The following is a 230,686-nucleotide window of genomic DNA, read 5'->3' on the forward strand; positions in this document are numbered from 1 at the left end:
TCAGAGATAGTAACCGCCTCTGATGTATCATCTACAACTGGTACAAAGAGCAAAACACTGACTGAAACAGTAACCTCGCATGACTCCATATCATTCAAGGGTGGAATCCACATTGAGGCAAGGGATCAAAATAATAACCTAATTGCAGGTTCCTCCTATACGCTTTCACCAAATCACGATGGCAGTAACACTCCTGAAGTGATAGTTGACGGAGGCATCAATGATAATGATGCCCAGAATAATGGTAGGGTAATTGTTACCTTGGTACCGTTTGGATCTTATAACATAACAATGACAACAATACCTGCAGGATATAACGTGCTTGGAAACTCTACAATCTATACTGTACATAATACCAACTTGAACGGTACTACCATATTCAGACTTACACCAATCAACTACAACCTCAAAACATTGCCGCCTACAGTGATCACATCAGCACCACACCTCGATAGTACCACTCTTAATTCATGGTCGCCTTCTGGATTTGATGCAGTAAAAATAAACGGTACAGTACATACATCCATAACAAAAGTTCAGAGCCTACCCCCGATAATTTCGGTAGGATCATCTAATTCTAGATTGAGTAATGCAATTACAAACCAGGTAACGGTATCATTGAAAACATCCTTTGCAGACAATACCACCCCAACTACAATAATGAATACATTGGGCGTACCGGCATATTCCATGCCAAAATCATCAAATGTTATAGCAGTGATACCAAGTATTGTGGGAACAACAAGTACGTCTAGTACCAACCAGGTAGTAACCACTCCGCCCCTCAACAAGATAATTCCTGGCCAGAAGATGATCATCCCGGTAGAAACTTCAGTAATTCCACAAACAGGTGGTCTCAAGCAACTTAACGTAACAGCATGTGCAAACCCAGGCCAAAATGGATGTGCAGCATATACCCCTAGTTCATCAAATGACTGGTTCCTAGTAAAGACAGACAACAAACTTCCGTCTTCAAAACCCGCACTGCCTCAAAATGACAAGCTAACGCTATACGTCAATGTAACATATCAGCACGAAGTATCTGGAATAGGATTTGACTGGTCAAATTCTGCCAACTTTAAGACTTCTCCGCAATTGACACTACAGCTACCCAAGAACCCTTCAGGAGTGCAAGTGGATTCCAATGGGTGTCCAGTATCTGACATATTCTTGTTTGATCCCACCGGAAATGGTGGGGCAGGCAGCTGGGTAAGCAATCCTGTTACTATACTATCGGCCACTCCATCATCTGATAATACCCTTACATGTGATGTGATAGTATCAGCACCACACTTTTCACAATTTGCACTGGGAGGCCATAGCACTAGCATCTCGTCCGGATCAACTACATCTACTGCAGGACCAGTAGGGTCTATCAGTGCTGGTGGAGGTGTCACTGGAGTCGGCCCAAGTGTTGCTACCACAACAAGTAATGGAGGAGGGACAGGACCGTACCTTAAGATCCAGGACATATCATATGACGTATGTGACAAGCAAATTGTAAGAATCCAGGTGGCAACAGACTATAATAAAACCGATCCTACCGTCATAGTCCGCACGTCAATCAGCGGCGTTGTTGATGCAAAGCTAATACCTGTCCAGCCATATGCCCAAGAAAATGTCAACGCCTCGGTAAGACAGCTCGTCTATGAGGCTTCCATCAATCCAAAGGAGACATCATTTGAGGTGGTTGCAATTGAAACAATAGGGACAAACCTATTTTCGGTAGGAAAAACAGTCACGGTTACAGGATGCAACGAGGACCTAGATTTCACAAAAATTGAACTGGTAACACAGCCCGCCCAGATAGATCTTAGCGCGCCGCAGATATTTGATTTCAAGTTCCAGGTGGGTAATGGAACAAAACAGCCTGCAACTGTACCCACTACACAATTCATCCATGGCAACCCGCTCTTGGTATATGCCATAGTCAACACGCCTACGCAAATCACCTTGCCGGAGCTGCGATTTGCGGTAATTGGAAGTGACATGCAGCAGTACCATACGATATCCATGAATGTTGTTCCGCTGCAGGTATCAAACAGCACATACATGCTGTCTGCAACGGTACCATATGAGATGCTGCAGGCACCTGGCGTGCAATACTGGATTCATGTGGAAAACAGTGCGGGCAAAAAGGCTGATTCCGATGTCTCCACAATAGGTGTCAAGCCAAGCTATCAAATTAATGCAAGCCTCCAGCTTGACGTTTCACAAAACAGGGCTGCAGGAACCACGTCAAGGCCGTCAGCATACCTTACAATCAACGGAAATCCAGTATATGGTACAATATCGCTTCTAGTTGACGGCAAGACTGTCTATGTATCACCGGGACAGTTGTTCCCAAGCGGGCAGACCCAAGTAAGGCTTGAATGGAAGACCCAGCCTTCCGATGCCCTAGTCAATCACAAGATATATGCAGTGGCAAACATTTACGACAAGTCATTTACCGCGCAGGCAAGTGTCATTACATTCTCGTCAGTCAAGACAGAGTCAATTACACAGCCAATAGACATTTCTCCGATCAACGATACCGCAGGACACGCCGTTGCCAACCCGCAGGTACTCTATTCCTCGTTTAACAACGAGGGTACCATGAGATACAAGGTAACCGCACCTGACGGCACGTGTGTGATAGGCGCCTCGGACCAGTGCCTTGTACGGGACTCTACACTTGATGCACCAGGGCAGATGAAGAGCATTACAATAGGTGACCAGATATACCGTGTAAGATATTCCGGAATAAACGATACGCTTGAAAGGTTCTCCATAACGTCAGTTGACCCAATAGTTGGAACATGGAATGTCGAGATAGACTCCCAGTCAGACCTTACACCGCAGATGCATGTGATGGATGGCGTGTCACTAAAGGTGACTTATCGACCAGTAACCTTGCCCTTCTTGTCTGAATAAAAAACTAGTTCAAGGGAAATACGGTGGCTATTGCAAGAAGAGAATCAGATCTGAAATCTTTGTCATTTTCTGGCTTGGTAGTCTCGTATTGTAACCATTAGATCTAACTTGTATGCAAAATAAAATATTTTACAAATGTTGAACAAGAAACATTTTGTTGATACGAGTATATCTATTATCACAGGAATTATGATATCTGTATATGATTACCTGTCCATGAATACAAGACAAGTAACTGAAAATAATTCTATAACCAATTAGTAGATTAAGCCGCAGATACATCAACTAGTGCTACTGTAAAAAATTATACAGTGCAATTTATGGAATTGTTGAAAGTTTCTGTAAAACCATAAAATTCCAAAATGGCCTCGTCAAAAATTATATCAATTCCACAATGCCTGATGATCGTTATAATTATTGTTGATCAATGCAACTCAAAAATATCATAATGTACGGTGCAATCATAGCACTCCCTGTAGCAGTAGTGTACATGTATGGATTACAATCATTCAATCTTGGAGAATCACAGACATCATCTGTAAATTCCGAGAGTTTTTTTATTACGGGACACGTAACCATGTTTGTTACAGCTCCTGATGGTAAAATGATAACCTGTAAGCAATCTGATAACATCATTGTAAATCAAGGACACCAAGCGGCGGAACATCAACAGTTTCTATATCAAATACATTCACAAATACATCTGGTGGAGCAGTAACTATTTCTGAAGATGTTCTTTTCAATTCTACAAATAAAGCAATTGACGGTATGTTTGCCGAAGAACCAATCAGCCCTAGCATAACACTGAACAACAATGATCACTAACCGTCAAGTGGACTATCTCAATAACAAACTAGACCAAAAATTTCTTGAAACATGTTTTTTTATATTTTTTAATGTTCAGGTTTTCACTGTTGATATACATAAGAAAATCTCGGATGGAACATCAAGTACAAAGCAGTAAGTCATCATCTGTATGTTGAACACCAGTGATTAGTTTTGCGATATAATTTTTAGGGAAATGCAGTAGCCCTTGCAAGATGAGAGTCAAGATCTGAAATTTTTATTCTTTCTTGACTCATCGAGTCTCGGTTTCGTATTGTGACAGTATTGTCTTCCAATGTCTGGTGATCAATTGTTACTGCAAAAGGAGCGCCAACCTCATCCAATCTTCTATATCTTCTTCCTATTGCACCAGAGTGGTCCAAAAATGTATCATATTTTTTTCTTAGCATCATATACACCTCGTCAGTCTTTTCTGCCAATCCGTCTTTTTTTACAAGAGACAAGATACCTACATGGACTGGAGACAAGTATGGCTCTAAGGAAAGTACAACCCTGTCATTTTCCTTGTCTTCTCGGAGTCTATGCTCTATCATGGTATACAGGCTTCGGTCTATTCCCATTGATATTTCAAATACATGTGGCAGGACCTTTGTTTCATCGTCCATCACCTCAAATTTTTCTTTGCTTGTATTACCATGGCTTTTCAAGTCATAATCAGATCTGTAGTTGCATGCAACAAGCTCAAGCCAGCCTATGTTGGTCTCAACCTCAAAATCAAATGCAACTGTTGCATAGAATGCCTTTTCCTTTTCTCCTAGCTTTCTAAACCTGCTCCTTGATACATCAATTCCTGTCTTTTGGTAAAACTCTACAAGTAGTCCAAGGTAATATGCAACTAGCTTGTTTGGGACCAGGCCTGAATCCAGTGCCTCCTTACACGTCATACTCTTTATGGTATCGTCTACCATTATTCTTATCTGAGTATTTTCAACCTCTGAGAACTTGGGCAGATCATCAAGATTGGCTGGATTGCAAAATACTTCAATTTCTGCCTGATAAAATTCTCTTAATCTAAGAAGGCTCTGCCTTGGCGAGATCTCATTTCTAAAACTTTTTCCTATCTGAGCAATACCAATCGGAAGCTTTCCTCGCATTGTCTTGAACAGCCTTGGAAAATCAACAAAGATGGATTGACATGTCTCTGGCCTGAGATATGCTGATTCTCCCTGGGCTCCTATTCCAACCTTGAACATCATGTTGAATTTCTTGATACTTTCAAAACTTCCCTTGCATTTGGGACACTTGATGTTTTTTTCCTGTATCACTTTATCAAACTCTACCAAATCTGCACTTTCTGGGATAGTAATTGAAGTGATCTCTTCTATCATCTTGTCTGCCCTAAAGATGGATTTACATTTTGTACACATTGCGATTGGATCTGCAAAACTTGCCAAGTGACCTGACGCGACAAAAACATTTTCTGACATTATCTGCGAACCGTCAATCTCCCACATCCTGTCTCTCCTTACCAGTTCTCTTCTCCACAATTCAATGAACTTGTTCTTTAGACTGACTCCTGAGGGACCATACTCCCAAAATCCTGCATGTGCATCAGAGTAAATCTCACAGCTTGGAAAATAAAATCCACGCTCCAGTGCAAGTTGTATTATTTGATCGTAATTCATGATTCACTATGCCAACTCTTTTGCCTTGCTCAAGTTTCCAACATCATCACGTCTCTCATCAATCGGTGTCTCTAAAATTATTGGAATTTTTTTACGATTTATTGTTTTTATGATGTGCCCCAACCCCTTCTCCCCAATGTGTCCCAGTCCAATGTGCTCGTGTCTGTCTAGGTTGCTTCCAAGTTCTCCCTTGGAGTCATTGAGGTGCAAAATTTTGAGGCGTTCAAAACCTATTGCATTATTTAATTTTTCAAGTGTTGCAGCTGCACCTTTTTCTGTACTCATGTCATAGCCAGCTGCAAAACCATGGCAGGTATCAAAACAGATGCCAAATCTTTTGGCAGGCTTGAGCTCAGACAAAATGGATGCAAGCTGGTCAAGATCAGAACCAACACTGTTTTTTTGACCTGCTGTGTTTTCAAGAAGAATAGTCACATCATCCGGGGTGTCTTTTGCAGCCTTTGTAAATGCCCTGAGTAGCATCTCGATTCCTTTCTTGTCTCCTTGGCCCTTGTGACTTCCTAAATGTGCAACAATGTATGGAATTCCCAACTTACTGCATCTTTTAACCTCGTCTATTAGTGAACCAAGTGATCTTACAAATGGATCCTCTTCTGGAGAGGAAAGGTTTGGCAAATATGGCATATGAGCTACTGTCGCAAATCTGTCAATCTTGGTCTTGGCAAGTTTTTCTTTGAAACTTGAAGCATCATTACTTGTTAATGGTTTTGCAGCCCATCCTCTTGGGTTGCGGGTAAAAATCTGAAATGCTGAACATCCTATTGCTACAGCGTTATCAACTGCCTTGTCTATGGAACCTGCAATGGATACATGTAATCCAACCTGCATGCCACTAATTTATTTGGGTTTAATTTAAACTCGCAGGAAAATAATCCAAGCTAGTTTTATCATGGCAAGATGATATAATCAAATTTTTAAGGTTATTGATGACAGAGAGAGTATGCTAAAGATTGGAGTAAAGGATTTGGCAAAATATCCTTTTCTTACAGAGGCCGGGGAATATCTGCGAAACACGGGACTGAGTCTTGAGCAGCTGGGGCATCCAGACTGGCAACCAATCGTCGAAAAGGCATATGGCAGAATCGTAGTTGCATCATCTGGACAAATTTATAGTTCTGATCTTGAAACACTGGACAATGATTCTGAGTTGCTTTCATTCCTAGTGGCAATAATTTTACTCAAGTCTGCAGGAATTGCAACTCTTATTCGAAGGTTTTCTCTTGCAGAATCAAGAAGAGCCGAAAAATATTTGCAACAGGATCTCTGGGTAAGCAGAGATAAAAAAAACCTAGAGCTTCCATTGAAGATAATCCGGGATCTCTTTGCAGTCAATGTATCAATTGACAATGAAGATTTTGTGATCAAGGTTCCTGATTATCTACATCGCGCAATCCATTTTCATGAAAAAGAATGGAAGTTGATAAATAGAAGGGTTGCAAATGGCCTTGTCTACCTGAGTGCACATGAAACAGTCAGGCTGATACGTGCTGAGCTTGGTGAATACATCAATGGAAAAATCCAGTCAGTCAATGTTGATTCTGTACCTCAAATCTTCAGACAAAGGGTAGAAGATCTGGTGGCACTTGCCAAAAAGTTTTCTGACACGGCCTATGTGTCTTCGGAATATCCTCCATGCGTCAAGCATGGAATTGAAGTTTTAGAAAAGGGAGAGAACCTGCCGCACTCTGGAAGATTCCTGCTTGCTACCTATCTTCTCTCAAAGGGCCAGACAGTTGATCAAATTGCACCCTTGTTCAAAAATGCCCCTGATTATAACGAGCGAACTACAAGATACCAACTAGATCACATTTCTGGTTCATCTGGAAGCGGAACCAAATACCAGTGCCCATCGTGTGAAAAACTACGAAGCGAGAGTCTCTGCTTTGCCATCCCTGACTGTGATGGAATAATAAATCCCGTACAGTTTGGCAAAAAGAGGAAGAGCCAATGAATGAAAAAAATGCATTGCTGATAGAAAGCGCATTCAAGGAATATTATTTTAACCGTTTTGATCTAATACATGTTCCACAAAGAGCTGTGGAAAGGGAGTTTGGATACCAAAAATTCAATTCTGGAATGACTAGGCACCTTGTTGTAAAAAACGACAAGGAACTACATCTAATGTTGATGAAGGAGGTCCCCTCAGATGTGTACTGCTCAAATGCATACTATATGTTTCCAAACCTTCCCATGTCAGAGAAAGACTGGAAAGGTGCAGACATGATCTTTGATATTGATGCAAAAGACTTGGCCCTTCCATGCAGAAAAGATCATACCATATTCAAGTGCAGCTCTTGCAACAATTCTGTAACTGAATTCCAGTCCCAGTGTCCAAAATGTGGTTCTGGAAAATTTGAGACTGCATCTGTAATCTGTAAGAATTGCATATCCGAGTCTAAAAAAGAGGTTACAAAGCTTGTTGATATACTTACAACTGACTTGAATGTGCAAAAAGAACAGATAGAGACATATTTTTCTGGAAATGAGGGGTTTCATATCCGTGTAACCAATGCTGATTACGAACCGTTGGGTTCCCAGGAAAGAGCAGACTTGGTAGACTATATCATGTTCAATGGTGCAATACCTGAATCATTTGGAATCAAGCGACAAAACAACTCCAAGTCCTTGCTTCCCACCTTTGAGGAGAAAGGATGGCGAGGCAGAGTTGCACGTAAATTATTTTCATCGAGATCAAAGGTACCCAAAGTTACACGCGAGATAATTGCAAGTGGATATTCTGCATTTCAGGTACAGCTAGAAGAGATCAAAAAAACCATGGGAGTAAGAGTTGACCCCAAGGTGACCATGGATATACACAGAATATTTAGGCTTGAGGGATCAATTAACAGCAAGAGCGGCCTCTCAAAAATTCAATGTACCAACCTGGATTCATTTGATCCATTTTTGGAAGCATGTCTTCTTGGAGACGATAATGTGGAGATTATGGTAGACTGTCCATTGCAAATACGGCTGAAAAACAAGAAGTTTGGTCCATACAAGAGTGAAATTGTTTCTCTGCCAAAATATGCCGCAGTTTACATGTTGTGCAAAGGACTGGGAAATGCAATATGAAAAAATTCAACCTTGATTTGACTTATTAATGGTATTTTGCAAAAGAAACTTAGGTAGACATTAGTTTGACACAAAGGAAGGTAGCCTGATTTTGTATAATTCATCGACCCAGTCCAGCCCACCACCACGTGATGCTAGTAAATATGTCAAGGTTGGCATTATTGTTCTAATAGCTATTGTGATTTTTGTCCTGACAAGCAACCAGGCAGTAGTCATGTACATGAACTCGCAAGAGTTTGGTACTCTGTTTACAAAGCCGCTTTACTTTTCATTGCTCTCTGCAGTGGTCTTGGCATCTATTGCATTGATACGGGTGAACATCAAAAACCGATCATCAATGTCATGGTATGCCATCAATACCATCCTGACATTCTTCAAGAGAGGTGCAAATTATTCCGTAACAGAAACAATTCCAAGTTTTAAGGATTACAAACTAAATGTTCCAAACTTTATCATCTGGCAAATAACAAAAGTTGTACTTTTTGGCGCATTCTTTACAAATCTAATGTTTGGATTTGCACTTGTCTACCTGGTTGATGGGCACAGCTTGGGTATTAACAGCATATGGAATATATTCTCACTTCCATTTGTTACGCCGCCTACTGATCCATCTTACGCTACAACGCATGTAGTCCCGATGATTCCGTCACTGACAATTCTTGTTCCTCCAATACTTGCTGTAATAGGTCTCAGACTTGTACTCTATGTGGGACTGCATAACATTGTGGGACTGGTTACTAGGTATCTACAAGATGCAGCAAAGGGCAAGCCCAAGGTTCTTGATTATATTTCCACAGTTGAGGCAATAATTGGAATTGGAATCATCTGGGCTGGAATTAACATGTTCTTTACAAACCAAATCGATTACAATACCAGGTATGCCATAGGTGGTACACTAGCTGCAGGCTTGGCACTTGTTGCATTTTATTTCATTGACAAATTCAAGTCTAGGGTAATCATATTTCCATCAAAACGTGACATCTACATTCGTATACTTGTTTTGGTAATCATTGCACTAGTTGCAGGTTCCATTATGATGGTAAACAACAGCATTGCAGATGCAAGAAAAATAGAATTTCTTGGTCCATACAAGGCAGAACAGATAGGTGTAAACAGATACCTTGGACAGTTAGACCAAATAACAGTAGTTCCAGATAATGTAAAGCTAAGCTCTGTTGCGCCAAGCGACATTCCAAACTATGTTGCACAAAATAACGCTCTGTTAGACAAAGTTCGAGTCTGGGACTGGGATGCAGCATTTGCAAAACTAAAGCCTGAGATTGGCCTCATACCATATGTGAATTTTGAAAATAATGACATACTGAGATTCAATGATACTCTGTACTGGACTGCATCCATGAAACCAATACTGCCAGATTCAGTTACCCAGGAGAACCAGTGGTACAACCAGCATTTTGTATATACTCATGTTGACAATGGTTTTCTTACCCTTAACGCCCAAAATGGAACAATTGTTGACAGCAACAAATTCTTCAAGCAACGAATGATTTACTATGGAGAGGGTGGCCTGTTCTCAGAAACATGGGCTGCCTATCCGCAGAACAGACAAACCTCTGCTGAGCTAAACAATGCGACATACAATGGAACCGGAGGAATTGAAGTCAAGCCGCCAATAAGCCAGCTCTTCGAGCCCAACTTTTTCTTGTCATACCCAACTGAACCAATGCACATACTCAGATACAGGGATGTACATGACAGAATGCAGCTGCTCTATCCATATTTCCAGTATAACTTGCTTGGAAAACAACTAGATATACTTCCTGTAAGCAATGGACAAAAGACCTACTGGCTTGTACCTTTGATTGTAGGTTTTGATACTGGCAATGTCCCATGGTCATTTAGTAATCCGTACCTGAGATTGGTGGGATATGCACTGGTTGACATTTATAATGGCAAGGTCACCCTGATAAAAACCGGTGATGACTTTTTCACAGACATGTTTGCAAGTCAATACCACGACCAGTTCATTGACATGCCATCATGGCTTGGAAAACAACTCAAATACCCAGAGGCTCTCTTTAACTGGAAAGTTGAGATGTTCAACATTTATCATGTGACTGATCCTTCTACGTTCATACAGGCAAAAGATTTCTATGAAGTTCCAAACGGTCTTGGAACTTATTATGTAGAAGAGAAACCGCCTGGATTTGACAAGCTAACATATGTAGGCCTACTCTCGCTTGAGCTACGAGGATCTCAAGGGAGAAACTTGGCAGGATACATGATTGTGCAAAATGATGTTTCAAACCTTGGCAAGATGCAGTTTTACCAAGTTCCGCTTGATTCAAAGACAAAACTTTTGGGACCAACTGCAGTACGCGAAGCGTTATCAAGAGAATCAGCCTTTGCCCAGCTGCAAACCCTGTTGAGGACTCCTAGAGTGGGAGATAATATTTTGTACAGGATAGGAAACCAGGACGTTTACTTTATTCCTGTTTATACCGCAGGTTCTGGTGGTGTGGTTACACAGCTAGGAACCATTGCAGCAGTGGGTGCTGCATTTGATGGTGAATACTTTGTTGGCCTAGGAAATACACCACAGGAGGCATTTGCTGCTTATCTAGCAAAAGTCAGCGGCGTTGCACCAGATACCATCACTGCTGCACTGCAACTAGACGAATCAACTAGGATATCTACCATAAAAACAATACTTGGTGACCAAAAGATAACCATACTTACTCCAATGTCAATCCAGTTCCCACTTACATTTGAGGAAGGCAAGGTGTCCTTTATACAACAATCTGACCTTGGCAATACAAAGAATCTCATATCAGAATTTGTGAAAAACTTTGTACAACAAAACAATAACAAGATACTGTTTTGGCAGGAAAACGGTACGGTAAAACTTGGAGCTGTAACAGTAGATAACAGCGTACCGGAACTGCACTATATCACAATAGGTGTAAGATAGTTGCTGCTAGTTGTAGACAATGGATCTGTCTACACTTCCTCGCTCTTGGACTGTATGAGAGGTCTCGGTGTACCGTTTGAATCTCACGCATTTTCTGATGTATCCACAATAGATGCCAAAAAATATTCCTCCATTATATTGTCAGGAAGGCGAAAAAACAATCCACAGATGAATGTGATAAACTCGGGACTGGTCAGACACTCGCTAGATGCAGGAAAGCCGTTGCTTGGTATTTGCTATGGTGCAGAAATTCTTGCACTGACCCTAGGGGGGACAATAAAAAAAATGACATCTCCTCGTCATGGCCTGTATCAAGTACAGACCATAAAAAATAATCTTCTTACAAGTGGAAAGATTGACGCCTTTGAAAGCCACTCGTACATGATATCAAAACTTGGCCCCACTTTTATCCAGATAGCGTCATCTGATAATTGCCAGTTTGAAATATTCCAGTATGGCGACAACAATGTTTTTGGAACACAATTTCATCCAGAGATGAGTGTGGACGGGAGATCTCTTTTGGAAAAATTTTCTTCCATTAATGGTATTAATAATACGTAAATTATTGGTTCCTTGATGGATTCTACTCACACACTAGAGATACCAATCGTAAGAGAGGAGAACATCTGTCTACCACTTGTTGTAAGTGCCGTATCAAAATACTGGGGAGTTGACTTGCCGCTAAAAGAAGCTGCAGAGATTGCAAAAAAATATCAAAACATGAAAGGCAGCATACTCATTGAAGGCGTTGAGCTTGCAGAAAGACATGGGCTTGCTGGCATTATAATAAATTCTACTCTAAAAGAGCTCAAAAAAATGATCGACATTGGTGTACCGCCAATTGTTATCTTGCCTGGAGTAAAGGATGTAGTGCAACATGCGTCGCTGATTGTGGGGTATGACGAGACAGAAAAGACAATCTTTCACTATATACCAGAGCCTGAAAAGATAGGGGCTATACCCGAGAAGATATTTGATGAGCAGTGGCAGGAGGATGACCGGTTGATGATCTTGCTTGTTCCACAAGACATATTGTCAGACATCAACACATTTGATGAAAAAAAAATAAAATCAAACAGGCTGTGCTTTGACGGGGAAAAGCTACGGCTGCAGGGCAAGACTGGAGAGGCAATGGAAAAACTAAGGCATGCCCTTGAAATTAACAAGTCAAACTCTACTGCAATGTGTCTTTTGGCAGGAATACTAAACGACCAAAACTCTAGCGAGTCAGTATCTTACTATAACAAAACCATAGCATTGCATTCAAAATACTATCTTGCATACCGGGGGCTTGGAAATTATTATCTCAAGACCAAGGATTATTCCAATGCAGAAAAATATTATACTCTTGCACTAGATGTTGACTCGACAAGATTTGCACCAATCTACAAAAATCGTGGACTGGTAAGATATGAGCAACAAAAACTTGGTGCTGCAAAACAAGATTTTCAAAAATATCTAGAGCAGATGCCTGAAGCACATGACAGGACTGGGATTGAGCAGGCAATATCGCAACTATGATTTATTCAGACGCTTCACAAAAGATTTAACGCTCATTTTACAATCAAGGATACATGGGATGCATTTTTTGCAATATAGTAAACGGGACAATTCCTGCAAAAAAGCTATATGAAACGAAAGACTCACTTGCCTTCCTCGATGCCTTTCCGCTTGCAAGAGGCCATACTCTTGTGATTCCAAAGAATCACTATGACAAGGTCCAGCAGATGAGCAAGCAAGACAATTTGGATCTCTTTGAAACAGTACAGGTGATGGCTGGACGGCTTGAATCGGTTTTTTCGTCGGTACTGATTGCAATCCATAACGGCAAAGAAAGTGGACAAGAGGTACCGCATGTGCATGTGCACCTAATACCTAGAAATGCTTCTGATGGTGCAGGTCCAGTTCATAGCATGTTTCCAAAAAGGCCATCCCTTGATGAAAATGAATTTGAAAAGATAGCGAAAATTATTGGAAATAAGTGAGTGCGGAGTGCGGGAATTGAACCCGCGACCTTCAGCTTGGGAAGCTGACGTCCTACCAGGCTGGACTAACTCCGCTGAATCAAAATTTGGCGTCTAACATTATATAGTTTGGTTGGCAAATTAATCCATGGATGCAAAATGTCCGGAATGTGATAAAGTTGCAATACTTGATGACGAGGTGACAAGTGTCAAATGTCCCCACTGTGGGTTTGAGGCAAAATATGATGACTATCTTAATTTGATGAGGCAAAAGGTTGGAGAACTGGCAGAAAACTTTCAGTTTGACAGGCCTGGTTTCTAGTTTACCAGAACGATCCCTTGTCTGAGCAATCCAAATGTGCTCCGCAATTTGTGCATATCATGTGGCATGCTTGCATTGAAACCATTGTTTTGTCACAGCGAGGACACTTGATTGGTTCATTCAATAAACATAGTAACGCGTTTGCATTTTTAAAAGATTTAGGTAACATTTGTCAAGTTGTCAGAATATGTAATAATTGCCAATTGCTATTCTGAGAAAATCATCTATTTCACCAGGTTCTGTCGAGTTTGTGGTGCACGTATCCAAACTCTACTTGACAAGTTATAACCTGACAGCTCCAAAGATTAATTAATAGTTTAAAGATTTTTTTTACTACTTGGCTACATTCAAGCTGAACATATCTGATAAGAAAGGAAGAACCATCACCAAAGAGGTAAAGGAAAAGGAGGCTGGACCATTTTTGGGTGTGACAGTTGGCACCGAACTTGATGCTGCATTGATAGGAGAAGCTGGCAAGCTAAAGATAACTGGAGGCAGTGACAAGTCTGGAGTTCCATTGAGAGCAGATATTCACGGTGGTGCAAGAAAATACATTTTGTTATCACAGGGTATTGGATTGCGAGATGCTGAAAACGGACAGCGAATTCGCAAACTTGTAAGAGGTAATACAGTGACAGAAGAAGTCTATCAGCTAAACTGCTCTTTTGATGGAGAGCTCAAGATAGAAGAAAAACCAGCTGAAGAATCTGCCGAGAAAAAGGCATAGGTTAACATATTCGTTTTTTTTATCTTTGTACGTGCATTGGAAAGAAACTCTTCCGGACTGGTATGTAAAAAAATATGGTTATCAGCCATGTGTAAACATTGGAACTGCGGGTCACGTCGATCACGGAAAGACTACTCTTATTCAAGCCTTGACTGGTGTGTGGACCAGCGCACATAGTGAAGAACTAAAACGAGGAATTACAATCAAAGTTGGTTATGCTGATGCTGCATTTTACAAGTGTAAGAGCTGTGAGGTTCCACTTGGTTATTCTGTAACACCAAAATGTAACAACTGTGGAAAGGAAAGCGAGCTGTCTCGTGTTGTAAGTTTTGTAGACAGCCCTGGCCATGAAAGCCTGATGGCAAACATGTTGTCCGGGTCTGCCTTGATAGATGGAGCGATGCTCTTGGTTGCAGCAAATGAAAAAGTTCCACAACCGCAAACAAAGGAACACCTTCTGGCATTGCAGACACTTGGGATAAAACAAGTTGTTATTGTTCAAAACAAAGTTGATTTGATATCGTATGAGCAAGCAATGGAAAACTATGCAGACATTGTAAAATTTGTCAAGGGTACAAGCGCTGCCAAGGCACCAATAATTCCAATATCTGCCCAGTCAAAACTAAACATTGATGCACTAATTGGTGCCATTGAAAATTCAATACCTACTCCTGAACGTGATGATAAAAAAGACACCGTAATGCATGTTCTTAGGTCATTTGATATCAACAAGCCTGGAACTAAGATTAAAGACATCAAGGGTGGAGTTATTGGAGGAAGTATCATTCAGGGAATATTCAAGGTAGGGGATGAAATTGAGATAAAGCCTGGCCTTCCCAATGAAAAGACTGGCAAATACGAATCAATCTTTACAGAGATTGCATCTCTTGGGACTGGCGCGGGAATAGTAAAGGAAGTAAAGGCTGGTGGATTGATAGCACTTGCAACTAAACTTGATCCTGCCATGACCAGAAGTGACTCACTGATAGGATCTGTGATAGGAAAACCGGATACTCTGCCAGAAAATTCTTACAGCGCAAAAATTGAGGTAAATTTGTTTGATACTGCAGTGGGCTCGGGCGAAGAGATCAAAGTCTCTGCAATCCAGACAGGCGAGTCATTGAGACTCAGTCTTGGTACTGCACCACTATTATCCAAGGTAACAAGTGTGAGGGGAAAAACAGTTGAACTACAGTTCAAAAGACCTGTGTGCATCTTTGAGAATAGCAAGGTGGCAATAAGTCGAAGAATATCTGAAAGATGGAGACTGATTGGTGCTGGTGTATCAAGTGGTTAAGGTAATTTGCGACTCTAGTTTTCTTGTACTTGTTGCCTCGACGAGGATAAAAAATATCCCAAATGTGGAGACAGAGATTGGGACCTTGGAGTATGTTGTACCAAACATGGTTGTACGAGAACTTGAAAAACTAGCTCTTGACGATAAAAAAAAAGCTCGGCCCAAAATGCGCTAAAAATTATAAAGAATTTTCAAACAATTGACATCTCGGGAGGATCTGTTGACGATGCCTTGGTCTCTTATGTAAAAGAAAATGGTGGAATAGTGGCTACAATTGATGCCAAGCTTAAGACAAGGATAAAAGAAAATGGAGGCTCGGTTCTTTCTGTTTCAAGTGACAAGATTGTTCTTGAGCCAAGTAAGCTTTAATTTTGGCAGAACGAAAATTAAACTGTGTTTGAATACAAGGGAGTCAAAATACAATGGCTTGGGCATGACTCTTTCCTGCTTACTGGAAATGTCAAAATAATGACTGATCCATTCAAAATAACAAAACAAGAAAAAGCTGACTTGATTTTAATATCGCACAATCACTTTGATCACTGCAACATAGACGATCTAAAAAATGTCTCAACGGGTGACACAAGCATTGTTGCTGCAAATGAATGCATTGACATGTTGAAAGGGTTTGCCTTTAAGGAAAAGATTGGAATCTCTCCCGGACAAGAAAAAACTGTGAGAGGCATCAAGATCAAGTCTGTTCGTGCATATAATCTGGACAAGATAAATCCTGATACCAAAAAACCGTTTCATCCAAAGGAGGATGATAAAATAGGCTTTTTGATATCGTTGAACGGCATCACAATATACCATACGGGCGACACTGACTTGATTCCAGAAATGTCTGATCTAAAGCCTGACATTGCCCTTGTACCTGTTAGTGGGACATATGTGATGACAGCACAACAAGCAGCCAAAGCAATAGAGATGATCAAGCCAAAAATTGCAATCCCAATGCATTATGGAACAATTGTTGGCAGCAAGAAAGATGCCCATGATTTTAAACAGCTGGTAAAATCTTGTGATGTTCAAATTGTTGCAAAAGAGTAGTGAATTTACTACAAACATTCCAACAGCTATCTTACTGTTTCATTGATTTGACTGATGTCTTTGCAGGCATCCTTTCTACAATTTCTCTGGCTGTTGTTTAGATAGATTTGATGATCTCTTCGCCATGGATTTATAAACAGAATACATTCACCCAAAAATTAGCTTGATCCAAGATGCCAAACTGTTCAGGGTGCGAAAATTTGATTTTCATTTGAGGCATCTGCTTGTAATTGGAATTCTTGCAATTTCATTTTCCATTTCTGCAATGGTTAGGTCCCAGGCTGCTGATTATGGATTTCAACTAAACGAATTTGATCCGTTCTTTAATTATCGCGCAACACAATACTTGCTTGACAATGGGCTAAATGCATATGTTCATTGGCACGATACAATGAGTTGGTATCCAGCTGGACGAGATGTTTTTGCTACTGCCCAAGTTCCATTGCATGTAACTGATGCAGTTTTGTTTAAAATATTTGGCGGCGGAATGAGTCTCTATGACTTTACCATAATTTTCCCAGTAGTCTTTGGTTCTATGACTGCAGTAGTGATATTTGCCCTAGTACGAGTTTTGGCTGGTACAAGTGCGGGGCTCTTTGCATCACTCTTCTTTGCCCTGTCTCCGCCAATCATAGTCAGGGGAACAATTGGCTGGTTCAAGTCTGAACCTCTCGGTTTGTTTTATGGTCTGCTGGGAGTTTACCTGTTTCTTAGTGGAATAAAATCGGAGAACAAGAAAATTGCAATATCGAAATTAGTAGGTGGTGGATTCTTTCTTGCAATAGGTTTTGCATCATGGGGTGGAATAGAATTCTTCCTGCTTCCGCTTGGCATATTTTTCATTGCACTGCCTTTCCTACGAAAAGATCACAATTTCCTGCTCTGGGCAGTTCCATTGTTTGTAATAGTAACCATGGCAATATCTGGAGGAGTATTTGCAAGACCGGGACCATCCTTTGTGTTTGGTATAAGGGGACTGGTAATGATTGGACCTGCCATATTGCTTGTCATAATAATTTTCATTCAAAAGTATAGCAAAGAGCAACATCGCATACGTAACAGCCTGCTTGTAATGGTTGCACTGCTGATAATAGGTAGTGCAGTCTTGTCTGCAACTGCTCTTGGTACCGTAAGCTTCCGTTATCTTAATGCAATGAATCCCTTTTTGACTTCAGAAGATCCACTGGTTGATTCTGTTGCAGAGCATGCCACCCCCACACTTGCACAAAACTTTAGCTACTTTTCGGTACTGATGATTTTTGCGGGCCTTGGAATATGGCTTGTGTTTAGAAAAAAGAACGGGGACCAGAACGCATCAAGATTTTCTCTTAAAAATGAGATGATTGTATTTGCGTTGATAATTGGTATTGCTGGGGCATATGCGGGATCGACTTTCTCTAGATTAGAATTGCTTACTGCAACTTCCATAATCATACTTTCATCCATAGGTCTTGCAGTACTTGTAACAGATATTTTCAAACGGGAAAACAAGCCGGTTCAAGTTGTGGAACCGTCAAAGAAAGGAGGCTCGTCAAGAAAGGAAACTCCTGTAAAGAAGACAATAGATTTGCTTGGAAGAGTTCCAAAGATAGCATTTGTTGCAGTCATTGTGGCATTACTAGTTGTTCCAGCTCTGTACCCTGCCAATGCAAACTGGATAGTAATGACCAAGTCTCCGCCTACAATTCTTAACGGGGGATCAAATTTTGCCATCGCTACTGATGACTGGCCAGATGCCATGAATTGGATTAAAAATAATACTCCGGCAAATTCCGTAATTGCCTCCTGGTGGGACTATGGATATTGGATCCAGACTTTGGGAGGAAGAACTACACTTGCTGATAATGCTACAGTTGATACAAACGTCATAGCCAACATTGCAAGGATTCTTCTGAGTTCTCCTGATAAGGCATGGAATATGCTAAACAAGGCAGGTGCAAACTATGTCCTAGTTTACGTTGTAGGCCAAAAGTTTACCTCAAGCAATCAGGACCTTTACATACTTGGAGGTGGAGGAGACGAGAGCAAGAAACAGTGGTTCATGAAAATAGGAGGCCTTGATTCGTCCAAATACCTACAAGATGATTCCTTTACACCCACTGACTATTTCTGGCACGATACTTTGCTTGGACAGATGTTTCCGTTTACTCCTCTAACATACTATAATCCCAACACCCACAACGAGTCGCCTACATATACTACGGGCTATACTGCAATTTACTCAAAGACCATCAAATATCCTGCAAATGGAACAGGGCCACTACGCCTAGTGTATTCATCCCCAAGTTTGGACAGGAAAGACTCGGGTGTCTTTTCTGGTGTATTGATTTATCAGGTCAATCCTGATTACAAGCCTCAAGCAAACTCCAGTACATCACAAGGAAACAGTTCCAGTACACTAGGGGGAATTAGCTCCAGTACATTGCAAGGAAACAGTTCCAGTACATTGGGGGGAATTAGCTCCAGTACATCACAGGGAAATAGTTCTACCACTATCATAAAACCTGCAACCGCCACAGGTAGCGGTGGAAATATTGCAGTGATTGATACAAAATTTGGAGAGATAAAATTCAAATTATTTGATAACGTTGCACCCAAGACAACTGCAAACTTTGTCAAGCTTGCAAATTCTGGTTTCTATGACGGGACCGTATTTCACAGAATAGTGCCTGGATTTGTAATACAAGGCGGTGATCCTAATACGATAAAAGGTGACAGGAGCACTTGGGGACTTGGAGATGCGGGATATACAATTCCTCCAGAATTTAGTACCAGCCTGAATTTCACAAAATACATGGTAGGCATGGCCCGAGGCAGTGATCCAAACAGTGGCAGCTCCCAGTTCTTTATCACACTTGGTGACGCTCCATGGCTAAATGATCAGTATACTCTATTTGGTCAAGTCATATCCGGCCAAAATGTTGTTGATCAAATTGCATCACTGAAGACAAGTCCTAACACTAACCAGCCAGTGGATGCTGATTCTGCACGCGTATCAAAAATCAGTATAGAGTCGTCTAACAGTACTGCAAAATAAAACTGGCTTTACTTGTATCTATCTGAAATGCGATACCTTGCATACTTGTCATCTGGGGAATATTTTCCTGGATGGACAGTGACAGTTGGGTGTCCACATTTGGGGCACTGGTCTTTTAGGGTGTATCTCTTACAATCTGTACATTTTCTCATCTGAAAGTGCATTCTGCTATCCTTCTCTTGTCTTCTTTGATTCTTCCCTTGTAAACTTGAAGGTGCCCCCCTTCTTCTCTATTGCATCCTGGACAGCAGAAAGAATTGGTTTTAGTTCCTTTTCTGCCTCCTTGAAGTTTGGAGCAGTAAGAGTAATGCGGTACTTGGGAGCCCCGATATACGTCACAGAGATCTCCTGTTTGTTTGCAGTAGCATCAATTAATGCATGCTTGATTATTTCAATGCCGTTTGACTTGTTGCATGTAATCTCAAATATTCCGCGTATTTCAACATGGGGAACTTGGATCTTTGCACCAAGTTCTGCAATTACAGCCAATGCCTTTGGAGGTATGCTGAGATTATCTAGAATGGATATTCCTTTTGCCGAAACTTCTGAAAATGCGTCATATACAGAACCAAACTTGTCAACTAGAACATTTTCTAATTTTGTCATCTCGGATGCAGACAAGCTGACGCGAGACTTCATGTTTTCAATAAGGGCTTCTTCTTTTTCGCCGCGCTTTATCTCTAAAAGTTTCTTCTTTTTTTGATCAGACGATACTTGTTTTAGTGACAAGTCTATTTCAGAACGTCGTGGGTCTACACGTTTTACAAGCAGGACTTTTTTCTCTCCTGTCTTGAGGAACTTTGCTACATTTCTTATCCAGCCGGTAGCAATTTCTGAGACATGCAAGAACCCTTGTATGTTGTTGAACTCGTCAAGGGAGACATATGCTCCCTGATCTACTATCCTTGTTACAGTTGCAATAACAATCTCTCCCACCTCGGGGAAATCTTGGACAGTTGTCGTCATGGCTTTCAAATTTATCGTACATAATTTAATGTTGCTGCTGACTAGAAGTCAATTCCTTTTTTTGCTTTTATCCCAGACTTGAATGGATGTTTTATTTCTCTCATTTCGGTAACGAGATCTGCTTTTTCTATCACTTCGTCTTTAACATGATTTCCTGTAAGGACCAAGTTGACATCATCTGGTTTGTTTGAAATAATCTCCAAGACATCTTTTAGATTTACTAGGCCTAGATTTACTGCATAATTTATCTCGTCTAATATTATAATGTTGTATTTTTTTGAATTGATCTTTTCTTGTGCAATCTTGAGTGCCTCCTCTGCCACTTTTTTATGATCCTCAATTGGGCTCTTGTCGTCTAATATTCCCACAAAGCCCTTGCCTACTGCGGTGAGCTCAAACTCTGGCTCAAGCCTCTTTGATGATGTCATCTCGCCATAATGCCAAGAGCCCTTGATGAACTGTATCATGCAGACTTTGTGGTCATAGCCTACTGCGCGAAGAGCCATTCCAAGGGCTGCTGTTGTCTTTCCCTTTCCCTTTCCTGTGTAAACTATGACCAAACCCTTTGACATGAAATATTTTTTTGTGCGCTAGGTAAAAAGATTGGGTTGGAAAAAACCAAGGCAAAACCACAGCTTAAAATGTTGCATGACAAAAATTTGAGTACACAAATGGCTAAAAATTACAATTATGATGTACTAGTTGTAGGGGGAGGCCCGGCAGGCCTGTCAGCAGCGTGGGGTGCTGCAAAAAAAGGCCTCAGTGTTGCGGTGCTTGAAAGGGACGAGGCAATTGGACAAAATGTCAGGACAAGTGGTGTGACATGGATAAAGGAGGCAAAATCATTTGGAATTCCGTCCGAGTGTTACAACGAGATAAGCAACTATGCTTTCTACTCTCCAAATAATTATGTGATAAAAAAAAGTGAGACTGCCCAGGCAGCAGTCTTGGATGTGCGAAAGACATACCAGTTTCTTGCATATCAGGCTGCAAGTGAGGGGGCAGACATTTTTTTGCGGACCAATGTAACTGATGTAATAAAAAATGAAAAGGAAAAGTTAAGCGGTGTCAAGGCTACCTCGCTCAAAGAAGAACTGGTTTTTAATTCAAAACTTGTCATTGATGCAAGTGGTTTCTACTCTGTTGTTGGAAGATCTCTTGGAATTGCTTTGCCGTGGAAAAGATTTGGTGCAGGTGCAGAGTATGAAGCCTATGTCGACAAGGTAAGCCCAGACACGTGGCACCTCATGGTTGGCTCGCAGTATTCTCCTGCAGGCTATGCATGGGTTTTTCCCTTGGGAAAAAACAAGGTCCGCATAGGGGTAGGTGTTGGCAAGCCCAACTCCCAGGCAGATGCCAGCAAACTTTTGATCGAGTTACTTGAAAAAAGGCCAAAACCTCTAGATGACCTTGGAAGAATTGTTCCAGTAGAGTTTCATTATGGTCTTATTCCCAACGAAGGACTACGCGAGTCTACAATAGATGATAACCTGATAATGGTTGGAGACTCTGCGGGACAGGCAAACCCGTTGGTCCTGGAGGGAATTAGATATGCAATTGAGTTTGGCAGGGCTGCGGGAAAAATTGGAGGAGAGTCTGTGGTTCGGGGGGATGCGTCAAGGGAATCGCTGAAATCCTATGAAGAAACAATGAAAAAAGCAATAGGATCAAAGATTGCAGCTGCAGTAAAGGTCCAGTACAGGTGGTTGAACCTAAGCGACCAAGAATGGGACAAGGAGATTGAAATCATCGGTGAACTTTCTGCTGAAGAATTTCTTGATTTTATCAAGGCAGACTTTGGCATGACAAGCATGCTCAAACTTGCTGCACACCATCCAAAACTTGCACTGCGCCAACTCTTTCAAATTATAAAAAACACTGGCAAAGATTCTGAGGCATGAATATACCAAGAATTGTTGTTGCTGGTGCCACAAGCGGCGTAGGAAAAACATCTATAACAACTGCGATAATACATGGACTAAAGGAAAGAGGGTACTCGGTCCAGCCGTTCAAGGTGGGGCCGGACTTTATTGATCCTAGCTATCTAAGTGCCGTCTCAGGAAAAATTGCACGCAATCTTGATTCATGGATGATGGGAAAAAATACAGTCCTTGAGAACTTTGTCCAAAATTCGCAAGAAGATATTTCCATAATTGAGGGCGTGATGGGATACTATGATGGGTTTAGCGGCAAGTCAAGCTTTGCAAGCACATACGATGTTGCAAACATAACAAAATCAAATGTAATTCTTGTCTTGGATGCAAGCAAGGCTGCCCGCTCTGTTGCTGCAACTGCACTGGGATTTAAAAATTTTGAGAAAAACTCTAGAATATGCGGTATAATCTTGAATAAAATTGGAAGCAAGAAACATGAGACTCTGTGCAGGGATGCGCTAAAAAAAGTAGGGCTTGAAGTACTTGGTGTGATTCCACGTGACAACGACCTAAATCTGGAATCGCGACATCTTGGCCTTGTACCTGTACGGGAGAAACAATACCTTGACAAAAAAATTAAATCAATTGCCAAGTCACTCTCAGGTTTTATTGAGGTTGAAAAAATTATCAAGCTTGCAAGAAATGGGCCCAGTCTGCCAAAAATTCCTCTCAGAAAAAATGAGAAGATACAGACAAGGATTGCAGTGGCACTTGACGAGTCCTTTAATTTCTACTATCAGGACAATCTGGATGAACTGCAAAGACTTGGTGCAGAACTTGTGTTCTTTAGCCCCATCTCGGACAATAAAATACCTCCCTGTGCTGGTATCTACATTGGCGGTGGATTTCCAGAGGTCAAGGGAGACTTGCTTCAAAAAAACAAGACCATGATGAGACTGGTAAAAAAATATGCGGAAGATGGCATGCCAATTTATGCAGAATGTGGAGGGCTGATGTACCTGACCAAATCCATAAGATACAAGTCTGGAAAATTTACAATGGTTGGGCTTTTTGATGCTGTAACAGTAATGGAAAAGAGGCTAAAACTGAATTACACCAGTGCCAAGGCTAGGGCCAAGTCTCCATTTTCATTACAATCAAAGACTGTCAGGGGCCACGAGTTTCATTATTCGGAACTTGATCTGTTGCCCAAGGATTCTACATTTGCATATGACATGTCAATTGGCATTGGCATAAAAGACAAAAAAGATGGCCTGACCGTACACAATACGCTTGCATCATACATGCATGTGCACTTTGCCAATTCTCCAATTGCTGCCAACTTTGTAAAGTCATGCATCTCTTATTCGAGAAAGTAGGAATAGATCTTTTGTTATTATTGGGCCTCGCTTACAGAACTAGTCTCCAGATAATTTTGATTCCAAATCACTGATGGCATTACGATTTTGATCAAGATATGCAATCAAGTCGATACTAAATTTATCAAGATATAGCACGGCCATACTTTTACCGTCATCAGAGAGTAATTTTCTTTTTACCAATTTTCGGGCTATCTCGTCAAAACTCTTTCTAGTTTTATATGATGTTGCTATTTTTTGCCAGTGAATCTTGCTTCTTACTTTTTGTAAACTGGTATAAACCGTTTACACAGAACAAGCTTGCACAAAAAACAAAATTAAATTTTAGAACACTACAAAAAGTTTTAATTCATTTGGGGCAAGTCCAAACAGTTCTTCAAGATAATATGATTGACATTTCAGATTTAGACAATGTGAAAATTGTGCGAATGAAAGAACGGACTGGCTTGACATCATTTCCCGAAAACATGCAAAAAATGATCATAAAAACACTATACTATCCTACTGCATCAAGAGAAGAAGAAATACTGATTCACTTACTTGTACGAAGAGCCATATCAAAAGATTCTGCGATACATATTCCAGAAGACACTGTATTGAAAGAATTGTTGGAAATGGAATATGTCACAAAAACAAAATCTTCTTCATACTATCTAACACCGGACGGAATTATGGCGGCAAAAGGCGCACTAAAACTATATCCAGAACTAAAAGAGATCAAGGGATCAAACTAGGAAGACTTTCTTGCTGCAAGAATTTTGTACAATGCGTTAACAATTGCAGATGCACATGGACTGCCTCCCTTTCTGCCGATGTTTGTGATGTATGGAACATTGCTTGCACGAAGCTCGTCCTTTGACTCGACTGCACAGACAAATCCAACTGGGATTCCAATCACAAGTGCAGGAGATGTCAGGCCCTCCTTTATCATCTGTACTACCTCGACAAGTGCAGTGGGGGCATTGCCTATTGCCACTATCCCGCGATTCATTTGCTTGGCTGCAAGTCTCATTGAAGTCTGGGCGCGTGTCTTGTTGAGTTTTTTTGCTTCCTCTATTACAATAGGATCTGATATGTTGCATATCACCTGATTCCCAAACTTTTTCATGTTGTCCTTGTTAAAACCGCCTATAACTCCATTGACATCAACTACTATGTTGCAGCCTTTCTGCAACGCATCTATGGCACTCTGTATTGCATCTTTGTGAAAAACCACCTTGTTATCTCTTGCAAAGTCAAAATCTGCAGTGGAATGGATTATCCTCTTTACTATTGTCCACTCGTCAGGAGAGTATGGGTGGGTGCCAATCTCGCTGTCTATTATTTCCATGCTCTTGTCTTCAATTGACTGGCCCTTTTGTGTGATCATGTCTCTACCTCCTGAGCCCTTTCAATAATAAGGTCAACCATCTTCTGGTCAGTCCCTAGATGCTGTGTTATCAAGACTTGGTTCAACTTGTGTTTCTCTAATGCGGGCTTGAGGTCAGCATTGATATCTGTTTTTACATGTGCGCCCTCGTGTAAAAAATAAAATACAACCACTAGGACCTCTGGATCTCTTTTCTTGCACATTTGTATTCCCTGTTCTATGTTTGGCTCTTCGATCTCAAGAAAACAATAATCTACATTTCTGTAAGAGCGGCCAAGCTCATCTACTACATATTTTATAGACATTTTTGCATTGGGGTCTTTACTTCCATGTCCTATTACCAAGACATCTATCTTGTTGTCTGGCAGCAAAACCTTGCCCTTGTCAAGCGCTGACTTGATTCTGTTTCTGACCAGATTCACAAGTGTCATGTGCATGGACATGGGTTTTGTGACAAGAAATTTTACATTTGTTGCTGACTGGTACTTTATGACCTCTGTAACAGCTGCCTTTACCTTTTTTCCTGGATACAAAAAGTATGGAACTATGGTTAGTGAATCGATATCGCTTTTTAGGCACTTTTTAATTCCGTCATCAATGTATGGCGGGGTTACCTCTAGGAAACAATATTCTGCAAAAGCATATCCACCTTTCTTCTTTGCTTCCTTGCAGATAATCTCAAGCTCCTCTGATGCTTCTCTTTCCTTGCTTCCTCTGTCTATTAGTAACAGGCCCCGTTTCAACTTGCTCTCCTTGCTATTGCAATTGTGAGGTTGGGGGGGAACTTGTGTTTTTGTACAACCAGCTCTCCGCCTGAGGCCTTGATTGCAGAAGCCTCTGATACACTTGGCGTACCCTCGAATGTTTGTACAACATCTGAAGGGTTTGGTATGCTGATTGCACAAAGATCTGTCTTGTCAAAATACTCTAATGGTACTTTCATCTCGCTTGATAATTCCTGCAATCCCTTTACGTCCGCTTCTTTTTTAATTGATGCAAACTTGGCAACTGATCTTGGACTCATTTGAAACTTTGAGAGGCAAAAATTCATCCCTTCCCTAATGGTATCCTTTGTAGTGTCCCAGTGCAGGCCAACTCCCACAACCAGGGTCTTTGGCCTGTAAATGACAACACGTCCCTTGATCTTGCTATTTTCTATAATCTTGTCTGAAATGACAAGAAATCCCTTGCAGTCAGATGTCATCATTTCATCAAGCGACTTGTAAATGTGGACGTTCTTTGGAAGCTCTTTTTTTGGCATCCACCAGTCTTTTTCACCCGCATCCTGGAAGACTCCTATTTTTTCTTCGTTTACCATGAATGCGCTAACTTTGGTTACACTTGAAATATCGTCAATCTCCCAGCCAAACTCCTTTCCAAGCAGGTCGACTGCAATTGTCTTGTTTACATCTGCTGCTGTAGTGATGACAGGAATGGCGCCAAGGGTGGAACCTATTTTTTCTGCAAGCTCGTTTGCCCCTCCCAGGTGGCCTGAAAGCGTGCTTATGACAAATTTTGCAGTATCATCTATTACCACCACTGCCGGATCTGTCTTTTTGTCCCTCATATGCGGGGCAATCAATCTGATCACTGCACCAAGAGAGAAAATGCATACTAATGCCTCATTGTTTTCAAACAATTCTTTTATTTTCAAAGTGGTGGATTCGTCAAACCACTGGATATCTTTTCCGTCTTGTCGAAGCTTTGATGGTGAAAATATCCTCCATGTGGAAAAGTGTTTCTTGAGTAAAGTTGCTATCTCAATACCGTTTTTTGTTATTGCAATTATTGCTACATTGTCCACAAAGTTGTCTTGTTAGGTCTCAAGATATTTGTTACGCCTTGGATAAACTCCAATAACCATGCCGTCAAAATCAAACATTATGACCTCGATCTCAAACTTGTTGTCAGAATATTTTCCTAGCTGCTTGTGGGCCTCTTCACATATAATATCAAAATAGCCGGAAATATTTTTTTCATTGATTATCTCAAATACATGTCTTGCCGTGTTTGCTTTTTTTATGCTGTCCACTACATCTTGCGGGGCACCACACCTTTTTGCAAGCTCTGAGAGAAATACCATGTCAACCTTTGAGCCCTTGACGTGGGTCTGCTTTACGCCCATCGACATCTTTGCAAGCTTTCCTATGAATCCTGCAACATGTGCTTTTTTGATTCCCTTTTTAGCACAAACCTGGACTGTATACCCTGAAAAGTCTCCCATCTGGACAAAGCAGTGGTCTGGCAGATCAAAGAGTTTCCTTGTAAAATCCTCGCTTCTTCCGCCTGTTGTTAATATCACAGTATCGTCTCCCATCGCTCTTGTGACCTCGATGCTTTGCCTGATTGATGCTGCAAAAGACGCAGTTGAATATGGTATCACTATGCCGCTTGTTCCAAGAATTGAGATGCCCCCAAGGATTCCAAGTCTTGGGTTGTCTGTCTTGATGGCAAGATCCTTTCCCTTTGGAACTGATATTATTATCTTGATTCCATTTTTTGTAAGGATGTTTCCTGCAACCTCCAAAACATTCTCATTGATCATTTTTTTTGGAGTTGGGTTTATTGCAGCAGCCCCAATGTCTAGTCCAAGCCCTGGCTTGGTAACCCTGCCAACACCCTCTCCCCCGTCAAGCTCTATCTTGCCAATGTTTCCAGTAAGCGTAACCTGTGTTCTTATCTCTGCCCCATGAGTCACGTCTGGGTCGTCCCCGCCGTCTTTTATTACGGTACATGTTGCACTTTGTTTTGAAAACTCGCAATTTTCTATCTTGATCTGAATTTGTGATTTTTTTGGCAGTGTTACATTGACAAAATCTGTTTTACTTTGATTTATGATTGAAAGCAATGCGGCTTTTGCGCCAGCTGTTGCACATGTTCCCGTCGTAAAGCCTGTTCTCATATTTTCCTTTGGCTTGTCTTCTTCTGACATGAGATTGACTTTGTTTTCTTGCGTATTAATCCGTTAAGGTCATTTCAATATTGTAGATAAAATTATCCACAGGGCCACTGCTCCAAGACCTCCATAAAGTATGAGGTGAGTAATCATTGGCGAGCCCTCTTTTTCCTGGTTGTGTTCATAATCTTGTGAATCTTGGGCTCCAAAGTTGCGTCTAAACTCTGTAAAGTTTGGCCCAAAGTGAAACTCTTCATTTTCTGTCTTGTCATATTTTTTCCAAAAATCGGAATACTTGGTAGCCACCTCGCTTTCTGAAATCTTAACTTTTTTCTTTTCTTCGCTTCTTAGTTGCTGATATGCCTCTGTCACCCTCTTGAACTTCTCCCCGTTGACGTCATCCTTGTTCCTGTCTGGGTGATATTTCAGGGAAAGCTGCCTGTATGCATTTTTTATCTCCTTCTGGGATGCTCCTGCCTGGACGCCTAGGATCTGGTGACAGTCTGCCGTGTTCAAGTATGATATGACATGGTACAAAGACCAAAATTAACTTTGGTGAGCGAGAAATCTGACATGCTTTAGCAGTGTGATGAAAGTGAACTTGAAATCAACAATGATATTTTTATGTCAATATTATACATAAAGAACAGAAAACAAAATGAGGAACTACAAGTTCAGACTGTATCCAACAGTATCACAAGAAGATGTATTGGTGAACAATATCAATGTGTGTAGGTGGGTTTACAACAAATTCATTGATTATTCAAAGAAAGGATCTGTTTCCCAGTTTGATCTACAGGACTATCTGATGGAATTGAAACAACAGGAATCTTGGCTATACAACTACCATTCCAAGATGTTGCAAATGGTATGTGTACAGATGTCTGGATCTCAAAAAACATTAAAATCATTAAGAGAAAATGGCAGAAAGACTGGCAGTCTGAGGTTTGCAAGATATGGAGAATATAGAACTTTTATCTACAACCAGTCAGGATATAAACTGGAAAATGGTAAACTAACACTTTCAAAAATAGGAGATATCAAGATCAAACAACACCGTACCATTCACGGTAAAATCAAACAGGTAATAATAACTAAAACAAAATCAGGTAAGTGGTATTGCTCTGTATCTTGTGAATTAGACAAGACACAGCCTCCAATAATTAATTTCAAAAAGTCGGTTGGAATAGATGTGGGCATCAAGAATTTTGCATACGATTCTGATGTATTCGTAGAACCAAACCCACTGAATCTAAAATTATTGAAGCCATTGGTCAGAATGCAAAAAAAGATGGCAAGGAGAAAGTATGGATCAAACAACTATCTCAAGGCAAAGAAATGGTATCAAATAATGCATGAAAGAATAGCAAACAGGCGAAAAGACTTTCATCATAAACTTTCAACAATATACGCAAGAAAATATGATGTAATAGTTGTTGAAAAACTAAACCTGATTGGCATGGTGAAGAACCATCACCTAGCAAGAAATATCCTGGATTCTGGATGGAATGGTTTCCTACAAAAATCGGAATACAAAACCAAAATGTTGATCAAAGTTGATCCAAGAAATACCTCAGTTGAATGTAGTGAATGCAAAACCAAAGTTCCAAAGACTCTGGCAATCAGGATACATAGTTGTCCTCAGTGTGGGTTGGAAATAGACAGGGATCATGACGCCAGCATAAATATTTTGCATAAAGTAATACCGTCGGAAAGACGGGAATCAACGCCTGTAGAGATCTCAAAGAGGTCAATGGCTCAGGAATCTCATGTCTTTAGACATGGGCAGTTCACTTTGTCGGCATAACGTGTGCTTTTGTATGAATCGATTAGTTGTGATATCAGGCGCAAATGGTTTTGTGGGAAGAAACGTAGGAATGTTTCTCTCAAAGAATGGATTTCAAACTATATCACTTGTACGCAAGGGCAAGACCGTAACCTTTGGAAAAACAATAACATCTGAAACACTTTCTGAGAACAGTCTTGTATCAAAGATACGCGGCTCTGATGCACTGTTGCATTTTATTGGCAAGGGGATGCAGACTGTAAACTCTGACTATACCGTAAATGTTGGTCTTGCAAAAAATGCCGTTGCACTATGCAAAAAGGCAAAGATAAAAAAAATAATTTACATCAGTGGCCTGGGAGTTGACAAACATACCACACTTGGATATTTTATTTCAAAATACAAGGCAGAGCAAGAAATTATTCTCTCCGGGCTTGATTATACAATTTTTCGCGCATCATATGTGATAGGAAGAGACGATCCGCTGTCAAAGAATCTGAAGCAACAGCTGGAAAAGGGGCAAATGATAATTCCTGGCTCTGGCAATTATGTGTTCCAGCCAATCTTCATTGATGATGTATCCCGCGTCATAACCATGGCCCTGGAGGAAAAAAAATTCTCAAGAAAAATAATTGATCTGGTGGGACCGCAGGTGGTAAGCTATAATACTTTTGTAAAAAAATTTCTGCATGGAAATAAAATAAGGGTGAAAAAGATAGACTTTGAGAGGGCGTATCATGATGCACTGCATAACAGGGGACCGTTTGGTATTGATGATCTTGGTATCATGATAGGTAGCTATGTTGGCAATCACAAAAAACTTGCCAGTCTTGCGCAGATGAAATTTACAAGATATGATACTGTGCTAAAGGCCAGAGGCCTGTCTTAGTACATCTGCCTTGTCTGTCTTTTCCCAGCTAAACTCTGGCTCTGCCCTTCCAAAATGGCCATATGCCGCACTCTTTCTGTATATTGGATTCTTTAGTTTTAGATGGGAAATGATGGAAGAAGGGCGCATGTCAAAATGCTTTCTTACAATATTTTCAATCTGTTCTTCGGGGATCTTGCATGTGTCAAATGTATCTACAGTTAGAGAGACTGGTTCTGCTACTCCTATTGCATATGCAACTTGGACCTCGCACTTGTCTGCAAGTCCTGCCGCAACTACATTCTTTGCAATGTATCTGCACATGTAGCACGCCGACCTGTCTACCTTTGACGGATCTTTTCCAGAAAATGCACCGCCTCCATGTCTCCCCATGCCACCATATGTGTCCACAATTATTTTTCTTCCGGTGAGCCCTGCATCCCCTGGGGGACCACCTATGACAAATCTGCCCGTTGGGTTTATGTGAATTTTTATCTTGTCATTCCACAGCTGGCCGCAGACTGGCTTGATTACTTTATCGATTATCTCTTTTCTAATTTGTTCATTTGTTACATCTGGGGAATGCTGCGTTGAAATTACAATTGCATCTATGCGCTTTGGTTTTTCATTTTCGTACTCTACTGTAACTTGGGACTTGCCATCTGGTCTTGCCCATGGAAGTTCTTTTTTCTTTCTTGCTTCTGCAAGACGTTTTGTAAGCTTATGTGCAAGCAAGATTGGCATGGGCATCAAGTCTTCTGTTTCATTTGTTGCATAGCCAAACATGAGGCCCTGGTCTCCCGCTCCTTGATCTTTATTGTCATTGGCAGTGACTCCAACTGAAATGTCAGGGCTTTGTGCATGAAGCGACACCAGAACGCTACAAGACTCGGAATCAAAACCATATAATGGATTGTCATATCCAATTTCTTTGATAGTTTTTCTAACTACATCTTGGATGTCAAATCTTGCCTTTGAGGTAACCTCTCCTGCTACTACCACAACACCTGTTGTGGTTAACGTTTCCACTGCAACTCTTGAATCTGGGTCTTGTTTTAGGAACTCGTCCAGAATTGCATCGGATATCTGATCGCAGATCTTGTCTGGATGGCCCTCTGTGACTGATTCTGAAGTAAAAAGATAGCTTCTATGAGAGGCCATGATAAAATTTCCTATAACTCATTTTCTAATTTTATGAAAAGTACGTTGTTTCCCCTTACAATTACTCTGCCATAATTTGCAACTATTTTGCCATTGCTTATCTCTTCTGCATCTGTCATGATCAAGTTCATGTATGAATCCACATTGTTCATCTTACCCTTGTACTCGATTTCACTTTTTAGTCTAACTGTAACTTTTTTGTTAATGCCTTTTTGCAATGTTGTTAAAGGTCTTTTTGGAGTTGCTGCTTGTGACAATCACACATCACTTGTCACCACTGCTTGAAATAGGGAATAAAAGGGTTCTGTTAATGTTCAATTTGCAAGTTAATGAGAACCAAAGCCTTACCTATTACAACTTACACTTTGATTTGTGATAACTCTTGGTTAGATTGATTTCCACTGGCATTTTGGGACTGGATGATTTGTTGGGAGGCGGCATAGCATCTGGTACGATAACTGATATTTTTGGGCCCGGAGGAAGCGGTAAAACACAACTTGTGATGCAAATTTCCCTGAACTCGTTGCAAGATGGCACTGTACTATACCTGGATGCCACTGGAGGATTTCGGCCAGAAAGGATGTTGCAGCTAATCCGGTTGCAAAATTTAGAGCCCTCGCTTCTTGATGATGTCATTGTGGCACGCATGACAAATACTGCAGAACAACTAGAATATGTCAAAAAAATTTCTGAGATGAAACCCAACTTGGTTGTGATAGAAAACATAACAGACTTGTTTGCGTTCGAGTATTCCAAGGAAGCAAATCTGCTTGAAAAACATGTTAGATTCATGGAGTACATGCATGAGCTTAGCCTGACTGCAATCAGCACCAAGATTCCTGTTGTTGTAACCAATATGGTACGAAGTATCGATGGAATAGAGATTGAAAACTTGAACAAGTCAATTAGCATGTTTACCCACAAAAAGATAAAACTTGAAAAAGACGGCAAAGTGTTCAAGGCCCAAGTTTTTCCCTCGTTTGGAAAAAGAAAAGAGATATTGTATACCATAACTGAGGCGGGATTGATGCAGGTCTCTACACCTTAACCTATTTATCACTCTGGTAACATCAAAACCGCATGGCAGGAATTTTTGGCTATATACCAATTATCGCTGCAGTCCTATTTGGTATTGGTTTAGTTGGTGTAATGGTATACGAGCGATCTAGAACAAGACAAAGCAAAGAACCAGAATCTACCGCTTGAGCTAGAAGAAAAGTTCCGCAATCTTGGTTTTGAACACCTTACCGAGATACAGCAAAAGGCTGTACCTGTAATATTTCAAAAAATTGATTCCTTGGTGGTTGCACCAACTGGCTCTGGCAAGACAGAGACTGCAGTAATTCCAATATTTTCGCGAGTTGCACGTTCTAGAAAAGAAGGGAAAATCAAGGTACTGTACATCACTCCCCTTCGAGCGCTGAACAGGGATGTTTTCAAGAGAATTATCAAGTATGCTGAAAATGAAGGACTGCGAATTGAGATAAGACACGGGGACACGTCGCAATCCATGAGGCGCAAGATAAACCTGGCCCCGCCTGACATCTTGATTACAACCCCTGAAACTCTAATCATACTGCTTACACAGCCTGTGATGCTTCATGCCCTTGATGAGATTGAATGGATGATAACAGATGAGGTGCATGAGCTATTGGGAAATGAGAGAGGGGCCCAGCTCTCACTAAGCCTTGAAAGGCTCCAGGCAAATACCAAATATTCCATGACAAGAATAGGGCTGTCTGCAACAGTAGGCAACACTGCCGAAGCCGCCAAGTTTGTTGTAGGGACAAAAAGAAAATGCAAGATAATTGAGGACCGCTCGATTCGAAAATATGATGTTGAGGTAAAGTACATCGAGGGTACCATTACTGATGTAGTGGACCATGTCATTGAATATGTTACAAAAAACTATCCGTCATCTCCTGTCTTGCTGTTTACAAATACCAGGGGCGAATCCGAGTATATTGCATCGGTACTAAAGGAGCGCTCTAGCATTACAATAGATCTTCACCACGGCTCTCTTTCCCAGCAGGTTAGAGAAGAAACTGAAGACACCCTGCGAGCTGGCAAGCCTGGAATAGTTGTATGTACATCTTCGCTTGAGCTTGGCCTTGACATTGGATCTGTTGAACTTGTGATTCATTATGGTTCGCCAAGACAGGTGTCAAAACTCATGCAAAGAATTGGCAGGAGCAGGCATACGCGCGGGTCGTCAGCAAAGGGACTGATTGTGACAAACAACCCGGATGATGAAATTGAGGCGCTGGCAATACTGGAGCGTGTCAGGGAAAAGTCCATTGAGGATCAGATAGTCCATGACGGTGCACTGGATGTTCTTGCACATCACTTGGTTGGGATGAGCATGCAGTTTGGCAAGATGTCGCTTGATTTGGCATTGGACATGATAAAACAAGCCTACTCGTTTCGAAATGTAACCATAACAGAAATCATCGAAGTGCTTGAGGTTTTGCACAATGGAAACATTGTATTCTTTGACAAGGAAGAGATGACCTTTACAAAAAAAGGCCGCTCGTTTAGGTACCACTTTGAAAACCTATCTACCATTCCCGACATTTTAAAATTCAAGGTCTTCGATACCGCATCCAAGAAAATTATTGGAAGCCTTGACCAGAGGTTTGTTGGGGACAATGGGGAGCAGGGCAGTGTCTTTGTACTGCGTGGGATGCAGTGGAGAATACTAAACGTTGATGACAGCTCGCTCAAGGTAAACGTGGAACCGATATCATCTGCTGGAATAAATGTTCCATACTGGGAGGGCGAGAACATCCCTGTTGACTATACCACTGCAAGAAAAGTCGGCATGGTTAGGACCAAGACAATTGTAGCACATTTTACAAATAAGGTGATTGACAACCTAAAGCTTGGAACCATTCCGGATGAAACAAACATTCTAGTCGAGTCGCAGAGGGTGCGAAATACAATTGTAATACATTCCTGCTTTGGTACAAGAATAAACTCTACTCTTGCAATGCTGCTTTCTGCAATGATATCTGCAAAGAGTGGATACTTGGTTGATTCAAGATCTGATGCATATAGGATAATGCTGTCATCAAATGGTAGAATACTGGAGCAGGCGGTGCGTGATGTTGTATCTGATGAATACGACCTGCAGGATATAGTGCAGGCCTCGCTTGCAGGAACTCACAACGTAAACTGGAGAACATGGTGTGTTGCAAAAAAGTTTGGAATAGTTGGAAGAGAGGCAGTATATGACAGAAAGTCTGCAAGATTCTTGTATGAGAAATATTCCAAGACTGCACTTGCAAAGGAAGCCCTGCGGGAACTATATCACGACAAGTATGACTTGGAAAACACATCGCAGTTGTTACAAAAAATAAAATCAAATGAAATCAAGATAACATGGGTTGAAGTTGATGGTTTTACAAAACTTGCAGAACCGATATTAGATCATACTACAAAATACTATGCATCGCCTGCAAACATGGACAAGGGAATACTTGACTTGGTAAAAACACGGCTGATGAAGACACGGCACAGGCTTGTGTGTGTAAGATGTGGCAAGTGGGAAAAAGTGGTAGAGACAGGACAGGTAAATGAGATCCCGTCATGTCCATACTGCAAGTCACGGCAGATTGCGGCAACGTTTTACTCTGACTATGACCTGCCAAAAATTGTACAAAAAAAAGTTGCAGGAAAAAAGATAACTGCTGAAGAGGGTCACAAGTTTGCCAGGGCATGGAAGGTGTCATCTCTTCTTGCAAACTTTGGCAGGACTGCACTTGTTGTGATATCAGGATATGGTGTGGGTGCTGACACTGCTGCAAGGATATTGCGAAACATGATATATGAGGAAGAGGTGTACAAGCAAATTTACGAAGCAGAAAGGCAGTATGTAACCACCAGGGGCTTTTGGGACTAGATCTTATTTTCTGTTGATTGTGCTGATCTTGCTACGTTTGAAAAGATCCTGACACATGGTTGAAAATCGGTATTCAAATGTTTTAAAATTATGCAACCATACAGGTGATCCTTGGTTGCAGGTAAGATGAGGTTTCCTTCTGGAATTAGGTTTGTTGAAAAAAATGACATACACAAGCACATCAAAAGTTTTGTTTCTGAAATGGATGAATTTACCTTGGCAGATTATTATCGATGGAGTCTTGAAGAAAACTCTCATGTTATTGTAAGAGAAATAGATGGAAATATCTCAGCAATTCTGTATCTGTCTATACATGATGATCACATAATGATTGAAATGGTTGTACGCAACAAAGAACTTGTATCCAGTAAAGGTTCTGGTGGAGATTTGATCAAAGCTGTTGAAACAATTATAGCTCGTTATTATGAAAAAAATGAAATACGTTTGGAAGCTATGGAGCAGGTGGCAGATTATTATGCAAAATTTTTGAAATATGAAAAATATGGCGAACCCTACAAAGATCCTGACTGGGGATTGCTTGTACCTATGAAGAAACTGTTATCTCGTTTTTAGATTTTGAATGTATTTGTTTAGGATTTACTGCAAAAACTCCTGCATCTGGTTCTGCACGTATCTCCTCCACGTATTTTTTTATCATGGGATGCTCTTTTAGGTACTCACTAATTATTCTGGAAACCTTTACGTCATTGTCCATTGCGGCCCGTATTATTGCAGAGTGTAATTCTGGAGTCAGGGATATGCTAATCTTTTTCATACCATAGTATGACTATGGTAGGATATAAATATAATTGATGAAATTTTGTACATTCAAAATTTTTCCAATTTTGCAGTTTTGATTCTTTATCTGAGGTGCAGAAATTTTTTGTTATGATGAATCTAGTTTTTGCGCGTGATTGCAGAGTATGCCGTAAGGAATAGTTCTGTTCGGCCTTCTAGTCCTGCCTTGGCGTTTACTGCAGTAACTGTAATGATTTCACCCTGTGTGAACTGTTCCAATAACCTTGCCTGTGACCTCCAGCCCTTGAGCCAGATTTGTCCGGTGTCATCCTCGATGAATGTCTCGGAAAGCAATACGGTTTCTCCAGTCTTTGTCTGGATCTCGCGCTTTTCTGGAGCTTTTAGAATTATTGCTTCTACACAGTATAATATCTCGGCTGGTTTTACATCCTTTATCTTTGTTCTAATCTCTGACAATGTTGGGATACCTTGATCAGCTACTTTTCTTACAAACGAGTCGCCCTCTAACATGATTGATTTTCCATAAACCTTTGATGGCATACATTCCACTACATCTCCGATTGAAAGATCTTTTGTTATCTGTGCCATGTCTGATATACTTACAAGCTTCTTGTCCTGTGTTGTGCCAAGGATCAGCGTGTTTCCAGAATCGCTTTTTGTCATGGATAAAATTCTAATGGTAATAGGCTGGATCTCTGCAGCTCCCTCTATCTCTAGTACCGTCCCTTCATCTCCATGGATCTCAAGACCCATCTGGCCAACCTTTGTCTTTACTCCAATCAGTCTTGTCTTTGCACCAGATGTTACAACTTTGGGTATCGTGCTTTCGTCCTTGTTCCATAGTACAACTCGCATTATGTTTCCATCCTTTCCCTTTAGTCTGAGCTGGAGTGACTTGCCTGGCTCTCCCTTGAAGTTTGTAAATTCCGTTGTTCGAAGATTTCCGTCAAGAATTCCTGTAACCACTAGGTTCTGCTGGTTCTCTTTTACGTTGCTTACATCATCTGTTATTGCATCCAAGGATGGTATAGCACTTGTTGTTCCATTTGGTTCTATGTTAGAGCCAGAACCCACATTGATTATTGGATTTCCCTTCATGTCTGATTTTACATAGGCCTTGATTATCTTGACCAAGTCTCCTGGTTTGAGGTTCTCAATTCCCGGCAAGTTTGCCTTTTCATCCCACAACTTTACCTGCGCTCGTGAATCACCGTCATATACTGTCATGGTACGCAGCAAAAACTGGGAACCGTCCTTGCGGGAAAATTGTTTTATTGGATAAACATTCATCACTCTGGTTGCAAGCGTTATTTCCTTTGCACCGACATAGAGGTCCTTGAGGCCCATCTCCACCTTCAGGGGCTCGTTTAGCGATACTCCAAGATCTGATGCTATCAGAAACAGTGCACCCTGGTCTGTTAGATATCCTGCACCGATCTTTTCCTTCTTTCTTTGGATGAGCTCGTCTATCTGTGCCTTGGTAACATCGGGTCTTTGCTCTAATAGTTTGCTTAACAACGAATCAAATTCTGACAATGAAATCTTGATGGAATGTGTATGATATAAAAATTGTTTTAGACAAGCGATCTTTTTTGATATTAATCCATAATTTCGTAGGTGATTGCCAATTATCCAACACACAATACATAATCTATCAATAATGAAAAGGTATCAGTGTCCCTGTTGTTGTATACAATTCCATTTCCTTGATGTAAAGCAGAAACTTGTCCAGACTGATACCGTAATATTTTACCATTCCTTCCTTCGCAAATGACCGCAACCCTTCAATGCCGTTTATGTAGACCTTGCCGTTTGCAAAGAGGGAGTGAAAAAAGAGACTTGTGATCGTTTCAGTTCGAGTCTTTTATTGCTGGAAGAAACCTATCTGAGATATCTCTTGTGTTCCTTTATGTATCTCTTGATAAACCACTGTAGAAATATCCTGTCCTCTTTTTTTATGTGCGACCTTTCAAGTGCATTGTAATAACCACTTCTACTTTCATATGAAATATCTAACATGGGATATTTTTTCCTGTCCAGTATGAAATTCATGATTAGTCTTGAAACTCTACCGTTACCATCACCAAATGGGTGGATTGCAACAAATTTCAAATGTGAATATGCCGCAAGCTCTACTGGGTGCAATTTGTTTTTGTTTTTATTGTACCATTTGAAGAATTCTACTAGCATAGGGAAAACTTTCACAGGAGATGGTGGCATGAACTTGCTTCCTCCTATGGCTACCTGATAATTTCTGATCTTTCCTGCAATGCCTGTCTTGGTCTTGCTGAAGAGCTTCCAATGCCATTCTTGAACTTGATTCAAGGACAGATCTCTATCTGATTTTAGGATTTCAAAGAAAAGGTCTCTATGTGACTCTGCCTCTTGAACATCTCTCATTGGTTTGCTCTTTGGAGCGATACCTCTTTCCAGCAGGTCAAAGGTCTCTCTGCGGGTGAGTGTGGAACCCTCTATTTTTTGGGTATCATATGTAAAGTTGATTGCAAAATTCTCCAATTCCTTCTCTCGTACAAGTTTTGGCATCACCCTCCAGTTTTTTGCAAAATTTCTCTCGATTGTATCTATGTTATCATACCATTTTTTTCTGTATATGTCATCAAGAAAATCTTTCTTGATTTTTTCTATGTTTGCGGGAATCTTTTTTCCTAGGTAAACTTCTTTTGGTCGAACTTTTCCATTTTCTCTTATACTGTGATTTAGATAATAGTATGTTTGTCCTTTCAATATTTTCTTCTTTATTATTACCATGTGGTTAGTTACCCTTACATATTTATATATTTTCTAATTTTTCTTATAACGTATGGGTATCTTGAATGCTGAATAAATCTGGAATCTTGTAACTGCAAGATTCATTGTTGTTGGTGCCGTGGGTGGATATGTTCACAGTGGACCGTCGCTAAACTCGGAGGACCCAAGTCATAGCCATGCTTGTCTTCAAACCATCCGTGGATTAATTCCGACAAAGAACTTGCTTCCTACACTAAACTACGTGGTATCATCATATCTAGTACATAAATTAGTGAGAAAAATGACTGTTGAATATGTTTAGTATAGAGATAAACTCGCTTTCAAAATCATACGGTTCCTTCACTGCAGTGGATGGCATTGACCTAAAGGTGGAGAGTGGAAAGATCTTTGGATTCTTGGGTCCAAACGGTGCTGGCAAGACAACAACCATGAAGATGCTGACTACACTAATTCCTCCAAGTTCTGGAACTATGAACATCTTGGGAATTGATGGTACAAAATCACCACTTGAGATACGAAAAAAGATTGGGGTTGTACTCCAGCAGCCAAGCTACGAGCCTACGTTGAGTGTAGAAAAATCACTTGAGAAATATGGTATGATGTGGAATGTTGAGAAAAAAATACGAAAAAACAGAGTAGAAGAATTACTTGTCGCATTTGATCTTGTAGATATTAGAAAAAAGAAGAACGATGACCTGTCAATAGGCCAGAGGAGGAGAGTGCAGGTTGCACGTGAATTCATGCATGACATGGAACTTTTGTTTTTGGACGAGCCAACAGTGGGCCTTGACCCGTCTGCAAGAAGGAGCCTGCTTGATTTTATAAAATCAAAAGTAAAGGACGGGCTGACAATATTTTTTACTACGCATATTTTAGAAGAAGCTGAATACCTCTGTGATGATATCGCAATAATAAACAAGGGGAAGATAATTGCAGTGGACACACCTGATGAGCTAAAAAACAAGTTTGGCAGGCAAAAAACTATCAAGATACATGTCGGGACGCAACAAAACATCTCGTCTCTTTTGAGCAACATTGAAAACTGCACAATTGAACATGACTCGGGTGTTGTCATTACCATTCATTCTGGACAGTCAGAGCAGGTACTGCAGGATGTGCTGAAGATACTCGCATCAAATCACATTCCAGTAGAAGACCTCAGCGTGGTCCCAACAAGCTTGGAAGAGATATTTCTTTCAGTGGTGAAAAATTCTAATGAATCCAATAATTCGCCTGGTCAATAGGAACCTGACAATTTCCCTCAACATGGGATTTGTCATATGGCAGATTGTCTTTCCGCTGATCTACATCTTTGTTGCAGGCTTTGCATATACTGCACTAATCCACCAGGTTCCGTTCGGGGGAAGGACACTTGACTATCCTGCCTTTATTGCAACAGGGATGATTGGGTTTAACATAATGAACAGCACCCTGATTTCTGGGATAATAATCTGGAACGACAGGAGGCATGGAATGTTTGAGCAGATACTTGTAGGGCCGTTTACGCGTGCACAATACATCCTTTCAAATGTTTACACCATCGGAATAATCGGGCTTGTTTCTGCTGCAATGATAACTGCAGTGGGATATCCGCTCTTTTTCAAGCAGGCCCAGTTTAATGTACTTACCATACCGCTTGTTGTATTTGCATCAATTACAGGTTCCATACTGTTTGGCTCCATCGCATCAATCATATCAACTAGGCTAAAGTCAAGTGAGGGGTTTAATGTTGTAATCAATACGGCGTTTTTGTTCTTTGCATTTGTGAGCACTGCATTTTATCCTGCACAGGGAGCCCCGCCAATCTTGTCGTCTGCATTTTATCTCAACCCTCTGACATATCTTGTTGATGTGGTTCGCGCAGGAATATTTGGGTACTTTGATGGGATGGTTGCACAAGAGATGATAATACTTGGCGTTGGCGCTGCGATACTATTTGTGGTTGCAACAAAGATGCTGTCGAAACTGGAACTGTGAAATATTTCCAGCGCTGGAAAAAGATTTACTATAACCTGTCTCTGCCATACAAGTTCTTGTGGCCATCAAAATAGATAAACTAAGATTTTGCTCTGGCAACCACCTAAATATAAAAATGACAGAACTAGCGACATGTTCTTCTTGAAGACCTTTCCAGTTTCGATATAATGGCTTTCCATGTTTTGAAGGATCATCAAACTTTTCTATTTTTTTCTTAAAACCTTTGATCACTTGTGATTTACCTTGCATTTTCTTAATTTCCTCTCGATCTTTGATTGCAGGTTGCAGTGTTGGTAATGTGCTAGTATTATTAGCCCTAGTGCTAGAACTAAACATATTTGGCATTTTTTATCATCCTGGAATCTAACTTAAATTAGTCTTTGACGTATAATGGTACCATGCAGGTAAAAAGGCGCAGCAGCTTTTGGTTCTTGTTGCCAATCGTATTTAATGTAATTGGGGGAATAATTGCATTTTTTGTCATACGCGAAGATGACCCAAAAAAGGCTCGGAACTGTCTATACCTTGGGATAATGCTTTGTATCATACCTGTACTGTTGATTGTAATTCCAATACTTGTTGGAATTACGCTATTCCCGCATGTCAGTCCGCCTGTTTCATCTGGCATGCATTATGTGTAATGGTATCATCTTGGTTTGTACTTTTTATCTGATATTCTAAAACTTGGCAAATTTACATCTGGATAAAACATTTAAGTAAATAAAAGATCAAAATGAATCATTATGAAGTACCGAGTTTTGATACAGCAAGACGAAGATGGAATATTTGTGGCCAAGTGTCCATCATTACTTGGTTGTATATCGCAGGGAAGAACACGTGAAGAATCACTGGCTAACATTAAAGATGCAGTAAATGGATATCTACAAAGTCTAAAAAAACACAATGAGCCTCTTCCTCATATAGAAGAGAAACTTGTAGAAGTAAGTACCTAAAATTCCAGTAGTTTCTGCAATCAAAGTTATCAAGGCGCTAGCAAAGATTGGCTATGAAGCAGATCATCAAACTGGAAGTCATTATTTTAAGACACAGAAAAACACCACACAAAAGATTGACAGTTCCAAACCACCAGGAGATAGCCCGAGGTACTCTGAGGGCCATTATTGAAGAGGCTGGATTGACAGTTCAAGACTTTACAGATCTCTTGTGAGATTGATAGTGTTTCACATGAAATTCTAACAGATAGCCCGGCCCAGATTCGAACTGGGGTCAAGGGCTCCAAAGGCCCCTATGCTTGACCGCTACACTACCGGGCTTCTTTGGAATCTTGATTTGCGTTCCTTTATAATGTTACTTGGTACCCATTAGAATCTCATTAGAAGTACAATGAAATCTTTGATTCATGATGTGCTTATTGTTTAGTATCAGTCGGTTTACTGGTACTGTAAATTCTTGTGAACAGACCTAGAACAACCTTGCAATATCTGTACAGATCAAAGCTGTATACTCGAGCAGCTATTGGTATCTTTGTAGGGTTTTCTTTGCAGTATGGTAACAATTCCTATTGATAGTACTGCAGCTAGCTCAAAAAATATCCATGTCTCATGTGGGAATGACATCTGGTGGTTGTAAAATGGCACAAAGAGTGGAAACTTGGCATCTCCTGCAAATGTGTCAAAGGAAAGATGTGACAGTAACCCTGCAATGGCAGCAGCTCCAAGTAGGTAATTTCGTTTTCCAAATAATATCATCAGTACTATGACAGAAATTATCCCAAATGATATTGAATGGCTCATCCTGGATAGTGCGTCAAGATGTGTCAGTGCAATAAGATGATCCGAGTCAATTAGTACCGCAAAGAGACCCGCAAGTATTGTATACCTAAAACTCAGGCTTGCAGCGCCTGCAAACAATCCACATAATATGTGTCCTGATATTTCATGAAGATTCAGTCCGTATCTTTTCTAAAAAACATACAGAAGCATAATCGAGGAAAAAAAACTTGGGCAAAAACATGGACAAGCTACGATCAATACTTGAACATCCGAAGAAAAGTGACATTGCAAGGGCTGTAAGGACATCACGAGATGAAAGGTGGGCTCTCTGATACAAGTGTCTGTTTAATGTGATGATAAAAAATGGTTCTAATGCAAAGTTACTAAAATCTCATGTCGGGCATACTTGAAATGTCCCTAAGGCATGGACTGCATTTTTATGATTGTCTCTACATACATGTTGCCAAGAATACGTCTTCGACACTTGTTTCATCTGACCGCAAGCTTTTGGTTTCCGCTGGCAGGCAATGCCAAACAAAACATCTTGGAGATGTATAAAATTTCTTGTTACATGTTATGTAGGTCTTGTCGGGTAGACAAAACTCGATGAATAGAAAAAAAACAGTTGATGAATTTGAAAAAAAAGTACCTGAAATTAGTACTCTTGCCTTGCGGCAAAAAAGAGAAACATGGAGTTGAGCAAACAGAGATAAATCATATGTGAAATATCAATTGTAAAATCTTTGGATCTTTTGAGCATATATTTAGCAAAACATCTAATTCTCACGTTTATCTGACAGAAAATAATTGAAGTATGACATAACAATAATTGGCGCAGGTATACTTGGGACATCGATTGCATATTTTCTCTCACAAACAACAAAAAGCAAGGTACTGGTGCTTGACCAGGCACCAAAGGCAGGGTTTCACACAAGCTCACGAAACACAGGAAAAGTGCATGCACCGTTTCTCTATGACCCTGAAAAAAAGAGGATATTTGCAAAATCGGCACATCTAGGCTTTGAGATGTGGGAAACATATTGCAAACAAAAAAATCTCCCATTCAAAAAAGATGGGGTGCTCGAGGTTGCACTTGACGAGCCAGGAATCACAAGACTTGAAAAATACATGTTGTGGGGTGAGCAAAACGGACTGGAAAAAGACGATATCGTCTTGCTTGACGGTACTGATGTAAAGAAACTAGAGCCAGAGGTATCGTGCCAAAAGGCAATTTTTTGCAAAAGGGATGCATCGGTGGACTATGGCATCCTGACAGAATATGTCATGGAGGATGCAAAACAAAACGGCGCAACATTTCTGCTAAACACAAGGGCAGGGCATATTTCAGACAGGAAAGATTTTCTTGAAATAAAAACAAACCGCGATACCATAAAGACTGGCTTTCTAATCAATGCAGCAGGAGGCATGTCGATTGACATAGCACACCAGATGGGTGTAAGGACTGATCTTACCGACATTTATTTTCGAGGAGAGTACTGGAAGGCAGGACCTGAATATCAAAGTCTTACAAAGACAAGCGTATATTCCGTACCCAAGCACCCCGAGTACCCATTTCTAGACCCGCACTGGATTGTCCGCTCTGACGGAAGGTGCGAGGTTGGGCCAAATGCAGTGCCTGTCTTTAGTCCATATGGATATACTTTATCAGAAGACATGAAAAAAATGCCGTCCAAGGTACTTGAAATGCTTTCCTCTGGTGCTGCAAAAATATTATTTGATTCTCAGTTCATCTCGCTGGCTTTAGGAGAACTGTTGTCCTCACTATCGAAAACGGTAATGATAAACCAAGTAAGGGAATTTCTTCCAAAGGTAGACCCAAAAAAATTCAAAAAACGGGGAACTGCTGGAATTCGCGCATCAGTGATAGACAAGGACGGCAAGTTTGTACCAGATGTTGTAATTGCACAAGGCGAAAAATCATTTCACATATTAAATTACAATTCTCCTGGCGCGACAGGTGCTCTGCCGTTTGCAGTATATACAATATCTCAAATGAAAGACAGGGGCTTGGTAAAGATAGAACAAGACCGATGTGGGCAGTGGAGTTTTGAAAAAATATCTGAGATGCTGGGAAAATAATGCGCCAATTTCATAGGTGCAGATTTTTTGTTTAAATGCTGATTCGATATTTTTTATTATATCGTGATATATCATGATATAATCGAAGAATACAATGCAATCAAGCTTTTTCTAAAAAGATTAAAAATGATCTCAGAAAGCAGATTGACCACCTCTGGAGAAACCTATGAAACGTGATTGCCAGATTGTTGCAAATTATTCAAGAGGATGATTGACGGAAACAGTAGCATGACCGGGACAAACTTTGTTTCTAGTAAACACATTGCAAGAAAATGATATTGACGTTGTAATTGGCTCAAGATTTTTAGATTTTAAATTAAACACCCCAAGGGATCGGAAAAAGAGAAATTAAGATAATAACATCTGCTGTTAATTTTGGTGCAGACTTGGGTACGCAATGTCCAGTCTGGTTTTTTAGGTCCGACTCAAAGCACGAATAGAATCAATTCATCTTACGAGATTGGCACATCTGTATATGTACACTATTTGTATCTACAGAAATTTTACTCAAAATATCTAACAAGATCCTAGTTGTTACCAAGTCTCAATCATAGTATCTGCAATGGTGACATGCTTTACTGAGCATCCTTTATGTTACAGCAATTACATGGTTTCAATGGCTACATTAATTAGAGAAAAAACTGAAAGATCTGGTGGGATCAGCAAAAAAAGGACAATTTTGTAAGTTCTTTATTGTACCATGATATAATTTTCATAAATTTGTCTCATGATGTACAAATTACTCAATTCAACACAAAAAAATGAACAATTCGTCCATTATGCTTATATATCAATTTCCGGTCAAAAATTACAATAACTATGTACAACGAAACAATACGAAAAATAACTAGTCTAACACTATTAACAATACTTGTTGCAAGTAGTGCAGTCGTTGGAATGCCAAACGCATTACCACACGTACAAGCACAAACTTCAACAAACGCAAACTTGTTTGTCTCTGCAGAGAATTCTCAATTCAACAACTACTTTGCCGGTCCTCAAGTAATCCAAGTAGTCGTGGCTGATCCTAATATAAACAGATTAGACCAGGCTTATGGTGAACCTGTTGTAACCGTCAACGGTAAGAGACTGAGAATGGCTCAAGGCACAGACGGAAATTGGTATGCGTACTTTGCGGATAGAAATCAGGCAATTGCTGCCTCCAATACCCAATTGGGTATTACAGGTGAAGGCCTCAACTTTGGTGGATTCTGTGCCCCAACCAGCACCTTAGGTGGTGCACTTGGTGGACTATCCTTCTCGGATACAAAGGGATTCACCATCGCAAGAGGTGGCTTTGGCTCTACAAATCACACTGCAGGCACTCCAATTACCACAAGTAACTTGGGCGCTTGTAGTGATTCAGTTGGCACACTGACTACAAAGATGATGGAACATGTTGTGAGAGAAAACAAGACTCTCAACGGTAACCCATCCGGTTTTGGATCCAACAAGGCAATGACAGAATACGGCCAAATCTGGCCAGTAATTCAGCTCTATGATTTCTCGTCAATTCCATCAGCAGTAACAGTTGATTATCAAAAGAGCGGTGGCGACCAAATCGTCAACCTTACCTTTGACAGGATTCCATCGAATCTAATCACTACTACTGTAGACAGAAATGCCTATCCACAAAACTCTCAAGTCTTCGTTCAAGTAAACGATCCACAACTCAACATTGACCCAACAGAAGATGATTCATGGACATGGGGTACAAGTAGCACAAATAATACATTGTATTATCAGGCATTTACCCGAAACGGTGCAGTTGATGCAGACGGCACAGCCGGTATGCAGAACCTCATCGGTAACTTGACCACCTTTATGTTCAACCACAATGGAAAGCTCACATACACTCCAGCCGCACAAAGCGTCAGAGTGACTGACTTCCAGGCAAACGGTAAGATCATTTACACCGGCACTCAAAGAGGTGCCCCAGCTGCAGTCAGAACTGATTCAATTGGTGTTGGCTCGCAACCACTCACACTTAGTGAGCAAGGTGGTGTAAATACTGGTGTCTTTGGTACATGGGACGGTGGAAAGAAATCAAACATTGTAACAGTAGATTCACCAACAATAAGAGGCCAGTCTTCAGTTGTAAGATACAATGATATCTCTACAAGTATAGTAGGCGGTTTCTCATTTGCTTCATTGACACAGACTGCTCAGAATAATACCTGGGCATCTGGTCAGAGAATCCCGGTAACTCTAACTGACAATGATGATAACAAGAACGCCAAGATTAGCGAGCGAATGTTCATCTGGGATCCAACCTACAAGAGATCCACAGCAATGGTAATTGGAACTCCATTTACCTTATCTAGCGGCGGCGCAGCTGCCGAATCTGCAATCTTAGAAGGCAAAGTCAAGATGGCATTTACAACCATTCCAGGTCAAAGAACAATTACCTTTGGACATGGTGAAAATGCCACTGCAACTAACTTGCAAGAGGATGAATCATTTAGCGCAAGACCAATATTCAACTTCACAAATCATACTAGCGGAGCAGCAACTAAGATCAATTCTACAAGTGCACTCTTTGTCGATTTGAAGACAACCATGAATACCCTGCTAAAGACGATTCACAACACGAATCGTACAAATAACGCAGAAGGATTCAAGGGCTTCAACTTCTTCAATTATGACTTGAGATCATTCTCTAGTATTAACGGTGCAACTGGTGGTTCAATATCTAAAGTAGGTGTATACCTTGTATACAGTACTACTTCATTGACTAACAGTACTGGTCATCCATTGGGTACTCCATTGGCAATCTCTATTGCAAACTCGACATCATTGAAAGATTTCATCAATCTGAATAGTACAGATACTACAAAGATTGCAAATCCATCAATAATAAACGAAAACTTGTTTAGCAATATACCAAAGACTGCTAATATTGGACTGTTGATTAACTTCACTGTAAGTGGAGGATCATCAAAACTAAATACTAATGGTCAACCAATTGTAGCTGACTTCTTCTCCGTAGGTCTAATTGGCGACGGTACACAAAGCGCTCAAAGAATCAACAACGGCATCTACAGGTATGAACTTTCAGAGACAGGTGACAACACCGGAGTCTTTACAGGTACAAACCAGTATGTAATGCTAAACCAGTTGAACATCTTTGATCCAAATACCTACGCCAATTTAAGAACAATTGATCATGACGTGTTCTTCCCAGCTATCCAAGACATGCTCCAGGCAGAAGCCCGTGCTCCACAGGTCACATACTTGGACCTCGGACAAGATGGTGTGAATACACAGATATCTGCACAGCAAGATATCCCAACTCACACTGGTGTCATTTCATTTGATAGCAAGACATACAAGATAGGCGATACTGTGACAATTTCACTCAACGACCCAGACCTTAATGTTAACAACGATCTAATTGATATCTACACTGCAGTAACACCTGCAACCAATTCAAATGGTGCCATCTTACAGACTGCACAAGATAATGCAACCGATACAATCGGTAAAGCAAATCTAGGACAGTACTCTGATGGCAGCGCAATTGGAAGACTTGTAGATGTACAATTTGGTCAAGCTAACGTTAGATGGTCAAACAGCAAGATTAACAGTCTATTTACACCAGACAACACAGGTTCGTGCTTTAAAAACAGCACAGGATCATTTGTTGACTCTAACACTGGTACCACTGGCGGATTTGCAACAAGCTTGTCCGCCACTGGTTTCTCACTAGTTGAGACTGGTCCAGCAACAGGTATCTTTACTGGTACCTTTGAAATTCCAGACCAATTGTGCCAATCAGGTACTATAATCTCCTCAGTAGGTCAGAACATCAAGGTCAACTATGTTGACTTTAGAGACAACTCTGGCAAACTCGTAGAGGTTTCAGATAACTCTGGCATAAGAGGCAACACAGGTTCAGTCAAGTTGGACAAGGCAGTATACCCAGTACCATTTGGCAGCATACAAAATGCTGCCGGTACTACAGGTGACTTCCCAGCTACAACCAAGTCTGTAACCAGTGAATCAGGTGTATTCCCAATGCACAGAGATCTAACCGGCAATGGTCTAACCACTGCCAACACTCTGTCAAACGGTGATGTTATAATCCATATCAGAGTAAATGATCAGGACTTTAACACATCGCCAGTTGGTACTGATAAGATTGCACTAGGTGTCAATGATGTTAACCACGGCCCAGTAGCTGTACAGATCACAAGACAGAGCTCATCACTATTATTGGCAACAGCTGGAGGTCCAGCAGTATTCCCAGGTACAATCGTTAACCTGAACGGTACAGCCCTTCCGGCTATCGCAACAGGTAAAACTGATGCAACATGGGGTCCTGTGAGAGATCTTGGCCCAATGGTCGAGATTGCTCCAGATGCAGGAATCTTCCAAGCAGACTTGCCAATCAGATATACTGATGGTCCTCAAGGTACGGACTGTCCAAAAACAGAAACAGTATGGACTCCAACAGATGGAACTACTGGTACTGCTGAAGGGAACAGATTCCATACCCCACACGGATCTACAACTACTAGCACAGCAGGATTCTACTGTGTAAGACAAGGTGATGTTCTCACCGTAACCTACACAGACTTGAACGATGCTTCTGGTAATACACAAACTGTCACAGACTCTTCCACATTTGACTTACGAAACGGTGTACTACAATCAGACAAGTCCGTATACATCATCGGTTCAGACATGATTCTCACACTCGTGGAACCAGACTTGAACCTTGATTCACAGACTGCTGAAACCATCCCACTAGATGTAATCGAATGGGACTCACATGCCTTCAAGGGCACAATGGGTCTACTTGGTAAACAGTCATCATCATTTGATGCCAAGCCAGCTACATTTGTGGAGACAGGTAAGGACACAGGTATCTTCCAATCAGTAATTAAAGTTCCAAAACAATTGAACAATAACTTACTTGAGAGAGGAGAACAGATCACTCTAGAATACACTGACTGGGGTCCAGCAGGTTCCAAGGTAGTAGGTGCAAATAGCCAAGACATAGATCTTACTATTTACACATCCAACTTTGGTGCAACAGTTGAACTCGATCAGAAGGTGTACACCTGGACTGACCGTGTCTACATAACCGTAGTCGCACCAGATCACAACTTTGATCCAAACCTTATCGACACCATTGGTTCAACAAACGGTGACAAAGTCAGCGTTTCAACCAGAGGAAACAGCATCTCCAACTACAAGTTGGTCGAGACTGGAGTCGATACAGGTATCTTCACAGGTTACGTCATACTCACTGGTAACGCGAATGTAAAAGGTACCAGCGGTGTTGACGGTAATGGCTTGAACCCAACAGGTGCAGGTCCATCAGGAACAGGTCCAACAGACGGTTTCCTACCTTCTGAAGAACAGGACGGTGTATCAGTATCGTTTGAATTCACAAGAGATCAAACAGTTACTGGTTCAGCACTCATCCGATGGAACATTGGAGAAATCAAGTGGTTGCAGGCAAGCTACCCAGCCAACGGCCAGGGAGTATTGCAGATAGTAGACCCAGACATGAACCTTAATCCAAAGGCAGTCGACAAGTTCGACACCAACGTATGGTCTGACTCTGATTCTGGTGGTATCAAACTTACCATGACAGAGACAGGTGAAGCAACAGGTATCTTCCAAGGTACAGTGTACTTTACTACAAACTTCCAGTCCTCTGGAAACAGACTCCACGTTGCTGAAGGCGATACAGTTACAGGCGAATACAATGATAGAACATTGCCTCCGCCATACACCTCAGCTGATCAATTGAGATTGACCTCGACAACATTCATTGGAACAGTTGTGCCACCGCTTGAAAGAGCACCGGCATCAAACCCAAGAATCGTTGACTCGTTTGGCAATGCAATCACTGGTGCAGTAAAGACAGGCCAGCAAGTACAAGTTACTGCTGACTTGGCAAACGGCCAGAGCAAAGATCAGCCATTTGCATACTTGGTACAAATACAAGATGCTAACGGTGTGACAGTATCACTCTCCTGGATCACAGGTACATTGACTGCAGGTCAATCGCTCAATCCGGCACAATCTTGGACTCCAACTGCTTCTGGTACATACACAGCTCAAATCTTTGTATGGCAGAGCATTGACAATCCAAACGCATTGTCGCCGCCTTTGACAACTACAATCAACGTAGCATAGACTAGTCTAAACCAAAACTAACTTTCCCTCTTTTTCCTTTTTATCTTAGAAAAATACCTAACGGCAGTTAAGGTATCTAGTTTCGGGTATGATTGAATAAATTTTCAAAAAATTAGTTCGTACGTATCATGCATTCATCCAAGACAAATAACTTTGCACAAATTGTCTTGTACGGGATTTTCAAAATGTCTCTTTTACCATGTGTCGTGTTTGCAATTCTTTTCATTTTTTCATGTGATGCATATACAGAAACGCAACCTGGTAATCATGCATAATTTTCTATTACAAATAATTTCATAGAAATAAATTCTACAAAAGAAGACAAGGTTCAGTCTATACAAATTTCCGGTCCCTCTTGTTTGATGTTGTAAGACACTTGGATCAAAACGGAAATTTCTTGTCATTTTCAATCCCGAGAAAACATGAATTACAAAACATATACAAGGACCTGGAGGTTGCAAAGGCTTCACACATGGTACAGTGTTCATCTATCCAAGTTTTATTCAGGCAGCATATGAAGAGGGAGATTTCTATGACTATTACCGCAAAAATTGTGATTCAAGTTGTCTCACAGTACCAATACCAACAAGTGTAAACGGTTCCAGTCTTCAAGCATTATTGGCGCATGGGTTCTCAAACTAAATTATTCATATGTAAAAGACCACGACGTTGACAAGAATCCTAATATCCTAAAACAGTACAAGATGGGTTAATAGTTTGCACAATGAATATGTAACAAAAAAAGAATTCGATGCAATAACCAGTCATCCCGATGTGATATTTTTGTATCCTGATGCACTTTATGCCCAAGTCCGGACAAACTATGACATGGTATCATTACTCTAATACGTGGTCATGGTTATTCAGATTCAGCAATTGGAAACGGGTTTGACTGAAAGTGTGACAATTCAAGATACGAATATGACATTGACTGTAACAACTGGAATATTTACAGGTCAGGAAACTATTCAATGCTAAACCGCTATCCAGGGTTTGTCATTTTACATGACACACAACTAGTACATCTGATACGGGACAAATCCTGCTTGTTTATCAGACTATCTGATACTTGGTCAAAACCCTTTAACAATGATTCAAATGCCATGGCAAAATTGCCAAGCAATTGTGTATCCATAGAACACACGTACCATGCTGAGTTCACATTGGTGCAGTTTTGGTTATAAATGGTGAAATTTCACAAACTGATTTTTCTACCATGTATCCTTACCACAAAAACCTGCTTGATCGAAATTCCAAAGTTTTTCTTCAAAATAAAAAGCAAGCATAGATCACTGACAATCTACAAAACGCTTAAATAGAAAATTAAATCCACGTCAAAATAGCAAATGAAGAAAGTCATTGCTGTTTCAATTATTGCATTAATCGCACTAGTGCTTGTTCCACAGATTCACTTTGTAAATGCTCAACTAGGTACAGACAAGTCTGCAAAGCAATACATCAACCTAAGGGCTGAGGTGTGGAATGAGTTCTTTAGAATGACAACTGCCGCCTTTACAGTAGGTGCAGTGGTATCAGGTACTCTGATCTGGCTTGTCTGGAGATTTCGTGAGTCACATCCAAAGAACAAGAATCCTACCAGATGGGAGAAATTAGATGATCCAACAGCTGGTAACTATGAAAAGGAGAGCCATTAGAGATGGGTCATGATACAGCAGAATGGGTATTTGTTGGTGTAGTAATTGCAATTCTAGTTTACGTTGGTGTTGATTCTTGGATTGTACAAAAAGAGATAGAAGAGGTTCCTGCAGATGCTGAAACAATCAAGGTTATAGCTCAGCAGTGGTTCTGGAGCTTTGAGCATGCTGATGGAACAAAGGAAATAAGCACATTACACCTAAAGAAAGGGCACGCGTATAAATTTGAGATTTATTCAAAAGATGTAATGCACTCTTTTAATATCCCGGACTGGGTGGTCTTTGAAGATGCAGTGCCTGGTCATGTAAACCACGCATGGTTTGCACCAGATCAAACAGGAGAATTCCCAATTCAGTGCAGAGAATATTGTGGCTTGTTGCATTACAATATGAGGGGTTCATTAATAGTGGAGGATAACAAGCCTTGAAAATCATCAAAAACGTTTTATTTACTCATATATCAAATGAAACAGGGGAATTGACATGGTACTAGAACTAAAGAAGCCACGTCCAGTCTGGCAAATAATGTTCTCAACCCACCACACTGATGTGGGTTTGTTGTATACCATTACAGGCCTTGCATTCTTGTTCATGGCAGGAGTCTTGGCAATGATGATAAGGACACACTTGTTCTTCCCAGGTCAAAATGTCCTGATTTCTGATTCTGTAACATTTAACAGAATATTCACAGTTCACGGTCTCACAATGTTATTCTTGTTTGCACTTCCAGTTGCTAACGGAGTTGGTAACTATCTAGTTCCACTCATGGTACGATACAAAGACATGGCATATCCAAAATTAAATGCAATAGCATTTTGGATGAATCCAATCGGTGGTGCATTACTATGGCTTGGATTCTCAGATACCTCGTGGGTATCATACGCACCATATTCAGTTATTCGAGCACCTGGACCTGCAGCAGACATGATGATATTTGGTCTCAAGATTCTTGGCATCTCGTCAATTTTGTCTTCAATTAATTTCATAGTTACAATTCTCAAATGTAAGCATCCGGACTTGCCATTGCGCAGGGTACCGCTCTTTGCATGGTCAATGATGACTGTATCTTTAATGACACTTGTTGCCATGCCGTCTTATGCTGCAGCGCTTATCATGTTGCTTACAGACAGACTGGGTGTATCTGGATTCTTCAATCCAACAGCTGGAGGAGATCCAATTGCATATTTGCACTTGTTCTGGTTTACATTCCATCCTGAAGTGTATATTTTCTTGTTGCCGTCTATAGGAATGATGTATGAAATAATTCCGAGGTTTTCACGCAAGCCCCTGTACAGTCAGGGCAGTGGTGTGTTTGCATTTGTAATGCTTGGCCTGATTGGCTTTGCATCTTGGGGTCATCACATGTATTCAACAGGTATGGACTTTACAACCAAGGTCGTATTCATGATCGGAACTTTAGCTGCAGTACCAGCATCTGGCATGCACGTATTTAATTTCCTTGCCACCATGTGGGGAGGTAGAATAAGATTTGCCGCACCCATGAAATTTGCAGTAGGTGGAATTGCACTATTCTTCTCTGCAGGTGCTGGTGGTGTGCTCAACTCTGCAATGCCACTTGACTTTATCAGCCATGGAACTTATTGGGTAGTAGGACACATGCACTTGTTCCTTACAGGTACAATTGCCTTTGGCTTTGTTGGCATGATATACTACATGTTCCCACTGATTACAGGAAGAATGTACAGCGAAAAACTGGCAAACATCCACTTTGTAGGAATGTTGTGGGGTTCTGTCCAAGTCTTCTTTACACAACACTTGCTTGGACTTGAAGGAATGCCAAGAAGAATTTATGATTATCCAGCAGAATATACATCATGGACACAGCTTAACCAGATTGCAACAATAGGTGCTTGGATTCTAGGAGCAAGCTTTGTAGCATTCTTGATCAACTTGATTTACTACTCTGCAAAGGGCAAAGAAGCAAACATGGACGATCCATTTGGTATAGGTGGCAAGTATTACTATCCTTATCAGGCCAAGAACCCGCATCACGTAGGATATTGACATGAGCCACACCGAACACGAGGATCCAATACTTAGAACAAGCCCTGCTAGAGTAGGCAAAATGCTTGCAATCTTGTTGGGGATCATGATAATCGGTGGAGCTATATTTTTCCTAAATTATGGTTATTGGAATTCATATCTTCCAACTGCCGGAAAGATCCAGGAATCATTAGGTAAGAGTGCAGCACCTGGTCAAGGTCAAGTGACAGGTAAAACCATCAACGTGAACTTGTCATTTGTAGAGTCTCCAGACTTCAAGGTGTATGCCTTTAACACTGTGTCATTATCTGATCCTAATCATAATCCAACAATTAATGCCAATGTAGGTGATAAAATTGAATTTGATGTGAAGAACGCCGGCAAATCATTTCATGCATTTGCAATAACTACTTCTACTAGCGGACCAGGTCCTGCTATTGACGGGACAACAATTGGAACAGCTGACGACCCCATGAAACCGGGTTCATCTGGTAAAGTATCATTTGTTCCATCCCAAGCTGGTACATATTATTACATTTGTGCAGTACCTGGGCACAGAGAATTAGGAATGGAAGGTAAGATAATAGTAGCAGCAGGTACTGCTGCCCCCTCTGGTGCTGCAGTAAAACCAACTGGAAACAAGGTAGAATTTACAGTGAGTTTTGTTATGAGTGCAGACTTTAAGCAATATGCATTTGATGCATTGCCAGGACAAGCGGGTACCAATCCAGATATAAAAGTAAAATCGGGTGATACTGTAACAATCCATGTGAAAAATGATAGCAAGTCATTTCATGCATTTGGAGTTGTAACCGATCCAAACGATCCATCAAGCGTATTGTGGGATTCTGCATTTGGAACGCCTGACAATCCATTAAAGCCTGGTCAAAGCGGTGATGTTACATTTGTAGCAGGTGCACCGGGAACTTATCACTATATCTGTACCGTTCCTGGACATGCAGCACTTGGAATGGATGCTAAATTCATAGTAGAGTAATAATGTACTTCAAGTATCTAGCACTTGCTTCCCTTGTAATCTTGTATTCACTAATGTTCATTGGTGGATATCTTCAAGCAAGTGGACAAGGGCTGACATGTCCAGAATGGCCTCTCTGTCCAAGTGGCATTCTTCCCTCTGCAGAATTTCTAACAGAATGGATACACAGATTCATTGCAGCTACAACAGGAGTCTTGATAGTTGCAACTGCAGTAGGTGCATGGAAGACAAGAGGTTCGCACAAGAAACTCAAGACCACTGCTACTCTTGCAGGAATATTTGCAGTAACACAGATAGCTCTTGGAGCCATAGTGATTGATACAAAACTTCATGCTGTGATAGTTGCAATCCATAATGGTGTTGGAATCTTGCTTTTTGCAATGACATTGCTTACTGTATTGTTTGCATTCAGGATTGCACGCGGCCAAAAGATTGAGACTAGTGCTTAGGTTTTACTTTTTTTCTTGTGATCCATGCCCACACAACTATTACAATAAATGCAATTCCGCCTGATGATATGATGTATGGAAATATGTTGCCAAATACGTTGAGAACGGTAATGTTGTATGTAAACGTCAGAGTCTTACCATTTGGACCAACATCATATAGGTCGACATCAACTACATGATTTCCTGTTTCATGAAATGTATATTCTGTTGACCATTCTCCCTTGCTGAAACTTTGCACTGGAATTGTTCCTACAAGTTGATCGTTGTAATAGATCCTCACGCCCATCCTAAAACCGCTTACCTCACTAATCTGAGTGTTAAACGAATTCCAGATGTCTGAAGCTGACTGGTGATTTAATACCCTGAAACTCAACTTGAATGGATGGTTAGCTTCTGGTATCTCTGGGTCGGTGGCTACCTGGACTTCATAGTTGCCTATTGTCTGATCGTCAGAGTTTAGATTGTTGTGGGCACTGGCATAATTTACTGTTGGAAACATCAAAAAAATAATAGGCAACAAAGCCAGCAGATGAATCTTGGTCAACGTTATACCTATAACCATTATTTCTTTAATATACTGTTACGACGCTCGATCTGTGAAAATTAACAAAAGCTTTAAATCAAGTTCGAAGAAAATTGCAAATGATGACTACAGTTAGCAAGACAATTGACATCAAAGAAAAAACTTTGAATGTTTTCACGTACTTTGCAAGACCTGAACACATTTCTGATCAATTCATAGAGAGCGAAGAGAGAGTGGGAATGACAGTAGTTCCTATGGACGTAAAGGCAGGGATGGGAGTAGGTACAACATTTAGAGTAATTGGTGACTTTGATGGTAAGAGACTAGAGTGGGATTGTGAAACAACTGAATTCATTCCAGAAAGAAAGGTTGCTGCTAAAATGATCAAAGGACCATTTAAGAAATGGGAAATTGCAGTTGATTTTCAGGAACTCGGTGAAAAAGAAACACGAGTTACCATGACTGTAAAATATGACATGCCATTTGGCCCATTGGGTGCAATTATGGACAAGGCAAAGTTTGCAAAGATAGCAGAAAAGGGAATGGAAACTGCTCTATACAGAGTACGAGGTCTGTTGGAAGGCAACGGCTCAATTCCTGTGTATATCACACTTGATGCATACAGAAAACTCTTGGCAGAAAAAGAAAAAATGAACAATGCTCCAGTCTCTACTGTACTTACAAAAATACTAGAGAAATACTCTCAAGTAGAACAAGTAAAAAACTAAAATCATTTTCTTTTTGACTCAGTTTAAATAACGAGCTTTGCGTGAGCTTCTTTACCGGGTCTATGGCTCAGCCAGGTAGAGCGAGGGACTCTTATGATCTTTCAGAGATATCCCTATGTCGTGGGTTCAAATCCCACTAGACCCGCCTGATTTCAATTTTCTCAAATCTCACGGATTGGATTAACTTCTGTTGTCTCTGCCATAAAGATTCTTGTGGTCGTCCAAGTCAATCAGCTTCACCAAATTTTGGTCAGGATAGTAAGTGTAAAGCAAGCTGTGATTTTTAGTAAGGTGGATAGCATAACAATTTCTTAACACGCCATGTTTTCGTTCGCCAATGGATCTTGGATCCTGTGCCATTTTCAATTCTTCCAAAATTCGAAAATATCCATCAATTACAGCTTTATCAGATCTGAATTTCCTCAATTTTTTATCTATCGTGCCGTCCCGTGCTTCTACCTTGTGCAAGCTTATTCTTCTAAAACTTGTTTGACATGCTTGATATATTCATCGAAATTGTCATATCTGACCAATTTTTCTTTTCCAGTCGCTATGTCGTCTAATACCTTTTCTACTTTTGGCGACAACTCAGTTTTTGGCAATTTTTTTATAATTTTTTTTGAAAGTTCACGTCCGTTTTCGTCCATTACAGGCCTTTTCCTTCCTGCCTTCTGCATATGTTAACTAGTACTAACTTCTTATTATTGGTATTCGTGATTTAAATATGCAATCTGTCACAGATTTCCTACCGATCTGCTCGTGGCTGGAACCTGAAATGAACTATACGTACTGAATCCCACTAGACAAGCCTTCACTGTGGTTTCAAATCCTGTTATGACTGAGATTAACTTCTGTTATCTCTCCCGTGGAGATTTTTGTGGTCATCCAAGTCAATTAGTTAGACTGTCTGTTTTTGAGTGTCAACATAATAGATTAAACTATGAGACTTTGTGAGATGTTTCCCAAAACAATTTTGAAACCTACCATGCTTGAGTTCTCCCAAAAATCGTGGATCGTCAGCAGTTTTCAATTCCTCGATAAATAGTTTATAGTTCTTGATTAGCGGTTGGTTACTTTTGAACTTCTTAAGCTTCTTATCTAGAGTATCATCAACAGGTTGAACTGACCACAAGATTTAATCTTTTAATACTTCGTCAATATGTTTTATGTATTCTTCTGGTGTATACTTTTTGCCGGTAATTCTTCCAGATTCGATTCTACTTACCTTCTCCTCGATCTCAGGAGAGAGTTCGGGCATCTCTTTTGGTTTCTTTGTAGAAGACTGCATGTACTAACTAGTACTAACTTCTTATTATTACTATTCGTGGTATGAATATGATTTAGGGAGGGAATAGAGCTACAAATGAGAGATGGATGGAACCTAGAATGAACTTTATGGTTGCGGATCCCACTAGACCCGCTGAATTTTGAATTCCTAACTCCGGTTGTAATTAATTAGCTCCTGTTGTCTCTGCCATAGAGATTCTTGTGATCGTCCAAGTCTACCAGTATGACAATATCCTCTTTTGGAATATACATGTAAACTAAACTATGATTTTTTGTTAGATGTATACCATAACAGTTAGCATACAATCCATGTTTGCGTTCTCCTATCGTAGTAGGGTCTGGTACAGTTTTTATCTCTTTTAATGCTCGCAAAAAACCTTCTATTATGGCCTTATCGGATCTGAATTTTTTTAGCTTCTTTTTTGTTTTTTCTGATACATCAACAAAACGCAAGTTTATTCTTCAAGAATCTTATCTACATGTTCTATATATTCATCAAAAGTATATCTGGAAAGTTTTTCTTTACCTTCCAAGATTCTCTTAATAGTTTCGTCTAGATCTGGACTTAATTCACTTTTTGGCAGTTTTTTGATAGCCTTTTTCGAAAGCTCGTATCCATTTGCATCAATTACAGGTCTTTTCTTTTCTGCCTTCTGCATGTACTAACTAGTACTAACTTCTTATTATTGGTATTCTAGCTATAAATACGAATTCTGGCACATTTATCCTTGAAAAATGTCTAGCGGAACCTAGAATGAACTTTATGGTAGCGGATCCCATTAGAGCCATCATCAAAAAGTATTATCGTACTAGAAGATCTAAAAGGAATCAGAAAATTATATCACAAAGGCCAACGGTCAGGGAACAAAATACAGAAGAAGATTAAACTCGTGGTCGTTCTATGAACTGCAAAGGCAGATACAATACAAGGCAGAATGGGAAGGAATTCCTGTTGGTTTCATAGATCCTAAACGCACAAGCCAACTCTGTCCAACATGCGGAGGTAGACTCCAAGAGGACAGGTTTCAACTTCGAAAATTATCGTGCATTAATTGTAAGAGAACGATGGACAGGGATGTAATTGCATCCATGAACATATCTTACAAGGGGTGGAGTAGGTTTTGCCATCCCAGAGGGCTTTCAGAAGAAGCAGTGAACGGGAATCTGGAATATATTCAGCCAGTAATCCTGCAAGTGGCTGTTGCAAGTTGTCTGTCTGATGTAATGTATGTCATATTCCATTAATGTGTCCATTATAACGGACACATATATATGAGACTACATGATTAGATGATTATGACGCGTAAAAGAACCAAAATCACAGAAAAAGATCTATCTTCTGAGCCAGAAATTCTCAGGATTCTCTATCAGCATAATCCGTGGTGGATGGATAAACCTATTCCAGACATCAAATTAAAAAAATTCAAACAAAGTGATTACTTTTATCTTGAACAAGAATTAGAGAATAACAAAATAACAGCCGTGATTGGAGCAAGGCAGGTTGGAAAAACCACAATGCTTTATCAATTAATTGAAAAATTACTATCTAACAATAAACCTCAAAATGTTTTCTTTCTCTCATTAGATGATCAATATCTAAAAATAACATTGCAAAATCTCAATAAAATATTTGAGATCTATGCATTAAATATTATCAAAATTCCTTTGGATGAATTAAAACAACGAGTATATTTTTTCTTAGATGAAATACAAACAGTACAAGATTGGGAAATCATATTGAAGCGATGGTATGATCTTGGATACAAAATAAAATTCATCATATCAGGATCATCTAGCATGAACATATTGCAAGGAACTTCTGAAAGTCTAGTTGGAAGAATAAAACCTCAGACTGTACTTCCTATGAAATTCCTAGAATACATACGACTAAAGGAACAAAATAAACTCGGTGAGCTAACAAATGCAACTAATTTAGAAATGCGTAGGGCATTGAAACATTCCATAATACAAAATAAAGCAAAACCATTCTATAAAGCATGTACAGTAGCTTCGAAACTCTTCTCTCCATTCAAAGACAAAATGATGGTTTATCTGAATCAATATGTAATCAAAGGTGGTTACCCAGAAATCGCATTTATTGATAATATGGCACTATGTGCAGAAAATCTTCGAAATTATCTTCATCTTACTTTATACAAAGACATCATGCGTACTGGAAAAATAAGAGATCCTGTAGCACTGGAAAACCTTGTATCCATATTGGCAAAGGAATCGTCCCAGATAATCAATCATACAAACATAGCCAAGAATCTTGATCTTAAGAGAGAAACTCTCAATACATATCTTTACCTACTAAAAACTGTTTATCTCATATCTGAATCAGAGTTCTATTCTAAAAGCAGAGTCAAGCGAATACGAAAGGAAAAGAAAGTGTATGTCAACGACATAGGAATAAGAAATATGGCCGCTTCAGCATTAGATGACCAAATATTGACAGATAGTACAGAGGTGGGGAAAATGATTGAAACTGTTATTGCCGATCATACCAAAAGATTGAAATTTAATCTGGAACAAAACTATTCACCACCATTATTCTATTGGAGAGAAAAATATGAAGTTGATATTATTCTAGACTTGTTACAAAAACCATTACCTATAGAGGTAAAATACAGAGAACAGATACAAGAATCTGACTTGAGAGGTTTGAATTCGTTTAAAGAGAATTTCAAAGTTCCAATGTCATTAGTCTTGACCAAAGACCATCTTGAAATGGATGGTTCTACTATCTTTATGCCAAGCTGGTTGTATATGATAATGTGTTAATTTCATCTTTCTTGTCTTTTTCCAAATGCCCTTTTCATTGATTTTACACAAATCAAATTCACACACAGAAAAATCTGAAATTCTGAAAATTTCATTATAATAGGGTTCTGTCGAGTTGACGGGTGATAAATAATTTGGGCATCATTTCTTCCCTACAACCAACTTGCTTCCATCCACTCTCAGGATTAGTGGCGTGCCCACGTTCCCGTTCACTGCTTCTTCTGAAAGCCCTCTGGGATGGCAAAACCTACTCCACCCCTTGTAAGATATGTTCATGGATGCAATTACATCCCTGTCCATCGTTCTCTTACAATTAATGCACAATAATTTTCGAAGTTGAAACCTGTCCTCTTGGAGTCTATCTCCGCATGTTGGACAGAGTTGGCTTGTGCGTTTAGGATCTATGAAACCAACAGGAATTCCTTCCCATTCTGCCTTGTATTGTATCTGCCTTTGCAGTTCGTAGAACGACCATGAGTTTAATTTTCTGCGATACTTGTTTCCCTGCCCATTTCCCTTTCTGTATAGTTTACGGATTCCTTTTAGATCTTCCAGCACAATCATTGATTTTGTATCCACTGCCCTTGATACAATATCTTTTGATATTTTGTGGAGATATTGTTGTATGCGTCGTGACCTTCGATTGCCCAACCTCTGCTGAAAATGTTTCTTTACTCGTACATCAAATCTTTTGAATGATGACATGACATGTGAGGTGTTTTCCTTTATTGACAGTAACTTGTTGGTCTTGTACATTATGGATTTTTCTCCGTCAAATGTTGTTATGTTTCTCAGGTTTCTGTCAATTCCGATTACGTTTTCTGGAATGATTTGTGTTATCTCTTTTCTGACTGAGATTGAGACAGAGTTTGGTGTTATCACAAATGATCTTGGTTCTACACTAGTTAATTGAGACTTGGGCATAAACATTTCATAAAATATTCTAATTACCAAGCATCAATCGGATGGATCGTGGATTATTTCCCAGAATACAATTGTAGTATATGACAACCTGATACACAAAGACGCACATAAGTAAATATGATGATACGTTGTTGTATCCAGATACAGGAGATGTTGATATCCCAAATGTTTCCTTGATGCTACCAAACAATGGTTCAATAGATACACTTCTACTATGATGTATCTTCCGACCTTTTTTGGATTTGTAAAATAAAATCAATTCCAGTCTTTCACCTCTTGTATGCCTGTACCTTCGTACCGGACAAACTAACCTTGCACCTCTCTGTCTTGTATACTCGTACAGCTCATGATCATCATACCCCTTGTCAGCAACAATATATCGCATATCAGGAAGATATTCTACAAGATTTTGATACTCTTGATTATCTTGTATGTTTGCAGTTGTTATGCCAGCAGACAGTGGAACTATTAGTTTTCCAGTACTGCATGTCATGTGTAATTTGTATCCAAATATCCATCCACGTGTTCCAGAGAATCCCCATTTGGCATCAGTATCAATTCCGGATCGTGGAAGATGTCCTGATATCATATGCTTGCGATGCCAAACATGACCATTTTTTGCACGTATCATGGAACTATCAATGGATGTTATGGTAGAATCAGCAATTTTTTCTGACACAAATCTTCTTCCCATGATACCAATGATGTTCTGGACCGGCATAACCTTGAATCTTCGGTCAAATGTTCTTCTGTCTGGTAATGTGTACAATCCACATGATCTCATTATTTTCTTGTTGTGTGTTACAGAAAAATAATGATGCAGGCAATTGTTTGATGGAATTCTAAACCATATTCGCACAATGTAGCAGCGAATCATTGTACAAGTAGAATACACATATGGTCTTCCCCTTTTGTCAATATCATCATACAAAGATAGCAAACCTATCAAATGCAAAATGCCAATAAGGAAGGATTCTGATTGAATCTTGCTGAGGATTTCTTTCTTGATATGCATCTTGACAATGAATATCTGGCAAGGAGATCCAAAGCATTTTCCATTAAATTAATTTTGGAACATGATCAAAATATGCCTTGGAATTGTGCCCAACCCTCAGTTAATTGAGATACAGTATACTCGTTTAGTTTGACCAAGAACTTGTCACCGTTTGAGATTGGAAACGAGAGCAACATGCCTGTTATCTTGAAACCATAACATGAAACAAGATATGGTTTTGACACATATGGAGATTTTGGTGTTCTTCCTTTTTTCATGTCTTTTTTCATTTGTGTAAGCCTTCCTGCTGCCTGAGATATTGCAGTTAATTTGTAGTATGATAGTATTTTGTAATTGCCCAGTTCCTTGTATGATAACACTGATAGTCTTTTCATGGTTGAACAATTGTTTGCTATTCCAATTCTTATACAGTCATTTACCATTTGCCTGAATGTTTCCATCATGGACAAAAGTTGAGGTTGTGATTGATATGACTGTTTTATACATTTGGTTGACAATGATGCCCTGCATAGTTGTGTTTTGATGTTATTTATCGTTTGTTTATCACCAGTCAACTCGACAGAACCTATAATAGCAAAGTATAAAGCTCAGAACTTTATACTATTAAGCATGAATCAAGAAAAGATTCCTGTAGCTGAACACAGGAAAACCGCTAGAGCCGCTGATTCTAAATTCTTGTAAATGTTGCTAACAAAAAACTATTTTTTTCCTACCAATAAATTATTTCCAACAACTTGCAACTGTTCTCTAGTTTCAAAACCCAAATCTATCATGTTTTAGTTTTTCAATAATTATAACAAACAATGACATTCGCTGATCAAAAGATCGACAGATCTATAAAGCGGGTTCTGGGAGTCTTGCAAAGACATGGAAAAATTTGAACAATGGTGGAAAGGTTTGGTTAAAGAACTTGAAGAAGATATAGAAACTATGTCCAGTATCAAATAAAACCGCCAAAGCCTAGAAAGATATATTCAGATCTTCATGCATTTTTCTAAATTTAATGTGTACACTGACAGTCTACAAGTTTTGTGTCAAATGTACAGTCATGTGGGCCATCTGACCTGGCATCGGTGGGAATTTTTTTCATGCATTCACCATGGCGGCCTTTTCTGCAAAACCAGCAGATTGGGTTGGTGGCAGTCTTATTGCATTCCATGATATTTCATCTAAAAGATGGTTACATCCCCAGGTGCAGAAGAATGACTGTTTGTATCCTGGTGGAATTCGACAAATTCCTTGTGCGCAATTTCTTGGTGTTTTCTCAACTCTTCAAGATTCTCAAACACATTGCTGCACAGGTAGCACTTTGGCTTGTGCTGATCTACCATTGACAGTACCATGATGTCTTATTTGTCCGTCTGTCATACTTGAATCTTTTTTTGGTGTCACTGGACTGGAGTAAACCACTCTGAGAATCGCTCATCTTTTCCTCTTGATGCCTCATAAAAGGCATGTTGCAATTTTCGGGTTATATCTCCTACTTTGCCGTCTCCAATGGTAACATTATCAATTTCTGACACAGATTTTACCTCAGCCGCAGTACCTGTCATAAAGACCTCGTCTGCTATGTACAAGTCCTCTCTGTCTATTTCTCTTTCAGTAATTACAAGTCCCTCTTGTCTTGCTATCTTGATTACACTGTCCCTTGTTATTCCATCTAGTATGCCGGCATTTAGTGGAGGCGTTGATATCTCGCCCTTGTTTACAATGAAAATATTTTCTGCACTTCCTTCTGATACTTTTCCATGATAATTCAACATGATTGCCTCATCATAGCCATCTCTTAGGGCTTCTACCCTAGCTAGTGCAGCGTTTGCATAATTTGATGCAGCTTTTGCCTGCATTGGTTGTGACCTGGAATCTATTCTAAGCCAGCTTGATACTTTACATCTTGCTCCATGTATCTTTCCTGCACTGGATTCACCAGTATTCCACTCCCAACAGGCTATTGCAACTTCCACCTTGTTTGGAGTTGGTGTAAGGCCCATTACTCCGTGGCCATAATATGCAATAGGCCTGATGTAGCATTCCTTGAGTTTGTTTGCATTTACTGTCTTGATTATTCCATCAGAGATCTCTTTTTTAGAATAGGGCATTTTCATTGAATACATTTTTGCAGACTTGAATAATCTTTCTACATGTTCAGGTAATCTGAAGATCATTGGTCCCCTTGGAGTATTATAACACCTAATTCCCTCAAATATTGCGGTTGAATAGTGCAAAGCATGTGTCAGGACATGGACCTTTGCATTCTTGTATGCAACAAGTTTTCCATTCATCCAAATCTTGCCCTGCTCTTTCATACCGTGGGATGGAACTCTGGTAATTTAAAGAATAATAAAAATCACAAAATATCGATATCTGGAGGAACTGTTGTCTTTAAATCACAGAAATCCATAACCTTCCATTATGCCACAGCCTGTACTCTCACTTGTTTCTGTTGTCTTGTTTGTAATTGGTATTGTGGGAAATGGATTTGAGATGAGAAAAATTCGCATGGCTACAGAAGGGCAGCCTAATCCAAAGAATGTGTTTCTTGATAAACGCAACTTCAAGTGGTATGCGTTGATTGGTGTTGCCCTTGTGCTCTGGGCAATCAATGGTGCCTATACGTGATCTATATAGATCATCTCTAAATATTTCCTGATCGTATACAACGTAGTGCGTGTTATGGGTAACGCCGGGCTAATTCTAGATAAAGAGGCCCAAGAATAAACCCACTTTGACATCCTACAGGTATAGGCTTGTAGGGGTCAAATGTTCTAAAATTTTCTCATACCAAAGATAAAAATCATGGTACATTTGTCTGAAAACTAGATATGGTTGCTAGAAAGACAGGAAAACACAAGCGCAAGGCAGACCAGCGTGCCACTCGCAGAAAAAGAAAAAAGTAGAACAGCCGTTGTAATTTTATAAAATAAAAATTATCTCGCTGGTATTATTTTTTGTTAAACAAACTTTATTTTCGATCTCTCGGCGTGGACTGTCCTGATTGCTTTCTCTATGCTATCTCCACTATCTTCAATCACTATGATGATTCGAGATGTTTCCTCCTGGGCATCCATGTTTAATATGTTCAAGCCTGCCTCGCCTATTCTAGAGCTTGCCTTTGATGCAACCTGTTGCACACGCCACATCTCGTCTCCAATCAAGGTGATAACGCCCCTGTTGTAAGTTATCGATGCCAAAGAATCAAATCCCAGAATATATCTTTCGTTGCGCTTGACATAATCACCGTCTAGAAATAATATCCTGGTAAACTCTATGTCATCTTTTGTAAATGGAGACAAGACTACAAACTCACTGTATCTCTTGTCCCTGTCAAGTGAATGGAACAATCTTTCAGATGCATCTTTCTCAATTCTAACGATGGAACAATTTTTCTTTCCAGTGACTATCTTGAGTGGATGGCCGTTTTTTTCACTGGGTTTTCGTTCAATTGTTGTAATGTTTTCAGGCTTGCCCATATCAGTAATTATTATTGGTATCTCTACGCCATTTTCTACAATCTCCTTTATTGCAATCGGATCAAGAATCTTCATTCCAAACATCCCTGCAATTCTTGCCTCGTTGTATGAGAGGCTGGTGATGCTTTCCAGTTCTTCCTTGACTAGTCGTGGATCTGCGGACAGTACCGCACTATCTTTTTCAAAGTCTATTCTGGTGTTGTATTTTTTGTTAAAAAGAATTCCAAGATCAGCTGCAGTTCTATCAGAGCCTCCTCTCTCATAAGTTGTTTCTATCCCATCTACCGTCTTTCCGATAAATCCTCCTATTGACAAGACATCGTTTTTTTCCAGCAACTCTTCCACTTCTTCCATTCTTTCTGATGACTCGGAGGCAAGAAAGTTTGCCGATTCCAAGTTATTATCTGTGATTATGGGCCATATGTCAAATGGAATGACTTCGGATTTTATGCCAGAACTTTTCAGGACATGGTTCATTACGTGAGACATTAAAATTTCTCCAGAATATGCAAGCAACCTTGCCCTGGTTTCATTGGCAAACTCTCTTTTTTGTAGAGTTTCTGACAAAACAGTTCTAGCTTTTTCAAGAAAAAGATCGATGGTTTTGTTACAATCCTCTTGCAGTGTCCTGTCTATCGTTTGAACAATTTTTTGATATGGTTTTCTCAGAATTTCTGTATCTGGTTTTTCTCCTCTTTCTGCTCTACGCCCAATCTCAAGCGCAATATCTGTAAGAGATCTTTGTTTTTCATTGTATACTGTAAGAGGAGCAGAAAAGACCGTGATTACCTTGGAATTTTTTTTCAACTCGTTAATCCTTTTGATTATGGTGGGTATCAGTATGCCATCAACGCCCACTGCACTGCCGCCAAATTTTGAAATGACTAGATTTTCCAAAACTTGGTTATCTCTCTTCTGGTCCTTCTATAAAGTATTGGGTATTTTTTATGGTCGCACTAATTCCAACTGTGCAAATCATGTACATTGTCTTTAGAGTGCTGATTGATTTTTCAACAAAATAACTAGGCCAAGAAATTTTTTATCAAATCTGATGCCTTTTTTGACCCATCAAAAGGTTGAGGGTTTCTCTTCTCATCAATTTTTTTGCGTATCAACCTGTCAAGATTGAAAATATCACCATATGTGTATCCAAGTTCTCTTGCATTCTCTTCTTGCTCAAAATGACCTTTTATAGGAATGAATATTCCAGGTGTTCCGTAATGCCTTGATTCATCTATGGTAGATTTTCCAGCAAGTGAAACTACCAAGTCTGACGCAAATATTATTTCATGTAAATTATTTACAAATCCTAAATTTCTAATATCTTTATGATTTATCTTAAATGAAGGACCACTCACAATAACAATCTCACAGTCGGGGCTAATTTTTGGATATATCTCAAGAATCTTTTCAATCAAAAATCTACCAGAATCTGTTCCACCTATGCTTACAACAATTGTTTTTTTATGGAATGCATATTTTTCCCGTAATGATTCACGTGACTGTGATGTATTTCGTACTATTGGACCCACCCTTGATAAGTTGCCTTCATTTTTGCCATTTTCTGGCAAAATCACAAGATCACATTTTTCAATTATTTTTTTCATTGACTTGTTCATCTGTCTTTCAATGATTGAGCCAATGCCTTTTGCAAAACTTGTCTTGAGTATGTCAGTTACTAAGATGGTCTTGATTCCCATCTCCTGAGCCACTACTAGCGATGCAAAATCCTCGTCACTTGCAACAACTCTTGGATGATACATCTTGAGTATCTCGGATGAAATTTCTTTACATTCCTTGTAGTAGGAATAATATTTGAAGAGCCACTTGAGTGGTTGTCGTAGTATTCCATTCTCAACCTGAAACGCTGGAGGCATGTACAGGTCATCAGCATCAAAACCATTCTGTGAAATAAGTGTAGAGCCAGCTCTGCCACTCACAAATCTCTTTGATATTCCATCAAGGTTATACGATATGGCCACATCGCGCGTGGCATGTCCAAGCCCTATGGGGCTTGAGAAAAAAACTAGGTCTACCATATCTTCAATTCTATCTGGATGTGATTTCTCTATTTTTTATTTTGGATGATTCTCAAAGTTTAAATCTATTTTAATTAGGAGCTTGCTTGGGTTCATAGTCCAGGTCGGTTATGACGTCGCCCTTACACGGCGAAGATCCAGGGTTCAAATCCCTGTGGACCCATACTTACATACGGTATGGATACCCCTCAAAAAAATGACCAAGTTTCCCATTTTTGGACAATGACAATTTTTGAAATTTCTGCCAGAATTATTTTTTTGACAATGTGGTACTTGATACCATTTCCTGCATTTTTCCAAGATCTTCTGGTGTTGCATTCTGACGTCCTTTTTTATTATGTAAGAATTCCCTGATGATGTGAAAACTATGGATCCATTAAAATCCTCTAAGGCCAACGGGCCGGCATAATTCCGGATGATCTCTTAGATAAGAAATTTTTTGCAGCATGGACTGTTTGTCCTGTGGAAAAGTTCCTCCTATCGGATAAGCATTTGATCCATGATTTGCACGAAAAACAACTTGTGTACTTGGATCTATTTTTGATATCAAAAGTTCCAGTTCCCCTAATGCTTCCGAGTCGTCAATTGGCAAAAACGGCTCTTTGAATTTTGTCAGAAATTCATCACGGATACCGTCTTCTAGATGCAGAGTCAGGGCTCCAACATAGTGCGGTGCAGAGACGCTTAGCACTTTGGCAGTCTCCTCTATGTGATCCCTCGAGTAAGTCTTCCCGCCCAAGCCCAAAATTACCATACATGATATGGTATATCCTGCATCTTTTGCTTTTTGGCATGACTTTATGATTGTCTGGCCTGTTGCTCCCTTGGTGACTTTTTTGAGAATTGTATCTGATCCACTTTCTATTCCAATGTAAAACATTGTCAGTCCTGCAGCATGCAATTTTTTGAGATCCTCTAGAGATTTTTTCAGAATGTTTTGTGGCATGGCATAGCAAGATATGCGCTCAAAGTTTGGAAATTTTTCTCGCAGATAATCTAAAATCTGAATCATTTTCTGAGTTGACAGGTTCAATGCGTCACCGTCTGCAAGAAATATCCTGGTACTGTCTGGCATGTGCTTTGAGGCAAGATCAATTTCTGACCTGATCTCTTCCCATGGTCTCTCGGAATATTCTTTTGAGCGATACATGTTGCAGTATGAACACTTGTTAAACGAGCAACCTAGGGTAACCTGGAAAATTAATGACTTGGCTTCAGACGGAGGCCTGTATAGAGGATAATCATAATCAAACATGTTTTAATCTAATCCTTGTCGATCTTATCAGTTATTCGGTAAGTTCTATCGCGTTTACAATAATAGCGAATCAAGAAAATTAGGTTTTAGAACAAGCCGCGCAAGTTTTGGATAACCAAGATCTATTAATTAACTTCTAATATACGGAAACATATGGCTGGAGACCCACATGCAAAACGCCTATTGTGGTTTGTATTTATGGGCTCAAAAGGTGGCTTGAACAGAATTCGCCTCATTTCTCATATACGCGATAAACCTCTCAATGCAAACCAACTTGCAAAAGAGATGGATCTTGATTACAAGGCAATACAGCATCACATAGGAGTCCTTGAAAAAAACAATCTGATAACTCGAGTGGGAGAAAAATATGGTGCAACATTTTTCATGTCTACGTTTCTTGAGGTAAATCTGCAGGTCTTTGACGAAATTGTAAGCAAATTGGAACAAAGTAAATAAGTCAAGTGGAGCCAAGTGTTTTCAAATGGAAGTCCTAATGACTGCAAGCACAATTGTCTCTGGAGCAAACATGGTAGCTCTTGGAGTACTCATCGGGGTTTTTGCCAAAATGTATTCCAAAACCAAGGCACAATTGCCCCTTGGGATGATATTTTTTGCAGGCCTATTGTTTTTGCATAATGTAATTGGGGTCTATGCATACTTTACAATGATGGAACTTTATGGATCTGCACTGCTGCCATACCTGTTGGCAGTACATGTGGCAGAATTTGCTGGCATACTAATATTTCTGAGAATAACCCTCCAATAGTTGGTTTATTTGTTAGATGAACAAAATTGATCTGTGAAGCAAAAGTACAAAGAATATCTAAAACTCAACAAGAATATTCTTTTAGGGTTTCTTGCATCAATTGCAATTTCTGCAATGGTTGCGCAAATATTTTCAAATCAGCAAAGTTATGTAAACGCAACCATAAGTTTGGGCGTTGACTATGTTGTGTACTTTTCCACTTTTGGCTCGCTTTATTACATTGATAACAAGAAAAAATATCTCCTTGAAACAGGCCAGGTAGACAAGGCAGAGCTCAGGCGAGATCTGATAAAGGTGATATCCTCTCTTGGAATAGGTGAGGTTGTCTATACTGCCTGCAGATGGTCTCTCCAGTATTATCTACTCACAAATTCCTATCAAGCTTATGCGGCATCTATTGTATCACAGTCCATCTCAACTGTAATCTACATGATAACTGTAAATTTGAGTGTGAAACTCATGAGGCTGTACAAAGATGGTCCTTAGCATATTTGTTGATGGCTCGGGTGGTCCCAGCTCCGGGTTTGGATTCTTTGTCAAAGAAACAGGCGAGTCATTTTACAAAAAAGAGCCTGGCATAACAAATAACCAGGCAGAATACATGGCTATTATTTCAGCTCTGCAAAAATTTACAGGCATTGAAAATGAGATTATCATCTACAGCGATTCAAAAAATACCGTATCACAGTTAAATCATGAATATGCTATAAACAATGACAAGTTGCGCAGCCTTGCGAGAGAAACTTGGGATCTTGCAGCCAAGTTTCCAAATCTAAAGATAATCTGGATCCCGCGAAACCAGAATCTAGCTGGAAAGATGCTTGGCAGCTAATCCATGGTTTGGGATCCAAGCTTTTTCCTTGGATAAACTTATTATACAAATTCATTTGAGTCCATCTCATTAAAATGAGTGAATCTATTTTCCTGTCTCCAAAATCTATTGCCATAATAGGAGCTTCTGATAAAGAAGGAAGCGTAGGTCGTGCCATTACATCCAACATACTAAAGGGGTATACCGGAAAGATTCTTCCGATAAATCCAACAAGGGAGACCATATTTGATAAAAAAGCGTACAAGAGTGTTCTGGATGTTCCAGAAGAGATAGATCTTGCAGTGGTGGTTACAAAAAATGATGTTGTTCCTGCAGTGCTTGAAGAATGTGGCAAAAAGGGAATCAAGGGAGCAATAGTAATCACTGCGGGATTCAAAGAAGTGGACGAAGAGGGTGCAAAGCTTGAGAGAAAACTTGCAGAAATTGCCAAGCAGTATGGTATCAAAATCATTGGACCAAACTGCCTTGGTGTGATGAACCTTGCACCTCAAACAATGATGAATTCGACTTTCCTCAAAGTGACCCCCAAGTCTGGAGGCATTGCTCTTGTATCACAAAGTGGAGCCATCTGTGCAGCACTGGTTGAAGATGCCAGTGCGCAAGGAATAGGATTTTCATCCGTAATCAGTATGGGAAATAAAGTTGACCTCAACGAGGTTGATATTCTAAAAATGCTTGCAGAACACGAGCAGACAAAGGTCATTGTAATGTATCTTGAAGACATGACCAACGGAAGAGAATTTTTGAAAATATGCAAGCAAATTACCAGATTAAACGAATCAAGAAAACCTGTGCTAGTTTTAAAATCTGGCCGAAGTCCAGAGGGTGCAAAAGCAGCCATGTCTCACACTGGCGCACTCATGGGCTCTGATGAAATCTATGATGCATTACTAACTCAATCAGGCGCAATAAGGGTTGATACCATGGAAGAATTGTTTGATTATGCAACTGCATTTTCAAAGCAGCCACTGCCTTCCAAGGGAGACTTGGTCATTGTATCAAATGCAGGAGGGCCTGCAATAATTTCCACTGATGCATGTTCCAAAATGGGAGTAAAAATGGCAAATATAGAAGACATTAGGCCGCACATAAATGCAGTTATTCCTCCGTGGGGAACCTCCAGAAACCCAGTGGACATTGTGGGAGATGCAGATTTTAACAGATTTGATCATGTGTTAAATCTCGTACTTGCTCATCCAAATACGGGTTCAGTCATAACAATGTGCACGCCATCTGCTACGCTTGATTACAATAAACTTGCAGAAGTAGTTGTCAATGCATCAAAAAAATATAACAAGACAATTCTTGCAAGCCTGATGGGTCTTGATGAGGGAATAAAAAACAAGGAAATTCTGGCAGAAGGTGGCGTTCCATATTACGGCTATGCAGAAAAAGCAATCCGTGCTTTAAAGGCAATGCTACGATTTGCCCAATGGTCTGCTACACCAGAAGGAAAGATACAGCAATTCAAAGTAAACAAGAAAAAGGTAGAGCAAATCTTTGCCAAGGTAAAGTCTGAGGGAAGGAAAAACTTGTTAGAGGAAGAGGGGCAAGAAGTTCTGCGCGCATATGGTTTTCCTGTACCAAAAAGCATTCTTGCCATAAAGGAAAAAAATGCAACAGCTGCTGCAAAAAAAATTGGATATCCTGTTGTGATGAAAATTGCTTCGCCGCAAATTATTCACAAGTCTGATGCGGGGGGAGTAAAAGTTGGATTAAAGACACCCCAGGAAGTCAAAAAGGCCTTTAAAGAAATAATCAAAAATGCAAAAAAATACAACAAGAAAGCAGTCATCAAAGGTGTACTGGTTCAAGAGATGGTAAAAGGTGGAAAAGAGACAATCATTGGCTCAAAACAAGAACTGGGATTTGGACCTGTAGTTATGTTTGGCATGGGTGGAATATACGTTGAGGTACTAAAGGACGTAACATTTCGGATTGCTCCTGTCACAGACTCGGAAGCCGATGAAATGATATCATCAATTAAAACAAACAAGTTACTGCAGGGCGTAAGGGGAGAAAAACCGTCTGATGTCAAAAAACTTGCAGACTGTATACAACGAATTTCACAGCTAGTGACTGACTTTGAAGAAATAAAAGAACTTGACATGAACCCTGTTCTTGTATTTGAAAAAGGCAAGGGCTGCAAAGTTGTCGATGTAAGAATCGGACTTGTTTAGAAAACAAGGACTTGTTATAATATTTATATTACTTGTAAAGGGTACTAGCAGATATGCCAATTAAGACTGCCGCTGAGTATATTCAAAGCCTCAGAGGCCGTGACATGAAAGTTTACCTTTTTGGTGAACTTGTAAAAGAGCCAGTAGATCATCCCATGATAAGACCCTCAATAAATGCAGTAGCAGAGACATATGATCTGGCAGAAAAGGAAGCCGAGATGGCAACTGCAAAATCATCCATCACTGGCTTGCAAGTTAACAGGTTTTTGCACATTGCTGAGAGTGCAAATGATTTGGTAAACCAAAATAAAATGCAGAGAAAACTTGGCCAACTCACAGGAACATGCTTTCAAAGATGTGTAGGCATGGATGCACTAAACTCATTATATTCTGTTACTTTTGAAATTGACGAAAAACACAAGACCAACTATCATAAACGACTAGTAGATTTTATCAAGATGATCCAGCAAGAAAATTTTGTCATTGGCGGTGCCATGACTGATCCAAAGGGAGACCGAAGCAAGGCACCACACCAGCAAGAAGATCCGGATGTATTCTTACATGTAGTAGAAAAAAATGACAAGGGAATATTTGTTACAGGTGCCAAGGCTCACCAGACTGGTTGCATCAACTCGCACTGGATAATAGTCATGCCAACAATGAGATTGCTGGAAGGTGACAAGGATTATGCAGTGGTCGGTGCAATGCCTGCCGATTCTCCTGGGATCACATACATCTACGGACGCCAATCATGTGATACAAGAAGCATGGAAGAAGGAGACATTGATTCAGGAAATGCAAAATTTGCAGGTCAGGAGGCCCTTATGGTTTTCGATCGGGTGTTTATTCCATGGGACAAAGTATTCATGTTTGGAGAGTATGAATTTGCCGCGATGCTTGTAGAACGATTTACTTGTTATCACAGAAGAAGCTACGTATGCAAGACAGGCTTGGGCGATGTTTTAATTGGTGCTGCTGCCTCAATTGCTGATTACAACGGCGTACCTGATGTTTCCCACATACGGGACAAGCTGGTAGAGATGACACATCTTAATGAAACAATATATGCAACTGGCATTGCATCATCGTCTCAAGCTCATCGCACCAAGTCTGGTGTCTGGCTCAACGATGACATGCTAGCAAATGTTACCAAGCATAATGTAACTAGATTCCCGTATGAAATAGGCAGGATGGCACAAGACATTGCAGGCGGCCTTGTTGTCACACTTCCATCTGAAAAAGATTTGAAAAATCCAACAACAGGTCCTATACTGAAAAAATATCTCAGAGGACGAAAAGGAGTCGATGTGGAAAACAGGATTAGGATATTGAGACTAATTGAAAATATGACACTGGGCAGAAATGCAGTGGGATATCTGACCGAATCGATGCATGGTGCAGGCTCCCCTCAGGCTCAGAGAATACAGATTGCACGCCAAATGCAGCTTGGATACAAGAAAAAACTTGCTAAAAATCTTGCAAGCATTAAAGAAAATTCAGAATCAGAACCTGAACAATCAGATTACTTTGAGCGCGTATTCAAGATACGAAAATAGAAAAAATTTACTTGTCTGGATCTTTGTTCTGCGGCTCGCTTGTTTTTGGTTCAAGTGCGTTCGAGTCGTTTATGAGATATGATTTGTCACCTGATAAACTGCTGTCTGTACCAGTCCCTGACTTGTCTGAATTTGTCTTGTCATCGCCTGGTAAGGTATCTGTAGATTTTGGCTTGCCAAATTGTTTTACCAGCATGATTCCTACAATTACAGCTATTATGATATAATTGATGGGGGGTGTAAGTATTCTTGTCACATAGCCTATCTGGGGTATTACATAGACAACTTTTCCGATATAGTTTTCTTTTGTTATTGGAAAGTCAACTCCGGGTATGGACCCAGGATTTGCATCTCCCTTTGTTCTGATTATGAGGGGATTCTGGTTCAACACTTCTGCCACACGATGAACTATGACCTTGTCCTCCGACGGTGCATGGAAAACTATGATATCACCACGTTTTAATTGATCAAAAGCTACATGTCCCTGAACAACAATAACATCAAAGATTTGCAAGTTTGGTATCATGCTTCCACTTGATACGACATAAAATGGATTTTCTGTTCCAAATGCTACCCGGAGACCAATCCAAATTATTGCAATACCGATTGCCACTATTATGATATCCTTTACAATGCCTGACTTGAGGGAAAGTTTTTCCAATTATCACAAGTTCTTTGAAATCGTAAGATAAATCTTGCTTAACAATGGTGATTCACTTTAATTTGTTACCGCAGCTTTCACAGAACTTGGAGCCTTGACTGTTTGTGTAATTACACTTGGTGCATTTTAAATTATTTTCAGCAAGCAAGCTCTTAAGCAATACAATCTCGCCAATTTTTTGTATGTCATCCCACTTTACTGTGATGTCATTTCCATCATTTTTTGTTACAACTAGTACTATGTTTGACTGATCTGGCTGGATGCCCATCTCCTTGACGACTCCAACCTTTCTTGCTTCGGTGTCATAAACTGCTAGACCTGTAATTGAGCTAAATGTCTTTACACTGGTAGATGTTTTTGGCTGCTCTTGCAATTGAACGCTCTGAGCTGGCGGTGCTGCAACATTTGTGTTGGTGACAGGTATTGCAGCTCCAACTGATGCAGCTTCATCGGGCTTGCTAAAGTTTCTATATTCTGCAAGAATCGAGCCACATGTTGTACACATGTACTGTCCCTTTTCAAGAAGAACAAGATTTTCTGCCACTATCTCGTTTGGATTTTCATATTCTATCTTTGGACTTCCCTCGTATTCTTTTTCACATGTATTGCAGTAATACTTGGAAATTTTTTCTGAATCAAGACGGCCAACTGGAGCAAGAAACAAGTCTGGTCCTCCGAGATTGCCCTTTCTTTGCTGATCGTCGTTAACTGTTGCCATTATGAAACCTCCCGATCCTCGCAGTTTTTTTAATCGAAGTTCGCTGCTCATGCTTTGATCTACATAAATCTCAGATAATATGTATATCATTTTGATGGGTCAAATCTATACCACATATCAGAGCAAGAGATTATACAATTTCCAAAAATAACTGAAATTTTTTCAATATTTTGGAAAGAGTTATTAGAGCCAGAGGGCTACATTAAACAAAAATTGACGGAAATAGGTGATCAAACTTTTCTCTGTCGTTTCAATAAAAAGATGAATAAACTTGGCAAAATTTGAAGAATTAGGACTAAAGGATACAATACTCACTGCTCTTAATGAAATGGGTTTTCGTGAACCGTTTCCTATCCAGGCAGGAGCCATTCCAGTACTTCTTTCAGGTCAGGATGTTATAGGTCAGGCACATACTGGAACAGGAAAGACAGCTGCATTTTCACTGCCAATAATACAAAATGTCATTCCAAAAGGTGGGGTGCAGGCGCTCATCATTGCTCCAACAAGAGAGCTTGCAGTGCAGATATCTGATGAAATTGTAAAATTCTCAAGGCATTCTGGAATTCGTAGTGTAACAATTTATGGTGGCCAGAGCATGAATGTACAACTTCAAGAACTTCACCGGGGAGTGGAGATTGTAGTTGCAACTCCTGGACGCCTTATTGATCACATCAAGCGCGGTTCCATAAAACTACAAAAAGTAAAGTGGGTCATACTTGATGAGGCAGACACCATGCTTGACATGGGATTCATCGAGGATATCAAATTCATCTTGGACTTGGTTCCAGAAGATCACATCAATGCACTATTTTCTGCTACCATGCCTGCTGCAATCTTGATGCTTGCAGAAAAATACATGAAAAATCCACAAAAAATATTCATCGATTCAGATGATCTAAGTGGAGAGGGAATAGAACAAGCGTTTCTTGTGATAAAAGACAGGGAAAAAACAGATTATCTTTTTAAATTCATAAAAGAAAATGGCGCCGGTCAGGCAATAGTTTTCTGTTCTACAAAAGACAGGACAAGAAGGGTTGCACATGAACTGGAACAAGGAAGATTCAACGTAGTCTCAATTCAAGGAGACATGTCTCAGTTTAGAAGAGACAAGGCAATGTATTTGTTTAAAAAAGGCAAGGCAGACATTTTGGTAGCTACTGATGTGGCAGCAAGAGGCATTGATGTGCCAAAAGTTGCACTGGTGATAAATTATGACGTTCCAAACCAGGATATGGTATACTTTCACAGAATTGGACGAACTGCACGAGCAGGAGAAAAAGGAAGGGCAATAACTCTGGTATCTTATTCTTCAATTGGAGACTTTAAGGCAATATCAAACCAAACCAAGGTCCAGATGAAAGATCTAAACAAGGAATTGGGAATTGCGGTAAATATACCAGATCCTCTGAAGAGGGAAGTAAGTCATAGGAGAGGCTTTGGCAGATCAGGTGGTGGTTATGGAAGATCTGGAGGAGGTTATGGAAGACGTGATGACAGAAGAGATGATCGCAGAAGATCTGGCGATAGAAACTATTACGGCCTAAGAAGTCGTTGGTAGAAAACCGGGTTCTGTCGGGTTATCAAGACCTGACGCAAATGGTAAAACCAAGTAACGCTGATATATTTATGATGGCAATCAAGTCAATAAAACAGAATTACGTATTTCCTAATGACATTGTATTACTCATGGAAACATTCAAGGAAATGGTAAATTTTTGCATCAAAACAGGATTACAGGAAAATATATCAACTCTAAACAAATTCTCATCACTACACTACAAGGACTTGTTTCAATTTGACATCCAGTCCAAGTACAAACTTACTGCCATGTCTCAGGCAATGGGAAGGTTGGCTCAGAGAAAAAGAGACATGAAAAAAGGCAGATTTCCAAAATCTCCATATGTCTCAAAACCATATCTAGTATCATGTTATGGATTCAAGATAAATGGAATGTTGCTGTCATTTCCAGTCTCAAATGGTGACAAGTTCTTGGTAAAACTAAACGAGTACACTATATCCAAACTTGATGGTACAGAACCACGGTCATTTACAATAACTCCAAGTTCAATATCAATCTCAGTAAGGAAAGAAATCAAGCAAATAATTCCTGAAAATGTTATTGGAATAGATAGAAACCTGAGAAATGTAACCATATCAACAAATGACGGAACTGTAATGTACAAGACCAACAAGTTACTATCAATCAAGGAAAACACATCTCACGTATTATCGTCTTTCAAGAGGTTTGATGTAAGACTAAAGAGGCATTTCCAGCAAAGATTAGGAAATCGTAGATCAAGAAGAATACAACAGCATCTCCACAAGATAACAAAAGACATCATACAGCGAGCAGTAGCATCAAGAAGCATGATAATATTAGAAGATCTAAAAGGAATCAGAAAATTATATCATAAAGGCAACGGTCAGGGAACAAAATATAGAAGGAAATTAAACTCATGGTCGTTCTATGAACTGCAAAGACAGATACAATACAAGGCAGAATGGAAAGGAATTCCTGTTGGATTCATAGATCCTAAACGCACAAGCCAACTCTGTCCAGTATGCGGAGAAAGACTCCAAGAGGATAGGTTTCACAGACGAAAATTGTTGTGCAATAATTGTAAGAGATCAATGAACAGGGATGTAATAGCATCCATGAACATATCTTACAAGGGGTGGAGTAGGTTTTGCCATCCCAGAGGGCTTTCAGATGAAGTAGTGAAGGGGAACTTGGACAACTTTCAGCCAATAATCCTTGGAGTGGATGGAAGCAAGTTGGAGATTCAGAGATGATTCAGGTCTCGATAACCCGACAGAACCGAAAACCGTTCAATATATTTAGGGATTCGGGATTTTATAATGCGTGGATAAAGCAAAACCTGTAGATTCAAAGAACTGGGAAAAAGAGGTCATGGCTTCTCCAATTCCTGTGTTTGTAGATTTTTGGGCCGAATGGTGTGGTCCATGCAGGATGGTGGGTCCGGTAGTTGAAGAGCTGGCCGGTGAATATGCAGGAAAGATCAACTTTGTTAAGGTTAATGTTGATGAAAACAACGAACTTGCATCAAAGTACAATGTCTTTAGCATACCAACACTAGCATTATTCAGCAAGGGCCAGGTTGTAGCGCAACAAGTGGGTGCTGCATCAAAGGGTTCTTACAAGAATATGATAGACAGTGCTCTTTCAAAAATCTAAACCTCATTTCTTCTTTTTTCGATCTAAAATAATTAATACCGGTCAAGGAAACAGTCCACATGTCATTTGGAGATATTGATACTCTAAACCTTCTATTTGACAAACTACAGAATCTGTTAAACGATACACAAGGATACTATGAATCGTTTCTTGACGCTAATACAATGTACAAGCAAGGAAAACTCTCAGACAAGGAATTCTTTGAGAAACTGGGAGATTATGTAGTATCATATTCATCGCTAGAGTTCCTGTCTGTCAAGGTAATCTTTGAGCTAAAGAAATCACTTGACAAAATATCAAGTGGCCGTGCATCTGGCTCTACAATGGCAAGTCCAATGCCTCCTGGCATGGGACCACAAGCATCACAAATGGCATCTACACTGCCAGGACCGGGACAGCCTCCTTCAATCATATCTGCTGCTGCAGCGTTTTCATCACCTGGTGAACTTCCTAGGCCAGATCCTTCATTATTGCCAAAACAAAGCTCGGGTGGTCCTGTCTGCAATTCTTGTGGTTCGAGTCTAAAACCTAATGCAAAGTTTTGCTCCAAATGTGGAAATAAAATATCCTAGTGAAAAATTCTGAATTAGTCTTGGTTTGCACCACATTCTGTGCAGAATTTTGCAACCAGGGATAATTTTGAGCCGCACTCTTGGCAATATTTTGAGCTTGTTTCAGTTGGTACATTAACACTGCCATACAAGCCACCAATTGTCTTCATTGCACCTGTTGGCACAAATGTATCATCGTCCACCAGAGGCGTTGGTGCAAAATCTTTTTCTTCTATAAAGTTCATCAATCTGGGCATTTGCTGACCGGGATTTTTTGTATCAGGTACCATGTCACCCAACCAAAATGAAAATCTAGTTAGTGTAAGCTCTGGTGTGGAAAAAGTCAACGTATGACTTGACATGTAATCATCTGCCGCTGTTTTTCCATTGAACACTTTCATTAAATGCACTAGTTCGCATGGTTGTATATTGTTTTTTATTTTTGTAGGCAACCATTGCAGCCATTAGTTGTGGCACCAGTAAAGTCTGCTCCTCTAGTATTTGCATCTCTTAGATCTGCATTTGACAAGTTAGCTCCTGATAGATTAACGCCTGAAAGAATAACGCCTCTGAAATTAGCATCAGATAGGTCTGCTGCTTTGAAATTAGCACCCGAGAGTGAGGCACCTGACAAATTGACATCATGGAGATTGGCATTAGAAAAATTGACATTTTGCAAATTAGCGCCAGAAAGATTTGCACCTTGTAGGTTGATACCTGACAGATTCATACCTTGCATGTCTATTCCAGAAAGATTTGTACCTTGCAGGCCTGAAATTGGCAGTATTGTAATTGTAGTTTGTGGTGATTTACTAGCATAAAAGTCAGGAGCGCCGCTATATGATGCAAAAATATGATGTATTCCTATGGGCAGTACGGATGTGCTAAAGACTGACTGACCTCCAAATACTGTAATTGGGTGTCCTGTGGGCATGTCATCAATATAGAACTGTACTGTTCCTGCGTCAGGTATTGGCAATATCGTTGCAGTAAATGTTGTTGTCATTCCTGATATTGCTATTGTGTTTGATTCTATTGATGTAGTTGTTAGCATTACAGGAGGTGTAAAAGTTATTGATGGGCCAAATGCTGTGGATGAAGAAGGTGGAACCATTGTGCTGTTTGACATTGGATTTGAACATGGAATGAAAATTTCCCAACCCTGAGGCACCTCACCTACATAACAATGGTATCTGCCTTGTGGATTGTAAAGATCTGTAACATATTTCCAGTTTTCATCTGCAGAAGTTGGTATAAAAAACACGGAACCTATATTCGAAATGATGATTATCATAATAGCTACAAAGAAAAGTCTGAATGATAATGATTTTCTTTTATCAAATTGCCTGACAACTAGTATGAATAAAAATATGACTGTAAATGACATGAATCTTTCTGCCATGCCGCCTCTTACTAGAATTGACAAGAATAATGTTGCAGTTATACAATACAAGGTAAAAATCTCAAATCTTAATCCGCTTTTTATGGAGTTTAGTAAAATAAACGCAACCAAAATAATTGGTATGAGATAAACCATGTTTCCCAAATATTGATAAATATTAGAAAATATTGTAGTAAAGACAGTGGTGGCACTAGTGGTAAATATCTGTATTGTTGATCTAATGATACCTGTGGTAACCTGTAATGCAGAGGATTTGAATTGTTGGGAATAATTGATGTATAACAGGGATGTCTGAAATAATAGTAAAACTGTTGGTATTACACAGCTAACTAGTGTAATCAATTCTCTTTCATTTTTTCTAATCTCACGTATTATGACATAAATTAATGCAGGAAGAAAAACAATTGAAAATGCGGAAGACAGAAACGATGCAGAACAGAAAAATGCATAAAGGCATTTCTTTTTCTTGGATTGTTTTTTATATTCTTCATATCTAAATAATAGCAACAATACAAAAAGCATTGTAAATATATTCAAGAACCACTGGATGCTTGAAATGTTGGAATAGATTTCATTAATCCCGGGAGCTGCTACAATGAATAAGGAACAAACAGCTCGGAGAAAATCATTTTTAATTATAAACCGAAATTGTTTGGTAGAAAAAAATAATGCACAAAGTGTTGCAATAATTATTGCAGCTACATTCATTGCTAGGTTTACATTGGAAATACCGAACAAGTATAGGGAAAAAATTGTTACAAGACGTGGAACGAAATGCAAATAATAGTTGTAAACAACAAAAATACTTCCCCATGAATATTGAATAGCTTCCCTTAATAGAACATCTACATCTTCAACTCTGCCTGGTTGAATCAAAATAAAGATTGGTTTTCTCAGAACAAAAAGTATAATGCTTGACAAAAATATGATGGGCAAAAACCATTTTGATTCTATGTTTTCAGAAAAAATAACACGTATTTTCCTACTCAAATTAACTGAGATTTGCCTGATCCGCCCTTAAGCCTATCGGGCATCTTTCTCGAAAATTTTATAATTTTTTACCGAATGATCTTAGATGATATTCTGCATAGAAACTATGAATTCGTAAGTGGACCGAGGGAATTGAGACGAAGCGTCTTCAATAATTAACATGATTACAATAGTTACACATAGTTTTAATTATTCTACTATGTTATAACATAGTGTAGTATGCAACGAGCAGTAAAGCCCAAGAAAATAGATGATATAACACCAGAAGAAAAAGCAGACGTAGAAGAATTCTATAAAGCAAAAGCAAAAGGCGAAACTAAAAAAAGTTCATTAAAAGAATTTCTCAAAGAACTGCACGAATAGATTGTGTGTATCTATATTGACATTGCATCTCATAAATAAGACTAGAATAAAGAATTACATGAATGTGGATTCCAGAGCGAACCAAAAAATTTACCAGACAATACAAATCACTACATTCTGATTTGCAAAAAAAGGTGGATTTAGTGATAGCTGAACTAGTCGAGTCTGAAAATCCTACCAAATTAGGCAAATACAAACCAAGTATCAAAGCATATGCTTATGTTCTTGACAAAAGCAATAGGATTCTCTATAATGTATCATTTAACGAAGATGCGATTGAGTTCATACGTGTAGGCAGTCATAAACAGGTGTATGGCAAGGATTAAGCGAGCCGAGAAAAATCTCATTACCTAGTAGACACACTAGGTTGACTCGAAGAGTTTACGACTTGCAATCTTGGGAATGCAAGAATCAGATGTTAGGTGTTGGCTTGTCAAATAACTGGACATAGATTAAAATCAACACAAATGAAACGGCAAGAAAGATTCCTGAAATTGAGAGTATTCTTCTTAGAAATTCTTTCAACGCATCCATACTTAGATGACTTCCAACATCCAGTATTGCATAGAATATCAGAATACCGGAAAGCCCCTCTTCTGTTACATCTAGTTGGTTTGCATCTAAACCAATGAAATTCATTACATTTCAAGATATGAAATCATTTGAGTAAAATCGCTGTCACTTAAAATTCCAAATTGTAGACAGTGTCGACAAATAATGTCTACATTGATTTTTGTACTGGCATCTTTAGTAATGAGATGATCTTTGCATTATAGGATGGAAATTCTATCTTACAAGACAAGATCGTGCAACAATATCCTTGTCATTTAACAAAGCCAGATACAATTTTATTTTTTATAAAGTTCGGATTCCCAATTTTACTTTATAAAGCTATTTTACTTGATAAAAAGAATTCATCCCTGATGAAAAATTATCACGATTCAATCTTTCAAAACCATTGATCCCACGGCTAGAAAATTTAGGCTTTTAAACAGAACCCATATTTTAGACATAAATGGTGATAAAAAATGCAAAGTTTCTAGAATCTGAGATCCGAAAACTCGAGAAAAGTACGTGTAACCATAATAACAAAGAACTTGGGATAACATGGATCCCAAAACCAAACGCGAAAAAAGAAGGTGAAGTCATAGGCAATACAATTACATCTATCCACAAGCTCTCATATGGCACTAGAAACTCTGAGACACGAATTTTTTGATCTAATTGTTAGCAATGCAATCAGACCATACATGAATCTGGTAAACGCCCTATTGTCAGTCATTGGAGAGAGCGCCTACGAAAACAAGGAGGAGACTGTCGAGTCACTGTTGTTGCTGTGTCAATCTACAGCAAATGAGCATCTTGCATCTTGAAATATTCCTAGTCCATCCAAGTTCCAATTTTAATGAATTTATTACGCTAAAAGGCGTTACGCCAGATGGCGTAATATGTGACCGTTTTAGTTGCAACACAGTTATGCACTATTAATTTCCCCAAACCCTGTAAAGTTTAAATCATGTAAAGGTTACAGTATTGTGTGTCGTTTACGCTATATTCAGTAACCGGAGATGACTTCATAGGAAGAAAAGAACTAGTTGACGAATTAACAAGAGAGCTCTCCTCCAAGAATAAAATCGGTTTCTCGTTGTCAGGAATAAGGCGTATAGGAAAAACAAGTATACTAAAAGAGGTTGAAAGTAGATTGACAAAACAGCGTATACCTGTTATCTATATCTCAATATGGAGAATCTTGCCAACTACTATTGATGAATTTACAAGAGTATTGGATAGAGTTGCATTAAGTGCATTTGAACATAAACTACCAAAGAAATTCAAATTTGAAGAGCTTCTAGTAACTGGCGCAAAAGCATTAGGCAATTTTCTCTCTGGCCTTAATTTATCTGCCAAAGTTGCAGAAGATCTCAAGCTATCCTTATCATATATCAAAAAAGAATCAGAGGATGTCGAGGAAGCTGTTACAAAATCTATCTCTTTAATAGAACATTTGGCAGAGATGACAAAAACCAAATGTGTTCTGATCATCGATGAATTTCCGTCCATAGTTGAGCTTACTTACGGAGAAAAAAACAGAAAGATGGGATTCGATATAGTAAAATTGATACGCACATTATTTGAAGACTTCAAGTATACAAAACTAGTGGTTTCCGGATCTTATCGTGATACGCTAGATAACTTGGTGACAAAAACAAGTGCGCCTTTCTACAAACAGCTACTTCTTCGAGAAGTAGAACCTTTTACTAAGGATGAATTTGATAAGTTCATCACACATTATCTTCCAGATCTAAAGTTTATTGACAGTCAAACAAAAGAAGAATTTTACAAGATTTCTAGTGGGATTCCATACAATCTACAGCTTTTAGGAAAAGAAATTCAGTTACATGATATGGTAAAACTTGATAGCAAAAAACTTTATGATATTGTTAAAACGATATTAAAGAAAGAAGGAGAGCAATCATTTAAAGAATTTACAGAAAACCAGACCCCGTCAGAAATTAAGGTGTTAAAGGCACTTGCAAAGTCTCCTGAAAAGAAGCCTACAGATATTGAAAAGGATGAATTCATGAGTAATGCCACCATAAGTTCAGCATTAGTTTCACTTTGTAGCAAGGCAGTTTTGAAAAGACGGGAACGTGGAATCTACGAATTTACTGATAATCTATTTGCCGAATGGCTCAAAGTATCAGAAATCATGTAAATGTTACATCCTCTAAACTTTACGCGGTTTGGGGAAATTAATAGTGCATAACTGTGTTGCAACTAAAACAGTCACATATCATGTATACAAAATTGCATACTTGTCATTTCGCTAGACGAGCTTGCAGATCAGGATCCTGCCACTTGAAAGCTCTTTTACTATGTCCCAGCCTTTTTTGACGTACAGGACAAGATTGTCTTCATCAATCAGTAGACTATCATATCTTTCGCTCTCTTTTTCTTTCATTAATTCCTGGATTGCAATCTTGATTGCCTTTAGTATATCGTCAATATATCTTGGCGCATACTGTTTTGATTCAAGGTATGATACATGATCATGTAACAAATCTTCAAGCTTTCTTGCATCCTCTTCTCCAATTGATACAAGCTCCTTTGGAGATATGGCATATTGGATACAGAAGAGGTTCAATCTTCGCAGTCTTACGCTTGCAGTCAATTTGCTTCCCCTGCAAAGGTTCTCGTACTATCTCCTAACGTCTGCATCTTCAAGGAGTCTTGTGCATTTTTGCATATTGACAAAATTTCTATTGGTTTTAAGGGGTTTCGAACTGTATAGTAGGTGGACCGAGGGGGATTTGAACCCCCGACTTCCGCGTTGCGAACGCGGCATCACTACCACTAGACTACCGGCCCTTTTGTTATCAAGAATATCATCTGCTTTTATTCATTTACTGGTTCTATTGCATCTCAAGGCTGATAATTACACTTGGGCTGAAGCTTTGATGTATCCATTTCAGAATTACAGGAAACGCATCATTTTTTGTACTAGCATCGCATTTAGAATTGCCAAATCATGGTAATCGTTGCAGATACCGGTTCACTACAATCTATGGCTACTAGCGTTTGAAAGAATTCGTTTACTCAAAGAATAATACTAGGTTTTCAAGAAAAATCTCTGATGACTGTAGATGCTGTAATTACAGGGTCACACGTTATTTTCCAAAATGTAATGGTAAGCAAGAATATTGTAATTGACGAAGGCAAAGTTGTCGGTCTAACAAATGATATTCCACAATGCGATCTCAAAATAAAAGCAGATGGATTGGTCTCGCTTCCAGGCGTCATTGATCCTCACATACATTATGGAGTCTATTCTCCAATTAACGATGCTGCTGTCACAGAATCAAAGGTAGCTGCAATAGGCGGAGTCACCACAATGATGCGGATGCTACGACTGAGTGGCTCATACAAAAAAAATCTAGACTCGCAACTTGCAGAAAGCTCCAAAACGCATTATGTCGATTATTCAATTCACGCCTCAATACTTTACAGTAGCCAAATCAATGAAATGGAATTTTGCAAAAGCAAGGGAATAACTTCATTTAAGATATACATGAATCTTGGCCAAGACATAGGTCATGTCTACATGGACATGCAACCTGGAGACAAATCTCTTCGCGAAGAAAGAATAGAAATGACAACTGACATGGTTGAAAAAATAGTTGAAAAAGCGGCATCTCTGAATTGTCCAGTCCTTGTCCATGCTGAAGATTATCCAATGTGCTCATGCGGAATAAAGACTGCAAAAGAAAAAAAAATGGATGGACTGGCAGCATGGGCGCAGAGCAGGCCTGCAGAATCTGAAGTCAAGTCAATTGTTACAATATCCAAGATTGCAAGAAAATATGGTTGCAATCTCTATTTTGTACATATTGGCTCCAAGGCTGCAATTGATGCAATATCTGAAGAAAAGAAAAATGGAACCAAGATCCATGTCGAAACATGTCCACACTATCTTACATTGTCATATGAATCACAAAAAGGATATCTTGCAAAAGTTATGCCCCCGATACGCTCCTCCAAAGACGTGGAATTTGTATGGCATGAAATACAAAGCGGTAGAGTGGATACGATTGGGACAGATCATGTTGCAAATAGACTGGATCTAAAGCTTGGTGGAGAAAATGTATGGAGTGCACTTGCGGGATTTCCAGGAATGGGTACAATGCTTCCTATATTACTAAGTGAGGGAGTCAACAAGGGAAAGATAACCTTGCAACAGTTGTCAAACATGACCAGTCTCAATACGGCTAAAATATTTGGAATGTATCCAAAAAAAGGAGCAATCCAGAAAGGTTCTGATGCAGACATTGTTCTAGTTGATCTAAAAAAGGAAGGAAAAGTGTCTGCTGAAACCATAGATGGTTTTTCTGATTATACCGTTTATGAAGGCTGGAATCTCAAGGGGTGGCCTGTTAAGACAATTGTTCGAGGGAATGTAGTTGCCGAAGATTCCAAGATTGTTGCAAAACCTGGTTACGGCAAGTTTGTCTCAAGATAAACCTGATGTGGCTAGAAAATTTTTGTTAAATTAGTGTCTTAAATTGTTATAAAGCCAGACTTTACTGCTGACAGGGCAATGTTCAAACCAAACAAAATGAATGTGACACTATACAGAGACAACATGGCGCCTTTCAATACTTTTTCAGATACTTTCTTTTCAATTATGGTATGAACAAACTTGCCCCCGTCCAATATTGGCAAAGGTAGCATGTTGAATATTCCTATGAAAAACGATAGCATCCAAAGCCACAATAGAAACATGAAGACCTCGGGACTCCAGTGAATGTAATAGGGAACCACTGGCTGGTATGATGGAAGTGCCGCTCGTAAAATTCCAAGCATTCCTTTTTGTGGATCATCCTTGGAAGCAGTTACAACAACAGGAATCTGTAAAGGTTTTCCATCCCTAATTAATGAGACCATGGCAGTGTCTCCAGGCTTTAATTTTATCTTGGCAAAGTCCTGAGGAAGTAAAACGGAATTTCCATCTATTGCATTTATGATGTCATCTTTTTGCAGTCCAGCTTTTTCAGCACCAGAGCCTTCCATGACTGAAACTATTGGAACTCCAAGTGGTTCGTGGTAAAACACGCTCCTAATTGGGTCTGGCATGATCAGGGCAAATGATGGATTGAATATCAACAGCCCTGCAATTATGAATGAAAACAAGACATTTGATGTGGCACCTGCTCCAATTACTCGAAGGCGTGAGATTTTTTTTGCCTTGACAAACTCCTCCTCATCTGGCTCTACAAATCCTGCAAATAGCGCAATAAAGACAGCAAATCCTCCCGTCTTGATTTTTATCTTTTCTAGCGTAGCGACAATTCCATGTGCACCTTCATGTATGACTAGTACAATTGGTACAGAAAGCAAAAAGTATGCAATGTTTGCGCTTGACTGGATTGTGACTCCTGGTATGAGTACTGTCATCTCCGCAAATGATTCTGGCTTTACAAAAAAGTTTGACAGGTTGGATGCAAGGTACCAAAATGCAGCTCCCATCATCACAAAACCCAGCACTACGCTTGTGTTGGAAAAAATTCTAGTTGCCCGCTGGGTCCTGTTTAGAATTCTTGAGAGTATCAACTGAACATTCTGGTTCTTGTATGTCAAACTGTATGGCTTTATTTCAAATCCGTGCTTGTCAAGTTTTGAGACCTTTGCAACTGCAAACACTATGACCCATGCAATCAAAACATAGATGATGGAATTGTGCGTCAAAAATGTAAAGTCCAAATTAATTGATACTCTTTTTAGTCAGGGCAAATTTATCAGTTGCTATGGGGATTATCATAGTCTCAACATATCCTGACAAAAAATCAATTTCACAAGTGGCGCATGTTGTGGTACAAAGAAAACTGGCAGCCTGTGTCAACTATACTAACATAAACTCTGTCTATTCCTGGAAAGACAAGATTGAGGATACTGGAGAATTTTTAGCACTTTTTAAAACTACTGCAAAATCAAAACAAAAACTCAAAGAAGAGATAGCAAAATCTCATCCGTATCAAGTGCCAGAAATTGTAGAGCTAAAGATGGATGGTATCAGCGTACCGTACATGAAATGGCTTGACGAGTCAACTTTGGGGGGCAAACCTAAGAAGAGAAATCACTCCTCCAAGAGACGAAACCCGTAGTCCTGCATCTGTGGTGGAATCTACTGCATAAACCTCGACTCCTTTTGACTCGACTTGGTTGAGAAACTCTATTATCTTGTCTTCATCTTGCTTTTCAAATATCCTGTCTGAAAATACCAGTGATTCTACTGCGCCTACCTCATTTGCCCTTGCAGTCTCCTCAAAACCCATGGTAAACTTGTTGCTTTTCTTGTTTGCCCTTGTCATGGTTTCATCCAGTATGGCAGAAACCTTTGCAATCTTGCTTGTATCAAGTGTCTGTTTCATAATGTCTGATTTTATAAAAGTGTAAATTCCATCCTCTCCTGAAGAATCTATTCCGTCTACTGCCTGTACCTTGTGTCCCTTTATTGATGGAATCTCTGCGAGAAAATTTACCAGCCTCTTCTTGGTCTCGCCTGGCCCAAATATCACTATGCTGTCTCCATCTCTTATCAATGTCGAGATTGCACTTTGAACGTCTTTGAAAAAGTCCTGTATGTTGAATTTGGACTTGTATCTCTTTCCGCTTGCACCCGAATACATGTTTGGCAAAAGTTTGAGATGCGTTCCACTCAATCTTCCCAATCCACAGTCTGTTGTATCTATTGCAACAAGAAGAAATGCACCATGATCCTTTTTTTCAAAGACCAGTCTCTTTTCAATCTCACTCCAATTCTTCTTGATTAGAGTAACTGCGTCACCAATTTTTAGTGTCAGGGAGTGGTGTGATCCTTTGCTTACGGATTGATTGTCTGACTCTGCTATGGTACCCTGGACTCTTAATCTATCAACTACCTCATCGATAGAAATTTTTTCAACGTCTAGTGCTATGCGGATTTTTATCCTTTCAGCCTTGTCAGGTCTTGCAAAATCTTTCTCCTGCTTGATGGCCCTTGACGTGTCCCCAATTATCCTGTCACCCTTGTCTATGACACGCCGTAGTGTGAAGAGATCGTCTGATTCCTCTGGTATTAGGGCTACTGTATTGTCATCTATTTTTTTGATAATCAATCTAATACCTTTGTGGAACTGTAATAAAAAAGAAAAGTAATCTAGTTTGTCAACTCGTCAGTCTTGGCTTCTTTCTTTTCTTCTGCCTTTTTTCTCAAATAATTCTGGACCCATTCCTGTGTCAGTACTCCAGATTCGGTCAAGTTAACAAGCGTATTGGTTGACGCCTCACCCATTACTTTGCCCGTGTTTCTTCTTACCTGTCTCCACTTTAGGTTCGTATTGCCGCTTTTTGACGAGTAGATTATGCCAAGTACCTCCTTTGCATTCACAAAAGTCATGTCACGAATCTTTTTCAGGGTGACCTTGTCTGCAGCCTCGACATAAATTGGACCGGGTAATGTCTCACGTTCCGGGAATACCTCGTAATCCTCCAAGTAACTTTCAGGAATAAACGAGTTACAAGTGCTTAGGATTACAAATTTCCTAAAACTTTCAAGGGAACACGCTGCATCTATTGCTACCATTTGTGTAAGCAATGCTCTCGCCTTTTATCAAGCTTCTTGAAAGACTCAAGTAGGAACAGACAAACTTGTTTGGTTGCAGGCGTTGATGACCAAATCCCTGTTGATTTGATGAGAAGGATCTTGAGTTCTGAGCCTGCACTGGATTTTTATCGGTACATGATTCCATTGGCATGTATCATGAAATCATATACTGAATATCTTACGTACAATGTTCCCTCAAGAAGAGGATTTGTAAATATTACACCGGAGGTGAGAAAAATAATCCAAAAAAGTGGCATTAAAGAGGGTCTCTGTCTTGTCAATGCAATGCACATCACTGCAAGTGTCTTCATTAATGACAACGAGAGTGGATTGCATCAAGACTATGAAAAATGGCTAGAAGGTATCGCTCCACATGAACCGGTATCACAGTATCAGCACAACAATACTGGAGAAGATAATGCGGATGCACATCTCAAAAGGCAAGTGATGGGAAGGGAAGTTGTAGTGGCTATGACAAAAGGTCAGCTTGATTTTGGTCCATGGGAGCAGATCTTTTATGGAGAGTTTGACGGCAAGAGACCAAAACGTGTTCTAGTTAAAGTGATAGGTGAATAGATCTTTAAGATAGGGAGCCTCTCTTCTGGGCTCCTTCTTCTAACGGTTTTAGCTTGAAGCTTTGTTCGTGATTTTGAGCACCATGGCTGCACTTTACACATCCGATCTTGAATCCATTGCTATCCTTTACAAAAGTTTCACAGCCGCAAAAACAAGTCATTTGATCTAATGCCTTGTATCTATGATATAACTTTACTCAAATAAAATTTGATACTGTTTATCAAAAGATGCTTATATGAACAAAGATCAACGCGATCTAATACCGATCATTATTTTTTTGACAACCTATTGATTATCTGAGGGTTGGGCTTGAAATCATGCTCAATCCTCATACAATTATTTTCTAATCTCTTTTTGCCAATTTTGAAATAAAAAGCCGTGTTCCTCATGCTATTTTTTTCTGATGTGTCTAAACCTACCAAGAAGATCTCTTGATGATATGATCTCAAGATAATGACTGGCTTTCTTTAACTCCTTGTCATGGGTTACAAGATATTTTGCACCTTTTGCAAGTCCAGTTGCAATTATTATGGCATCAGGCAATCTGAGACCTGTATCTGCACGGATCTTTGCTGCAGTATCAGCCGTATCAATGTCAAGTCCAACAATCACAAAACCCTTGGTAGAAATTAGATGGGCAAGTAACTCCTCTTTACCACTCTTGTCTCCTTGGGAATAATACCCTGTACACAATTCTGCAATCGAGATTACAGATATGATTCCTTGTATGAAGCCGTCTTCAACTGCATCCAATATCTGCAAGGACTGTATAGAATGTGGCTCTTTACCATTCTTGGCATTCAGTAAGATGTTGGTATCTAGCACTGCGGTTATTACCATTCTTTTCGCATTCTCTTTTGAAATCTTATACTATGTTCTTTCCACGGTTTCTGCCTGTGTAAAATCTCCGAGAGCCTCTCCCTTGAAGCTTTTCTTATTATTGTCTGTCCACCTTCAATTACAAAAATCACTTTATCTCCTTCCTTTAGATCCAGTGAAGCCCTGATCTCCTTTGGAATCGTTATCTGTCCCTTGGTGGTAATGGACCCTATGTTCATCTCTGATATCTCCTTACTATATAGTAAGGAAATCCTTGCTATTAAATATTGCATAGGGAAAATTATCAGAAAATGAACTGTTGATCTAATATGTTGTCTCATTAATTCTTGCAACAATTTCCGCGTGGAATGTCGTTATCATGTGGACATTTTCTTGGATGCTTGAGCATTGTACATAGTGCGTCTGTAAATTGTACATTCATGTGGTGCTCAATCCCACAAACCATCTCTTCATCAATGTCTACCTTTAGAGCGCTATCCATTAGTACCTCAAGCAGTCTGCTATTTCGCATCATGTTAGAGCCTATCTCCTCACCGTTTTTAGTAAGCGAGACTCCGCTTTTGTTGTAATTTACAAGTTTTGACTCGTTTAATTTTTTTAGCATCTGTACTACACTTGGCTGTCTTACGTTTAGCATCTTGGCGATGGTGCTAATTTTTACAGGATTTCCATCTTCCTTGATGTGCCATATTGCCTTGAGATACATCTCGACATGTTCTGCTTCGGCAGTTCCAACAAACAAAACTTCTTGATCTTCCATGACTGGTATCCTACTTGCCTGATTTTACATCTTTTGATTCTTTTAAGAGATATTCAAAATATTCACGGGCAAAGCCTGCCAGGCCAGAGTGGTCTGCCCATATGGCAACTGCTTCCTTTGTTCCCGTTGTGCCAAGCTCCTCGCCAAGCAGTAACACGACATATCTTTTATCAGAAATAATTCCTCCTCCAAAGAGACCCTTCTTTACTTTTACTGTTGCTAACCTTGATAATGACTTTAGCGTATCAGCTTCAACGTCTTCTGAGACTAGAATTGTAATATCAACTCCCCTGTCATGCAATAGTCTGATCTTTGGCAAGGCTTCTTTTGCCAGCTCTTCTGCAACTTTTGGGATTGCAATCATTACCTCATTTCTGCACGAATCTACCATCTCAAGAATCTTTGTTGCAATATTTATCACACCTGAAATTATCCAAATGTCTGGACGCTCGCTTATCCCACTCTGCTCATAAAGCGGGGTGAGTTCTTTGAGTACAATGTTTTCATTATTTCTAAATTCTGTCTCCATCTGCTGCTTTGATGTCTGTATTGCAGTGGCTGGAGATTTTGCAAAATATTGCGTTGGTCTTGAATCATCAGAGCCTATCCACCCCTTCTCTTCTAGGGTGCCTAGAACTTCATAGATCTTTGAATATGGCACACCTGATTTCTGACTCAGATCGGAGGCAGTAATGGGACCTGTTTTTAAAAGCGAAGAATATGTCTTGATTTCATAGCTTGTAAGGCCTATCTTTTCCAGTGATTTTCTTGCCTTGTCAGAGAGACTCATCTCTATGATCGGAGGCTCTTTTGATATATATGTCTAGAATTGATTTTCTGTGAGGAGGTAACCTACCTATTCATCTGGTGTCTAGTAGGAAATGGATTAAATACTATCTACTAAGATATGCGTATAAGACATGGAATTAATCCAAATATCTAATCAAAAGACTCCTACTCTAGGAAAGAAATCAACTATACGATTTACCCAGAGTATCTGTCCTGAATGTAATATGATACTTGATGCAGAGGTCTTTGAGAGGGATGGCAAGGTCTTCATGACAAAGACTTGTCCAACACACGGAGAATGCGAAGAACTCTATTTTGGCTCTTATGACATGTACAAAAAATTCAGTACATATTGGATTGACGGAAAAGGTGCACATGCTCCAAATGTAATGATTGACAAGTGTTCATGTCCTAACAACTGTGGTCTGTGCTCTAACCACCTGTCCCACAGTGGACTTGCAAACATGATAGTTACAAACAGATGTGATTTGACATGCTGGTACTGTTTCTTCTATGTAAAGAAAGGACTTGAAGGTGCATACATGTATGAACCCTCACAAGACCAAGTAAGAGCAATGATGAAGACACTAAAGGCGGAAAGACCAATTCCGGGAAATTCAATGCAAATTACTGGTGGTGAACCGATGCTCAGAGAAGACATTGTTGATGTTATCAAAATAATGAAAGAAGAGGGTGTTGATCACATCCAGATGAATACAAATGGAATAAGATTTGCACTAGACCCAGAAGCAATGAGGGAAGTAAGACTTGCAGGTGTAAATAATCTCTATCTTAGTTTTGACGGTGTAACCCCAAGAACAAATCCAAAGAATCACTGGGAAATTCCGTATGCACTAGAGAGTGCAAGAAAGACAGGAACTACCGTAGTGTTTGTTCCAACTGTAATAAAATCAATCAATGACCATGAACTAGGTCCAATTATCAGGTATGCTCAAAAGAATTTAGATGTAGTTCACGCAGTAAACTTTCAGCCTGTATCATTGACTGGAAGAATGGGCAAGAAAGAGCGTGAAAAATATCGTATCACAATACCAGACTGTATCCAAAGAATTGAGGAACAGACAAATGGTGAAGTAACAGTAGATGACTGGTTCCCAGTTCCAAGCTGCATGCCTCTAACAAATGTAATTGAAGCATTTTCTAGCAAGCCAAAATATGAGCTCTCAATCCACTTTGCATGTGGTGCAGGAACATACATCTTTGAAGATGCTGAAACCAAAAAGTTTGTCCCACTGACAAGATTTGCTGACATTCAGGGAATGCTAGAACTCTTTGAAGACAAGGCAGAAGAAATCAAGTCTGGAAAGAACAAGTACTTTACAATGCTCGAAGTGGTAAGAAAACTTTCAAGCTTTATCGATAAAAAGAAACAGCCAGCAGGTCTTGACTTGGCAAAGATGTTCGGTAGTATATTGATGAAGAGATCATTCAACTCTGTAGGCTCATGGCATGTCAAGGGATTGTTCTTGGGCATGATGCACTTTCAGGACAAGTACAACGAAGACCTTGAAAGACTCCAAAGATGTGATATTCACTATCTCACACCAGACTTGAGAATTGTTCCATTCTGTGCCTTTAACGTGATTCCAGAGTGGTACAGAGACAGAATCCAAAAGAAATACTCCATTTCAGTAGAAGAATGGGAGAAGCGAGTCGGAGTAAAACTCGAAGATGGTCTATACCGAGGAATAATGAGGAGAGGTTCTGGTGACGAGCTTGCAGCAGGCTGTGCAAAGAGCCAGATGATGCATGAAGCATCACAAGCCTTGTCTTAGAGAAATAGATTTAATTTTTCATCTAATACCTTAATACAAGCGAGATAAGATTTTCTAGATATTGAAAATACTGATTGTTTCACCAACACACCAAGGGATTGGAGGAGTGGCAAGACATGTTCAGGGGCTGGTAAATTTCTTGAAACAAAATGGGCATCAAGTAGATATAATATCGTCTGAAAATACATTTACAATTCCAGTTAGAAAATTAAAAAACCCGAGTTTTATGATATCTTCTTTTTTGAAGACTCGGTTCAAAAAAGACTATGACATTGTGCATGCGCAAAATCCTCCTGCGGCTCTTGCACTAAAAGGTGTTCATGCAAAAAAAATTCTTTCCTTGCATGGAGTACATCATGAACAAGTGGAACTTCTACATGGAAATACCGTGGGTGAAGTGGCAAAAGGTTTTGAAAAATATGCTCTAGGTTGGGCTGATGCAATAACTGTATCATCACATGAATTGTATGACCATTATACAAAAATGGGATATGCTGTACATTATCTTCCAAACGCGATGGATATTTCCTCTCTGCCAACTGGTGTTGATAGAAAATATGAAAAACAGATAGTCTATGCTGCCCGGATGTCAAGAGAAAAGGGTATAATGGACATACTCAAAATGGCTGAAAAACTACCTGATGATATTCATCTGTTACTCTTGGGAAGTGGTCCTGAAGAAGAGCTTGTAAAAAAGGCATGTGAGAACAAGAAGAATCTTCATTTTCTTGGATATCAAGAAAAACAAAAAACAATCGAAATCATGCGTGGATCTGATATTGTTATACAGCCTTCTATAATGGAAGGGGGGCTAAGCTATACTAGGTTGGAGGCAATGGCATGCAAGGTACCTCTTATTTCTACGATTGCGGGAGGCAGCAAGGATGCATTACGTCATATGGAAAATGCGTATCTGGTGGAACCTAATAATCCTCAAGGGCTACTACAAGCAATTCTTGAATTAATGTCCGATGATAAAAAAAGAAAAGAATTGGCAGAGAATGCATTCAAGACAGTCCAAGAATATGATTGGAAGGTAGTTGGTAAAAGCTATCTAAAGTTATACAATGAGATTTTAAACAGGTCATAGTATGGTATTGTAAATGAAAATACTAAAAAATAAAACAATTCTTATAACTGGAGGAACAGGTTCAATAGGAGAAGCACTAGTAAAAAAAGCTCTTTTAGATGGTGCTAAAAAAATTAAGGTTTTCAGTAATGATGAAAATGGCCTTTATGAAATGGAGATAGAATATAATAAAGATAATATTGAATTTATTATTGGAGATGTAAGAAATGCTGATACAGTTAATTCAATTGTAAAAAATGTTGATATTGTTTTTCATGCAGCAGCTTTGAAACATGTGGATAGATGTGAGCTTTATCCCCTTGAAGCATTTGGAGTAAATATTGTGGGAACTAACAATGTAATTCAAGCATCTTTGAAAGAAAATGTTGATAGAGTAGTTTTGATAAGTACCGATAAGGCGGTAAATCCTATTGGTGTTATGGGCGGAACCAAACTACTTGCAGAAAAATTAATCTCATCAGAGGCACATAAAGACATCTCAACTATATTTTGTTCAGTCCGATTTGGTAATGTTTTACATACACGTGGATCTATATTGCCAAGAATTGAAAAGCAGATCCGAAAAGGAGGACCAATTACAATAACTGATATCAGAATGAAAAGATTTTTCATGACAAAGGAAGATGCAGTTAATTTAATCATATCTGCAACAGAAATTGCAAAAGGCGGAGAGATCTTTGTTCTAAAGATGCCAGTAATCAAATTGGTAGATATGTTTGAGACCATGAAAAGTATACTTGCGCCACGCTATGGATTCAAACCTGAAAAAATTGAAACAAAGATTTTGGGTATAAGACCAGGAGAAAAACTATTAGAAGATTTGATGAATGATTTTGAGATGGAACATGCACTAGAAACAAAAGAATTTTTCATTATTCCATCGTTATTTAAAAAATATAAAATGACTGACTATGTTGGGGCAAAAAAACCAACTGACATTAAATTATATTTTAAAAATCTTAAACCACTTCCAAAAGATGAAGTCGTAACCATGTTTAAGAAAATTTATTGATTTTTCTATATCATGAAATTCATAATTACTGGTGGTGCTGGGTTTATTGGTAGCCATCTTGCAGAATTTCTTTCAAGTAAAGGTCATTCGGTTCAAATAATAGATAATCTTTCTAGCGGTAAATTAGCAAATCTTTCTAAAGTACTAGACCAAATAGACTTTCTCAAATTTGATATTCTAAATTATGATAAATTAAGAGAAGCAGTCAAAGATATTGATGGAATTTTTCATCATGCTGCTCTCACCTCGGTTCAAGATTCTTTTTTAAGACCTGAAGAGTACGAGCGTGTTAATGTACAAGGCACAGAAAACATTCTAAGAGCTGCAAAAGAGTTTGAGATTAAAGTGGTATTTGCAAGTAGCGCAAGTGTTTATGGAAATCCTGAAAAAATTCCAATCAAAGAAGATGCTGAGAGAAGACCATTGAATCCATATGGTCTTTCCAAGTTAAAGGCTGAAAACTTGTGTGCACAGTACTATGAACTAGGAGTTTCAGTGATAGGATTGAGATATTTTAATGTCTATGGACCTAGACAAACCAAAGACTATGCTGGTGTTATAACAAAATTCATAGATAATGCACTAGATAAAAAACCTCTTCTGATTAATGGGAATGGTTTTCAAGTAAGAGACTTTGTATCAGTAAACGATGTGGCAGCTGCAAACTTTTTGGCCATGAAAAGTAATGTAACTTGTGGATTTATCAACATAGGTTCAGGTATTGCTACCTCGATTAAAGAATTGGCAGAAATGATTATGCAACTGTCTGGCATGCAATCTGAACCAATTTATGAGGAATTTAAAGAAGGTGATATTAGATTTAGTCAAGCTAATGTTGATCTAGCTAAAGAACTACTCGATTGGAAACCAAAAACCATCTTAAAAGACTGGTTAAAAGAAAATGTAAAAAATCTCTAAGTAGATTATTTTATTATCTCTGAATTTAATTTTTCATAATTTATCTCATAAATTTTAAGATGATATTTGAATTTCTCATTATATGAATCAAATATCTTGGTTAGGAAAGGATACTTGTTGTCATGATAATACACATCATTGAGAAAGGCCGGTCTATTTTTCGCGCCATCTACAACTAAATCGGTTAAGCCTTTGCCTTTGCCAAATTTGATATATTCTGTAAGTGATGTAAAATTCTTTGTTGGAATTGTAATGGTTTTAAAATCTATGGATGATTCTAAAACAGGCCATTTTTCTGGCAATGATGCAGGAGTGATATATGCATCCTCAGGATGATAATCATTAACACCTTTTGCTATTGTTGTAACTTTCTGTGCAATCATAAATGATTCTTCCTGATGATCATAATCAATCTTCTTCAAATCGAGAAAAATAATTGATGATACAATTATTGATCCTATGACAAGAAATAATATTACATTCTTATTTTTTTGATGGTTTACAATTTTCTTTATTGTAAATAATGAAATAACACAAAACAAAGGAAAGAGGGGATAGATGTATCTGGTATCTGGATTTGCTGAAAATGCATAAAGTACAGGTAAACTCATGAAAACTGCTATTGTTATAATTGAAATATTGTCTAAATTTCTCTCTCTTAAAATGAAATAAAGACCTGGCGGTAGAATTAGGATAAACATTGGTATCAATGACCAGCCTGACAGTTTTAGTATGTTTTCGGTAGATGATTGTAAATAACTTTTAAATCCATTTTCTTGTATCTGTGTTCTCAGATCACCAGTACTAGCAAGTATCCTACCAGTTATTGCATCATTTCCTGTTGTATGAATTCTATAAACTACCATTGGCAAAATCAATAATATGAAAATAGAAATTACTAAAAGACAGTTTAGTATTATTTTTTTTCCTTTTCTGTTTCTTACAAAAAACATTATCAAAAATGGTAAAAAGACAAAGAATCCTTCAGCTCTAACTAGAGTAGAAAATGCTACTAAAGCAAAGGAGACATACACCAGATTCTTTCTAGAACTAAAAAAGAAAAACAGTGCAAGTGTTACTAGTATGATAAAAAGTGGTTCTGTTATACCTAATTCGGAATTTTGTATTATTCTTGGTTCAAATGCAAAAATTGCAGCGCCAATTATTGCATAAACTGGAGAAAAGAATCTTCTGCAGAGAAGATATACCGGAATTATTGTTAATACTGAAAGAGAGACTGTTAATACTCTCTGTAGATTCATGTAATCCAAGACATTGCTAAAATGTGACAAGGAAAAAAATAATGATAAAAAGGCAGGCCATCCATTGTTTGCAAAAATATAACTTGTTGGCAGATGTCCTAAGACTGTTGCATCACTTGCATATGAAAAATATTGTAATGCATCAAGAATCAACGGAATGTTGTATGGAAAATAATATATCCTTAGAAATAATCCAGCTGAAAAAATTATGACAATTGAAAGAATTATGTGTTTTAACGAAAAAATTTTTGTTTCTTGTACTTCACTATGATCTTCTAAACTAATATTTTGTGTCTGTTTAGAAATGTTCTCAGCCTGTGATTTTCTATTTATCAAACGATCCACATATACAAGATAAGCTGTTTCAATGAATCCTGATAATACTATGGCAAAAGTGGCTCCATTGATACCATATATTTTTCCTAGTATGATAATAGACGGTATCGCAACTGCCAGTGAAATCCCTGATCCAATTAATACTATCTTACTTTGTTCTCTGCCAAGAAATTGAGATATATATGTCAAATTTATGGATGCTGGAATTACTGCTAAACTGATAATCTGAAAGATTCTAACAGCTTGGGTGTATTTTGGAAATAGGTGGGGAATGATTATGGGGGAAGCTATTATACCAATAACCGCAAGACCTATTGAAAATAAAATCAGGGATTTTTTTAACTTTTTGTTGGCATTACCACTAGAATCATGTGGTAATATGTATTGGAAAACAACTGTAGGTAATAAACTCAATAAAGATAGAAATTGCTGACCGAGTTGGTAGTTTCCTAATAAAGAAAATCCAAGTAGTGGCGCAATTATTAATTTGTCCATATTTCCTCCAAAAGCTCTTGAAAGATCCAAAACATAGTTGTTCATCATTATTCTGAAATGACTTTTTAACATGGATAGCGAAAACTTAGTTTCTTTCAAACCTCTTATGATTACAAACGAGTATGCCAAAAACGAAAATGCTATTCCAAGAATTATTCCTTCAAAACCTATTATGTAATAAAATAATAGGGATAAACCAACCCAAAGAATTTTCTGAGTTATCATATATATTGAATAGTTTTTGTATTGTTTTTTTCCTAGTATGTCTGCAACAGTTACGTTAAAGATGCCATAGCCTATGATGTACAAACTTACGGTGTAATCATGAAAGATCAGAAATGTTACTATGGAACCTATGGCACTTGTAATGGTAATTATGGAAAATAATGTGGCCTGTATCTTCTCGTTTTTAGCACTGTATACAGTTATTGTTGTTCCAGCACCTAAAAATGAAATTACACCTGCAATACTTCCTATTGAGATAAGGTAGCTTAGTCTGCCATATTCTGAAGTTCCAAGAATTGAAGCAAGATAAAACCAAAAAATACCTGAAATTCCTGCAGATGCAATATTTGCAATGCCTAATGTTGTTAAATCTTTAAACCTGGTTACAATACTTCTTATCTTGTTCAAATCGTCTTTCATAATTTGATATCCTTATTGGGACTTAATCAGAATGGCGCTCTCGTACTACGTTAACCAATGAATAAAGCAAAATTGCAGTCATTGTCAACATTGTACCTAAAATTATTGCTCCTATTCCAATCAATGAGATATTTGTTATGATCTGGCGCGTGGCAGTAAATGCCTGAATAGTCCAGACAATAAAAAATAATCCGATTGCTAAGAAGACCATTCCTGGTATGCCATAGAATTTCAATGGATGTTCTATTGAGATAAATTTCATAGTGCTAAGTATTACCGAAACTCCGTGAGATACAGGATTGTGCGTTGAAGTCTCTCCTTCATACAATATGGTTATTGGAACTTCTTTAAACCGAAAACCACTCTTGTTAGCTTTTATCAGGATCTCTGTTGATACTCCCATTCCGTACTCTGAAGGAGTAACTTCTTTTAAGACCTTCTTGTTATATGCTCTAAATCCACTTTGTGAATCACTTATTTTAAAATTCATGGAAGAATTTGTAACATTTGTTATTACTTTGATTCCTATTTTTCTATATTTGGGTACGTTTGTATCATTGGTTTTGTTCAAAAATCTTGAACCTATTACGATATCCGCCTCGCCTGTTTCGATTGGTCTTATTATATTTTCAATATCTTCTACTCGATGTTGTCCGTCAGCATCAAATGTTACTAACATGTCTGCGTCCAATTCTTTTGCTTTGGTAAATAGAGTTCGTATTCCTGCACCATATCCTAAATTTTTTTGATGATTTACTACTAGAGCTCCCATCTTCTCAGCAATTGTTCCAGTCATGTCTGAAGAACCATCATTACATACTACTATAGTATATGAAAATTTTTGTAATTTCGCAATAGTTGAGGCAATATTTTTTTCTTCATTAAATGCAGGTAATCCTATTATCACTTTCATTTTTTCTTGATAGCTATTTTTTTTGTATTTATATTAAGGTTGATTGAATAGGTGATTACTTAAAGACTCATTATTTACCCTATCGTATTCGTTTTCTTGCATATTTACTCATTAATAAAAGAAATCTGTTGAAATATTTGTTTGTCATTCCGCTGGATATTTCTTTAGGAACCATTAACTCATCTACAAATTTCTCAATTACATGTTTATCTGAAAATTTTCTTTTCTTTTCTAGTTCTTTATATCTTGAGTCGATATACTTTCTGTTCTTTAGAATATCTGCATATGCCGATATTTTTTCTCTGATAAAACCTTTGTAAATATAAAAAAACAATATTGTGATTTCGGTCAGAATCAAATATGGTAGTATGCTGTTGTATGTTTTTCTTGAATAATTGGTTAATAGACAATAATGTCTGTTACGCTCAAGTAAATGGAATTTTTTTGAACTCCATTTAAAATTAAAGCTCTCTTTGTGATATACGATTGCTGAGGGTATGTAATAGGAATCAATTCCACTCTTTGCAGCTCTCCATCCAAGGTCCAAATCATCATGATATGCAAAGAGAAAAGTATCAAAATTTCCAATTTTTTCAATTGTTTTTCTAGATGTAAACAAACAAGCTCCAGACGGATATCCAATTTTCTGAGGCTGATCGTATTGACCATTGTCCTTTTCTCCTCTTCCTCTTGAAAAACCAAAACCAAAAATATGAATCATATTTCCAGCACTATTGATTCTTGTAATGTCATCCATGGCTAATAATTTTGGTTGATATAGTCCTTCGCCAAATTTTTGATAAGCATTAATGAATTCTTCTATCCATTGCTTATCTACTGTTGTATCTGGATTCAAAATTATTATGAAATTTCCATCTGCTTTCTCTAATCCTATGTTGTTTCCTTCACAATATCCTACATTTTCTTTATTTTCTATTAAAAAGACTTTTTGAAATTTTTTTTTACACTCCGTATGACTATTATCGTGAGAAGCATTATCAACAACAATGATTTCATAATTGGTGTAATTGCTTTTCATGATGGATTCAACACATTGTGAAAGTAAAATTCCAGAATTGTAATTTAAAATTATGATGCTTATAAGAGGTTCATTTATTCCCATTTTTTTTAAATTGAATTCCATGTATCTAATCTTATTGGTAAATAAAATCCATTTTTCTATGGTTTTTTGTATTTCTAATTAATGTAGTGTCTGATTCATAATTTGAAAGGATCTATTTGATATTACTAACAAATGCTGTATCTCCTAATATCGAAAGAATTTAACAATAAGCAGCTTTAGTTTCTAATATATGATATCTAAAGATTTTCAATAGATACTCCATCTGACCAAAACATATTGAAATCTATTTATCTTCTTCACATCATTATATCTCATGTCATTTAAATTCACAAAATTAGAAATTCCTGAAGTAATACTTGTGGAATCTCTGGCATATTCTGATGAAAGAGGTTTTTTTACAGAAATCTACAAAGAATCTATATTTGCTGATAATGGGATAAAAACAAAATTTGTTCAAGACAACTTTTCTTATTCTATTAAGGGAGTGTTACGAGGATTACATTATCAAAAATATCACAAAGCTCAAGCTAAATTGGTAATGGTAACAAGTGGAGAAATATTTGATGTTGCCGTTGATATTCGTAAAGATTCACCAACATATGGGAAATGGATAGGGGAAGTATTGTCTTCTCAAAATCATAAATTGCTTTATGTTCCAGAAGGGTTTGCTCATGGTTTTTGTGTGCTAAGTAATGATGCATACGTAACATACAAGGTAAACTCAGAATATTCCCTAGATCATGAGAGAGGAATCATTTGGAGTGATCCTGAATTAAAGATCAAATGGCCCATAGACAATCCTATAATGATAAAAAAAGATCAACAACTACCTTTCTTGAAGAACGCTGATAACGATTTTGTATATTAATAAATTATAAAAAATACACGATTACTTCTATTGTTATCTTTGTAAAAATCAAAAAAGTCTTATGATTGGTATGTTGTCTAACATTAGTATGGATCTTCTTATCTGTGGCGGTGCCGGGTTTATTGGAAGTGCGTTTATTCGAAATCATCTAAAAAATAATCCAAAAGATAAAATCATGAATCTTGATAGTTTAACAATAGGATCAAATAAGGACAATCTTAAAGAAATAGAACAAAATCCTAATTACACCTTTATCAAAGATGATATAAGAAATTTTGAAACGGTATCAAAATTTTCACAAATGTCTGATATTATAATTAACTTTGCAGCAGAAACTCATGTAGATAGAAGTATAGCAAATCCTAAACCATTCATTGATACTAATATTGTAGGAACTTATACACTTCTGGAAGCAGCAAGAAAATATGATAAATTATTTTTTCATATATCCACAGATGAAATTTATGGTGATGCTGAAACTAATATTTCTTCCTCAGAAGAGGATCCAATAAAACCAAGTAATCCATACTCTGCTACCAAAGCCTCATCTGACATGTTAGTGGGAGCGTACTATAGGACCTATGGGATGAAATGCATTACAACCAGATGTACAAACAATTTTGGGCCATATCAATTTCCAGAAAAGCTAATTCCGAAAACTATCATTAGAGCAACAAGAAATCTGAAAATTCCTCTTTATGATGGAGGATATCAGATAAGAAGTTGGATATATGTTCTGGATCATGTAGAGGCAATTGAATCATTGATTAAGAATGGCAAGTCAGGTGAAGTGTATAATATTACTGCATGGAACGAGATTACAAACAAGACCGTCGTCGAAAATATTCTCAAATTACTGAATAAACCACTAGATCTGATAGATACTGTAGGGGATAGACCGGGACACGATAAACGATATTCAATCAATGCCTCCAAAATACAAAGAACTACAGGTTGGAAACCAAAATATGAATTTGATCAAGCATTAAGAGAAACGGTTTCTTGGTATGAAAACAATGTAAAATGGTGGGAATCTCTAGCAAATGAAAAGACTTTGCACCCTCAACCGTGGACTATATCCTAATACGATGAAATTCCTTGTAACTGGTTCTACAGGACTAATTGGAACTCAAATAATCAAAGATCTTACAAAAACTGGAAATGAGATCTATGCAGGTTATCATGAATCGAAGCCACTTGGCGGAATACCTGTACAACTTGAACTTACCAATAATGAAGATATGCTCAACATTGTTAAGGAAATCCAGCCGGATGTAATATTGCATCTTGCAGCAATGACAAATGTTGATCGTTGTGAAAAGGAAAAAAAATTGGCATCTCAAATCAATACAATCGCAACAAAAATGCTATCAGAACAATCTTCAAACAATAATTCCTTTTTTGTATATGTATCAACAGATTACGTGTTTGATGGGGAGCATGGATTGAAAAGTGAATCTGATGCCCCAAACCCTGTTAATCATTATGGTTATTCTAAATATCAAGGTGAACTAGCAGTACAAAATAAAGCATCAAGATGGTGTATAGTGCGAACAAGTACTCCTTTTGGAATTCATGATATCAAAAAGAGCTTTCCTTATTTTGTAATTGAAAATCTAAAGGAAAGAAAGGAAATCAACATTCTTACTGATCAATATACTTCTCCCACATATGTTCCAAATCTGAGTAGGATGGTGATTGAGGTTTCTACAAGACAGATACAAGGAATATTTCATCTTGCAGGTGCATCAAGGATATCAAGGTATGACTTGGCTTTGTTGGTATCTGAAAAATTACATCTAGACAAGAATTTGCTAAAACAAACATGTATTAATGATATAAAATGGATAGCAAAAAGACCCAGAGACTCATCTCTTGATGTATCAAAATCCGCCAAAATCCTAAAAGAAAAGCCTCTTTCTATAGAAGCAGGACTAGATTATTTTATAGATGAAATAAGGTATAAACCAAATTGAAATATACCGCATATGTTAAGATGGATTAAAAATGAAAGGCATAATACTACATGGTGGGCACGGAACAAGACTCAGGCCATTGACGCATGCTGGTCCAAAACAACTTCTGAAAATTGCAAATAAACCAATGTCACAATATGCAGTAGAAGATCTTAGGGATGCAGGAATTACTGATCTTGGTATTATAATAGGAGATGTCTATCCAGAAAAGGTAAAAGAATTTTATGGAGATGGCTCAAAGTTTGGAGTCAAGATCAGCTATGTTTACCAAGACCAACCCAAAGGAATATCACATGCAATAAGACTCTGCAAGGATTTCATCAAGGATGATAGATTTGTTGTATACCTTGGAGATAATATTCTCAGAAAAGGTCTAGTTGAATATAAAAAAAAGTTTGAATTATCAAATTCAGATGCAATGATTCTTTTGTGCAAAGTCGATGATCCTACAAGATTTGGTGTAGCAGAACTTGATGGAAATAAAATAACAAAAATAGTTGAAAAACCCAAGAATTCTCTATCTGATCTTGCAGTGATTGGAATATACTTTCTTACTCCACATATTTTTGACATTATAGATAATCTCAAGCCTTCCTGGAGAGGAGAACTCGAGATAACTGATGCATTAGATATGTTGCTTGCTAGAGGTAAGACAATTCAATATGATATCGTTACAGGTTGGTGGAAGGATACAGGAACACCGGAGGATATCTTGGATGCAAATCGTCTCATACTTGATACTGTTGGAAAAGAAAATCAGTTTGAACTTCAGAATGATTCTGAAGTTAAAGGGAATATCGTACTTGGGAAAAATAGCACAATAAGTAGAGATTGTCTTGTTACGGGGCCTGTAATAATAGGTCATAATTGTAATATTGGCCCGGCAGTAAAAATTGGACCATACGTTAGCATTGGAAACAATTCTGTTCTAAAAAACTGTGATATTGAAAACTCTATAATTATGGATAATTGTGTGATAAATGTACCAGTCAGTGTCATATCTAGTATAATTGCTAGTGGTTCTGAAATAATTGAAAATACTCTTCCAAAAAAATATCAATTTTTACTTGGAGAAAGATCAAAAATTAAAATGTGATACTTGTTGCTACATTTTCTTCATACCTATTATTTTCGATGATAGTAAATCTAAGAAATCAATGGTTTGTGAACGATTTTTAAATTATTTGTATTATTTAATCAGTTTTATTCTATCGCCTGTAACTTTATAATATATATTTTATTACCTTAAATTGACAAAATCAATGCCTAGTTTAATGTGTTAATTTGGTGATGGTTCATGACTATGACTAATATTAGATCGAATTGTAAATTCTTAGACGAATCAAAGAAAAATCACTTGATCAAAAGTATTGCAGTAACTTACATTCCAATTCTTCTGATAATGATAAACGTTCTTGTCTTTCATAATGTGATTATTGGACTTGTTGCAACATCTGCATTTCTAATACTCAATGGTTCTGTTGTATATGAAAAACTAAAATCTGTATTAGGTGAGATTAAGTGGATAGGGATAACACTTGGTGCCTTTATCTTTCTAGTCAGCATATGTGTAATATCTTCACCATTTGTTTTGTTTTCTGCCTTTTCATTAGAACATCTGGTTGTGATTGTTGCAATATCTGGAATTCCTATTGTTGTATTTAGAATAAGAGATAATCTTCCAGTAAATCCGATTATCTTCCAAAAGATGGAAAAAATAAATCGGTATGACTTGGGTTTAATTGCTATCTGGATATCGTTATTGATTCTTGATATTTTTGTATTGTCATCAAATACTACATCAGATTCAACTTTTTTGTGGAAACGGATTCCGTTAACTCATCTCTACGTTTTTTTTATATTTTTACTTGTAACTGGTGGAATACTATTTAGAAAAATCAGCATATCTGTTAGAAGTGTAATAATCACAGCTTCAATAATTTTTGCATGTTCTTATGCAGTTATTGTAGTTCCGACATTATACTCAAATGATACTTGGTTTCTTCTGGGAGAGATTAGAGGTGCTTTAAACCATGATCATTTATACGTCGCACAAAACACTCTAGTACAAAACATCTCAACAGTTTCACTTGGTCCATTTAAAATTCCTGAACAATATCTGACTGTTTGGTCACGAGGAATATCTAACACCTTGGGACTGTATACTTCGCAATTGCTATCTGATGGTAGTCTGACTTTCTGGAGATTGCTTTCACCTGTGTTTGCTTTGGGTACTACAGCTGTTATATTATTTAGAATTGGACATCTTGTATCAAAAAAATATCTTTTCTCACTTCTGTTACCATTTTCATTCTTGTTCTATTCTGGGCTTACATACTACATGTCCCAAACTGTAAAACTCTCTCTCTATGCCTTTTTTCGTCTTGGGCCTGCTCTTTTGGACTACTTTTTTATTACAAAAAGACAAGAAAACATTTCTTTTTGCTTTGATTGTTACTGTTCTTAATTTTGTTAACTATTCATTATTTTTCCTGATTTTATTCGATGTTATGATAATTTCTATATTTGTTAGATATGTGATGACAAGATCCTCTAATTCATCTAGAAAATTGTCTCTTCTATTCATTCCCTTGATTGTTGGTATCTTGTCATTTGTAATTCCTCTTGCACAAATACCTTTAGGTTCATCCTTTTCTGGCTTTGATATTTCATTACAATTTCCAAAACTAGTTAATTGGATCCAAATAATGTTTGGATATTATCTTCCTCCAGGTCAATCAATTCCATTTAATCAGTTTATAGCTACTGCTAGTTGGTTTTTTATTTCACATGTTGTATCTTTTATTCTTTTTTTGATCGGCGCTTTTCGTTTTAACTTTAATAAAAACATCCGTTATACTCTTCTTCTAAGTATTTTTACTCTTCACATAAGTGCATATGTGACTATAAATCTCATGACTTTGCCACATGCTTTAGATTATGTTGTTACTGTGTTTCCAATATTAGAAATACCGTTTGTCGCATTTGGAATTTTATGGTTGTTTGAAAAAGGTACGCATCTTGTAAGAAATACAATTGCAGGTAAAATGCTTATTCCTCTTCTCTGTATTCTGATTGCAACACTTGTAGAATCTGGAATAGTTCTAGAAACAAATACTGCATGGGTTACTCCAGCTGATGTAGAGGCTACAAAATATATTCTACAAATTCAAAAAAATGATGCTAATTATTCTCTGATCACAAATTCTTGGGGCTCCTATCCTCTGTATTATTTTACGGGTGGTGAAAAATTATATGGCGGTTTTCATGCCGATATAAGTCCAGGTTTGAGAAATGTGGATAGATCTTTGTATTATTATTCTCTGATGCAAAATTCAACCAACCCTTCAATTGCTACTAATGCAATAAATGAAACAAAGAGTTGTACTGTCTACTACATCAAACCTAGTTGGGTAGGAGCTTCTCCTTCTCAAATGCATAATGTCACTTCAATTTTGGGATTTCCCATAGTTTTCAAAAATGATCACCAAACAACTTTTCTTTTTGGAAAATCTTACTGTGACAAAAATGATCCTCTCCAGTCAACTGGTGGTTATATTCAACCTGTATCGATGTTACTTTCAAATCATCACTATGTTGAATCTTTAAAAAAATATGATGAAATGATTGAAAATAAAAAATATGATGATTCTACACTTGATTCATATGCTGATGTTTTATCCTTTATCCCGCTCCCATCTGATTCTAACAAAATCATTTCTGAATCTGATGTAAAAATGAAATTGCTTGAAAAATTAGATTCCAAGGCTGAATACTATGCTTCTATTGGTGATCTTAATAGAACTCTCCTTGTTGCAAATAATATGTTAAGTTTAGATGGTTCTAACATATCTGCCTTGTCATATGTGGTTCTAGATCTGATTTCTAAGGAACATTATAATGGTACAAATCTAGCATTCCGGAATTTTCAGAGTAATTCTGCTTTACTGCGAGATTCTAAACTGAATGAAGCATTAAACTTGGAAAAAAAGAATGATCTAGATAAATCTTTAATCCTTTACAAAAATATCGCAGAAGATGATCAAAAAACATTCCAAACTAAATTAGATATTGCAAAAACCTTTGTTGATAAGAGGCTACTAAATGAAGCAACTGATATCTATTTACATGTTCCAGATATGTACAAAAATCAAGTTGCAGATTGGGATGCAATAAATAATGTGTATGAAAAACAGGGTAAAATAGATTTTTTGATTTATAAAAACCTGGGACTTGTGCACTTTGATGATCATGATATAAAAAATTCACTTATAGAACAAGCCCATTACTTTTCTAACGTCCCAGATCCTGCTGGACTTTTATTAGTAAGTAATGCAATTCTTTCTATTGATCCACTGAATACTGTAGGATTAATTGACAAAGCCGCAAGTTTGACTCATTTTAAGAAATATGATGAAGCTCTTTCTATTTTAGATATGGCTATTTCAAATAATCCAAAAAATATTTCTTATCTTAATGACAAAGGAGGTGTTTATCTTAAAATGAAGGATTATGATAAAGCAATCTCGACATATGATGATGCTCTTGCAATTGAACCTAACGATGTACCAACTCTTCAAAATAAACTATCTGTGTTCATTACTTTGGGACATGTTGATGACTCAATAAATCTGATAAACAATCTTTTATCAATAGATCCAAATAACATAACAACTTTAACGTATGAAAGTATTTTGTTAGCGACCCAAGGAAAATATGATGACTCCTTACTAATAAACGATAAAATATTATCACTGGATCCACAAGCTGGACAAAATGTTTTATCTTATGAAGTAGATCAACTTATTGCCGTCAAAAAATACGAAATGGCTTTACCATTTCTGAATAAACTACTAGTTTTACATCCAACTGATCATGCTGCTGTATATAACAAAATATTCCTTTTGTCAAATTTGGGAAGATATGATGAAGCTCTTTTGGCGATAAATCAATCTTTAATGTATGATCCACTAGATATTGGAGTGCTCAAAGCTAAAGCCTCAGTATTGATACAAATAGGTAAACTACCCCAAGCACTTGATGTCTATAATAAAATTCTATTGCTTAATTCATCTGACACAGATGCCTTAAAATCAAAGAATAAAATTTTATCATATATGTCATCACAATAATAAAGAAAAACTAATTATTAAAATGGTGATTAAAATCTTTTTATGTATTATAACAAATGAAATGATTTTAAATCGACCTGAATAAACATATCTGTTGAAAAAAGCTATTTTTCTTGATAGAGATGGCGTACTAAATGTAAAAAGAAATGATTATGTCAAATCAGAAGATGAATTAGAAATAATTCCTAAGATAGAAAAGCAGTTATTACGACTTGTTAATGCAGGATATGATTTGTTTATATTAACAAATCAATCTGTAATTAATAGAGGGTTAATCTCTGTTGAAGACGAATCAAAGATTAACAAGAAACTTTTGGATTTTCTGACTAACCATGGTGTTAAAATATCAAAAATTTATATCTGTCCCCATAGACCAGATGAAAATTGTCTTTGCAGAAAGCCAAACATTGGTATGATAAACCAAGCTGTTCAAGAATTTGAGATTGATCTTACCACTTCATGGTTCTTAGGGGATAGTGAATCTGACAAAGAAGCAGCAACTCGTGCTGGTTGTAATTTTGCTCTAGTTTGTAACAATCTCAATATCGTTGTAGATCAAATTTTGACACAAATCTAAAAATGAAAACATTTCTGTTTTCCGATTAATTTTTAAAATATAATTTATTTGGTTATTAATACATAAGAAAAGTCTTAATATTTTTCATTTTTCTCACTATGTGTGGAAAATTCAAGATCTTCTTTTGAAGTAATTAACGAAGGAAGAATACAATTAGCCATTGTTATCTATCATAGTGCTAATGAAAAGGGAGGGCGGTTTTATACTTCTGATCTTGATCAATTCCAATTAGGTTTTCACATTAGAGAAAAAGGATACAAATCAAAACCTCATTATTATGAAAGAGAACCAGTGACAATCCAAGATCCTATCCAAGAAATTCTTCATATTGTCAATGGAAAGATTCTGATGGTATTGTATGGAATTGATAAAAAGACGATCATATCTAAAAAACAACTGAAATCTGGCGATACGATAATACTTACAGGGCATGGGGCTCACGCCACTGAATTCTTAGAAGATTCAAAAATACTGGAAATAAAACAAGGTCCATTTACTGGCAACGAACGAGTTGATGTAGTATGATTCAAAAAGTGGTTTTTTAATGAAGATATTTGTAACAGGTGCCTCTGGTTTTCTGGGATATGTGATAACGAAGAAAAAAACAATACATGATATAGTTGGAAGCTACTATTCTCATGAAATGCTCAAAATGATTCATCTTGATGTGTTAGATAAATCTAAAATAGAGAAAATATTTCAAAAAGAAAAACCTGACGTAATAATTCATGCAGCTGCAATGAGAAATGATGCTGTAGAAAAAAATAATGAGATGGGTCGCCTGATTAATGTCAAAGGTACTCTAAACATAGTAGAGATATGTAAAAAGATGGGAATCATGCTGGTCTATATTTCTACAGATTTGATTTTTGACGGTAAGAAAGGTTTGTATGAAGAAAATGATATACCAAATCCTTTAAGTTATTATGGACTAACAAAATTTGAAGCAGAAAAAACTGTAATAAATAATTATGATAAAACATGTGTAGTTCGCACAAGTCTGTTATATGGTTGGAATAATTCATTTTCCAATTTTGTAATGTTGGTAATACAAAATCTTAGAAAAGGACAACGATTCAATGCTATTAATGATCAATATGTTTCACCTTCATATGCTGAAAATGTAGCAGATATGTTAATTGAAATCTGCGAAAAACAAATTACTGGAATATGTCATGTTGCAGGTACCACTAGACTGACAAGATTTGAATTTGCAAATCAGATATCGGATATATTTGAACTAAATAAGGAACTGATTGAACCGATATCGATGACTGAAATGAATTGGAAAACAAATAGGGGAATGGACTGTAGCCTAAGCGTCGAATTAGTAAAAAAAATTTTAAAAACTAAGCCCATGTCTACACTTGAAGGACTGAAAAATATGAAAAATCAGGAGAGAACACATGATAAAAAAGAATGAAAAAATAAGATGTCGAGTTCCACTTCGAATAAGCTTTGCAGGTGGCGGAACTGATGTGCCGCCATACTCAACTACTAGAGGAGGAGCAGTCATTGGATCCACAATTTCTAAATATGCGTATTCTACACTAACACAACAAAATTCTGGAAAAAATACTGTGATAATCAGATCTTTGGATTTTGATCTAGTCACTGTTCTTGATTTCAAAGCAAAGTTCTTTGATGTGTCTTATGATGGAAGGTCTGACTTGGCAAAAGCCGTGCTTAAAGTACTGAAGCCAAAAAAACTTGGTTTTGAGATTATCACGGCATGTGATGCTCCTCCTGGAACCGGTCTTGCATCTTCTACCGCAGTGATAATCTCTCTGGTAGGTGCTCTAAAAGAATTCATGGAAAAACCTCTAACATCATATGAAATTGCCGAGATGGCTCATGCTATAGAACGAAGAGAGCTAGCTATAAAAGGTGGACATCAGGATCAATACGCTTGTACTTTTGGCGGTTTTTATTTTATAGAATTCAAACAAAATAGTACAATAGTAAATCCCCTGAGAATGAAACAAGAAATAACGCAAGAATTGGAAAGTAATCTTCTTCTTGTTGATACAGGTGTGAGTAGATCTTCCTCGAAGATTCATTCATTTCAATCAAAATCCCAAACTGATGAGAAAGTTATACAAACATTGGACGAAGTAAAAAAACAGGCTTATGATATCAAATCTGTTCTTCTAAAGGGTGATGTGAAAAGCTTTGGTGAAATGTTACACAAATCTTGGGAAACTAAAAAGAAGATTTCAGATATCATTTCAAATAATAGGATTGATAAAATATATCACAAAATGAGGGTGAATGGGGCAATCGGAGGTAAAGTCCTTGGTGCTGGAGGTGGTGGCCATATGTTATTTTATGTAGAACATGAAAAACGTAGGGGACTTGAAAAATTGTTATCTGGAATGGGTTGTATTGCAATACCATTCAGCTTTGAAAATAATGGAATTCAAACATGGACTATCGGTGATACAGGAGTTCGCTCATAAAAATATAATTTTTGAATTGATATGATTATTTTTTATCTGTAATTTTTTTTGTAGGATGATTTGTCATTGACGCTTTCTTGAGATACTCTTCAAAATCTTCAATTTTATTAGTGGATGAATATAGTTTTACGATTGTTTCTCTTGCAATCTGCCCCATCCCTTTAATGTTATCCTTATCTATCAGGATGTTCTTTAATGTCAAATACAGATTTGTTTTAGTACCATCTACGATGAAACCGCTTTTTTTATCTGTAACTAGCTCTTCATTTGAGTACCCTTTCGTTGTTATGATGCATTTACCACATGCCATGTATTCCATCAACTTACCTGCAGGAGCATAGTTCATGGGATGTGGTCTAAGAAAGGGATCAACACATATGTCGCAAGAAGCAATGATTTTTGGAACAATCTGGTGTTCTAACCATGGCATTGCAAGAATTACGTCTTTTTTGACTCCGTTTTCAATTTTTTTCTTGATTAAATTCAAAAGTTTATCACGGCAAGATCCCCACCCCATTATGATGATCTGCACCATATGACCTTCTTTATCCAGTTGTACTACATTGTCAATCAAATCTACAAGGTACGATATGTGCCACTCTTCTATTGCACCTGAATATAATATAGAAATCTTGTTCTTGTCAATTCCATATTGTTCTCTGATCTGTTTAGATGATATGGCGTCAAGTGGCTTGAATATTTCAAAATCGATGGAATGAGTTCCGATTAGTGTAACTTTTTTTCTGAGCTTTTCCTCATAAAACTTACAGAGTGATGGATTTGTACCAATTAAAAATTTGCTTTTTTTATATATTGCATGATTTATTTTTATGAATAATCTTGCTACAGTTTTTATCAAAAATGATTTTGCATGAAATGCTACAAGAGTTTCTAAAACCAATCCTCTAAAAACAAAAATAATTGGTTTTCGTTTTGTGATGTTAGCCATTGAGATTAAAAGAGGGATATACCATCCTCCTTCTACTACAATAACATCTGGGTTTTCTTTTTTTATGATAGTTGATAACTTTATTATTATTAGTGGTAAAATGAAAAATGCTTTCATTGGGGATGGTAAAATAGCATGTACATTATCTTGATGATTATTTGAAGAATCTTTTCTTACAATGATAACAATTTCATGATTCAATTTTTTTAATTTCCTTTGTATAGAAAAAAGGTCAATATTTCCTTTACCTTCTACCTCACTTTCGTTATATAAAAAAACGATTTTCATTGTAGAGTTACTGTTACAACTTGAATATGTATTGTACTGTTAACATTGATCTATGGTGAAAATTTATTAGCCTTCAATTTACTTCACGTAACTAATAAATGTCTTAAAAAAGATCTCCATATCTTCTAATTGTAAATCGGATTGTTATAGGCAACTAAAAAATCAATATGTGATAACAAACCAGAGAAATGAGAGACCGATTTTAATACCTCTTAACTTCTCATTAGCGCGTAATTTTGATTTATCTATTAGCCTGTTGAAAGTAATAGGGACTTCAACAACTTTCATATCGTTTTCAACCGCTAACATTGTAAGATACAAATCCTACAGCAATACCCCAGTTGCTTCATCCGTATTCTGAATGGTTAGTTTTTCAGAAATTTTCTCTAGTACCTCACTTTCATTAATCTGTATACGCATCCAACATCAGTCAGATTTACAAATCCAATATGTTTCAAATTGAAATATTTGATTGGATTTATTTCGCTAGGTTCGTTGTTTTCTATTTCTATATTTCTTCTAATAAAAAGAATTAACAAATCGTTCCCATGGATTGTTTTTGGAACTATGGGAATTTTATCAACAATGTTTACATCTTTGGGACGGTTCAATGTACGACTTCCAGACACAAATTATTTCATCATCATGTCTACTTTTACTCAAATTGCCTTGTTGGTTGTAGTGACTATATTATTACTTGAAATAAGAAAATCAAAGAATAAAAAATTGCGTTGGTCTACTACGATCATTTATGTTTTCTTTATTGCAATGGAAATGATTGCATTATCAACATCATATCAGGATGGTTTCAAGTATGAAATTGCTGGCTATGAAGCCTTGATTCCGTATCTTGATTGTATGCATATACCGTCTAGTCCAGAAAAGTGCAACTATTTTAATGTTTTTGGTGATCCAAAAAATAGCTGGGAATCTGCAAAGGATGTTTCAACAGTGTTCAATATATTGCTTGAAAGGAAAGCAACATTTTTTCAAATACACTCTTAGAACAAGAAAAAAATGAAATGACTCTAGAAAAAAATGGAATATGTTAGATCAAGGAAAAGGAATGGGAGATATAGATCATGTGTATGACCATGAAATCTCTAAAAATGAAACCATTTTGCTTAATGATTCATCTGTGATTATATCTGGATGGATAATGAGAGATATGATGGTAAAGTGGACCAAGTCATTTTATTTGTAGACGGTAAACCGTTTTTATCATCTGATCTATTTTGGCCTAGACCTGAGATAGTGCAACTACATGATTTACCATACAAAAACCCTGCTATAGGTTGGGGTTTCAAATTCTTCACAGGATTTTTTGAAAATGGATGTCATAAAATATCAATTGGCGGAATTAATGAAAATAGCAAATTCACTGTAGATGGGGAATTCATCCTGTGTAAAAAACCCTCAATTCTATAATTCGTGATGTAAATCTGAAAAATATTTGATTATGAAAATTGGTTTCCTCATAAATTTTTATCCTACATCTAAAAAGATGAAATAAATATATGTTTCTTATCGTGATTCAAATCTCATAACAGTAATAAATACTACAAATAAAATTGAAACAAATATCTCAATTGGTGACAACGATCATATGATAACGGTTGATCCGAGCAAAAATCTTGTTTATGTCTCCAATATTTCTTCGGTCAATGTAATTGATGGACAAACAAATAATGTGATGGCTAATCTTTATGTCGGTCACATAATCACGGCAATATCTATAGATGGCAAAAATTCTTTATATGTAGGATATGATGATCCTCTAACAATTGTAGTATCTAGTATTACATAACGGAATTATGATTTTAAATTAATTTTTTATTATATCATATTTTATTAGATGTTTCCATAACGCGAATCTTTTATTATGGCAAATGCCTTCATCAATTCCTTAATTCCAAAATCTAGAGAGTAGATTGGTTTGAAACCCGTTTTCTCAATCTTTTCATTTGAAACTATGTAATCACGCTTGTCAGGATCCTTTCCTATGTCTGATTCAATATAGACAAAATCGGAACGATATTTTTTTATCTTCTCACAAAGCTCTAGCTTTGAAAGATTAGCATCCGATAGACCAACATTGTATGTCTCTCCTTTCAAATTTTCAAAGTTCTTTATACCATGAAGGAAAGTACGAGCAACATCCTGAATGTGAATATAATTTCGTTTAAAATGACCCTCGAAGATTACCACAAACTTGTCTGTCATTGCACGATGAACAAAATCATTTACTAGCAGATCTACACGCATTCTAGGGGAAACACCGAACACTGTTGCCAGTCTAAAACTGATCGAGTTTCCTGCATCTAGTATTTCTTTTTCTGCTTCTACCTTTGTTTTACCGTATAGAGAGATTGGTCTGAGAGGAGTCTCTTCTGTACAGAACTTGTTTTTCTCTCCTATACCATAACCACTGTTGGTACACGGGTAAAGAATTTTCTGGTCCTTTGTTCTCAAGGATAACAAAAGTTTTGATGCATCAAGATTGGTTGTTGTAGCAGCAATTTGATCTGCATTACATAGAGGTGCTCCAACAAGAGCAGCTAAATGAATTATAAAATCCTGTCCTTTCATAGCTGATTGTAATGTTTCTTTATCTCTTATATCACCGCGAATGACGGAAAAATTTTCATTATTACAGCAATCTAAAAGACTATTTTGTTCATACATGAATCTATCAAGTACTGTCACAGAATATCCTTGGTTAAGTAGTTCTTTTGTTAGAACCGAACCAATATATCCTGCGCCTCCTGTTATTAGAATTCTATCACTCATTTTCTATCTTTCTTTGAATATGATGCTCTCCTGTACTTACTTTAAATGTTAGTGTTAAAGTATTTCTATGAATAAACTGATCAAACTTACATTATCTACTGACCGTGTTGTAAAAAATTTGTCAAGCAATGTAGTATTGTAGCTAGTTACCTTTTTACTTTTGACATATTCATCAATTTTTAATATATTATGAGTAATGAAAAATTTGAATGTTTAATTTTGGCAGGTGGTAGAGGAACAAGGTTACAAAGAATTGACTCTAGTAGGCCAAAACCCTTGATATCAGTTCTAGGATTGCCCTTTATTGATTATCAGTTAAAACTATTGCGTAAACAAGGGCTGAAAAGAATCTTGATCTCAACTGGTTACATGGGTGATCAGATGGATAATTATATAAAAAAATTGAAACTTGAAAATATGCACATCTCTACAATACACGAAAATTACCCCTTGGGGACAGGCGGTGCAATAAAAAATGCCATTGATTTTCTGGATGATGAAGTTCTTGTGTGTAATGGAGACACAATTGCTTTCTTTGATCTCCGAGAGATGTTTTCTTTTCATAAAAAAAGAAAATCAAATCTTACCATATTAATTAGACAAATAGAACAATCTTCTAGATATGGAATAATTTCTCTAGATTTGGATGATGACAGAATTGTTGCATTTCAAGAAAAATCTGATGCTAGAAAATCTTGGATTAGTGCAGGTTATTTCATACTTGCAAAGAAGAAAATCTCTTGGGATGATTATCCTGAATCCTTTTCATATGAGGAATTATTATTTCCTGATTTAGTACGGAATGGAAAGGCCTATGGATTTAAATTTGATGATTATTTCATCGATGTTGGAACTCCAGATAGTTACAATCAATTCATAAATGATGTTACTTCAAAGAGAGTTGATTTCTCTTAAAATCTAGTTGACTAGTTCACAGAGAATATGTCCAATCATGATGTGAAATTCTTGAATTCTTTGAGTATCATCGGATGGTACTTTTATTATAATATCTGCAATCTTGGCAAGTTTTCCTCCTTTTGCTCCAGTAAAGGAAACAGTCTTTGCACCAATTTTCTTTGCTTCCAATACTCCTTTGATGACATTTGTTGAATTTCCACTAGTTGAAATTCCAATTACCAAGTCATTTTTATTGACCAGTGATTTTACTTGCATTGAAAAAATGTCATCAAAACTAAAATCGTTTGATATTGCAGTCAAAGCAGAAGTGTTGGTGGTAAGAGCTATTGCAGGTAAAAATCTTTGATATGTTTTAAATTTGCCTGTAAATTCTGCTGCTATATGTTGTGAGTCTGCTGCAGATCCGCCATTTCCAAAAAAGACTACCTTACCTTTCTTCTTTAATGTATTTCTGGCATTATCTATTAATTCTACAATTGATGGTATGCATGATTCCTGTAGACGTTGATTTGTTAATCTATTTTCTTTAATTATTTCAGATATTTTCTTATTCATCTTCATTAATATTATGTTGATGGTCTGTTAAATCTTATGACAGGTTCTCCAATTGAATATATTATTCAGGAAAGGAGTCTAAAACCTGTTTTCAATTACTTGTTGAGATTTAGAAAGTTAAGCAAGTTTTTGGATTTATCGCTGGTAACAATCAAAGAATATGTCAGAGAGCTTGAAAAAGATGGATTTATAGAAAATCTACGAGATCAAATATCTCAATATCCTGATGTTTCTACTGGTAGTATGATGAGTCCTCTGCGAGGGCCATTGCTTTACATAATAATGCGTATGATAAAACCACAAATTATCGTAGAAACTGGTGTTGCAAGTGGTGCTTCTTCTGCCTTTCTTTTGAAGGCACTAGAGAAAAATAATTTGGGACACTTGCATTCTATAGACATACCAGCGATCCCTGGAAATGATACCATAGTGCGTTTACCTCCGGACAAAAAACCAGGCTGGTTAGTTCCTGATGATTTGAGGAACAGATGGACATATCATGAAGGAAAATCTTCTATAATTTTAAAACCACTATTAGTTGATCTAAAACAAGTCGATGTTTTTATTCATGATAGTGAACACACTTATGAGAACATGAAATTTGAATATGAAATAGCTTGGCCATTTATTAAACCTGGTGGAATACTAGCTTCTGATGATATTAAATGGAATGCAGCATTTTCTGAGTTGATTTCAGAAAAAAGACCAAGTAAAATTCTTGATTTGTACAGCTTTGGAATATTGAAGAAATAAATCCTTGTTGTCAATCATTTGATAATGAAATCGTATATCCTTCATTTCTCGTATGATGAGAATTAATTTTCATGAGATGTGGTTCTTTTCTTAGCAAATTTAATACATCGTTCATCAAAAATATCTCCTTTCTCTTATATAGTCTTGCGTATATATGCCTGATGAATATCAAGTCATCTTTGTAGTCTACCGACCATCTGTATGCCTTCATGTTTTTTCCATTATTTTTCACTGAACCGATTTTGAAAATTTTCTTATTTCTCCAAATGTATGGTGTTACATGCTCTCTATCTGATCTCAATTTGGAATTTTTCCAAGCTTTTTTTAGGGCTTTAAAACTAAAGACTTCAGTATCTAATCCATCAGGATATGTTTCATTACCATTGGATACATAATCATACTTTCTACTAAGAAACTTTTTTAACACTTTGTTACTTTCTTGTGGATCTATTAATGGACAATCCGATGTGATTCTCATAATTATATCTGCATCAAACTTATTTGCAGCCTTGTAAAATCTGTCAAGAACATCATTTGTTCTACCTCTGAAATATTTGATATTTGATTTTTTTGCTATGTTAACTATACTGTTATCGATCTTTCTTCTTGTTGTTGCAACAACTATGTCACAGCTGTCTATTTTTTTTACTCTGTTAATGACGTGCCACAAAATGGTATTGTCTTCCATTTTTGATAAAACTTTTCTTGGGAATCTCTTAGAGTCTGATCTTGCTTGTATTATTATCACACAATTCATTTTTTATCCTATCATATTGAACAACTGTTAGAAAGTCATGACTTTTTTCATTTCCTCTCCTTTGAGTAGTGAGGAAACATTTCCATTTTCTATTCCCTTCTTGAGAGTGAGCATAGCTTCTCTACAAGATTTTAATGTATTTTCAATATCGTCTTTAGTGTGAGAATAACTAACGAAAACGGCACCAGGACCAAACATTATTCCTCTTTCAACAAGTTCTTGTAATAAGATACTTTTTAGTAAATTAGACGGATTTCCATTTTCATCTCTGCAAACAATACTACCTCTGATGGGAAATCCACTGATTTCAATATCCAGAGATAATTCAGATGCAATTTTGTTAAATCCTTCTATTAATGCTCTTCCAATATTCCAACAGTGTTCTATTACAGGCTTGTTTTTAATTTCATTAATGACTGCAAGCGAGGCTGCAAGTGAAAGGGTTTCACCACCATAAGAAGTTGAGTAAAATACTTCATCAAATTTCTTCATATATTCTTCTTTTCCAGTTATAGCTCCAAGTGGCATACCGTTTGCTATTCCTTTACCAAAAGCTACTATGTCTCCTTCTACACCAAGATATTCTTGTGCTCCTCCTTTTGCATATCTGAACCCTGTTACCACTTCATCAAAGATGAGTACTGCGTTATTGTCATGGGTGATCTTTTTCACCTTTTGAAGAAAATCATCTCTTGGGTTTTCTAACATCAGTGGTTCCATACATACTGCTGCTACGTTATCATTAGATTCTTCAAAAGATATCTTGAGAGATTCTAAATCATTATAATTGAATTTTCTTATCATGGATTTCATTATGTAGGGAATTCCTTCACTTCTACTTGTAATTACTGTAAACCAATCATGCCAAACTCCACCTGATCCACAATATAGTATGTTGTCTTTCTTTGTAATTGCTCTAGCTGCTCTCACTGCAGCAGTTACTGCATCTGAACCTGTTTTTGAAAATCTTACCATGTCAGCTCCTGGAATCAGATGATGGATTTCTTCTGATAATTCTACTTCTAGATGGTGTGGCATGGAAAAAGAAATACCCTTCTTCAGTTGTTGTGATATGGCATTGTCTACGGCTTGATATGCATAACCTAGTGTAACAGGTCCTAATGCTAATATGTAATCTATGAACTCATTGTTGTCTACATCAAAAACATGACTTCCTTTACCGCTTTTTAAATAAACTGGATAAATGCCTTTTACATAACTATACGGAGCTTTACTAAAAGTCTGTGATAATGCTGGGATGAGACCTGTTGCTCTTTTGAGATACTCGTTAGATTTTTTCAAATTTAACATATTTCTCTAAACTTCTTTATTGTCATTTAATCATTACCTCTAAACCAGTGAATTGACTGTCTTGATGATAAAGTCAACATCATCTTTCTTCAGATTTGCATGCATGGGTAATGTTATAACTTCTTTTGCTATGTTATCAGTAACTGGCAGTTTAATTTTCACGTTGTAATAAGCCATGGAATGAACAGGTCTATAATGAGAACCTGTTTCAATACCGTGGGAGCGTAGTTCCTTCATGACTTTTTTTCTGTTTTTAACTCTGATCCAGTACAAGTGATAAGAACAACCTTTACTCAAAGGCATTTTTTCACTTACATTTAGATCTGAATGATATCTTTTTGCAATCTCAAGTCTGGTCGCATTAAGTTTACTAATCTTTTTTAATTGTTCAATACCGATGGCAGCCGAAATTTCATCCATATAGTGATTATAGCCTAAACTGGTCACATCATAAAAAGAATTTTGTCTTTTGTCAATACCGCACCATCTAAGAGAATTTAATCTCTTTCTCATATTTTTGCTATTTCTGGAGCTGATCGTGATTGCTCCGCCTTTAGGCATTGCAAGATTCTTTACAGGATGAAAGCTAAAACTAGTTAGTTCACTAATGTTTCCTATCATTTTGCCTTCATATTTAGAACCACATGCATGTGCTGCATCTTCGGCTACATGAATTGAATTTTCTTTTGATATTTTTGTTATTCTAGCCATGTTGCATGGAAGACCTCCAAAGTGAACCGGAATAACTGCTTTAGTATGACTAGTGATTTTATTTTCTAGATCATTAGGATCCATACATAACGTTCCAGGTTCTACATCTACAAAGACTGGAATTCCCTCATTATAAAGAATAGAGTGAACAGTTGTGACAAAGGTGAGTGAGGGAACCAGCACCTCTTTTTTTTTAATGTCAAGAATATTGAGTGCTAAATGAAGAGCATCAGTTCCATTATTTACTGCTACACATTCATCACAGCCTGTGAACTTCTTGAATCTCTGTTCAAACTCTGATACTCGACCAACCCCTGCGCCAGAAGCCCAGAAATGACTTTTCAAAGCATCCTTAGCAGCATCGATTTCTTTATGGTCAAACTTGGGGGAAAATAACGGGATTCTTCTATTCATCTAAGATCTACATCATGAAATGTTGTTATATCTATTGTGTTGGAAAACTCAGATTTTCTATTCTTCTCAGATGTTTTGCTAACTCTGATAACTCCTTATATGTAATTGCAAAAGAAGCATCCGGACCCTTTGAGGTTTCCAGTCTTGTGTGTTTTTCAATAAAAATATCGTTCTTTGAGTTGTTTTTCTTTAACGTTGCAAAAACAATTGGAATAGTTATGCCTAAAGTATGATCAGAGAAAAAGTCATACTTCATAATTTCTTTCCAATCAATATCATTATCAGAAGTTGGATAATTAGATACGCAATAAGTGAACTGATATTTGTCATTCATAAACTGATCTGAAATTTTTTTTCTATCTCCGCCCTCTCCTACACTTATGTATATTGGTTTTCTCACCTTTGCTACTCTTTGAATAGTTTCGAATGAAAATTTATCCTTTAATGTAGAGGTTCTAGATGCAATTTTGTAAATGGGTACATCTAATGTTTCAAGAAAATCAACTGCCTCTGGATAAAATACACTACAAAAAAACCCAATCCCAATTTTATCTGCAAAACTCTTTAATTCTTTCGCAGCACTTTGTGTAAGTTCTGATTTTGTAATTTCATTCCAATTCGGATGTGATTTATCATAAAGATCTCTGGCACGCCACATTTGAAATTTGACAAATGAAGCTCCACTCTTCTTGGCTGATTCTATGTGTAACTTGCCTAATTCTACATCTCCCTCCCAATTAGATCCAATTTCAGCTATGATTTTGGCATACATGGACTTTGTTGGACTGTCATCATATATTTACTTATTATTGGTAATTTGATCCAAAAATCTCAATAATTCATAGGATGCTTTACCTCTATTAGATAGATAATCATTCACAAATCTTTTTCCATTGTTTATCTTAAATTTTGTAAAGTCTTCATCTTTTAGGATTCTTTTCAAATTGTCTTCTAATCTTTCAGATGTAGTCACAGTGACTGCATCATATTTGAAAAGCATATCTTCCTCAGGGGAGATAAAATCGTATAACCATATGGATATAGTTGGTTTTTCCAGAATCATGGCCTCCAACAAGACTGTAGATTGTGCATATGTTATCAATACATCACAATTTTCTATTAGCTTTTCCATATTAGCATTTTGGATAATCATTGCATTTGAATTGCTTCTTTTGATTATACTCTTTACATCTATGAAATCAGATGAATAAGGATGAATTTTCACTATTAATTCATATTCTTTGAATCTCTGGCAAATTGAACAAATATTCTCAATTGATTCCTCATATTTTTTTAATATTTCAGATGTGAATCCGGCAACAAAATTATTTGCAAGTCCACTGGTTGCAAAAAGTATCGTCTTTTTTTCTTTAACATGTATCATCCTTTTTTGTGAAAAAAAACTATCATATCTTGGACTTCCAGTTTTTACCAATTTTTCTTTTTGCATACCAAGACTTATTGCATGTTTTTCCATAATGTCCCCCCAGCAACAAAGATAATCTGCCACAAGAGGCACAAGTCCATTTATTTTTATATGTGAACGAATTTTTTCTGGGTTTTCATTATGGTTGACTATTCCATGTTGTAATACTACTGTTTGTATGCCAAGTTTTTTTCCTATTGTCATGATAGTTTTTTCTGTTTGTAAACTATCGTTCCAGCCTAAGATGCAATCTATTCTTTGGTTTTTTAGTATGGCTGTGACACTTTTTATTTCTTGTAACGCCTCTAAGAATCTGATATGACAAAAATTGATAAAGTCCTTTTGTATGAAAAACCAAAATGATTTATTTCTTATCGAAAAAATTTTTTCCATTTCATATGAATTTCTTAGATGGTCTATTACACTCTTGATTTTTTCGTCTGGCACCTTATCGGTATATTCCCTTACAATGTCACAACCAGATCTCAATATAACTTTAAAAGAATTTACATTCCAAATAGCTGGTCTTCGGAAATTGAATAGTTTTAGATTGTTGTTGTTTTTCTCTGCAGCATACAACAAATCATTATACGTAGATGGATTGAATTCAAGTAGTAAGTAATTCTTTCTTAAATTATCTCTTTTTCCTTTCACCGAAAATAATTTTAAAATCATGTTAAGAACTTTCTCATATTGTCTTCTCATCCAGAAAAACTTTTGAAGTGAAATCCTGAATGATACTGGGTGATTAAATATGTCATACTTGATTTCTATGTAATCCATGATGAATTTGTCGTCATTATGATTTTCTGACTCTTTCAACTCGTATGTTACATGATGTTTATCAAAAATTGATCCTATTTGTCCAATATCTCCATAAATGATTGCTTTTTGAGGCTTCTCCTTTTCTAGAATTTTTTCTAACATGACATAGTTTTTTATGGTTTGTATCAAATAATGAAATAGCTCCCACTCTACTAAAAATCCAAGATTTATTCCTTCAAATGTTAGCATATCTTGTATTATTGTGTTCTTATACCAATTTGTAGAAATTTCCAATGCAGTTAAATCGATTTCATTCATTTCATCATGCGAGAGAATTTTATCACATATTTGATGATCTATAGATCTTTGAGAAAGTACTTTACTCGCAAAATAATCCCATGCATAAACTACCGTGTTATTCTCATTGTCTATTGTATCTATGTCTGACTCAAGATTCTTAATTATGCATAATTTCTTTTCCAGATCTGATTTTGATTTTATTGACGTATTTTATCTATTCCTTTAATATACACATATGGATGCCAAATTTGTTTAAAATATCTTTTATACTCATGGTTTTTCATATCTGGTATATGTGAAAAGAATAGAATTGTAAAAATAGTCTATTGACTAGAGAAGTTTTGGATTTTGAAGATTAAAGTTGGAATAATTGGTTCAGGTAGAATGGGTGAAAGGCATGCTGATGCATATTCACATCTAAGTGATGTAGAATTGGTTGGTTTTGCCGATGTTATTGATGAAAGATCTGAATTATTGGCAAAAAAATTCATGAAAAAAACATTTTCTGTAAAAGAGATGCTTGAAGATGAGTCCATTAACGCAATAGATGTATGCACTCCTAATCCACTTCATGCACAAAATGCTATTGCATCTTTGAAAGCTGGAAAACATGTTTTGGTAGAAAAACCCATGGCAACAAACTTGGATGATTGTGACAAAATGATCCAACAAGCTGAAAAATCAAAACTGATTCTAATGGTAGGACACACGTATAGATTTTATCCTTCAAGCTTAAAGACAAAGGAAATAATTGATTCTGGAGAAATAGGACCTATAAAATTAGTGTTAGAATACGGTATAGATCCAGGACAAATTCCTGGAAAAGGAAAGACGCCGGATTGGGCCTTAAAAAAAGAAATGGGTGGAGGAGTATTTTTTGATGCAATTCATGCAGTAGACAAGATTCGGTTTTGGTTGAATTCTGAAGTCTCAAGCGTATTTGTTCCTATCATGGATAAAATAGATGATTCATCATCTGCAGAGCAAATGGGGCTCGCAACTCTTATGTTTTCATGTGGTGCAGTAGCCACTTTGATGCCTGTTGCACCAAGTTGGGGAATAAGAGATACTGGCTGTAAGATGATTGGAAAGAAGGGAGCACTCTATGTTACATATGGTGAGGAGGTAAAAGTAGGGAAAAAAGAATGGAAACACTATGCATTTGATCATCAAACAAAAAATGCTACATATGCACACAATTTACAAGGTTTTATAAATGAATTTTCTGAATTTTTTGATAGTATCAAAAATAAACGGAAACCATCAGTGACAGGAGAAGAAGGCAAGAAAAATCTTAGGGTAGTGCTTGCAATGTATGAATCCTTTGAAAAAAGAAAGATTATAGATCTTTAGTATTGTTTTATCTTAAAACTAATTATATGATGACTAAAATGATCTGATAATACTATCAAATTTATATTCGTCAAAAAAAGTCTCTTATTGTGTTTGATAACAAAACTATTCTAATCACCGGTGGAACAGGATCATTAGGGCAAGCATTAGCTGAAAGACTATTGTCTCTAAATCCTAAAGCAATTAGGATATTTTCCCGTGATGAAAATAAACAGGTGATTATGGCAGAAAAATTTCAAGACGATAGGTTAAGATTTCTTATTGGTGATGTACGAGATAAAGAACGATTACGACGTGCAGTAGAAAACGTAGACATTGTTATTCATGCTGCGGCATTAAAACATGTACCGGTTGCAGAATACAATCCATTTGAATTTATCAAAACTAACATCGATGGTTCACAAAATGTTGTGGATGTTTCAATGGATGAACAAGTTGAAATCTGCTTAGCTGTTAGCACAGATAAAGCAGTTTCTCCATTGAATCTTTATGGGGCAACAAAGCTAGCCATGGAAAAATTGTTCATAGCAGCCAATCATTATAAAGGAAAAAGACAAACAAAATTTTCTTGTGTTAGGTATGGTAATGTTTTAGGTAGTAGGGGTTCTGTCATACCAAAATTTATTGAACAAATAAAATCACAGGGTATGATTACAGTTACTGATCCCAATATGACTAGATTCAATATCGCCATGAATGAAGCACTAGATCTTATCATAAATGCCTTGAATTTCGCCAAAGGTTCTGAGGTATTTATCCCAAAATTGGTATCGTACAAATTATCTGATTTGGTAGGAGCATTACAAGAAATATCTGAAATTCCTTTTAAGACAAAAAAAATTCCTGTGCGAATTGGTGAAAAACATCATGAAATATTGTTAAATGAATATGAGTCAAAATATTCGATTGAATATAAGAATATGTATGTCTTGTTGCCTCCAGAAAATGATAGGGTGGAATTGATAAAACGATCTTATACAAACTTTAAACCGTGCACTCTTTCAGTATATTCTTCTGATACTGTTACATGTATTTCTAAAAATGATCTTAAAAAAATTCTAATCAAACATGGTCTAGTACCACAATAGTTCTGAAGTGAATTTTCTACATAATAAATAATTTTGTGTGTAAAGTATATGATTGACTAAAATAGTTAATTTATCATTAAATAGTTGAAATCGTAGTGATTCAAAATAAAAATAAACTGCGTATAGCATTTAGAGTAGATAGCAGTAAAACACTTGGACTTGGACATCTCAAAAGATGCTTATCTATTGCTGAGTATTTTTCAAAAAAGGGTATGGAGTGCATCTTTCTAATTTCTAATAATAATAAAGAAGAAATTGAAAAATATGGACATATAGTCTTCAAAGTGAATCAGACTCATACAGAAGGAATCATGATTAAAAAGATCCTTGAGAAAGAAAAATGTAAAGCACTCATAATTGACTCCAAAAGAAAATCTATTCTGAAAATAATTAAATCTGTAAAGGATAGTGTCAAAGTAGTTTTAATTGATAACAGGCAATTTGCTAATCATGCTGATTTAGCAATATTGCCTGGTATACGTGAACAATTTGGAGTCTGTCCAGAAAATTGTCTTGTTGGGCTAAAATATGTTATCATAAATCCTGAATTTAAACAGCAAAAAATAAGAAAGAAAAAAAATGTAATACTTCTTTCTATGGGTGGATCTGATAAAAAAAATATAACATTTCGTATTGTATCAGAGTTTAAAAAAGTAACATCTGACTTCAAGTTACTTGTAATCCTAGGAAAGTTTTATGTTGGTGAAAACAAATTACGTAATCTAATTTCAAATGATGATCGTTTTAAAATCATTAAAGATCCTCAAAATTTTCCACATCTTATGTTTGAATGCTCTGTTGGCATAATTGCATTTGGTATAACGGTTTATGAATCTGTATTCGCAAGATTACCTATATTTGTAATATCCCATAGTAACGAAAATGATATCTCTGCAAAGCGGATGGCAAATTGTAATTGGTTTAAATATCTTGGAAAATATAATAAAATAAAATATAAAGATGCTGTAAACGAAATAATCTCATATTTTCATAATGATCAATTGCTAAAAATGTCATCATACAATAGTATTATTGATGATAAAGGTGCAGAACGAATTGCAAACGTCATACTGCAAATCATTCACAGCTGATTCATTTGTTTGATTAAACCTGAAAATAAAATTACGATTATAATGTTTGTTATCATAATCTAGATATATTCGTTAATTGCTTGATTCACATGATTGGTTGACTATAAAATTAAATTTATCAAAGACAGAATTTTTAATAACTTTACTAGGTATCAATTATAAAATCTGGTAATAAGTGAATAATTTGAATCTTCATAAAGGAAAACCAATCTGGAAATCAAAAAAATATTCTGTTGTTGATTGTATCAGATGTGGATTTTGTCATCTTAATCCAATACCTGAATTAAAGGATCTAGAGAAGATGTATGCACATCACTTCTATCAATCCATGAAACCAAAATATATCAAAAAAGATGAATCTGAATTATCATATTGGAATATTACATTTGATGATAAATTAGATACTATTGAATCAAAAATCAGAAAGAAAAAGAAAAAAATCTTAGATATAGGTTGCGGCCCTGGTTTCTTTCTAAAAAGAGCTAAGGAAAGAGGATGGAATGTCCTGGGTGTAGAACCTTCAACTACCGCCGCTCGTTATGCTAAGAGTAACGGAATACCTATTATTGAATCCCTTTTCGAACAATATCAGTCGCATACAAGTGATAAATTTGATGCAATTCATTCCAAGTTTCTGTTGGAACATGTAATAGATCCCTCTGGCACATGTAAAAGCTGTTATAACTTACTCAATAAAGGAGGAATAGTTTGTTTTGAGGTTCCAAATGATTTCAATATTCTTCAAAATATTGTGATTAAAACTATGAAAAAACCTTACTACTGGGTAGCATCCCCCGAACATGTTAACTATTTTACGCCCAAATCATTAACGAGTCTGCTTAGAAAATCTGGGTTTAAGATAGTTTATACTGAATCTACATTTCCTCTTGAATTGTTTTTGTTGTTTGGATTAGATTATGTTGGGAATGATAAAGTTGGACAAAAAATTCATGGGATGCGAATGAAACTTGAAACTGCTATTCGTTCATCTGGATATAATGAATTAAAACGTGAACTTTACAACTATCTTGCACATAAAGGCTTAGGAAGAGAATTTATTGTATATGCTCAAAAAAATAAATAACTTTCTAATAATTTCCTTATCACGTTAATTTGTGTTATAACTTCCAAACCAAGCACTAGACAGCCATCCTCCGTCTATTACTATATTCTGTCCTGTAACAAATCCCGCGTCTTTAGATGTCAGAAATTCTATTGCCGCGCTTACATCATTAACTTCTCCTAGTCGTACAAGTGGCGTTCTTGCTAGCATGCGAGATTCACTTTTTGGATCAAGACTGAGGAACCAATTGGTTCTGGGTGTTTTTATGGGACCTGGAGAAACTGCATTTACAGTTATCTTATACTTTGCCCATTCTACTGCTAATGCTCGTGTAAGCCCAATTACACCGGTCTTTGCTGCTGCATATGCAGCTCTTTGTGGATATGTTGCAACTGAATGAAAACTAGAAATGTTAACAATTCTGCCGTATTTTGATTTTATCATCTGTTTGCCAACTTCTTTGCAAACAATAAAAGTTCCAGTCAAATCTGTATCGATTACTCTTTTCCATTCTTCAATATTGAGATCTTCACTTGGACCTATTGCAGGACCAGAAGCTGCAGAATTTACCAAAACGTCAATATGTTCATGTCTTGAAATTACTTGCTCAACCATTTCTTTTACTGATGATGGATCAATTATGTCGCATGTCAAAAACGAAGCTATTCCTCCCTTCTTTATGATCTTTTTTGTCACTTGTTTTATTTCCTTATCTGTTCTAGATATCAAAATGCAATTGAACCCCTTTGAGGCTAATTTCTCTGCAATTCCTCTGCCTATTCCTCTGCCTGCACCTGTGATTATCGCTGTCTGTTTTTTCATTACATTCACTTTACACGATATTTTATTAAATCCGATCCTGCTAGAGTCAAATTGAGTGCTTCTTGATACGAACTTCCCTCTGAAATAATGTAAGCGGGTCTAACTGCACTACTTGTCATTGGGAGAATTTTATTACCGATTTTCTTTATTAATATAATTTCCTTTATTCCGTTTATTTTTTCCAATGTTTTCAAACCATCAATTTTTGTAACTACTCCGGGTGATGACAAGACAGTCCAAACAGAAGCATATTTTTTCCATTTGTGACGCAAGTCCTTTTTGTCTATGGGTAATCCCACGGATAACATCATGGCTGCTCTTATGAAATTACGCCCACTGGATATTGGAGTAGTCTTTTGTGAATCAAAGCCACCAGATAGTCTTGGCGTGACTTCCAAAACTATTGGACCTCTCTTAGTCATCATAGTGTCAGCTTTGAAGACTCCAAAATTTATCCCCATAGCTTTTGCAGCCTCTTGAGTTATCTTAAAAAGTGTCATCTTTTCTTTAGGTGATAAATTTGAAGGATTTACATGACCGAGTTCTATTGACCACTTGTTTTTAGAGAAAAATCTATCAACAATGTTAAGATAAGTACATTTTTTATTTTTATCAAATAATATCTCAACACTCTGCTCATAACCTTCACATAATTCTTCTACTATGACTTTGTCATTTGATGAGTTTCTTTTTGCCAAATTGTATGCATCAATTACTCCTTTCTCATTCCATAGTTTGGTGGAACCTCTTGATGCTGAATTGTTACCTGCTTTTATTATCAAAGGAAAACCGATCTCTTTAACAGCTTTTGAAAGATTATCTCTTGATGTAATTTCTTTCCACCTTGGCATGGGTATTTTGGCTTTGCTCAGAATTCTTCTAGTCATGGTTTTATCTCTGCAATTTATTGCAGATCTTATTGAGATTGAAGGTAGTCCTAATTCGTTTGCAGCTGCTGCAACAGAAATTGTTGCCTCTGATCCTTCTGTAAAAACTCCTTTTATGTTATTTTCTTTTTTTAGTTTTCTTACTAGTTTTACATGTCCTTTAACATCATATATGTCCAAAACATAAAACTCATCAGCTAAATTTCTGCAGGGAGCATTTGGATCTCTATCAGTAACTATTGTCTTTAAACCAAGTTTTTTTGCTTCTTCTACTGCAGGAATCTGTAATATGCCACCACAGACTATTATTATGGTATCAGGCGTATTCGCCATGATCTTCTGCCCATTTTGGATAAATCTTTGGAACTGGACTTACATAAAACCATGTATACAAAAGAGTTGTATCTGGTGCGGCAACAATTGGATGGTCTCCTAAAGGCAATATTGCATAATCGCCATTTCTGACCAATTTACTTTGTTCTCTATATTCTCCATCTACAAATACGCCATCACATCTCTGTAAACCCCAACCCTGTTTAGGCTGTGTGAAATATATGAAAAATTCTTCAAATTGATCAGCTAATTCTGGTTGATTGTCAAAAGAATGTCTGGGCCAAGAAGACCATTGACCTGGAAGATTGATTGTTTCTCCACCTCGTAATCTTTTTGATGGACCATTACCTCCTAGTATTACTCTTACTTTTCTCTTAAAATTTCCTTCTCCTATCTCATAGATCTCTACATTTTCAGGTTTGATTAAAACTGGAGCATAAGTTTTTGAATCGCTCAGTTTTACCGTAGGCATGAGGATGTCTACTGAAGTAGAAGTACATGTTATTTCATATTCTGAATTGGGTCCAATAAGTAAGCTTGTGGGTTCTTTTTCAAAAACATTTTTCCTGTCACCTAATTCTTTGAATTCTTTTATCCCTTCGTCATATTTGATCTTCACATCACACTTTCCAATTAAAATCTCAATAAGAAGCTCCGATGAACTCGTTCTACCTTTGTAAGAACTGCCTATTTTATCGAGTCTTAGTCTGCCTACCTCTAGATCTTTTAGATATGTATTATTTTTAGAAACTATTGTCTCATATCCAGCTTTAGGCTCCTTCTTTTTGAAGAAAATCGGTTTATCTTTTCCAGAGCTCAATTGTTGTTCTACTAATTACCTCTTTTAAAAATCTATATTTCAAAGATTATCTCAAGCTCGGATCTTGTGAATTTTTTTAACATTCAAAAGTCTTTTTAAACCAATTGACTTGTTCTATCAAACCCTTCTTTAACATAATATTTGGTTTATAACGCAAAATCTTGGATGCTTTCTCAATATTGGATTCTGTTTTTAAAACATCGCCTTTTTGCGGGGGTTCGAAAACTATCTTGCTTTCAACACCTGTTGTATTTTCAATCATCTTGATGACTTCCTTTATTGTATGCACACTACCTCCACCTATATTCAAAGCATTTCCATGAATCTTGCTTTCTGAAACTAGAATGTTGGCATCTACAATATCTGAAACAAAAGTGAAATCTCTACTTTGACTCCCGTTTCCATATATTGTGATTTTACTTCCTTCCAAATTTGCTCTAATGAATCTAGTAAAAGCCATATCAGGTCTTTGCCTTGGTCCATAAACTGTAAAATATCGCAATGAGGTTATAGGGAGATTGAAGTTTTGTGCATAGACAAACCCCAAGTTTTCTGAGGCTAATTTTGTTACACCATATGGCGATACTGGTCTAGGGAGTGTATCTTCACTCATTTTTCCTGGCTGATTCCCATATATTGAAGATGAAGAAGCCATAACAATTTTCTCCAGAGTCTTGACATCTTTCGCTATTTCTAGAATTCTTTGTGTGACTTGGATGTTATCCTTTACATATGCATCAAATTCTTTACCCCAACTACTTCGTACTCCTGGCTGTGCAGCTTCATGGAATAACAATTTACTTTTTTTGAAAATTGTTTCAAGATCTACATCCATTAAATCATCTTCAATAAAAGTAAAATTTTCATTTTGAAGACATCTTTCCAAATTTTTTTTCTTTATTTCTTTAGAATAATAATTTGTAAAACAATCAATTCCTATTACCTTGAATTTATCTTTTAAAAGTCTCTCAGATAAGTGTGATCCAATAAAGCCTGCTGCTCCTGTAACTACCACTGTTTCCATACTCCTCTCACTTGATCACTTTGATATCTGGGTTTCTAGTAAAGCACACCAGTCCTAAGAACATCATTTTGGTTGTCTTCAAGTTGTTTTCAGGGCTTTTTTCTCTTCCAAGCAATGAAAAAGATATCTCCTTTCTTCCTTTCCACCATGTCATTGTAGTATCATCCAGTTCAGAAACACTGTTGCTTATTCTATAAAAGAAACTTTTTCCTACATTGTGATAGTTTATCATGGGAACAGAATACCACAATGACTTGTCAGAAAACATGGTTATTCCAATATTCTTGTCTCCCAAATCTAATGTGCCTTCTGTGGAACCCAAGCATCCCTGATTGGTCAGTCGAGGATCAGAAGATTCATCCTGGGTTATGGATTCTTTGTCCAATGTAAATGATTCCAATCTACCTCCATTATGGGTTGCATAGTTGAGAGATTTTTTGTCAAAGGAATTAGGTTTTGCAGTTAGCATTCCAACTCTAAAAGATGCAGGTCGAAATTCTTTGAAATTGAAAATATATCTTATGTCAAGTCTTGCCAGTTTTTGATATGTGTAATAAATTTTAGTCAAATGACCAAAAGGCAATTCCATGTTACAAACTAGTCTCTTTCTGATGGGAAAATTGCCCTCTTCAGCAATAGCCTCAACGTTTACCAGGTCAGTGAATTTGTTGCCATTTCTGTCAAATGTAATTACATGCCCAGAATAAAAGTCTGCAGAAAACTTTGTATCTGAAAAAGTTCCATGCTCCAAAAATCCTATCAATGGTAATTTGCTTATTTTTGGAAATATCAAATCTGAGATGCTTCCGCCTTTTCTCTTGAGTATGGATAATTCTACGGTAGGAGTTTTTATAGAATCCGTCTGTATACTCTTTGAGATTATCTTTTTCCCTGTATCTTTGATGGTGATAGTGGCAATTGTTTTTTTCCTTATGCTTGGCTCAAAGACTACAACTGCACTTCGCAGACTGCCATCCTTGTAATATTTTGCATCCTCTATCTGCGAAGAAATGGGTTTTCCATCTATGATTATCTCAAATTTTCCTTTCATCTTTCTTGGGCGAAAATGTAGTCGTAGTTCAAAGGGTATTTTATCCCAATCTGTTTCATTTGGATTAAATAAAATCAGATCAGATGACTTCTCCAAGGAAATTTTGTCATTCCATGAAAAGATCTCTCTATCAACATCTTTGCTAAGAGATCTGGAGATGTCATTAAAATGAAGATATTTTGTCTCTGTTGTATGAGTTCGAAAGTCGCTTGCCCAACAATCAATTAACTTTGAAATATACAAGTTATTGTTTTTATCATCTTGCATGCCTTGCAAGATTCTGATCTTCTTTAGAAGATTATAACAAATTGTATTGCTGTTGCTGTTATCTCGTCCACATGTTGCCCATCTTGTAACAATAAACTTGTCCTGTTTTTTTCCTAAAATTGCAAATTTTGCCGAATTCATTTTTATTCTATCTCTTGGAGGAAATTTTTCTATGACTTGACTTGGGAGAATAAATTCCAAATCCGATTTTTTCTCAATTTCATCTAGAATTAGTTTAAATCTCTGAATTTCTTTTCCGTCTCCCTTTAACCCCAACACTGGATTTTTATATCCAAAAATCTCCATATCGGAGCCATACAACGGAAAACAACTATCCGCTTTTTTCTTGTGTTTTAAAATATATTCAAGGTATTCTTCTTTTTCAATCTCTCCATTTACATATCTCTGAAATTTTTGATATGCTATGTAGCTATTCCAAATTATAGCCAGATCATCATTTTTTGAACCAATTTTTTTAGGAAGAAATTTTTCATCCTCATGAAAATCTGAAAACTTGTTTGCCCACTCGTGTATTGTTATAATGTTTTTGATCTTTGCATCTAGATAAATGGGAACAAGACCAGAGCTGAACAGCTGTTCGTTGATATATGCCGTGTTACATTGAATGGAAAACAACCTTTCCATCTCATCTTTACCAGTAGAAATGTTGACCTGATTCACATCCTCTGGAACTAGTGGAAAAACCACCTGTTCCTTGCCTGAACAAATTATCTCACATTTTTTGTTTGAGATTGCCTTTCTAAATTCTTCTATGAAAAGAGGATCTATGTCTTCTATCTTTTCAAGAGTTGCAATAGGAAACTCAATTCCTGTTTTGAATTTATAGTCCTTTAATATGTCTAGAATCGGCCAGTAACACGAATCGATAATTTCATCATATGATTCTGGAGGAATGGATGAATAGTTCAAATTTCCATGAAAAATCGAATATAGATATAATTTTGACATCTTGTAAGTTTCTTTTAAATGTAGAATAATAAAGAACTTTTCATCCTGATTTGAAATAGTTTATTCTCCAAGACCTAACGCATGATACTCTATATCGAGATTTTTATGATTTAAAATTCGTCTAGTATCTATTACAAATTTTCTCCGCATTTTCTGAAAATCGGCATTTTTAATGCCACTATACTGTTTCCATGGGGTCATTATTACAACACATTGACTATCTCTTAATGCCTTTTTTACTGAATCAAAAAATCTTATCTTGTTACCAAACACCGATCTTGTATTTTCTATTGCCTTTGGGTCGTGGGCGATTATCTTTACATTCTTTTTTAAGAGTAAATTGATTAATTTTATCGAAACAGACTCTCTTATGTCATCACTATCTTCTTTAAATGATAATCCTAAAATGGTAATCTGTTTTCCATTTATGTTTCCTATTGATCTTTCTATCAAATCTAAAATCTTCTTTACCTGAGAATTATTTGTTTCTTGTACTGCCTTGAGTAGAATGGGCTCAACTCCTGTTTTTGAAGAAAATGCAATTAGTGCCTGCAAATCTTTTGGCAGGCAAGAGCCTCCATAACCAGGACCAGCTTTTAAAAAAAGACTTCCAATTCTAGGATCTAGTCCTATTGCTTTTGCAACGTCTTCAATGTTGGTTCCTGGTATTGATTGACAAATATTTGCAATTTGATTGACAAAACTAATCTTGGTTGCCAAAAATGAATTGTTTGCATATTTTATCAATTCTGCAGTCTGATGATTTGTTAAAATGATTGGAATCTTTACTCCGTAGAGATGCTGATAAAATTTCTTTAATTTTACTGACTCATCATTGTTACCTCCTATGACAACTATATGTGGTTTTAATGTGTCATCAATTGATTTTCCCTCTCTCAAAAATTCAGGATTAGTTAAAATTCTAATCTTGCTTATTTTTTTGCCAATTTTATTTTTTATTATTGGCATGACAAAATCATTTGTAGTGCCGGGTACAACAGTGCTCTTGATTACCAGAATTGGTTTTTTGTTCTCTGTTGCAAGAATGTTTCCTATTTCTTCTATGGCTGATTTTAAAATAGTCAAGTCAATCTGTCCTTTTTCTGAAAGGGGTGTCCCAACTGTTACAAAAATGATATCACATTGATTTACTGCCAATCTGACATCTGTTGATATTGTTAGAGATTTTTTTAATGCAGATTTCAATAATTCATCTAATTTTGGCTCGTAAAAAGGAGATCTTCCGGTCTTTATCTTTGCAACTTTTGTTTTATCTGAATCTATTCCTATGATAGAGTACCCTTTTGATCCCAATACTGATGCAAAAGAGAGTCCAACAAATCCAAGACCTACTATGCCTATCTTCATGATATGTCTGATTTACCACAGATTAAAAATTATGCGCGTCTAAAGGAGATCTCTTGTGATTGTTTGAAGGATTCAACAGTTCCAACATCGAGTACATCTTCATAAGAGTTCACGGGAATAGCTATTACTTTTTCGCCTTCCTCTATTAGTCTCTGGATTGCATCTGTAAGTTGGTATTCTCCCCCTTTTCCAGGCTTTATCTTTCTAAGACACTCAAAAATTTTAGGCTTGAAAAAGTAAAGAGGCATTAATCCCATGTTTGACTTGGGTCTTTCTGGCTTTTCTTCAACTTCTTCTACGAGAAATGATGTCTTTGATATCTTTCTTAAAACAGGTATGCCATGTCTTTTAGGATCTTTTACTTTTCTTACTAGTAAAACTGCTGATATTGAAGGATCCTTTCCAACATCAATCAATCGACTGATTGGATGTGGTGATTTTCCTATTATTGAAACATCGCCAGCATGAACTACTAAATCATCATTTCCTACAAATCGCTCTGCATGTTTTACTGCATCACCAAATCCTTTTGGACTATTTTGATTAACCCAAACCAAGTGAGATTGTTCAATTTTTCTGTAAAATTTGGATATGATTGATTTATTTCTATCTGATAAAATCTTCAGAAAATCATGATCAGGAGTGAAATGGTCTTCAATTGATCTTTTCTCTCTGCCTACTATGAAACAATAATCTCGAATATTGCAAGAATAAATCTGCTCAAATATTAATTGTAAAAGTGGCAGAACCACTGGTCCATCACCATAAATTTTTGAAAAGACTGGCATCATTTCCTTTGGCATTTCTTTTGTCATTGGTAAAAGTCTAGTCCCTCTACCTGCTGCGGTAATTACAGCTTTTATCATGTCACACTTCTTTCACACTGTCTAAAATGGTTTTCCTTGTCTATGAACAAATCTATTAGTTAATTTAGGTGGATTGTAAAAGTCTAGTGATTGAAAACAAAGAATGTGGTCGCAGGTCTGGGAGAGATAGGAAAGCCGATATTACAACTAATTTCCAAAGATGTGCTAACAATAGGTTATGATATAAACGAAAAACTAATGGATGAAAAAAAATTTCAGAAATATGATCAAGTACAAACCTCATTTCTTCATGTATGCATTCCGTTTTCTGATAGTTTTATTAAAAATGTAATTTCTCTTTCTACAAAATTCAATCCTGATATAATTGTCATACACAGTACCATAAGTCCTGGAACCACCTCTAAACTACAATCTAAACTTACTGTGCCTGTAATCTATAGTGCTACTAGGGGTGTTCATAAAAGAATGTTAAGTGATTTGAAGAGATATGCAAAATTTTATGCAATTGAATCCAATGCTCCTAAAAGATCATGGGCTTCTTCAAAATATGTTCAACTTATGAAAAAAGCAGGAGTTAAGACAAAGCAAATGTCTTCACCAATTACTCTTGAGCTTGCAAAAATAGTTGTGGATACATCATACTATGGATGGCTGATTAACTATGCACAACTAAGCAATATGATTGCAATACAACACAAAGTCAATTATGATGAAATGTGGTCTTTTTCAGATGAGATTCACAAATTCTTGGGTAACAGACCAAAAATGTTTCCTGGTTTCATTGGTGGTCACTGTCTTGATGGAAACGAGATTGTATTTATCAAGACTCAGATGGGCATGAGACCAGTTACCATAAAAGACTATGTAGACAAGGATTATGCAAATGATATATTATCATATGAACAAGAAAACAGAAAACCATTCTTTGATAAAGTTACTGCAAAATGGAAGAGAACGTTTTCTGGTACGATGATCACTTTAACATCAAGAACAAACCGTTCTATAACAACTACGGATGAACACCTAATGCTAGTATCAGATGATCTATCAGAAAGGTTTGCAAAACAAGTCAAGACAAACGATTACATACCATTTATGGCACAGCTACCAGAACTTGATGTCAAACAATTCTTTGATTTTGAATCAAAAAACTGGAGATTGGGATTTAACATGCCAAGATCAATCGCAATCACTGAAGACTTTTGCAGACTCTTGGGATATTATGTAGCAGAAGGCTCGGTAAGTAACTATGGTAAAGGATATTCTGTGAGATTCTTTTTTAACAAAAATGAAACTATCTACATCTCAGATGTTTGCAGGATTCTGGAGTCAATGGGAATAAACTATTACATCACAACAACACAAAACAATGTAACCCATGTTGGAGTCAAGTCAACCCCACTTTCATTATTTATTGCTGATATTCTGGGCTGTGGAAGAAATTCAAATGTAAAAGGTCTTCCAGAATTTATCTATTTTGCACCAAGAAAAATGAAAGAAGAGTTCCTAAGTGGATACTTTAGGAGAGATGGCTCTTTTGCACCCGAGATTGGAATGGTTCAGACAGGGACCTCCTCTAAAATGCTGGCAGCAGGTCTTGACATCTTGCTACTCTCTATGGGATATGTAATGACACTAACTGAAAATATCCCTTGTCCAAGTGTGATAGATGGAAGGACCATTAAGGGTGGATTATTGTACTCTCTTGTCTCAAAGAAGGAAACACAGTATAACAGTCTTGCATCTGTTGCAGGCTTTTCAGAGTCACAAATTACAAGAAATCACAGCAAGAACTTGTGGCATATCATAAATAATAATCTGTACATGATCAAAACTACAAAGACTGTACACCAGGAATCAGAACAAGACGTATATTCCATTGATACAAAAAATCACCTCTTTGTGTCAACTGGAGGCAGACTGATCCACAACTGTGTTATTCCTAATCTGGACCTTATTCATAATCAAACACTTGACTTGATAAGAGAGATAAATGATGTGTATGTCAAAAAGGTAAGGAATGCAAAAACCCTTGCAAAAAAATATAAAAAATAGATTACTTTTCTCTAAAAGTGTGTTATAATTCTATGATAACTTCTTGATAAAATCAATAGACTTTGTAGGTGATGGATCAGTTTTTGTCAAAACGGCAAGGTATATTGTAGAATAATCTAGAACATAGATTAAGTTGATCAACTTTGAAATTATGGAACCCTTTACCGAATGCACTTCTCTATAGTCGATCTTGTTTGTCTTGAAATATTTCTTGAGAATCTCCCATCTTTGTTTGGTCTTGATGTAATCGTCATTTCCTTCGATAAGAATTGGCTGCACTCTATCCTTTTTTTCCCATGCTACTATGTCATTATGACCTGCCTCTATAACATCCTCAATCATTACATGTCTCTTAGCATTTTCCTGGAGTGAGTTTTTGAATCTTACAGCTGCAGCTTGCAAACCAAATGGATAGTAAATATCTGGAATACCTGAAATCCACTCTGCTAATTTTAATGATGGATTGTCTTTATCCAAATTTTCTGAAGAAATCATCTTTGAGGTCTTTTCAAGGTCTGTAATTGAATCGAGTATGTCTTTTTCTTTTACTGGAAGTATATGTCCTAATACTTTTAAAATGGAATATAAAAATCCTGGAAAAGATGCTCTCGGCGAATGAATTTTAGGAATTTTTCTATATTCTACCTTATATCTAACACAATACTCCTGCATTTTCCCCCCTGAAGAAAATGCGATTAATCTACACTTTGTCTTTCTTGCAGTGTCAAGTACAGATAAAGTTTCAGCAGTATTTCCTGAAATGCTAGTGGTAACAACTAGTGTTTTTGAATCTACTGTATTTGGGGGATGATATCCTTTTACTACTGCTACATGAATATTTGTCTTGGAAAGTATGGCTGATAAAATATCCCCAATTGCGCCTGAACCACCCATGCCTGCAAATACTATGTGATCTATATTATCAAAATCAATTAACTCTTGAGGGGATAGATATGAATCTCTTGCAATTTTAGGCCATGTATCATATACCTTGTACATACCTGAAACATCATACTTGTTTAATGTATTATGATTGAGCAACTGTTGACTTGAAATACTGATTGCAATATAATGTTTAATAGTAAAACATGTAACGATTATAAAAAAGCCAGAATTTTAAACAAATATTGAAGCAAGAAACAAAGATTCACTCTAGCTTGAAAACAGTAGAGTGGAAGAACAATACTGTAATCATGATTGACCAGACAAAGCTTCCAAACAAACTCGAATATGTAAAATTCAAAGATTATAACAAGGTGGCTGACGCCATACGAAATCTTGTAGTGCGAGGTGCACCTGCAATCGGGGTTGCAGGAGCATTTGGTCTGGCACTTGCATCTTTACAAAGTAAGGCAAAGACAAAAGAAAAATTGCTAGAAGACATGGAAAAGGCAAAAAAAATCCTTTTTGAGACAAGACCGACTGCTGTAAACCTAGCATGGGGACTGGAAAAAATAATGGAAACAGCAAAGAAAGGGAATGATACAAACGAAATCAGAAAACAAGTTGTGGAAACAGCACAAAAGATGGCAGTCGAAGATGTTGAAATCAACATGAGGATGGGAAAATTCGGCTCTGAACTATTTTCAAACAATGATGTTATTATGACCCACTGCAACGCAGGAGCACTAGCTACAGTAGGATATGGAACCGCACTTGGTGTAATCCGTGCAACAAAGGACAGCGGAAAAAACATCAAGGTTATAGCAACAGAAACAAGGCCTGTAATGCAAGGCTCAAGGCTGACAGCATTTGAACTACAACATGATAACATTGATGTCAGCCTAATCCCAGATACCGCAGTAGGTTATGCAATGGCAAAGGGACTGGTCAACAAGGTAGTAGTTGGTGCAGACCGAATCTTAAGCACAGGACATGTCTACAATAAAATTGGCACATACCAAGTAGCTACGATGGCAAGACAGCACAACATTCCATTTTATGTTGCAGCACCACTCTCAACATTTGACCTAAAAAACAAACCTGATGACATCATAATAGAACAAAGAAAGGCAAGCGAGGTGACAGGAGTGGCAGGAAAAAAGACAGCACCTGACGGAATCAACGTGATAAACCCGGCATTTGACATGACCCCACCTGAGCTGATATCTGGAATCATAACCGAGGCAGGTATTGCAAAACCACCATTTGAGATATCAATCAAAAAATTATTCGAGTCCAAGTTGTAAAGTATTTATTTCATTGTAGAAACAACTCAATTCATGACAACTGTCACTTCACAACAGGTACTGGATTCACTAAAACAATGCATGGACCCAGAGATTCCAATCAGTGTGGTGGATATGGGATTAATCTATGGCGTTAGCATCAATCCTGACAATAAAGTAGACATCAAAATGACAATGACAACACGTGGTTGTCCGTTACATGATACACTAGTTACTGATGTAAAACGTTACGTAACCAAAGTTCCAGGAGTATCTGCAGTAGATGTAGAAATTGTATGGGAGCCAGCGTGGACTCCAGAAAAAATGTCAGACGAGGGAAAGAAAATGATAAACTATGGAAAACAAAAAACTGTTGCACCGATTAACTATGAGATCGCCATGCCACAGGGTGTAGGCTCACTGGTAAAACAAGAAGACGGTTCTCTCATTCTAATGGATGAAAAACAGCAAGGGTTCATGGTAAATCAAGCCATAGTAGAATTTTGGAAATTATGCAATGGACAAAGAAAAATTACAGAACTAGTTGATCTTTTTGCAAAACAAGTTGGAATACAGCGAGGCCAGATGGAAAAAGAAGTCTTGCAGTTGATACAGCAACTACGTGATGGTGGATTGATAATAATAAAAGAGCCCGAAGTATCTAACGTACAATTTAAAAAATAGATCTTTTGGACATCTAACCTAAAAGTAAGAAAGTTCTTACTCTGGTCATGAAAGCAGCTACTGACAATCTAAAATTCAGATCGATTAAAGTTTCAGCAAAAGGACAGATAACCCTACCTTCTAATATACAAAAAGAAATAGGAATAAAAAAAGGCGACGAGATAATTCTTGTCAGAAAAGGAGAAAAAATAATCCTTGAAAAATCTGAAAGGATGACAAAGAGTCTAAAAGATGAGTTTGCAGATATTAAATCGCTATCTGAACAATCACTGCATAAGCTGTGGTTAAACAAAGATGATGAAATCTGGAACCAGTATCTGAAAAAGTGAAATGATAAATGATTTTACAAAGAGATAAGTCTTAATCTCATTTCCATTCTCAGATCTAAAAAGTTCCAAAGTAAGGCCTGTGTTGGTCTTATCAAATGACAAATACAACAGAAAGTTTGGAGATTTTATCGCTATGCCACGAAGATGAAAAAGAATTGTATGAAATGCGGTTCTTCTTTTGAATGTCAAGAAAATGAATCATGTTGGTGTTCCAAAGAATCCAAATTATCAGGTAAAGAAATCACATATGATGACTGTGTATGTAAAAACTGCTTATTGTTACAATACAGGCAGAAAATAATTCCAGATGAGGTCAAAGAATAAAAACTATGGAGACAAACCTACATACTATTTTACAGATTGGATGGTTTCTACAGGACCAGTCCGAATGAACATAAGGTAGAATCCACAATTGATACTTACACCAGAATCAAGAAAATACTAGATCTGATTGAATGATGTGATTTTCACTTGTATCATGAGAATTGCCAAGTCCGAATATCTTGACATGCAATTTAGAAAATAGATTCTAGATCTCTCTAATCTCGGTTACCGTACCTTGCACAGAATCCATCTTTACTATGGCTCGCTTCTCTCCAAACCCAAGTGCCACATACCAGTCTCCACCGTCAACATCAAACTTGGTCTCTAGTGTCTTGATGCCATCTGGCTTGACTCCATATTTTTGCACTAGCCCTGACACCGCAACAGGTATCGCTTCCTTTTCTGTCGGAAGTCTTCTCTTCATCAATCCTATGCCTGGACTCATGGTATCATGTTACCACAATCCAGTATAATAGTCATTTCCAAAAAATCACACCCACAGATAAAAATCAATAAAACAAGATGCTAAAAATCCCATAACAAAATTCTATATAACAAGATCATTTCGAGTGTGAGTATGGTAATACCGCAAATTGTATCAAAATCATTTCTATCACGACAAAATGATCTACTGTTTATCGCCGCAGTCATGGCAGTCCTTGGCACCTCTAGTGTACTGATTGGGGGAATATGGGACTCGGCATCACATGCGCTAAAAATACCGGACAGTTTCTGGACCATCCAGCATGTTACTGTATATACAGGAGTGAGCATAGTGGCACTTTCTGCATCATTTGGAACCATTTTATCCTTGAAGAACAGAAAGGTAATCATTGGGATGGTATTATTGCTTGCAGGCTCTGTAATGCAGCTTGGAGGGGGCTATGTTGATTACAGCTTCCACGAGATATATGGAATTGACGGGCTGGTAACATCATCCCATCTTACCATAGAATCCGGATTGTTGCTGGCCTCTATCGGGGGCTTTCTCACGCTCTCAAAGTTTGGCTACACCAAGACAAAAAAGCTTGTCCCATTTGCAATTGTAAATGTGATATTTTCTGCTACCTGGATAGGATTCAACTTGTCCTTGCTGGTTGGCGCAATCATGTTGTGCATCCCAGTCTATGACTTGTTCTCGTCTGGCTGCTCTATAATGTAGTTTTTTAACTTTCTATATCCAGAAAAGACCAAGATAAGAGCACCTGCAAATATCAATACTGCAGGAAACATGATCTCCTGCACTCTTGTATCTCCTATTGTAGCTGTAATGTTTACAGGCTTGTCGGAAAGATTGGTAACCTCTAGTGTAACCTGATCGCCATGTTCAAAATGAAAATAGTCAACCGTGACCTTGTTTGTTATTTTTCTTATATCAAGAGTGTTTCCATGCGGATCAATCACTTTAGCCAAAATATCATTCTGGTAACTATCAGATGATATCAGATAATACCCAATTCCATCTCCTTGGATCTTTACTGGAATATTATTGGCTTCAAGATTCTCAAGCAAAAAACTGTTAGCGCTCTTGCTTGATTCTGATAAAATAATTCCAGCTCCAATTGATCCTGTTATGATGGATAAAATCCCAACATAGAATAAAGAAATCTGAAATCTCATACAGACATGATCTGAATTTCCGTCTATTTATTATCAAGGGTTTGAAAAATTCTGTCTTAGAGATCTAATGAAAAATACATAGAATGCGCAAAAACTTGAATAATTAAAAAGAATATCCAATTATTACATGTCAGTTAAGATAAAAGATATCAAAACCAAGGTAATCCAGGAAGATGTTGATTGTCTCAAGATATCTTTTTTGGCATCCCTTAGATTTTTGCCGTGCTATAAACACCCAATGCAGAGCATGCAATGGAATGAGAACCAAACTTCATTTGTCGGTATCAAGAGAAAAATCTATTGTGACTTGAAAAATCTTGTACCAGTTCAGGGGAGAAAATTAATCAAAATTCTTTGTAACAAATTTGGCTTGACAAATAATGAAAAAAGGTTTGATGTAAAAGGCACAGAATTGGAACTTGGGTTTCTGTAATCTTATATTGATGAATGCCATATTGATTGAAACATCGTTTTCACACTGTTGTATGCATTTGACTGGTTATAGACTCATCAAGTAAAGGGCTCGGTGGGATTCGAACCCACGACCTGGTGGTCCGAAGCCACCCGCACTATCCTGGCTATGCAACGAGTCCAATTAATTAAGAATTTAACGGGGCTAAATATCTGTCTAGGTAATTGAAGATTTCACAAAGGGTGGCAGGAGTCGAGTATGCAATACGGGATATTGCACTGGAGGCAAGAAAACTTCAGAAACAGGGAAAAAATATAACATATCTTAACATCGGAGACCCGCTCCAGTACGGATTCCAGCCACCTGACAGAGTAAAAGAGGCATTCATCAAGGCAATACGAGACGGACAGAATTATTATGCATCATCAGAGGGACTCCCAGAACTACGGCAAGCAATTGCAAAAAAAGAGGCAAAAAAAAGTCTCCGGGTTTTAGAAGATGACATCCTGGTAACAAACGGAGTATCAGAAGGTCTGGAAATGATAATGGCATCTATTGTGGAAACAGGTGACGAGGTCCTGATACCTGGACCGTACTATCCACCATATGCATCATACGTAAGACTGTTTGGAGGAAAACCAATTGAATTTCTAGTGGACCTGCACAGCTCAACTCCTGATCTTGGTGATATACGATCAAAAATTACAGAAAAGACAGTTGCAATATGCCTTATCAGTCCAAACAATCCCACAGGTGTAGTATTTAGCGAAAAGTCACTGAAGGATCTAGTTGACCTTGCAAACGAGCATGACCTGTACATCATCTGTGATGAAATATACGACCAGATTGTATTTGACGAAAAATTCACCGGAATAGGCAAGGTCAGCGGTGACTCGCCTGTAATATTACTTAATGGATTCTCAAAGGTTCACCTGATGTCTGGCTGGAGAGTTGGATATATCGCATTTAACCAATCAAAGAGACTGGAACTATTGAGAGAAAATGTACCAAAGTTATCTAGGGTGAGGATTGCAACAAATCTTCCAGTACAGTATGCCGCACTAGAATCACTGAACGGACCGCAGGATTATGTATCCAATTTTGTCTCTGATCTCAAAAAGAGACGAGACTATACAATAAAGCGACTGAACGAAATGAACGGCATCAGCTGCTCAAATCCAAAGGGTGCATTTTATGCATTTCCAAAAATAGAGCACAACAAGTATGGTTCAGACAAAGAATTTGTAACAGAACTATTGAAGGAAACCGGAATCCTTACAGTCCACGGCTCTGGATTTGGAACAAAATATGGCACAGGCCACTTTAGGATGGTCTTTCTGCCCGACATTCCAATATTGCAGGGTGCACTGGATAAGATAGAAAAATTTGTTGCCTAGTACTTCCACTCTGTGACCTTTCCTGGAGTTATTTGTATGATACAGTCAGTCTGGTCAAAGAGCTGCTGTGCTGATTTATTTTTCAGACTCTTAAAATATCGAAGCAAGATCTTTTTTGCAAGTGATCCAACCAATTTTTTTTCCAGGATCAATTTTGCCCTTCCAGTTCCCATCACGCCAACTATGTCTGGTGATCGTATCCCTGTATCAACACAAAATGACACTTTGGGATTTTTCTTGATGTTTCTTGCCTTTCTTGTACTTGTGTTTGTTCCTATGTAGAATTTACCGCTTGTATACCTGTACCATACGGGAACAATGTGAGGTACTCCAGACGAACCTATTGTAGCAAGCCGTAAAATTTTCTGTGATTTGAGAAACTTTTCATTCTTCATAGTTTTCTCCCCGCAGCCCCAAAATAATGAGAAATCCTGCTATACCAAACATGGCTACAGATATCTTTTCACTTGTAATGTCAGAAGACGTAAAAAAGTCTGACGTAAACTCTGGTCCCCATATGAGCAAATCCCGTATGATTGCAATGGATGCTACAACAATGAACAGTACACCCATTGCAGTAAACCAATTCTTTCTTCTTACCTGTCCCATGTTGATTACTGGTATGATGATGATATCTAGATTATCTTTATGCCGGGGTTCTTCATCTTGTTTTTTATCATTGCGTTGAGAAGAATTGGCGTTGTCACTTCTGCAAGATATGACAAGGAACCAGGCCCCAACAGTATTGGTCTGAGATTTTTTATCTCAGTTACTAGCTTGCACACTAGGTTTATCGAGTCTTCGGCATCTCCGCACACAAATATGTCAGAATCAAGTACAAGTTTTGGATCAATTAGCTTTTTCTCTGATATTGTATGAAATGCAGAAACCAGCCTGGATTTATTCTTCATGTATTTATGGACCAACTCAAACGCAGATGGTTTCCTGTCCTTGAACGAAATGAACTCAAAACCAAGATCAGTCCTGGTCAGTGGCACTATGGGGGATATGACTGTACAATCATCTTTCACATTAGGTAATACCTGAGAACATATCGCATCAATGTTTTCATATGGAATTGACAAAACCAAAACATCGCTTTCTTTTGCAACAGACGTGTTGTCTTTTCCGGTGATTTTTCCTTTGAATGTACCATGTTCTTTTTGCGCCAGTCCAAAATATTCCCTTGCAGCTTCCTCTGCCTTGGAAGATTCTCTTGATCCAATGATGATGTCATGGTTTTCACACCATCGTAAAGCAAATCCTTTTCCCATTCCACCTGTTCCACCAATTATTCCAATCTTCATGAAATCAAACACAGGCAATGTTATTATTATCTTTATTCAATAACTGTGATCGTTATTGCCACTATTTCTTTTTCTAAGACACGGTCAGGCCAAAAATAACGTTGAACGAATTTTAGCTGGACGCACCAAGGGATTTCCACTGACAGAATTGGGAATTCAACAGGCCGAGCAAATAGGAATTTTTCTCAAGCCTTTTAACATATCTAAAATATATTCTAGCCCTATAGAGAGGGCAGAGCATACCGCCAAAATAGTTGCCGACAGTATAGGGTTGACATGTACAGTTGATGAGCGGCTGACTGAGATAGACATGGGATCGTTTTCAGGAATGCATTATGATGAAATGTTAAAAAAACATGGAAATGTCTTCTTGAAATTCTACCAAGGTCATCCGGTAGTTGAGACAAACGGCATCGAGACATTTACAAATGTGAAAAAAAGGGTCTTGGACATGGTTGATCATTGCTTGAAAAAACATGTCGGGCAAACCGTTTTACTTGTTACTCACATGGATCCCATCAAATCAATGATCTCTACTATTTTACAACCAAAACCTGAATTACTATACGAGATGATAATACGAAATGCTTCTCTTACAATATTGAAAAACGAACAATCAAGTTTTTCCATGGTTGCAATAAACTCTATGAATCCTGAACGGTATTCTAATGAATAGTCTTTTCATCATATGCTAATCTGCGCATGAATTAGCAGAACCAATATCTATGGGTTGACGAAATCATACTTATTGAAACTAGTGATGCTTGGATTGTTAATTCTCGTAATTGCAAGCAGTTTCTTGACCAACGCTTTTGCCTTACAGTTGTCTACCGACAGAAATGTTTACTCGGAGGGCCAGCCTCTCCTTGTATATGGACAAGCTCTGCCAAACGAACCGCTGATAATCAGACTATTTGCACCAGATGGTACCATTGCACAATTCAACCAGATCTCTGCTGATAATACTGGTGCTTTTAGCCATATACTCATACGATGGCCTAATGCCACATCTACCTATTCGTATGGAACATATTCTGTAGAAGCAATTGCCACAAAAGAGCAAGGAACATCACAGACAATTAATGTAAAGTTCTTGGCAAATTCATCATTGACACAAGTTCCCCAGCAACCAATTGTCCTGGTGTCTGTATTTGCTCCACAAAATGCAGCTATTAATCAAACATTCCGAGTCTTTATCCAGGTAACAAGTGATGGCTTGCTTGTTGCTGGAAATCCGTCTGTTGTACTCAGATCGTCACATGTTCACATGCCCGATGGAAGTGTGGTTGATCTTTCCGATTCTCTGAAAACACTTCACCAGGGACTCTTTTATGTGGATTTTACACCGACTCAAGAGGGTACCTATATTTTTCATATAACCGCTACTAGCAAGGGTACTATTGCCAATGGATCTGTTGCCACTCTAGTCCTTAAGCAAGACATAGCAGGAATATCTAACCAGATATTGAAACTCAATTCTGTCTTGGGTTCTACCTCTAAAGAACTTGATAGACTAAAGTCCGAAATCCAAGGGTTTGGAACGGTACTAAATAGCAGCCAACAATCTATATCTCAAGCAAATGAGAATCTAAACAAGAGTGTAACCAAAATGTCTGATTCCGTTACAAACATTGACCAGGCATCTACACAATTAAATTCATTATTCCTTCCTGTCGTAGCTCTGATAGCAATAATCATCGCACTACAAATAACAATTCTTGCTAGGCGACGATAGTTCCTATGGTTAAGAAAAAAAACACCGCGCTAACAATAGGATTTTTTTTAATCTTTATCCTGTTATTTTCGCTTTTCCCTAGAACAGCAATGGGATCATATGATATGGATCTTCCAAAAAATAATCTAAACATAAAAACAGATCAAGTGTCAGGTCTCATAAATTTTCAACCATCTTCATATCAAGATGTCATTAAAAGATACATTGTATTTGGTTCTGGTTCTGTATCTGATATAGTATCACGGGCTGGCAATGTTGTCTATGGAATGGATTCAAATCACGGTTCGGTTGCTATGGGTTTTTTCAATCAGGATGAAGTCTCAAATTTAAAATTAAATGGATATGACGTGGTTGAGGACTTGCCATTAGAGTTTGATTCCATAAAACCTGATCTGCCGGTAACCCAAGTCTCGACAGTTGATGATATTCTTGGTTCTAACAAAGTAACTCAAAAGTATGGATATACAGGAAATGGTATCAAGATAGGGATAGTGGATACGGGAACAGACTTTACAAATCCAGATGTAAAAGATTCTGTAGCCCGTGATAAAAATAATGTTCCAGTGATGATCGACGCTGATGGACAGGGTATAGTACTGACCAATACTACGTTTGTTGCAAATATCAACAGTAAGGGAGTAGTACAAAATTATACAAATGCACTTCCAAAAAATGTCACATCTTCTGTCTATGTAACTTCAAAAGGAGTATTTCTTGATCTGCACAAAAAGGGCAAGGGAACATATGTTCAAGTTTATAATTCATTATACCCCAAAGGCGGCAATCCAGTCCTAAACGGAACAGTATCAAGTGACTATAAAATAGGAAAGGATTCCCGACACTTTATCATCTCCAAAAGTGGCGTGTATCACTTTGGTATGATATATGAAAGCGTCTCCCAAGGCCAATATTACAGGCTGCAAATAGTTCCAGTTCTTGTAGTTGATTCAAACATTGCAGGTTTATACGATACCATAATTGCAGACATGTCAGATTCTTGGAAAGATTATAAAAAATTTAACAGTTTTATCATTCCTAAATATGATTTTGATTTCACTGATGAAACCCCAATCACACTCGGAGGAGGCAATGAAAATCTAATCTATGATTCAAATCATGATGGAAATGCCGATTATGGTGCGGGAACAGTTGGCGCACGCGTACTTGATGTATATGGCGTAATTGCAAAACCATCCCGTGTTGACCAAAAACTGGGTGCAATGAATGGCACACTTCTTCCCCCTCTTGACCCACATGGAAATTTTTTTGGAGTGATGTATGATTTTGGTGGTCATGGAACAGAGACTGCCAGCTCCATAACATCTACTGGAAAACAAAGTTATGGCATCTACACCAACTCTACAAAATATCACATAAAGGGCATTGCTCCCGGTGCAAAAATTGTTCCTATCAAAGCTCTTTGGTTAGGAGATGCAATTTATGGCTGGCTCTGGGCTGCCGGGTTTGATCAAGAAAAAAATCAATGGAAATACAGCGGAAATACCAGAGTTGATATCATATCAAACAGTTGGGGAATATCGACTTTTCCTGCCCTAAAATCAGTTCCAGGACTTGATATCCAATCGCTTTTGCTTGGTGCACTCTGCGTTCCTCACTCTCTTGATGTGAACTATCCTGGAGTCTTGGTAGTTAGCAGTTCTGGAAATGCAGGGCCTGGTTATGGAACCATAGGAATTCCTGATGCTGCACCGTTTGGGATTACAGTGGGGGCAGTCACTGATAATGTCTTTGTGGGTTATGGTCCATTTAAGAATCAACCACGATTTGGTAACAGTACGTCTCATTATGGAGAGGTGTCGGGATTTTCCAGCAAGGGTCCATCTTTGATTGGAGACCCTAAACCTGATCTTATGGCAGTAGGGGAATATAGCTACGTTCCTACATCTCTGCAAACTGGTAACAATACACACCAGTATGGTCTGTTTGGAGGAACCAGCTTGGCTGCACCTCTGGTAGCAGGTTCTGCAGCAGTTCTTATGGAAAGTCTAAAAGATAAAAATATTCCATACGACTCTTTTACCATAAAAAATATTCTCATGTCAACTGCAACTGATCTGGGAAATGATCCGTTTTCTCAAGGCGCTGGATTGATAAATGTAACAAGGGCAATTGATTTTGTATTGGGAAATGGCGGTGTATTTGAAGTCTACAATGATGCATCATATCGTAATACCAAGAAAATTCTAGATGCTGCTTTAGAAACAACAAACTCATCTTCAGTCGATTTGTCGACAATAAAATTTACCAATTCTTTCTTGCCAGAGACATCCTGGTTTGGAGGTAGGCTGTATCCTGGGGACAGGACATCGGCTACTTTTACAATAGTAAATCCAACTAATGATACATTGGAAATCAATATCGAACCACAAAAACTTGGATTGATAAAAACTGACACCTATAACGGAACTACCCAGGTGCAGTTACAGGATCCATTGATGAACAAATCCGGAACCTATAGGCCAGATTATGTTCCATTGCAAGAAATAAAAAACCATGCTGGACTGGCATCATTCTTTGAAAATATAAATCCAGTCCCTGACGACGCTTCTCTACTGGTTCTCAATCTCGCATTTCCATTTTCACAGTTCATGAACTCGTCTGCAAAAACATATGCCGATGACATGAAAATCTCGTCTCTATATCTATATGATTGGGACAAGAAAAATAACGCCTCTGTTCCAGTATCCCAAGATCTCTCCCTGATTAACAGGGGTGGTGTGTGGGGGACTGTCCAAGAACTTAGAGTCTCCGATCCTGCTACGAAAATAAAACATGTTCCTCTAGTAGGAGTATATCCTGTACCTACAAGATATTCATACTGGACAGGTGATACAAAGAAAAACTCTACATCAACAGACTATACACTGACTGCAAGTTATTACAAAAAAGTATCCTGGAATGAGATTTGGTTAAATTCAAAAAATATTCAAGTCAAACCTCATGAATCTGCCAAGGTAATAGCTACTCTGATTGTTCCCCAAGACCAAGCTCCTGGATTGTATCAAGCCTTTCTTACATTTGAGGGAAAATCGCACACTGTAAATGTTCCAGTTTCGTATGCTGTAATGAAAAAACTCCAACCAAAAGATCTGCCCACTGTGATACACGGACGGCAAGGCAATACATTGTACGGGAATGGTTACATTGGAGGAGGATTTGACATGGCAAACAGGTATAATGCAGGGGACTGGCGCCAATATTATTTTGATGTCACCGACAAGACAATAAACTCGGTTGCCATGACTCTTTCTTGGGAAGATCCTAACACAAACCTGTCTGTCTTTGTAGTAGATCCGCAAGGAAAAATTATCCAAACAAATACTCCGCCTGGTGTACTTGGACAGTTTCAAGGATGGCCTACCGGAGACTGGCTTGGTCCAAGTATTCCATTTAGTGAAGGAGGTGGATTTTATCCTATAAAGAACAAGGATGCCACATCTACTGTATTATACGCATCAATAAACCAGACCGGTGTATATTCTGTATTGATACATGCTCCACTGTTTGGAGGAAGATCAATTGCAGAACCCATAACGATTGCTGCAAAATTCTCTACAATATTGCCGATAGAGTCTCAACCTAAAATGATCGTAGACATTCCGCTTTTTATTAACAATAACTATACAATAGCTCCAAAAATAATTGGGCAAGAAATTGAAGACGAGCAATACTATCTTGATAATGAAAGACCAAAAATAATCAATCAAACTAGACTGGCAGAAGATGTACGAAATCTTTCTGAGGGAGAGCATGACATTAAATTTGTCATAACTGATACCGTAGGGCACTACGTCTCAAAGGAATTCAAATTCATAATGGACAACACTGCGCCACAGATTATAGTACAATCACCACAGAACAACTCTAAAGTTTCTGGAGTGGTTAACATTGATCTAGATGTAAATGAGTTAAACCTGGCACAAAAAGACTGGTTGACTGTACAAACTCCCAAGCAGACTTTTCATGATGTCAAAAATATACAATTTGATACAACAGACCTTGCTAATGGAAATTATACAATAAACGCAACTGCAAAAGATAGGGCAGGAAATGTAGGGACTGCAAATATTGTACTTGCTGTGGATAATTCTGGTCCTAATATTGCATCCAGTCAGGTCAAAGGCGATCAAGATTCTGCAACTCTAGTTGAGATCTTGGTTGGGATTGGAATTGCATCGGCAATAACTGTTTTTACTTTGAAAAGATTAAGAATTTCAAAAAGAGGCTAGACAAGGTTTATATGCAAATTTTCAAGAACGGAGCTTTGGATGTCTGAGCAAGATTCTGCCAAAGATGCCCTATCTCGACGTGATTTTCTCAAGTTACTTGGTGCTGCTGGAGTTGCTTTAACATTTACACCGTTTGTTCCATGGGGCAAATTCATGCCCAATCCGTCAAATGCCTCTCTTGAGAGGGCACAGGTTATTCTGCCTGATGGAACCCAGGCAAACGTCAAGACTTTTCCAAAGAATCATTCCGAGGTTATCACTTATCCAAAAACAGGGGATACCGTACTTGATCAAGAGGCATTCAAAAAATGGCAGTTTATCAGGTTGCCAGAGGAACTTGGTGGAGGAAAAGACGATGTTAGCGCTTTTCGTGCTTATAGTATGGTTTGCTTGCACCTGTGGTGTCTGTGGAAATACTGGCCACAAGAAGGTAGAAAAAGAGGTGAATGTCCATGTCATGGAAGTATGTACAATCCATTAAATGGAAAGGCATTTGCAGGACCTGCTTCGCTTCAAGCTGCACCATCAAATGTGTTGGCAACACTTTATTTTGAAACTGATAATGATGGAAATTTATGGATTAAACCAGCTGTATGGAATGTAAATGAAAATGGAGTTGTAGGATATGGTCGTTTCCTTAAAACGTAGAAACGGTCTAGTAGATTTCTTCTACTGGATATGGGACGGACTGGAACGAACCGTTTTCATTGGAACCAAGTTCTCATTCCCTGCAAGATTTGTAAGCCCCTTTGGATTCTTGGGAATGCTTACATTTGTAATATTTATAATTCTAGGAATTTCTGGTGCGTTGCTGATGTTTTACTATCAGCCAATATTAGACAGGGCGTGGGACAGTGTTCAAAAAATTAATGATACGGTTCCCTATGGATTTATGATACGAAATATTCACTATCATGCATCAAACGCAATGGTTCTTCTTGCAGTACTTCACATGTATTATCAATACTTTAGTGGAAGGTACAAGATAAGAAATGAAATAATTTGGGTTACGGGTGTGGTACTTGGTACTGTAACTATCTTGGAGGCATTTACTGGTTATGATATCATATTTAGCGAACGTGCCGAACTTGCAATCAGTATAGCTGCGTCTCTTACCAATTCCATGCCTGTAGTTGGACCAACAATTCGTGATGCAATGTTTGGTTCTGGCTTTGCCGACTTTATCCTCAGGTTTTACACCATGCACGTGTTTCTCCTACCAATAGTAATGCTGGGACTCATGGCAGTTCACATGCCAAGATTCTTGGTCTTTGATGTTCCTATGGTAATGGCAATTTCTGGTGCTATATTTATCACAGGTGGAGTATTCCCAGTAGATCTTGGTTCCAAGTTTGAACCTACGGTACCGCCCGGAATTACGGTGCCGGAGTGGTATCTTACTGGAATCTATGCATTCTTGAGAACGCAATATGACAAATTTGTGACAGGTGTGCTATGGCCTGGAATATTTATTGTAGCGATAGCTATGACACCATTCATAGATAGGTACAAAAAATTCTCGTGGAAAGATAGGCCGCTAGTAACTGCATTTGGCATAACTGGTATCACACAGGTCATGGTGACAACATATTGGGGCTTTTACATTACGCCAGATATTACAAAACCGCTAGTTGCACGACTTGTAATTGATCCGATATTCTTCTACTCGATAATGTTGTTATTGGTTCCAATAGGATTTGGGTTTTCATATATGATGATATTGCTTGCAAAAGAATCAGAAAGAAAGGCAAAGTTAGCAGCTTCCAAAGGTCCTCACAAATCATCACCAATTAACCTGTCTGGAAAATGGATTAATTGGCTAATTATAGGACTTTTGGCATTCCAAGTGTATCTTAACATTGCAGCATACAATGCAGCCCTGAGCGGAATGAAGAACTTTGCACTATTCCTAACTGGACTTATTCTTATGGTGTTTGCAGGACTATTCCATCTGTACAGACATGGACTCAACGAGGCAAAGAAGATTCCTGTCCCGCCGCAGGCAGAACCTGAATCTCCAAAACCGCTTGACAGTAAAGAATCACCTGCAAGTCTGCCCTCTTAGATTTTAAATAAATTCAGGTTTTAATTTTTATATTTTATGTACCTACAAAACCACATCTAGCGTTTATTATCACAAAATTATTTTTGTATAGCTTTATAAGACTACAAACAAGATTGGCAAATAGTTGAGTCTTCCATCCTCTAGTCATGCGTATGGAATAGGATTGATTGCAGTAATTGTAGGTGCTGCTATTGGAGTTTCTTATTACCAGCTTTATTTTATTCCAGAGTTTAATGCAAAACCAATAATTCCTGATAAAATTCTCCACCCAGGCGATAAAACTACCATAATCATCGTACCCGGTGCAGAAAACCAGGCACAGGAACAAAACTTTGTACCAAAAAAAATTGAAGCCCAACTTGGCGTAAATAATTTAGTCATTTGGAAAAATACCAGTCCTGATACTGGTCACACCGTCACACCTGATCAAAATAGCTTGTTCACTGATAGCTATAGCGGCAAATTTGGCTCTCCTGGGATAATTAAACCAGGGAAAACATATCAATTTCTATTTACACAGGAAGCTACAATAAAGTATCATTGTGATCCTCATCCTTGGATGACTGGTGAAATCGACGTAGTGCACGGTGCCCTAACATCCTAGTAAAAAGTAACATCAGGGCATTAATCTTCCAAAAACAACATCGCTTTCAATCTCTTTGTGTTCTTGGATTATGGATGCCCTAAATTTGATCTCATGAACTTCTTTTGTCTCAAATTCTATTGAAGCTGTAAACTCGACTAAATCTTGTGGCATGTCATTTTTGTTGATAAACAATCTTGAGAGATTTTGTGATATGGATTTGTTGTTGTATGATCTGTATATTATGAGTTGGTTGGAACCTAAAATCTGGGCATTTACTACCACTCCGTCATATCTTCCAGAGTAGTTCACTTGGATCTTTCCCTTGATTATCTCGCTACGTCTGAATGTCAAATTCTCTATCTTTATCTCAATGTCTTTCATATTGCATTGATTTTTAGATGAAGATAATTAAATTATTGGAACCTATGTGTAATTGTTTCTCTTGAATTATCTAGAAAGTGGACCCAAATGTTTGCATCATGGTATACTAATCCACAAGATCTTGAAAACCTGAGAAATTATCCACGGAAAGACACAATAGAAAATCAAACATGGAAAATAAACAATTAGAATATCTTTGTAAAATGAGATTTTTTAACTGGTCATATCATCAAAATGACACAAATTTAATTAACGGGAAGCAGGATAAACTCTACATCGAGTAAAAATATGCCATATGACGAAAACCACGAGATGATCATAGGCCAGTACATGCAAAAACTGGCCAAATCTAGGGAACACTACAAAAAAGGCATGGCATTCAGGCTGGATCTAGACATCATATCCAAAATGACTGGGATCGATTTCAGCAAATCCCGCGACTCGAAAGAATATCTAAAAGAGCATCCAAAACTTGATTCTGTAATAAACGCATTTTACAAATCAAGAACAAGATGAAAATATACGTTGAACCTCCGGTCTTCTTTTTTGCTTTTGATAAAAGCGATGTAAGCATACTTCCAAGAAAAATTTTTGAAAGAGCTAACAGGGAAAGATAGAAGTTGTAACATCCATATGGTCAATCAGTCAATACATTGGTGGTATCAACGAGCTTTACGTAAAGGGGGACATAAAACTACAATCCAGAAACGACTTTCTATTCGAATTTAGCAGACTGGAAAGCGATCTAAAAACACATCTTGCCAAAGTATATCCCACAAAAGAGATCCAAGATGTATGTATCGGTTACATTCTTGACAGGGACTTGGATTACGAAAGGGCATGGCATCTTGCTACTGCACGATTAAGTGGATGCACAACATACGTCATGGTGGACAAGTTCCAGGATATTGACAAAAAACAATGGAAAAACGAATTTGATGTCTTTAACATACTTGATGAAAAAGACGTAAAAGAGTTGTTAGAAAAAATCAATTCACTGTAAAAATCTAAGCGGAAAGATACAACGGAAAAAAGCCGATTTAATCTAGTTCTGGAAGATGGGGTTCTCCTAGACAAGTCGGTTTTTGACGAGACCTTTGTGCAGGAAAGACCGGTCACAAGAAACAGACACGTCAAGAAGGTGGTGATCTGGTTAGATCATACATATCTACCTGCGGATCAACTTGTGCAAACCAGATTTTCAAAAGAGCCTGATACAAGTTAGTCGTTTAACACTGCCATGACTCACAAAAAGTCTGGCGAGTCCTCTGTTAAGTTCAGAATTGGAACGGGTCCGAAGGTTCTTGCCAGATCAGTTCTAATGCACCCCCTCAAATTTTTTGATTTTTATTAATTTATTGGGGATTTGTTAAGAGGTTCTCTTCCTAGTTACAAAACTCCTTTTTCTTAATTTTTTAGGACAAAGATCCAAAATGGAACCATATTTGACTAGTTCTTTCCGCGCTGATTATCTTTGTTTGCGGATATTGATACTTATGGTAAAAAGACTAATGGTAATGTCAATATTATTTGTAATGGTAGTTCTGTCAATAGGTTTTGAACTTACATTCTCTAATGCAGAAGCCCAGGTGGAACCACAGAGCCAACCACAGCGTGAAGAACAGAAGCAGCAGCAGATTCAGCAGCAGCAGATTCAGCAGCAGATTCAGCAGCAGATTCAGCAGCAGATTCAGCTGAAGCAGATTGCTGGTTCTGTTGCTCCTGTTGTTGCTCCTGTTGTTGCTCCTGTTGAATCTGCCCCTGTTGTTGCCCCTGTTGTTGCCCCTGTTGTTGCCCATATTGTTGCCCCTGTTGAATCTGCTGCTGTTGAACAGCAGAACCAGCAAGAACAGCAGAACCAGCAAGAACAGCAGAACCAGCAAGAACAGCAGAAACAACAAGAACAACAGAAACAACAAGAACAGCAGAAACAACAAGAACAGCAGAAACAACAAGAACAGCAGAAACAACAAGAACAACAGAACCAGCAAGAACAGCAGAAACAACAAGAACAGCAGAAACAACAAGAACAACAGAACCAGCAAGAACAACAGAACCAGCAAGAACAGCAGAAACAACAAGAACAGCAGAAACAACAAGAACAGCAGAACCAGCAAGAACAGCAGAAACAACAAGAACAGCAGAAACAACAAGAACAGCAGAACCAGCAAGAACAGCAGAAACAACAAGAACAGCAGAAACAACAAGAACAGCAGAAACAACAAGAACAGCAGAACCAGCAAGAACAGCAGAACCAGAAACAGCAACAGAACCAGAACCAGAAACAGGAACAACAACAGGAACAACAACAGAAATCAGATAATCAGAAAGGACACAGAGATCACTAGGATGGAAATAAGTAATTTCAGTAATGGATTAACTAATTTTTTCCTCTGTTATTAAAATAAAAAAAACAGTGTTGAATATGTGATAATGAAATCAATGCACATTACAGAAATTCTGATTTTAATCATTCTAGCTAACTTTATTCCTGCTCACCTAGGGTCTGCTGATGCTACAAATACCCAGCCTACGAACTGTTACATATCGCCACAACCAAGAATCAATTGGCATGATTGTTCCCTTACAGGAAAAAACCTATCTGGTGCAAAATTAGACGACTCAGATCTGTCCTATACTGATCTTTCCAATGCTAATTTAGCGGGTGCAAGTCTTAAAGGAGTTAATCTCTCTGGGGCAAATCTAAGTGGGGCAAATCTCTCTGGAGCAAATCTCGCTTACGCAAAACTGTATGGAGTAAACCTAATGCATGCAAAACTTGCAGGGGCAAACTTATATCAATCATCATTAGCGGGAGCAAATCTGGAGAATCTGAATCTTTCAAACATTTCTATGCCGTTTACCGATCTTTCATATGCCTACATGAAAGGTGATAACTTGAACGGAGCAGATCTTTCCAGTGCAAATCTAAGCTATGTAATTCTTACCGGATCTAATTTACATGGAGCCAAATTATACAATACTAATTTTTTTAATGCAAATGCCGGAAATGTGGATTTTTCTAAATCTATTCTTGGAGGCATCAACTTTTTTAATGCAAATCTGACTGGATCAAATTTATCGTATGCTGATCTTACTGCCGCTAACTTGTCATATTCAAAAAGCAATGGAGCAGATTTTACTGGATCAACCCTGGTTGATTCCAATTTTAACTATGCAGAATTAAACGGCGCAAAATTTGAGAAGAGTGATCTAACTAATTCAATTCTTAGTAATGCTATACTCTCTAATACTGATTTCCTAGATGCGAATCTACAAAATGCAGATCTATCAAATGCTAAAATTACATACTCTATATTTTTCTGCTTTAATAATCCTGTCTGCCTCAAGCCCTAGTTTTATCATGTCAGAACTTACTACGATAGATATAACACATATCATACTCCCTGCTAAAAGATGGGAATCTTCATTACTGTGCGGAAGGTACCATCTTGAAAAATCGACATATATTTTTTCTAAATAAAATTCCACGGGCCCGAAGGGCTTCGATCCCTTGACCACTGGATTAGAAGTCCAGCACTCTATCCAAGCTGAGCTACAGGCCCAAATACCCGGCAATTGGTAACCATATTAAGGGTTTTTACAACCAATTTTTTTTGTTAAGATCTCTTTCCATCTTGAAGAGAAACTGTTGTGAATATCCTGCATACGGACCAAAATGTTTTACAATCTCTTCATGAATTTTTTCATATCTTTTTCCAGTCACAGGTTTTTCTGTCATGTCATCAAAAAATTTCTTGTAATACTTTAACAAAATTCTTTGTGTCCATCTGTCGATTGGAAATGCTTCCATCTTATCCAGTGAAAACAATGCAATACAATCTGCCACCTTGTTTCCTATCCCGAGAATTTTTTTTAATGATTCTAAAGCAGTGTGGTAATCTGTTTTTTTTAGCCACTCAAAATCGATCTTGCCGGAATTTACTGCCTGAGCTGCTGCCTTGACATACTTTGCCCTAAATCCAAGTTTGCAACCAATGAGGTCCTTCATGGTTGCACCTGCTAGGATGTCTGCTTTTGGGAATGTATGCAGTGTATGCCCCTCAAACTCTTGTTTGGCACCAAATTTTTTGCACAAGTTTTCTAGCATTAATTTGATGTTTTGTATGGACGAATTTGATGAGCAAATAAACGATATGTAGCATTGGAATGGATCTTGTCTTACAAGTCTTAAACCTGGGGACTGTTTTACCGCACTTTTTACAATTCTATCTTTTGAAATGCTTGACAATATTGTATCTAAATCGTCGTCTGTTCTTAGAAAATTATCTGTTTCACCAGACGATGATCTTGCACTAGAAGGAGACTGTTTTAGCACTAGTATGTCTTGGCCGTCTACTCCTACCCACTGTTCACCGATCTTATTCCACAGAAAGACCTGTCCACTGTTGATTGTATCTTCAATGTCTATCGCATCTATCTTCTGCATGTTATACTGTTATTGTTTGGCCAGCATCTGGTGCATAGGCATCAAATCCAAACTTCTCATGTATCTCATCTGCAAACGTTGTACAAGAATCCTTATCACCGTGAATAGTGAGGACTTTGGGATTGCCTTTGATCTTTTTAATCATTTCAAAAAGAGAGTTCCTGTCTGCGTGTCCTGAAAATTCAAACTGCCTTACCTCCGCTTCACACTTGAATTCCTTTCCTCTCATGCCGACCATTCCAGTATCCAAAAGTTTTCTTCCAGGTGTTCCTTCTCCTTGATACGAAACCAATGCAATTCCATTTCTCTTGTCTGCTGCCAGGTTTTGTAAATAAAATACTGCTGAACCGCCAACTAGCATACCTGCAGGTGAAATTATCACAGACGGTTCGCTTAATGCATTCTTTCTTTCTTTTTCTCCCTTGATCCAAACTGCCTGATTGACAGAATCTGCAAAAACTTTAGAGTCGCGCAAATATTCCGGATAGTTTAGCATTATCTCATTTACCTTGACTGCCATTCCGTCCATTACTACTCTGTGTTTGAACCCTGCATTCTTGAGCACACATGCAATCTCCTGGGATCTTTCCACTGAAAAGGCAGGTACAAACAAAGAACCTTTTCTGTCCAACACTTCATATGCAAACTCCATGAATTTTTCTTCTGATTCATTTCTAGGCATCTGGTTTGTCTGAGAATAGGTACTTTCTGTGATTACCATGTCCACTTCACCAAAATCAAGGTCTGCATCCCTTAACATTCTGGATCCCCTTGGATTGATGTCTGCCGTGTAAAACAGCCTCTTATTTTCAGATTCAACTAGGACTGACGCACCACCTAAAACATGGCCTGATTCAAGTAGTTGAAAAGAGGCATTTCCCCGCTCCACTTTTTCTCTATATTTTATTTCCTTTGAATACATCATCATCTTTGAAACACTAGCAAAATCATATGGCAGTTGACTTTTTTGAATTCTAAGCATGTCTTCAATCAATAACCGTGACAGGTCAAATGTAGGAGGAGTGGCATATACATCAGTGCTGCCGTTTACAAAAAGTGACGGCATGTTTCCCGAGTGGTCCAAGTGGGCATGAGTTATGATGGCTGCAGTAATTTCACGTGGGTTGACTGCAATCGGGTATAGTGATTCCTTTTTTAGCTCTACGCCATAGTCTAGTAGAAAACTAGCCCCGTTACAATTGACCTGAAAAGCTGATCTGCCTACTTCCTTGGCAGCGCCCAGAACTCTTACTTGCAAGAATTCAAAACTTTTTCAAAGTACTTTTAAATCTTTAGCACTCTTCCTTACCTGATCTGTTATACTGCTTGCACAATTTACAAAAGACTTAATTAGATCAAAAAAAAATGATCCGAGTATGGGTAGAACTTTTGAACAATGGTGGAGTACAATCCCAAAAGACCTCAGAGACAAAGTTCGAAGAGGCGATGAAGGAAACAAACCATTATTGAATCAAGTAAACTGGATTTGGGTTCATAATATGATGAATCAGAAAGGAGATCTAAATCCTACATCTGCGGAATTGCTTGACTGGGTAACATCAGGCCAGATTGAAGCAATGCGCCAAATAAAGAAGTAAAAATATCATTTATACCTTCTTTTTGTTTTTCTTTTCTTTTTAAAATTGAAATAATTCTATAACTCCGTTATAGATTTTGCAGATCATTTAAATAGCAAACGATGAAAGATCAAAAACAGAATGCCAATCGCAATTCTTCCAGACGTTGATGAGCAGAGATGTATAGGTTGTGCACTATGTGTAGAAATCTGTACTTCTCTTGGCCCAGACGTTCTTCGTGTAAAACCAGTAGATGGTTGGAAGAGAGGTAAAGCATTTGTATTTTATCCAGAAAGATGCATCTCAGACGGAGCATGCATTGGAGTTTGCCCAACAAAAGCAATCTTCTGGATGAGACCAATGACTTACACTCCAGGCCAACCAGTACCTCTACACAAGAATGGTATATTCGTAAAAGGCTGGGCAGAAGACGCCGCACTATAAAAGCGGAATCTATCTTCTTTTTTATTATTTTTTGATATTGAAAAATTTAATTTTTATTTTCAAACCTTTGGAATGATATTTTAAAAATTCATTCTTTGTTGTATAGATGTTCTTGAATTTGTTATTCTTCAAAAACATGCTCCAAGTTTTGGCAAATTCTGGAAACTCGTCTTGGTTATACTCTGTATCAGATATCACATAATGCGCAGCAGGATAAATGTCTGACAATTCCAATGGAATTATTCCAAGGTATGGATTGTACTGGCAAAACTGTATGTCGTCAAGATTTGAAGAAAATTTCTTTTTTAGATTGTTATACTCTGACGAAGTATAAAATGGCCTTATGCTTCCGTCTGGTATGATTACCAATGTTTTCTTTTTTGTTCTAAATTTGCGTACCATGGAATGAAACCTCCCAAGTTCTGGTCTGAACTGGTCTTCCTTGGAAAAAAGAAACACTGCATTTTCTTTGTATCGCGGGGTGGTCTCTGTGAAAAATGTGGTATTCTTTGTAAAGATGGATATGCTTTCAAATAACTTGGGGTGCGCTCTTGCCTTTTTTATGGTATACTCCCATAATCGTCCCTCATGAATGGCTTCTTTTACTCGGTCCACTTCGGCCTTTATGGCATAAAGATTGTGAAGTGCTATCTTGTTGGTTCTGTCCTCTTTATCTAGTGTCATCATCTCCTTCGGTTTTAGTTTGGTACAGACCTCGCAATTGCAGGAAAAATAAGCCATCTCGGAAAGATGAGCCGTACCGTCTTCCATGATGTATCTGTCATGTTTTGCATATAACATGTATGACGCAGAGTCAAATGTATCACAACCAAGCGATACTGCAAGAGGTATAGTAAGTGGATGTCCTGCCCCAAACAGATGAAGCGGAATGGAGTCTGGAATATTTTTCTTTGCTGTCATTATCATTTTAGCAAGAAGATTGTATTCGTATGATTCCATAAACTCAACTGGACTGCCTAATGCTAACATCTGAAAACCTGAATCAACAAGTGCCTTGGTTGATTTTGTAACTAGATCAGAATGTTCGCTTCCTTGAATTGGCCCCACCCATATCTGGCTATTGTCGTCTCTTGAGTCCAGGGTCTCCTTTGAGACCCGGAGTGTGTGCTGTACGTATTCGATTGCCTTCTTTTTTGATAGTCCAAGTCCTGTTGGACGATCTAAAGGAATGGCAATGTCTGTCTTTATCCCCTTTTCAAAATCTGCAATTTTTCTATAATCTACATCAATATCTCCGTACTCCAAGACCTGGTATCCTCCAGAGTCTGTCATGATTGCACCATCATAGTCAATTATCTTGTGGATGCCTTGTTTTAATGCCTCATCTCCATATCTCTTCAGCGTGATGTACGCATTTGTTATTACTAGATCAAATCCCATTTCTCTTAATTTTTTAGCAGGAATTTTTTGTTTCACTGGATGAATTACTGGAACAAACGCTGGAGTCTCAATTTTGCCATGGTTTGTGTAAAGTGTTCCTATCCTTGCGGCAAGATCAGATTTTTTTATCTCAAACATTTTACATTATAGCCTCATATGGCGTAATTTGAACCTAGTATGGAAAGAATTTTTGCATGTCTCCTTTTTTGAGAATCATCTGCAGCCAGTCTACTTTATCATCCCTTGTCCTCGCTCTCTTGAATATTGATTCTACCTTTTTTGCCGTATCGGAAATTGTTCTATCACTTGTATCAATCTGAAAGGTCTTTTTCTTTCCAAATTCATGTACCGTATCATAATATGTAATGCCAAGTATTTCGCTGCCAAGATTTTCAAGCGATTTTTTGCCAGAATACCTTCTCCTTTTGTATATGCGTTGAAGCTTGTATGGGCTTTTTCTTAACACTATTGAAACTTCGACATTTCTTGAAGATATCACATATGGCGCAAGATGTCCTACTAGTATGGAATTTTTTGATATTTTTTTGTCTATTATCTTCTTCAATTTGTTTACATCTACATCAAGAGTTCCATTATTTTTCCTGGCCAGCCCTTGCTCTATTGCAATTCTGTTGATATCGACCATCTCAAGGTTTAGCTTTTCTGAAATCAATTTTGATATGGTGTGTTTGCCTGTTCCGGGGCTTCCAGTTATTATTTTCAATAAATATCCTGAAATGGATTGAAATTAAACATTTTTGGAATGCTAATAAAAGAGCATGCCTTGAACTCTTTTGCATGCAAATTGGCCTGCTGGGAAAAACAAATGTTGGAAAATCTACATTTTTCTCAGCTGCTACTCAGACTAGTGCACAGATTGGTAATTACCCGTTTACAACTATTGAACCAAATGTGGGAATTGCCTATGTGAAAACTGATTGCGCATGCAAGCATTTTGCCATAGAACACAATCATCCATTATGCACTAGTGGAACTAGGTATGTGGCAATCAAGTTAATCGATGTTGCAGGCCTTGTCCCAGGTGCTCATGAGGGCAAAGGCCTTGGTAACAAATTCCTGGATGATGCAAGAACATCCGAAGTTTTAATCCATGTGATAGATGCATCTGGCTCTACTGATATACAGGGCCAATCAGTTCCTGCTGGATCTCATGACCCACTTGAAGATGTTAAATTTGTTGAGGATGAATTTGATCAATGGATGAAACAGATACTTCAACGAGAATGGCAAAAACTTGCCAGGGAATTGGAAAGCAAAAGTGGCAAGGTAATTCAGGCTATTGCACAACGGTTTAGCGGACTTGGGATAGACGAGTATGACGTAGAACACGTACTGCATAACTTGAATCTACAATCAAAGAAACCACATGATTGGAGTGAGGACGATCTCTTGTCATTTGTTAAAACACTCAGAAAACGAACAAAACCCATCATGATAGCTGCAAATAAATCAGATCTCTGTCATGATCTTAGCATCCTCGACGAGTTTAAAAAAACACATCCAACTATTGCATGTAGTGCAGAAACCGAACTTCTTCTCAGAAAAGCAGCAAAGAATGGAATCATAGAATATCTGCCAGGCGCCAAGTCCTTCAAGATAAAAAATGGAATAAATCTGAATCCTCAACAGCAAAAGGCATTGGAGTTGGCAGAAAAAGTCATGTCAAAATTAGGCGGAACTGGAATCCAGCAGGCTCTTGATTGTGCATGTTTTGATCTTTTAAAACTGATTACTGTATTTCCAGTAGAAGACGAAACAAAGCTATCTAACAAAAATGGAGAGATACTGCCTGATGCAAAGCTCTTGCGTGTGGGCTCTACCGCACGAGACTTGGCAAAATCCATACATCAAGACCTTGCAAAAGGATTTCTTTTTGCCATTGATGCAAAGACAAAACAAAGAGTTGGTGCAGAATATCAGCTCAAAAATGGAGATGTCTTGAAAATTGTATCAACTTTGAGTAGGGGATAAAATGCTCTGTCTTGGAATAGAAAGTACTGCCCACACATTTTCTTGTGCAATAGTAGAAAGAAAAGGAAAACAAGGAAAAATACTATCTGATGTAAGAAAGATCTACAGACCTCCAGCGGGAGAGGGAATTCATCCTAGGGAGGCATCACGCCATCATGCGGAGAATTCACCAGAGGTTCTCTCAGAGTGTCTCAAAAAAGCAAATGTGAAGATTGATGATATTGACATGATATCATATGCGGCAGGCCCCGGGCTTGGCCCTTGTTTGAGAATTGGTGCAGTTGTAGCCAGGTCTCTATCTGCATATTATGGCATCCCGATATATCCAGTAAATCATGCATTGGGTCATATCGAACTAGGAAAAATGCTGACTGGAGCAAAAGACCCGCTTGTACTGCTTGTTTCGGGGGGCCACACGATGATCTTGGCATTTCTTTCAAAGAAATGGAGAGTTTTTGGTGAAACACTGGATATTACTGTAGGTCAACTACTTGATCAAATTGGAAGGTATGCAGGCTTTGCATCGCCTTGCGGTCCTAAGATCGAAGAACTTGCATCACAATCAACAGAGTATGTACCATTACCATATGTTGTAAAAGGAAATGATGTATCATTCTCAGGTCTCTTGTCTGCAACAAAAAGAGCGATTCCAAGGGGAATAGAGGCTGCGTGTTTCTCACTGCAGGAAACTGCGTTCTCTATGATGGGAGAAGCCACGGAAAGAGCACTCTCATTTACGGGAAAAAAAGAACTCTTGGTTGTTGGCGGGGTTGCTGCAAACAAGAGATTGTCCAACATACTTTCAAGCATATGTGCAAGACATGATTGCAAGTTTTTTGTAGCGCCAAAAGAATATTCTGGGGATTGCGGTTCGCAAATATCTTGGATAGGACTGTTGGAATCCTCAAAGAAACCTGGAATAACTATAGAAGATACTTTTGTAAAACAATCGTGGCGTCTAGATACTGTTGAAATTCTTTACTAGGGAGAGTACTTGGAAATAGCTTCCTTTACATCCTTTTCCCACTTGCCTGTGTTGTACACTCCAAACTTGTAGGTTTTTTCACTTTCGTCTGTCTTTACCTTTATTCTCACTTTTTTTATTAGCCGACCTTCTTTTGCTACCTCTGTTATCTGATTTAGGTTAGCTTCAAGAACTGTTTGCCCAAACTTCTTTGAGAAATCAATTATTCTCCCTGATGTCTTGTCAAAGGCAATCCTCTTGTTTGTCAGTGTGAGAATGCCAGGACCTAACGAGTCTTCGGAGCAATCTTCTTGCGTTATCCGCTTCTCGTCTGATTCCATGACACTTGTCTTGTATCCTGTGTTATAATTGTATATTTAGAAAATTATTATTTCAAAAAACTAATTCTATGACACCATAATTGTAACTTAAATTATGCAAAGACTTTTTGATCTCTCATTGAAACTTGTCAAAAAAGGTGCAGAGGCAGACATCTATCTTACATCTTGGAATGGTCATGATTCTATTTTAAAAATCAGAAAAAAGAAAGATTACCGGGTTCATTCACTTGATACACGCATACGGACTCTGAGAACAATAAGGGAAGCAAAAATGATCTCAGAAGCCAAGTCCTTTGGAGTGACTACCCCCCTTGTTTATTTTGTAGATGAGAAAAAATGTGAGATATACCTCCAATTCATACAAGGTAAACTAGTTAGAGACCTACCTGCCAAACAAATTGTAAAAACATGTAAGGAAATAGGAAAACTAGTTGGAATTCTTCACAAGAACGGCATAATGCATGGAGATTTGACCACATCAAACTTTATTCTCTCTCCCAGGGGACTTGTAATACTTGACTTTGGACTTTCACAAAAAACTGACAAGGTCGATGATTATGCAATTGATCTTCGTTTATTCAAGGAAGTTCTAAACAGCGCACATGCTCAAATTGTAGATGATGCGTGGATATCATTTACACTGGGATACCAAGAGATACTGGGAAGCCTTTTCACAGACAAGGTCATCAATCAAGTTTTAGTAATAGAAAAAAGGGGCAGGTATGCAAATGTTGTCTGACATATTTTTTGCAAGTTCAAACAAAAACAAGTTTGAAGAGGCAAAAGACATTGCATCAGAATTCGGCCTAAAACTGAAATTTTTAAAATACACTCTCCAAGAAATTCAGGCAGATACTTTGGAAGAAATTGCAACACACAAGGCCATGCAAGCATTTTCTATCTGTTCAAGGCCCGTGATTGTTGAAGATGCAGGTCTCTTTATAAAATCATTAAATGGATTCCCAGGACCATATTCATCATTTGTATTTGATACTATTGGCAACAAAGGGATTCTAAGGCTTGTGCCCATGAAACGTGATGCAATATTTAGATCAGTTATTGCGTACTGTGAAAAACATGGTAATGTACATTTGTTCAGTGCTGGTGTGAATGGAGTAATATCAAAAAAAGAGCAGGGTAAACGATGGGGTTTTGATCCTATTTTTATCCCATCGGGGGAAAATAAAACATATTCTCAACTTGCAGAAAAAAACAAAATCTCTCATAGGTATCTGGCATTGAAAAATTTTTCTAATTGGTATCTGAGTAAGAAGAAATCCAGCGATCCATGAATCGTTTTTGATTTTGGAGAACAACAATTCTTGACATGTCGCTTTCATCCATGACTGAATAGATCTCACTCTGTTTTGCAAGCTCGTTTGCAAAATATCTTATTTCGGACATATCTGGAGAGTTTGAATATTCCAGTCTGTTAGTTGATCTTCCCACATGCATGTACGATTTTATTTCTATAAAGTGTGCCCCGGAACGCGTTACCATGTCTACATATTCTGGAATCAACTTTTCATCGGCATTATAGCCTTTGATTAACGTGAACCGCAGTACAGTTCTTGTATCAAGTTCTGCAAGCATTTCAAGACTTGTGTTCCATCTCTCCCATGCGTCTTTGTACTTGGGTCTGTTTACAAGTGTGAATATCTCGGAGTTTGGGGCATTTGTTGAGAGGTATAACTGTGTTGGCAACGCATCCTCGTCCCTTAGCCTTTCTAGCATTTCAGGTTCCTGACCATTGGTTACAAGGAAAATTGACTTTGTATTTTGTAGATTCTTTAGATATTTTATTAGATCTGGTAATTGGGGATACATTGTAGGCTCGCCTGATAATGAGATTGCATAATGGCTGGGAAGAAGTGATTCGTCAAGTTTCTCTTTGTTACTTTTTGGGTCTCCATAGTGGCCCATGATCAACTTTCTCCGCTCTTCCATCAAGTTAACCATGATGACCTCTGGGGGTGCAACTTTTTCTACTGGCATTTTTAGAGCGCTGTAAAACTCCATTGGTCTCCAGCAGTATACGCATCTATTTTCACAAAACATTCCAGCTGGTGAAAATTCCATGCATCTGTGAGTCGAAATGCCATAGAACTTGTGTTTGTAACACTGGCCGTCATCTTTGAATGATTTTTTTGTCCAGTGGCATAGCTCTACAGTTGCATGATCTGCAATTCCATATTTTGCTTTTTTTAATTGATCTAAAATTAATGGTTTGATCTGAATGAACTCGTCCTCAACTTTAACAGTTTCCCCAGAACAACTCATGACTAGGTTTTTGCACTGGTTTTAAATAAATCTAGGGTGACCTATTTCAAAAATGACACGCATGGAGCATTTTCCATTGGAACACAGAGAACTGTTCCTAGATATAGCATGGCATAAAAGACCACTCCTGCAGCGATTCCCATAGAAACCCACCACATTCTTATCTTCATATTTTCGATTAGTTTTTCTGTTGCTAATAAACCTAACCTTGATTTTCAGAAAATAATTGGTAAAATGTTACAACCTGATCTAAAGATTTACTGGATTGTAACACTGGATCATTTCACAAAACTATCTTATATGACATGTTGATAACCTTACTACATGAATGCTGCAAGAATAGTAAAAGTAAAAGAACCACTTGAAATCCAGTCTCTTGAAACTCCAAAACCTCGCGGTTCCCAAGTTCTCATTAAAGTAGAATCAGCCGGCGTATGTCACAGTGACATACACCTGTGGGATGGCGGATATGAGGGTCCTGCCGGTTCATTCATGAAAACAACTGATAGGGGTGTAAAGTATCCATTGACTCCTGGACATGAGGTAGCTGGAATAGTGGAGAGTATGGGTGAGGATGTAGAAGGATTTGTAAAGAATGAAAAAGTTTTGGTGTTTCCTTGGATAGGAGAAGGTCTGTGTCCAGCTTGCAGAGTTGGCGAGGAAAACCTTTGTGACAAGCCTAGATCCTTGGGTGTTTACAATGATGGCGGTTATGCCGAATATGTTCTTGTTCCACATTACAGATATCTGGCAAAAATAAATGACATGGATACAGATGTATGTGCTCCTCTGTCTTGTTCTGCTCTTACTGCTTATGGTGCAATCAAGACTGCTAAATTAAACCCTGGTGATAATGTGGTAGTTGTAGGTGCTGGAGGTCTTGGATTGATGGGTATACAGTTGGCCAAAGCCATCAGCGGCGCAAGAATAATTTCATTAGATGTTAATGATGATAAATTAAAAATTGCAAAACAAAGCGGAGCAGACTTTACTATCAATTCCGCCAAGGAAGATCCTGTAAAAGCCATAATGGAATTAACAGGCAACTTGGGAGCTGATGCTGTAATTGATTTTGTTAATGCTACAAAATCAGTAGAAACTGATATGCAGATACTCAGGCGTAGAGCACGTGTTGTTCTTGTAGGACTCTTTGGTGGCTCTCTACAACTAAATCTTGTAACAATGCCTACTAGGGCATACAAGCTCATGGGTTCATACACCGGTTCTATGACTGATATGATAGAATTGATTTCGCTTGCTCGCAGAGAAATAATAAAGCCTGTGATCTCAAACAGATTCAAACTCAACCAAGCTACGGAAGCGCTAACGATGCTCAAAGAAGGAAAGATAATCGGCAGGGGAATTATTAATCCATAAACTCTCTGATTGTAAGGTTCTGTCGGGTTGTCGGGCGATAAATAATTTGGACATCATTTCTTCCCTACAATCAACTTGCTTCCATCGACTCGCAGGATTAGTGGCGTGTCCACGTTCCCGTTCACCGCTTCAATTGGAAACCCTCGAGGATGGCAAAACCTACTCCACCCCTTGTAAGCAATATTCATGGATGCAATTACATCCCTGTCCATCGTTCTCTTACAATTAATGCACAACAATTTTCTTCGTTGAAACTTGTCCTCTTGGAGTCTATCTCCGCATATTGGACAGAGTTGGCTTGTGCGTTTAGGATCTATGAATTCAACAGGAATCCTTTCCCATTCTGCCTTGTATGCAATCTGCCTTTGCAGTTCATAGAACTACCATGAGTTTAATTTTCTGCGATACTTGTTTCCCTGACCGTTTCCCTTTCTGTATAACTTCCTGATTCCTTTCAAATCTTCCATAACTATGATTGATTTTGATTCTACGGCTCTTTGTACGATGTCCTTTGATATTTTGTGTAAATGCTGTTGTATTCTCCTGCTTTTGCGATTACCTAATCTTTGTTGGTATGATTTCTTCACTCTTACATCAAGTCTCTTGAAAGATGATATCACATGAGATGTGTTTTCTTTTATTGATAGTAACTTGTTGGTCTTGTACATTATTGATTTTTCTCCATCAAACGTTGTGATGTTTCTGAGGTTTCTGTCTATACCAATAACGTTTTGTGGAATGATTTGCTCAATAGTTTTTCTTACTGAGATTGAGATAGAGTTTGGTGTTATCGTGAATGAACGTGGTTCTACATTTTCTAGTTGTGATATTGTATGATTGTTTAGTTTGACCAAAAACTTGTCGCCATGGTACATTGGAATTGACAGCAATGCACCAATTATCTTGAAACCATAGCAAGAAACTAGATATGGTTTTGATACATATGGAGATTTTGAAGTTCTTCCCTTCTTGATGTCTTTTTTCATCAATGCCAACCTTCCAGATGCCTGAGATATTGCAGTTAACTTGTAATATGATAGTATTTTGTAATTGCTCAGTTCCTTGTATGATAACATTGATAGTCTTTTCATGGTTGAACAATTGTTTGCTATTCCAATTCTGATACAATCATTTACCATTTGCCTGAATGTTTCCATCATGTACAAAAGTTCATGTGGTGATTGGTATGTTGTTTTATACATTTGGTTGCCAATGATGTCCTACATAGTTGTTTTTGACGGTATTTATCGTTTGTATGTCACTCGACAACCCGACAGAACCGATTGTAACAAAAAGTAATACAGGCACACTAAAAGTTGGCATTTGTCCAGTTGAGTTAAGATTAATACTGGATTGCAAAAGATTTTCTTCATGTGGCCCTTGTAGTACAGTGGCGAGTATAGGGGACTGTGGATCCCCGGACAGGGGTTCGATTCCCCTCAAGGGCCCTCCTCACCTTTTAGTTTAATTCCCTTACTCCCCGTCTTTATGGTGTGAATGGCCAAGGAATTGTAGGAAGATAGCTTCGGAGAAATCAAAATGTTCCACTAATATCGAACTTTTGTAGTGGACTCGCGGGGAAAGCTTTTTGCCTTGGAGCTCGTAGATAGTTGAAATAATGAATGAGCAATTTCAGGATGGGTTAAGACAATTATTGGTTGAAATCGGCGCGGCAGCAGGAACTGTGCATATGTGCGAGGGTCAAGGTCTACGTCTTGCAGCTGCGATAAATATCCCTGATGCGGTAAAGGAAGCTATGAACTGGATTCCGTCCGGGAAAGGGATGGCCGGTTTGGCGTTAGAGCAAGGAAAACCGATAAAGACCTGCAATCTCAAAGACGACCGTTCCGGTAACGTGCGTCCCGGAGCAAGAGCGGTGGATGCAAAGGCGGCAGTTGCCATTCCGATCAGAGATCATGATGATGCAATCGTGGCTGTTTTGGGGGTGGCCTTTGCTGACGAAAGGGAGATTGGCGACAGCGAACTGCAGGAACTGGAAAATCGAGCTGAAGAATTATTGCCACATTTGAAAAGTAAAAGTCACGAGGATAAATCATGAATTATGACACGTGATTATCTTGCCAAAAGGAGAGGGAATCAAACTATTTGCACTAACCCATCAAGGGCCCGTCTAATACTTTTTTGACGGAAATTATGGCCGAAAATTAAACTAACTGAATAACTCTCCCAACGAGTCTTATTGGATTGGAATTTTAGGTTTTAGACTTATGAGAAGTTCATAGATCGCACGGTCATCTTATGATGACATCATGTCCATAAAATTCATGCAATGAACCGTATCTATTTTTTAATTTTTCAAGATTTTTTTCAGAGAAAAACTTCTCATTGTATACTCCAAATGACTTCTTGCATTGATTACAAAATATCTCCCTCAAATCCATCACCTATTCTTTCTATTCATCATCAAAAAGTGTAGCCACATTTGCCTTTCCAGTTAATCCTGAAATAATTATAATTGCCATTGAAGTCCAGATTTTTTCAAAAATGTTCTTATCTTTGTTTCTCACAGGTTATCCCAATGGTTTTAGAATCTGTCATTATGTAATTCATAATTGGAATCGGTTTAGTGAATTGAATTATCTTTTTTGGCAAATTATCCACAGTAGTATTGAACGTAATTTGTCTTAAAGTTTCTGGCACTCCGAACAAGACATTTTCACTTGTCAAAATTTTCGATGAATCATTTATAATCTGTGATTCTGACTTTCTTGACCGAATCTCACTAACAATGTATGCGCAAAATACCACTAGAGATTCATGAGTGTTTAACTTTAAATTTCTTGAGAGTTTGTCTTTGACCATTTCTATTACGTTGAGAAAAATTGCTTCGTCTTCATCTTTGAATTCAAAAAGTTTGGTAGAAGGAGGAATGTCTGGCTCCCCTTCTACCATAACTTCGATTCTAATCAATTTCTTTTTGGAATCTGGGCTTTGGGTTTGCCAAAGCTGTACGTGTTGCCAGTACCGCGATAAGGTTTTGGTCTTACAGGTTTACCTTCAGTCTCTCCCTTCTTTGTCAGGGATAGTCCTGCTAAGAGCTCAACTATCAAGCGGTTTGCAAGTCCTGAAGTAATTCCACCGTTGTATGAACTACCATCACTTACATCATAGTTGGGAGCTACTTCGACCAAGTCGAAAGCAAACTTGTCTGGATCAAACGAGGTTGAAAGCAATCTCATCAATCTCATACCTTCTCTGGATGTAAGCCCGTTTGGTTCAGGTTCTCCAGTTCCTGGAGCATATGCTGGGTCAAACGTATCAATATCCCAGCTAATGTATACTGCATCGACGTTGTCATTAGCTCTGTCTGCAGCTTCTTTGGCAATCCTATCTATGCCTAATTCTTCTACATCTAGCATAGTAAACCATTGAAAGTCTTGATCTGCCATCCATTTGTATAGATCTGGACCTGGCCAGTATCCACGAGGTCCAATTAGGGTGTAATTCTTTCCTTTCAGGCACCCTAATTCCATTATTCTTCGAATATGTGCTCCATGGTCATACTTGAAACCACATAGACCCTGTGGTGCACAGTCTGCATGTGTATCAATGTGGATCATTCCTATGTTCTTGTATTTCTTTGCAAAGGCTCGTACATTTGCAAAGGTGATGGAATGATCACCACCAAGCATGACAGGAATGCCATCAATGTCTAATACTTCTTTGACTTTGTCAGTCATTCTTCTGTGGGATTCAACCACATCACCTGGTGAAATATTTACATCTCCATAATCAACCGTTTTAAAAACCCCAAATGGATCAACACCTGTTTCAATGTTGAAATGCTCATACGGCGGAGATGGCACTGTAGATGCAGCTCGTATGGCTCTAGGTCCGTATCTAGCACCTGGTCTGATTGTTGTACCAAAATCAAAAGGTTCTCCTATTATTGCTACATCTGGACGGACTTTTTCCAGTTCTGCCTTATTTCTGAGCAAAGGCAATTTCAAGAACGTAGGTATTCCCACAAAAATTGGTTCGTCATTGCCCTTGTATGATTCTCCGTAGAATTCCATACCCATATTAATCACTTTAGTATTACATTACTATATACTTAAATTTGTCTAAGTAATCTACGTTTTCGAATTAGTTCTGCAGTCGAACTTTTTTGTACTGGATTCATAAATTGTGAAAAGAGTTCCGTAATCTACGTGTTAAATCAGAAGAAAAATGATCAAAAAATTACCTCAAGCAAACAATGTACTACAGATCAAAATTTACCTGCAAAAATTGTTCATGTAAATAAAATTTTAAATATGCTGGAATTAATAATAGGGGGATGGATTTAAGTGGGGTTTATGGAATGTTTGCTGCAATATTGGTTGCAGCCGGATTCTTCTTGTTTGTAGGCACAATTGGAATAAAAGGTGACAAAAAAGAAGACGATTTACACAAGGTAGAATCTGAAGAATCTTAATTTTCTCTATTTATTTTTTAATAAATACTAATTTAAATCACTATGTGTTATCACATAACATGATATTTCACTGGTTTAAGAAGAATAGATCCGAAATTCCTCCAGTAGAATACAAGAAAGTTTCAAGAAAAGAAGCTTCAGAAGACTTGGTGAAGTTAGGTGAAGATCTTGCAAATGATAGGCATTATGACCGAGCGCTTGAATATTTCAACAAGGCTATAGAAATAAACTCTAAAAATGATTTTGCGTGGGGAGATCGTGGATTGATGCTGGACAAACAAGGAAGAAAAAATGAAGCGATCGAATCTTTTTCTAGGGCATTGGAGATTGATCCTTCAAATTCTATAACTTGGCACAATCAGGGGTTGACGCTCTTAAAATTAAATAAACTTGATGAAGCAATTGAATGCTTCAACAAAGCGATAGAAATCAACGAAAAATATGCAAAAGCATGGTATAACAAGGGTCGTGGGCTATCTATGTTGGGAAAAATAAATGAATCCCAAAGAAGTTTTGACACTGCAAAAAAACTCGATCCACTACTTTTTAGCAAATTAAAGAAAATGAAGTCATAAAATTTTATTCGTGAGATGAATTCAAATTTTATGATTGCGAATCATATGCATTCTAAAAGATGATTCATTTTCAAATGATTCATCACATGTTATGCACAGGTAGGTTGTCTTTTTATCATGAATCTCTTGTGCATGATTGAGCAAATCCTCACGGTCTTTAAATTGCATACCGCATGCGCCACATCCGTAACTTTTTTTTCCAAACAATTATTGCTCATTGAATTTGTTTTTATATAAAAATTTCTAGGTAGATCTAACAAATTGTTTTTTTATTTAGTTGTTTGTCTAGTGATTTTTTAGGTTCAAACTATTTTTATGATTTTTTGATCTACGATCTTATTTATTATTCGACTGTCGAAACCTGTCAAAATACCGGCATATTTATTAATATATAATTACTAATCATACGGGATGGCCGACACAATTCCACTTTATTATCCGATTATAGTTCTAGCATTCGTTGGTGCAACTGCATTCATTGGAGTTATTGCAGTAAAATTTGTCAAAAAAAGTAGCAAGCGATACATTGTTGCTGGAAAAAGTTTGCCACTTTTCTTCATAGGTACAATGCTGGTGTCAGAAGCAGTTGATGGTAATGCATCACTTGGAAATGTCTCATTAACATTCACTGGTGGTTTTTGGGGAGGTGCTGTCATTCCTTTGGGATTGGCTATTTGTCTTGTGTTGACTGGATTATTTTTTGGAAAACGATTTAACCGTATGAATATGATTACACTTGCAGATTTCTACTATAGACGATATGGGAACACAACTGAAGTAATGTCGGGAACCGTCATGGCAATCAGTTTCATAGTCCTTGTTGCTGGTAACCTTGCTGCAAGTGGATATATTTTATCAGTAGTGTTACAGATTCCATTAATCTATGCAATGCTAATTTCTACGGCAGTTGTCTTACTCTATACATATTTTGGAGGATTGTTCTCTTGTGCATACACGGATATTTTCCACATCTATTTGGCTGTGATAGGATTTTGGGCTGGATTCTTGTACTTCATAGGACCATGGTCTCCAATTCCTGGCGGATTGGATACTATAGTAGCAAATGCTCCTGCAGGATTCATGGACATGTCAGGTTTGTACAGTGTAGGTAATGGTGCTTTGTTAAACTGGGCTTCAATAATATCACTAGGATTGGGAGATATTGTCGCATTAGACTTTATGGAAAGAGTATTTGCAGCTGATGGAGGTCGTACTGCCACAAAGAGTTGTTACATGGGCGCTGGAATAACTCTCTTAATTCTAATTCCTGTGACTATGGTAGGAATTGTTGGATTCACATTGGAACCAAAACTTGCTGATCCTTATACTCTGTATCCACTCATTGCAATAAAACATGTACCTGCGGTAATCGGTATACTCATGCTTGTAAGTACAGTCAGTTGTGGTATGTCTACTGCTAATGGCGGTACATTAGCAATAGCAAGTGTACTGTCTAGGAACATGTTACAACGAAATATTATAGCAAAATTACTCAAAAGACCAAAACTGTCAGATCGTCAATTACTTGTGGCAACAAGACTCTTTGTGATTCCTATGTTCTTTACCGCTTTTGCATTAGGATATCTTATTCCAAGACCAGGTGCATATCTTATCTTGGCATTTGATATTGTTTTAGCTGGATGTCTTGTCCCGCTCGTTTTTGGAACCTTTTGGAAAAAATCAACTGCATCTGGTGCTGTTGCATCAATTGTGGTAGGTTCCATCATGCGATTAATCTTATTCTTTGTGATTACAATAGCACCATCTGACAGTCCATATTATCAGTATGGTGGACTTGACACAATGATCCCACCACTCATATCATTACCCGTCTTCATACTAGTCAGTCTAGCTACACAAAAGAGAACACCTCCAAGACATGATGTGGTTTATCTTATTCCAAGTGATGCAGATGTAGTAAGCGGTGCTGATGTTAAAGAATGGAATAATCCTATAGATGTAAGGCAAATTTCTCATAACAACAAGAAAGGACCTGTATAGGAAAGAAACGAAATGTCTAAGAATAATCAAACCAAAAAAAATGGCACGACTACATTCGAAGATTCACATGTAACTATAAACAAAATCCTTGTTGCAATTGACAAGTCTGGATATAAGAACAAAGCAACTGCATATGCTGTAACTTTGGCAAAATCTTTGGGAGCGGAGTTAACTGTTATCCATGTGATAGCAAAGTCATCATTTGGGGCTACTGGAGATTTGCTTTCGTATTATAGGGGTGGAAAACTCAAGGCCTATCAAGACGCACTTAGAAATGAGGCTGAAAAATTACTCAAAAAAGCAGTAGAATTTGGTGAGAATGAAGGAATACAGATGCATTCTGAGGTTATAATGGATTCATCAGCAGAGAAAGCAATCATAGATTATGCCAAAAAACAGAAGATGGATTTGATTGTAATTGGAACAAAAGGCATGACGGGAATTGAAAAATTCCTTATGGGAAGTGTAGCTAATGATGTTATAACATATGCACACTGTCCAGTATTGGCTATAAGATAGGCTAAATTTATCAGGGCTAAAGTTCGGTCGTCGAACTAGTTGAGTTGTTTCATGAGTATGTTTTTAACATAATCTGTTACTTCTAATCCATTTTGAGAAGCTTGATCATTTAATTGATCCCACATTTTTTTATCAAATTTCTTCTTTGGATTGAAAACAAGACGTACAGTCAAAAGTCCTTTTGGTGCTCCGCGTTTTACCCCGGTTCTTATCATAACTTCTTGAAGTTTTCCATCAGATACTGCATTGACTAATTTTTCTTGTAGTGCTTTTGGTTTTCTTGCAATCTGTATTGCTTCATAAAGTGTTATTTCTCCACTCTCTAATGCTTGTTGCAATGGCTCTGCTAATGTCAATACGCTTAGCCATTCACTTACTGTACTTTTAGACAATCCATATTTTTTTGATACTCCAGTAATGCCTGACTGTGTTGAATCAACTAATTTTCTTACCATTTTTGCTTTTTCAATTGGTGGCAGATCTTTACGAATTAAATTCTCAAACAAAGAAGCTGCTTCCGCTTCTGCACCTTCAAGTTCTGTTACTACTGCAGGTATTTCTCTTGTTCCCTTTGCACTCAGTGATAAAAATCTCCTGCGACCTATGAGTAACTTGTATCTCTTACTTGCATTATCAAATCTAACAACTACCGGTTGTAATAATTCGAACTTGGACAAATGATCTTTGATCAATTGGTCTCTGGAATCTTCTCCAAAAGGATGGTCTTTTCTAACATTTTCATCTGCAATATCTATGAGCTTGAGGGGAATGTTCTTAATTTTCATAATGATATTTAATTACTAAATGTATTTATAATTTCCTTCTCCTAGATTAGGCTATTTTATGGCTAAAATGCCTCAATTTACAACAATTTTCAAATAAAATGTAGATTACGCATCATTTTTTCTCTGTGAATCAGTAGTTTACATTTTTTACCCTAAACCTTAAATCGTTTTTGAAAGATCTAAAAAAAACTATGGAAAGAATCAGTCTCGGATTTGATATCAATACTGAAGAAATCCTAAGCAAAACATCATTCCTAAGTTATCATATTGCAACATACAACGCAGTAAATGGAGAATTAGGAATGGCAGATGGGCCTGTGACAGTGGATGAAATATTTGATTACATAAATGATCTAAAACATGAAGGAGTAGTGACAGACATGCCAAGTATCACAAAATTGGATGTTTTGTTAACCTTCAGACTTCTCTTAAAAACAGGATTAGGAAAACAGACTACCAATAATCTTGCTATTCTGTCAAACTGAATCATAGGCTGATATTCAGTTAGGAGTTTATGAAATCTGAATTTTTATAATGCTAATATTTTTTTTGCAGAATTGATTCTTTCAAGTATCTCCTTTAGAAATATGTCTGCAAAGTGTTCGAATGTTCTTACACCATATTTTGACTCGTATTCTTTTTTTCTTTGGTTATATTCTGACTTTAACCAGTTAAAGTCTGCCTCCTTTAATCTAATCATGTTGTTTTGTGATACTGCTTTAGATTCAAACATGTTGAGCATGAAAATGCTTGCAAATTTTGTAAAGTTATTAGCCTTGTATTTTTTTTCATATTTTTCTTTTAATATCTTATAGTTTTCCTCAAACCATATCTTCACATCTGATCTGACTGTTAATGATGTGTATCGACCTGAAAAGTCAATCTTTATGCTATGCATTCCAACCTCGTAGTATTCACGTTTTATCTCATTCATCATAATTATCAAAGCACTAGGTAGGAACATTCCAGGATAGTATTCATCAGTGGCTTTTTGTAGTGTAGTTATGATGGCAGGTTTTAGTCCTATTGTTCCATATCCTTGACTGGGCATATGATTTGAACAATGAGTTGCATTAAAAATCTTTAATTAGTATTTAAATAAAATCACATAGTTTTCTGGAGATGATACGATTGTAGGAATGTGATAAAATCTATTGTTTAAAAATAATTAAAAATATTTTTGGCAATGGTCCTATAAGGGAACCATTGTATCAATTAATCTTGTATTGGTTACGTGCCCATCTTTCTGTTGAATAACCAAATCTACGGTGTGTTTCAATTTGTTTAACAGAAAAGTCACTTGTACATCCCATGAGTCTTGAGGGCCCTTTTCTGGTAAAGCAAAGAGTTCTCTGATCTTGAAATCTTGGATTTCAGTACCATATAGTGACTCTGTTATTTTTCTAGAAGCTTTTTCAACTTCATCGCGTGTCTTGACTGGAGTCATGAATTAGTATATGATTAGTAAATATAAAAATATATTGATTTTCGATTGTCGAACTAAAACAAATGATACAGTCTAGCCAAGGACAATTTTTGTGCTGGCTCTGATGTGATTCACTTCATATCAACTGTAACTTTGTGGGTTTCAGGATCAATCTCTATTTTTGGAACTGCGTTGTTGTAGAGCATATTTTTCTTGCCAATCTTTCTGCAATTTTTGACTGGGAGTAATTTCTTTTTCAAACCATTTTTTATTACTAGTTTTGAAGTAAAAGTTACAGATGTTGCATAATATCAAACGATGTTATATCAAAAGAAGACGCAGAACGAATGCAACGAATACTTTCTACAGAACTAAAAGTTATGCCTGAAAATATGATTATAGGAATAGCTACTGGAGGTTGTCCGCATCTGCAATACGCGAAGATCCAACGATAAATTTGGCTGTAATTGATGAAATAGAAAAGAAAGATCCCACTCTTGACATGATCATAATTGAAAGTGGAGGTGATAATGTCATGACTACCTTCAGTCCAGCTCTCGCAGATTATTTAATTTACATAGTAGATGTAGCTGGTGGAGACAAATATCCTAGAAAAGGCGGACTGGGAATAGAGAGTTGTGACATGCTTGTGATCAATAAAATTGATCTTGCATCACACGTGGGAGCAGATCTTGCTATGATGAAAAAAGATGCAAAAAAATGCGAGCAGAGAAACCATACGTATTTGTTAATTGTCAAACCGGTGAAGGACTAGATGACTTGCTGAACACATAATAAAATCAATACTGTTTGACAAAAAACCTATTGTCAAAAAGGATCAAACAAGATGAATTCACTCATTCCAGACATTTTCAAAAACTATGTAAATAAAGAATTCAAAATGCCAGGTCAAAATGGTGTTATACGGATAGAACTTCATACAAATGATGATTCTAAAACATATATCAAATCACTGTCATCAAAAGCACCGTTTTTAATTCAAAAAGCAATGTATCCTGATTCTAAAATCCGTATTTTGCTCATATCTACATAATGTCATCTTCTGGAGGTATTCTGCAAGGCGATGAACAGAAAATTAATGTTGTAATGGGAAAAAATTCTACCGCAAGAATCACGACTCAATCAGCAACCAAAATTTACAAGATGGAAAACGGCTATGCTTCTTAATACATTGACATACTCAGTCAAGAAGGTAGCTATCTGGAATTTGTTCCACACCAGATTATCCCATTCAAATCATCTAGTTTTATCAAGAAGTAAATCTTGAAGTTGAAAAAGATGCCATTCTCATCTATTCAGAGATCATATAGGCAGGTTGTATTGCATCTGGCGAAAAATTTGATTTTGATCTTTGTTTTCTTCGTACTTCAGCTAGTAGGAATGGTAAGATACTTTTCACAGATGTCATGAACTTGAGTCGTAAAGACAAGGCAAATTTTGAATCAATATTTGGAGGAAAAGACATATTTTTGACAATTTACATAATTAGAGATTCTATATCTGTAGAAATGATTGTGGATAAAATCAATTCAGCTGTAAATGCCTCTTTTTTGGCTAGTTGCTCTACCTTACCCAATAATTCTGGCATTATTGTAAGAATACTTGCTAACTCTGTTTCTGAAATTGTGACTCTGGCAGAACATGTTACTGACATCCTTCGATCTTTTACTGAGAAAAATTCTCCAATAACGTCTACAACTCAAAACTCATCAGTAAATATTGTATAATTCGCATTTTTCAATTTTTTAGAATTTGAAATCTTGCTGATCAGAAGTTTTATAATTACTAAATCCTTTATATCTACATGAGTTTTACAGATGGCATACTTGGTGAAGGTACACAATTCTCTGTAGGCGAAGAAACGCGAAGATACAATTTACTTGCTGGACAATTAATTGCTGATCTTATCAAAACCTCATTTGGACCTAGAGGGTTTGAAAAAATCTACATTGATCTTTTGGGTGAAGCTACCTTGACAAAGAATGGCTCTACGATGTTGCGTAAAATCGACGTTGAACACCCTGCTGCCAAGGCAATGATAGATGCTTCAAATTCTGTTGACAATGAAGTTGGTGATGGAACAATATCGGTAGTTATTTTGGCTGGGTCTTTGCTTGAAAAGGCGGGAAAATTACTGGATCTGGGTATGTCGCCTTCTACAATTGAGGCAGGATACAGGAAAGCGACTGAATATTCACTTGATATTGTAAAATCAATTGCAAAAGTTTCTCATTATTCAAATAAAGAAGTCATGCTCAAGTTGGCTGAAACATGCTTGCGAACAAAGGCAATCTCTGTATTTAGCGAAAATAAATATGTAGCAAAACTAGTAACTGACGCATTTTGTACAATTGCAGATTTTGTAAATCGTACAGTTGAAGTAGATGATATTAAAATAGAAGAAAAACCTGGCAATACTTCAGATATCCAACTGGTAAGAGGGGTGGTTATTGACAAAACAATAGATTATTCTGGAATGCCAAGGATGATTGAAAACTCAAACATTCTTCTAATCAATGTAGAGCTTGATGATGAAAGAACAAAGACTGATGCAGAGATTGTAATTAGCTCTCCGCAAGAAATGCAAGCATACATTTTGAAAGAAAGTGATGACATAAAGAGAAAAGTCCAAAAAATAATTGATTCAGGTGCAAATCTTGTGGTTTCCCAAAAGGGAATTAGTCGATCGGCCCAAAATTACCTGTCTAGGGCAGGCATAATATCGCTTCGTAGGGTAAAAGAAAATGACCTCCATTGGTTGGAAAAAGCATCAGGTGCTTTGACAGTGACTGATCTTGACAATATATCTGAAAAACATCTGGGATTTGCAGGTAAAGTTTATGAGAAATTTGTAGGTGATGATAAGATGGTATTTGTAGAAGGATGTAAAAATCCAAAATCAGTCACTATACTATTACGAGCAAATTCCAAGAGAATGCTTGATGAATACCACCGTACGGTACTTGATGCTATAATAGTTCTCAAAGATTTCTTTATCAATCCGTCTATAGTAGTTGGTGGAGGTTCTACTGAAATGATTATTGCAAATGAGCTTAGAAAAAGATCACTTTCAATAGAAGGGAAAGAACAGATTGTGATTCAAAATTTTGCTGAAGCCTTTGAAGAAATTCCACTAACAATTGCTAGAAACTCAGGAATGAATATGGTTGATACAATTGTTCAGTTAAGAAATAAAAACTCTGAACATAACAATGGGCGTATTCATTCATGGTATGGAGTGGATGCAATTGAAAGAAAAGTTCGAGAGATGTATTCGCAGGATGTTATCGAACCACTTGCAGTCAAGGAACAGGTAATAAAAACAGCTTCTGAAGTAGCATCATTATTGATACATGTGGATGAAGTTATCATGAAACAACCTATAATGTATACTCATACTCATGGTGATGGAAAAACACATTCACATGCACGAGGTAACCAACCTCACGATCATTTTGACAAACTTGGTAAGATGCAACGACCATCTCACCATTATTATTGAATTATGAAATCGTGATTAGAAAATCTTTCATATTTTTCATCTATTTATTCTGGCAAGTAGTGCTGAATAGATGAATGGTAAAATGGTTGTTATTTCTGCATGTATCGTAGTTTGTTTTGCATTTTGAGTTACCTTGCCCCATGAAATAGCCTCTCTTACAAGTGCTCCACTCAAACTTCCGTCAAATTCTTGTGCCGTAGTGATGTAGACAGCATAATCCAAACCATTTCTATATTGATTCCACCAAAGAGTATGATGTTTTGATATTCCGCCACCTAACATAAAAGCACCAGATTTCTTTGCCTCAAAAATGAGCGAAGACAAGAGATCGCTATCTCCTACCACATTTAGTTTGAAATCCTTGTGTTTTTGAGTAAAAAGCCAGATCTGACTGCCTACTCCTCCATCCATTATTCCTGGTACTATTACTGGTATGTTGTTCTTATATGCCCAATACAAAAATGAGCCATCTCCCAGATTTTCACCTATCATTCTAGTAATGTCTGCAGTGAACATTTCTTTTTTACCTGATTTGTAAGCTTCTTCCAAGAATTCTTGCATCTTTTCTTCAATTATGGGCCCATAGCTTTCTAGGGGAACAAGCACATTTCCTAATCTGTGAACATTTTGTTCTAAAAGTTCTGAATCATCAAGAGTAAATGATCCTTCTAAATAATTTGAAAAATATCTTGCTATGTCATGATCAAGTGCTCCACATGTAGTAATAACAACATCAAACATCTTGTTCTTGAGCATATCTGCAATTATTCCTCGAAGACCAGTGGATGTAATTGCTGCAACAAACGAGAGAAATTTTAGACATTGTTTATCGTTAATCATTGCTGAGAGAATTTCCAGTCCATCAGCAAGGCTTCTTGATTCAAACCCGCCAGATGTTGACATCTGATTGAATATGTTTTGAAGATCATCCCCATTTTTTATTATGATGTCTCTTACTGGTCTATCATTGCCTTTCATCCTCTTCTAATTTACCTCGTAGTATAAATTTCTTGAAATTTTATTTGTTGAGATTAGAGAGATTTTAAATATTTGTAGTTTAATTGAAGATGATGCTAGATCTAGTTCCAAAAAAAATATTCCTTACTAGGGGTAAAGGAGTACATCAAGACCAACTCACAAGCTTTGAATTTGCATTACGTGATGCAGGTATTCCAAACACGAATTTGGTATTGATTTCGAGCATATTTCCTCCTGGAGCGCGAGTAATTTCACGTACCGAAGGTTTGAAATTGATTCGCCCTGGTAGCGTTCAATTCGTAATCTACGCACGACAACAATCTAATGAGCCTCATAGGTTGATGGCAGCTTCAGTAGGATTAGCAGAACCCGCAGACAAGAAAAAATGGGGATATCTATCTGAGTATCAATCATTTGGAGAAACAGAAAAAGAGGCTGGTGATTATGCAGAAGATATAGCAGCTCAGATGTTAGCCTCTTCATTAGGAATACCATTTGATGCAGATAAGAATTGGGATCAGAAAAGACAACAGTGGAAAGTATCTGGACAGATATACAAAACTAGGAATATCACTCAGAGTGCAGTTGGAAATTCTAAAGGAAGATGGACTACAGTGTTTGCTGCAGCAGTATTGATCCTCTAAAATAATTATTTTTCAAACTGCAAAAAGAGACAAGTCTCTGCTCTTTATGGATGGTTTAATTTCTTTTTGTTAAAATAAGTTTCAGATAATTCCTTGTAATATTGTTCTAATTTTTTGTATAATCGTTTTGGCTTTCGTGGGCTTTCCATGCCTAGTGCGTATAAACATAAAACTGGAAATGCTACTGTGGCATCTGCATACACTACGATGACGTCTTCATGAGAATCTTTTACCTTACCCCAGCTTTTTCCTTCCTGTAATGTAGCTCCAGACAGCCTCCTGTGTCGGGTCTGGCATCAGTAATCTGAATGATGTAATTTTGTCCGCCATGACCCAATCCCAATATTTGGTCTAATAGTGGACCGGTCTGTTGTGCCGTATTTTTTGGAACGCCTCCGCCAATTTCCACAATTCCTGCCTTTTTTGAATTATACAAAATTGCTGCCTGTTCAATTATTTCCCTCACAAAATCTAATGAAAATGGTTTGTTAGCAAGCCTAAGAGGAGCTAAATCAAGGGCAAGTGAAGAATCCTTCAATGTCGAAATGTAGAGGGGTACATCATAATCATATGCAGAAACAACAAAACTTTTTTCTGGTTTTTTTGAATACTCTTTTGAGTATTTGCCCATCCAATTTGCAAATTCTGCTGTAGTAAATGGTTTTTCAATTAAATTCTTTTCAAACATTTTATGTATGATTTTATCTTGTTCCTTGAGTGTTTCTTCACCTTTGATGTAGACATCTCTAATTCTGACAATATCTTTTTGATATAGAATCATATCATCCACTTCAAAATGTCCTTGTTTTACAGGTAAATTCCATGCAAAATGATCTTCATGATATAAATTGGAACCTGTAGAAATTATCCAATCAACAAATCCTTTCTCAATAAGAGATTTAAACAAACCTCCAAATCCAACTGGAGTCATTGCACCTGCAATAGTGAGGCATATTGTTGCATCATCTTCAATCATTTTTCTAAACAATTTTGCAGCTTCACCAAGCTGTCTTGCATTGTAACCTGAATTTGCATAAATTTCTACGAGATCATCGATTTTCATATCAGGATTTACTTCTATGTGAGGAATATTCTTTCCATGAAAATGGTGATAATCCATCAGACCGTGTAATTACGATTCTACTAGATAATATTTTCTAATGACATCAATATTTTATTCCAATTTTATTGAACAGAAAATATTTCATATATCCATGTTCTTGAAACAGAATTTTGCTATGAAAAAAAATAATTTTGCAGTTTACGTATAACTTTGTAAGAGTAATTTTGTAGTTTACGTTTTTTCAAGACATCTTTTTATACAAAGATTTGATCCAATTGGTGCTTACAATGAAAACAAGTTCAAAAAATGCTTCACTGTTATGGGCTGGAACAATAGCCGTTTTGTTACTTGTAGTAATATCTGGCAATTCTGTCTCAACATTCTCAGTTTATGCCGATTCAGGTTATGTTGGTTCTAATACACAAACTGCCAAATCATGTTCTGGAAAACCATCACAAAATACTGACTGGTCTAATTGTGATTTACATGGTGTTGATCTTTCATTTCTTAACCTATCTGGAATAAATCTTTCAGGAGCAAATCTTCAGGGTGCGAATTTGTATGGCACTAATCTTTCAGGAGCAAATCTTGTAGGTGCACAATTGGCTGGCGCTAGCGTCAACTCTGTAGTTTTGTCTGGTGCAAAATTGGACGGAATTACCGCACAAAATATGGACTTTTATCATGCCACTCTCGTCGGAGCAGATTTTCAAGGTGCAAATCTACAGGGTTCTGCATTTGGCTCTGTTAATTTTCAAAATGCTAATTTCACAGGTGCAAATCTCTCAGGTATTAGGGCAATAACATCAAGTTTTACAAATGTTAATCTTTCAAAAGCGGACTTGTCAAATGCAAACTTGCGCGCCTCTGATCTTACAGGTGCAAACCTATCTGACACAAATCTTCAATACGCGGATATTTCATACGCCATTTTAGCTGGTGCGGATCTTACTGGAGCTAATGTAAGTGGACTTGCTACTGCAGGCACTGATCGTTCTTGTCATGGAAGTCCAATCTGTCACTAGTAGTTTTAATTAGTTGAAATTATTATATAAAGTAAATTCTATATCTACATAGTATGTTTAAAAATTTGAACAGTCAATAGGAAATTGATTTGATTTGTATGAAAACGATTCTGCAGTTTACGTATTGTTGTATGTGTAAAATTTTGTAGTTTACGTTTTTTTAGGACATATTTTTATACAAAGATTTCACAGCTTGTTTGTGCAAATAGTATTACTCCTACCAAATTTTGTAATACTATCATGTACATTTTTTGGAGGTTTCTCATAATGGATGTGTGGCCTTTTGTATTTTTATCAATTCCAACTATGGTTATTTTGGGATTACGCCATGGGGTAGATATTGATCATATAACAGCTATCGATAATCTTGTTCGATTACATAATGCTATGAAGAAGTCACGATGGATAGGAGCTTCATTCAGTTCCGGTCATATGACATCCGTGTTAGTAGAAATGATCTTTATCATATACCTAGTTGGCGGGTTCATTAATCTTAACAATTTAGCATTTTGGGGAGGAATAATTGGAGCAATTGCTCTTGGAACAATAGCGGTAGTAAATATTTACTCTATGAAGAGATGGGGTAAAAGCAGCTCTGCGATACTTGCAAGTAGAATCTTGTCTAAAACTGGTATGCTGGGTACTTCCGGTTCGGCATTTGTTACAGGTCTTGTATTTGGATTAGGTTTTGATACTGCAACACAGATATCAGCGATCAGCTTATCAGCTGTAGCTTCTGCAACAATGGGAGTTCAAGTGGCACTATTCCTTGCGGGATTTTTTGCATTAGGGATGATTCCAATTGATACTCTTGATAGTGTATTGCTAAGATCTGCACTTTCTAAGATATTCCATACCAAAGGATTTCGATACATGTCATATGCTCTTAGTGGGGTTGCACTACTTGTAGCCACGGGTGAATCCTATGGAATACTGATGCATGTAGATGTTCTGCCTGTGTGGGTAGGTGCTACATTGGCCGCAGGAATCATTTTGACATCATTTGCATATGGATTTGCTACGCGAAAGGGTGGAGTAAACATATCTCAATCTCCTAAACCTTTGTAGATTCCTGTCCTTCTCTTGCAATAAGATGAATACCAAACAGTATAATTGCAATGGCAATTAACTGATATGTACCAATAGGCTCATGCAAGAATATTGTTGCAAAGACAAGACCGAATATTGATGATGTAGAAAAAATTAGTATTGTTCTTACTGTTCCTATTCGCTTAAGGCTGTGCAAAAAGAAATAAAGTGAAAATCCAAAACCTAGAATTCCGAGAAAAAGAATATTTGGGATTTCTGAAGGTGTTATGTTGGTGGGTATCTTTGATAACAGTACAGTAACAAAGAGTATGCCGCCCTGATTATGGATCTTAGTCGAACTAATCTTGAGATGTCTACTCTGTGAGAGACAATTCTGCTTAGATTATTATCTAATGCGTAACATATGGCAGCTGAAAGAATAAGTAAATTCCCTTCCTTTTTTAAATCAGAAAGAAAATTTGAAAATTCAAGATTCGTTGTAATTACTATGACATCAATTAACACTAATATTATTACAAGATAACCTAAAGGCTCGAGTTTCTCTTTAAAGAGTAGGATTGCAAATAAAACTATGAACACAGTCTCACCGTTTAACAAAATGGATGCATCAGAAGCAGTAGTTTTTGTTAGGTCCATAAGTAATAGAGTTGGAGCCAAAACCGGATATAACTAAGATAAAATACCAATCTTTCTTCTTTATTGGTTTTAACACGGATTTTCTTGTCAGTGATACAGAAGCTAAAAAAGCTAAAAGATAAACTAATGATGCTAACAATAATGGATTTATGTTTGAAAGAATTAGTTTTGAAAGTGTAGAGATGGAGCCAACCAAAAGAACAGATAATATTGCAGCCAAGTATCATATTTTTGCAGACTTGAGATCTAGCTGATTCAATAAATTATTGTTATATTGCTTGAAGTTAAATCTCGTTCTACGTTTTGACTAGTGTAAATAAGAAAATGAAATAAATCATCTAATTGTAATAATTAAAAAGTTACTTGTGTCTTTTTTCTGTTATTTTTAAACCTGTACTATTATCTTCGATTTCATCAAGCCTAGCTTCAATTTTTGGTTGATATTTCTTCATTGCAACCCATGTAAGAAGACTACAAAAGGTTATGATTGCTCCAATTGTTAGCGCTTCTGCTATCATGTTCAAATGCGTTATCTGATCATTATGATATAAAATAACATCATAATATAAGATTCAAATTTTAGTCGTGATTATGGAAAAATTATATGAAATTTTCTATATGAAAAGATAATTTCCATAGTTTTATTGATACATGTGATTTTTATATGCTTGTTCAAGTTTGACCAAAATTAGTAAGTTACACATACTAAGTTACGCATACTAATCCAATATAATAATAGCTGGAAGCATAGTAAAGATTAGAGATTTACTATGTCTAGTCCTAATCGAATTTTACTTCTTCTTGTTGTGTAGTAGCGTTACAGTGTGCACACTTTTCTGACGGGGTCTTGAAATATACCATGTGGCAATTTTTACAGGCTCTCAGATCACTCAATCTTATCATATTAGTCTTATCAGTATCTCTAGTAGAAAAATCTTATTTTGATTTTAGCTACAAATTGTGATAACTATTCAGCATTTCTGAAATGCATCTAATCTAATGTTTGATTTATCTGCAACATATGAAAAAACTAGTGTATGAAGAGTCATTATAGGGAATATCTGAAGCTAAACAAAAACATTTTTCTTGCATTTCTTGCATCTGTTATAATTTCTGCTATATTTGCACAAATATTCTCACTTCAAGCAAAATATGTCAATAGTTCATTAACTCTTGTAATTGATTTGTCAGTTTACTATGCAGCTTTTTCAGGCTTTTTTTATATTGACAATAATAAAAAATATCTCTTAGAATCAGGTAAGTTAGACAAATCTAGGCTGAAAACAGACCTATTCAAAATTATTACTTCATTGGGATTGAGTGAAATAATCTATGTTGTATGTAGATGGATATTACAATATTATCTTTTAACTAGTAATTATGAAGCATATGCCTCATCTGTTTTGGCGCAATCAATTTCATTCATAGTTTATTTAATCTGTGTGAATCTTATTGCTAGGTCCGTAAAGTTGTATAAAGATAAAGGGTAACTACATTATCATTATTAATTCGTAATCTACAAAATATTTGTTATAAAGAATAAAGCAAAAATAACAAAATTTTTCCTAGTTATTGTGATATTAGTAGATTACATATTATATATCTGGATATATATGATAGAATATCACACTCACGTAGATGCCGCAAACAAAACCTATTGTTGATATAGTAAATGTCGTTGCTTCTGCATCAATTGATCAAAGAATTGATCTTGTAGAAATCACCAAAGCATTTCCGGAATCTGAATACAATCCAGCTCAATTTCCAGGATTAGTTTTTAGATTAAAAACTCCTAGAACTGCTATTCTTATCTTTAGTTCTGGCAAATTTGTTTGTACTGGATCAAAATCCGAAAAGGATGCAATAGCTGCAATAAATACTGTAATACAAAAACTTCGAAAGACAAAAATAAAAATAAAAAATGATGCTGTCATAACAATCCAAAATATTGTTGCGTCTGTCAATCTTGGCGGTGGAGTTCACTTGGCGCTTGCTGCTAGAAGTCTTCCAAGAAGTATGTATGAACCTGAACAATTCCCAGGTGTTATACATAGGATGATAGATCCTAAAACAGTGACACTGATCTTTGTTTCAGGTAAGCTTGTATGCGTTGGGGCAAGAACCGAATCCGAGGTATATCGGGCAGTCTATAATTTACACACAATGCTCGAGGAAAAACAACTCATGCATTATCAAACCTAGAAGTCTTGATCACCGAACTTGAACTAAAATTAATTCATTCATGTTTTAAAGGAGGGAACTAAACTAAGTGAACAAAACCCCTCAAGGGCCCGTCTAATACCTTTTTGACGAAATTATAGGTAGAGAATTAAACTGATTGAATAACTCTCCCAACGAGTCTTTAGGAATAAAATCAACACTAAAACACTAGCAGAATCCTACACCAATTTTTTAAAGCATGTATGTCCAGTACGTGTAAGAAATGAAAATGTTACTAATAATCAAAATTACACCTACAATTAATGCAATCTTAGTATTCAATAATTCTTCTTTATGATCTTGGAATGAATCGCAGCCTGGTCTTTGCAGATACTGTAATTATTGATACTAACGCAACAACAAGTATCAAAGATGCAATGGAACCAAATTCTGGTACTGGTTGAGTACTGATTTGATCAATTGTTGAAGAAAATATAGCTGCTGGCTGTGGTCCCATTATCTCTTGCATGGAACCAGATGAGCCAACTATGAAAAATGCAGGTGTTCCCTGTATCCCTTTTGATGAACCAATGTCTTTGTTGTATGCTACGCTATCTGCATACTTGCCAGAATCAAGGCAAGAGTTGAATTTGCTTGCATCAAGACCTAGGGTTATAGCGTATGATTTGAGATTATTTGAATTGGCCCATCCGCTCTGTATTGCTCCCTGATTGGAATATAGATAATCATGATACTCCCAGTACTTGTTCTGATCTCCTGCACAATGTGCAGCCTGTGCTGCTACAGGTGAATCTGCCCCTAAATATGGAAAGTCAACAAAATACAATTTTGTCTTGTTTGTATCGATATAATTTGCCTTTATCGTAGGCTCTTCGTTCTTAAACCAAGCATCACATTTTGGACACTGGTAATCACCAAACTCTATAATTGTAACAGGGGCATTTGGAGAACCTAGAACTGGGGATGCTTTTGAAAGGTCAATGTTTCCACTTGCCATCATGGCACCTTCATTCATCATAGTTTTATTTCCCCAATTAGACATGTTTCCATTCATGGAACTATTTTTCATGCTATCAATTGCAGGCATTGAACCTTGCATAGTTTGAGCAAAAGCGTATGAAGTACCTGCAACTAAAACTGAAAACATTATAATCGATAAAGCAATTTTCATTTCTGCAAGGCAGATCTTTTTTTATCATTTAAGTTTTTTTCCAAATTGATCAAAAAATCTTGAACGTTCAAAATGTTTTATAGGATTTGGAAATATCGTTAAATAATCTGCAGTCCCTATCTAGTCGGATTGCAAAGACAGGCACTGGAACTAGTTTTTTCAAACAAAAAATACCTTGCATTATCAGCATCCATTTTTTTCTCCCTGTTTTTTACATTGTCAATAGTTTCAGAGTTTATCTTCTTTTCACCCAAATTCATATTCTATGTGCCATTTTCTGCAAGCATCAGTTTTACATTGATTGTAATAGTATCTGCTCTATCTAGTATTGTAATCAGTCTTAGTATCTATCGAATTCGTATGATGGGAATCGGTGTCAGAAAATCTGGCTCTGGATTTTTAGGTTTCATAATTGGTGCAGGAGCGGGAGCTTGCAGTTGTGGATCGATTGGATTTGCAGTAATATCTACATTTGGTGCGGTCGGTGGAACAGCTACTGCCTTTCTTACAAACTATGAGATTCCGCTACGTCTAGTTTCAATAGCAATTTTGGCATACACGTATTACGTTACTGTCAAGGGAATAACAGCACAGTGTAAAATCACATAATGGAATATTCAATATGATCTTGAACTGTTCAAATCAATACTTTAGTATCTATTTGAGGGCAGGATCTATGTGACTCAAAAAACTCTGCAAATAGCTACTTTTGGACAAGACAAGGAAGCATACTGGCAGCCATGTCTTCATCCAAGTTCATCAAGGTAGGAATTGTTTCGATTTCTGCAATACTGTCACATGACTTGAAAAAGGAGCAGTTCTGTCTCCAGTACGATGAGTCACATCTTGTGCATTTCAGATGTCCAGTCTGGAACACCAGATAAATGCCGTACGTTGGATGATTGTATGCTAATCTTTAAGAAGACAACTGAAGTAAGTTTAAAACATGGCAAGTAAGGGCATTCTGAGCCTTATTTTAGTAGCTATTTTATTTTTAGGTTTTCATGGAACATCATCTGTTTTTCAGGTGCCACAAAAACAAGTTACCACGATTCTAGATCCTGTCAAAACTGGCCTGTTTGGAGTGGTATTTGCTGACGAGGGCGACAGCTCAGACAATCAAAAGACAAGTACGGAGGGTGAGCATAGCTCACAGAACCGATCACAATTTCAAGAAAGCAACCAAACCACAAATACACAAAATAACGAGTCAGAGAGCAATCATCAATCAGAACACCAGTTAGAAAGTAATGTTAAAAGTAATCCTCTTTACACCGGACCTGATGATAAGAAATACAACCAGACCGAAGGCAGTGTACAGTCTAACCCAGAAAATAACCAGACCGAATCTGAACACCAGATAGAAAATCAAGCAATAAACAAAAATCAAAACCAGACAGAACATGAAACAGAAAATGCTAACAAGACAGAGGCTGAGCATCAAGCAGAGACTGAAAATTCAGATAAAGAAATCAAAAACGAGAACAATAATCTTAATGCAACACGCCATGCAACAGAACATGATCTATCCGATATAGCAGAAGCAAAGACAAACCAGACCATTGCAGCACAGGCAGATATTGGAACAGGAAATGTTACTGCAAAATCTATTGATAACAATGTTGTCTTGAAGGTTGAAAATTCCACCACTGATGCTGTAAACATGACTGTCAGTGCATCCAGTCAGAGCGGTCCCAAGGTCATACTGATAAATCTTAACAGTACTACAATAGATGTTGGAAACGTAAAATATCTGCACATAATGTATGATGGACAGCCAATAGAACCTGCTGCAAGTGTTGCTGATGTACTGCATCCCACAAGCTCTGGCCCGCCTCGCTTTGCTATACTTGTTACACAGAGTGGTGCACAGATTCTCATATCCATCCCACACTTTTCTACACATACAATAACCATTACCTCGCTTTCCAAAGTTATTCCCTCAGTTCCGGAATTTGGTCCCCTTACAGGTATTGTCTCAATATTGGCAGTTATCAGCGTCGTCATAATTTCACGGAAAGCTAAATTTTATATTTCTTAAAACCGAAAAATGATAGTAGGTGATATCCCAGCAAAAAAATGTGCTTAGGGGAGGGAAGAAGTTTACTTTTGCCATCAGAACAAACCGTAACAACTATTGGATTGTCATATTTCAAGCCTCTATTCTGGCTCTATTCTTTTTACAGTTTCACTATTCTTATGCATTTGTGACCAATCAAAACTCATCGTTTGTGGTAGGTCAGCCCTCATTTACCACCATGATAAATACACCAATAAATTCAAGTTCGCTTAATGGCCCAATCGGCATTACGTTTGATTCTGGAGGAAATCTTTGGGTTGCCGATAGTAGTAACAACAGAATTCTTAATTACTCCTCATCAAGTTTTGGCTTTAACCGCCCAAATGCCACAACTGTACTGGGACAGTCGTCCTTTACAGCAGGTGGATTTGGTACGACTTCGACCACATTACGTGCTGCATCTGCACTTGCATTTGACTCCTCAGGAAACCTGTGGGTGGCAGATGAAGATAACAGTCGCATACTGGAATATTCACCTCCATTTACAACAGGCCAGGCAGCATCTCTTGTACTTGGACAATCATCTTTTACAACTGGTGGTACTGGTACAAACACAACAACACTTAACACACCTGATGCTCTTGCATTTGATTCGCATGGAAATCTGTGGGTCTCAGACCAAGGCAACAATCGCATACTAGAATATTCACCTCCATTTACAACAGGCCAGGCAGCATCTCTTGTACTTGGTCATTCAACATTTACTCAAACATCCTCTGGAACTAATGCAACTGCACTGAACAACCCCTTTAGCTTGGTATTTGACTCGTCTGGAAATCTCTGGGTCACAGATCAAAATAACAATCGCATACTACGATATTCCACACCATTTACTAATAATATGGCTGCAAGCCTAGTCTTGGGACAATCATCTTTTACTACAAATACTGTCGGTACGTCCAATAATACGCTCAATAACCCCAGCAACATTGCATTTGACTCGTCTGGAAACCTCTGGGTTGCAGACGGCAGCAATAATCGTGTACTGGAATACAAGTCATCGTTTTCAAACGGAATGGCAGCATCACTTGTGTTTGGCCAGGCAAATTTTACATCAAATGGAATAAACAACGGGTTTGCCAATCCTTCAGCAAGCTCTCTTAACGATGTAAACGGACTTTTATTTGACAAGTCAGGTAATCTCTGGGTGTCAGACTCGGGCAACAACAGAATAATACGATTTGTCCAAACAGGCCAGAATCAAGCCCTGGTTGATAATTCTATTGCCACGGTAACAGTCAATCCAACCACGCCACAATTGATGATAGCTAATTCCAACACTAATCTGTCAACTATAAAAATCCCTTCAACAGTTACCAACACTACAATAAACTACTCCAACATCCTAGTCAAGAAATCTGATGGTAATTCAGTTACTCTCAATAACGCATTAACTGTCAAGGCCAACAGTACAAATGGAAATGTTCAGATCCTCTTGCCAAAAAATATTGTAATAAATGGTTCAAGCTCATGGAAAGGTACTATCAATACTGCAACTATCAGTTCGGTGTCTTTGCCTCAAGGAACCTTACCTGCTGCAAAAATAGAGGTAGGTTTTGGCTCGGCAAAATTGACACTCAGTAAGGCAGTAGAATTGGACTTTTCAGGAAATGCAGGAAAGAGAATTGGTTTTACACATGGTGGACCATTCACGGAAATTACACAAGTTTGTAGTACGGATGACGCAACAGGGATACCATCAGGTTTAACCGACTGCAAAATTGATGTAGGCTCAGATCTGCATGTCTGGACTTTACACTTTACCACTTTTGTAGTATTTACTGTTCAATCAGCAGTAGGGGGAAGTACTCCTGGCTTTGCGCCATCGTTTACTACTGGATTTGCACAAAATGAATATCCTCTTACAATAAATGCAAATAACTACAAACTTCCAAACTATACTAATACAGGGATATTCAGCACGATTCAGGTAGGGGAACCATTTGTCATCAAAGTATTACTATATGGTGACAATGGACTACAATCTGTAAAACATGTCTCTCTTGTTACAAATATGCGTGGAAACTATGCATCAATTGCAGGTGCTGATACAGCAATATTTTGGGATGCGACACAACCATTGCAGATAGTAGACCCTCACCATTTTTTTGGACCAGTCACGGTAAATACTACCGTTGTTGACAATAAGATACTCCTTACATTCCATGGTACTTTTGCAAAACCAATGCCTGTATCAAATATTGGAATCAGGACATGGGGTTATGACCTCTATTCGCGTGATGTTTATGTAATCAATGCATGGCAAGCAACTTCGAGTCCGCCAATACAACAGCTAAACACTACGCCACCATCGCAAAAACAACTTCTAGTTAATGATTCCACCGTAGGCGCTACATTGAATCTACAGTCTACAAACCCGCAACTATTGTCAACATCAAATAAACTAGACTTGATGGAATCGATCAAAGAATGGGGCGGATACTCTAATAAATCAATCTCAGATTCTGAGATGCTTCATATGTTTGGATTGAGTGGAGATCATGTGCCACAATGGGTGATGAAAAATATCAAGTGGATAATTGATGGAACAATAAACATACAAGACTTTGGAGATGCACTACATTATCTAAGTGACAACAAGATAATAAAATAATAAATTAAGCCTTGCTTAACGTATTCCATCTCAATTTTTTCTTTAAACTCTCTTTCTATTTCACAGCTTATTGCAATTGTGGTGTTTATGATCTAGTATGATGCACACAGGCCATTAAAATCACTAATTCTTTTTCACTATTGCCAAAAAGAACAGCCCAAGTATTACAAAACCTAGTATGGAAATGAGAGTGTCTGCTATTGTAGTAATCTGCAGGTTTGGTAGAATAATGTCCATTCTTGGCAGTACGGCTCTAATAGAATAGAGCCCAAATGCAGCGGAAACAAAAAGAAGCCTTTTCAGATTTGTGCGTCTGTAGGCAAAAAGTGATAATGCGAACAAAAATGCCGCAAATATACCGCTTGCAAAGTCCAGAGATTCTGGAAGGGCTGGAAGTTCGCCTCCAAGTTCAGGTGATCCTTGAATAGCAAGCAAAATTTGGTGTAGCATTATTTATCCCCCTTTTCCTTTTCATCTGACGAGAGTTGTAAGAAGAGGTCTACAAATCTATCCAATAGTCTGTCCCAGATGCTTGGGTGGTATTCTTTTAAAAGTGATGCCATGTTTTGCAGGTCTATTGCCAACTCGTATCGGACTGTCCTACCATCTCTTATGGATTTGACAATGCCTGATTCAACCAGTCTTGACATGTGCCAGCTTATGGTTGGAGGGGAGAATCCCTTGAAGTCTATGATATCTTTTTGTGTAGAATCTGGGTGCTCCAAAAGAAATACCAGTATGTCTCGTGATGTCTCTTGCCTCAAAAATGCAAGTATCTTATGATGTATCTCAAGTATCTCGACTGTATAATAATGCCTGTACATGCCAGACTTGGTGGACCTTATTTTGCCTGATTTTTCCAAGACTTCTAGATGGTGCTGAGTTGCACCCATGGCTAACCCTAATTCTCTTGTAATCATTCTAAGATGAGCTCCTGGATTTTTTTGAATGTACTCATATATTCGTCTTCTATTTTCCGAATCGTCTTCATTGTAATCATCTCGCAACAGATCTCTACCAATACTGTTAGATGTGATATAATAAAGACTAATGATAGTATAGGTGCAGTTAGCTAACTTTGCAAAATAAATACACTTCGGGCAACAGTTAGCATTGAAAATCAGATCAAACCTGAATTCAAATGTGAAACATCATATTCCAGAAACATTAGAACAGAATTAACAAAAACCTGGAAAAAGGAGACGTGGTGGAGCAACCTAGGATGGGGAGAAGGTTTACTCCACAATGTGTTTTATTGCTGCAGATTGTCGGTATCTGATGCGCTATCTGATCCGCTATCTGATCCACTTTCAGGTGATTCTGCACCCTTAGGACCACTCTTGTCTACGCCAGTCTGATCACCGTACTGACCACCGTGTTGTCCTTGCTGGTCTACGTTTGCCGAGCTTGAACTTGTGGGTTGTGCAAATACGTTATGTGACATACCGACTAGTCCAATAGCTATTACTGCAATTGCCATTAGTGGTATTGCTGCGAGTGTGTTTTTCTTGTTCATTGTTTTGTTTTCACCTCGAAAATATAGATATCAGATTTTGTATATTATAATTGAGGTACGGTTGTCTAATTGTTCTGTTTAGGTTTTGCAATGATTCTCGATGATATCTATCCCGTCTTAAGAATAAGCGAAAAATGGTTTACACAAATTTTTCATGAGAAATTTTCAGCGTAAAATGAATCAGTGGATTGTATGTGTAGAAAAAATGGGGCAGTTTGTGTTAACAAAATCTTTACCTTTTCATAATTTCTCATTGATCATTATTTCCAGTACTCTACTGTACAATACCTGTTAACTGTTAGCTGATTGTACCTCAATTATAATATACGATAAAAATTATTTTCAAACAATTCAAATGTTGACTATAACACAGCAAAGGAGACCCTTTCAAGTTAGCAAATACAGAAGCAAGATGGCCATAATTGCTGACATTTTGGAGGTTCTCATAGATTATGGATCAGACGGAGCACTAATATCTGCTATATCGCGAAGGGCAAATCTCTCACACTATGCAGTACTTGATGAGTGTCAGAGGCTAGGGGATGCAGGCATGGTAATATCTATGAAAAACAAGAAAAACCACATCTTTAGGATAAACGAGAAAGGCATACAATTCTTTTTTGAACTCCAGCGGTTTCTAGCTATAGTGCAGACAATGAACCTGAGGTACTAAAGGAGATGACTGCAATTGAATATGAGTAAATCACAATTTCTCTTGGCATTAATTGGAGTTGCTGCTCTGGTGGCATTTACATTTTATACCTTCTGGTCCTCTTCCTTGCCCAAGGCAGGAACAAAAGTAGAGCCGGCTGCAAGTACAATTTATGTTAACAACAATTCCAGCGTAAAACAAAACTCTGCAAACTCGGTTGCAATGAACATATTTGATAATAAAGACATGCCAGAAAATTACTATACTATACAGTTTCCGACCAACTTCAAGGTTGTACATGGGGATAAACAAGGCAAGCTAATTGCAAGACTGCAGCAAGGAACTGTTTCAGCCGAACTCATGGATGTACCGGATAACTCTAATCTACAACAATATGTTATAACACAGATAGAACCATCACTTACGTCATCTTTGCAAGGGTACAGCCGCATCAATTTCGGTCATCTCACAGTTACAGGCAACAATGCATTGGACATCACCTATACGTGGAAGAACTCTACATCTGAGATGGAGTCAACAAAGACCTTCGTTGAAGGCCAAGATCACACGATGGTGATAACATCCTCGTGGCCAAGAAATGAGTTCAAGCAGAATAATCCTTTGACAAATTCAATAATAGACAGCTTCCAGTGGCTGAGAAAGTGAGGTATGATTTGAAACAAATTCACATGCAAATAAAATATTTGGCTGCAATTCTATCAGTCATACTACTCTTTGGTGGGCTATACCTCATGTTTTTGTATGACGTTCCAGATACAGAGATGGCAACAAACACATGGGTTAGCCTGACACTAATAATTGCTGGAATAGCAGGCATCATAGTAAGCTTGCTCTGGAAAAAGAGGAACCCATTGATTGATGATACTGATCATAATGATGATACTGAGGATGAAGGGAAAAGATGATGGAACTCCATAATCCAAGTATTTTAACATCGAACCTCTCAAAGGTTTACGGGACATTCAAAGCAGTTGACTCTCTAACTATGGATGTTGAAGCAGGTGACATCTTTGGATTTCTAGGTCCTAACGGATCTGGTAAGACTACAACAATTAGGATGTTATGTGGACTAATTTTGCCAAATTCCGGAAAAGCAGAAATTGCAGGATTTGATATTATCAAGGACAGTGTAGAGATACGGAAGATAATTGGGCTTTTTCCTGAGAGTTCCGGCTTTTATAACTGGATGGGTGCAGAAGAATATCTAAACTATTTTGCAGCATTATACAAAATTGAAGCACAAATTGCAAAGAAGCGAACAAAAGAGCTTTTAGAAAAAGTAGGACTTGCATCAAAATCGCATGTGCCTATTGGATATTATTCAAGAGGAATGAGGCAGAGGTTGGGGCTTGCAAGGACTCTGATAAATGATCCACAAATCATATTCTTGGACGAGCCTACGCTTGGACTTGATCCAAAAGGACAGAAGGACATACAAAAAATATTATTTGATCTTAACCATGATAAAGGAATCACAATATTTCTGTCATCTCATGCACTAAATGAGGTTTCAGCTCTTTGCAAAAACGTAGCAATACTAAACCGTGGAAGACTGGTTGCCCAAGGTACAATAGATGAGCTAAGAAAACGTGTGGAAGGCTCTAAGGGATTGCTGATTACTATATTGAATTCTAGTGATGCACTAGAGGCTTTATCGCACATGCCATTTCAAGCTGAAGTAAAAGCAGATGGCAAATTAGTACACGTGACTATCCATGAGACCTTTGATTCTGTAAACGAGCTTGTTGATAGTTTTGAAAAAAACGGACTTGAAATACATGAGATCATCAGAAGGGAGATGAATCTTGAAGAAATATTCATAAAATTAACAGCGGATACCACGAACTCGTTAGAGAAAGGAGTGCTAAAGCAACATGCTTGAGTTTTTTAGACATGAGGTTTACGGAAACTTTTACTCTTGGCGTGGTGCCGCATGGCTTGTTGCAGCATCACTGATCTTCAGCCTAGTTGCATATCTGCTTATGACTGACAAGGAACTGAGTCTACTACAGCAGGGAGAGATGATCTACATCTTAGGTGAGGTCATAGTTGCCTTGGGAATAGTAATGTCTGCTGCAAGTGCATCTTCTACCATATCTGGAGAAATGGAAGCTGGTACAATGGAAAGCATACTTCTCACACCAATTACACACAGACAAATAGCCTTGCAAAAATTATTCTCTATACTTTCCATCTGGACTATATTTTATATCATTTCTATCCCGTATCTTGTGGTAGTTTCTCTTGGTACAAATCTTACACTTGCAGCAGTTCTCTATGTGGGTCTATTTGGAACCATCTTGGTTGCAGCAATTTCGTCACTTTCGATTGCAATCTCTGCCAAGTTGAAATCTTCTAAGGGCAGCATAATGACGGCTTTAATGATCATTCTAATATTACTAGCCCCTACCATGTTCTTTTCAAGTCTCTTCAGAAAGACTAGTTTTGGTATTATGCTAGATCAAATCAATCCAGTATCACATGCTATCAATTCTCTTGATAGTGTTCTAGTAGATAATCAGCAGACACTAGCTGAACAATTCAATCACATATGGCCTGTGATCATCTTTTTGATAATCTGCATATCGTTGTTTATGATATACACAAAAAGATTAGAGGTGCAAGGTACACAATGAGATTATCAATCAAAATAACTGTTACAAGTTTACTTTCTCTTTTGCTATTCTCCATTTTAATGCCCATCCACTCCCCAGATCAATCTGTATTTGGAGAATTGCCTACTGGCTCTAACCCAATAAAAATGGAGATTACATCTTCTAGTAATATTCATGCAATTGCAGGACAGATCATCACAGTTAACGGAACAATAACAAATCTTGGTTCAAGTCCTGTTGGAGGAATTGCATATATCTCAATTATTGATGTCAAGGGCAAAATTCCTATAGATTTAGAAGACTGGAGTGCACACAAGGGCATTGCAATAGATTCCCTAGCCCCTGGTCAATCAATTCCAATGGAATGGCACGTAAGGCTTGTCAAGGATGGCTCTTATACCGTTGTCATACTTTTTAGCTCAAATGATGGTTCTACGCCACCAACATCTAGTGTAAAAACATTCCTTGAAGTATCTCCAAAGCACAGTCTAAATCCAGGCAATGTCCTTCCAGTGGTTTTTGGAGTTCCCGCTTTGCTAATGACAATACTTGGAGCAATCAATTATGGCAGAGGAAGAAAGATGGGAGTTTACAGATGAGATTATTCGCCTGTATTTTTTCAAGTTAGGTGTTTGCCACGAAACCAAGACAAGTCATTGAAATCTCCATGATTGCAGTACTGGCTATTGTAGTTGTAACCCAAATATCAACAAATAACGTATACTCAACTAATTTTTCTACAACTATTTCTGTTCCAGTTACACAAGAAAACCTTACTACAATATTCAAAAATACCGAAAAGTCTGTTGTGCAAATCACAAGTACCGTGTCAACTGTTGATTCCAGCATAATCGTGAATGGCTATCCACTTCAGGGCCAATCCACGCGGCTTGGTTCTGGTTTTATTTATGACACCAATGGAGATATCATTACAAATAACCATGTGGTTGACGGTTCCAAGACAGTCAACGTAACCTTTGTTGAGGGCAACACATACACAGCCAAAGTCATAGGGACGGATCCATACAATGACATTGCAGTAATACATATCATTGACAACTTTACAGGCGAAAATCTTGCGCCACTGGTTCTTGCAAACTCGTCACAGCTTGAGGTTGGACAAGGAGTAGCAGCAATAGGGAATCCATATGGACTAAGCGATACAATGACTCATGGTATCATAAGTCAGATGGGCAGGCTTCTCAATGAACAAAGTGCTGGTGGATTCTCAATACCTGATGTGATCCAGACAGACGCTGCAATAAATCCGGGAAACTCTGGAGGACCGTTACTAGACATGAGAGGTGAGGTCATAGGAATGAACACTGCTATTAGGACAATTTCAGGGGCATTTTCCGGCATTGGGTTTGCAATCCCATCAAACGACATATCGCGTATAGTTCCCTATCTGATAAAGGATGGTTCATACAAGCACCCATGGCTTGGAATTACTGGAACGAGTGTAAATCCAGAATTTGCAAAGCTTCACGGCCTGCCGCGAAACTATCACGGGGTCGTAGTTGAACAAATTGTCAAAGACAGCCCAGCACAAAAGGCTGGACTTGTGGGAGCCAACGTTGATCAAAACAACAACGTTACCAACAAGTCAGACATTATTATTGCAGTTGACGGACATCCAGTGAAGACAATTTATGACATAATATCGTACATGGATGAACACAAGTCAGTTGGAGATAAAATAGTACTGACTGTTAACAGAGACGGCAAGACAATTGACTTGAATACAGTCCTACTGGGCAGACCAAATCGGAATTCATAATTTTTGATTCAATTTATTTTCAATTCTGATTGTCATATGAAAGACTGAAACAAATCTCTTTCAATATGTTCTAGTTTTTACAATGCAATTATTCTCTGATCGGAATTTATTTTAAGATAAGAGTAAGATTTTGTAGAATCACTGCTCCATATTTTAGATTTGATATTCATCAAACATTCACTCTCATTAGATATTCGATACATATCATAACTGATTTAGTCAACTGTACCTCAATTATAATATACACATGATAGCAATTTGCTTTCGAGGTGAAAACCAAAATAAACAAGAAAATAAAAGTAATGTTTGTATTGCATCTACTTGCAATCGTGGTAGCAGCAGGAGTCTTAATGTTAGCTACAGAAAATGCCTTCGCAGAGTCTACAACAAAGTCTCCAAACACAAATTCACAAGTACGAACAGATAACTCGGCAGATCTTAGTGACGAGTCAAACTATTCGCATACAAACGTAAATGATGTGCCAAATAGTATCGTCAATACAGAACAACCAGACCAGATAAAATCCCAAAAGTAGAGTTCCTACTATTGGTTATCACTTTTTTCTAATGTCATTGTGGCAGATCTGTTGCTTGTACAAATAATTACTCAAGTGCACCTGAATCATTAAATGCGAAAATTCAATCAGACAAACGTTGATTAAAAAATCACCATACTTTTCATTCTGATATCAGATATTGCTGGAGTTAGCTCTTTCAACCCCTCTTGATACCTCATACCGTAATAGGGCTGGAATTCAGGGGCGAACACGAGATACTTTACACGACAGAACCTCTCAATCCTGATAAAACAGTATTTCTTGGGAGGCCTCCTTCATAGGACTTTAAAGATCTCTCAAAAAATTCAATAAATTCTTCCCTTCCTGCCAGATAGCGAGGTTCTATCCCATTTCCAGGCATGAATGGATTTGACACCTTTGAAAGTAAACAATTGTCAACAAAAAAAAGTGTTTACATTTGTTTACTTGATTAATTTTCAAGCATGATTCATTCGTACACCTGGGATCTGTTGTAGCCAATTGTATAATTCATACATCGGCAGATGTTTGCAGAATGTGCTCAAATATCAGAAACCCTGTAAATGTTACACCCTGTAAAGTTTAAAGTGAATATGAAGAATTTGCTTGTGGTTCTGTTGACTGGTGCCAATTCAAGTTGCAGTGATTATTGGTTATGCATTTTTGCATATGTATGCAATGTTGCATACATTAAATCGCATAAAAATGAAAAATTATAATATAAAACAGGAAAGTAGGATTTTTACTCTGCATGCAGAGTGGAAATTCTTCATGAGGCAACTGGGATTTACACCAATCACACATATACACATGGTTATATTTTAATTCATAGTGCAGCTTGGTAGGACTAGCACCATCCTCCATAACAAATGTCTACTTTTTCTGCCACATATTTTTCTTATTCATTTTATTATTAAAACCGGACATTTGGCCGAGTGGCATACAGCATTACTCACGCTGCCTAACACAAATTGGTTAAATCCTGTCCGTCCGTGTGAACCCATTACAATCAGATCAATCTTTTTTGAGGTGGCAAAGTTGATAATTTGCTTGGAGATGGATTTTGTTTCAATAACATGAACAGAAAGTGGAACATTTACATCTTTTGCCGTCTTTTCTAGTTCTGAGATAAAATCCATTGCAAATTTCTCTGCGTCTTTGATTATCTGTATGTGTGCGTTTTTATTAATACACCATGCGCTAATATTTTCTTTTTCCAAGCAAGCCAGAACACTGATTTTGGCGCCATACTTTTTTGCTATATCAAGTGCAAAATTAAATGCTTTGACCGAATATTTTGATCCATCAACAGGTACTAGAATATTTTTTATCATGACACTTGGTCTCCGAAATTGCTCTTTCTAATGACGTCTTTTTTTGTTATCGCCAGATATATGACTGTAGCCAGTATGGTGGCAAGGAAAATCACGCTTGTTATTACGGTTCCTAGTCCCAAGCCGCCGTTACTCACATCTTGTGAGAGATAGTCGCCTATCGAAGCTCCAAGAGGACGAGTTAGAATGTATGCTATCCAAAATGCCAAAATAGCATTTACCTTGAAAACAAAATGACTTATTGCAACAGCTGCAATTAGTGTACCAAAAATGACTGCAGAAAGCAGATAACCAAGGTGTATGGACTCTGCTAATAGGTCTCCTGCAGCGGTTCCAAGTGCAAATGTAAACAGAATGGCTAGCCAATAAAACGACTCTCTTCGAGTAGTGACGATTGTATGTATTGACAATGTTTTTTCCTTCTTGTACCAAACAGCAAAGACTATTGAAAGCAAGATGGTGAAGGTTATTGTAGTATACATCAAAGGTATTCCAAGTTTGTCAGTCAAATTATCTGTGATGAGAGTTCCTACTATGCTTATTAGAACAACTGCTAGCCAGTAGATTCCGGGAATATATTTTTTGAATCTGAACTGGAAGATCAGTACTACAGCAAGCAATGCCCCCATGATTGCCGTTACATTATCAAGTCCAAAATTCAACCCCATATTTAAAAAATCTGCACCTGTTTCACCAACTGTAGTGCATAAAATCTTGATTATCCAAAAGAACAACGTGATTTCGGGTACCTTGTTTAGCATTACTTGGACCCCTGACTGATGATCTTTATCTTTCATTTTTTTCACTACCTATGAATCTGATGTTAATCATAATGGTCAGTCCAAGTGATCTCTCTTCCAACCTGAGATTTTTTCATTTTATTGGTATATTACAGTATAGGTACACTTGACTAAATTATGAATATCTTGGATATACCATATTTCATAGAATTAAAAAAATTGGAAATAAAAATAGAGGGAGGAGTTTCTCTACTTTTTCAATTCGGTCTGGTCGTTTTGCTCTCCATCGCTATGGTTGTCTACGTTATTGTCTGCAGCATCTACTACGTTTGGAGTATCTGGCTGGTCAACTGCTGCTGGTGTGGTTGATTGAGCAAATACATTACTGGTCATTCCAAATCCAATGGCTATTACTGCAATTGCCATCAAAGGAATTGCCAAGAGTGTTTTCTTGTTTGTCATGTTGTGTTGTTTCACCTCTTGGATTTGATGATCACATTTTTGTATATTATGATTGAGGAACATCTGGCTAACTTTGATGAAAAATGTTAACCTGAAATTATACCTTATCGCATCAACACTTAGCTGAATGTACCTGTAATAATCATTCCTTTATTATGCCTAGACATTCTAGTGGTAGAAGGAGAAGACTGTTGCGAAATGAAAAAGATGACGATTCTGAAAATAGATTACGGATATATGATTACATTAAAAAAAATCCAGGGGCACATCTTAGAATGATCGCAAGGCAATTAGAGATGGGTATGGGTGCAACTCAGCATCACTTGGATATTTTGGAAAAGTCTGGAAAAATAAAATCAAGGAGAATTAACATCTATAGACATTATTATGCAGTTGAAGTATTAGAGGCAGAACATAACATACTTGCCTTTCTGAGACAAGAAACAGCCATGGACATTCTCACATATTTGATGGATCACCCAAAGTCTTCTCAGAGTGACATAATCAATTTCAAAGGGTTTTCAGCACCCACAATAAGCTGGCACATGTCACGACTTGAGGAGGCTGGATTGGTTAGTTCTCTAAAAGATGGTAGAACAGTAAGATATGCCATAGTGGACATGCAAAGTATATCTGCTGCCCTTAAGACGTATCATCCCAATGTATGGGACAAGATGTTGAGCAGGTTTGCGGATCTCTTCTTGCAGATGGCTTCCAAGAATGATGGGAAGGGTACATGATGTTTGAAAATATTTTATTTGCAATCAGTAGAATGGCCGAAGTGGGAGGAGAGGCACCAGATCTTCCAGAATCGTTGGACTTTGCAACAGGAATATTCGCAGCATTTTTGCTTGTAGTGTCGCTATTTGCATATAAGAGAACCAAGATGAAAAGACTGCTTTTTGTCAGTGCAGCCTTTGGACTTTATGCATTTCGAGCAATATTGTCAAGATTGGAAATTATTCTTCCTACTATGGAAGCAACAACTATTATTATCATATTGTCATCAACAGGATTTGTAATACTGGCATTGTTCTTTGTAGCTATAGTGAAAAAGAATTAGGAAATTGTGATAAAAAATAATATACACTTAGACAATTGTCCCTGTATTGTAATATACTGATTTCACAGTATAACATCATGTCAAAACAACCCTACAGAACAGAAATGGGAATAATCTCCGACATTTTACGTGTAACATTAGATTGTGATAGACACGGTGCAATAATATCATCCATATCTAGAAAAGCAAATTTGTCACACTATTCGGCAATTGAGAAATGCCAAAAACTGGTAGGTTTTGGATTGCTAGAATCTGTAAACAATGAAAGAAATCGTATTTTTATTATTACCGAGAAAGGAATGAAATTTTTTCAAGAAATGCAAAAGTTCATAGCAATTGCACAGGCGGTAAAAATAAGATATTAAGCAAGTGACTTGATTCCCTAAAATGAACACTTCACTACATATGCTTTCTACTTATAGAACTGCATCATAGGTAAATCCAGATTATACACATGGTTCACCAGTATTTACTGTAATCAGCAAAGAAAATCAATTCATTCTCTCAATAAACAATAACATACAGCCCAGAATGATTGCGCAATTCTCAGTTTTTGACGAAATTAAATGGGATGCAGTAAACTCTACAATTCCAATACAAAATTGGACTCATCTTGCAGCAACATACAATGTAAGTGTAATCAGTATCTATGTAAATGGAATCTTACAGTCCACGGAAATCCAGTATATGACACAATATTGCTTCTAGTGGACAGCAAGACCGTCTATGTATCCAATAGACAGTTGTTCACAAGCGGGCAGACTCGTGTAAAGCTTGAATGTAGACCCAGCCTGCCTTTGCTCCATATCTGTCGTGATCCTAGTCTCTTGGCTATGGGATGAACTAATTTTAGGATAATAGAACTTTCTAGTGTTTACGACATCTTAATATCAAAGGAACTGAAATTTATTTTGGAAAGTTTGAATAAATCATACATGATTATTACAATAGGTATTGCTATAATGGCAATTGGATTTGGAGTTTATTTTTCTGAAACTGAAACCACGCCTCCAAAGCAGTTGGAAGGACATTATCATCAAATTCAGGTAAATGATAATGTTGCAATAGGGGAAAAACACGGTTAGCCTATGTTTATAAGATAATTCCAAAATGGAATCAGTATATTCATTTTTAATTCCGTAGTATTTATTTACAAGATCTCGTGAATGTAAATGTGCAAAGTAAGGTAGGGTTATCGTTAGGTATAGTCGTCGGGTGTATTATCACATTTGCTATTGTTGAATTTGGGTTTACATCAATAATTCCTGATAATAACATGCATTCTCTTACGATGGGAAATATACCGGATGGACCGGTTCCAATGGATATAGTCACAGTTACAGTTCATGATAAAAACGGAAACCTAGTTACAGAACAAAAGACACATAATATTATAACTACTAACGGTGCTGTTTGGTATTGTATAGCGCAAAACAGGTGTACATCACAGATAACAGGTGTAAGCCCAGCTGTTCCAAATGTTGCAGGGGCTACATATTGGGTGCAGTTTATTCATGGACCAGCTAACACTAACGAACCTACTGCTGCTGATTGTACATCCCCCTCTGGAGGAGGCGCAATATCCGGAAACCTAAACGGTACATCTCCGACCCAGAGGTGTATTGTAATATTTGGTTCGCCCCCTGCCCAGTATCAATCTGGAGGATATATTGTAAGCGTTAGTACCATTGCAAACAATAAAAATTTGACAGGTACTGGAACTTTTGATAGTGTTAATAGGTTTGTACAGACAACGCGGGCGACTACATGTTCTGTAATAAATGACGGTTCAGCTCCATCTTCTGGCACATGCCAATTTTCTGAAACTACCCCAGTCTTGACCAACAATTCCGGGCAGGCTATAACAATCAATGGTCTTGCACTTTCAAGCGGTACAAATTCGGCAGTAGCAGCTGGACCACTGATCATTGCAGAAACTACTATAACACCAATAACCTTGCAGTCTGGAGATACTGTCAGTGTCACTTGGACAATAACAACATAAGATTGTTTTACAGTATTATGTACGAGCGAATTAATATGTGGAGAAATGATTGTTTATGTACGAAATTAAAAATGACTTGAATCGCTTTAACTAGTCGTACAATGGTTTTCTGTCTACCCTTTTATGGGAATCAAACGAACAAAACATACTTGGGTTTTTACTATGTTGTAATGTAACAAGTATGTTTTGGAAAAATCTAAAAAAGCATCAAAATATTCCAAATTTGCTTGACTCCATCTCTTCCTTGATGGCTAGTTTGACCTTCAGATTTTTTTGGCTAACCTTTTCACTCAACCACGTCAAAAACTTGTGTTCTAAACCTTTTCCCTTGATCTTTTCAAAATCTGGTCCCATTTGGTCTGACAGTCTTTCTACAAGAGACTTGTTGACACAAACCACGTAAAAATGCCATCCAAAGGCAAATTCTGAATCAGTTACTACAAAATCATTTTCTCCATGAACCATCTTTTCTACATTGCCAAGTGTTGATATGATTGCCTTGCTGGTATTTTCGTAATCTATAGCTGATACGTTGATGTTGATCCTTTCTCGCATGTATATACTTGTAACATTTGTAAATAAAAACATGACTGATAACTTGGTCCTAGTGGTCAAGCAAATGTTCAACTTCTATGTTGAAAAAAGTCTTGAGAATTCCTATATAGCTCTTTACGGGTTCTGGAATGTCTTCACCACATGCAATTCCAAGATTTTTTGCATTTATCCATATTACAAGGGTCTGAAGTATTGTCAGAAATCTATCATTTTCAAAATTTCTTGAACTAATAGCTTTGGAATACCTGTCAGCATATTCCCACGCAACAGAAAAATCAATACAATCTGTATCAAATATGACAAGCATCTGCTCTCGCAGTGATTCTGCCTTCTTGAATGGTGTTACATTTAGGATGTATGGAAAGTCTACTTTGTTTGGCATGCATCCAGTAAGAGGCCCCCATATGGTTATTATTTTGCATCCGGGTCTTAGACTTTGAAACTTTGAAATCATTTTTTCAATTGTTTTTTCATCTGAAAACCAAAAAAGTATCACACTGGCATCACTAATATCGGCATCTATGATATCCTGATACCTAAGTGACCCATTTGTGATATGCTTCTCTGCAAGTAGTTTTTTTCCTTGCGATATTTTTTCCTCGTTGTTGTCTATACCGATGGATCTCTCTACTCTGAATTCTTGTGAAGCAATTGCAATACTGTTGCTATTTCCACATCCTAAATGATAAAAAATATCGTCTTTCGTCATTTCCGCAAATCTGAATATCTCTCTTAGTGTATCATCTGATAATTCAACATCATCTCCATTCATTATGGATCTTGGGAGAGATGATAGGTACTCTTCGATTTTCATTGAATAATTACAGCATGTACTAAATTTATTCTCTTATTCTCTCAAGGGCAGAAACTGCTTGCCATAGTGTAACTCTTACATATGATGGCATGTTGGGGTCTTGGGATATGTCATCAAGAAGGCTTATGGCGTTTGCAGCCCTCACAGAAACGGGATAATCTTGTTTTTTCAAGTTTACAACAAGGTCAGTCAAATCTTTCTTGATGTTTCTTGGAGTGGAAGGATTTGATGCAATTTCAGCTAGCGTATTGATGGCCATGTTTAAAGTGTCAATATTTGGATCCTTTTTCTCGACCATTGTACCATTCAAGCTTATGCTAATTGAGCTTATTTTATAAAGTTTGCACTATACGGTTCTGCTAACTTATCGAGACCTGCCACAAATGATAATAATTCAAAAATGAAAGTAAGATAGTGAAAGTAAGAAAGACAATAAAACAGTCATTCAATCCCAATACTGAAATCCACTCCATGATGGAAACATTCAAGGACATGGTAAACCATTGCATCAGAATCGGTCTTGAAAACAATGCCTCAACATTAAAAAACTCTCTCGATGCTTTCATACAACCAGTTAAAGGAATACAACATACCGTCATATTACAAACTTACTGCAATATCACAGGCAACAGGAGGCTTGCACAGATGAAGATGTCAATCAAGCGCGGTATAAAGACAAAATCGCCATTCATAACAAAACCATATCTTGTGTCATGCTATGGATTCAAGATAAACTACATGCTCTTGTCCATACCAACAGGAAACAGACAGGTGATCTTGGTCAAACTAAATGATCATACAATATCAAAACTTGCAGAAGATGGTATAAAGCCAAAATCTTTCACTATTACACCAGAGTCACTATGCATCTCAGTTGAAAAAGATGTGGAAGAAATCAAACCAGAATCAGTGATAGGGATAGACAGGAATCTCAGAAATATTACAATATCAACTCAAAGTGGAACAGTAATGTACAAGACCAACAAACTACTTTCAATAAAGGAAAATACATCACATGTCATATCATCCTTCAAAAGGTTTGATGTAAGAGTAAAGAGACATTTCCAGCAGAGATTAGGCAATAGAAGGTCAAGACGGATACAACAATACCTGCACAAAATATCAAAAGACATTGTTCAAAGAGCAGTAAACACAAAATCAATCCTCATACTAGAAGATCTAAAAGGAATCCGTAAACTATACAGAAAGGGAAATGGTCAGGGGAAAAAGTATCGCAGAAAATTAAATTCATGGTCGTTCTACGAACTGCAAAGGCAGATTACATACAAAGCAGAATGGGAAGGGATTCCTGTTGGATTCGTAGATCCTAAACGCACAAGCCAACTCTGTCCAATATGCGGAAAGAGACTCCAAGAGGACAGGTTACAACTTCGTAAATTATTGTGCATTAATTGTAAGAGAACGATGGACAGGGATGTAATTGCATCCATGAACATTGCTTACAAGGGGTGGAGTAGGTTTTGCCATCCTAGAGGGCTTTCAGAAGAAGCAGTGAACGGGAATCTGGAAAACTTTCGGCCAGTAATATCCTGCAAGTTGATGGAAGCAAGTTGATTATCGAGAACATAGGGTCTCGATAAGTTAGCAGAACCCACTATACTTCAACAAAGATATTTTCTGATTCTACTATTACTTTATACGAATTCAAGTCTTTTATTTTGACAGGAAAGGCAGAAAGCTTACCTGTTTTACAATCGAATTTTGCTCCATGCCAACCACATGTTATTATTGATCCCTCCAAACTTCCTTCAGAAAGACTTGCTCCTGCATGTGTACATGTATCGTTGACTGCATGGTATTCTCCATCTATGTTGGCAACAATAACATCTTTACCGTCTATTGTAACTTTCTGTATTTTGCCGGGAACAAAGTCGCTTACCTTACCAACAATTATTTTTCCCATGACTGGGTGAAAAACTTGACTCTTAATAATTTTAATGTCTATTCTAGAATGTCAAAATTCTAAATTAAACAAATCTTACTGTGTTTTGTATTTTGCCTAGATTTTCTATTTCCATCTCTATCTTGTCCCCATCCTTCAAGAATATGGCATCTGGCTTGTTTAGCATGACTCCAGCTGGTGTTCCAGTAGATATGATGTCTCCTTTTTCTAAGGTCATTGCTTTACTTAGCAATGATACAATAGAATATACTTTTAGGTGCATGTTTGACGTCGAAGAGTTTTGTCTAACATCCCCATTTACCTTGGTTGTCATTTTGAGATTTTGCGGTTCTGGTATTTCATCCGCAGACGTTATCCAAGGACCGCAGGGTGCAAAAGTGTCAAAGCCTTTTGCTCTAGTGAATTGTTTATCCTTGGCTTGTATGTCTCGTGCAGAAGCATCGTTTAAGATCATATATCCAAAAACTGCATCCTTTGCCTCTTTTTCTGATATGTTCTTGCAATCTTTGCCAATTATTACCGCAAGTTCAATTTCGTAATCAAGCTTTGAGACAAATGATGGACAGACTATGTCGGATGTAGCTCCATTGAGAGTTGTTCTGGGCTTTATTACTATTGCTGGCTCATCCGGTGGGATCAAGTTTTGCTCTTTTGCATGATCCTTGTAATTAAAAGCTAAACAAATTATCTTGGATGGATTTGGAATGGGCGGGAGAAACTTGAAATCCGATAAATTTTCATTATAGCTCATATTTTTTACATTGCTTTTTATTTCATCATACCACCCATCAAACAAGAAATCTTTGATGCTCTGAGGTATGGGAATTCCGGTCTGAGATGTCATGCTCTCTCTTGTCAAAACCTTTTCTCCGTTAACAAAAGCATATGTTTCCATATTTTGTCTAAGCAATCGTGCAATTTTCATTTTCTTCACTTGTGTGTATATATCGCTTGATTTGCAGAATCTTTTCTGCAATATCCGAATCTTACGAACTGGATTTCTGCTCCCACATTTAACTCTAAGTAGTACTGTTCTGTTATAGCTTGCTTGATTTGTAAACTGTTTTCATTAAACTGATCATTTACGAATAATACGTCTGACATCAAAACCTCCATGTTTACTGGATTCTTTCTTGAAATCCATTGAATTTTAGGAATATTCGGTTTGTAACTGGTATCAGTAATCTCTCCTTCTATCTCTGGACTCATTTTTGTTATTCTTATGTTGTACAGCTCCAACAATCTTATCTCGTCACCCGTCTTCAATGTCTTGGCGTCATTATCAGGTATGTAGAAACTTCCATCTATCTCAACTCGTCTTTTACCCATGTCGTTTTGTGGATGATTTGAAATTTCAATTTCAGTAAGATTGTTGTTAGTCACTGTTAATTTTACTGGGTTAAAAACAATGAATAGTCTTACACTTTTTGGATCAATTATTGTTCGATTAATTGATTCTAGCGTTTCAAATGGTGGCATGGTATCAGATTTGGTAAAGCCAAGAGAAAGAACAAATTTTCGAATAGCTTCTGGGACTATGCCTCTTCTACGTAATCCTTCAAGGGTCGGAAGCCTGGGATCGTCAAACCCTGATACTTTTCCTTCTTCCACTAGAGGTTTTAGTACTCTCTTGGAGACCGGCATTCCTTCAAACTCCAATCTTGAAAACTCTAACATCTTTGGTTTACGCATGTTTAGTTTATCCAAAAGCGCATAATAGAGTTCAGTACGTAATTCATATTCTTTGGTTCTAAACGCATGAGTGATTCCATCAATGCTGTCTTCAATGGCAACTGCAAAGTCATAGTTTGGCCAAACTCTGTATTTGTCTCTGTGGATTGGATGCGGTTCATCTATTATTCTAAGCAAGGTTGGATCTCGCATGACCGTATTCTCTGAACTCATGTCTCCTCGAAATCTCACTATGGCTTCGCCAGGTTTGAATTTGTCAAACATCTTATTCCAGCGAGTATTGTTTTGATCAAGATTTCCTGCTCTGCACTTGCAAGGTAACATCTCTCTTCTATTCTTACTAATTGTATCCTTGTTGCACGTGCATACATATGCATCACCTAAATCAATGAGTTCCTTGGCTTTCTTGTAGATTATCTCCATGTCATCCGAGGTATTTTTTACAAGATCATATTTTACACCCAGCCAGTCTAGGCCAACTTTTATTGCAGCATAATATTCTAAACGTTCTTTTTCCGGATTTGTATCATCAAATCTTAAAATGAGCTTTCCTCCATACATCTTTGCATATTCTTCATCTATTATCGATGCCTTTGCATGACCAATGTGGGGATAGCCATTAGGTTCTGGGGGGAAACGCGTGATTACATTTCCTTGTTCTGCTCCTTCAAGGGGTGGAAGACCGATTCTCTCTTGTTTTGGTTTTACTATCAAGAGTTCTGCATATTTTCTAGCAAGCTCTTCTTTTTGTGATTCCACTGATAATTTGTTAACATCATCTACTGCCTGTAAAATAAGTGGAATGACATCTTTGATTCTGGAACGAAGTTCTGGCTTGATTCCAATTACTTTGGATATGATTGAATCATTTCTAGTTTTTCCATCATGTTCTGACGCATTCAAAAGGGCAATTCCACGAATTACGCTTTTTAATTCGTCATCCAACTAAAGACTCCTCTCTACCACAAAATCAAGCAAAGAAAGTAATTCATTTTTTGCAGATCCATCGTATATTAATATTGATTTCATGGCTGCATTGGAGTGATACATTGCCTTTTGTTTTATCGTATCCTCTATTCCAAGGGAAGAAATAGTGGAAATGGCTCTCTCCACTTCACTTTTTGAGACAGATGAATTGCCAAATGCGTTAAGGATTATCTTTTTTTCTTGACTGCTTGCTTTTTTGATTGCCATCAAAATTGGCAGTGATTTCTTTCCTTCTCTGATGTCGTTACCAACAGGTTTTTTTGTAATCTTTGGATTCCCTGTAACCCCAATTAGATCATCAATTATCTGAAAAGCAATTCCCAGATTTCTTCCAAATGTAGATAGTCTTGTCACATCTGCAAAATCTTTGTTTGCTGATATTGCTCCCATCGCACAAGATGCCACAAATAATGACGATGTTTTTTTCTCGATCATTTTTATATATTGATCTTCACTTGGTATCTTACTTGATTTTGCCATGCTGATGTCTAATGCTTGTCCTTCGCACACATCAGTACAAGCCTTTGCCAATGTGGCGACAAGATTCAAACCTACATTTCCTGACTTGTGAAGGTAAGGCTTTGAAATGGTTTCAAATGCCCTTGAAAACAACAAATCTCCCGCAAGAATGCCAATGGGCATTCCAAATCTTACATGTACTGTAGGTACACCATGCCTTACTTCATCATTGTCCATGATATCGTCATGTACCAATGTAAAATTGTGTACCATTTCAACTGCGGCCGCTGCAGGTATTGACTGCTTCATAGTTCCACCCAAAATCTGGCAGCTCTTTATTACCATGTATGGCCTTAATCTCTTTCCTCCATGATCAATCAAATAACTTGCTGCTTGGTACAAATCCTTGGGTTCTCCAGAAAGTCTGGATGAGAGAAACGAGTCTATCTTTGATACTGTCTCTGCAAGTTTCTCCAGATTCATTCTTTTTTTAGCTCCCACCTGTGATCTGGAAAATGATGCTTTAACGATTCCTCTAGTTGACTCTTGATTTTGTCTTTATTCCACATCTTGAGAATGTCTTTGTGTGCGTTGCTTATGTTGTGACTTGACTCTGATATGAAATATAATGCAACTAGCATCCACGGACAGAAAATTTGTGGTGTTTTTTTAATCTCTGATAATGCCTGTTCTGGTGTTACCCATCTGATATCTGAAATTTCATCTTCTACAATCTTTATTTTTGAAGGATCATCCAATATTCCAATTAAAGTTCCACAAACTTCGTTTTCTGATCCAATGTCTTTGTAAGGTACGTGATATTCAAATTTATACAAGTAATCTAATTTGCACGTCACGCCCAATTCTTCTGGCAGTCTTCTTTCTGCAGATGAGATGTAGTCCTCTGACTGTCTTGGATGACTAGCTACGGTCCCATCCCAATCTCCTGGCCAGAGCATCTTGCTCATACTTCTCTGTGTGAGCAAAAGTTTTCCTTCTCTATTGAACAAAAATATGGTAAACGCTCTGTGTAGTTTTCCGTCCGGTAAATGACATTTTACTTTTTCTTCAGTTCCTATTTGATTATCGTTGCTATTCACAAGAATGAGATACTCCATAATTATCCTCTGAATATTGTTCCCTCAAAACTCTTGCCATTTATTGCATTTCTTATCCTCTTTGGAATGTTTCCATTTACAAAGAAAACATCTGTTCCATGCTTTGATATGTTAAATGCCTCTTTTATTTTACGAGACATGCCGCCTGTTACATCCATTGACACTTTTGATGTAACTGGTTTCTCTGTTGTAATTTCTTTCAAAAGTTTTTTGCTTTTCATATCTAAATACACCCCATCCACATTTGTAACAAAAATCGCTAGACGAGGATGTAACAGTTTGGAGAGAATTCCCATGATTCTGTCTCCTGATAGGATGTAAAATTTGTTTTTTCCATACCACATGACATCTCCATAAGAAATTGGCATTAATCCCGTCTTTGCAATCTTGGGAATTTCCCTGACTTTATTGACTAGTGGTCTATCACCAATCATAAAATCACTTGGTGGCAAACAATATGGTTTTAGACCAGATTGCAAAAATGATTCAAGTACAATACTGTTCAGTTCTATCATTGAATTTTTAACAACCGAAACTCCTTTGGCTTGATGTCTTTCTGGCCTTGTATGCATATCATACTTTACCGACCAATAATGCCCAAATGAACCTCCTCCATGTACTATGACAAGTGGTTCATTTACATTTTTGAGACTTGTGGCAATTCTTCTTATTGAATTTCTATTTGATGTTAACGGTTTTTCCTTGTTGGTAATTATTGAACCCCCGAGTTTTATCAAGATCATGATTTTTAACAATGCTATGAACGGTTTTAAAAAGTATCTCACTGAAACAGTGATACAATTCTTTGATTATGGTGATAACCCCTTTTTTTATTTTTAAATGATGCCTGTGAATTATTGATTTTTTAATTAGAGCAAAGTTTCTGCATTTTATACATACTGGAGTCCGTCATAATCTATCTTTGCTATAAAACAATCTGAAATTTTTCTTAAATTATCAAGCGTATCTTTGATGTTAGAATTGTCAACAAGAGCAATAATACATCCACCACCACCTGCCCCTGTTATCTTTGCACCATGTGCTGTCTTTTTTGCTTCTTTGATCAAGAGATCTATTTTCTCTGTTGAAACTCCAATCTGTTTTAATAACTCATGATTTTTTAACATCAACAAACCTAGTTTATTCAAGTTATTTTCCCTCAAAGATATTATTGCATTGTTGATTATGTCCATCTCTTCTTTGCATAACCTGTTGAAAAGATCTTCATTTTTTTCTTTAAATTGCCTGACTTGTCTTACGACATCTTGGGTATTGTGAACTTGTGCAGAATTTGATATTATGAAACTCAGGTCATTTCTTGATGGAATTGGTTGAAATCCACTCTTTAGATCATATGACACAAGTCCACCAAATGTAGAAACTGAGGAATCGGCTCCTGAATTTTGTTCAAATATTGTACGCTCTGCCTGTATAGCTATTTTCACTACTTCCTCACTTGATAATTTACGAAACAACCCATTGACAGAGGCTGTAACTGCTACGCAAGCAGAAGACGATGAACCAAGTCCAACTCCTGCAGGTATCTCTGATTCTATGGTTATCTCTATTCCTTGTTTTGTAGAGTTCTCCATTAATGTTTTTTTTGCTACATGAAAAAAAGGTCTCATAAATTTTTGTTGCACATTTTCCAAATTATCCAATGAGTCTATGTCCATCTCTGCTTCTCCCAAGGAAGATCTTATCCTGACTATTCTCTCATCTACAAATTGTGAAGTTGCAGTTATTCTCTTGTCTATGGAGCATAAGACTGCTTTTGTGCCATGTACCACAAAATGTTCTCCAAAAAGAATGATCTTGCCAGGAGCAGACGCAACAGATTTCATGAAAACACTATCGATGCATATCCTACCACTGAATCCTTGTTGTTTCCTGATATGTCTCCACTAGTGGCATATTTGATCAAGGTCCCCTTGGTTGCTCCAAGTTTCTTACAGGCTATCATGGTGGAAGCGATCGCTCCATAACCGCATGCGCTAATCTTTTTTTCTTGCAATACCTCATAAAATGCGTCTACATCTAGATTCACTATCGTGTCTATCAAAGATTTGTCCTGATCATGTGCAAAATCATTTGGTTCGTAATGAGTAAAATCCGAAGAACCAATTATTATGGTATTTTTAATTTTTGAAATCATTGCTACTGACTCACCAATTTTGATTGCGGCATGGCGACTCTGATCAATTAAGATTATGGGTAAAATCTTAAATTTATGCGAAAATATTTCCTGAAGCATCGGGATCTGTACCTCCAAACAATGATCTCTTGTATGAGAAAAAAAATCAAACTCTATCAATTTTGAAATCTTGCCAATCTTAATTGCAGAATCTGTGTCTACCTCAATGTCGCCAATAGGCGTTCTCCATATTCCTTCCTTCATTGTTGCAACGTCTCTTCCTATTGCCCAGTGATTTGGTCCTATGATTATTACAAGTTCAGGTCTATGTGATGATATTGCATAGTATGAATTTGCAGCTATGGGACCAGAATATTCATATCCCGCATGCGGGCATATTGCACCAATAATTTTTTTATCATGTGTTGAGGGGGGTAGTATTCCCGGGCCATATTTGTGTAGAAAACAATTTTTTATGCTTGATTTTAATTCTTGACTTGTTTTTGGATAGAACATGCCAGCAACAGCTGGTGTTCTTACCTGCATTGTGTTATTGCCTCTGTGATCTAATTCTTGGAGGGTGCATCCTTTCGGTTTCCTCCTCTAATTCTTCTTCTGTTATTTTAGTCTCAAAATCGTCTATTTGATATTTCATCGATTCTAAATTTTTTAACTTGCCTTTCTGTATTAATATCTCCCTTGCTAAAAGCCAATAGGTCGCAGCTAGGGATTTTCTTCCCCTATTGTTTGCGGGAATTACCAAATCAATCTTGGAGGTAACATTGTCTGTATTGGAAATTCCTATTACTGGTATTCCTGCATTAGTAGCTTCTACAACGGCCTGTTCATCTACTTGAGGATCTGATACAAAAACTAGTTCTGGTTCTCTGTAGTAAGGTAATGATGGATTTGTTAGAGTCCCTGGCATGAATCTTCCAAGCATGGGGGTTGCACCAGTAACCTCACAGAATTTCTCAACAGGAGTGCTAGCATATTCTCTGCCAGAACAAACTAAAATTTTTGTAATATCTGCCCTGTTGATGAACTTGGCAGCTGTTTGAATCCTGGATAATGTTTTTTTGCTATCAATAATGTAAAGTCCTTCATTTGTTGCCTTGGTGACAAATGGCGTCATGAATTTTGTTTTTACTTGTGTGCCTACCCTTATTCCTGTGGACAGCACATACTTTTCCATGTGCTCAAAATCTTCTTGTTTGCTCATTCTGTGTTTCTAAATCTCGGCCATTCCACGTATTAAATCATACTCTGAGAGTCTGATCAGTTCGTTGAGTTTGGCTATCCTTTCTCCACCCAATATGCCAACTTTGAGCATCTTAGATTTTGTAGCAAGTCCAATGTGTGATATGTGCGAGTCTATTGACTCACCCGATCGATGGGATGTGATGAGTTTTACATTGTTATTGTTTGCCTCTTTGGCAAATTCAAGTGCGTCATAAAGGCTTCCTGCCTGATTTACTTTTAATATTGCTCCGCTACAAGCTCTTATTTTTACGGCTTTCTTGAGAATTTTTGTATTTGTTACCAATAGATCATCCCCAGTTATGAGGACATGGGGAAATTTCCTAGTCAAAATTGCCATATCTTCAAATGCTTCTTCATGAACTGCATCTTCGGCATAAACAAGTTTGTATTTTTTTATTATTTCTGATGCAAACTCGATCTGTTTTTCTGGAGTGTTTTCAAAACCTGCTCTATTGTACACATATTTTTTTTTCTTTTCATCCCATTGCGTGGATGAAGCAAAATCCACACCTAAAGAAACCTCTTTCCCTAATGTAAAACCTAGTTGTTCACAAGCTTTTGCAGATATTTCAAGAGCTTCATCATTTTTTAATTTTGGAGCCCATCCGCCTTCGTCCCCCCTTCCATTTGTAAAACTTGGATCCTTCTTTGCCAGAATTTTTCCTACTTCTTTATGTATCATCAAGTTAACTTCTATTGCATCACAAATAGTTTTGGAACCTGTGGCACAAACTAGAATTTCTTGAATATCTGGTGTACCTGGCCCGGCATGTGCTCCGCCCCCTAAAATATTTCCAAGAGGAAATGGATATCTAAAAGTTGAATCTTTTGCCAGCAACTTGAACATTGGAATCTGTAATGATTTTGAAGCCGATTCGATTGACGCAATAGTTAATGCAAATGCAAGCGAACCTCCAATTTTTGAATAATTCGGAGATGAGTCAATTTCTCTTAGGGTCTCATGAATTATTTTCAGGTTGGATGGATCAAGGCCTAAAAATTTCTTTATGTTTTTTTTTAATATGTCTAAACTTTTTTCTGGTTTATTCTGGGGAAAACTCTGTGCTTCATGTTTCCCAACACTTGCACCTGATGGAGCACAGACTCGTCCTACATGTTCATTATCTGATGTCACATCGATTTCTATAGTCTGACTTCCTCTGCTGTTGTAAAGTATCCTGCCTTTGATTGATGTAATCTTGGGCATTCTATTCTAATTCAGATCTTACTTCTTGCTCTCTTCTTCTAATGGCTTCGTAAAATGGAATAACTTGGTGAATTGTCTCAACAGATGTCAATATCATTGCTCTACAACAGTATCTTTTAAAACCAAAAGAATCTAAAACTTTTCCAGGATCCTCTCCACCCTTGACGCGGTTTTGATATTCCTTAAATTTGTCAGCAACCAAATTTCCACAAGTAAAACATCTGACAGGAATTAACACAGTCACAAAAAGTAATCAAGGCTTATAAAAACCATACATGGGTAAAACCAATTGCGGGAGTCGCCCAGCCTGGTCAAAGGCGCTAGCTTGAGGGGCTAGTATCTTAGGATTTCGAGGGTTCAAATCCCTTCTCCCGCATTAATGATTTTATAACAATACGTCCAAGGTTTGCACGCCTCTATAAATCATCGATGATACATGGCTGAATTCTTTTTCTGTTTACTAAGGTAATTCCTGATGGCACGGTGTTGATTTTATTGTAGAATGTATTATGGGAGTTTCCTAATATTCTTGTATAACTGTTCATTAATTTCTACGAATCTCCAGACTTGGATGGTTCGGTCTATGTTTGCATGAATATGTATTTTGGTAAAGCCCTTATTTGACATAAAATCTTGTATTGTTATGGAAATTACTGTAAAACAAATGATGCAAATTGAGGAGAATGGACATCAAATGGGTTTTTTTAGAAAACTAATGATGGAAAATGCAGGTGCTGTTACTGCAAGACACATTACAGAACGTTACCATGATCTAACATCAAAAAAAATAATAGTTTTTGCTGGACTGGGAAATAATGGTGGTGATGCATTTGTTGTGGCCAGACATTTGGCTGCATTTGGATGTACGCCTACCATAATACTTCTGGGACATCCAGATAAAATAAAAACAGAAGAAGCACGATCTAATTGGAAAATTTTAGAGAAGATGAATTCTGTGAATCTCATACTTGCGTCTGCTATTGATACAATTACAGATGGTGCAGATGTAATAGTGGATGGAATATTGGGAACAGGCATGTCTGGAAAAATTAGAGAACCGTATTCCTCGGCAATAGATTTGATAAATCAATCAAATGCCTTCAAATTTGCGGTTGATGTACCATCCGGTCTTGACCCTGATACAGGAATAGTAAATGACAAATGTGTAAAAGTGGATATTACTATAACCTTTCACAAGATGAAGATTGGAATGCCAAAAAATCAAGACATGTGTGGCAAAATAATAGTTGAAAAAATAGGGATTCCACCTGAAGCGGAGATTGGTGTGTTGTTATGAAAGTGCATCAACTTCAAGTAGGAAATATGCAAAACTTTACTTATGTTCTTGAGGATGAGGATACAAAGGAATCTGTTATCATTGATCCTTCATGGGATCTAGAACTGGTAATGGAAATAATAGAAAGAAATGATCTAAAAGTCAAATATATCATTAACACACATCACCATTTTGATCATACTATAGGAAATGATGCAATGGTAAAATATACCAAATCCAAAATCTTGCAACACGAAGCTTCTACTTTGAAAAATGACGTACGCTTATCTGATGGTGACAAAATAATGTTTGGCAAGTCCGAACTTGCTGTATTGCATACTCCGGGGCACTCAAAAGATAGCATATGTCTAGTTGGTGACGGAAAAATCTTTTCAGGCGATGCACTTTTTGTAGGAAACTGTGGTAGGACAGATTTACCGGGAGGAAGTGCAAAGGAACTATATCATAGCCTGTTTGATATTATCTATAGGCTTGATGATAATCTAGTGTTGTATCCCGGACACAATTATGGAAGCTTTCCGAATTCAACCATATCTAAAGAAAAAAAGACAAATTTTGTATTGCAACCCAGAACAGAATCAGAGTTCGTGAATTTTATGGGTAGTGATTAATCATTGCAAGACATTGAAATACTTGGAAACCAGCAAAAAGGCTTAGAATTCATAAAACAAACTGAACAAAAAAAATTTATCTTCTCTCTAGTGATATCTTACACTGCGACATCTGAAATACCTGGAATAACTATGGCTGGAGAACATCCAGATCTGATAAAATTTACAGGACCTGCAGATGCTGAATTTATCCACTACGGATATTGTAGAAGCATCTCTGTAATTCCGATGACTCCTGATGGAAAACCGACTCCAGCCCTGTTGACAAAAACTGCACTGGAAGCAGCAAGCATTCCAAGTGTTGTTGTAAATGCTGGTAGCAAAGTGTCTCCAAAACTTCCATTTATTGATATGAACTTGAATTATGGTAAAAACATTGGAAAAGAATCAGCTCTTAGTCTTGATGATGTTGGAAAAGCGGTTGAATACGGCAGAATAATTGGAAGATTTCTCGGGGCTTCAACTGACTGTGTTATAGTTGGTGAAAGTATTCCTGGCGGTACTACTACAGCTCTTGGAGTGCTTGAAGGATTTGGAATTACAGGATCTGTTAGCAGTAGTATGCCTCAGAACCCTGTAGATCTCAAGATCCAAACGGTAAAAGAGGCATTGAAAAGGCTTCAATCAAACGATCCATTTGAAATTATATCACAATTGGGTGATCCAATGATTCCAACAGTTGCCGGCATACTTAGCACAGCATCTGAAATCTCTAGGGTTCTATTAGCTGGTGGAACACAGATGGCAGCCGTACTTGCTTTTGCAAAAAGTATTGGATTTGAAGGAAAGAATACTGCTGTTGGTACCACCTCTTATGTGTCTGAAGATAAATCTGCAAACCTGTCTGACATCATATCGCAGATAATGGATGTGCCTATACTGGTTGCCAGACTAAAACTTGCAGAATCAGAAATCTCTGGATTGAGCTCATATGCTAAAGGGTTTGTAAAAGAAGGAGCAGGGGCTGGAGGTTCATCTATTGGTTGCATGTTAAAGACAGGACTTGATGCAAAAAGTCTTTTGGCTCTAACTGAAAAGGAATATTTGAAAATTACTTGACCGTTACTGATTTTGCCAAATTTCTTGGATAGTCTGGATCAAAGTCTTTGTCAATTGCAGCATAATATGCGAGAAGTTGTATTGGTACTATTTCTACAAGTGGATATAATGGCTCGTTGATACTGGGTATGTCTATCCAATGATCATATACATCACTTGGCTTGTCTGAAATTCCTATTATCTTGGCTCCTCTTGCTTTTATCTCTCTAGCTGATGTTAGCGTATCATTATAGGTGGAATCATTGGGGTTTATGATTAAAACATATGAATTAGAATCCATCAATGCCAAGGGACCGTGTTTTAATTCTCCTCCTGGAAGTCCCTCTGCATGTATGTATGTGAGTTCCTTTAACTTCAATGATCCTTCAGAAGCAATTGGATAATGCATGCCTCTTCCTAATACGTAAATATCTGAAACATTCTTCAGTCTCTTTGCAACATCTTTGATTTTAGAATCATTGGAGAGTATCTTCTTGATTGCTTCTGATACTTTTGTAAGATCTAGTTCCATACAGCCATCACATATTTTATCAATTATTTTATATAATACAACAAGTTGTGATGTGAAACTTTTGGTTGCTGCAACCCCTATTTCTGGACCGCAATTGAGTCCCATGGAAATAGATGACTGGTGAACTAATGAGGACGTCATCATGTTTACTATTGATATGATTTTAGACCCTGTTTTTTTTGCAATACCTACAGCTTCTAATACATCTGCACTTTCTCCACTCTGTGATATTGCAACTAGAATTGATTTTTCTTCAAACATGTCGGGCGAAAATTGTGCTTCGCTAGAAATCAATGGATCAATCTTTATCTTTGCATATTTTGAAAAAAGAAACTTTGCAATTAATGCTGCGTTGTAACTTGTCCCACTTCCAGTAATGTATACATTTCTTGCATGTTTTATTAAATCTGAAGCCAAGTCAATCTCAAGTTTGGTATTATTTCCAGCACTTGATACTGTTAATGGTTGTTCTGAAATCTCTTTCAACGTGTAATGAGCATATTGACCCTTGTATACATCAGCAAATTCTTTTGACACTTTGGTTATCTGGTGACGTACTGGATTTGCATCAAAATCAAAGATCTTTAATCCTTCTTTGTCAATTATTACAAATTCCTTGTTGTCTGGATAAATTACTTCATCAGTATATTCTACAAATCCAAGTACATCACTTGAAATAAAATATCCTTCTTTTCCTACTCCTATTATCAATGGTTCATGCAGTCTAGCTGCAGATAATGTACCATCTTGGAAGACTGCAACAAAAGCATAATTTCCTTTTAATTCAGCTACTGTGTCTACAACAGATTTCTTAATTTCTCTAGTCTTGTCATAGTTATACTGGAGAAGATTTGCAATTACTTCGCTGTCTGTTTGACTTTTAAAAGTATAACCATGTTTTTGGAGTTCTTTTTTTAATTCTTCATGGTTCTCAATTATTCCATTGTGTACAATAGCTATTTCTCCTGAACTTGATGGATGTGGATGAGCATTTGTGTCAGTTACCATTCCATGAGTAGCCCACCTAGTATGTCCTATGCCTATTGTTCCAGAAAGCTCGTCTAGTTTTTCTG

General features: G+C 37.4%; 254 protein-coding genes, 9 tRNA genes and 3 pseudogenes (1 of these 266 only partly in view). 146 read left to right on the forward strand and 120 right to left on the reverse strand.

Annotation, left to right across the window (positions count from 1 at the left end; genetic code table 11):
* Together BQ3481_RS11565 and BQ3481_RS09185 are read left to right on the forward strand one after the other, a co-directional pair.
* Positions 1-2,913 (forward strand): annotated as a pseudogene (locus BQ3481_RS11565) (hypothetical protein); the annotation flags it as partial.
* A 427-nt stretch (positions 2,914-3,340) separates the two neighbouring features.
* Positions 3,341-3,631, forward strand: a complete 291-nt coding sequence (locus tag BQ3481_RS09185) for a hypothetical protein (RefSeq protein ID WP_157927991.1) — start codon at positions 3,341-3,343, stop codon at positions 3,629-3,631.
* A 295-nt stretch (positions 3,632-3,926) separates the two neighbouring features.
* Here BQ3481_RS09185 and glyS read toward each other — a convergent pair whose 3' ends face one another.
* A complete protein-coding gene (glyS, locus tag BQ3481_RS09190; RefSeq protein ID WP_157927992.1) occupies positions 3,927-5,384 on the reverse strand; it encodes a glycine--tRNA ligase in 1,458 nt (485 codons plus the stop codon).
* Positions 5,385-5,390: 6 nt separating this feature from the next.
* A complete protein-coding gene (locus tag BQ3481_RS09195) occupies positions 5,391-6,233 on the reverse strand; it encodes a deoxyribonuclease IV (protein ID WP_157927993.1) in 843 nt (280 codons plus the stop codon).
* A gap of 112 nt (positions 6,234-6,345) precedes the next feature.
* On the opposite strand from BQ3481_RS09195, the gene BQ3481_RS09200 reads away from it, so the two are divergent.
* From BQ3481_RS09200 to BQ3481_RS09225, 6 genes are all read left to right on the forward strand, one after another.
* Positions 6,346-7,356, forward strand: a complete 1,011-nt coding sequence (locus tag BQ3481_RS09200; protein WP_157927994.1) for a DNA primase — start codon at positions 6,346-6,348, stop codon at positions 7,354-7,356.
* Positions 7,353-8,477 carry a DNA primase small subunit domain-containing protein gene (locus BQ3481_RS09205; protein WP_157927995.1) on the forward strand — a complete coding sequence of 375 codons (1,125 nt, stop codon included), beginning with the start codon at positions 7,353-7,355 and terminating at the stop codon, positions 8,475-8,477. The genes BQ3481_RS09200 and BQ3481_RS09205 overlap by 4 nt, the downstream gene beginning before the upstream one ends.
* Before the next feature lie 91 nt (positions 8,478-8,568).
* Entirely contained in the window at positions 8,569-11,409 is a 2,841-nt protein-coding gene (locus BQ3481_RS09210) for a UPF0182 family protein (RefSeq protein WP_157927996.1), read from the forward strand.
* Positions 11,410-11,970 (forward strand): type 1 glutamine amidotransferase, encoded by a 561-nt coding sequence (locus tag BQ3481_RS09215; protein ID WP_231911781.1) that lies wholly within the window; start codon positions 11,410-11,412, stop codon positions 11,968-11,970. It abuts the gene before it with no gap.
* 15 nt (positions 11,971-11,985) lie between these two features.
* Positions 11,986-12,930, forward strand: coding sequence for a hypothetical protein (locus BQ3481_RS09220; RefSeq protein WP_157927997.1), 945 nt, complete (start codon positions 11,986-11,988; stop codon positions 12,928-12,930).
* A 53-nt stretch (positions 12,931-12,983) separates the two neighbouring features.
* Positions 12,984-13,394 carry an HIT family protein gene (locus BQ3481_RS09225; RefSeq protein WP_157927998.1) on the forward strand — a complete coding sequence of 137 codons (411 nt, stop codon included), beginning with the start codon at positions 12,984-12,986 and terminating at the stop codon, positions 13,392-13,394.
* 1 nt (position 13,395) lies between these two features.
* On the opposite strand, the gene BQ3481_RS09230 is transcribed toward BQ3481_RS09225, so the two are convergent.
* Positions 13,396-13,469, reverse strand: a tRNA-Gly gene (locus tag BQ3481_RS09230).
* 52 nt (positions 13,470-13,521) lie between these two features.
* On the opposite strand from BQ3481_RS09230, the gene BQ3481_RS09235 reads away from it, so the two are divergent.
* From BQ3481_RS09235 to BQ3481_RS09260, 7 genes are all read left to right on the forward strand, one after another.
* The gene (locus BQ3481_RS09235) at positions 13,522-13,695 is read left to right on the forward strand and encodes a primosomal protein N' (protein ID WP_157927999.1); all 174 of its coding nucleotides are present in this window, start codon (positions 13,522-13,524) and stop codon (positions 13,693-13,695) included.
* 337 nt (positions 13,696-14,032) lie between these two features.
* Positions 14,033-14,422: a S6e family ribosomal protein gene (locus BQ3481_RS09240; protein ID WP_157928000.1), complete on the forward strand. Its 390-nt coding sequence runs from the start codon at positions 14,033-14,035 to the stop codon at positions 14,420-14,422.
* A 31-nt stretch (positions 14,423-14,453) separates the two neighbouring features.
* Positions 14,454-15,719, forward strand: a complete 1,266-nt coding sequence (locus BQ3481_RS09245) for a translation initiation factor IF-2 subunit gamma (protein WP_157928001.1) — start codon at positions 14,454-14,456, stop codon at positions 15,717-15,719.
* Positions 15,712-15,894, forward strand: a complete 183-nt coding sequence (locus tag BQ3481_RS11775; protein WP_231911782.1) for a PIN domain-containing protein — start codon at positions 15,712-15,714, stop codon at positions 15,892-15,894. Before BQ3481_RS09245 ends, BQ3481_RS11775 begins: the two co-directional genes overlap by 8 nt.
* A 56-nt stretch (positions 15,895-15,950) precedes the next feature.
* A complete protein-coding gene (locus BQ3481_RS11780) occupies positions 15,951-16,088 on the forward strand; it encodes a PIN domain-containing protein (protein WP_231911783.1) in 138 nt (45 codons plus the stop codon).
* 24 nt (positions 16,089-16,112) lie between these two features.
* Positions 16,113-16,769: an MBL fold metallo-hydrolase gene (locus BQ3481_RS09255; protein WP_157928002.1), complete on the forward strand. Its 657-nt coding sequence runs from the start codon at positions 16,113-16,115 to the stop codon at positions 16,767-16,769.
* Between the two features lie 163 nt (positions 16,770-16,932).
* Positions 16,933-19,806 (forward strand): peptidylprolyl isomerase, encoded by a 2,874-nt coding sequence (locus tag BQ3481_RS09260; RefSeq protein WP_231911784.1) that lies wholly within the window; start codon positions 16,933-16,935, stop codon positions 19,804-19,806.
* Positions 19,807-19,814: 8 nt separating this feature from the next.
* On the opposite strand, the gene BQ3481_RS09270 is transcribed toward BQ3481_RS09260, so the two are convergent.
* Genes BQ3481_RS09270 through cobO form a run of 3 tightly spaced genes read right to left on the reverse strand, consistent with a single transcriptional unit; the run spans position 19,815 to position 21,344 of the window.
* Complete coding sequence (locus BQ3481_RS09270) at positions 19,815-19,970, reverse strand: RNA-protein complex protein Nop10 (RefSeq protein ID WP_157928003.1); 156 nt, start codon at positions 19,968-19,970, stop codon at positions 19,815-19,817.
* 4 nt (positions 19,971-19,974) lie between these two features.
* Positions 19,975-20,772 (reverse strand): translation initiation factor IF-2 subunit alpha, encoded by a 798-nt coding sequence (locus tag BQ3481_RS09275; RefSeq protein ID WP_157928004.1) that lies wholly within the window; start codon positions 20,770-20,772, stop codon positions 19,975-19,977.
* Positions 20,773-20,813: 41 nt separating this feature from the next.
* Positions 20,814-21,344 (reverse strand): cob(I)yrinic acid a,c-diamide adenosyltransferase, encoded by a 531-nt coding sequence (gene cobO, locus BQ3481_RS09280; RefSeq protein WP_157928005.1) that lies wholly within the window; start codon positions 21,342-21,344, stop codon positions 20,814-20,816.
* A 99-nt stretch (positions 21,345-21,443) separates the two neighbouring features.
* Here cobO and BQ3481_RS09285 point away from each other — a divergent pair, with 99 nt between their 5' ends.
* Entirely contained in the window at positions 21,444-22,673 is a 1,230-nt protein-coding gene (locus tag BQ3481_RS09285) for a geranylgeranyl reductase family protein (protein WP_157928551.1), read from the forward strand.
* Positions 22,670-24,025, forward strand: coding sequence for a cobyrinate a,c-diamide synthase (locus tag BQ3481_RS09290; RefSeq protein WP_157928006.1), 1,356 nt, complete (start codon positions 22,670-22,672; stop codon positions 24,023-24,025). The genes BQ3481_RS09285 and BQ3481_RS09290 overlap by 4 nt, the downstream gene beginning before the upstream one ends.
* A gap of 39 nt (positions 24,026-24,064) precedes the next feature.
* On the opposite strand, the gene BQ3481_RS09295 is transcribed toward BQ3481_RS09290, so the two are convergent.
* Positions 24,065-24,208, reverse strand: a complete 144-nt coding sequence (locus BQ3481_RS09295; RefSeq protein WP_157928007.1) for a hypothetical protein — start codon at positions 24,206-24,208, stop codon at positions 24,065-24,067.
* A 170-nt stretch (positions 24,209-24,378) separates the two neighbouring features.
* Between BQ3481_RS09295 and BQ3481_RS09300 the strand changes: the two genes are divergently transcribed.
* Positions 24,379-24,759, forward strand: coding sequence for a hypothetical protein (locus BQ3481_RS09300; RefSeq protein ID WP_157928008.1), 381 nt, complete (start codon positions 24,379-24,381; stop codon positions 24,757-24,759).
* On the opposite strand, the gene BQ3481_RS09305 is transcribed toward BQ3481_RS09300, so the two are convergent.
* The 5 genes from BQ3481_RS09305 to BQ3481_RS09325 are packed head-to-tail and all read right to left on the reverse strand — an operon-like array spanning position 24,756 to position 28,806.
* A complete protein-coding gene (locus BQ3481_RS09305) occupies positions 24,756-25,394 on the reverse strand; it encodes a precorrin-8X methylmutase (RefSeq protein WP_157928009.1) in 639 nt (212 codons plus the stop codon). The two genes, BQ3481_RS09300 and BQ3481_RS09305, sit on opposite strands and share 4 nt — an antisense overlap.
* Positions 25,391-26,137, reverse strand: coding sequence for a sirohydrochlorin chelatase (locus BQ3481_RS09310; RefSeq protein WP_157928010.1), 747 nt, complete (start codon positions 26,135-26,137; stop codon positions 25,391-25,393). The genes BQ3481_RS09305 and BQ3481_RS09310 overlap by 4 nt, the downstream gene beginning before the upstream one ends.
* On the reverse strand, positions 26,134-27,198 hold the full coding sequence (locus BQ3481_RS09315) for a cobalt-precorrin 5A hydrolase (RefSeq protein ID WP_157928011.1): 1,065 nt from the start codon (positions 27,196-27,198) through the stop codon (positions 26,134-26,136). Before BQ3481_RS09315 ends, BQ3481_RS09310 begins: the two co-directional genes overlap by 4 nt.
* 12 nt (positions 27,199-27,210) lie before the next feature.
* Complete coding sequence (locus BQ3481_RS09320) at positions 27,211-28,326, reverse strand: cobalt-precorrin-5B (C(1))-methyltransferase (protein ID WP_157928012.1); 1,116 nt, start codon at positions 28,324-28,326, stop codon at positions 27,211-27,213.
* Positions 28,327-28,365: 39 nt separating this feature from the next.
* Positions 28,366-28,806, reverse strand: coding sequence for a J domain-containing protein (locus BQ3481_RS09325; RefSeq protein ID WP_157928013.1), 441 nt, complete (start codon positions 28,804-28,806; stop codon positions 28,366-28,368).
* A gap of 142 nt (positions 28,807-28,948) precedes the next feature.
* Here BQ3481_RS09325 and BQ3481_RS09330 point away from each other — a divergent pair, with 142 nt between their 5' ends.
* Positions 28,949-30,097, forward strand: a complete 1,149-nt coding sequence (locus BQ3481_RS09330; RefSeq protein WP_157928014.1) for an RNA-guided endonuclease InsQ/TnpB family protein — start codon at positions 28,949-28,951, stop codon at positions 30,095-30,097.
* Between the two features lie 13 nt (positions 30,098-30,110).
* Complete coding sequence (locus BQ3481_RS09335) at positions 30,111-30,965, forward strand: SDR family oxidoreductase (RefSeq protein ID WP_157928015.1); 855 nt, start codon at positions 30,111-30,113, stop codon at positions 30,963-30,965.
* Here the strand turns inward: BQ3481_RS09335 and metK are convergent.
* Together metK and BQ3481_RS09345 are read right to left on the reverse strand one after the other, a co-directional pair.
* On the reverse strand, positions 30,942-32,105 hold the full coding sequence (metK, locus tag BQ3481_RS09340; protein WP_157928016.1) for a methionine adenosyltransferase: 1,164 nt from the start codon (positions 32,103-32,105) through the stop codon (positions 30,942-30,944). The genes BQ3481_RS09335 and metK overlap by 24 nt on opposite strands.
* Before the next feature lie 11 nt (positions 32,106-32,116).
* The gene (locus tag BQ3481_RS09345; RefSeq protein ID WP_157928017.1) at positions 32,117-32,362 is read right to left on the reverse strand and encodes a U6 snRNA-associated Sm-like protein LSm6; all 246 of its coding nucleotides are present in this window, start codon (positions 32,360-32,362) and stop codon (positions 32,117-32,119) included.
* Between the two features lie 125 nt (positions 32,363-32,487).
* On the opposite strand from BQ3481_RS09345, the gene BQ3481_RS09350 reads away from it, so the two are divergent.
* The 3 genes from BQ3481_RS09350 to BQ3481_RS09360 all read left to right on the forward strand — a co-directional run bounded on the left by BQ3481_RS09350 (position 32,488) and on the right by BQ3481_RS09360 (position 36,579).
* Positions 32,488-33,153, forward strand: a complete 666-nt coding sequence (locus BQ3481_RS09350; protein WP_157928018.1) for an ATPase domain-containing protein — start codon at positions 32,488-32,490, stop codon at positions 33,151-33,153.
* Positions 33,154-33,405: 252 nt separating this feature from the next.
* A complete protein-coding gene (locus BQ3481_RS09355) occupies positions 33,406-36,006 on the forward strand; it encodes a DEAD/DEAH box helicase (RefSeq protein WP_394336725.1) in 2,601 nt (866 codons plus the stop codon).
* A gap of 111 nt (positions 36,007-36,117) precedes the next feature.
* The gene (locus tag BQ3481_RS09360; protein ID WP_157928019.1) at positions 36,118-36,579 is read left to right on the forward strand and encodes a hypothetical protein; all 462 of its coding nucleotides are present in this window, start codon (positions 36,118-36,120) and stop codon (positions 36,577-36,579) included.
* On the opposite strand, the gene BQ3481_RS09365 is transcribed toward BQ3481_RS09360, so the two are convergent.
* The 3 genes from BQ3481_RS09365 to BQ3481_RS09375 form a co-directional block, all read right to left on the reverse strand.
* Positions 36,551-36,781: a hypothetical protein gene (locus tag BQ3481_RS09365; protein WP_157928020.1), complete on the reverse strand. Its 231-nt coding sequence runs from the start codon at positions 36,779-36,781 to the stop codon at positions 36,551-36,553. The two genes, BQ3481_RS09360 and BQ3481_RS09365, sit on opposite strands and share 29 nt — an antisense overlap.
* A gap of 122 nt (positions 36,782-36,903) precedes the next feature.
* The gene (locus BQ3481_RS09370) at positions 36,904-38,301 is read right to left on the reverse strand and encodes a single-stranded DNA-binding protein (protein ID WP_157928021.1); all 1,398 of its coding nucleotides are present in this window, start codon (positions 38,299-38,301) and stop codon (positions 36,904-36,906) included.
* A 345-nt stretch (positions 38,302-38,646) separates the two neighbouring features.
* Complete coding sequence (locus BQ3481_RS09375; protein WP_157928022.1) at positions 38,647-39,534, reverse strand: Fic family protein; 888 nt, start codon at positions 39,532-39,534, stop codon at positions 38,647-38,649.
* A gap of 293 nt (positions 39,535-39,827) precedes the next feature.
* Between BQ3481_RS09375 and BQ3481_RS09380 the strand changes: the two genes are divergently transcribed.
* Positions 39,828-40,778, forward strand: coding sequence for an ABC transporter ATP-binding protein (locus BQ3481_RS09380; RefSeq protein WP_157928023.1), 951 nt, complete (start codon positions 39,828-39,830; stop codon positions 40,776-40,778).
* Positions 40,750-41,511, forward strand: coding sequence for an ABC transporter permease (locus tag BQ3481_RS09385; protein ID WP_157928024.1), 762 nt, complete (start codon positions 40,750-40,752; stop codon positions 41,509-41,511). Before BQ3481_RS09380 ends, BQ3481_RS09385 begins: the two co-directional genes overlap by 29 nt.
* Here BQ3481_RS09385 and BQ3481_RS11785 read toward each other — a convergent pair.
* Complete coding sequence (locus BQ3481_RS11785) at positions 41,467-41,856, reverse strand: type II toxin-antitoxin system RelE/ParE family toxin (protein ID WP_157928025.1); 390 nt, start codon at positions 41,854-41,856, stop codon at positions 41,467-41,469. The genes BQ3481_RS09385 and BQ3481_RS11785 overlap by 45 nt on opposite strands.
* 53 nt (positions 41,857-41,909) lie before the next feature.
* On the opposite strand from BQ3481_RS11785, the gene BQ3481_RS09395 reads away from it, so the two are divergent.
* The 3 genes from BQ3481_RS09395 (at position 41,910) to BQ3481_RS09405 (ending at position 42,679) form a co-directional block, all read left to right on the forward strand.
* Positions 41,910-42,152 (forward strand): hypothetical protein, encoded by a 243-nt coding sequence (locus BQ3481_RS09395; protein WP_157928026.1) that lies wholly within the window; start codon positions 41,910-41,912, stop codon positions 42,150-42,152.
* Between the two features lie 102 nt (positions 42,153-42,254).
* The gene (locus BQ3481_RS09400) at positions 42,255-42,464 is read left to right on the forward strand and encodes a type II toxin-antitoxin system HicB family antitoxin (protein WP_157928027.1); all 210 of its coding nucleotides are present in this window, start codon (positions 42,255-42,257) and stop codon (positions 42,462-42,464) included.
* 53 nt (positions 42,465-42,517) lie between these two features.
* On the forward strand, positions 42,518-42,679 hold the full coding sequence (locus BQ3481_RS09405) for a type II toxin-antitoxin system HicA family toxin (RefSeq protein ID WP_320410695.1): 162 nt from the start codon (positions 42,518-42,520) through the stop codon (positions 42,677-42,679).
* Between the two features lie 33 nt (positions 42,680-42,712).
* Here BQ3481_RS09405 and BQ3481_RS09410 read toward each other — a convergent pair.
* A tRNA-Gln gene (locus BQ3481_RS09410) sits at positions 42,713-42,785 on the reverse strand.
* A 177-nt stretch (positions 42,786-42,962) separates the two neighbouring features.
* On the reverse strand, positions 42,963-43,382 hold the full coding sequence (locus tag BQ3481_RS09415) for a hypothetical protein (RefSeq protein ID WP_157928028.1): 420 nt from the start codon (positions 43,380-43,382) through the stop codon (positions 42,963-42,965).
* Between the two features lie 669 nt (positions 43,383-44,051).
* Between BQ3481_RS09415 and BQ3481_RS09420 the strand changes: the two genes are divergently transcribed.
* From BQ3481_RS09420 to BQ3481_RS09455, 9 genes are all read left to right on the forward strand, one after another.
* Positions 44,052-45,344, forward strand: a complete 1,293-nt coding sequence (locus BQ3481_RS09420; RefSeq protein ID WP_157928029.1) for an NAD(P)/FAD-dependent oxidoreductase — start codon at positions 44,052-44,054, stop codon at positions 45,342-45,344.
* An 819-nt stretch (positions 45,345-46,163) separates the two neighbouring features.
* On the forward strand, positions 46,164-51,497 hold the full coding sequence (locus tag BQ3481_RS09425; protein WP_157928030.1) for a hypothetical protein: 5,334 nt from the start codon (positions 46,164-46,166) through the stop codon (positions 51,495-51,497).
* Positions 51,498-52,060: 563 nt separating this feature from the next.
* Positions 52,061-52,210, forward strand: a complete 150-nt coding sequence (locus BQ3481_RS09430) for a hypothetical protein (RefSeq protein ID WP_157928031.1) — start codon at positions 52,061-52,063, stop codon at positions 52,208-52,210.
* Between the two features lie 4 nt (positions 52,211-52,214).
* Positions 52,215-52,343: a hypothetical protein gene (locus tag BQ3481_RS11890; protein WP_255408303.1), complete on the forward strand. Its 129-nt coding sequence runs from the start codon at positions 52,215-52,217 to the stop codon at positions 52,341-52,343.
* Positions 52,344-52,843: 500 nt separating this feature from the next.
* Positions 52,844-53,152, forward strand: a complete 309-nt coding sequence (locus BQ3481_RS09435; protein ID WP_157928032.1) for a heme transporter CcmC — start codon at positions 52,844-52,846, stop codon at positions 53,150-53,152.
* Between the two features lie 2 nt (positions 53,153-53,154).
* On the forward strand, positions 53,155-53,580 hold the full coding sequence (locus BQ3481_RS09440) for a cupredoxin domain-containing protein (protein ID WP_157928033.1): 426 nt from the start codon (positions 53,155-53,157) through the stop codon (positions 53,578-53,580).
* A gap of 55 nt (positions 53,581-53,635) precedes the next feature.
* Positions 53,636-55,177 (forward strand): cytochrome c oxidase subunit I, encoded by a 1,542-nt coding sequence (locus BQ3481_RS09445; protein ID WP_157928034.1) that lies wholly within the window; start codon positions 53,636-53,638, stop codon positions 55,175-55,177.
* Position 55,178: 1 nt separating this feature from the next.
* The gene (locus tag BQ3481_RS09450) at positions 55,179-56,153 is read left to right on the forward strand and encodes a plastocyanin/azurin family copper-binding protein (RefSeq protein ID WP_157928035.1); all 975 of its coding nucleotides are present in this window, start codon (positions 55,179-55,181) and stop codon (positions 56,151-56,153) included.
* 2 nt (positions 56,154-56,155) lie between these two features.
* Complete coding sequence (locus BQ3481_RS09455) at positions 56,156-56,602, forward strand: COX15/CtaA family protein (RefSeq protein WP_157928036.1); 447 nt, start codon at positions 56,156-56,158, stop codon at positions 56,600-56,602.
* On the opposite strand, the gene BQ3481_RS09460 is transcribed toward BQ3481_RS09455, so the two are convergent.
* On the reverse strand, positions 56,592-57,104 hold the full coding sequence (locus BQ3481_RS09460; RefSeq protein WP_157928037.1) for a hypothetical protein: 513 nt from the start codon (positions 57,102-57,104) through the stop codon (positions 56,592-56,594). The genes BQ3481_RS09455 and BQ3481_RS09460 overlap by 11 nt on opposite strands.
* A gap of 143 nt (positions 57,105-57,247) precedes the next feature.
* On the opposite strand from BQ3481_RS09460, the gene BQ3481_RS09465 reads away from it, so the two are divergent.
* Complete coding sequence (locus BQ3481_RS09465; RefSeq protein WP_157928553.1) at positions 57,248-57,853, forward strand: SRPBCC family protein; 606 nt, start codon at positions 57,248-57,250, stop codon at positions 57,851-57,853.
* Positions 57,854-57,909: 56 nt separating this feature from the next.
* Positions 57,910-57,998 (forward strand) — tRNA-Lys (locus BQ3481_RS09470).
* Positions 57,999-58,033: 35 nt separating this feature from the next.
* Here the strand turns inward: BQ3481_RS09470 and BQ3481_RS09475 are convergent.
* From BQ3481_RS09475 to BQ3481_RS09495, 5 genes are all read right to left on the reverse strand, one after another.
* Positions 58,034-58,321 carry a type II toxin-antitoxin system RelE/ParE family toxin gene (locus BQ3481_RS09475; protein WP_157928038.1) on the reverse strand — a complete coding sequence of 96 codons (288 nt, stop codon included), beginning with the start codon at positions 58,319-58,321 and terminating at the stop codon, positions 58,034-58,036.
* 2 nt (positions 58,322-58,323) lie between these two features.
* Positions 58,324-58,530: a hypothetical protein gene (locus BQ3481_RS09480; RefSeq protein ID WP_157928039.1), complete on the reverse strand. Its 207-nt coding sequence runs from the start codon at positions 58,528-58,530 to the stop codon at positions 58,324-58,326.
* Positions 58,531-58,988: 458 nt separating this feature from the next.
* Positions 58,989-59,141 carry a hypothetical protein gene (locus tag BQ3481_RS09485; RefSeq protein WP_157928040.1) on the reverse strand — a complete coding sequence of 51 codons (153 nt, stop codon included), beginning with the start codon at positions 59,139-59,141 and terminating at the stop codon, positions 58,989-58,991.
* A 167-nt stretch (positions 59,142-59,308) separates the two neighbouring features.
* Entirely contained in the window at positions 59,309-59,593 is a 285-nt protein-coding gene (locus BQ3481_RS09490) for a hypothetical protein (protein WP_157928041.1), read from the reverse strand.
* A 2-nt stretch (positions 59,594-59,595) separates the two neighbouring features.
* Positions 59,596-59,799 (reverse strand): hypothetical protein, encoded by a 204-nt coding sequence (locus tag BQ3481_RS09495; RefSeq protein WP_157928042.1) that lies wholly within the window; start codon positions 59,797-59,799, stop codon positions 59,596-59,598.
* Positions 59,800-59,980: 181 nt separating this feature from the next.
* On the opposite strand from BQ3481_RS09495, the gene BQ3481_RS11895 reads away from it, so the two are divergent.
* Both BQ3481_RS11895 and BQ3481_RS09505 read left to right on the forward strand, forming a co-directional pair.
* Positions 59,981-60,385 (forward strand): zinc ribbon domain-containing protein, encoded by a 405-nt coding sequence (locus tag BQ3481_RS11895; RefSeq protein WP_157928554.1) that lies wholly within the window; start codon positions 59,981-59,983, stop codon positions 60,383-60,385.
* A gap of 51 nt (positions 60,386-60,436) precedes the next feature.
* Positions 60,437-61,924, forward strand: a complete 1,488-nt coding sequence (locus BQ3481_RS09505) for an ATP-binding protein (protein WP_162287761.1) — start codon at positions 60,437-60,439, stop codon at positions 61,922-61,924.
* Between the two features lie 141 nt (positions 61,925-62,065).
* On the opposite strand, the gene BQ3481_RS09510 is transcribed toward BQ3481_RS09505, so the two are convergent.
* The 5 genes from BQ3481_RS09510 to BQ3481_RS09525 all read right to left on the reverse strand — a co-directional run bounded on the left by BQ3481_RS09510 (position 62,066) and on the right by BQ3481_RS09525 (position 66,169).
* A complete protein-coding gene (locus tag BQ3481_RS09510) occupies positions 62,066-62,878 on the reverse strand; it encodes an RNA-guided endonuclease InsQ/TnpB family protein (RefSeq protein WP_157928044.1) in 813 nt (270 codons plus the stop codon).
* A complete protein-coding gene (locus tag BQ3481_RS09515) occupies positions 62,868-63,632 on the reverse strand; it encodes a transposase (protein WP_157926845.1) in 765 nt (254 codons plus the stop codon). The genes BQ3481_RS09510 and BQ3481_RS09515 overlap by 11 nt, the downstream gene beginning before the upstream one ends.
* Positions 63,633-63,928: 296 nt before the next feature.
* The gene (locus tag BQ3481_RS09520; RefSeq protein WP_157928045.1) at positions 63,929-64,306 is read right to left on the reverse strand and encodes a hypothetical protein; all 378 of its coding nucleotides are present in this window, start codon (positions 64,304-64,306) and stop codon (positions 63,929-63,931) included.
* Positions 64,307-65,032: 726 nt separating this feature from the next.
* Positions 65,033-65,206, reverse strand: a complete 174-nt coding sequence (locus BQ3481_RS11635; protein WP_173848099.1) for a hypothetical protein — start codon at positions 65,204-65,206, stop codon at positions 65,033-65,035.
* A 45-nt stretch (positions 65,207-65,251) separates the two neighbouring features.
* The gene (locus tag BQ3481_RS09525) at positions 65,252-66,169 is read right to left on the reverse strand and encodes a branched-chain amino acid transaminase (RefSeq protein WP_157928046.1); all 918 of its coding nucleotides are present in this window, start codon (positions 66,167-66,169) and stop codon (positions 65,252-65,254) included.
* A gap of 106 nt (positions 66,170-66,275) precedes the next feature.
* On the opposite strand from BQ3481_RS09525, the gene BQ3481_RS09530 reads away from it, so the two are divergent.
* On the forward strand, positions 66,276-66,482 hold the full coding sequence (locus tag BQ3481_RS09530) for a hypothetical protein (RefSeq protein WP_157928047.1): 207 nt from the start codon (positions 66,276-66,278) through the stop codon (positions 66,480-66,482).
* A gap of 332 nt (positions 66,483-66,814) precedes the next feature.
* Here BQ3481_RS09530 and BQ3481_RS09535 read toward each other — a convergent pair whose 3' ends face one another.
* Entirely contained in the window at positions 66,815-68,230 is a 1,416-nt protein-coding gene (locus BQ3481_RS09535; protein ID WP_157928048.1) for an amino acid kinase family protein, read from the reverse strand.
* A gap of 125 nt (positions 68,231-68,355) precedes the next feature.
* Positions 68,356-69,372 (reverse strand): glycosyltransferase, encoded by a 1,017-nt coding sequence (locus tag BQ3481_RS09540; RefSeq protein ID WP_157928049.1) that lies wholly within the window; start codon positions 69,370-69,372, stop codon positions 68,356-68,358.
* Between the two features lie 88 nt (positions 69,373-69,460).
* Here BQ3481_RS09540 and BQ3481_RS09545 point away from each other — a divergent pair.
* Positions 69,461-69,535, forward strand: a tRNA-Val gene (locus BQ3481_RS09545).
* 213 nt (positions 69,536-69,748) lie between these two features.
* Here the strand turns inward: BQ3481_RS09545 and BQ3481_RS09550 are convergent.
* On the reverse strand, positions 69,749-70,627 hold the full coding sequence (locus BQ3481_RS09550; protein WP_157928050.1) for a radical SAM protein: 879 nt from the start codon (positions 70,625-70,627) through the stop codon (positions 69,749-69,751).
* 153 nt (positions 70,628-70,780) lie between these two features.
* Between BQ3481_RS09550 and BQ3481_RS09555 the strand changes: the two genes are divergently transcribed.
* The 6 genes from BQ3481_RS09555 (at position 70,781) to BQ3481_RS09580 (ending at position 75,961) form a co-directional block, all read left to right on the forward strand.
* A complete protein-coding gene (locus BQ3481_RS09555) occupies positions 70,781-71,083 on the forward strand; it encodes an ArsR/SmtB family transcription factor (RefSeq protein ID WP_157928051.1) in 303 nt (100 codons plus the stop codon).
* A gap of 25 nt (positions 71,084-71,108) precedes the next feature.
* A complete protein-coding gene (locus BQ3481_RS09560; RefSeq protein WP_157928052.1) occupies positions 71,109-71,393 on the forward strand; it encodes a hypothetical protein in 285 nt (94 codons plus the stop codon).
* Between the two features lie 33 nt (positions 71,394-71,426).
* The gene (locus BQ3481_RS09565; protein ID WP_157928053.1) at positions 71,427-71,879 is read left to right on the forward strand and encodes a hypothetical protein; all 453 of its coding nucleotides are present in this window, start codon (positions 71,427-71,429) and stop codon (positions 71,877-71,879) included.
* Positions 71,869-72,225 (forward strand): reverse transcriptase-like protein, encoded by a 357-nt coding sequence (locus tag BQ3481_RS09570; RefSeq protein WP_157928054.1) that lies wholly within the window; start codon positions 71,869-71,871, stop codon positions 72,223-72,225. The genes BQ3481_RS09565 and BQ3481_RS09570 overlap by 11 nt, the downstream gene beginning before the upstream one ends.
* A gap of 74 nt (positions 72,226-72,299) precedes the next feature.
* Positions 72,300-74,405: a 4-hydroxybutyrate--CoA ligase gene (locus BQ3481_RS09575; protein ID WP_157928055.1), complete on the forward strand. Its 2,106-nt coding sequence runs from the start codon at positions 72,300-72,302 to the stop codon at positions 74,403-74,405.
* A gap of 53 nt (positions 74,406-74,458) precedes the next feature.
* Positions 74,459-75,961 (forward strand): 4-hydroxyphenylacetate 3-hydroxylase family protein, encoded by a 1,503-nt coding sequence (locus BQ3481_RS09580; protein WP_157928056.1) that lies wholly within the window; start codon positions 74,459-74,461, stop codon positions 75,959-75,961.
* A gap of 7 nt (positions 75,962-75,968) precedes the next feature.
* Here the strand turns inward: BQ3481_RS09580 and BQ3481_RS09585 are convergent, their stop codons facing one another.
* Together BQ3481_RS09585 and BQ3481_RS09590 are read right to left on the reverse strand one after the other, a co-directional pair.
* On the reverse strand, positions 75,969-76,622 hold the full coding sequence (locus tag BQ3481_RS09585; protein WP_157928057.1) for a signal peptidase I: 654 nt from the start codon (positions 76,620-76,622) through the stop codon (positions 75,969-75,971).
* Positions 76,623-76,674: 52 nt separating this feature from the next.
* Positions 76,675-77,391 (reverse strand): zinc-ribbon domain-containing protein, encoded by a 717-nt coding sequence (locus tag BQ3481_RS09590; protein ID WP_157928058.1) that lies wholly within the window; start codon positions 77,389-77,391, stop codon positions 76,675-76,677.
* A 220-nt stretch (positions 77,392-77,611) separates the two neighbouring features.
* On the opposite strand from BQ3481_RS09590, the gene BQ3481_RS09595 reads away from it, so the two are divergent.
* The 4 genes from BQ3481_RS09595 to BQ3481_RS09610 all read left to right on the forward strand — a co-directional run bounded on the left by BQ3481_RS09595 (position 77,612) and on the right by BQ3481_RS09610 (position 81,108).
* Positions 77,612-78,898 carry a DEAD/DEAH box helicase gene (locus BQ3481_RS09595; RefSeq protein WP_157928059.1) on the forward strand — a complete coding sequence of 429 codons (1,287 nt, stop codon included), beginning with the start codon at positions 77,612-77,614 and terminating at the stop codon, positions 78,896-78,898.
* Positions 78,899-78,936: 38 nt separating this feature from the next.
* Entirely contained in the window at positions 78,937-80,133 is a 1,197-nt protein-coding gene (locus BQ3481_RS09600) for an RNA-guided endonuclease InsQ/TnpB family protein (RefSeq protein ID WP_157928060.1), read from the forward strand.
* A 70-nt stretch (positions 80,134-80,203) separates the two neighbouring features.
* On the forward strand, positions 80,204-80,536 hold the full coding sequence (gene trxA / locus BQ3481_RS09605; RefSeq protein WP_255408305.1) for a thioredoxin: 333 nt from the start codon (positions 80,204-80,206) through the stop codon (positions 80,534-80,536).
* Positions 80,537-80,595: 59 nt separating this feature from the next.
* Positions 80,596-81,108, forward strand: a complete 513-nt coding sequence (locus BQ3481_RS09610) for a zinc ribbon domain-containing protein (RefSeq protein WP_157928061.1) — start codon at positions 80,596-80,598, stop codon at positions 81,106-81,108.
* A 14-nt stretch (positions 81,109-81,122) separates the two neighbouring features.
* Here the strand turns inward: BQ3481_RS09610 and BQ3481_RS09615 are convergent, their stop codons facing one another.
* On the reverse strand, positions 81,123-81,488 hold the full coding sequence (locus BQ3481_RS09615; protein ID WP_157928062.1) for a zinc ribbon domain-containing protein: 366 nt from the start codon (positions 81,486-81,488) through the stop codon (positions 81,123-81,125).
* Between the two features lie 35 nt (positions 81,489-81,523).
* A complete protein-coding gene (locus tag BQ3481_RS09620) occupies positions 81,524-83,479 on the reverse strand; it encodes a pentapeptide repeat-containing protein (protein ID WP_162287762.1) in 1,956 nt (651 codons plus the stop codon).
* A 219-nt stretch (positions 83,480-83,698) separates the two neighbouring features.
* Between BQ3481_RS09620 and BQ3481_RS09625 the strand changes: the two genes are divergently transcribed.
* Positions 83,699-83,842, forward strand: a complete 144-nt coding sequence (locus BQ3481_RS09625; RefSeq protein WP_157928064.1) for a hypothetical protein — start codon at positions 83,699-83,701, stop codon at positions 83,840-83,842.
* A 143-nt stretch (positions 83,843-83,985) separates the two neighbouring features.
* A complete protein-coding gene (locus BQ3481_RS09630; RefSeq protein WP_157928065.1) occupies positions 83,986-84,168 on the forward strand; it encodes a hypothetical protein in 183 nt (60 codons plus the stop codon).
* Between the two features lie 85 nt (positions 84,169-84,253).
* Here BQ3481_RS09630 and BQ3481_RS09635 read toward each other — a convergent pair whose 3' ends face one another.
* On the reverse strand, positions 84,254-84,481 hold the full coding sequence (locus BQ3481_RS09635; protein WP_157928066.1) for a hypothetical protein: 228 nt from the start codon (positions 84,479-84,481) through the stop codon (positions 84,254-84,256).
* 376 nt (positions 84,482-84,857) lie between these two features.
* Between BQ3481_RS09635 and BQ3481_RS09640 the strand changes: the two genes are divergently transcribed.
* Together BQ3481_RS09640 and BQ3481_RS09645 are read left to right on the forward strand one after the other, a co-directional pair.
* Positions 84,858-85,061, forward strand: a complete 204-nt coding sequence (locus BQ3481_RS09640) for a hypothetical protein (protein WP_157928067.1) — start codon at positions 84,858-84,860, stop codon at positions 85,059-85,061.
* 318 nt (positions 85,062-85,379) lie between these two features.
* Complete coding sequence (locus BQ3481_RS09645) at positions 85,380-86,558, forward strand: AAA family ATPase (RefSeq protein WP_157928068.1); 1,179 nt, start codon at positions 85,380-85,382, stop codon at positions 86,556-86,558.
* Between the two features lie 111 nt (positions 86,559-86,669).
* On the opposite strand, the gene BQ3481_RS09650 is transcribed toward BQ3481_RS09645, so the two are convergent.
* Both BQ3481_RS09650 and BQ3481_RS09655 read right to left on the reverse strand, forming a co-directional pair.
* Positions 86,670-87,014, reverse strand: coding sequence for a hypothetical protein (locus BQ3481_RS09650; protein ID WP_157928069.1), 345 nt, complete (start codon positions 87,012-87,014; stop codon positions 86,670-86,672).
* A 124-nt stretch (positions 87,015-87,138) separates the two neighbouring features.
* Positions 87,139-87,211 (reverse strand) — tRNA-Ala (locus tag BQ3481_RS09655).
* A gap of 265 nt (positions 87,212-87,476) precedes the next feature.
* Here BQ3481_RS09655 and BQ3481_RS09660 point away from each other — a divergent pair.
* Positions 87,477-88,859, forward strand: coding sequence for a dihydroorotase (locus tag BQ3481_RS09660; protein WP_157928070.1), 1,383 nt, complete (start codon positions 87,477-87,479; stop codon positions 88,857-88,859).
* A 38-nt stretch (positions 88,860-88,897) separates the two neighbouring features.
* On the opposite strand, the gene BQ3481_RS09665 is transcribed toward BQ3481_RS09660, so the two are convergent.
* Entirely contained in the window at positions 88,898-90,085 is a 1,188-nt protein-coding gene (locus tag BQ3481_RS09665) for a site-2 protease family protein (protein ID WP_231911786.1), read from the reverse strand.
* Between the two features lie 59 nt (positions 90,086-90,144).
* On the opposite strand from BQ3481_RS09665, the gene cutA reads away from it, so the two are divergent.
* The gene (cutA, locus tag BQ3481_RS09670; protein ID WP_157928071.1) at positions 90,145-90,501 is read left to right on the forward strand and encodes a divalent-cation tolerance protein CutA; all 357 of its coding nucleotides are present in this window, start codon (positions 90,145-90,147) and stop codon (positions 90,499-90,501) included.
* Here cutA and BQ3481_RS09675 read toward each other — a convergent pair.
* Both BQ3481_RS09675 and BQ3481_RS09680 read right to left on the reverse strand, forming a co-directional pair.
* A complete protein-coding gene (locus BQ3481_RS09675) occupies positions 90,442-91,494 on the reverse strand; it encodes a pelota family protein (protein WP_157928072.1) in 1,053 nt (350 codons plus the stop codon). The two genes, cutA and BQ3481_RS09675, sit on opposite strands and share 60 nt — an antisense overlap.
* Before the next feature lie 41 nt (positions 91,495-91,535).
* A complete protein-coding gene (locus tag BQ3481_RS09680) occupies positions 91,536-91,961 on the reverse strand; it encodes a hypothetical protein (protein ID WP_157928073.1) in 426 nt (141 codons plus the stop codon).
* A gap of 177 nt (positions 91,962-92,138) precedes the next feature.
* Here BQ3481_RS09680 and BQ3481_RS09685 point away from each other — a divergent pair, with 177 nt between their 5' ends.
* A complete protein-coding gene (locus BQ3481_RS09685; protein WP_157928557.1) occupies positions 92,139-92,558 on the forward strand; it encodes a secondary thiamine-phosphate synthase enzyme YjbQ in 420 nt (139 codons plus the stop codon).
* A gap of 4 nt (positions 92,559-92,562) precedes the next feature.
* Here the strand turns inward: BQ3481_RS09685 and BQ3481_RS11795 are convergent, their stop codons facing one another.
* The 5 genes from BQ3481_RS11795 to BQ3481_RS09705 all read right to left on the reverse strand — a co-directional run bounded on the left by BQ3481_RS11795 (position 92,563) and on the right by BQ3481_RS09705 (position 94,948).
* Entirely contained in the window at positions 92,563-92,718 is a 156-nt protein-coding gene (locus tag BQ3481_RS11795) for a hypothetical protein (RefSeq protein ID WP_173848100.1), read from the reverse strand.
* 230 nt (positions 92,719-92,948) lie between these two features.
* The gene (locus BQ3481_RS09690) at positions 92,949-93,398 is read right to left on the reverse strand and encodes a type II toxin-antitoxin system VapC family toxin (protein WP_157928074.1); all 450 of its coding nucleotides are present in this window, start codon (positions 93,396-93,398) and stop codon (positions 92,949-92,951) included.
* On the reverse strand, positions 93,392-93,616 hold the full coding sequence (locus tag BQ3481_RS09695) for an AbrB/MazE/SpoVT family DNA-binding domain-containing protein (protein WP_157928075.1): 225 nt from the start codon (positions 93,614-93,616) through the stop codon (positions 93,392-93,394). Before BQ3481_RS09695 ends, BQ3481_RS09690 begins: the two co-directional genes overlap by 7 nt.
* Before the next feature lie 101 nt (positions 93,617-93,717).
* Positions 93,718-94,158: a metal-dependent transcriptional regulator gene (locus BQ3481_RS09700; RefSeq protein ID WP_157928076.1), complete on the reverse strand. Its 441-nt coding sequence runs from the start codon at positions 94,156-94,158 to the stop codon at positions 93,718-93,720.
* A 10-nt stretch (positions 94,159-94,168) separates the two neighbouring features.
* Positions 94,169-94,948: a TrmB family transcriptional regulator gene (locus tag BQ3481_RS09705; RefSeq protein ID WP_157928077.1), complete on the reverse strand. Its 780-nt coding sequence runs from the start codon at positions 94,946-94,948 to the stop codon at positions 94,169-94,171.
* A gap of 130 nt (positions 94,949-95,078) precedes the next feature.
* On the opposite strand from BQ3481_RS09705, the gene tes reads away from it, so the two are divergent.
* From tes to BQ3481_RS09725, 4 genes are all read left to right on the forward strand, one after another.
* A complete protein-coding gene (tes, locus tag BQ3481_RS09710; protein ID WP_173848102.1) occupies positions 95,079-96,743 on the forward strand; it encodes a tetraether lipid synthase Tes in 1,665 nt (554 codons plus the stop codon).
* A 61-nt stretch (positions 96,744-96,804) separates the two neighbouring features.
* Entirely contained in the window at positions 96,805-97,833 is a 1,029-nt protein-coding gene (locus tag BQ3481_RS09715) for a glycosyltransferase family 4 protein (RefSeq protein ID WP_157928078.1), read from the forward strand.
* 13 nt (positions 97,834-97,846) lie between these two features.
* Positions 97,847-98,845 carry an SDR family NAD(P)-dependent oxidoreductase gene (locus BQ3481_RS09720; protein ID WP_157928079.1) on the forward strand — a complete coding sequence of 333 codons (999 nt, stop codon included), beginning with the start codon at positions 97,847-97,849 and terminating at the stop codon, positions 98,843-98,845.
* A 12-nt stretch (positions 98,846-98,857) separates the two neighbouring features.
* Complete coding sequence (locus BQ3481_RS09725) at positions 98,858-99,763, forward strand: NAD-dependent epimerase/dehydratase family protein (RefSeq protein ID WP_157928080.1); 906 nt, start codon at positions 98,858-98,860, stop codon at positions 99,761-99,763.
* Positions 99,764-99,768: 5 nt separating this feature from the next.
* Here BQ3481_RS09725 and BQ3481_RS09730 read toward each other — a convergent pair whose 3' ends face one another.
* The 3 genes from BQ3481_RS09730 to BQ3481_RS09740 form a co-directional block, all read right to left on the reverse strand.
* Positions 99,769-102,501, reverse strand: coding sequence for a polysaccharide biosynthesis C-terminal domain-containing protein (locus BQ3481_RS09730; RefSeq protein ID WP_157928081.1), 2,733 nt, complete (start codon positions 102,499-102,501; stop codon positions 99,769-99,771).
* 22 nt (positions 102,502-102,523) lie between these two features.
* Positions 102,524-103,414, reverse strand: coding sequence for a glycosyltransferase family 2 protein (locus tag BQ3481_RS09735; protein WP_157928082.1), 891 nt, complete (start codon positions 103,412-103,414; stop codon positions 102,524-102,526).
* A 79-nt stretch (positions 103,415-103,493) separates the two neighbouring features.
* Complete coding sequence (locus BQ3481_RS09740; RefSeq protein WP_157928083.1) at positions 103,494-104,537, reverse strand: glycosyltransferase family 2 protein; 1,044 nt, start codon at positions 104,535-104,537, stop codon at positions 103,494-103,496.
* A gap of 274 nt (positions 104,538-104,811) precedes the next feature.
* Between BQ3481_RS09740 and rfbC the strand changes: the two genes are divergently transcribed.
* The 10 genes from rfbC (at position 104,812) to BQ3481_RS09790 (ending at position 115,510) form a co-directional block, all read left to right on the forward strand.
* On the forward strand, positions 104,812-105,366 hold the full coding sequence (rfbC, locus tag BQ3481_RS09745) for a dTDP-4-dehydrorhamnose 3,5-epimerase (protein ID WP_157928084.1): 555 nt from the start codon (positions 104,812-104,814) through the stop codon (positions 105,364-105,366).
* Between the two features lie 88 nt (positions 105,367-105,454).
* The gene (gene rfbB / locus BQ3481_RS09750) at positions 105,455-106,450 is read left to right on the forward strand and encodes a dTDP-glucose 4,6-dehydratase (RefSeq protein WP_157928085.1); all 996 of its coding nucleotides are present in this window, start codon (positions 105,455-105,457) and stop codon (positions 106,448-106,450) included.
* A complete protein-coding gene (gene rfbD, locus BQ3481_RS09755; RefSeq protein WP_231911787.1) occupies positions 106,410-107,342 on the forward strand; it encodes a dTDP-4-dehydrorhamnose reductase in 933 nt (310 codons plus the stop codon). Before rfbB ends, rfbD begins: the two co-directional genes overlap by 41 nt.
* Before the next feature lie 31 nt (positions 107,343-107,373).
* Positions 107,374-108,438: a glucose-1-phosphate thymidylyltransferase gene (locus BQ3481_RS09760; protein WP_157928086.1), complete on the forward strand. Its 1,065-nt coding sequence runs from the start codon at positions 107,374-107,376 to the stop codon at positions 108,436-108,438.
* Between the two features lie 207 nt (positions 108,439-108,645).
* On the forward strand, positions 108,646-109,809 hold the full coding sequence (locus BQ3481_RS09765; RefSeq protein WP_157928087.1) for a hypothetical protein: 1,164 nt from the start codon (positions 108,646-108,648) through the stop codon (positions 109,807-109,809).
* Entirely contained in the window at positions 109,727-112,474 is a 2,748-nt protein-coding gene (locus BQ3481_RS09770; RefSeq protein WP_157928088.1) for a tetratricopeptide repeat protein, read from the forward strand. The genes BQ3481_RS09765 and BQ3481_RS09770 overlap by 83 nt, the downstream gene beginning before the upstream one ends.
* Positions 112,475-112,568: 94 nt before the next feature.
* Positions 112,569-113,051 carry a D-glycero-alpha-D-manno-heptose-1,7-bisphosphate 7-phosphatase gene (locus BQ3481_RS09775; protein ID WP_157928089.1) on the forward strand — a complete coding sequence of 161 codons (483 nt, stop codon included), beginning with the start codon at positions 112,569-112,571 and terminating at the stop codon, positions 113,049-113,051.
* 102 nt (positions 113,052-113,153) lie between these two features.
* Entirely contained in the window at positions 113,154-113,576 is a 423-nt protein-coding gene (locus BQ3481_RS09780; RefSeq protein WP_157928090.1) for a cupin domain-containing protein, read from the forward strand.
* Positions 113,577-113,595: 19 nt separating this feature from the next.
* Positions 113,596-114,474, forward strand: a complete 879-nt coding sequence (locus tag BQ3481_RS09785; protein WP_157928091.1) for an SDR family oxidoreductase — start codon at positions 113,596-113,598, stop codon at positions 114,472-114,474.
* Positions 114,458-115,510 carry a GHMP family kinase ATP-binding protein gene (locus BQ3481_RS09790; protein ID WP_157928092.1) on the forward strand — a complete coding sequence of 351 codons (1,053 nt, stop codon included), beginning with the start codon at positions 114,458-114,460 and terminating at the stop codon, positions 115,508-115,510. The genes BQ3481_RS09785 and BQ3481_RS09790 overlap by 17 nt, the downstream gene beginning before the upstream one ends.
* A gap of 25 nt (positions 115,511-115,535) precedes the next feature.
* Here the strand turns inward: BQ3481_RS09790 and BQ3481_RS09795 are convergent, their stop codons facing one another.
* The gene (locus tag BQ3481_RS09795) at positions 115,536-116,660 is read right to left on the reverse strand and encodes a glycosyltransferase (protein WP_162287763.1); all 1,125 of its coding nucleotides are present in this window, start codon (positions 116,658-116,660) and stop codon (positions 115,536-115,538) included.
* Positions 116,661-117,332: 672 nt separating this feature from the next.
* Here BQ3481_RS09795 and BQ3481_RS09800 point away from each other — a divergent pair.
* The 3 genes from BQ3481_RS09800 (at position 117,333) to BQ3481_RS09810 (ending at position 118,554) form a co-directional block, all read left to right on the forward strand.
* Positions 117,333-117,752: a hypothetical protein gene (locus BQ3481_RS09800; RefSeq protein WP_157928094.1), complete on the forward strand. Its 420-nt coding sequence runs from the start codon at positions 117,333-117,335 to the stop codon at positions 117,750-117,752.
* Positions 117,753-117,899: 147 nt separating this feature from the next.
* Positions 117,900-118,175, forward strand: coding sequence for a hypothetical protein (locus BQ3481_RS09805; RefSeq protein ID WP_157928095.1), 276 nt, complete (start codon positions 117,900-117,902; stop codon positions 118,173-118,175).
* A gap of 178 nt (positions 118,176-118,353) precedes the next feature.
* Positions 118,354-118,554 (forward strand): hypothetical protein, encoded by a 201-nt coding sequence (locus BQ3481_RS09810; RefSeq protein WP_157928096.1) that lies wholly within the window; start codon positions 118,354-118,356, stop codon positions 118,552-118,554.
* Positions 118,555-118,598: 44 nt separating this feature from the next.
* Here BQ3481_RS09810 and BQ3481_RS09815 read toward each other — a convergent pair whose 3' ends face one another.
* The gene (locus BQ3481_RS09815) at positions 118,599-119,537 is read right to left on the reverse strand and encodes an NAD-dependent epimerase/dehydratase family protein (RefSeq protein ID WP_157928097.1); all 939 of its coding nucleotides are present in this window, start codon (positions 119,535-119,537) and stop codon (positions 118,599-118,601) included.
* A gap of 189 nt (positions 119,538-119,726) precedes the next feature.
* Between BQ3481_RS09815 and BQ3481_RS09820 the strand changes: the two genes are divergently transcribed.
* Positions 119,727-120,452, forward strand: coding sequence for a nucleotidyltransferase family protein (locus tag BQ3481_RS09820; RefSeq protein ID WP_162287764.1), 726 nt, complete (start codon positions 119,727-119,729; stop codon positions 120,450-120,452).
* 3 nt (positions 120,453-120,455) lie between these two features.
* Here the strand turns inward: BQ3481_RS09820 and BQ3481_RS09825 are convergent, their stop codons facing one another.
* Positions 120,456-121,010, reverse strand: a complete 555-nt coding sequence (locus BQ3481_RS09825; protein ID WP_157928099.1) for a D-sedoheptulose-7-phosphate isomerase — start codon at positions 121,008-121,010, stop codon at positions 120,456-120,458.
* Between the two features lie 36 nt (positions 121,011-121,046).
* On the opposite strand from BQ3481_RS09825, the gene BQ3481_RS09830 reads away from it, so the two are divergent.
* Complete coding sequence (locus BQ3481_RS09830) at positions 121,047-121,763, forward strand: class I SAM-dependent methyltransferase (protein WP_157928100.1); 717 nt, start codon at positions 121,047-121,049, stop codon at positions 121,761-121,763.
* A gap of 10 nt (positions 121,764-121,773) precedes the next feature.
* Here BQ3481_RS09830 and BQ3481_RS09835 read toward each other — a convergent pair whose 3' ends face one another.
* From BQ3481_RS09835 to BQ3481_RS09855, 5 genes are read right to left on the reverse strand one after another with little or no spacing between them, the layout of a single operon-like run.
* Positions 121,774-122,520, reverse strand: coding sequence for a cytidylyltransferase domain-containing protein (locus tag BQ3481_RS09835; protein WP_157928101.1), 747 nt, complete (start codon positions 122,518-122,520; stop codon positions 121,774-121,776).
* Between the two features lie 27 nt (positions 122,521-122,547).
* A complete protein-coding gene (locus BQ3481_RS09840; protein ID WP_157928102.1) occupies positions 122,548-123,831 on the reverse strand; it encodes an aminotransferase class III-fold pyridoxal phosphate-dependent enzyme in 1,284 nt (427 codons plus the stop codon).
* Between the two features lie 39 nt (positions 123,832-123,870).
* On the reverse strand, positions 123,871-124,956 hold the full coding sequence (locus BQ3481_RS09845) for a DegT/DnrJ/EryC1/StrS family aminotransferase (protein WP_157928103.1): 1,086 nt from the start codon (positions 124,954-124,956) through the stop codon (positions 123,871-123,873).
* 31 nt (positions 124,957-124,987) lie between these two features.
* Positions 124,988-125,728 (reverse strand): N-acetylneuraminate synthase family protein, encoded by a 741-nt coding sequence (locus BQ3481_RS09850; RefSeq protein WP_157928104.1) that lies wholly within the window; start codon positions 125,726-125,728, stop codon positions 124,988-124,990.
* A gap of 27 nt (positions 125,729-125,755) precedes the next feature.
* Positions 125,756-127,465 carry a UDP-N-acetylglucosamine 2-epimerase gene (locus BQ3481_RS09855; RefSeq protein WP_157928105.1) on the reverse strand — a complete coding sequence of 570 codons (1,710 nt, stop codon included), beginning with the start codon at positions 127,463-127,465 and terminating at the stop codon, positions 125,756-125,758.
* Between the two features lie 330 nt (positions 127,466-127,795).
* On the opposite strand from BQ3481_RS09855, the gene BQ3481_RS09860 reads away from it, so the two are divergent.
* From BQ3481_RS09860 to BQ3481_RS09875, 4 genes are all read left to right on the forward strand, one after another.
* Positions 127,796-128,800 carry a Gfo/Idh/MocA family protein gene (locus tag BQ3481_RS09860; protein ID WP_157928106.1) on the forward strand — a complete coding sequence of 335 codons (1,005 nt, stop codon included), beginning with the start codon at positions 127,796-127,798 and terminating at the stop codon, positions 128,798-128,800.
* An 89-nt stretch (positions 128,801-128,889) separates the two neighbouring features.
* Entirely contained in the window at positions 128,890-129,888 is a 999-nt protein-coding gene (locus BQ3481_RS09865; RefSeq protein ID WP_157928107.1) for an SDR family NAD(P)-dependent oxidoreductase, read from the forward strand.
* A 95-nt stretch (positions 129,889-129,983) separates the two neighbouring features.
* A complete protein-coding gene (locus BQ3481_RS09870; RefSeq protein ID WP_157928108.1) occupies positions 129,984-130,979 on the forward strand; it encodes a hypothetical protein in 996 nt (331 codons plus the stop codon).
* Between the two features lie 175 nt (positions 130,980-131,154).
* Complete coding sequence (locus tag BQ3481_RS09875) at positions 131,155-132,063, forward strand: class I SAM-dependent methyltransferase (RefSeq protein ID WP_157928109.1); 909 nt, start codon at positions 131,155-131,157, stop codon at positions 132,061-132,063.
* Between the two features lie 24 nt (positions 132,064-132,087).
* Here the strand turns inward: BQ3481_RS09875 and BQ3481_RS09880 are convergent, their stop codons facing one another.
* The 7 genes from BQ3481_RS09880 to BQ3481_RS09910 form a co-directional block, all read right to left on the reverse strand.
* A complete protein-coding gene (locus tag BQ3481_RS09880; RefSeq protein WP_157928110.1) occupies positions 132,088-132,864 on the reverse strand; it encodes an SDR family NAD(P)-dependent oxidoreductase in 777 nt (258 codons plus the stop codon).
* A 5-nt stretch (positions 132,865-132,869) separates the two neighbouring features.
* Positions 132,870-134,084, reverse strand: coding sequence for an ATP-grasp domain-containing protein (locus tag BQ3481_RS09885; protein WP_157928111.1), 1,215 nt, complete (start codon positions 134,082-134,084; stop codon positions 132,870-132,872).
* Positions 134,068-134,904 carry a 5-deoxy-glucuronate isomerase gene (locus BQ3481_RS09890; protein WP_157928112.1) on the reverse strand — a complete coding sequence of 279 codons (837 nt, stop codon included), beginning with the start codon at positions 134,902-134,904 and terminating at the stop codon, positions 134,068-134,070. The genes BQ3481_RS09885 and BQ3481_RS09890 overlap by 17 nt, the downstream gene beginning before the upstream one ends.
* A gap of 76 nt (positions 134,905-134,980) precedes the next feature.
* Complete coding sequence (locus BQ3481_RS09895) at positions 134,981-135,928, reverse strand: NAD-dependent epimerase/dehydratase family protein (protein WP_157928113.1); 948 nt, start codon at positions 135,926-135,928, stop codon at positions 134,981-134,983.
* A 7-nt stretch (positions 135,929-135,935) separates the two neighbouring features.
* Complete coding sequence (locus BQ3481_RS09900) at positions 135,936-138,176, reverse strand: polysaccharide deacetylase family protein (RefSeq protein WP_157928114.1); 2,241 nt, start codon at positions 138,174-138,176, stop codon at positions 135,936-135,938.
* 99 nt (positions 138,177-138,275) lie between these two features.
* Complete coding sequence (locus BQ3481_RS09905) at positions 138,276-139,583, reverse strand: UDP-glucose dehydrogenase family protein (protein WP_157928115.1); 1,308 nt, start codon at positions 139,581-139,583, stop codon at positions 138,276-138,278.
* Positions 139,584-139,612: 29 nt separating this feature from the next.
* Positions 139,613-140,449: a sugar phosphate nucleotidyltransferase gene (locus BQ3481_RS09910; protein WP_157928116.1), complete on the reverse strand. Its 837-nt coding sequence runs from the start codon at positions 140,447-140,449 to the stop codon at positions 139,613-139,615.
* Between the two features lie 90 nt (positions 140,450-140,539).
* On the opposite strand from BQ3481_RS09910, the gene BQ3481_RS09915 reads away from it, so the two are divergent.
* A complete protein-coding gene (locus BQ3481_RS09915; protein WP_157928117.1) occupies positions 140,540-142,465 on the forward strand; it encodes a hypothetical protein in 1,926 nt (641 codons plus the stop codon).
* 30 nt (positions 142,466-142,495) lie between these two features.
* Here BQ3481_RS09915 and BQ3481_RS09920 read toward each other — a convergent pair whose 3' ends face one another.
* Positions 142,496-143,506: an SIS domain-containing protein gene (locus BQ3481_RS09920; protein WP_320410696.1), complete on the reverse strand. Its 1,011-nt coding sequence runs from the start codon at positions 143,504-143,506 to the stop codon at positions 142,496-142,498.
* Between the two features lie 86 nt (positions 143,507-143,592).
* Here BQ3481_RS09920 and mtnA point away from each other — a divergent pair, with 86 nt between their 5' ends.
* The 4 genes from mtnA to BQ3481_RS11900 are packed head-to-tail and all read left to right on the forward strand — an operon-like array spanning position 143,593 to position 145,794.
* Positions 143,593-144,654, forward strand: coding sequence for an S-methyl-5-thioribose-1-phosphate isomerase (gene mtnA, locus BQ3481_RS09925; RefSeq protein ID WP_157928118.1), 1,062 nt, complete (start codon positions 143,593-143,595; stop codon positions 144,652-144,654).
* Between the two features lie 33 nt (positions 144,655-144,687).
* On the forward strand, positions 144,688-145,317 hold the full coding sequence (locus BQ3481_RS09930) for a PqqD family peptide modification chaperone (protein ID WP_157928119.1): 630 nt from the start codon (positions 144,688-144,690) through the stop codon (positions 145,315-145,317).
* Positions 145,318-145,364: 47 nt separating this feature from the next.
* Positions 145,365-145,646 carry an AbrB/MazE/SpoVT family DNA-binding domain-containing protein gene (locus BQ3481_RS09935; protein WP_157928120.1) on the forward strand — a complete coding sequence of 94 codons (282 nt, stop codon included), beginning with the start codon at positions 145,365-145,367 and terminating at the stop codon, positions 145,644-145,646.
* A 34-nt stretch (positions 145,647-145,680) separates the two neighbouring features.
* A complete protein-coding gene (locus BQ3481_RS11900) occupies positions 145,681-145,794 on the forward strand; it encodes a type II toxin-antitoxin system PemK/MazF family toxin (protein ID WP_255408358.1) in 114 nt (37 codons plus the stop codon).
* Between the two features lie 381 nt (positions 145,795-146,175).
* Here the strand turns inward: BQ3481_RS11900 and BQ3481_RS09945 are convergent, their stop codons facing one another.
* Positions 146,176-146,415: a hypothetical protein gene (locus BQ3481_RS09945; protein ID WP_157928121.1), complete on the reverse strand. Its 240-nt coding sequence runs from the start codon at positions 146,413-146,415 to the stop codon at positions 146,176-146,178.
* Between the two features lie 132 nt (positions 146,416-146,547).
* On the opposite strand from BQ3481_RS09945, the gene BQ3481_RS09950 reads away from it, so the two are divergent.
* Positions 146,548-147,132, forward strand: coding sequence for a hypothetical protein (locus tag BQ3481_RS09950; protein ID WP_157928122.1), 585 nt, complete (start codon positions 146,548-146,550; stop codon positions 147,130-147,132).
* On the opposite strand, the gene BQ3481_RS09955 is transcribed toward BQ3481_RS09950, so the two are convergent.
* The gene (locus BQ3481_RS09955) at positions 147,096-147,590 is read right to left on the reverse strand and encodes a hypothetical protein (protein WP_157928123.1); all 495 of its coding nucleotides are present in this window, start codon (positions 147,588-147,590) and stop codon (positions 147,096-147,098) included. The two genes, BQ3481_RS09950 and BQ3481_RS09955, sit on opposite strands and share 37 nt — an antisense overlap.
* A gap of 127 nt (positions 147,591-147,717) precedes the next feature.
* Between BQ3481_RS09955 and BQ3481_RS09960 the strand changes: the two genes are divergently transcribed.
* Positions 147,718-148,023, forward strand: a complete 306-nt coding sequence (locus BQ3481_RS09960) for a hypothetical protein (RefSeq protein WP_157928124.1) — start codon at positions 147,718-147,720, stop codon at positions 148,021-148,023.
* An 85-nt stretch (positions 148,024-148,108) separates the two neighbouring features.
* On the opposite strand, the gene BQ3481_RS09965 is transcribed toward BQ3481_RS09960, so the two are convergent.
* Positions 148,109-148,183, reverse strand: a tRNA-Arg gene (locus BQ3481_RS09965).
* A 43-nt stretch (positions 148,184-148,226) separates the two neighbouring features.
* Here BQ3481_RS09965 and BQ3481_RS09970 point away from each other — a divergent pair.
* Complete coding sequence (locus BQ3481_RS09970) at positions 148,227-149,399, forward strand: aminotransferase class I/II-fold pyridoxal phosphate-dependent enzyme (protein ID WP_157928125.1); 1,173 nt, start codon at positions 148,227-148,229, stop codon at positions 149,397-149,399.
* Here the strand turns inward: BQ3481_RS09970 and BQ3481_RS09975 are convergent.
* The 3 genes from BQ3481_RS09975 to npdG are packed head-to-tail and all read right to left on the reverse strand — an operon-like array spanning position 149,396 to position 150,706.
* Complete coding sequence (locus tag BQ3481_RS09975) at positions 149,396-149,794, reverse strand: pyridoxamine 5'-phosphate oxidase family protein (protein WP_157928126.1); 399 nt, start codon at positions 149,792-149,794, stop codon at positions 149,396-149,398. The two genes, BQ3481_RS09970 and BQ3481_RS09975, sit on opposite strands and share 4 nt — an antisense overlap.
* Positions 149,784-150,008 carry a hypothetical protein gene (locus BQ3481_RS09980; RefSeq protein WP_157928127.1) on the reverse strand — a complete coding sequence of 75 codons (225 nt, stop codon included), beginning with the start codon at positions 150,006-150,008 and terminating at the stop codon, positions 149,784-149,786. Before BQ3481_RS09980 ends, BQ3481_RS09975 begins: the two co-directional genes overlap by 11 nt.
* A gap of 26 nt (positions 150,009-150,034) precedes the next feature.
* The gene (gene npdG, locus BQ3481_RS09985) at positions 150,035-150,706 is read right to left on the reverse strand and encodes an NADPH-dependent F420 reductase (RefSeq protein ID WP_157928128.1); all 672 of its coding nucleotides are present in this window, start codon (positions 150,704-150,706) and stop codon (positions 150,035-150,037) included.
* A gap of 55 nt (positions 150,707-150,761) precedes the next feature.
* On the opposite strand from npdG, the gene BQ3481_RS09990 reads away from it, so the two are divergent.
* The 6 genes from BQ3481_RS09990 (at position 150,762) to BQ3481_RS10015 (ending at position 159,360) form a co-directional block, all read left to right on the forward strand.
* Positions 150,762-151,382, forward strand: coding sequence for a histidine phosphatase family protein (locus tag BQ3481_RS09990; protein WP_157928129.1), 621 nt, complete (start codon positions 150,762-150,764; stop codon positions 151,380-151,382).
* An 81-nt stretch (positions 151,383-151,463) separates the two neighbouring features.
* The gene (locus BQ3481_RS09995; protein ID WP_320410707.1) at positions 151,464-152,441 is read left to right on the forward strand and encodes a methyl-accepting chemotaxis protein; all 978 of its coding nucleotides are present in this window, start codon (positions 151,464-151,466) and stop codon (positions 152,439-152,441) included.
* A gap of 89 nt (positions 152,442-152,530) precedes the next feature.
* Positions 152,531-156,691 carry a S8 family serine peptidase gene (locus BQ3481_RS10000; RefSeq protein ID WP_197706539.1) on the forward strand — a complete coding sequence of 1,387 codons (4,161 nt, stop codon included), beginning with the start codon at positions 152,531-152,533 and terminating at the stop codon, positions 156,689-156,691.
* Positions 156,692-156,730: 39 nt separating this feature from the next.
* Positions 156,731-157,339 carry a twin-arginine translocation signal domain-containing protein gene (locus BQ3481_RS10005; RefSeq protein WP_157928131.1) on the forward strand — a complete coding sequence of 203 codons (609 nt, stop codon included), beginning with the start codon at positions 156,731-156,733 and terminating at the stop codon, positions 157,337-157,339.
* On the forward strand, positions 157,317-158,756 hold the full coding sequence (locus tag BQ3481_RS10010) for a cytochrome b (protein WP_157928132.1): 1,440 nt from the start codon (positions 157,317-157,319) through the stop codon (positions 158,754-158,756). The genes BQ3481_RS10005 and BQ3481_RS10010 overlap by 23 nt, the downstream gene beginning before the upstream one ends.
* 124 nt (positions 158,757-158,880) lie before the next feature.
* Entirely contained in the window at positions 158,881-159,360 is a 480-nt protein-coding gene (locus tag BQ3481_RS10015; protein ID WP_157928133.1) for a cupredoxin domain-containing protein, read from the forward strand.
* Between the two features lie 12 nt (positions 159,361-159,372).
* Here the strand turns inward: BQ3481_RS10015 and BQ3481_RS10020 are convergent, their stop codons facing one another.
* Positions 159,373-159,723, reverse strand: a complete 351-nt coding sequence (locus BQ3481_RS10020) for a hypothetical protein (protein WP_157928134.1) — start codon at positions 159,721-159,723, stop codon at positions 159,373-159,375.
* A 288-nt stretch (positions 159,724-160,011) separates the two neighbouring features.
* On the opposite strand from BQ3481_RS10020, the gene BQ3481_RS10025 reads away from it, so the two are divergent.
* The 4 genes from BQ3481_RS10025 to BQ3481_RS10040 all read left to right on the forward strand — a co-directional run bounded on the left by BQ3481_RS10025 (position 160,012) and on the right by BQ3481_RS10040 (position 163,080).
* Positions 160,012-160,239, forward strand: coding sequence for a hypothetical protein (locus tag BQ3481_RS10025; protein WP_157928135.1), 228 nt, complete (start codon positions 160,012-160,014; stop codon positions 160,237-160,239).
* 307 nt (positions 160,240-160,546) lie between these two features.
* Positions 160,547-160,726: a hypothetical protein gene (locus BQ3481_RS10030; RefSeq protein ID WP_157928136.1), complete on the forward strand. Its 180-nt coding sequence runs from the start codon at positions 160,547-160,549 to the stop codon at positions 160,724-160,726.
* A 493-nt stretch (positions 160,727-161,219) separates the two neighbouring features.
* A complete protein-coding gene (locus BQ3481_RS10035; protein WP_157928137.1) occupies positions 161,220-162,071 on the forward strand; it encodes a hypothetical protein in 852 nt (283 codons plus the stop codon).
* An 85-nt stretch (positions 162,072-162,156) separates the two neighbouring features.
* Entirely contained in the window at positions 162,157-163,080 is a 924-nt protein-coding gene (locus tag BQ3481_RS10040; protein WP_157928138.1) for a pentapeptide repeat-containing protein, read from the forward strand.
* Positions 163,081-163,214: 134 nt separating this feature from the next.
* Here the strand turns inward: BQ3481_RS10040 and BQ3481_RS10045 are convergent.
* From BQ3481_RS10045 to BQ3481_RS10055, 3 genes are all read right to left on the reverse strand, one after another.
* Positions 163,215-163,289: transfer RNA gene (locus tag BQ3481_RS10045), tRNA-Arg, on the reverse strand.
* A gap of 35 nt (positions 163,290-163,324) precedes the next feature.
* On the reverse strand, positions 163,325-164,173 hold the full coding sequence (locus BQ3481_RS10050) for a DNA-3-methyladenine glycosylase family protein (RefSeq protein WP_157928139.1): 849 nt from the start codon (positions 164,171-164,173) through the stop codon (positions 163,325-163,327).
* Between the two features lies 1 nt (position 164,174).
* Positions 164,175-165,431, reverse strand: coding sequence for an MBL fold metallo-hydrolase (locus BQ3481_RS10055; protein ID WP_157928140.1), 1,257 nt, complete (start codon positions 165,429-165,431; stop codon positions 164,175-164,177).
* A 118-nt stretch (positions 165,432-165,549) separates the two neighbouring features.
* Here BQ3481_RS10055 and BQ3481_RS10060 point away from each other — a divergent pair, with 118 nt between their 5' ends.
* Together BQ3481_RS10060 and BQ3481_RS10065 are read left to right on the forward strand one after the other, a co-directional pair.
* Positions 165,550-165,771, forward strand: coding sequence for a hypothetical protein (locus tag BQ3481_RS10060; protein ID WP_157928141.1), 222 nt, complete (start codon positions 165,550-165,552; stop codon positions 165,769-165,771).
* A gap of 120 nt (positions 165,772-165,891) precedes the next feature.
* Entirely contained in the window at positions 165,892-166,194 is a 303-nt protein-coding gene (locus BQ3481_RS10065) for an ATP-binding protein (RefSeq protein ID WP_101009005.1), read from the forward strand.
* A gap of 24 nt (positions 166,195-166,218) precedes the next feature.
* Here BQ3481_RS10065 and tgtA read toward each other — a convergent pair whose 3' ends face one another.
* Positions 166,219-167,733, reverse strand: a complete 1,515-nt coding sequence (gene tgtA, locus BQ3481_RS10070) for a tRNA guanosine(15) transglycosylase TgtA (protein ID WP_157928142.1) — start codon at positions 167,731-167,733, stop codon at positions 166,219-166,221.
* 34 nt (positions 167,734-167,767) lie between these two features.
* Positions 167,768-168,319: an adenylate kinase family protein gene (locus tag BQ3481_RS10075; protein ID WP_157928143.1), complete on the reverse strand. Its 552-nt coding sequence runs from the start codon at positions 168,317-168,319 to the stop codon at positions 167,768-167,770.
* A 74-nt stretch (positions 168,320-168,393) separates the two neighbouring features.
* On the opposite strand from BQ3481_RS10075, the gene BQ3481_RS10080 reads away from it, so the two are divergent.
* Positions 168,394-169,587 (forward strand): redox-regulated ATPase YchF, encoded by a 1,194-nt coding sequence (locus tag BQ3481_RS10080; protein ID WP_157928144.1) that lies wholly within the window; start codon positions 168,394-168,396, stop codon positions 169,585-169,587.
* Position 169,588: 1 nt separating this feature from the next.
* Complete coding sequence (gene kae1, locus BQ3481_RS10085; RefSeq protein WP_157928145.1) at positions 169,589-170,572, forward strand: KEOPS complex N(6)-L-threonylcarbamoyladenine synthase Kae1; 984 nt, start codon at positions 169,589-169,591, stop codon at positions 170,570-170,572.
* Here kae1 and BQ3481_RS10090 read toward each other — a convergent pair.
* Complete coding sequence (locus BQ3481_RS10090) at positions 170,569-170,892, reverse strand: hypothetical protein (protein WP_157928146.1); 324 nt, start codon at positions 170,890-170,892, stop codon at positions 170,569-170,571. The genes kae1 and BQ3481_RS10090 overlap by 4 nt on opposite strands.
* A gap of 118 nt (positions 170,893-171,010) precedes the next feature.
* Here BQ3481_RS10090 and BQ3481_RS10095 point away from each other — a divergent pair, with 118 nt between their 5' ends.
* Positions 171,011-171,631 (forward strand): KEOPS complex kinase/ATPase Bud32, encoded by a 621-nt coding sequence (locus BQ3481_RS10095; protein ID WP_157928562.1) that lies wholly within the window; start codon positions 171,011-171,013, stop codon positions 171,629-171,631.
* On the forward strand, positions 171,621-172,184 hold the full coding sequence (gene rdgB / locus BQ3481_RS10100) for an RdgB/HAM1 family non-canonical purine NTP pyrophosphatase (RefSeq protein ID WP_320410697.1): 564 nt from the start codon (positions 171,621-171,623) through the stop codon (positions 172,182-172,184). Before BQ3481_RS10095 ends, rdgB begins: the two co-directional genes overlap by 11 nt.
* Here the strand turns inward: rdgB and twy1 are convergent.
* Together twy1 and BQ3481_RS11905 are read right to left on the reverse strand one after the other, a co-directional pair.
* A complete protein-coding gene (gene twy1 / locus BQ3481_RS10105; RefSeq protein WP_157928148.1) occupies positions 172,144-173,172 on the reverse strand; it encodes a 4-demethylwyosine synthase TYW1 in 1,029 nt (342 codons plus the stop codon). The two genes, rdgB and twy1, sit on opposite strands and share 41 nt — an antisense overlap.
* 41 nt (positions 173,173-173,213) lie before the next feature.
* Positions 173,214-173,342 (reverse strand): hypothetical protein, encoded by a 129-nt coding sequence (locus tag BQ3481_RS11905; RefSeq protein WP_255408306.1) that lies wholly within the window; start codon positions 173,340-173,342, stop codon positions 173,214-173,216.
* A gap of 154 nt (positions 173,343-173,496) precedes the next feature.
* Between BQ3481_RS11905 and BQ3481_RS10110 the strand changes: the two genes are divergently transcribed.
* Complete coding sequence (locus tag BQ3481_RS10110) at positions 173,497-174,549, forward strand: alcohol dehydrogenase (protein WP_157928149.1); 1,053 nt, start codon at positions 173,497-173,499, stop codon at positions 174,547-174,549.
* Positions 174,550-174,602: 53 nt separating this feature from the next.
* Here BQ3481_RS10110 and BQ3481_RS11910 read toward each other — a convergent pair whose 3' ends face one another.
* Together BQ3481_RS11910 and BQ3481_RS10120 are read right to left on the reverse strand one after the other, a co-directional pair.
* Positions 174,603-174,920 (reverse strand): zinc ribbon domain-containing protein, encoded by a 318-nt coding sequence (locus BQ3481_RS11910; RefSeq protein WP_157928563.1) that lies wholly within the window; start codon positions 174,918-174,920, stop codon positions 174,603-174,605.
* Between the two features lie 9 nt (positions 174,921-174,929).
* Positions 174,930-175,751: an IS200/IS605 family accessory protein TnpB-related protein gene (locus tag BQ3481_RS10120; RefSeq protein ID WP_157928150.1), complete on the reverse strand. Its 822-nt coding sequence runs from the start codon at positions 175,749-175,751 to the stop codon at positions 174,930-174,932.
* 174 nt (positions 175,752-175,925) lie between these two features.
* Here BQ3481_RS10120 and BQ3481_RS10125 point away from each other — a divergent pair.
* Positions 175,926-175,997 (forward strand) — tRNA-His (locus BQ3481_RS10125).
* A 170-nt stretch (positions 175,998-176,167) separates the two neighbouring features.
* Positions 176,168-176,608 (forward strand): GAF domain-containing protein, encoded by a 441-nt coding sequence (locus tag BQ3481_RS10130; RefSeq protein WP_157928151.1) that lies wholly within the window; start codon positions 176,168-176,170, stop codon positions 176,606-176,608.
* A 452-nt stretch (positions 176,609-177,060) separates the two neighbouring features.
* On the opposite strand, the gene BQ3481_RS10135 is transcribed toward BQ3481_RS10130, so the two are convergent.
* Together BQ3481_RS10135 and BQ3481_RS10140 are read right to left on the reverse strand one after the other, a co-directional pair.
* Positions 177,061-177,462 (reverse strand): urease subunit gamma, encoded by a 402-nt coding sequence (locus tag BQ3481_RS10135; RefSeq protein ID WP_157928152.1) that lies wholly within the window; start codon positions 177,460-177,462, stop codon positions 177,061-177,063.
* 14 nt (positions 177,463-177,476) lie between these two features.
* A complete protein-coding gene (locus tag BQ3481_RS10140; protein WP_231911790.1) occupies positions 177,477-178,586 on the reverse strand; it encodes an agmatinase family protein in 1,110 nt (369 codons plus the stop codon).
* 263 nt (positions 178,587-178,849) lie between these two features.
* Here BQ3481_RS10140 and BQ3481_RS10145 point away from each other — a divergent pair, with 263 nt between their 5' ends.
* Together BQ3481_RS10145 and BQ3481_RS10150 are read left to right on the forward strand one after the other, a co-directional pair.
* Positions 178,850-178,987, forward strand: a complete 138-nt coding sequence (locus BQ3481_RS10145; protein WP_157928154.1) for a hypothetical protein — start codon at positions 178,850-178,852, stop codon at positions 178,985-178,987.
* Between the two features lie 59 nt (positions 178,988-179,046).
* The gene (locus BQ3481_RS10150; RefSeq protein WP_157928155.1) at positions 179,047-179,562 is read left to right on the forward strand and encodes a tetratricopeptide repeat protein; all 516 of its coding nucleotides are present in this window, start codon (positions 179,047-179,049) and stop codon (positions 179,560-179,562) included.
* 21 nt (positions 179,563-179,583) lie between these two features.
* On the opposite strand, the gene BQ3481_RS10155 is transcribed toward BQ3481_RS10150, so the two are convergent.
* The gene (locus BQ3481_RS10155) at positions 179,584-179,769 is read right to left on the reverse strand and encodes a C2H2-type zinc finger protein (RefSeq protein WP_157928156.1); all 186 of its coding nucleotides are present in this window, start codon (positions 179,767-179,769) and stop codon (positions 179,584-179,586) included.
* Positions 179,770-179,973: 204 nt separating this feature from the next.
* On the opposite strand from BQ3481_RS10155, the gene BQ3481_RS10160 reads away from it, so the two are divergent.
* Both BQ3481_RS10160 and BQ3481_RS10165 read left to right on the forward strand, forming a co-directional pair.
* A complete protein-coding gene (locus tag BQ3481_RS10160; RefSeq protein WP_157928157.1) occupies positions 179,974-181,563 on the forward strand; it encodes a sodium:solute symporter family protein in 1,590 nt (529 codons plus the stop codon).
* Between the two features lie 12 nt (positions 181,564-181,575).
* Positions 181,576-182,082, forward strand: a complete 507-nt coding sequence (locus BQ3481_RS10165) for a universal stress protein (protein ID WP_157928158.1) — start codon at positions 181,576-181,578, stop codon at positions 182,080-182,082.
* A gap of 35 nt (positions 182,083-182,117) precedes the next feature.
* Here the strand turns inward: BQ3481_RS10165 and BQ3481_RS10170 are convergent, their stop codons facing one another.
* Positions 182,118-182,867: a ParB/RepB/Spo0J family partition protein gene (locus tag BQ3481_RS10170; RefSeq protein WP_157928159.1), complete on the reverse strand. Its 750-nt coding sequence runs from the start codon at positions 182,865-182,867 to the stop codon at positions 182,118-182,120.
* Between the two features lie 191 nt (positions 182,868-183,058).
* Between BQ3481_RS10170 and BQ3481_RS10175 the strand changes: the two genes are divergently transcribed.
* Positions 183,059-183,352: a hypothetical protein gene (locus BQ3481_RS10175; RefSeq protein ID WP_157928160.1), complete on the forward strand. Its 294-nt coding sequence runs from the start codon at positions 183,059-183,061 to the stop codon at positions 183,350-183,352.
* 44 nt (positions 183,353-183,396) lie between these two features.
* On the opposite strand, the gene BQ3481_RS10180 is transcribed toward BQ3481_RS10175, so the two are convergent.
* The 3 genes from BQ3481_RS10180 to BQ3481_RS11915 all read right to left on the reverse strand — a co-directional run bounded on the left by BQ3481_RS10180 (position 183,397) and on the right by BQ3481_RS11915 (position 184,553).
* Positions 183,397-183,918 (reverse strand): hypothetical protein, encoded by a 522-nt coding sequence (locus BQ3481_RS10180; RefSeq protein WP_157928161.1) that lies wholly within the window; start codon positions 183,916-183,918, stop codon positions 183,397-183,399.
* Between the two features lie 141 nt (positions 183,919-184,059).
* A complete protein-coding gene (locus tag BQ3481_RS10185) occupies positions 184,060-184,314 on the reverse strand; it encodes a hypothetical protein (RefSeq protein ID WP_157928162.1) in 255 nt (84 codons plus the stop codon).
* Positions 184,315-184,424: 110 nt separating this feature from the next.
* Complete coding sequence (locus tag BQ3481_RS11915) at positions 184,425-184,553, reverse strand: hypothetical protein (RefSeq protein ID WP_255408309.1); 129 nt, start codon at positions 184,551-184,553, stop codon at positions 184,425-184,427.
* 158 nt (positions 184,554-184,711) lie between these two features.
* On the opposite strand from BQ3481_RS11915, the gene BQ3481_RS10190 reads away from it, so the two are divergent.
* From BQ3481_RS10190 to thsB, 5 genes are all read left to right on the forward strand, one after another.
* Positions 184,712-185,068: a GTP-binding protein gene (locus BQ3481_RS10190; RefSeq protein WP_231911791.1), complete on the forward strand. Its 357-nt coding sequence runs from the start codon at positions 184,712-184,714 to the stop codon at positions 185,066-185,068.
* 72 nt (positions 185,069-185,140) lie between these two features.
* On the forward strand, positions 185,141-185,347 hold the full coding sequence (locus BQ3481_RS10195; protein WP_157928163.1) for a hypothetical protein: 207 nt from the start codon (positions 185,141-185,143) through the stop codon (positions 185,345-185,347).
* Positions 185,347-185,481, forward strand: coding sequence for an urease accessory protein UreD (locus BQ3481_RS10200; RefSeq protein WP_157928164.1), 135 nt, complete (start codon positions 185,347-185,349; stop codon positions 185,479-185,481). The genes BQ3481_RS10195 and BQ3481_RS10200 overlap by 1 nt, the downstream gene beginning before the upstream one ends.
* 152 nt (positions 185,482-185,633) lie before the next feature.
* Positions 185,634-186,041: an urease accessory protein UreD gene (locus tag BQ3481_RS10205; RefSeq protein WP_338140704.1), complete on the forward strand. Its 408-nt coding sequence runs from the start codon at positions 185,634-185,636 to the stop codon at positions 186,039-186,041.
* Between the two features lie 77 nt (positions 186,042-186,118).
* Positions 186,119-187,816 carry a thermosome subunit beta gene (gene thsB / locus BQ3481_RS10210; RefSeq protein ID WP_157928166.1) on the forward strand — a complete coding sequence of 566 codons (1,698 nt, stop codon included), beginning with the start codon at positions 186,119-186,121 and terminating at the stop codon, positions 187,814-187,816.
* Between the two features lie 36 nt (positions 187,817-187,852).
* On the opposite strand, the gene BQ3481_RS10215 is transcribed toward thsB, so the two are convergent.
* Positions 187,853-188,794 carry a deoxyhypusine synthase gene (locus tag BQ3481_RS10215; protein WP_157928167.1) on the reverse strand — a complete coding sequence of 314 codons (942 nt, stop codon included), beginning with the start codon at positions 188,792-188,794 and terminating at the stop codon, positions 187,853-187,855.
* Between the two features lie 92 nt (positions 188,795-188,886).
* Here BQ3481_RS10215 and BQ3481_RS10220 point away from each other — a divergent pair, with 92 nt between their 5' ends.
* Positions 188,887-189,438, forward strand: coding sequence for a pyruvoyl-dependent arginine decarboxylase (locus BQ3481_RS10220; protein ID WP_157928564.1), 552 nt, complete (start codon positions 188,887-188,889; stop codon positions 189,436-189,438).
* A 44-nt stretch (positions 189,439-189,482) separates the two neighbouring features.
* Here the strand turns inward: BQ3481_RS10220 and BQ3481_RS10225 are convergent.
* Positions 189,483-190,558, reverse strand: a pseudogene (locus tag BQ3481_RS10225) (homospermidine biosynthesis protein).
* A gap of 230 nt (positions 190,559-190,788) precedes the next feature.
* Between BQ3481_RS10225 and BQ3481_RS10230 the strand changes: the two are divergent.
* Together BQ3481_RS10230 and BQ3481_RS10235 are read left to right on the forward strand one after the other, a co-directional pair.
* Positions 190,789-191,526, forward strand: a complete 738-nt coding sequence (locus BQ3481_RS10230; protein ID WP_157928168.1) for a pentapeptide repeat-containing protein — start codon at positions 190,789-190,791, stop codon at positions 191,524-191,526.
* Positions 191,527-191,793: 267 nt separating this feature from the next.
* Entirely contained in the window at positions 191,794-192,594 is an 801-nt protein-coding gene (locus BQ3481_RS10235; RefSeq protein WP_157928169.1) for a HoxN/HupN/NixA family nickel/cobalt transporter, read from the forward strand.
* On the opposite strand, the gene BQ3481_RS11985 is transcribed toward BQ3481_RS10235, so the two are convergent.
* The 3 genes from BQ3481_RS11985 to BQ3481_RS10250 all read right to left on the reverse strand — a co-directional run bounded on the left by BQ3481_RS11985 (position 192,581) and on the right by BQ3481_RS10250 (position 193,730).
* Positions 192,581-192,919 carry an EamA family transporter gene (locus BQ3481_RS11985; RefSeq protein WP_157928565.1) on the reverse strand — a complete coding sequence of 113 codons (339 nt, stop codon included), beginning with the start codon at positions 192,917-192,919 and terminating at the stop codon, positions 192,581-192,583. The two genes, BQ3481_RS10235 and BQ3481_RS11985, sit on opposite strands and share 14 nt — an antisense overlap.
* Positions 192,841-193,233 carry an EamA family transporter gene (locus tag BQ3481_RS10245; protein ID WP_394336726.1) on the reverse strand — a complete coding sequence of 131 codons (393 nt, stop codon included), beginning with the start codon at positions 193,231-193,233 and terminating at the stop codon, positions 192,841-192,843. Before BQ3481_RS10245 ends, BQ3481_RS11985 begins: the two co-directional genes overlap by 79 nt.
* A gap of 338 nt (positions 193,234-193,571) precedes the next feature.
* Positions 193,572-193,730 (reverse strand): hypothetical protein, encoded by a 159-nt coding sequence (locus tag BQ3481_RS10250; RefSeq protein ID WP_157928171.1) that lies wholly within the window; start codon positions 193,728-193,730, stop codon positions 193,572-193,574.
* Positions 193,731-194,850: 1,120 nt separating this feature from the next.
* Between BQ3481_RS10250 and BQ3481_RS10255 the strand changes: the two genes are divergently transcribed.
* Complete coding sequence (locus tag BQ3481_RS10255; RefSeq protein WP_157928172.1) at positions 194,851-195,414, forward strand: TATA-box-binding protein; 564 nt, start codon at positions 194,851-194,853, stop codon at positions 195,412-195,414.
* Positions 195,415-195,724: 310 nt separating this feature from the next.
* Here the strand turns inward: BQ3481_RS10255 and BQ3481_RS10260 are convergent, their stop codons facing one another.
* Positions 195,725-196,564: a thioredoxin domain-containing protein gene (locus tag BQ3481_RS10260; RefSeq protein WP_157928566.1), complete on the reverse strand. Its 840-nt coding sequence runs from the start codon at positions 196,562-196,564 to the stop codon at positions 195,725-195,727.
* 129 nt (positions 196,565-196,693) lie between these two features.
* Between BQ3481_RS10260 and BQ3481_RS10265 the strand changes: the two genes are divergently transcribed.
* The 3 genes from BQ3481_RS10265 (at position 196,694) to BQ3481_RS10275 (ending at position 201,258) form a co-directional block, all read left to right on the forward strand.
* A complete protein-coding gene (locus tag BQ3481_RS10265) occupies positions 196,694-197,173 on the forward strand; it encodes a hypothetical protein (RefSeq protein WP_231911793.1) in 480 nt (159 codons plus the stop codon).
* Positions 197,174-197,510: 337 nt separating this feature from the next.
* Positions 197,511-198,605 (forward strand): hypothetical protein, encoded by a 1,095-nt coding sequence (locus BQ3481_RS10270; RefSeq protein WP_157928173.1) that lies wholly within the window; start codon positions 197,511-197,513, stop codon positions 198,603-198,605.
* Between the two features lie 19 nt (positions 198,606-198,624).
* Positions 198,625-201,258 carry an NHL repeat-containing protein gene (locus tag BQ3481_RS10275; RefSeq protein ID WP_157928174.1) on the forward strand — a complete coding sequence of 878 codons (2,634 nt, stop codon included), beginning with the start codon at positions 198,625-198,627 and terminating at the stop codon, positions 201,256-201,258.
* Positions 201,259-201,381: 123 nt separating this feature from the next.
* Here the strand turns inward: BQ3481_RS10275 and BQ3481_RS10280 are convergent, their stop codons facing one another.
* The 3 genes from BQ3481_RS10280 to BQ3481_RS10290 all read right to left on the reverse strand — a co-directional run bounded on the left by BQ3481_RS10280 (position 201,382) and on the right by BQ3481_RS10290 (position 202,774).
* A complete protein-coding gene (locus BQ3481_RS10280) occupies positions 201,382-201,708 on the reverse strand; it encodes a hypothetical protein (RefSeq protein ID WP_157928175.1) in 327 nt (108 codons plus the stop codon).
* The gene (locus tag BQ3481_RS10285) at positions 201,708-202,265 is read right to left on the reverse strand and encodes a winged helix-turn-helix transcriptional regulator (RefSeq protein WP_157928176.1); all 558 of its coding nucleotides are present in this window, start codon (positions 202,263-202,265) and stop codon (positions 201,708-201,710) included. The genes BQ3481_RS10280 and BQ3481_RS10285 overlap by 1 nt, the downstream gene beginning before the upstream one ends.
* A gap of 245 nt (positions 202,266-202,510) precedes the next feature.
* Positions 202,511-202,774, reverse strand: coding sequence for a hypothetical protein (locus tag BQ3481_RS10290; protein ID WP_157928177.1), 264 nt, complete (start codon positions 202,772-202,774; stop codon positions 202,511-202,513).
* Positions 202,775-203,132: 358 nt separating this feature from the next.
* Between BQ3481_RS10290 and BQ3481_RS10295 the strand changes: the two genes are divergently transcribed.
* The 8 genes from BQ3481_RS10295 to BQ3481_RS10330 all read left to right on the forward strand — a co-directional run bounded on the left by BQ3481_RS10295 (position 203,133) and on the right by BQ3481_RS10330 (position 208,378).
* Positions 203,133-203,447, forward strand: coding sequence for a winged helix-turn-helix domain-containing protein (locus tag BQ3481_RS10295; RefSeq protein ID WP_320410698.1), 315 nt, complete (start codon positions 203,133-203,135; stop codon positions 203,445-203,447).
* A 21-nt stretch (positions 203,448-203,468) separates the two neighbouring features.
* Positions 203,469-204,092 carry a hypothetical protein gene (locus BQ3481_RS10300; RefSeq protein ID WP_157928178.1) on the forward strand — a complete coding sequence of 208 codons (624 nt, stop codon included), beginning with the start codon at positions 203,469-203,471 and terminating at the stop codon, positions 204,090-204,092.
* Entirely contained in the window at positions 204,077-204,352 is a 276-nt protein-coding gene (locus BQ3481_RS10305; RefSeq protein ID WP_157928179.1) for a hypothetical protein, read from the forward strand. Before BQ3481_RS10300 ends, BQ3481_RS10305 begins: the two co-directional genes overlap by 16 nt.
* Positions 204,349-205,329 carry an ABC transporter ATP-binding protein gene (locus BQ3481_RS10310; protein WP_157928180.1) on the forward strand — a complete coding sequence of 327 codons (981 nt, stop codon included), beginning with the start codon at positions 204,349-204,351 and terminating at the stop codon, positions 205,327-205,329. Before BQ3481_RS10305 ends, BQ3481_RS10310 begins: the two co-directional genes overlap by 4 nt.
* Positions 205,322-206,083 carry an ABC transporter permease gene (locus tag BQ3481_RS10315; protein ID WP_157928181.1) on the forward strand — a complete coding sequence of 254 codons (762 nt, stop codon included), beginning with the start codon at positions 205,322-205,324 and terminating at the stop codon, positions 206,081-206,083. Before BQ3481_RS10310 ends, BQ3481_RS10315 begins: the two co-directional genes overlap by 8 nt.
* Entirely contained in the window at positions 206,080-206,661 is a 582-nt protein-coding gene (locus BQ3481_RS10320) for a COG1361 family protein (protein WP_157928182.1), read from the forward strand. Before BQ3481_RS10315 ends, BQ3481_RS10320 begins: the two co-directional genes overlap by 4 nt.
* A gap of 29 nt (positions 206,662-206,690) precedes the next feature.
* Positions 206,691-207,842, forward strand: a complete 1,152-nt coding sequence (locus BQ3481_RS10325; RefSeq protein WP_231911794.1) for a S1C family serine protease — start codon at positions 206,691-206,693, stop codon at positions 207,840-207,842.
* A gap of 269 nt (positions 207,843-208,111) precedes the next feature.
* Positions 208,112-208,378, forward strand: coding sequence for a hypothetical protein (locus tag BQ3481_RS10330; protein ID WP_157928183.1), 267 nt, complete (start codon positions 208,112-208,114; stop codon positions 208,376-208,378).
* Between the two features lie 241 nt (positions 208,379-208,619).
* Here the strand turns inward: BQ3481_RS10330 and BQ3481_RS10335 are convergent, their stop codons facing one another.
* The 4 genes from BQ3481_RS10335 to BQ3481_RS10350 form a co-directional block, all read right to left on the reverse strand.
* Positions 208,620-208,775 (reverse strand): hypothetical protein, encoded by a 156-nt coding sequence (locus tag BQ3481_RS10335; protein WP_157928184.1) that lies wholly within the window; start codon positions 208,773-208,775, stop codon positions 208,620-208,622.
* Positions 208,776-209,280: 505 nt separating this feature from the next.
* A complete protein-coding gene (locus BQ3481_RS10340) occupies positions 209,281-209,712 on the reverse strand; it encodes a universal stress protein (protein ID WP_157928185.1) in 432 nt (143 codons plus the stop codon).
* Entirely contained in the window at positions 209,709-210,509 is an 801-nt protein-coding gene (locus BQ3481_RS10345; RefSeq protein WP_157928186.1) for a COG4705 family protein, read from the reverse strand. The genes BQ3481_RS10340 and BQ3481_RS10345 overlap by 4 nt, the downstream gene beginning before the upstream one ends.
* 192 nt (positions 210,510-210,701) lie before the next feature.
* A complete protein-coding gene (locus BQ3481_RS10350) occupies positions 210,702-210,914 on the reverse strand; it encodes a hypothetical protein (RefSeq protein WP_157928187.1) in 213 nt (70 codons plus the stop codon).
* 191 nt (positions 210,915-211,105) lie between these two features.
* Between BQ3481_RS10350 and BQ3481_RS10355 the strand changes: the two genes are divergently transcribed.
* The 6 genes and pseudogenes from BQ3481_RS10355 to BQ3481_RS10380 all read left to right on the forward strand — a co-directional run bounded on the left by BQ3481_RS10355 (position 211,106) and on the right by BQ3481_RS10380 (position 213,982).
* A complete protein-coding gene (locus tag BQ3481_RS10355; protein ID WP_157928188.1) occupies positions 211,106-211,654 on the forward strand; it encodes a winged helix-turn-helix transcriptional regulator in 549 nt (182 codons plus the stop codon).
* A complete protein-coding gene (locus tag BQ3481_RS10360; protein ID WP_157928189.1) occupies positions 211,651-211,977 on the forward strand; it encodes a hypothetical protein in 327 nt (108 codons plus the stop codon). Before BQ3481_RS10355 ends, BQ3481_RS10360 begins: the two co-directional genes overlap by 4 nt.
* Positions 211,978-212,054: 77 nt before the next feature.
* Positions 212,055-212,342: a winged helix-turn-helix domain-containing protein gene (locus tag BQ3481_RS10365; RefSeq protein ID WP_173848104.1), complete on the forward strand. Its 288-nt coding sequence runs from the start codon at positions 212,055-212,057 to the stop codon at positions 212,340-212,342.
* Positions 212,343-212,427: 85 nt separating this feature from the next.
* A pseudogene (locus BQ3481_RS10370) lies at positions 212,428-212,685 on the forward strand (LamG-like jellyroll fold domain-containing protein); the annotation flags it as partial.
* A 227-nt stretch (positions 212,686-212,912) separates the two neighbouring features.
* A complete protein-coding gene (locus BQ3481_RS10375; RefSeq protein ID WP_157928190.1) occupies positions 212,913-213,062 on the forward strand; it encodes a hypothetical protein in 150 nt (49 codons plus the stop codon).
* Positions 213,063-213,151: 89 nt separating this feature from the next.
* Positions 213,152-213,982, forward strand: coding sequence for a hypothetical protein (locus BQ3481_RS10380; RefSeq protein WP_157928191.1), 831 nt, complete (start codon positions 213,152-213,154; stop codon positions 213,980-213,982).
* A 207-nt stretch (positions 213,983-214,189) separates the two neighbouring features.
* Here BQ3481_RS10380 and BQ3481_RS10385 read toward each other — a convergent pair whose 3' ends face one another.
* From BQ3481_RS10385 to BQ3481_RS10395, 3 genes are read right to left on the reverse strand one after another with little or no spacing between them, the layout of a single operon-like run.
* A complete protein-coding gene (locus BQ3481_RS10385; RefSeq protein WP_157928192.1) occupies positions 214,190-214,537 on the reverse strand; it encodes a hypothetical protein in 348 nt (115 codons plus the stop codon).
* A gap of 49 nt (positions 214,538-214,586) precedes the next feature.
* Positions 214,587-215,351 carry a methyltransferase domain-containing protein gene (locus BQ3481_RS10390; RefSeq protein WP_157928193.1) on the reverse strand — a complete coding sequence of 255 codons (765 nt, stop codon included), beginning with the start codon at positions 215,349-215,351 and terminating at the stop codon, positions 214,587-214,589.
* 25 nt (positions 215,352-215,376) lie between these two features.
* Positions 215,377-215,661: a UPF0147 family protein gene (locus BQ3481_RS10395; protein ID WP_231911796.1), complete on the reverse strand. Its 285-nt coding sequence runs from the start codon at positions 215,659-215,661 to the stop codon at positions 215,377-215,379.
* Positions 215,662-215,765: 104 nt separating this feature from the next.
* Here BQ3481_RS10395 and BQ3481_RS10400 point away from each other — a divergent pair, with 104 nt between their 5' ends.
* Positions 215,766-216,926 carry an RNA-guided endonuclease InsQ/TnpB family protein gene (locus BQ3481_RS10400; protein WP_157928194.1) on the forward strand — a complete coding sequence of 387 codons (1,161 nt, stop codon included), beginning with the start codon at positions 215,766-215,768 and terminating at the stop codon, positions 216,924-216,926.
* 40 nt (positions 216,927-216,966) lie between these two features.
* On the opposite strand, the gene BQ3481_RS10405 is transcribed toward BQ3481_RS10400, so the two are convergent.
* The 11 genes from BQ3481_RS10405 to BQ3481_RS10455 all read right to left on the reverse strand — a co-directional run bounded on the left by BQ3481_RS10405 (position 216,967) and on the right by BQ3481_RS10455 (position 226,373).
* Positions 216,967-217,275, reverse strand: coding sequence for a Rieske (2Fe-2S) protein (locus BQ3481_RS10405; protein ID WP_157928195.1), 309 nt, complete (start codon positions 217,273-217,275; stop codon positions 216,967-216,969).
* A gap of 64 nt (positions 217,276-217,339) precedes the next feature.
* Positions 217,340-218,200: a fumarylacetoacetate hydrolase family protein gene (locus tag BQ3481_RS10410; RefSeq protein WP_157928196.1), complete on the reverse strand. Its 861-nt coding sequence runs from the start codon at positions 218,198-218,200 to the stop codon at positions 217,340-217,342.
* Positions 218,201-218,205: 5 nt separating this feature from the next.
* Positions 218,206-219,912, reverse strand: coding sequence for a glutamate--tRNA ligase (locus BQ3481_RS10415; protein WP_157928197.1), 1,707 nt, complete (start codon positions 219,910-219,912; stop codon positions 218,206-218,208).
* Positions 219,913-220,896, reverse strand: a complete 984-nt coding sequence (locus tag BQ3481_RS10420) for a polyprenyl synthetase family protein (protein WP_157928198.1) — start codon at positions 220,894-220,896, stop codon at positions 219,913-219,915.
* The gene (idi, locus tag BQ3481_RS10425) at positions 220,893-221,531 is read right to left on the reverse strand and encodes an isopentenyl-diphosphate Delta-isomerase (protein WP_157928199.1); all 639 of its coding nucleotides are present in this window, start codon (positions 221,529-221,531) and stop codon (positions 220,893-220,895) included. The genes BQ3481_RS10420 and idi overlap by 4 nt, the downstream gene beginning before the upstream one ends.
* Positions 221,532-221,533: 2 nt before the next feature.
* The gene (locus BQ3481_RS10430; protein WP_157928200.1) at positions 221,534-222,274 is read right to left on the reverse strand and encodes an isopentenyl phosphate kinase; all 741 of its coding nucleotides are present in this window, start codon (positions 222,272-222,274) and stop codon (positions 221,534-221,536) included.
* 147 nt (positions 222,275-222,421) lie between these two features.
* On the reverse strand, positions 222,422-223,375 hold the full coding sequence (mvk, locus tag BQ3481_RS10435; protein ID WP_157928201.1) for a mevalonate kinase: 954 nt from the start codon (positions 223,373-223,375) through the stop codon (positions 222,422-222,424).
* Positions 223,372-224,211: an AmmeMemoRadiSam system protein B gene (gene amrB, locus BQ3481_RS10440; RefSeq protein WP_157928202.1), complete on the reverse strand. Its 840-nt coding sequence runs from the start codon at positions 224,209-224,211 to the stop codon at positions 223,372-223,374. The genes mvk and amrB overlap by 4 nt, the downstream gene beginning before the upstream one ends.
* Before the next feature lie 4 nt (positions 224,212-224,215).
* On the reverse strand, positions 224,216-224,887 hold the full coding sequence (gene rpsB / locus BQ3481_RS10445) for a 30S ribosomal protein S2 (protein ID WP_157928203.1): 672 nt from the start codon (positions 224,885-224,887) through the stop codon (positions 224,216-224,218).
* Between the two features lie 9 nt (positions 224,888-224,896).
* A complete protein-coding gene (eno, locus tag BQ3481_RS10450) occupies positions 224,897-226,135 on the reverse strand; it encodes a phosphopyruvate hydratase (protein ID WP_157928204.1) in 1,239 nt (412 codons plus the stop codon).
* Position 226,136: 1 nt separating this feature from the next.
* Positions 226,137-226,373, reverse strand: coding sequence for a DNA-directed RNA polymerase subunit N (locus BQ3481_RS10455; protein ID WP_157928205.1), 237 nt, complete (start codon positions 226,371-226,373; stop codon positions 226,137-226,139).
* 53 nt (positions 226,374-226,426) lie between these two features.
* Between BQ3481_RS10455 and BQ3481_RS10460 the strand changes: the two genes are divergently transcribed.
* The 4 genes from BQ3481_RS10460 (at position 226,427) to cobT (ending at position 229,102) form a co-directional block, all read left to right on the forward strand.
* Positions 226,427-226,511 (forward strand) — tRNA-Leu (locus BQ3481_RS10460).
* 267 nt (positions 226,512-226,778) lie between these two features.
* Positions 226,779-227,432, forward strand: coding sequence for an NAD(P)H-hydrate epimerase (locus tag BQ3481_RS10465; protein ID WP_157928206.1), 654 nt, complete (start codon positions 226,779-226,781; stop codon positions 227,430-227,432).
* Positions 227,429-228,043: an MBL fold metallo-hydrolase gene (locus BQ3481_RS10470; protein ID WP_157928207.1), complete on the forward strand. Its 615-nt coding sequence runs from the start codon at positions 227,429-227,431 to the stop codon at positions 228,041-228,043. The genes BQ3481_RS10465 and BQ3481_RS10470 overlap by 4 nt, the downstream gene beginning before the upstream one ends.
* Before the next feature lie 3 nt (positions 228,044-228,046).
* Complete coding sequence (gene cobT / locus BQ3481_RS10475) at positions 228,047-229,102, forward strand: nicotinate mononucleotide-dependent phosphoribosyltransferase CobT (protein WP_157928208.1); 1,056 nt, start codon at positions 228,047-228,049, stop codon at positions 229,100-229,102.
* Here cobT and glmS read toward each other — a convergent pair.
* A protein-coding gene (gene glmS, locus BQ3481_RS10480) for a glutamine--fructose-6-phosphate transaminase (isomerizing) (protein WP_157928209.1) crosses the window boundary here: on the reverse strand, positions 229,095-230,686 show its 3' portion. 169 nt of this gene lie beyond the right edge of the window; 1,592 of the gene's 1,761 nt are visible here — the last part of the coding sequence; the start codon falls outside the window, past its right edge; its stop codon occupies positions 229,095-229,097. The genes cobT and glmS overlap by 8 nt on opposite strands.

The sequence above is a fragment of the Candidatus Nitrosotalea okcheonensis genome (assembly GCF_900177045.1).
Lineage (GTDB): Archaea > Thermoproteota > Nitrososphaeria > Nitrososphaerales > Nitrosopumilaceae > Nitrosotalea > Nitrosotalea okcheonensis.

Excerpts from the sequence above, each read along its gene's own strand:
- glyS (WP_157927992.1), bottom strand. The coding sequence starts at position 5,384 with ATGAATTACGATCAAATAATACAACTTGCACTGGAGCGTGGATTTTAT.
- BQ3481_RS09570 (WP_157928054.1), top strand. The coding sequence starts at position 71,869 with ATGGTCCTTAGCATATTTGTTGATGGCTCGGGTGGTCCCAGCTCCGGG.
- BQ3481_RS10310 (WP_157928180.1), top strand. The coding sequence starts at position 204,349 with ATGATGGAACTCCATAATCCAAGTATTTTAACATCGAACCTCTCAAAG.
- BQ3481_RS10165 (WP_157928158.1), top strand. The coding sequence starts at position 181,576 with ATGTCTAAGAATAATCAAACCAAAAAAAATGGCACGACTACATTCGAA.
- BQ3481_RS10200 (WP_157928164.1), top strand. The coding sequence starts at position 185,347 with ATGTCATCTTCTGGAGGTATTCTGCAAGGCGATGAACAGAAAATTAAT.
- tes (WP_173848102.1), top strand. The coding sequence starts at position 95,079 with ATGGAATTAATCCAAATATCTAATCAAAAGACTCCTACTCTAGGAAAG.
- BQ3481_RS10215 (WP_157928167.1), bottom strand. The coding sequence starts at position 188,794 with ATGAAAGGCAATGATAGACCAGTAAGAGACATCATAATAAAAAATGGG.
- BQ3481_RS09530 (WP_157928047.1), top strand. The coding sequence starts at position 66,276 with ATGCCACAGCCTGTACTCTCACTTGTTTCTGTTGTCTTGTTTGTAATT.
- BQ3481_RS09270 (WP_157928003.1), bottom strand. The coding sequence starts at position 19,970 with ATGCACTTTCAGATGAGAAAATGTACAGATTGTAAGAGATACACCCTA.
- BQ3481_RS09275 (WP_157928004.1), bottom strand. The coding sequence starts at position 20,772 with ATGACGACAACTGTCCAAGATTTCCCCGAGGTGGGAGAGATTGTTATT.
- twy1 (WP_157928148.1), bottom strand. The coding sequence starts at position 173,172 with ATGAGTTGTTCTGGGGAAACTGTTAAAGTTGAGGACGAGTTCATTCAG.
- BQ3481_RS09735 (WP_157928082.1), bottom strand. The coding sequence starts at position 103,414 with ATGAAAGTGATAATAGGATTACCTGCATTTAATGAAGAAAAAAATATT.
- BQ3481_RS10110 (WP_157928149.1), top strand. The coding sequence starts at position 173,497 with ATGAATGCTGCAAGAATAGTAAAAGTAAAAGAACCACTTGAAATCCAG.
- BQ3481_RS09880 (WP_157928110.1), bottom strand. The coding sequence starts at position 132,864 with ATGAAAAAACAGACAGCGATAATCACAGGTGCAGGCAGAGGAATAGGC.
- BQ3481_RS10230 (WP_157928168.1), top strand. The coding sequence starts at position 190,789 with ATGAAAACAAGTTCAAAAAATGCTTCACTGTTATGGGCTGGAACAATA.
- BQ3481_RS09380 (WP_157928023.1), top strand. The coding sequence starts at position 39,828 with ATGTTTAGTATAGAGATAAACTCGCTTTCAAAATCATACGGTTCCTTC.
- BQ3481_RS09825 (WP_157928099.1), bottom strand. The coding sequence starts at position 121,010 with ATGAATAAGAAAATATCTGAAATAATTAAAGAAAATAGATTAACAAAT.
- BQ3481_RS09540 (WP_157928049.1), bottom strand. The coding sequence starts at position 69,372 with ATGGTAGACCTAGTTTTTTTCTCAAGCCCCATAGGGCTTGGACATGCC.
- BQ3481_RS09845 (WP_157928103.1), bottom strand. The coding sequence starts at position 124,956 with ATGAATAGAAGAATCCCGTTATTTTCCCCCAAGTTTGACCATAAAGAA.
- BQ3481_RS09435 (WP_157928032.1), top strand. The coding sequence starts at position 52,844 with ATGAAGAAAGTCATTGCTGTTTCAATTATTGCATTAATCGCACTAGTG.
- BQ3481_RS10365 (WP_173848104.1), top strand. The coding sequence starts at position 212,055 with ATGTCAAAACAACCCTACAGAACAGAAATGGGAATAATCTCCGACATT.
- BQ3481_RS09910 (WP_157928116.1), bottom strand. The coding sequence starts at position 140,449 with ATGATAAAAGCTGTAATTACCGCAGCAGGTAGAGGGACTAGACTTTTA.
- kae1 (WP_157928145.1), top strand. The coding sequence starts at position 169,589 with ATGCTCTGTCTTGGAATAGAAAGTACTGCCCACACATTTTCTTGTGCA.
- rdgB (WP_320410697.1), top strand. The coding sequence starts at position 171,621 with ATGTTGTCTGACATATTTTTTGCAAGTTCAAACAAAAACAAGTTTGAA.
- BQ3481_RS09600 (WP_157928060.1), top strand. The coding sequence starts at position 78,937 with ATGGTAAAACCAAGTAACGCTGATATATTTATGATGGCAATCAAGTCA.
- BQ3481_RS09725 (WP_157928080.1), top strand. The coding sequence starts at position 98,858 with ATGAAATTCATAATTACTGGTGGTGCTGGGTTTATTGGTAGCCATCTT.
- BQ3481_RS09660 (WP_157928070.1), top strand. The coding sequence starts at position 87,477 with ATGACTGTAGATGCTGTAATTACAGGGTCACACGTTATTTTCCAAAAT.
- BQ3481_RS10320 (WP_157928182.1), top strand. The coding sequence starts at position 206,080 with ATGAGATTATCAATCAAAATAACTGTTACAAGTTTACTTTCTCTTTTG.
- BQ3481_RS10420 (WP_157928198.1), bottom strand. The coding sequence starts at position 220,896 with ATGAATCTGGAGAAACTTGCAGAGACAGTATCAAAGATAGACTCGTTT.
- BQ3481_RS09395 (WP_157928026.1), top strand. The coding sequence starts at position 41,910 with ATGCAGGTAAAAAGGCGCAGCAGCTTTTGGTTCTTGTTGCCAATCGTA.
- BQ3481_RS10005 (WP_157928131.1), top strand. The coding sequence starts at position 156,731 with ATGTCTGAGCAAGATTCTGCCAAAGATGCCCTATCTCGACGTGATTTT.
- BQ3481_RS10430 (WP_157928200.1), bottom strand. The coding sequence starts at position 222,274 with ATGATCTTGATAAAACTCGGGGGTTCAATAATTACCAACAAGGAAAAA.
- tgtA (WP_157928142.1), bottom strand. The coding sequence starts at position 167,733 with ATGTTTGAGATAAAAAAATCTGATCTTGCCGCAAGGATAGGAACACTT.
- BQ3481_RS09905 (WP_157928115.1), bottom strand. The coding sequence starts at position 139,583 with ATGAAGATAGGCATAGTAGGTCTTGGATTTGTTGGACTCTCTTTTGCA.
- BQ3481_RS11785 (WP_157928025.1), bottom strand. The coding sequence starts at position 41,856 with ATGCCAAATATGTTTAGTTCTAGCACTAGGGCTAATAATACTAGCACA.
- BQ3481_RS09480 (WP_157928039.1), bottom strand. The coding sequence starts at position 58,530 with ATGCAGAAGGCAGGAAGGAAAAGGCCTGTAATGGACGAAAACGGACGT.
- BQ3481_RS09465 (WP_157928553.1), top strand. The coding sequence starts at position 57,248 with ATGACTACAGTTAGCAAGACAATTGACATCAAAGAAAAAACTTTGAAT.
- BQ3481_RS09820 (WP_162287764.1), top strand. The coding sequence starts at position 119,727 with ATGAGTAATGAAAAATTTGAATGTTTAATTTTGGCAGGTGGTAGAGGA.
- BQ3481_RS10150 (WP_157928155.1), top strand. The coding sequence starts at position 179,047 with ATGATATTTCACTGGTTTAAGAAGAATAGATCCGAAATTCCTCCAGTA.
- BQ3481_RS09515 (WP_157926845.1), bottom strand. The coding sequence starts at position 63,632 with ATGAGATCATGTGGATTGTACACATTACCAGACAGAAGAACATTTGAC.
- rfbD (WP_231911787.1), top strand. The coding sequence starts at position 106,410 with ATGAAAAGACTTTGCACCCTCAACCGTGGACTATATCCTAATACGATG.
- BQ3481_RS10140 (WP_231911790.1), bottom strand. The coding sequence starts at position 178,586 with ATGGAATTCTACGGAGAATCATACAAGGGCAATGACGAACCAATTTTT.
- BQ3481_RS09690 (WP_157928074.1), bottom strand. The coding sequence starts at position 93,398 with ATGGTAATAACCGCAGTGCTAGATACCAACATCTTACTGAATGCCAAG.
- BQ3481_RS09720 (WP_157928079.1), top strand. The coding sequence starts at position 97,847 with ATGAAAATACTAAAAAATAAAACAATTCTTATAACTGGAGGAACAGGT.
- BQ3481_RS09485 (WP_157928040.1), bottom strand. The coding sequence starts at position 59,141 with ATGCAGTCTTCTACAAAGAAACCAAAAGAGATGCCCGAACTCTCTCCT.
- BQ3481_RS09805 (WP_157928095.1), top strand. The coding sequence starts at position 117,900 with ATGGATAATGAGAGATATGATGGTAAAGTGGACCAAGTCATTTTATTT.
- BQ3481_RS09740 (WP_157928083.1), bottom strand. The coding sequence starts at position 104,537 with ATGGGAATAAATGAACCTCTTATAAGCATCATAATTTTAAATTACAAT.
- BQ3481_RS09810 (WP_157928096.1), top strand. The coding sequence starts at position 118,354 with ATGATAACGGTTGATCCGAGCAAAAATCTTGTTTATGTCTCCAATATT.
- metK (WP_157928016.1), bottom strand. The coding sequence starts at position 32,105 with ATGGCCTCTCATAGAAGCTATCTTTTTACTTCAGAATCAGTCACAGAG.
- BQ3481_RS09235 (WP_157927999.1), top strand. The coding sequence starts at position 13,522 with ATGGATGCAAAATGTCCGGAATGTGATAAAGTTGCAATACTTGATGAC.
- BQ3481_RS10280 (WP_157928175.1), bottom strand. The coding sequence starts at position 201,708 with ATGCTACACCAAATTTTGCTTGCTATTCAAGGATCACCTGAACTTGGA.
- BQ3481_RS09330 (WP_157928014.1), top strand. The coding sequence starts at position 28,949 with ATGAGGAACTACAAGTTCAGACTGTATCCAACAGTATCACAAGAAGAT.
- BQ3481_RS09835 (WP_157928101.1), bottom strand. The coding sequence starts at position 122,520 with ATGAATTGTGTGATAATAATACAAGCAAGATCAGACTCTAAGAGATTC.
- BQ3481_RS09950 (WP_157928122.1), top strand. The coding sequence starts at position 146,548 with ATGGTAATACCGCAAATTGTATCAAAATCATTTCTATCACGACAAAAT.
- BQ3481_RS09375 (WP_157928022.1), bottom strand. The coding sequence starts at position 39,534 with ATGGTAATAATAAAGAAGAAAATATTGAAAGGACAAACATACTATTAT.
- BQ3481_RS10340 (WP_157928185.1), bottom strand. The coding sequence starts at position 209,712 with ATGATAAAAAATATTCTAGTACCTGTTGATGGATCAAAATATTCGGTC.
- BQ3481_RS10025 (WP_157928135.1), top strand. The coding sequence starts at position 160,012 with ATGCCATATGACGAAAACCACGAGATGATCATAGGCCAGTACATGCAA.
- cutA (WP_157928071.1), top strand. The coding sequence starts at position 90,145 with ATGGGGATTATCATAGTCTCAACATATCCTGACAAAAAATCAATTTCA.
- BQ3481_RS10020 (WP_157928134.1), bottom strand. The coding sequence starts at position 159,723 with ATGAAAGACATTGAGATAAAGATAGAGAATTTGACATTCAGACGTAGC.
- thsB (WP_157928166.1), top strand. The coding sequence starts at position 186,119 with ATGAGTTTTACAGATGGCATACTTGGTGAAGGTACACAATTCTCTGTA.
- BQ3481_RS09855 (WP_157928105.1), bottom strand. The coding sequence starts at position 127,465 with ATGAATGAAATCGATTTAACTGCATTGGAAATTTCTACAAATTGGTAT.
- BQ3481_RS09385 (WP_157928024.1), top strand. The coding sequence starts at position 40,750 with ATGAATCCAATAATTCGCCTGGTCAATAGGAACCTGACAATTTCCCTC.
- BQ3481_RS09730 (WP_157928081.1), bottom strand. The coding sequence starts at position 102,501 with ATGAAAGACGATTTGAACAAGATAAGAAGTATTGTAACCAGGTTTAAA.
- BQ3481_RS09450 (WP_157928035.1), top strand. The coding sequence starts at position 55,179 with ATGAGCCACACCGAACACGAGGATCCAATACTTAGAACAAGCCCTGCT.
- BQ3481_RS10375 (WP_157928190.1), top strand. The coding sequence starts at position 212,913 with ATGATTATTACAATAGGTATTGCTATAATGGCAATTGGATTTGGAGTT.
- BQ3481_RS10120 (WP_157928150.1), bottom strand. The coding sequence starts at position 175,751 with ATGTATAAAACAACATACCAATCACCACATGAACTTTTGTACATGATG.
- BQ3481_RS09400 (WP_157928027.1), top strand. The coding sequence starts at position 42,255 with ATGAAGTACCGAGTTTTGATACAGCAAGACGAAGATGGAATATTTGTG.
- BQ3481_RS09640 (WP_157928067.1), top strand. The coding sequence starts at position 84,858 with ATGGTGATAAAAAATGCAAAGTTTCTAGAATCTGAGATCCGAAAACTC.
- BQ3481_RS09705 (WP_157928077.1), bottom strand. The coding sequence starts at position 94,948 with ATGAGTCTCTCTGACAAGGCAAGAAAATCACTGGAAAAGATAGGCCTT.
- BQ3481_RS10180 (WP_157928161.1), bottom strand. The coding sequence starts at position 183,918 with ATGCCCAGTCAAGGATATGGAACAATAGGACTAAAACCTGCCATCATA.
- BQ3481_RS10235 (WP_157928169.1), top strand. The coding sequence starts at position 191,794 with ATGGATGTGTGGCCTTTTGTATTTTTATCAATTCCAACTATGGTTATT.
- BQ3481_RS11795 (WP_173848100.1), bottom strand. The coding sequence starts at position 92,718 with ATGACTTGTTTTTGCGGCTGTGAAACTTTTGTAAAGGATAGCAATGGA.
- BQ3481_RS09550 (WP_157928050.1), bottom strand. The coding sequence starts at position 70,627 with ATGTTTGATTATGATTATCCTCTATACAGGCCTCCGTCTGAAGCCAAG.
- BQ3481_RS10350 (WP_157928187.1), bottom strand. The coding sequence starts at position 210,914 with ATGACAAACAAGAAAACACTCTTGGCAATTCCTTTGATGGCAATTGCA.
- BQ3481_RS09320 (WP_157928012.1), bottom strand. The coding sequence starts at position 28,326 with ATGTCAGAAGAAGACAAGCCAAAGGAAAATATGAGAACAGGCTTTACG.
- BQ3481_RS09505 (WP_162287761.1), top strand. The coding sequence starts at position 60,437 with ATGACGCGTAAAAGAACCAAAATCACAGAAAAAGATCTATCTTCTGAG.
- BQ3481_RS09635 (WP_157928066.1), bottom strand. The coding sequence starts at position 84,481 with ATGAATTTCATTGGTTTAGATGCAAACCAACTAGATGTAACAGAAGAG.
- BQ3481_RS09980 (WP_157928127.1), bottom strand. The coding sequence starts at position 150,008 with ATGGGACAGGTAAGAAGAAAGAATTGGTTTACTGCAATGGGTGTACTG.
- BQ3481_RS09560 (WP_157928052.1), top strand. The coding sequence starts at position 71,109 with ATGGAAGTCCTAATGACTGCAAGCACAATTGTCTCTGGAGCAAACATG.
- BQ3481_RS09520 (WP_157928045.1), bottom strand. The coding sequence starts at position 64,306 with ATGATGGAAACATTCAGGCAAATGGTAAATGACTGTATAAGAATTGGA.
- BQ3481_RS09555 (WP_157928051.1), top strand. The coding sequence starts at position 70,781 with ATGGCTGGAGACCCACATGCAAAACGCCTATTGTGGTTTGTATTTATG.
- BQ3481_RS09425 (WP_157928030.1), top strand. The coding sequence starts at position 46,164 with ATGTACAACGAAACAATACGAAAAATAACTAGTCTAACACTATTAACA.
- BQ3481_RS10175 (WP_157928160.1), top strand. The coding sequence starts at position 183,059 with ATGGAAAGAATCAGTCTCGGATTTGATATCAATACTGAAGAAATCCTA.
- BQ3481_RS10470 (WP_157928207.1), top strand. The coding sequence starts at position 227,429 with ATGAAAGTGCATCAACTTCAAGTAGGAAATATGCAAAACTTTACTTAT.
- BQ3481_RS09930 (WP_157928119.1), top strand. The coding sequence starts at position 144,688 with ATGACAACTGTCACTTCACAACAGGTACTGGATTCACTAAAACAATGC.
- BQ3481_RS09760 (WP_157928086.1), top strand. The coding sequence starts at position 107,374 with ATGAAAGGCATAATACTACATGGTGGGCACGGAACAAGACTCAGGCCA.
- BQ3481_RS09680 (WP_157928073.1), bottom strand. The coding sequence starts at position 91,961 with ATGGTAGCAATAGATGCAGCGTGTTCCCTTGAAAGTTTTAGGAAATTT.
- cobO (WP_157928005.1), bottom strand. The coding sequence starts at position 21,344 with ATGTCAAAGGGTTTGGTCATAGTTTACACAGGAAAGGGAAAGGGAAAG.
- BQ3481_RS09960 (WP_157928124.1), top strand. The coding sequence starts at position 147,718 with ATGTCAGTTAAGATAAAAGATATCAAAACCAAGGTAATCCAGGAAGAT.
- BQ3481_RS10315 (WP_157928181.1), top strand. The coding sequence starts at position 205,322 with ATGCTTGAGTTTTTTAGACATGAGGTTTACGGAAACTTTTACTCTTGG.
- BQ3481_RS09440 (WP_157928033.1), top strand. The coding sequence starts at position 53,155 with ATGGGTCATGATACAGCAGAATGGGTATTTGTTGGTGTAGTAATTGCA.
- BQ3481_RS09525 (WP_157928046.1), bottom strand. The coding sequence starts at position 66,169 with ATGAAAGAGCAGGGCAAGATTTGGATGAATGGAAAACTTGTTGCATAC.
- BQ3481_RS09200 (WP_157927994.1), top strand. The coding sequence starts at position 6,346 with ATGCTAAAGATTGGAGTAAAGGATTTGGCAAAATATCCTTTTCTTACA.
- BQ3481_RS09955 (WP_157928123.1), bottom strand. The coding sequence starts at position 147,590 with ATGAGATTTCAGATTTCTTTATTCTATGTTGGGATTTTATCCATCATA.
- amrB (WP_157928202.1), bottom strand. The coding sequence starts at position 224,211 with ATGCAGGTAAGAACACCAGCTGTTGCTGGCATGTTCTATCCAAAAACA.
- BQ3481_RS10290 (WP_157928177.1), bottom strand. The coding sequence starts at position 202,774 with ATGAACAAGAAAAACACACTCGCAGCAATACCACTAATGGCAATTGCA.
- BQ3481_RS10040 (WP_157928138.1), top strand. The coding sequence starts at position 162,157 with ATGAAATCAATGCACATTACAGAAATTCTGATTTTAATCATTCTAGCT.
- BQ3481_RS09220 (WP_157927997.1), top strand. The coding sequence starts at position 11,986 with ATGGATTCTACTCACACACTAGAGATACCAATCGTAAGAGAGGAGAAC.
- BQ3481_RS10000 (WP_197706539.1), top strand. The coding sequence starts at position 152,531 with ATGGGATCATATGATATGGATCTTCCAAAAAATAATCTAAACATAAAA.
- BQ3481_RS09885 (WP_157928111.1), bottom strand. The coding sequence starts at position 134,084 with ATGGCGAATACGCCTGATACCATAATAATAGTCTGTGGTGGCATATTA.
- BQ3481_RS10185 (WP_157928162.1), bottom strand. The coding sequence starts at position 184,314 with ATGACTCCAGTCAAGACACGCGATGAAGTTGAAAAAGCTTCTAGAAAA.
- BQ3481_RS09615 (WP_157928062.1), bottom strand. The coding sequence starts at position 81,488 with ATGAAAGTGTTCAATGGAAAAACAGCGGCAGATGATTACATGTCAAGT.
- BQ3481_RS09800 (WP_157928094.1), top strand. The coding sequence starts at position 117,333 with ATGTTTACATCTTTGGGACGGTTCAATGTACGACTTCCAGACACAAAT.
- idi (WP_157928199.1), bottom strand. The coding sequence starts at position 221,531 with ATGGAGTATCTCATTCTTGTGAATAGCAACGATAATCAAATAGGAACT.
- BQ3481_RS09695 (WP_157928075.1), bottom strand. The coding sequence starts at position 93,616 with ATGAACATAGGGTCCATTACCACCAAGGGACAGATAACGATTCCAAAG.
- BQ3481_RS10410 (WP_157928196.1), bottom strand. The coding sequence starts at position 218,200 with ATGAAAATTGCACGATTGCTTAGACAAAATATGGAAACATATGCTTTT.
- BQ3481_RS10060 (WP_157928141.1), top strand. The coding sequence starts at position 165,550 with ATGGGTAGAACTTTTGAACAATGGTGGAGTACAATCCCAAAAGACCTC.
- BQ3481_RS10170 (WP_157928159.1), bottom strand. The coding sequence starts at position 182,867 with ATGAAAATTAAGAACATTCCCCTCAAGCTCATAGATATTGCAGATGAA.
- BQ3481_RS09700 (WP_157928076.1), bottom strand. The coding sequence starts at position 94,158 with ATGGAAGATCAAGAAGTTTTGTTTGTTGGAACTGCCGAAGCAGAACAT.
- BQ3481_RS09945 (WP_157928121.1), bottom strand. The coding sequence starts at position 146,415 with ATGAGTCCAGGCATAGGATTGATGAAGAGAAGACTTCCGACAGAAAAG.
- BQ3481_RS09290 (WP_157928006.1), top strand. The coding sequence starts at position 22,670 with ATGAATATACCAAGAATTGTTGTTGCTGGTGCCACAAGCGGCGTAGGA.
- BQ3481_RS09830 (WP_157928100.1), top strand. The coding sequence starts at position 121,047 with ATGACAGGTTCTCCAATTGAATATATTATTCAGGAAAGGAGTCTAAAA.
- BQ3481_RS10390 (WP_157928193.1), bottom strand. The coding sequence starts at position 215,351 with ATGAAAATCGAAGAGTACCTATCATCTCTCCCAAGATCCATAATGAAT.
- BQ3481_RS09935 (WP_157928120.1), top strand. The coding sequence starts at position 145,365 with ATGAAAGCAGCTACTGACAATCTAAAATTCAGATCGATTAAAGTTTCA.
- BQ3481_RS09495 (WP_157928042.1), bottom strand. The coding sequence starts at position 59,799 with ATGCAGAAGGCAGAAAAGAAAAGACCTGTAATTGATGCAAATGGATAC.
- BQ3481_RS10090 (WP_157928146.1), bottom strand. The coding sequence starts at position 170,892 with ATGGAATCAGACGAGAAGCGGATAACGCAAGAAGATTGCTCCGAAGAC.
- BQ3481_RS09895 (WP_157928113.1), bottom strand. The coding sequence starts at position 135,928 with ATGGAAACAGTGGTAGTTACAGGAGCAGCAGGCTTTATTGGATCACAC.
- eno (WP_157928204.1), bottom strand. The coding sequence starts at position 226,135 with ATGCCCAAGATTACATCAATCAAAGGCAGGATACTTTACAACAGCAGA.
- BQ3481_RS10250 (WP_157928171.1), bottom strand. The coding sequence starts at position 193,730 with ATGATAGCAGAAGCGCTAACAATTGGAGCAATCATAACCTTTTGTAGT.
- BQ3481_RS09335 (WP_157928015.1), top strand. The coding sequence starts at position 30,111 with ATGAATCGATTAGTTGTGATATCAGGCGCAAATGGTTTTGTGGGAAGA.
- BQ3481_RS09765 (WP_157928087.1), top strand. The coding sequence starts at position 108,646 with ATGACTAATATTAGATCGAATTGTAAATTCTTAGACGAATCAAAGAAA.
- BQ3481_RS10035 (WP_157928137.1), top strand. The coding sequence starts at position 161,220 with ATGGTAAAAAGACTAATGGTAATGTCAATATTATTTGTAATGGTAGTT.
- BQ3481_RS10220 (WP_157928564.1), top strand. The coding sequence starts at position 188,887 with ATGCTAGATCTAGTTCCAAAAAAAATATTCCTTACTAGGGGTAAAGGA.
- BQ3481_RS09685 (WP_157928557.1), top strand. The coding sequence starts at position 92,139 with ATGAAATCATATACTGAATATCTTACGTACAATGTTCCCTCAAGAAGA.
- BQ3481_RS10050 (WP_157928139.1), bottom strand. The coding sequence starts at position 164,173 with ATGCAGAAGATAGATGCGATAGACATTGAAGATACAATCAACAGTGGA.
- BQ3481_RS10145 (WP_157928154.1), top strand. The coding sequence starts at position 178,850 with ATGGATTTAAGTGGGGTTTATGGAATGTTTGCTGCAATATTGGTTGCA.
- BQ3481_RS10065 (WP_101009005.1), top strand. The coding sequence starts at position 165,892 with ATGCCAATCGCAATTCTTCCAGACGTTGATGAGCAGAGATGTATAGGT.
- BQ3481_RS09455 (WP_157928036.1), top strand. The coding sequence starts at position 56,156 with ATGTACTTCAAGTATCTAGCACTTGCTTCCCTTGTAATCTTGTATTCA.
- BQ3481_RS10130 (WP_157928151.1), top strand. The coding sequence starts at position 176,168 with ATGAATGAGCAATTTCAGGATGGGTTAAGACAATTATTGGTTGAAATC.
- BQ3481_RS10405 (WP_157928195.1), bottom strand. The coding sequence starts at position 217,275 with ATGGGAAAAATAATTGTTGGTAAGGTAAGCGACTTTGTTCCCGGCAAA.
- BQ3481_RS09185 (WP_157927991.1), top strand. The coding sequence starts at position 3,341 with ATGCAACTCAAAAATATCATAATGTACGGTGCAATCATAGCACTCCCT.
- BQ3481_RS10010 (WP_157928132.1), top strand. The coding sequence starts at position 157,317 with ATGGTCGTTTCCTTAAAACGTAGAAACGGTCTAGTAGATTTCTTCTAC.
- BQ3481_RS10360 (WP_157928189.1), top strand. The coding sequence starts at position 211,651 with ATGATGTTTGAAAATATTTTATTTGCAATCAGTAGAATGGCCGAAGTG.
- BQ3481_RS10300 (WP_157928178.1), top strand. The coding sequence starts at position 203,469 with ATGAGTAAATCACAATTTCTCTTGGCATTAATTGGAGTTGCTGCTCTG.
- rfbB (WP_157928085.1), top strand. The coding sequence starts at position 105,455 with ATGGATCTTCTTATCTGTGGCGGTGCCGGGTTTATTGGAAGTGCGTTT.
- mvk (WP_157928201.1), bottom strand. The coding sequence starts at position 223,375 with ATGAAATCTGTTGCGTCTGCTCCTGGCAAGATCATTCTTTTTGGAGAA.
- BQ3481_RS10270 (WP_157928173.1), top strand. The coding sequence starts at position 197,511 with ATGGCAAGTAAGGGCATTCTGAGCCTTATTTTAGTAGCTATTTTATTT.
- BQ3481_RS09405 (WP_320410695.1), top strand. The coding sequence starts at position 42,518 with ATGAAGCAGATCATCAAACTGGAAGTCATTATTTTAAGACACAGAAAA.
- BQ3481_RS09225 (WP_157927998.1), top strand. The coding sequence starts at position 12,984 with ATGGGATGCATTTTTTGCAATATAGTAAACGGGACAATTCCTGCAAAA.
- rfbC (WP_157928084.1), top strand. The coding sequence starts at position 104,812 with ATGTCATTTAAATTCACAAAATTAGAAATTCCTGAAGTAATACTTGTG.
- BQ3481_RS10465 (WP_157928206.1), top strand. The coding sequence starts at position 226,779 with ATGGAAATTACTGTAAAACAAATGATGCAAATTGAGGAGAATGGACAT.
- BQ3481_RS11635 (WP_173848099.1), bottom strand. The coding sequence starts at position 65,206 with ATGGTACTGTCAATGGTAGATCAGCACAAGCCAAAGTGCTACCTGTGC.
- BQ3481_RS09785 (WP_157928091.1), top strand. The coding sequence starts at position 113,596 with ATGAAGATATTTGTAACAGGTGCCTCTGGTTTTCTGGGATATGTGATA.
- BQ3481_RS09975 (WP_157928126.1), bottom strand. The coding sequence starts at position 149,794 with ATGAAGAATGAAAAGTTTCTCAAATCACAGAAAATTTTACGGCTTGCT.
- BQ3481_RS10385 (WP_157928192.1), bottom strand. The coding sequence starts at position 214,537 with ATGCGAGAAAGGATCAACATCAACGTATCAGCTATAGATTACGAAAAT.
- BQ3481_RS09305 (WP_157928009.1), bottom strand. The coding sequence starts at position 25,394 with ATGATCACACAAAAGGGCCAGTCAATTGAAGACAAGAGCATGGAAATA.
- BQ3481_RS09195 (WP_157927993.1), bottom strand. The coding sequence starts at position 6,233 with ATGCAGGTTGGATTACATGTATCCATTGCAGGTTCCATAGACAAGGCA.
- BQ3481_RS10345 (WP_157928186.1), bottom strand. The coding sequence starts at position 210,509 with ATGAAAGATAAAGATCATCAGTCAGGGGTCCAAGTAATGCTAAACAAG.
- BQ3481_RS09445 (WP_157928034.1), top strand. The coding sequence starts at position 53,636 with ATGGTACTAGAACTAAAGAAGCCACGTCCAGTCTGGCAAATAATGTTC.
- BQ3481_RS11905 (WP_255408306.1), bottom strand. The coding sequence starts at position 173,342 with ATGAAGATAAGAATGTGGTGGGTTTCTATGGGAATCGCTGCAGGAGTG.
- BQ3481_RS09840 (WP_157928102.1), bottom strand. The coding sequence starts at position 123,831 with ATGTTAAATTTGAAAAAATCTAACGAGTATCTCAAAAGAGCAACAGGT.
- BQ3481_RS09575 (WP_157928055.1), top strand. The coding sequence starts at position 72,300 with ATGAGTGAATCTATTTTCCTGTCTCCAAAATCTATTGCCATAATAGGA.
- BQ3481_RS10260 (WP_157928566.1), bottom strand. The coding sequence starts at position 196,564 with ATGAAAATTGCTTTATCGATTATAATGTTTTCAGTTTTAGTTGCAGGT.
- BQ3481_RS10255 (WP_157928172.1), top strand. The coding sequence starts at position 194,851 with ATGCCGCAAACAAAACCTATTGTTGATATAGTAAATGTCGTTGCTTCT.
- BQ3481_RS10160 (WP_157928157.1), top strand. The coding sequence starts at position 179,974 with ATGGCCGACACAATTCCACTTTATTATCCGATTATAGTTCTAGCATTC.
- BQ3481_RS10195 (WP_157928163.1), top strand. The coding sequence starts at position 185,141 with ATGAATTCACTCATTCCAGACATTTTCAAAAACTATGTAAATAAAGAA.
- BQ3481_RS09365 (WP_157928020.1), bottom strand. The coding sequence starts at position 36,781 with ATGAAAAAGATTAGCATATCCCTGACTCCAGAATTACACTCTGCAATA.
- BQ3481_RS09815 (WP_157928097.1), bottom strand. The coding sequence starts at position 119,537 with ATGAGTGATAGAATTCTAATAACAGGAGGCGCAGGATATATTGGTTCG.
- BQ3481_RS09590 (WP_157928058.1), bottom strand. The coding sequence starts at position 77,391 with ATGAGCAGCGAACTTCGATTAAAAAAACTGCGAGGATCGGGAGGTTTC.
- BQ3481_RS09205 (WP_157927995.1), top strand. The coding sequence starts at position 7,353 with ATGAATGAAAAAAATGCATTGCTGATAGAAAGCGCATTCAAGGAATAT.
- rpsB (WP_157928203.1), bottom strand. The coding sequence starts at position 224,887 with ATGAGCAAACAAGAAGATTTTGAGCACATGGAAAAGTATGTGCTGTCC.
- BQ3481_RS09580 (WP_157928056.1), top strand. The coding sequence starts at position 74,459 with ATGCCAATTAAGACTGCCGCTGAGTATATTCAAAGCCTCAGAGGCCGT.
- BQ3481_RS09790 (WP_157928092.1), top strand. The coding sequence starts at position 114,458 with ATGATAAAAAAGAATGAAAAAATAAGATGTCGAGTTCCACTTCGAATA.
- BQ3481_RS10080 (WP_157928144.1), top strand. The coding sequence starts at position 168,394 with ATGCAAATTGGCCTGCTGGGAAAAACAAATGTTGGAAAATCTACATTT.
- BQ3481_RS09625 (WP_157928064.1), top strand. The coding sequence starts at position 83,699 with ATGCAACGAGCAGTAAAGCCCAAGAAAATAGATGATATAACACCAGAA.
- BQ3481_RS10135 (WP_157928152.1), bottom strand. The coding sequence starts at position 177,462 with ATGGTAGAAGGGGAGCCAGACATTCCTCCTTCTACCAAACTTTTTGAA.
- BQ3481_RS09850 (WP_157928104.1), bottom strand. The coding sequence starts at position 125,728 with ATGTATGCCAAAATCATAGCTGAAATTGGATCTAATTGGGAGGGAGAT.
- BQ3481_RS09610 (WP_157928061.1), top strand. The coding sequence starts at position 80,596 with ATGTCATTTGGAGATATTGATACTCTAAACCTTCTATTTGACAAACTA.
- npdG (WP_157928128.1), bottom strand. The coding sequence starts at position 150,706 with ATGAAGATTGGAATAATTGGTGGAACAGGTGGAATGGGAAAAGGATTT.
- BQ3481_RS09285 (WP_157928551.1), top strand. The coding sequence starts at position 21,444 with ATGGCTAAAAATTACAATTATGATGTACTAGTTGTAGGGGGAGGCCCG.